This window comes from uncultured Zhongshania sp. (genome assembly GCF_963975605.1).
GTDB classification, from domain to species: domain Bacteria; phylum Pseudomonadota; class Gammaproteobacteria; order Pseudomonadales; family Spongiibacteraceae; genus Spongiibacter; species Spongiibacter aquimaris.
On the sequence record NZ_CAXBHN010000003.1, the window covers coordinates 1 to 211,650 of the forward strand.

At 49.2% G+C, this 211,650-nt stretch carries 202 protein-coding genes, 2 tRNA genes and 2 pseudogenes; 75 read left to right on the top strand and 131 right to left on the bottom strand.

Annotated elements, in window-relative coordinates; all coding sequences use genetic code 11:
- Positions 1 to 1,021 (bottom strand): acetyl-CoA C-acetyltransferase (locus tag AAC007_RS04460; protein ID WP_339674836.1); only part of this gene is annotated, 1,021 nt, incomplete at its 3' end.
- A gap of 192 nt (positions 1,022 to 1,213) precedes the next feature.
- Here AAC007_RS04460 and AAC007_RS04465 point away from each other — a divergent pair.
- A complete protein-coding gene (locus AAC007_RS04465; protein ID WP_339674837.1) occupies positions 1,214 to 2,248 on the top strand; it encodes an AraC family transcriptional regulator in 1,035 nt (344 codons plus the stop codon).
- A 206-nt stretch (positions 2,249 to 2,454) separates the two neighbouring features.
- On the opposite strand, the gene AAC007_RS04470 is transcribed toward AAC007_RS04465, so the two are convergent.
- From AAC007_RS04470 to AAC007_RS04480, 3 genes are read right to left on the bottom strand one after another with little or no spacing between them, the layout of a single operon-like run.
- Positions 2,455 to 2,832: a DUF6285 domain-containing protein gene (locus tag AAC007_RS04470; protein WP_339674839.1), complete on the bottom strand. Its 378-nt coding sequence runs from the start codon at positions 2,830 to 2,832 to the stop codon at positions 2,455 to 2,457.
- 2 nt (positions 2,833 to 2,834) lie between these two features.
- On the bottom strand, positions 2,835 to 3,854 hold the full coding sequence (locus AAC007_RS04475) for a phosphotransferase family protein (protein ID WP_339674841.1): 1,020 nt from the start codon (positions 3,852 to 3,854) through the stop codon (positions 2,835 to 2,837).
- Complete coding sequence (locus AAC007_RS04480) at positions 3,851 to 5,065, bottom strand: acyl-CoA dehydrogenase family protein (RefSeq protein ID WP_295870930.1); 1,215 nt, start codon at positions 5,063 to 5,065, stop codon at positions 3,851 to 3,853. Before AAC007_RS04480 ends, AAC007_RS04475 begins: the two co-directional genes overlap by 4 nt.
- Before the next feature lie 154 nt (positions 5,066 to 5,219).
- Between AAC007_RS04480 and AAC007_RS04485 the strand changes: the two genes are divergently transcribed.
- Entirely contained in the window at positions 5,220 to 5,783 is a 564-nt protein-coding gene (locus tag AAC007_RS04485) for a VOC family protein (protein WP_339674843.1), read from the top strand.
- A gap of 59 nt (positions 5,784 to 5,842) precedes the next feature.
- Here the strand turns inward: AAC007_RS04485 and AAC007_RS04490 are convergent, their stop codons facing one another.
- A complete protein-coding gene (locus tag AAC007_RS04490) occupies positions 5,843 to 6,295 on the bottom strand; it encodes a MarR family transcriptional regulator (protein ID WP_219042052.1) in 453 nt (150 codons plus the stop codon).
- Between the two features lie 223 nt (positions 6,296 to 6,518).
- Here AAC007_RS04490 and AAC007_RS04495 point away from each other — a divergent pair, with 223 nt between their 5' ends.
- Positions 6,519 to 7,688 (top strand): alpha/beta hydrolase, encoded by a 1,170-nt coding sequence (locus tag AAC007_RS04495; RefSeq protein ID WP_339674845.1) that lies wholly within the window; start codon positions 6,519 to 6,521, stop codon positions 7,686 to 7,688.
- 7 nt (positions 7,689 to 7,695) lie between these two features.
- Here AAC007_RS04495 and AAC007_RS04500 read toward each other — a convergent pair whose 3' ends face one another.
- Positions 7,696 to 8,118, bottom strand: coding sequence for a GreA/GreB family elongation factor (locus AAC007_RS04500; RefSeq protein ID WP_339674848.1), 423 nt, complete (start codon positions 8,116 to 8,118; stop codon positions 7,696 to 7,698).
- A gap of 565 nt (positions 8,119 to 8,683) precedes the next feature.
- Here AAC007_RS04500 and AAC007_RS04505 point away from each other — a divergent pair.
- Positions 8,684 to 9,187 carry a DUF2244 domain-containing protein gene (locus tag AAC007_RS04505; RefSeq protein ID WP_339674850.1) on the top strand — a complete coding sequence of 168 codons (504 nt, stop codon included), beginning with the start codon at positions 8,684 to 8,686 and terminating at the stop codon, positions 9,185 to 9,187.
- Here AAC007_RS04505 and AAC007_RS04510 read toward each other — a convergent pair.
- From AAC007_RS04510 to ybaK, 3 genes are read right to left on the bottom strand one after another with little or no spacing between them, the layout of a single operon-like run.
- On the bottom strand, positions 9,170 to 10,006 hold the full coding sequence (locus AAC007_RS04510; protein WP_339674851.1) for a hypothetical protein: 837 nt from the start codon (positions 10,004 to 10,006) through the stop codon (positions 9,170 to 9,172). The two genes, AAC007_RS04505 and AAC007_RS04510, sit on opposite strands and share 18 nt — an antisense overlap.
- A gap of 48 nt (positions 10,007 to 10,054) precedes the next feature.
- Complete coding sequence (locus AAC007_RS04515) at positions 10,055 to 10,780, bottom strand: SIMPL domain-containing protein (RefSeq protein WP_295870915.1); 726 nt, start codon at positions 10,778 to 10,780, stop codon at positions 10,055 to 10,057.
- Between the two features lie 50 nt (positions 10,781 to 10,830).
- A complete protein-coding gene (ybaK, locus tag AAC007_RS04520) occupies positions 10,831 to 11,295 on the bottom strand; it encodes a Cys-tRNA(Pro) deacylase (RefSeq protein WP_295870913.1) in 465 nt (154 codons plus the stop codon).
- A 355-nt stretch (positions 11,296 to 11,650) separates the two neighbouring features.
- Here ybaK and rimO point away from each other — a divergent pair, with 355 nt between their 5' ends.
- On the top strand, positions 11,651 to 12,976 hold the full coding sequence (gene rimO, locus AAC007_RS04525) for a 30S ribosomal protein S12 methylthiotransferase RimO (protein ID WP_339674855.1): 1,326 nt from the start codon (positions 11,651 to 11,653) through the stop codon (positions 12,974 to 12,976).
- Positions 12,976 to 13,695: a 16S rRNA (uracil(1498)-N(3))-methyltransferase gene (locus AAC007_RS04530; protein WP_339674856.1), complete on the top strand. Its 720-nt coding sequence runs from the start codon at positions 12,976 to 12,978 to the stop codon at positions 13,693 to 13,695. The genes rimO and AAC007_RS04530 overlap by 1 nt, the downstream gene beginning before the upstream one ends.
- Before the next feature lie 444 nt (positions 13,696 to 14,139).
- On the opposite strand, the gene AAC007_RS04535 is transcribed toward AAC007_RS04530, so the two are convergent.
- The gene (locus tag AAC007_RS04535) at positions 14,140 to 14,724 is read right to left on the bottom strand and encodes a 2-hydroxychromene-2-carboxylate isomerase (RefSeq protein WP_339674858.1); all 585 of its coding nucleotides are present in this window, start codon (positions 14,722 to 14,724) and stop codon (positions 14,140 to 14,142) included.
- 14 nt (positions 14,725 to 14,738) lie between these two features.
- The gene (locus tag AAC007_RS04540) at positions 14,739 to 15,479 is read right to left on the bottom strand and encodes an SDR family oxidoreductase (protein ID WP_339674859.1); all 741 of its coding nucleotides are present in this window, start codon (positions 15,477 to 15,479) and stop codon (positions 14,739 to 14,741) included.
- A 99-nt stretch (positions 15,480 to 15,578) separates the two neighbouring features.
- On the opposite strand from AAC007_RS04540, the gene AAC007_RS04545 reads away from it, so the two are divergent.
- Positions 15,579 to 16,079 carry a helix-turn-helix domain-containing protein gene (locus AAC007_RS04545; protein WP_339674860.1) on the top strand — a complete coding sequence of 167 codons (501 nt, stop codon included), beginning with the start codon at positions 15,579 to 15,581 and terminating at the stop codon, positions 16,077 to 16,079.
- A gap of 74 nt (positions 16,080 to 16,153) precedes the next feature.
- Here AAC007_RS04545 and AAC007_RS04550 read toward each other — a convergent pair whose 3' ends face one another.
- Entirely contained in the window at positions 16,154 to 16,567 is a 414-nt protein-coding gene (locus tag AAC007_RS04550; protein WP_339674861.1) for a PaaI family thioesterase, read from the bottom strand.
- A 279-nt stretch (positions 16,568 to 16,846) separates the two neighbouring features.
- Here AAC007_RS04550 and AAC007_RS04555 point away from each other — a divergent pair, with 279 nt between their 5' ends.
- Positions 16,847 to 17,722 (top strand): lysophospholipid acyltransferase family protein, encoded by an 876-nt coding sequence (locus tag AAC007_RS04555; RefSeq protein ID WP_339674863.1) that lies wholly within the window; start codon positions 16,847 to 16,849, stop codon positions 17,720 to 17,722.
- Between the two features lie 76 nt (positions 17,723 to 17,798).
- Here the strand turns inward: AAC007_RS04555 and AAC007_RS04560 are convergent, their stop codons facing one another.
- A complete protein-coding gene (locus AAC007_RS04560) occupies positions 17,799 to 18,650 on the bottom strand; it encodes a TonB-dependent receptor (protein ID WP_339674865.1) in 852 nt (283 codons plus the stop codon).
- 125 nt (positions 18,651 to 18,775) lie between these two features.
- Between AAC007_RS04560 and AAC007_RS04565 the strand changes: the two genes are divergently transcribed.
- Positions 18,776 to 20,800 (top strand): hypothetical protein, encoded by a 2,025-nt coding sequence (locus tag AAC007_RS04565; protein WP_339674867.1) that lies wholly within the window; start codon positions 18,776 to 18,778, stop codon positions 20,798 to 20,800.
- Positions 20,801 to 20,936: 136 nt separating this feature from the next.
- Here the strand turns inward: AAC007_RS04565 and AAC007_RS04570 are convergent, their stop codons facing one another.
- Both AAC007_RS04570 and AAC007_RS04575 read right to left on the bottom strand, forming a co-directional pair.
- Complete coding sequence (locus AAC007_RS04570) at positions 20,937 to 21,530, bottom strand: hypothetical protein (RefSeq protein WP_296434489.1); 594 nt, start codon at positions 21,528 to 21,530, stop codon at positions 20,937 to 20,939.
- 401 nt (positions 21,531 to 21,931) lie between these two features.
- A complete protein-coding gene (locus AAC007_RS04575; RefSeq protein ID WP_339674870.1) occupies positions 21,932 to 22,114 on the bottom strand; it encodes a hypothetical protein in 183 nt (60 codons plus the stop codon).
- A 374-nt stretch (positions 22,115 to 22,488) separates the two neighbouring features.
- Here AAC007_RS04575 and AAC007_RS04580 point away from each other — a divergent pair, with 374 nt between their 5' ends.
- The gene (locus tag AAC007_RS04580) at positions 22,489 to 23,232 is read left to right on the top strand and encodes a hypothetical protein (RefSeq protein WP_339674872.1); all 744 of its coding nucleotides are present in this window, start codon (positions 22,489 to 22,491) and stop codon (positions 23,230 to 23,232) included.
- 227 nt (positions 23,233 to 23,459) lie between these two features.
- On the opposite strand, the gene AAC007_RS04585 is transcribed toward AAC007_RS04580, so the two are convergent.
- From AAC007_RS04585 to AAC007_RS04605, 5 genes and pseudogenes are all read right to left on the bottom strand, one after another.
- The gene (locus tag AAC007_RS04585) at positions 23,460 to 24,362 is read right to left on the bottom strand and encodes a nucleotidyl transferase AbiEii/AbiGii toxin family protein (protein ID WP_339674874.1); all 903 of its coding nucleotides are present in this window, start codon (positions 24,360 to 24,362) and stop codon (positions 23,460 to 23,462) included.
- Entirely contained in the window at positions 24,359 to 25,120 is a 762-nt protein-coding gene (locus AAC007_RS04590) for a type IV toxin-antitoxin system AbiEi family antitoxin (RefSeq protein ID WP_339674875.1), read from the bottom strand. Before AAC007_RS04590 ends, AAC007_RS04585 begins: the two co-directional genes overlap by 4 nt.
- Positions 25,121 to 25,491: 371 nt before the next feature.
- Positions 25,492 to 25,599: pseudogene (locus AAC007_RS04595) on the bottom strand (sigma factor-like helix-turn-helix DNA-binding protein); the annotation flags it as partial.
- Between the two features lie 118 nt (positions 25,600 to 25,717).
- Positions 25,718 to 26,014 (bottom strand): annotated as a pseudogene (locus AAC007_RS04600) (Clp protease ClpC); the annotation flags it as partial.
- A gap of 298 nt (positions 26,015 to 26,312) precedes the next feature.
- Complete coding sequence (locus tag AAC007_RS04605; protein WP_007182542.1) at positions 26,313 to 26,615, bottom strand: antibiotic biosynthesis monooxygenase; 303 nt, start codon at positions 26,613 to 26,615, stop codon at positions 26,313 to 26,315.
- Positions 26,616 to 26,678: 63 nt separating this feature from the next.
- Between AAC007_RS04605 and AAC007_RS04610 the strand changes: the two genes are divergently transcribed.
- The gene (locus AAC007_RS04610; RefSeq protein WP_295876899.1) at positions 26,679 to 27,692 is read left to right on the top strand and encodes a helix-turn-helix domain-containing protein; all 1,014 of its coding nucleotides are present in this window, start codon (positions 26,679 to 26,681) and stop codon (positions 27,690 to 27,692) included.
- A gap of 346 nt (positions 27,693 to 28,038) precedes the next feature.
- Here the strand turns inward: AAC007_RS04610 and AAC007_RS04615 are convergent, their stop codons facing one another.
- Entirely contained in the window at positions 28,039 to 28,305 is a 267-nt protein-coding gene (locus tag AAC007_RS04615) for a zinc-binding dehydrogenase (RefSeq protein WP_339675100.1), read from the bottom strand.
- Between the two features lie 425 nt (positions 28,306 to 28,730).
- Complete coding sequence (locus tag AAC007_RS04620) at positions 28,731 to 29,624, bottom strand: LysR substrate-binding domain-containing protein (RefSeq protein WP_339674876.1); 894 nt, start codon at positions 29,622 to 29,624, stop codon at positions 28,731 to 28,733.
- A gap of 129 nt (positions 29,625 to 29,753) precedes the next feature.
- Between AAC007_RS04620 and metE the strand changes: the two genes are divergently transcribed.
- The 4 genes from metE (at position 29,754) to AAC007_RS04640 (ending at position 35,059) form a co-directional block, all read left to right on the top strand.
- Positions 29,754 to 32,093, top strand: coding sequence for a 5-methyltetrahydropteroyltriglutamate--homocysteine S-methyltransferase (gene metE, locus AAC007_RS04625; protein ID WP_339674878.1), 2,340 nt, complete (start codon positions 29,754 to 29,756; stop codon positions 32,091 to 32,093).
- Between the two features lie 622 nt (positions 32,094 to 32,715).
- Entirely contained in the window at positions 32,716 to 33,015 is a 300-nt protein-coding gene (locus tag AAC007_RS04630; protein ID WP_339674880.1) for a PepSY domain-containing protein, read from the top strand.
- A gap of 51 nt (positions 33,016 to 33,066) precedes the next feature.
- Entirely contained in the window at positions 33,067 to 33,744 is a 678-nt protein-coding gene (locus tag AAC007_RS04635; RefSeq protein ID WP_339674882.1) for a response regulator transcription factor, read from the top strand.
- Positions 33,731 to 35,059 carry a HAMP domain-containing sensor histidine kinase gene (locus AAC007_RS04640; protein WP_339674883.1) on the top strand — a complete coding sequence of 443 codons (1,329 nt, stop codon included), beginning with the start codon at positions 33,731 to 33,733 and terminating at the stop codon, positions 35,057 to 35,059. The genes AAC007_RS04635 and AAC007_RS04640 overlap by 14 nt, the downstream gene beginning before the upstream one ends.
- 341 nt (positions 35,060 to 35,400) lie before the next feature.
- Here the strand turns inward: AAC007_RS04640 and AAC007_RS04645 are convergent, their stop codons facing one another.
- From AAC007_RS04645 to AAC007_RS04680, 8 genes are all read right to left on the bottom strand, one after another.
- Positions 35,401 to 35,799 carry a GreA/GreB family elongation factor gene (locus AAC007_RS04645; RefSeq protein WP_339674884.1) on the bottom strand — a complete coding sequence of 133 codons (399 nt, stop codon included), beginning with the start codon at positions 35,797 to 35,799 and terminating at the stop codon, positions 35,401 to 35,403.
- A 602-nt stretch (positions 35,800 to 36,401) separates the two neighbouring features.
- Positions 36,402 to 37,175 carry a ketoacid CoA transferase gene (locus AAC007_RS04650; RefSeq protein ID WP_339674885.1) on the bottom strand — a complete coding sequence of 258 codons (774 nt, stop codon included), beginning with the start codon at positions 37,173 to 37,175 and terminating at the stop codon, positions 36,402 to 36,404.
- Between the two features lie 915 nt (positions 37,176 to 38,090).
- Positions 38,091 to 39,440 (bottom strand): NADP-specific glutamate dehydrogenase, encoded by a 1,350-nt coding sequence (gdhA, locus tag AAC007_RS04655; RefSeq protein WP_339674887.1) that lies wholly within the window; start codon positions 39,438 to 39,440, stop codon positions 38,091 to 38,093.
- A gap of 54 nt (positions 39,441 to 39,494) precedes the next feature.
- Positions 39,495 to 39,617: a hypothetical protein gene (locus AAC007_RS04660; RefSeq protein WP_339674890.1), complete on the bottom strand. Its 123-nt coding sequence runs from the start codon at positions 39,615 to 39,617 to the stop codon at positions 39,495 to 39,497.
- A gap of 821 nt (positions 39,618 to 40,438) precedes the next feature.
- Complete coding sequence (locus tag AAC007_RS04665) at positions 40,439 to 40,831, bottom strand: GreA/GreB family elongation factor (protein ID WP_339674893.1); 393 nt, start codon at positions 40,829 to 40,831, stop codon at positions 40,439 to 40,441.
- A gap of 486 nt (positions 40,832 to 41,317) precedes the next feature.
- Positions 41,318 to 42,226 carry a TraI domain-containing protein gene (locus AAC007_RS04670; protein WP_339674895.1) on the bottom strand — a complete coding sequence of 303 codons (909 nt, stop codon included), beginning with the start codon at positions 42,224 to 42,226 and terminating at the stop codon, positions 41,318 to 41,320.
- Entirely contained in the window at positions 42,223 to 43,455 is a 1,233-nt protein-coding gene (locus AAC007_RS04675; RefSeq protein WP_339674898.1) for a DUF3596 domain-containing protein, read from the bottom strand. The genes AAC007_RS04670 and AAC007_RS04675 overlap by 4 nt, the downstream gene beginning before the upstream one ends.
- A complete protein-coding gene (locus tag AAC007_RS04680; RefSeq protein ID WP_339674899.1) occupies positions 43,448 to 43,681 on the bottom strand; it encodes a hypothetical protein in 234 nt (77 codons plus the stop codon). The genes AAC007_RS04675 and AAC007_RS04680 overlap by 8 nt, the downstream gene beginning before the upstream one ends.
- Positions 43,682 to 43,811: 130 nt before the next feature.
- On the opposite strand from AAC007_RS04680, the gene AAC007_RS04685 reads away from it, so the two are divergent.
- Positions 43,812 to 44,051, top strand: coding sequence for a helix-turn-helix transcriptional regulator (locus AAC007_RS04685; RefSeq protein ID WP_339674900.1), 240 nt, complete (start codon positions 43,812 to 43,814; stop codon positions 44,049 to 44,051).
- 162 nt (positions 44,052 to 44,213) lie between these two features.
- Here AAC007_RS04685 and AAC007_RS04690 read toward each other — a convergent pair.
- From AAC007_RS04690 to AAC007_RS04775, 18 genes are all read right to left on the bottom strand, one after another.
- Positions 44,214 to 44,288, bottom strand: a tRNA-Lys gene (locus AAC007_RS04690).
- A gap of 70 nt (positions 44,289 to 44,358) precedes the next feature.
- Entirely contained in the window at positions 44,359 to 45,042 is a 684-nt protein-coding gene (gene queC, locus AAC007_RS04695) for a 7-cyano-7-deazaguanine synthase QueC (RefSeq protein WP_339674901.1), read from the bottom strand.
- A gap of 39 nt (positions 45,043 to 45,081) precedes the next feature.
- Entirely contained in the window at positions 45,082 to 45,732 is a 651-nt protein-coding gene (queE, locus tag AAC007_RS04700; RefSeq protein ID WP_339674902.1) for a 7-carboxy-7-deazaguanine synthase QueE, read from the bottom strand.
- A gap of 67 nt (positions 45,733 to 45,799) precedes the next feature.
- Positions 45,800 to 46,624, bottom strand: coding sequence for a tol-pal system protein YbgF (gene ybgF / locus AAC007_RS04705; RefSeq protein ID WP_295877361.1), 825 nt, complete (start codon positions 46,622 to 46,624; stop codon positions 45,800 to 45,802).
- 15 nt (positions 46,625 to 46,639) lie between these two features.
- Complete coding sequence (locus AAC007_RS04710) at positions 46,640 to 47,134, bottom strand: OmpA family protein (RefSeq protein ID WP_219044613.1); 495 nt, start codon at positions 47,132 to 47,134, stop codon at positions 46,640 to 46,642.
- A gap of 85 nt (positions 47,135 to 47,219) precedes the next feature.
- Positions 47,220 to 48,512, bottom strand: a complete 1,293-nt coding sequence (gene tolB, locus AAC007_RS04715) for a Tol-Pal system beta propeller repeat protein TolB (protein WP_295877356.1) — start codon at positions 48,510 to 48,512, stop codon at positions 47,220 to 47,222.
- Positions 48,512 to 49,291 (bottom strand): energy transducer TonB, encoded by a 780-nt coding sequence (locus AAC007_RS04720; RefSeq protein WP_296435378.1) that lies wholly within the window; start codon positions 49,289 to 49,291, stop codon positions 48,512 to 48,514. The genes tolB and AAC007_RS04720 overlap by 1 nt, the downstream gene beginning before the upstream one ends.
- Positions 49,292 to 49,296: 5 nt before the next feature.
- Positions 49,297 to 49,740 (bottom strand): protein TolR, encoded by a 444-nt coding sequence (tolR, locus tag AAC007_RS04725; RefSeq protein ID WP_295877351.1) that lies wholly within the window; start codon positions 49,738 to 49,740, stop codon positions 49,297 to 49,299.
- Positions 49,741 to 49,751: 11 nt separating this feature from the next.
- On the bottom strand, positions 49,752 to 50,426 hold the full coding sequence (tolQ, locus tag AAC007_RS04730) for a protein TolQ (RefSeq protein WP_295877349.1): 675 nt from the start codon (positions 50,424 to 50,426) through the stop codon (positions 49,752 to 49,754).
- 34 nt (positions 50,427 to 50,460) lie between these two features.
- Positions 50,461 to 50,853, bottom strand: a complete 393-nt coding sequence (ybgC, locus tag AAC007_RS04735) for a tol-pal system-associated acyl-CoA thioesterase (RefSeq protein ID WP_295877346.1) — start codon at positions 50,851 to 50,853, stop codon at positions 50,461 to 50,463.
- Entirely contained in the window at positions 50,853 to 51,893 is a 1,041-nt protein-coding gene (ruvB, locus tag AAC007_RS04740; protein WP_296435380.1) for a Holliday junction branch migration DNA helicase RuvB, read from the bottom strand. Before ruvB ends, ybgC begins: the two co-directional genes overlap by 1 nt.
- A gap of 15 nt (positions 51,894 to 51,908) precedes the next feature.
- Complete coding sequence (gene ruvA / locus AAC007_RS04745) at positions 51,909 to 52,511, bottom strand: Holliday junction branch migration protein RuvA (protein ID WP_295877340.1); 603 nt, start codon at positions 52,509 to 52,511, stop codon at positions 51,909 to 51,911.
- A gap of 14 nt (positions 52,512 to 52,525) precedes the next feature.
- Complete coding sequence (gene ruvC / locus AAC007_RS04750) at positions 52,526 to 53,050, bottom strand: crossover junction endodeoxyribonuclease RuvC (RefSeq protein WP_219044605.1); 525 nt, start codon at positions 53,048 to 53,050, stop codon at positions 52,526 to 52,528.
- A gap of 230 nt (positions 53,051 to 53,280) precedes the next feature.
- Entirely contained in the window at positions 53,281 to 54,036 is a 756-nt protein-coding gene (locus AAC007_RS04755) for a YebC/PmpR family DNA-binding transcriptional regulator (protein WP_339674905.1), read from the bottom strand.
- A 103-nt stretch (positions 54,037 to 54,139) separates the two neighbouring features.
- Entirely contained in the window at positions 54,140 to 55,912 is a 1,773-nt protein-coding gene (gene aspS, locus AAC007_RS04760) for an aspartate--tRNA ligase (RefSeq protein ID WP_295877328.1), read from the bottom strand.
- A 109-nt stretch (positions 55,913 to 56,021) separates the two neighbouring features.
- Positions 56,022 to 56,270 carry a zinc ribbon domain-containing protein gene (locus AAC007_RS04765; protein ID WP_295877326.1) on the bottom strand — a complete coding sequence of 83 codons (249 nt, stop codon included), beginning with the start codon at positions 56,268 to 56,270 and terminating at the stop codon, positions 56,022 to 56,024.
- A 188-nt stretch (positions 56,271 to 56,458) separates the two neighbouring features.
- The gene (locus AAC007_RS04770; RefSeq protein WP_339674906.1) at positions 56,459 to 56,890 is read right to left on the bottom strand and encodes an HU family DNA-binding protein; all 432 of its coding nucleotides are present in this window, start codon (positions 56,888 to 56,890) and stop codon (positions 56,459 to 56,461) included.
- Positions 56,891 to 57,222: 332 nt separating this feature from the next.
- Entirely contained in the window at positions 57,223 to 57,648 is a 426-nt protein-coding gene (locus AAC007_RS04775; protein WP_339674907.1) for an HIT domain-containing protein, read from the bottom strand.
- An 80-nt stretch (positions 57,649 to 57,728) separates the two neighbouring features.
- On the opposite strand from AAC007_RS04775, the gene AAC007_RS04780 reads away from it, so the two are divergent.
- Both AAC007_RS04780 and AAC007_RS04785 read left to right on the top strand, forming a co-directional pair.
- Entirely contained in the window at positions 57,729 to 59,453 is a 1,725-nt protein-coding gene (locus tag AAC007_RS04780) for a proline--tRNA ligase (RefSeq protein WP_339674908.1), read from the top strand.
- The gene (locus AAC007_RS04785) at positions 59,454 to 60,113 is read left to right on the top strand and encodes a lytic transglycosylase domain-containing protein (protein WP_295877312.1); all 660 of its coding nucleotides are present in this window, start codon (positions 59,454 to 59,456) and stop codon (positions 60,111 to 60,113) included.
- A 6-nt stretch (positions 60,114 to 60,119) separates the two neighbouring features.
- Here AAC007_RS04785 and AAC007_RS04790 read toward each other — a convergent pair whose 3' ends face one another.
- The 6 genes from AAC007_RS04790 to AAC007_RS04815 form a co-directional block, all read right to left on the bottom strand.
- Positions 60,120 to 60,602 carry a periplasmic heavy metal sensor gene (locus AAC007_RS04790; RefSeq protein ID WP_339674909.1) on the bottom strand — a complete coding sequence of 161 codons (483 nt, stop codon included), beginning with the start codon at positions 60,600 to 60,602 and terminating at the stop codon, positions 60,120 to 60,122.
- Positions 60,599 to 61,033, bottom strand: coding sequence for a hypothetical protein (locus AAC007_RS04795; RefSeq protein WP_339674911.1), 435 nt, complete (start codon positions 61,031 to 61,033; stop codon positions 60,599 to 60,601). The genes AAC007_RS04790 and AAC007_RS04795 overlap by 4 nt, the downstream gene beginning before the upstream one ends.
- A complete protein-coding gene (locus AAC007_RS04800; RefSeq protein ID WP_339674914.1) occupies positions 61,030 to 61,566 on the bottom strand; it encodes an RNA polymerase sigma factor in 537 nt (178 codons plus the stop codon). Before AAC007_RS04800 ends, AAC007_RS04795 begins: the two co-directional genes overlap by 4 nt.
- Positions 61,567 to 61,603: 37 nt before the next feature.
- Positions 61,604 to 62,053 carry an EF-hand domain-containing protein gene (locus tag AAC007_RS04805; protein WP_339674916.1) on the bottom strand — a complete coding sequence of 150 codons (450 nt, stop codon included), beginning with the start codon at positions 62,051 to 62,053 and terminating at the stop codon, positions 61,604 to 61,606.
- A 276-nt stretch (positions 62,054 to 62,329) separates the two neighbouring features.
- The gene (locus AAC007_RS04810) at positions 62,330 to 62,998 is read right to left on the bottom strand and encodes an NUDIX hydrolase (RefSeq protein ID WP_339674917.1); all 669 of its coding nucleotides are present in this window, start codon (positions 62,996 to 62,998) and stop codon (positions 62,330 to 62,332) included.
- Positions 62,999 to 63,016: 18 nt separating this feature from the next.
- Entirely contained in the window at positions 63,017 to 63,748 is a 732-nt protein-coding gene (locus AAC007_RS04815) for a redoxin domain-containing protein (RefSeq protein ID WP_339674918.1), read from the bottom strand.
- Positions 63,749 to 64,124: 376 nt separating this feature from the next.
- On the opposite strand from AAC007_RS04815, the gene AAC007_RS04820 reads away from it, so the two are divergent.
- The 4 genes from AAC007_RS04820 to AAC007_RS04835 all read left to right on the top strand — a co-directional run bounded on the left by AAC007_RS04820 (position 64,125) and on the right by AAC007_RS04835 (position 69,053).
- Positions 64,125 to 65,534, top strand: a complete 1,410-nt coding sequence (locus AAC007_RS04820) for a wax ester/triacylglycerol synthase family O-acyltransferase (protein ID WP_339674920.1) — start codon at positions 64,125 to 64,127, stop codon at positions 65,532 to 65,534.
- 35 nt (positions 65,535 to 65,569) lie between these two features.
- Positions 65,570 to 67,558, top strand: a complete 1,989-nt coding sequence (locus AAC007_RS04825; RefSeq protein ID WP_339674921.1) for an SDR family oxidoreductase — start codon at positions 65,570 to 65,572, stop codon at positions 67,556 to 67,558.
- A 193-nt stretch (positions 67,559 to 67,751) separates the two neighbouring features.
- Positions 67,752 to 68,030, top strand: a complete 279-nt coding sequence (locus AAC007_RS04830; protein ID WP_339674924.1) for a hypothetical protein — start codon at positions 67,752 to 67,754, stop codon at positions 68,028 to 68,030.
- Positions 68,031 to 68,048: 18 nt separating this feature from the next.
- On the top strand, positions 68,049 to 69,053 hold the full coding sequence (locus tag AAC007_RS04835; protein ID WP_339674926.1) for a GntP family permease: 1,005 nt from the start codon (positions 68,049 to 68,051) through the stop codon (positions 69,051 to 69,053).
- A gap of 91 nt (positions 69,054 to 69,144) precedes the next feature.
- Here the strand turns inward: AAC007_RS04835 and AAC007_RS04840 are convergent, their stop codons facing one another.
- The 8 genes from AAC007_RS04840 to bioB form a co-directional block, all read right to left on the bottom strand.
- A complete protein-coding gene (locus tag AAC007_RS04840; protein WP_339674928.1) occupies positions 69,145 to 69,336 on the bottom strand; it encodes a DUF3094 family protein in 192 nt (63 codons plus the stop codon).
- Between the two features lie 115 nt (positions 69,337 to 69,451).
- The gene (locus tag AAC007_RS04845) at positions 69,452 to 71,242 is read right to left on the bottom strand and encodes an acyl-CoA dehydrogenase C-terminal domain-containing protein (protein ID WP_339674930.1); all 1,791 of its coding nucleotides are present in this window, start codon (positions 71,240 to 71,242) and stop codon (positions 69,452 to 69,454) included.
- A 63-nt stretch (positions 71,243 to 71,305) separates the two neighbouring features.
- Positions 71,306 to 73,093: an acyl-CoA dehydrogenase C-terminal domain-containing protein gene (locus AAC007_RS04850; RefSeq protein WP_339674931.1), complete on the bottom strand. Its 1,788-nt coding sequence runs from the start codon at positions 73,091 to 73,093 to the stop codon at positions 71,306 to 71,308.
- 433 nt (positions 73,094 to 73,526) lie between these two features.
- Positions 73,527 to 74,216 (bottom strand): dethiobiotin synthase, encoded by a 690-nt coding sequence (gene bioD, locus AAC007_RS04855; protein ID WP_339674934.1) that lies wholly within the window; start codon positions 74,214 to 74,216, stop codon positions 73,527 to 73,529.
- A 38-nt stretch (positions 74,217 to 74,254) separates the two neighbouring features.
- A complete protein-coding gene (locus tag AAC007_RS04860) occupies positions 74,255 to 76,324 on the bottom strand; it encodes a YjbH domain-containing protein (protein ID WP_339674937.1) in 2,070 nt (689 codons plus the stop codon).
- Between the two features lie 198 nt (positions 76,325 to 76,522).
- Entirely contained in the window at positions 76,523 to 78,106 is a 1,584-nt protein-coding gene (bioC, locus tag AAC007_RS04865; RefSeq protein ID WP_339674939.1) for a malonyl-ACP O-methyltransferase BioC, read from the bottom strand.
- Positions 78,097 to 79,284 (bottom strand): 8-amino-7-oxononanoate synthase, encoded by a 1,188-nt coding sequence (gene bioF / locus AAC007_RS04870; RefSeq protein ID WP_339675102.1) that lies wholly within the window; start codon positions 79,282 to 79,284, stop codon positions 78,097 to 78,099. Before bioF ends, bioC begins: the two co-directional genes overlap by 10 nt.
- A gap of 24 nt (positions 79,285 to 79,308) precedes the next feature.
- On the bottom strand, positions 79,309 to 80,367 hold the full coding sequence (bioB, locus tag AAC007_RS04875; RefSeq protein WP_219044586.1) for a biotin synthase BioB: 1,059 nt from the start codon (positions 80,365 to 80,367) through the stop codon (positions 79,309 to 79,311).
- A gap of 84 nt (positions 80,368 to 80,451) precedes the next feature.
- Here bioB and AAC007_RS04880 point away from each other — a divergent pair, with 84 nt between their 5' ends.
- The 7 genes from AAC007_RS04880 to AAC007_RS04910 all read left to right on the top strand — a co-directional run bounded on the left by AAC007_RS04880 (position 80,452) and on the right by AAC007_RS04910 (position 87,542).
- Positions 80,452 to 81,171: a ComF family protein gene (locus tag AAC007_RS04880; protein ID WP_339674940.1), complete on the top strand. Its 720-nt coding sequence runs from the start codon at positions 80,452 to 80,454 to the stop codon at positions 81,169 to 81,171.
- A gap of 64 nt (positions 81,172 to 81,235) precedes the next feature.
- Positions 81,236 to 81,943, top strand: coding sequence for a molybdate ABC transporter permease subunit (gene modB, locus AAC007_RS04885; protein WP_339675105.1), 708 nt, complete (start codon positions 81,236 to 81,238; stop codon positions 81,941 to 81,943).
- On the top strand, positions 81,940 to 83,037 hold the full coding sequence (gene modC, locus AAC007_RS04890; RefSeq protein ID WP_295877251.1) for a molybdenum ABC transporter ATP-binding protein: 1,098 nt from the start codon (positions 81,940 to 81,942) through the stop codon (positions 83,035 to 83,037). Before modB ends, modC begins: the two co-directional genes overlap by 4 nt.
- Positions 83,034 to 84,023 (top strand): serine/threonine protein kinase, encoded by a 990-nt coding sequence (locus AAC007_RS04895; RefSeq protein ID WP_296435402.1) that lies wholly within the window; start codon positions 83,034 to 83,036, stop codon positions 84,021 to 84,023. The genes modC and AAC007_RS04895 overlap by 4 nt, the downstream gene beginning before the upstream one ends.
- Before the next feature lie 260 nt (positions 84,024 to 84,283).
- Positions 84,284 to 84,742, top strand: coding sequence for a (2Fe-2S)-binding protein (locus AAC007_RS04900; RefSeq protein WP_339674944.1), 459 nt, complete (start codon positions 84,284 to 84,286; stop codon positions 84,740 to 84,742).
- Between the two features lie 11 nt (positions 84,743 to 84,753).
- Entirely contained in the window at positions 84,754 to 86,976 is a 2,223-nt protein-coding gene (locus AAC007_RS04905) for a molybdopterin cofactor-binding domain-containing protein (RefSeq protein ID WP_339674946.1), read from the top strand.
- Positions 86,977 to 86,990: 14 nt separating this feature from the next.
- Positions 86,991 to 87,542 (top strand): hypothetical protein, encoded by a 552-nt coding sequence (locus AAC007_RS04910; RefSeq protein ID WP_339674947.1) that lies wholly within the window; start codon positions 86,991 to 86,993, stop codon positions 87,540 to 87,542.
- Between the two features lie 87 nt (positions 87,543 to 87,629).
- Here the strand turns inward: AAC007_RS04910 and AAC007_RS04915 are convergent, their stop codons facing one another.
- Positions 87,630 to 90,020: a DUF1631 domain-containing protein gene (locus tag AAC007_RS04915; RefSeq protein WP_339674949.1), complete on the bottom strand. Its 2,391-nt coding sequence runs from the start codon at positions 90,018 to 90,020 to the stop codon at positions 87,630 to 87,632.
- 240 nt (positions 90,021 to 90,260) lie between these two features.
- Here AAC007_RS04915 and nadC point away from each other — a divergent pair, with 240 nt between their 5' ends.
- Together nadC and AAC007_RS04925 are read left to right on the top strand one after the other, a co-directional pair.
- A complete protein-coding gene (nadC, locus tag AAC007_RS04920; RefSeq protein WP_219044577.1) occupies positions 90,261 to 91,100 on the top strand; it encodes a carboxylating nicotinate-nucleotide diphosphorylase in 840 nt (279 codons plus the stop codon).
- A gap of 73 nt (positions 91,101 to 91,173) precedes the next feature.
- On the top strand, positions 91,174 to 91,986 hold the full coding sequence (locus AAC007_RS04925) for a queuosine precursor transporter (protein WP_339674951.1): 813 nt from the start codon (positions 91,174 to 91,176) through the stop codon (positions 91,984 to 91,986).
- Here AAC007_RS04925 and AAC007_RS04930 read toward each other — a convergent pair.
- From AAC007_RS04930 to mpl, 17 genes are all read right to left on the bottom strand, one after another.
- Entirely contained in the window at positions 91,976 to 92,701 is a 726-nt protein-coding gene (locus tag AAC007_RS04930) for an SDR family oxidoreductase (RefSeq protein WP_339674952.1), read from the bottom strand. The two genes, AAC007_RS04925 and AAC007_RS04930, sit on opposite strands and share 11 nt — an antisense overlap.
- A gap of 123 nt (positions 92,702 to 92,824) precedes the next feature.
- A complete protein-coding gene (gene lipA, locus AAC007_RS04935) occupies positions 92,825 to 93,826 on the bottom strand; it encodes a lipoyl synthase (RefSeq protein WP_295877226.1) in 1,002 nt (333 codons plus the stop codon).
- Positions 93,823 to 94,506 carry a lipoyl(octanoyl) transferase LipB gene (gene lipB / locus AAC007_RS04940; protein ID WP_339674954.1) on the bottom strand — a complete coding sequence of 228 codons (684 nt, stop codon included), beginning with the start codon at positions 94,504 to 94,506 and terminating at the stop codon, positions 93,823 to 93,825. The genes lipA and lipB overlap by 4 nt, the downstream gene beginning before the upstream one ends.
- Positions 94,506 to 94,805 carry a DUF493 domain-containing protein gene (locus AAC007_RS04945; RefSeq protein ID WP_339674955.1) on the bottom strand — a complete coding sequence of 100 codons (300 nt, stop codon included), beginning with the start codon at positions 94,803 to 94,805 and terminating at the stop codon, positions 94,506 to 94,508. The genes lipB and AAC007_RS04945 overlap by 1 nt, the downstream gene beginning before the upstream one ends.
- A gap of 41 nt (positions 94,806 to 94,846) precedes the next feature.
- Positions 94,847 to 96,010 carry a D-alanyl-D-alanine carboxypeptidase family protein gene (locus AAC007_RS04950; RefSeq protein ID WP_295877217.1) on the bottom strand — a complete coding sequence of 388 codons (1,164 nt, stop codon included), beginning with the start codon at positions 96,008 to 96,010 and terminating at the stop codon, positions 94,847 to 94,849.
- A gap of 26 nt (positions 96,011 to 96,036) precedes the next feature.
- Positions 96,037 to 96,903, bottom strand: coding sequence for a septal ring lytic transglycosylase RlpA family protein (locus AAC007_RS04955; protein WP_339674956.1), 867 nt, complete (start codon positions 96,901 to 96,903; stop codon positions 96,037 to 96,039).
- A complete protein-coding gene (gene mltB / locus AAC007_RS04960; RefSeq protein ID WP_339675106.1) occupies positions 96,900 to 97,913 on the bottom strand; it encodes a lytic murein transglycosylase B in 1,014 nt (337 codons plus the stop codon). The genes AAC007_RS04955 and mltB overlap by 4 nt, the downstream gene beginning before the upstream one ends.
- A 20-nt stretch (positions 97,914 to 97,933) precedes the next feature.
- Positions 97,934 to 99,079: a rod shape-determining protein RodA gene (gene rodA, locus AAC007_RS04965; protein ID WP_219044568.1), complete on the bottom strand. Its 1,146-nt coding sequence runs from the start codon at positions 99,077 to 99,079 to the stop codon at positions 97,934 to 97,936.
- Positions 99,072 to 100,979 carry a penicillin-binding protein 2 gene (gene mrdA, locus AAC007_RS04970; RefSeq protein WP_219044567.1) on the bottom strand — a complete coding sequence of 636 codons (1,908 nt, stop codon included), beginning with the start codon at positions 100,977 to 100,979 and terminating at the stop codon, positions 99,072 to 99,074. The genes rodA and mrdA overlap by 8 nt, the downstream gene beginning before the upstream one ends.
- A gap of 12 nt (positions 100,980 to 100,991) precedes the next feature.
- Entirely contained in the window at positions 100,992 to 101,459 is a 468-nt protein-coding gene (gene rlmH, locus AAC007_RS04975; protein WP_219044566.1) for a 23S rRNA (pseudouridine(1915)-N(3))-methyltransferase RlmH, read from the bottom strand.
- Positions 101,449 to 101,793 (bottom strand): ribosome silencing factor, encoded by a 345-nt coding sequence (rsfS, locus tag AAC007_RS04980; protein WP_219044565.1) that lies wholly within the window; start codon positions 101,791 to 101,793, stop codon positions 101,449 to 101,451. The genes rlmH and rsfS overlap by 11 nt, the downstream gene beginning before the upstream one ends.
- Positions 101,793 to 102,494 (bottom strand): nicotinate-nucleotide adenylyltransferase, encoded by a 702-nt coding sequence (gene nadD, locus AAC007_RS04985; RefSeq protein ID WP_339674957.1) that lies wholly within the window; start codon positions 102,492 to 102,494, stop codon positions 101,793 to 101,795. Before nadD ends, rsfS begins: the two co-directional genes overlap by 1 nt.
- Positions 102,495 to 103,751, bottom strand: a complete 1,257-nt coding sequence (locus AAC007_RS04990; protein ID WP_339674958.1) for a glutamate-5-semialdehyde dehydrogenase — start codon at positions 103,749 to 103,751, stop codon at positions 102,495 to 102,497.
- A gap of 184 nt (positions 103,752 to 103,935) precedes the next feature.
- Positions 103,936 to 104,553, bottom strand: a complete 618-nt coding sequence (locus tag AAC007_RS04995) for an LON peptidase substrate-binding domain-containing protein (RefSeq protein ID WP_339674959.1) — start codon at positions 104,551 to 104,553, stop codon at positions 103,936 to 103,938.
- On the bottom strand, positions 104,553 to 107,090 hold the full coding sequence (locus tag AAC007_RS05000; RefSeq protein WP_339674962.1) for an MMPL family transporter: 2,538 nt from the start codon (positions 107,088 to 107,090) through the stop codon (positions 104,553 to 104,555). The genes AAC007_RS04995 and AAC007_RS05000 overlap by 1 nt, the downstream gene beginning before the upstream one ends.
- A gap of 104 nt (positions 107,091 to 107,194) precedes the next feature.
- On the bottom strand, positions 107,195 to 107,794 hold the full coding sequence (locus AAC007_RS05005; RefSeq protein WP_219044560.1) for a flavin prenyltransferase UbiX: 600 nt from the start codon (positions 107,792 to 107,794) through the stop codon (positions 107,195 to 107,197).
- Positions 107,791 to 109,173, bottom strand: a complete 1,383-nt coding sequence (gene mpl / locus AAC007_RS05010; protein WP_339674964.1) for a UDP-N-acetylmuramate:L-alanyl-gamma-D-glutamyl-meso-diaminopimelate ligase — start codon at positions 109,171 to 109,173, stop codon at positions 107,791 to 107,793. Before mpl ends, AAC007_RS05005 begins: the two co-directional genes overlap by 4 nt.
- 403 nt (positions 109,174 to 109,576) lie before the next feature.
- Between mpl and AAC007_RS05015 the strand changes: the two genes are divergently transcribed.
- Positions 109,577 to 109,972, top strand: a complete 396-nt coding sequence (locus AAC007_RS05015) for a hypothetical protein (protein ID WP_339674966.1) — start codon at positions 109,577 to 109,579, stop codon at positions 109,970 to 109,972.
- 158 nt (positions 109,973 to 110,130) lie between these two features.
- Here AAC007_RS05015 and AAC007_RS05020 read toward each other — a convergent pair whose 3' ends face one another.
- The 6 genes from AAC007_RS05020 to AAC007_RS05045 all read right to left on the bottom strand — a co-directional run bounded on the left by AAC007_RS05020 (position 110,131) and on the right by AAC007_RS05045 (position 116,160).
- Positions 110,131 to 111,378, bottom strand: a complete 1,248-nt coding sequence (locus tag AAC007_RS05020; RefSeq protein ID WP_339674967.1) for an alginate export family protein — start codon at positions 111,376 to 111,378, stop codon at positions 110,131 to 110,133.
- A gap of 906 nt (positions 111,379 to 112,284) precedes the next feature.
- Positions 112,285 to 113,028, bottom strand: coding sequence for a cupredoxin domain-containing protein (locus AAC007_RS05025; RefSeq protein WP_339674968.1), 744 nt, complete (start codon positions 113,026 to 113,028; stop codon positions 112,285 to 112,287).
- A gap of 59 nt (positions 113,029 to 113,087) precedes the next feature.
- A complete protein-coding gene (locus tag AAC007_RS05030) occupies positions 113,088 to 113,972 on the bottom strand; it encodes a PepSY domain-containing protein (RefSeq protein WP_339674969.1) in 885 nt (294 codons plus the stop codon).
- A gap of 22 nt (positions 113,973 to 113,994) precedes the next feature.
- Positions 113,995 to 114,588, bottom strand: a complete 594-nt coding sequence (locus tag AAC007_RS05035) for an FMN-binding protein (protein ID WP_219044554.1) — start codon at positions 114,586 to 114,588, stop codon at positions 113,995 to 113,997.
- Between the two features lie 18 nt (positions 114,589 to 114,606).
- Positions 114,607 to 115,071 (bottom strand): group 1 truncated hemoglobin, encoded by a 465-nt coding sequence (locus AAC007_RS05040; RefSeq protein ID WP_219044553.1) that lies wholly within the window; start codon positions 115,069 to 115,071, stop codon positions 114,607 to 114,609.
- A 39-nt stretch (positions 115,072 to 115,110) separates the two neighbouring features.
- Complete coding sequence (locus AAC007_RS05045) at positions 115,111 to 116,160, bottom strand: DUF3034 family protein (RefSeq protein WP_219044552.1); 1,050 nt, start codon at positions 116,158 to 116,160, stop codon at positions 115,111 to 115,113.
- 888 nt (positions 116,161 to 117,048) lie between these two features.
- Here AAC007_RS05045 and AAC007_RS05050 point away from each other — a divergent pair.
- Entirely contained in the window at positions 117,049 to 117,528 is a 480-nt protein-coding gene (locus AAC007_RS05050; RefSeq protein WP_219044551.1) for a hypothetical protein, read from the top strand.
- 257 nt (positions 117,529 to 117,785) lie between these two features.
- On the opposite strand, the gene AAC007_RS05055 is transcribed toward AAC007_RS05050, so the two are convergent.
- The 11 genes from AAC007_RS05055 to AAC007_RS05105 all read right to left on the bottom strand — a co-directional run bounded on the left by AAC007_RS05055 (position 117,786) and on the right by AAC007_RS05105 (position 129,903).
- The gene (locus AAC007_RS05055; RefSeq protein ID WP_339674971.1) at positions 117,786 to 118,772 is read right to left on the bottom strand and encodes a TonB family protein; all 987 of its coding nucleotides are present in this window, start codon (positions 118,770 to 118,772) and stop codon (positions 117,786 to 117,788) included.
- On the bottom strand, positions 118,769 to 119,284 hold the full coding sequence (locus tag AAC007_RS05060; RefSeq protein WP_219044549.1) for a biopolymer transporter ExbD: 516 nt from the start codon (positions 119,282 to 119,284) through the stop codon (positions 118,769 to 118,771). The genes AAC007_RS05055 and AAC007_RS05060 overlap by 4 nt, the downstream gene beginning before the upstream one ends.
- Positions 119,281 to 119,862, bottom strand: a complete 582-nt coding sequence (locus AAC007_RS05065) for a biopolymer transporter ExbD (RefSeq protein WP_339674975.1) — start codon at positions 119,860 to 119,862, stop codon at positions 119,281 to 119,283. The genes AAC007_RS05060 and AAC007_RS05065 overlap by 4 nt, the downstream gene beginning before the upstream one ends.
- Positions 119,863 to 119,905: 43 nt before the next feature.
- Complete coding sequence (locus AAC007_RS05070) at positions 119,906 to 120,553, bottom strand: MotA/TolQ/ExbB proton channel family protein (RefSeq protein ID WP_219044547.1); 648 nt, start codon at positions 120,551 to 120,553, stop codon at positions 119,906 to 119,908.
- A 36-nt stretch (positions 120,554 to 120,589) separates the two neighbouring features.
- Positions 120,590 to 120,895: a hypothetical protein gene (locus AAC007_RS05075; protein ID WP_219044546.1), complete on the bottom strand. Its 306-nt coding sequence runs from the start codon at positions 120,893 to 120,895 to the stop codon at positions 120,590 to 120,592.
- A complete protein-coding gene (locus AAC007_RS05080) occupies positions 120,892 to 121,518 on the bottom strand; it encodes a tetratricopeptide repeat protein (protein WP_339674978.1) in 627 nt (208 codons plus the stop codon). Before AAC007_RS05080 ends, AAC007_RS05075 begins: the two co-directional genes overlap by 4 nt.
- Entirely contained in the window at positions 121,472 to 124,348 is a 2,877-nt protein-coding gene (locus tag AAC007_RS05085) for a tetratricopeptide repeat protein (RefSeq protein WP_339674980.1), read from the bottom strand. The genes AAC007_RS05080 and AAC007_RS05085 overlap by 47 nt, the downstream gene beginning before the upstream one ends.
- 44 nt (positions 124,349 to 124,392) lie before the next feature.
- Positions 124,393 to 125,784, bottom strand: a complete 1,392-nt coding sequence (locus AAC007_RS05090; protein ID WP_339674981.1) for a hypothetical protein — start codon at positions 125,782 to 125,784, stop codon at positions 124,393 to 124,395.
- A complete protein-coding gene (locus AAC007_RS05095; RefSeq protein ID WP_339674983.1) occupies positions 125,781 to 126,317 on the bottom strand; it encodes a hypothetical protein in 537 nt (178 codons plus the stop codon). Before AAC007_RS05095 ends, AAC007_RS05090 begins: the two co-directional genes overlap by 4 nt.
- 358 nt (positions 126,318 to 126,675) lie before the next feature.
- A complete protein-coding gene (locus tag AAC007_RS05100; protein ID WP_339674984.1) occupies positions 126,676 to 128,394 on the bottom strand; it encodes a bifunctional protein-serine/threonine kinase/phosphatase in 1,719 nt (572 codons plus the stop codon).
- A gap of 36 nt (positions 128,395 to 128,430) precedes the next feature.
- On the bottom strand, positions 128,431 to 129,903 hold the full coding sequence (locus tag AAC007_RS05105) for a NarK family nitrate/nitrite MFS transporter (protein WP_339674987.1): 1,473 nt from the start codon (positions 129,901 to 129,903) through the stop codon (positions 128,431 to 128,433).
- A 420-nt stretch (positions 129,904 to 130,323) separates the two neighbouring features.
- Between AAC007_RS05105 and nirB the strand changes: the two genes are divergently transcribed.
- Together nirB and nirD are read left to right on the top strand one after the other, a co-directional pair.
- The gene (gene nirB / locus AAC007_RS05110) at positions 130,324 to 132,870 is read left to right on the top strand and encodes a nitrite reductase large subunit NirB (RefSeq protein WP_339674989.1); all 2,547 of its coding nucleotides are present in this window, start codon (positions 130,324 to 130,326) and stop codon (positions 132,868 to 132,870) included.
- A 69-nt stretch (positions 132,871 to 132,939) separates the two neighbouring features.
- Entirely contained in the window at positions 132,940 to 133,263 is a 324-nt protein-coding gene (nirD, locus tag AAC007_RS05115; protein ID WP_339674991.1) for a nitrite reductase small subunit NirD, read from the top strand.
- 150 nt (positions 133,264 to 133,413) lie between these two features.
- Here nirD and AAC007_RS05120 read toward each other — a convergent pair whose 3' ends face one another.
- Positions 133,414 to 134,001: a TetR/AcrR family transcriptional regulator gene (locus tag AAC007_RS05120; protein WP_339674993.1), complete on the bottom strand. Its 588-nt coding sequence runs from the start codon at positions 133,999 to 134,001 to the stop codon at positions 133,414 to 133,416.
- Between the two features lie 252 nt (positions 134,002 to 134,253).
- On the opposite strand from AAC007_RS05120, the gene AAC007_RS05125 reads away from it, so the two are divergent.
- The 3 genes from AAC007_RS05125 (at position 134,254) to AAC007_RS05135 (ending at position 138,522) form a co-directional block, all read left to right on the top strand.
- Positions 134,254 to 135,051 carry a crotonase/enoyl-CoA hydratase family protein gene (locus AAC007_RS05125; RefSeq protein WP_339674994.1) on the top strand — a complete coding sequence of 266 codons (798 nt, stop codon included), beginning with the start codon at positions 134,254 to 134,256 and terminating at the stop codon, positions 135,049 to 135,051.
- A gap of 175 nt (positions 135,052 to 135,226) precedes the next feature.
- Complete coding sequence (locus tag AAC007_RS05130; RefSeq protein WP_339674995.1) at positions 135,227 to 136,084, top strand: VacJ family lipoprotein; 858 nt, start codon at positions 135,227 to 135,229, stop codon at positions 136,082 to 136,084.
- A 14-nt stretch (positions 136,085 to 136,098) separates the two neighbouring features.
- Entirely contained in the window at positions 136,099 to 138,522 is a 2,424-nt protein-coding gene (locus tag AAC007_RS05135) for an MMPL family transporter (protein WP_339674997.1), read from the top strand.
- Positions 138,523 to 138,801: 279 nt separating this feature from the next.
- Here AAC007_RS05135 and AAC007_RS05140 read toward each other — a convergent pair whose 3' ends face one another.
- Positions 138,802 to 139,041: a hypothetical protein gene (locus AAC007_RS05140; RefSeq protein WP_339674999.1), complete on the bottom strand. Its 240-nt coding sequence runs from the start codon at positions 139,039 to 139,041 to the stop codon at positions 138,802 to 138,804.
- On the bottom strand, positions 139,038 to 141,314 hold the full coding sequence (locus AAC007_RS05145; protein WP_339675000.1) for a molybdopterin-dependent oxidoreductase: 2,277 nt from the start codon (positions 141,312 to 141,314) through the stop codon (positions 139,038 to 139,040). The genes AAC007_RS05140 and AAC007_RS05145 overlap by 4 nt, the downstream gene beginning before the upstream one ends.
- Positions 141,315 to 141,462: 148 nt before the next feature.
- On the opposite strand from AAC007_RS05145, the gene AAC007_RS05150 reads away from it, so the two are divergent.
- Positions 141,463 to 141,948 carry a helix-turn-helix domain-containing protein gene (locus AAC007_RS05150; protein WP_339675001.1) on the top strand — a complete coding sequence of 162 codons (486 nt, stop codon included), beginning with the start codon at positions 141,463 to 141,465 and terminating at the stop codon, positions 141,946 to 141,948.
- Between the two features lie 318 nt (positions 141,949 to 142,266).
- Here the strand turns inward: AAC007_RS05150 and AAC007_RS05155 are convergent, their stop codons facing one another.
- The 4 genes from AAC007_RS05155 to AAC007_RS05170 form a co-directional block, all read right to left on the bottom strand.
- The gene (locus AAC007_RS05155; RefSeq protein WP_339675004.1) at positions 142,267 to 142,554 is read right to left on the bottom strand and encodes a helix-turn-helix domain-containing protein; all 288 of its coding nucleotides are present in this window, start codon (positions 142,552 to 142,554) and stop codon (positions 142,267 to 142,269) included.
- Positions 142,547 to 142,858 carry a type II toxin-antitoxin system RelE/ParE family toxin gene (locus AAC007_RS05160; RefSeq protein WP_301030344.1) on the bottom strand — a complete coding sequence of 104 codons (312 nt, stop codon included), beginning with the start codon at positions 142,856 to 142,858 and terminating at the stop codon, positions 142,547 to 142,549. The genes AAC007_RS05155 and AAC007_RS05160 overlap by 8 nt, the downstream gene beginning before the upstream one ends.
- Before the next feature lie 94 nt (positions 142,859 to 142,952).
- Positions 142,953 to 143,579 (bottom strand): tyrosine-type recombinase/integrase, encoded by a 627-nt coding sequence (locus AAC007_RS05165; protein WP_339675009.1) that lies wholly within the window; start codon positions 143,577 to 143,579, stop codon positions 142,953 to 142,955.
- A gap of 173 nt (positions 143,580 to 143,752) precedes the next feature.
- Entirely contained in the window at positions 143,753 to 146,176 is a 2,424-nt protein-coding gene (locus tag AAC007_RS05170; RefSeq protein ID WP_339675012.1) for an MMPL family transporter, read from the bottom strand.
- Between the two features lie 200 nt (positions 146,177 to 146,376).
- Between AAC007_RS05170 and AAC007_RS05175 the strand changes: the two genes are divergently transcribed.
- From AAC007_RS05175 to AAC007_RS05185, 3 genes are read left to right on the top strand one after another with little or no spacing between them, the layout of a single operon-like run.
- Positions 146,377 to 147,171, top strand: coding sequence for an outer membrane lipoprotein-sorting protein (locus tag AAC007_RS05175; protein WP_339675015.1), 795 nt, complete (start codon positions 146,377 to 146,379; stop codon positions 147,169 to 147,171).
- Positions 147,172 to 147,182: 11 nt separating this feature from the next.
- Positions 147,183 to 148,385, top strand: a complete 1,203-nt coding sequence (locus tag AAC007_RS05180; RefSeq protein ID WP_339675017.1) for a hypothetical protein — start codon at positions 147,183 to 147,185, stop codon at positions 148,383 to 148,385.
- 60 nt (positions 148,386 to 148,445) lie between these two features.
- Positions 148,446 to 149,423: a PHB depolymerase family esterase gene (locus AAC007_RS05185; RefSeq protein WP_339675019.1), complete on the top strand. Its 978-nt coding sequence runs from the start codon at positions 148,446 to 148,448 to the stop codon at positions 149,421 to 149,423.
- An 18-nt stretch (positions 149,424 to 149,441) separates the two neighbouring features.
- On the opposite strand, the gene AAC007_RS05190 is transcribed toward AAC007_RS05185, so the two are convergent.
- The 8 genes from AAC007_RS05190 to AAC007_RS05225 form a co-directional block, all read right to left on the bottom strand.
- The gene (locus tag AAC007_RS05190) at positions 149,442 to 149,972 is read right to left on the bottom strand and encodes an MOSC domain-containing protein (RefSeq protein ID WP_339675020.1); all 531 of its coding nucleotides are present in this window, start codon (positions 149,970 to 149,972) and stop codon (positions 149,442 to 149,444) included.
- Complete coding sequence (locus AAC007_RS05195; RefSeq protein ID WP_339675022.1) at positions 149,969 to 150,649, bottom strand: TIGR04282 family arsenosugar biosynthesis glycosyltransferase; 681 nt, start codon at positions 150,647 to 150,649, stop codon at positions 149,969 to 149,971. The genes AAC007_RS05190 and AAC007_RS05195 overlap by 4 nt, the downstream gene beginning before the upstream one ends.
- Positions 150,642 to 151,346 carry a TIGR04283 family arsenosugar biosynthesis glycosyltransferase gene (locus AAC007_RS05200; RefSeq protein WP_339675024.1) on the bottom strand — a complete coding sequence of 235 codons (705 nt, stop codon included), beginning with the start codon at positions 151,344 to 151,346 and terminating at the stop codon, positions 150,642 to 150,644. Before AAC007_RS05200 ends, AAC007_RS05195 begins: the two co-directional genes overlap by 8 nt.
- A 27-nt stretch (positions 151,347 to 151,373) precedes the next feature.
- Positions 151,374 to 152,228, bottom strand: coding sequence for a DUF547 domain-containing protein (locus AAC007_RS05205; RefSeq protein WP_339675026.1), 855 nt, complete (start codon positions 152,226 to 152,228; stop codon positions 151,374 to 151,376).
- Positions 152,229 to 152,232: 4 nt separating this feature from the next.
- Entirely contained in the window at positions 152,233 to 154,386 is a 2,154-nt protein-coding gene (locus AAC007_RS05210) for an FAD-dependent oxidoreductase (protein WP_339675027.1), read from the bottom strand.
- Positions 154,387 to 154,829: 443 nt separating this feature from the next.
- A complete protein-coding gene (locus AAC007_RS05215; protein WP_295877118.1) occupies positions 154,830 to 155,606 on the bottom strand; it encodes a DUF1223 domain-containing protein in 777 nt (258 codons plus the stop codon).
- 180 nt (positions 155,607 to 155,786) lie between these two features.
- Positions 155,787 to 156,257, bottom strand: a complete 471-nt coding sequence (locus AAC007_RS05220) for a Dps family protein (protein ID WP_219045074.1) — start codon at positions 156,255 to 156,257, stop codon at positions 155,787 to 155,789.
- Positions 156,258 to 156,912: 655 nt separating this feature from the next.
- Complete coding sequence (locus AAC007_RS05225; protein ID WP_295877110.1) at positions 156,913 to 158,211, bottom strand: acetyl-CoA C-acetyltransferase; 1,299 nt, start codon at positions 158,209 to 158,211, stop codon at positions 156,913 to 156,915.
- Between the two features lie 242 nt (positions 158,212 to 158,453).
- Between AAC007_RS05225 and AAC007_RS05230 the strand changes: the two genes are divergently transcribed.
- The gene (locus AAC007_RS05230) at positions 158,454 to 159,836 is read left to right on the top strand and encodes a 3-oxoacyl-ACP reductase (RefSeq protein ID WP_295877107.1); all 1,383 of its coding nucleotides are present in this window, start codon (positions 158,454 to 158,456) and stop codon (positions 159,834 to 159,836) included.
- A gap of 169 nt (positions 159,837 to 160,005) precedes the next feature.
- Entirely contained in the window at positions 160,006 to 160,896 is an 891-nt protein-coding gene (locus AAC007_RS05235) for a DNA ligase (RefSeq protein WP_295877105.1), read from the top strand.
- An 18-nt stretch (positions 160,897 to 160,914) separates the two neighbouring features.
- On the opposite strand, the gene AAC007_RS05240 is transcribed toward AAC007_RS05235, so the two are convergent.
- Positions 160,915 to 161,967, bottom strand: coding sequence for an AraC family transcriptional regulator (locus AAC007_RS05240; protein ID WP_295877103.1), 1,053 nt, complete (start codon positions 161,965 to 161,967; stop codon positions 160,915 to 160,917).
- Positions 161,968 to 162,139: 172 nt separating this feature from the next.
- On the opposite strand from AAC007_RS05240, the gene AAC007_RS05245 reads away from it, so the two are divergent.
- Positions 162,140 to 163,009, top strand: a complete 870-nt coding sequence (locus AAC007_RS05245; protein WP_295877100.1) for a MaoC/PaaZ C-terminal domain-containing protein — start codon at positions 162,140 to 162,142, stop codon at positions 163,007 to 163,009.
- 24 nt (positions 163,010 to 163,033) lie between these two features.
- On the opposite strand, the gene AAC007_RS05250 is transcribed toward AAC007_RS05245, so the two are convergent.
- From AAC007_RS05250 to sthA, 4 genes are all read right to left on the bottom strand, one after another.
- A complete protein-coding gene (locus tag AAC007_RS05250; RefSeq protein ID WP_295877097.1) occupies positions 163,034 to 163,957 on the bottom strand; it encodes an NAD(P)-dependent oxidoreductase in 924 nt (307 codons plus the stop codon).
- Positions 163,958 to 164,083: 126 nt separating this feature from the next.
- Positions 164,084 to 164,860, bottom strand: a complete 777-nt coding sequence (locus AAC007_RS05255) for a DUF3014 domain-containing protein (RefSeq protein WP_295877095.1) — start codon at positions 164,858 to 164,860, stop codon at positions 164,084 to 164,086.
- Positions 164,861 to 165,120: 260 nt separating this feature from the next.
- Positions 165,121 to 165,303 carry a hypothetical protein gene (locus AAC007_RS05260; protein ID WP_295877092.1) on the bottom strand — a complete coding sequence of 61 codons (183 nt, stop codon included), beginning with the start codon at positions 165,301 to 165,303 and terminating at the stop codon, positions 165,121 to 165,123.
- A gap of 209 nt (positions 165,304 to 165,512) precedes the next feature.
- Complete coding sequence (gene sthA / locus AAC007_RS05265) at positions 165,513 to 166,904, bottom strand: Si-specific NAD(P)(+) transhydrogenase (RefSeq protein ID WP_295877089.1); 1,392 nt, start codon at positions 166,902 to 166,904, stop codon at positions 165,513 to 165,515.
- A 169-nt stretch (positions 166,905 to 167,073) separates the two neighbouring features.
- On the opposite strand from sthA, the gene AAC007_RS05270 reads away from it, so the two are divergent.
- The 5 genes from AAC007_RS05270 (at position 167,074) to AAC007_RS05290 (ending at position 171,472) form a co-directional block, all read left to right on the top strand.
- The gene (locus AAC007_RS05270) at positions 167,074 to 167,697 is read left to right on the top strand and encodes a methyltransferase domain-containing protein (protein WP_339675036.1); all 624 of its coding nucleotides are present in this window, start codon (positions 167,074 to 167,076) and stop codon (positions 167,695 to 167,697) included.
- Positions 167,698 to 167,844: 147 nt separating this feature from the next.
- Entirely contained in the window at positions 167,845 to 168,375 is a 531-nt protein-coding gene (locus tag AAC007_RS05275; protein WP_339675037.1) for a phosphatase PAP2 family protein, read from the top strand.
- 123 nt (positions 168,376 to 168,498) lie between these two features.
- On the top strand, positions 168,499 to 169,560 hold the full coding sequence (locus AAC007_RS05280) for an MJ1255/VC2487 family glycosyltransferase (RefSeq protein ID WP_339675039.1): 1,062 nt from the start codon (positions 168,499 to 168,501) through the stop codon (positions 169,558 to 169,560).
- An 8-nt stretch (positions 169,561 to 169,568) separates the two neighbouring features.
- The gene (locus tag AAC007_RS05285) at positions 169,569 to 170,699 is read left to right on the top strand and encodes a DUF2817 domain-containing protein (RefSeq protein ID WP_339675040.1); all 1,131 of its coding nucleotides are present in this window, start codon (positions 169,569 to 169,571) and stop codon (positions 170,697 to 170,699) included.
- Positions 170,696 to 171,472 (top strand): alpha/beta hydrolase, encoded by a 777-nt coding sequence (locus AAC007_RS05290; RefSeq protein ID WP_339675042.1) that lies wholly within the window; start codon positions 170,696 to 170,698, stop codon positions 171,470 to 171,472. Before AAC007_RS05285 ends, AAC007_RS05290 begins: the two co-directional genes overlap by 4 nt.
- Positions 171,473 to 171,553: 81 nt before the next feature.
- Here the strand turns inward: AAC007_RS05290 and AAC007_RS05295 are convergent, their stop codons facing one another.
- The gene (locus AAC007_RS05295; protein ID WP_339675045.1) at positions 171,554 to 173,293 is read right to left on the bottom strand and encodes a lysophospholipid acyltransferase family protein; all 1,740 of its coding nucleotides are present in this window, start codon (positions 173,291 to 173,293) and stop codon (positions 171,554 to 171,556) included.
- Positions 173,294 to 173,311: 18 nt separating this feature from the next.
- Positions 173,312 to 174,136 carry a UDP-2,3-diacylglucosamine diphosphatase gene (locus AAC007_RS05300; RefSeq protein WP_295877070.1) on the bottom strand — a complete coding sequence of 275 codons (825 nt, stop codon included), beginning with the start codon at positions 174,134 to 174,136 and terminating at the stop codon, positions 173,312 to 173,314.
- Positions 174,137 to 174,340: 204 nt separating this feature from the next.
- Between AAC007_RS05300 and AAC007_RS05305 the strand changes: the two genes are divergently transcribed.
- Positions 174,341 to 174,826 (top strand): hypothetical protein, encoded by a 486-nt coding sequence (locus AAC007_RS05305; RefSeq protein ID WP_339675048.1) that lies wholly within the window; start codon positions 174,341 to 174,343, stop codon positions 174,824 to 174,826.
- Between the two features lie 71 nt (positions 174,827 to 174,897).
- On the opposite strand, the gene AAC007_RS05310 is transcribed toward AAC007_RS05305, so the two are convergent.
- The 5 genes from AAC007_RS05310 to AAC007_RS05330 all read right to left on the bottom strand — a co-directional run bounded on the left by AAC007_RS05310 (position 174,898) and on the right by AAC007_RS05330 (position 179,475).
- Positions 174,898 to 176,214 carry a cobyrinate a,c-diamide synthase gene (locus tag AAC007_RS05310; protein WP_339675051.1) on the bottom strand — a complete coding sequence of 439 codons (1,317 nt, stop codon included), beginning with the start codon at positions 176,212 to 176,214 and terminating at the stop codon, positions 174,898 to 174,900.
- Positions 176,215 to 176,281: 67 nt separating this feature from the next.
- Positions 176,282 to 176,977: a phosphoglycolate phosphatase gene (locus AAC007_RS05315; protein ID WP_339675052.1), complete on the bottom strand. Its 696-nt coding sequence runs from the start codon at positions 176,975 to 176,977 to the stop codon at positions 176,282 to 176,284.
- A complete protein-coding gene (gene rpe / locus AAC007_RS05320; protein WP_295877059.1) occupies positions 176,974 to 177,642 on the bottom strand; it encodes a ribulose-phosphate 3-epimerase in 669 nt (222 codons plus the stop codon). The genes AAC007_RS05315 and rpe overlap by 4 nt, the downstream gene beginning before the upstream one ends.
- Positions 177,643 to 177,754: 112 nt before the next feature.
- Positions 177,755 to 178,444: an N-acetylmuramate alpha-1-phosphate uridylyltransferase MurU gene (gene murU / locus AAC007_RS05325; protein WP_339675053.1), complete on the bottom strand. Its 690-nt coding sequence runs from the start codon at positions 178,442 to 178,444 to the stop codon at positions 177,755 to 177,757.
- Positions 178,441 to 179,475 carry a phosphotransferase gene (locus AAC007_RS05330; protein ID WP_296435456.1) on the bottom strand — a complete coding sequence of 345 codons (1,035 nt, stop codon included), beginning with the start codon at positions 179,473 to 179,475 and terminating at the stop codon, positions 178,441 to 178,443. Before AAC007_RS05330 ends, murU begins: the two co-directional genes overlap by 4 nt.
- A 147-nt stretch (positions 179,476 to 179,622) precedes the next feature.
- Between AAC007_RS05330 and AAC007_RS05335 the strand changes: the two genes are divergently transcribed.
- The 7 genes from AAC007_RS05335 (at position 179,623) to AAC007_RS05365 (ending at position 187,613) form a co-directional block, all read left to right on the top strand.
- A complete protein-coding gene (locus tag AAC007_RS05335) occupies positions 179,623 to 182,028 on the top strand; it encodes an LPS-assembly protein LptD (RefSeq protein WP_339675056.1) in 2,406 nt (801 codons plus the stop codon).
- Positions 182,006 to 183,286: a peptidylprolyl isomerase gene (locus tag AAC007_RS05340; protein WP_296435458.1), complete on the top strand. Its 1,281-nt coding sequence runs from the start codon at positions 182,006 to 182,008 to the stop codon at positions 183,284 to 183,286. Before AAC007_RS05335 ends, AAC007_RS05340 begins: the two co-directional genes overlap by 23 nt.
- Positions 183,286 to 184,281, top strand: coding sequence for a 4-hydroxythreonine-4-phosphate dehydrogenase PdxA (gene pdxA, locus AAC007_RS05345; RefSeq protein ID WP_339675058.1), 996 nt, complete (start codon positions 183,286 to 183,288; stop codon positions 184,279 to 184,281). The genes AAC007_RS05340 and pdxA overlap by 1 nt, the downstream gene beginning before the upstream one ends.
- The gene (rsmA, locus tag AAC007_RS05350) at positions 184,281 to 185,078 is read left to right on the top strand and encodes a 16S rRNA (adenine(1518)-N(6)/adenine(1519)-N(6))-dimethyltransferase RsmA (protein WP_295877042.1); all 798 of its coding nucleotides are present in this window, start codon (positions 184,281 to 184,283) and stop codon (positions 185,076 to 185,078) included. The genes pdxA and rsmA overlap by 1 nt, the downstream gene beginning before the upstream one ends.
- A 15-nt stretch (positions 185,079 to 185,093) precedes the next feature.
- Positions 185,094 to 185,471, top strand: coding sequence for a Co2+/Mg2+ efflux protein ApaG (gene apaG / locus AAC007_RS05355; protein ID WP_219045048.1), 378 nt, complete (start codon positions 185,094 to 185,096; stop codon positions 185,469 to 185,471).
- 9 nt (positions 185,472 to 185,480) lie between these two features.
- Positions 185,481 to 186,287, top strand: coding sequence for a symmetrical bis(5'-nucleosyl)-tetraphosphatase (locus AAC007_RS05360; protein ID WP_339675063.1), 807 nt, complete (start codon positions 185,481 to 185,483; stop codon positions 186,285 to 186,287).
- A 240-nt stretch (positions 186,288 to 186,527) separates the two neighbouring features.
- Positions 186,528 to 187,613 carry a multifunctional CCA tRNA nucleotidyl transferase/2'3'-cyclic phosphodiesterase/2'nucleotidase/phosphatase gene (locus AAC007_RS05365; protein ID WP_339675107.1) on the top strand — a complete coding sequence of 362 codons (1,086 nt, stop codon included), beginning with the start codon at positions 186,528 to 186,530 and terminating at the stop codon, positions 187,611 to 187,613.
- Here the strand turns inward: AAC007_RS05365 and folK are convergent.
- Genes folK through tsaD form a run of 3 tightly spaced genes read right to left on the bottom strand, consistent with a single transcriptional unit; the run spans position 187,610 to position 189,530 of the window.
- A complete protein-coding gene (gene folK / locus AAC007_RS05370; RefSeq protein WP_339675065.1) occupies positions 187,610 to 188,119 on the bottom strand; it encodes a 2-amino-4-hydroxy-6-hydroxymethyldihydropteridine diphosphokinase in 510 nt (169 codons plus the stop codon). The two genes, AAC007_RS05365 and folK, sit on opposite strands and share 4 nt — an antisense overlap.
- A gap of 2 nt (positions 188,120 to 188,121) precedes the next feature.
- Positions 188,122 to 188,475 (bottom strand): dihydroneopterin aldolase, encoded by a 354-nt coding sequence (gene folB, locus AAC007_RS05375; RefSeq protein WP_295877028.1) that lies wholly within the window; start codon positions 188,473 to 188,475, stop codon positions 188,122 to 188,124.
- 29 nt (positions 188,476 to 188,504) lie between these two features.
- On the bottom strand, positions 188,505 to 189,530 hold the full coding sequence (gene tsaD / locus AAC007_RS05380) for a tRNA (adenosine(37)-N6)-threonylcarbamoyltransferase complex transferase subunit TsaD (RefSeq protein WP_339675108.1): 1,026 nt from the start codon (positions 189,528 to 189,530) through the stop codon (positions 188,505 to 188,507).
- A 185-nt stretch (positions 189,531 to 189,715) separates the two neighbouring features.
- Here tsaD and rpsU point away from each other — a divergent pair, with 185 nt between their 5' ends.
- The 5 genes from rpsU (at position 189,716) to AAC007_RS05405 (ending at position 194,977) form a co-directional block, all read left to right on the top strand.
- Complete coding sequence (gene rpsU / locus AAC007_RS05385) at positions 189,716 to 189,931, top strand: 30S ribosomal protein S21 (RefSeq protein WP_103682796.1); 216 nt, start codon at positions 189,716 to 189,718, stop codon at positions 189,929 to 189,931.
- Positions 189,932 to 190,011: 80 nt separating this feature from the next.
- Complete coding sequence (locus tag AAC007_RS05390; protein ID WP_295877019.1) at positions 190,012 to 190,464, top strand: GatB/YqeY domain-containing protein; 453 nt, start codon at positions 190,012 to 190,014, stop codon at positions 190,462 to 190,464.
- A gap of 69 nt (positions 190,465 to 190,533) precedes the next feature.
- Positions 190,534 to 192,393, top strand: a complete 1,860-nt coding sequence (dnaG, locus tag AAC007_RS05395; protein WP_339675078.1) for a DNA primase — start codon at positions 190,534 to 190,536, stop codon at positions 192,391 to 192,393.
- 172 nt (positions 192,394 to 192,565) lie between these two features.
- Entirely contained in the window at positions 192,566 to 194,353 is a 1,788-nt protein-coding gene (gene rpoD, locus AAC007_RS05400) for an RNA polymerase sigma factor RpoD (protein ID WP_296435463.1), read from the top strand.
- Positions 194,354 to 194,428: 75 nt separating this feature from the next.
- Positions 194,429 to 194,977: a hypothetical protein gene (locus tag AAC007_RS05405; protein ID WP_296435464.1), complete on the top strand. Its 549-nt coding sequence runs from the start codon at positions 194,429 to 194,431 to the stop codon at positions 194,975 to 194,977.
- A gap of 14 nt (positions 194,978 to 194,991) precedes the next feature.
- Here AAC007_RS05405 and AAC007_RS05410 read toward each other — a convergent pair whose 3' ends face one another.
- Genes AAC007_RS05410 through AAC007_RS05420 form a run of 3 tightly spaced genes read right to left on the bottom strand, consistent with a single transcriptional unit; the run spans position 194,992 to position 199,448 of the window.
- Positions 194,992 to 197,190: an ATP-binding protein gene (locus AAC007_RS05410; RefSeq protein WP_339675082.1), complete on the bottom strand. Its 2,199-nt coding sequence runs from the start codon at positions 197,188 to 197,190 to the stop codon at positions 194,992 to 194,994.
- Positions 197,187 to 197,558, bottom strand: coding sequence for a response regulator (locus AAC007_RS05415; RefSeq protein WP_339675084.1), 372 nt, complete (start codon positions 197,556 to 197,558; stop codon positions 197,187 to 197,189). Before AAC007_RS05415 ends, AAC007_RS05410 begins: the two co-directional genes overlap by 4 nt.
- Before the next feature lie 15 nt (positions 197,559 to 197,573).
- Complete coding sequence (locus AAC007_RS05420; protein ID WP_339675085.1) at positions 197,574 to 199,448, bottom strand: adenylate/guanylate cyclase domain-containing protein; 1,875 nt, start codon at positions 199,446 to 199,448, stop codon at positions 197,574 to 197,576.
- Between the two features lie 157 nt (positions 199,449 to 199,605).
- Here AAC007_RS05420 and AAC007_RS05425 point away from each other — a divergent pair.
- A tRNA-Ile gene (locus AAC007_RS05425) sits at positions 199,606 to 199,682 on the top strand.
- A 485-nt stretch (positions 199,683 to 200,167) separates the two neighbouring features.
- Complete coding sequence (locus AAC007_RS05430; protein ID WP_339675087.1) at positions 200,168 to 200,428, top strand: hypothetical protein; 261 nt, start codon at positions 200,168 to 200,170, stop codon at positions 200,426 to 200,428.
- Between the two features lie 93 nt (positions 200,429 to 200,521).
- On the opposite strand, the gene AAC007_RS05435 is transcribed toward AAC007_RS05430, so the two are convergent.
- Positions 200,522 to 201,850, bottom strand: a complete 1,329-nt coding sequence (locus tag AAC007_RS05435; protein ID WP_339675090.1) for an MFS transporter — start codon at positions 201,848 to 201,850, stop codon at positions 200,522 to 200,524.
- Between the two features lie 147 nt (positions 201,851 to 201,997).
- Between AAC007_RS05435 and cyoA the strand changes: the two genes are divergently transcribed.
- From cyoA to AAC007_RS05485, 10 genes are all read left to right on the top strand, one after another.
- The gene (gene cyoA, locus AAC007_RS05440; protein ID WP_296435470.1) at positions 201,998 to 202,960 is read left to right on the top strand and encodes a ubiquinol oxidase subunit II; all 963 of its coding nucleotides are present in this window, start codon (positions 201,998 to 202,000) and stop codon (positions 202,958 to 202,960) included.
- 78 nt (positions 202,961 to 203,038) lie between these two features.
- Positions 203,039 to 205,045 (top strand): cytochrome o ubiquinol oxidase subunit I, encoded by a 2,007-nt coding sequence (gene cyoB, locus AAC007_RS05445; RefSeq protein WP_296435471.1) that lies wholly within the window; start codon positions 203,039 to 203,041, stop codon positions 205,043 to 205,045.
- Between the two features lies 1 nt (position 205,046).
- Positions 205,047 to 205,673: a cytochrome o ubiquinol oxidase subunit III gene (gene cyoC / locus AAC007_RS05450; RefSeq protein WP_296435473.1), complete on the top strand. Its 627-nt coding sequence runs from the start codon at positions 205,047 to 205,049 to the stop codon at positions 205,671 to 205,673.
- Positions 205,670 to 206,035: a cytochrome o ubiquinol oxidase subunit IV gene (cyoD, locus tag AAC007_RS05455; protein ID WP_296435474.1), complete on the top strand. Its 366-nt coding sequence runs from the start codon at positions 205,670 to 205,672 to the stop codon at positions 206,033 to 206,035. Before cyoC ends, cyoD begins: the two co-directional genes overlap by 4 nt.
- Positions 206,036 to 206,066: 31 nt before the next feature.
- Positions 206,067 to 206,798: an SURF1 family protein gene (locus AAC007_RS05460; protein ID WP_296435476.1), complete on the top strand. Its 732-nt coding sequence runs from the start codon at positions 206,067 to 206,069 to the stop codon at positions 206,796 to 206,798.
- 78 nt (positions 206,799 to 206,876) lie between these two features.
- A complete protein-coding gene (locus AAC007_RS05465) occupies positions 206,877 to 208,181 on the top strand; it encodes an ATP-binding protein (RefSeq protein ID WP_296435477.1) in 1,305 nt (434 codons plus the stop codon).
- A gap of 4 nt (positions 208,182 to 208,185) precedes the next feature.
- The gene (locus AAC007_RS05470) at positions 208,186 to 208,737 is read left to right on the top strand and encodes a response regulator transcription factor (RefSeq protein WP_296435478.1); all 552 of its coding nucleotides are present in this window, start codon (positions 208,186 to 208,188) and stop codon (positions 208,735 to 208,737) included.
- A 182-nt stretch (positions 208,738 to 208,919) separates the two neighbouring features.
- Complete coding sequence (locus AAC007_RS05475; RefSeq protein ID WP_296435480.1) at positions 208,920 to 210,449, top strand: PAS domain-containing sensor histidine kinase; 1,530 nt, start codon at positions 208,920 to 208,922, stop codon at positions 210,447 to 210,449.
- Positions 210,442 to 210,846 (top strand): response regulator, encoded by a 405-nt coding sequence (locus tag AAC007_RS05480; RefSeq protein ID WP_296435481.1) that lies wholly within the window; start codon positions 210,442 to 210,444, stop codon positions 210,844 to 210,846. The genes AAC007_RS05475 and AAC007_RS05480 overlap by 8 nt, the downstream gene beginning before the upstream one ends.
- Positions 210,830 to 211,210 carry an Hpt domain-containing protein gene (locus AAC007_RS05485; protein WP_339675097.1) on the top strand — a complete coding sequence of 127 codons (381 nt, stop codon included), beginning with the start codon at positions 210,830 to 210,832 and terminating at the stop codon, positions 211,208 to 211,210. Before AAC007_RS05480 ends, AAC007_RS05485 begins: the two co-directional genes overlap by 17 nt.
- Positions 211,211 to 211,650 lie beyond the last annotated feature (440 nt).

The following is a 211,650-nucleotide window of genomic DNA, read 5'->3' on the forward strand; positions in this document are numbered from 1 at the left end:
CAGTTTCTTTTTGGAAACGCATCACTACCGATGCAAACGCTTCATTGACTTCGAACAGGTCAATGTCGTCGATAGACATACCGGCTTTTTCCAACACTTTCCAAGTTGCCGGCGCAGGACCAGTCAACATAATGGTCGGCTCGGTACTGGTAACCGCCGTGGCAACAATGCGGCCGCGGGCTTTTAAGCCCAACTCGACGCCAATTTTCTCGCTGCCGATCAGTACCGCTGACGCACCATCTACAATGCCTGAGGAGTTGCCTGGAGTATGGATATGATTGATTTTAACCACCTGCGGATACTTACTAAGCGCGATGTCGTCATAGCCCAGTGAACCGTGGAACTCAAATGATGCCTTTAGCCGCGCCAAGCCCTCTAGGCTGCTGTCGGGCTTTATAAACTCGTCACGCTCAAGAATGGTTACGCCGTTGTCGTCTTTAACCGCCATAACGGATTTATCAAAGTAACCGGCGTCTCTTGCAGCCGCTGCTTTTTGCTGAGAATGAAGTGCAAAGGCATCAACATCTTCACGGCTAAACCCAGCCAAGGTTGCGATCAAGTCGGCGCCCACACCCTGCGGTACGAAGGCGCTATCAAACGCGGTTTGCGGATCTTCGCCCCACGCGCCGCCGTTGCTACCCATAGGCACCCTCGACATACACTCAACACCGCCGGCAACGACAAGATCTTCCCAGCCTGACGCCACTTTCTGCGCAGCAAGGTTGACCGCTTCAAGACCGGAAGCGCAAAAGCGGTCTAACTGAAAACCAGCAACCCGCTCATCCCAACCCGCTTTCAACAAGGCCGTTTTGGCAATACAAGAGCCTTGCTCACCAATGGGAGTAACACACCCCATAATGACGTCATCGACTTTACTGGTATCGAGATTGTGGCGGTCTCGCAAGCCGTTAAGTAAACCGGCAAGTAGGTCAACCGGCTTCACTTCATGTAGCGAACCGTCTTTTTTACCTTTACCGCGAGGTGTACGAACTGCGTCGTAGATGAAAGCTGTATTAGCCATACTTTTTGTCCCTGACTGACATGATTATTACGTGGACAAGAGGTTCGCCCCCTAACCCCTTTTCCGCAATGACCGTCAATGACATACGATAGACATTATGTTACAAGTTAGTACTGAAAACTCTGAAGTGTGCGCCTGCGACTAAAAACTGGTCTGCAGGGAAATAGTCAGGCCAATTTCTCTCGGTATTTTATGGAAAACAGGACCATCTCCATCGCCTTTATCCGCAATATGGTGTCGGGCTGCGGGCTACCAAGGCGCCATTACAATGAGCTCTTGGAGCGTGCAGGGATAGACCCCAAATCGATAAACAGCCCACGCGCCAGGGTCACGCCAACACAGCTCTCCCAGCTAAATAAATGGATCACCGACGCCACCGGTGACGAAGGTATGGGGCATTATCGACAGCCACAAAAGCACGGTACGTTTCACGCATTAGCCTACTATCAACAGAGCGCCAGCGACTTAAAACAAGCTATAGAGCGCAATGTTAGCTTTTACAATTTATTCGATTTCGGCTTTAGCCTGGCGCTGGTCCGCAGCGGCGATTACATGAGTTACCGACTCCAAGCAGACCTAGGGCTGACATTAACTGACTGGGTTTACGAACAGCACCTGATGATAAACCACCGCTTTTTATGCTGGCTAACTGGCAGCACAATCCCCCTTCATCGCGTGAATTTAAATTACCCAGCACCAAGTCACAGCGGCGAATACCACTACCTATTTTTCAGCGATACCCGCTTTGCACAAGACCACAGTGAAATCGTGTTTCACCAGCAATATCTGAGTTTACCCATCATTCGTTCCACCGCGGAGCTAGACGACTACCTCTCTCGGGTACCCAGCGAATTCCTGCACATTCCCAACCAAGGTAGCAGTTACACAGAGAAAATAAGGCGGATCATTCGAAAATCGCTACCGGAAATACCGAGCTACGAGAACATGGCCGAGTCACTTGGACTAACACCGCAAACCTTGCGTCGCCGCCTCCGGCAGGAAGGATGTGATTATAGATTAATCAAAAACGAACTGATCCGGGATACCGCGATTGGCTATTTGTTACACGACAATAGAGAGATTAAAACGATTTCTTATCAACTCGGCTTCTCAGAGCCCAGCGCCTTCATCCGATCATTCAAAAAGTGGACGGGCGTGACGCCGCACCAGTACCGCGACAATCACAGCTTGGGTGCTGATTCACTCGAAAGCGGAGCCAAAGCTTAAATTAGCCGTCGGCCTAAAACCCCGCACATAGGTCTTAACATTGGCTTGTATTTGTCTGCGCCAAAAAACTACAGATTTCCGCGAGATTCCATTTCCACCTGCTGGGCGACTTACTGCTTTTTACGAAAAAATAAGCAAGAAAATCGCCCACAAATCACTCGCCCTTCAGCTATCCGGACTTCACAATAAGGCCCTAAAGCCAGCATTTAGGGGTCAACATGCTTTACATAACTAGCATAGTGCGGATTATCTATCGCCATTTTGGCTAAGGTAATGCGCTCTAAGACTGGAAGTATGTCGTCTTCCCCAGGCCTTATATCAGCACTATTTATAAACTCTACCAGGCGCTGGTTTTGGCTTCTCTCTGAGCCGTCATCACCCAACAAGGTATTGAGTTGGTCACGCTCTAGGCGCTTAAATTCCTCACCCAACTCAGACTCGCGGGCGATGATCCCCAGCACATTGCCCGCAATTTTGAGCTTATATTTAAGCGCACTGTCGCTGACCGCTGGCGCTAACTCAGCTTCTAAAAATGACTGCAAAGCATCGCATAGCTGACTAATATTTGGTTTATTTACTGGCACGTCTACTCCCCCCGCAATAAATCGAGAATATCTAGCTCACACTCGGAAACGCGGCGGCCGATAGCAACTCGCTCCAGTGAACGCTCGCGGCCACTCAAATGCATATCGCATTGATATAGGCAAATCACTCCCCACTTGAGCACACCAAATAGCTCCCAAAATGTCACCACCTTAGGATCAACCTGTCGGCCGCTCGCCTGCGAATAGGCTTGATATAAGCTGTCGCGGTCACCGAAGCCACCGACCGGCTTATCAATTCGCCCAAAGCGCCAGGAATTTACACAGAGCCAGCCCAAGTCTTCCATGGGGTCACCAATATGCGACAGCTCCCAGTCGAGCACGGCGCGAACACCGTCCTCGTCCACTATCAAATTGCCGTTGCGGAAGTCCCCGTGCACCAAGGTTTCCTCGGTACAGAGCGGGATATGTTCGGCGAGCCAGCGAAACGCATATTCAAACACCGGCAGGGATTGCTGATAGCCGTCATAAGCCTGTCGATAAAATGCAATTTGATCTGCCGCCAGAGCCCGATGCAATCCAGTCACCGTCTTTAGCGGCACAGCGTGGATAGCCGCTAAAATGTCGCCACACTGCCCCGCCATTTTTCCTCTAGCCACAGCGTAGCGTGGATCTTTGAGTATTTTCTGCGGCAGGGTTTCACCAGCGATATGACGCATGATAAATCCTTCGCCCAGGCCATCCTCAGTACTTAACTTCAGAACTATCGCCGGTGCTGGCACGCCTGCGGCAACCGCAGCACCAAGAACGTAAGCCTCTTGCGATTTGCTAAGCGCTCCGCCAAATTGGCTGGCATCATTGCCACGGCGCAATATCAAGGCCTGCTCACCCTGCGACGTCATAGCGCTGAATGCCCAGGTCTGGGCAGCCGCGCCGCCCGTCAGACGGCGCAGCCCCGCAATAGTAACGGGCTCAGCAAACTGCCTTGAAAGTGCTTTTTCCAATGGCGCCAGCAAATCCTCCGCTCTCGTTGTTGGCGCCGCCACTGCCGCCGCCTCACTCACAGATCACCCGCCCATTCCGCATCGCGCTCGCCAAAATCCCAGCCCTGACCATTGTCGCGATAGCGCTTTAATACCTGCTTGGCAACCGATTGAATATGCACTTCATCTGGACCGTCATAGATACGTGCCTCGCGGGCGTGGCGATACATTCGACTCAATGGCGTATCGTCGGTAAGGCCCGCCGCGCCATACACTTGAATAGCGCGATCTACCACATTGTGGAGCATGCGTGCACCCACCACTTTGATCGCCCCAATCTCCACCCGCGCAGCGTCGCCGCTGTCTATGCAACGCGCAGCGTGCAGGGTGAGCTGTCGGCAAGCCTGAATCTCGGCGAGACTATCAAATACGTGTTGCTGCATGAGCTGCTTATCTGCGAGGCTAGAACCAAACGCACTGCGGCTATGTAGGCGCTCACACATTAAATCGAAGGCGCGCTGAGCCTGACCCAGCCACCGCATACAATGGAAAATTCGTCCTGGCCCCAAACGTCGCTGCGCGATCACAAAACCCTCGCCGCGACCGCCAAGCAAGTGATGTTCAGGCACCCGGATATCCTTGTATTTCACTTCGAAATGGCCGCTATTTAATCCGAGTAGCGGCGTATCTCTCACAATCTCATAGCCCACCGCGTCGGTGGGAACCAAAATCATGCTGAAAGCTTTGTGGTCAGGCGCCTCAGGCTCCGTGCGACACATAATAGTTGTATAGGCGGCGATATCCGCACCGGTGGTAAACCACTTGTGGCCATTGATACGCCAAACACCATCTTCAAGTACGGCACTGGTCTGTAATTGCGTCGGATCGGAGCTGGCCAGCGCTGGCTCGGTCATGGCAAAACTCGGGCAAATTTCACCGGCAACCAAGGGCCGCAAATACTGCTCCTGCTGCTGTGGCGACGCGTACTGCTTAAGCATCAAAGAGTCTTGTAAGGAATAAGTGCCAAATACGCGCTGGGCGTATTCAGAGCGGCCAATCACTTCATTGATATACACGTAATCGAGAAAGGGCATGCCCTGCCCACCGATTTCCTTAGGGTGCCCCAAGGCCCATAAACCTGCAGCCTTGGCTTCGACCACCAACTCCACAAGCTTGGCCTCAGAGGCCGCCTTATCGGCGCCCTGCAACACGGCTTCAGCAGGATATATACGCTGTTCCAGAAATGCCTTAGCCCGCTGACGAACGTCAAACCACCCGCAAGATTCGCTCACAACACACCCCTATTCTTATGATTATGAATGTCGACAATACAAACAAGACGCCTTTTTATTGTCAAGTAAATTGACTTTATATATGATAACGGCAATATCACTGTGATACACCAACAATAACAACAATAGCCATTACCTGAGTAGCGAGATCAGTATGAACGCATCACTAAAGCCATTACACAATATTCATCACGCCGCCTACCGCTGCCGTGACGCAGAGCAAACTCGCTGGTTTTACGAGGACGTGCTTGGCTTAAAATTAGCTGCTGCCTTTGAGGAAGACATCGACTTTGGTGAAGGACTCGGCCGCAACCGCAATTTTTTGCATATTTTCTTTGAGATGGGCGACGGCAACTACCTCGCGTTTTTTGACGAACCCGGCATTTCTAAAGAAGCCGATTTTGGCCGCAAAGACAGCTTCGACATGCACCTAGCCTTAGAAGCAGAAACAATGGAAGATTTACTGGCCTGGCACAAGCACATCAACGACGCAGGCAAAACCTGCCTCGGCCCCATTGACCACGGCTTTGTGCACTCGGTTTATATGTATGACCCCAACGGTATACAAGTTGAAATTACCTGCCGCGCGACAGACCCGTCACTAATGCAACAGCACACCGACGACGCAAGGAGCTCATTAGCAGCGTGGACCGAAAAAACTCGTCCACTTAAAGAAGAAACCTTTGGTGCAGCTAAAATTGATAAACGCGCCCGCTAACAAAGCGGGCATTAGCAATCACTCCACGGGTACTCCTTCAACATGATATTGAAGGTGTACTAGACCGGCGGCACGACAACGATCGGGCCCCAGCCCTTACTCAGCGCCTGCTTTAATTGTTTTAATTGGGCTTTGCCAATGCGATTACCGAGCTCGTCTTCTATGCCGATAATAGCCTTTTCCGCATCTTGGCGAATTTTATCGGCGGCGCTACTAAACTGAACGATTTTAGCGCGACGATCGGCGGGATCTGGCACCAGCTCCAACAAACCGTCATCCTTCATACCCTGCAGTAATTGATGAATAGCCTGTCGGCTGACACCTAGATTGCGCGCCAGGAACGCGGGGCGATTGATACCCACGGTCACGCTTATCATGATCATTGATTTGGTTCGATTCATTCGCTCCCAGCCCGCCGCTTCTAGGCTGGCCTGCAGACTCTCGTCCATCCAGAACAAGGCGTAAGCCAAGGTGCCAATCAAAAAATCCTGATGCTCTGCTATTTTTTTCATTCAATTATCCAGGCATATACGGTGCTTAAATGCACCGCCACTCGTGACATATAAGCGCAAGGTAAATACATTTACGAGTACGATAAGCATGCCATTGTATGCGGTATCGACCTAGAATAACCAGCATAGCTATCGCTATTTTAGTAAAGATAATTGACATATTATCTAAGAATTGCTCTACTGCCACCCATACTTTTCTTGTGAGCAAGCAGCGAGTATCGTCATGACCAATAAGAAAAAAGCCTACGAGCGCGTACCTTATTTAATTTTCTATCAAGACAAAAGTCCATTTAAAGAGACCTACGGCGGGCCAATGGATTTTGGCGCCTTGAAGTCACATCTGCTGCGTCCGGCAGAACCGAAAACAAACAATGTCATTGTGTTTATGCACCCCGTGGGTGGCGGCGAATATCTACCGATGATTACCGAGCTGGCCAAGGCTGGCTATCCGGTGATTTATTGCCAAAGTCGATATCCCGGCAATGACACCGCGCTGATCATGGAAAAAGTCGTTATTGATCTAGGTAACTGTATTCGTCACGCCAAAGAAACCTTTGGTTTCGATAAAGTGATACTCGCGGGCTGGAGCGGCGGCGGCTCGCTGTCGATGTTCTACCAAAGTCAGGCAGAAAACCCGACCATTACTAAGACACCCGCCGGAGATGCGGTAGACCTCACGATTCAAGGCCTAATTCCCGCTGATGGCATTATGATGCTGGCAGCCCACATCAGCCGCACCCACACATTAACCGAGTGGATGGACGCGTCGATTTTAGATGAACAAGACCCAAATCACCGCGACCCGGAACTGGATATTTACAATCCCGAGAATACCAACCAGCCACCCTATTCTGCAGCGTTTTTGGAGCGTTACCGCGCCGCGCAAATTGCCCGTAACCGCAAAATTACGGCATGGGTTAAAGAGAAATTAGCAAGTCTGAAGGACAGCGGCCGCCCCAATGATGAATTCGCTTTTGTGGTGCATGGCACCATGGCCGATCCTCGCTGGCTAGACCCGACTATTGACGCCAATGACCGCAAGCCGCGCTGGTGTTACTTGGGTGACCCTGAGGTGGTCAATAACGGCCCAGTTGGTCTCGCCCGCTTTTGCACGCTGCGCAGCTGGCTATCGCAGTGGAGTTACGATGATTCCAATGCTGACGGACTGCGCTGCGCCCAGACTATCAGCGTGCCCGCCCTCGTTATTGGCAACAGTGCAGACGACGCCTGCACACCGAGCCACACCACGCGAATCTTTGATGCGATAGCTCACGACAACAAAGAAATGCACGAAATTAAGGGTGCCACCCATTATTACTTCGGACAGGAAGCGCAATTAAAGGAAGCCATTCAACTGTGTGGTGACTGGCTCGCTCGCCAAGATTTATTGTAACTAGCGCTTAGCCAGCGCTTGCACTCTGACGGCGCTCGCTTTTGCAGGCCGGAATATCGATATTCTGCACTGACAAGCGCCGAACCTTGCCATTCAATAGCGGCCACTCAATTTCACTGCCCTTTTGCAACCCCAATAGTGCGCATCCCACTGGCGACAGCACGGAGATTTTTAATGTCGTGACGTTTGCCTGCCAAGGCATCACCAAGGTAACGCTCGTTTTCGATTGCGAATCTAAATCAATAAAGGTGACCAAGGAATTAATACAAACGAAATCGTGTTTGTAATCACCGTCCTCAACAATGTCTGCACGATCTAACTCTGACTGTAAGTCCTGCGCCGCCTCTGATCGATTGCGACGCAGAAATTCGCTTAAAACTTGATAATCAGATTGCTTAACAAAAATAGGGATATGGGTTAAGTCTTGCATCATTTTCTCCATAGCAAAAACCCAGCGAAAATAAAAAAATTCGCTACTAATTAATTACGATTAGCTTGGTGTGTTGCGGGCGACTGAGTAAAACTCAATCGCCTCAGGAGAGGAAGGCGACAAAAATCCCAGCGCAAACTGCACCGAAATTGAAACTTTTAACTACATAAAATAATGCGGTATTCATGGAGCCGAGATTAGCAGCTTTAAAAAACTAAGCAAGCGCTCTGCGCTCAGTTAATAATTATAATTATGTTTAATTTAAATCCAGCGCCTTACACATCAACATAAATTGCAAAACCGATGTCCCCGATGGATATAGGCAGGCCGTGACTGGACTCGCTCACAACCCGTTTAATATGGGCACAAATGGAAGCAGGGACTACAATGCCAAGGAATTGCGGAGTTTAAAGCTAGGCGTTTTTAGCAAAATGCTAAACAACTCGGGCTGTAGGGGACGCGGCGACCCGCAACGCACTGACGATGTAGCAAAAAGTAAAGGCCGAACCAACCTGCAGCAAACGCCGCAACTGCTAGACTCTAATTAAGCAAGAGGCTGAGCATTATGATTGCAATTCAAGACCACGAGGACAGCGCAGAAATCATTCTGCGCCCAAACTGTTCTGCTAGCTGGGATCAAAACCGCCGCATCATATTTGCGGTAATGGCGGTGAACACCCTCTTTAGTACTGGCTTCATTGTCATCGGCGCCTGGCTGGTATTACCCTTTATGGGTTTAGAGCTGCTGATCTTATGGCTGTTACTGAGCCGAACTTTTCGAAATCTGCAAATACAGCAAATTGTCAGTCTTAGCCCACAAACCCTGAGTATTGACATTGGCCATCGGCGCCGCGAACGCAGCTGGCGGTGGCCCAGAAACACCAGTTATATACTCGTTACGGTAAAGCCCCACCCTTGGGACCCCTTACACATCAGCCTAAGCCACTGCGGCGAACAGGTTTCAATTGGTGATTTTTTAAATAAAGACGATAGTCAGCAACTACTTAGCACCCTGCGCCGACATCTGCCAGTTAGGCACTATTGCGAAGACTCAATAATCAACATCTGAAAGTGGCTCAATCGGCGCATTCGCTTCAACCAACAAGGACAGGACGCCAAGCTCTCCGAAGGAGGCGTAGTAACGCCCTGCTTGCAAAGGCAACATCTGTCCCAGCGCACCGGTCAATAGCCATTGATCAGGATAAATAACCCAGCCCTGCGCCACACGGTCGTTAATTAATTCAAGCAACATTGGCCACTGGCCGCCGCCAGCAAGCGAATTACTCTGTGCTGAAAAAACAATTTGATCATTGTGATGCAAGCCCACTGTTATCGCATCAATATCGACACTGCCAATAGCCACCGGCTCGCCAACAACAAAGCTATGCGCCGCCGCATTGGCACGAACAATCTCAAAGACGCTTGGCATACCCACACTTTTAAAGCCTAAGTCAGGTAATTCCGCAGCAGGAGCAACATCGGCCACGAGCTTCTTTAGGCTGGCAACGTCGGCCACCGCATGCTTTATTGGCTGCTTTAAACGAAAAGCCAACTCGACCTCGATCATGCCTCTCTTAAAATTAGTAAGATTTACAGCTTGTGTTGAATCAAGGTTTGCCCCGGGTAGCAAGACGCCCATTATGGCGCGATCGCTGTGAAACTGGTGTTGCGACGCAAGGGAGGTAAGCCCCGCTTTAAAGCCTTCAGGCACACGCCCACCGAGCTTTTTATCAAGACTCAATTTCTGAGACTGATAAGCCCCGCGCCATTGCAATGCTTTTACCGACGCTGAACTCTCCTCGCCGTTACTGTCAGCCCAGCTTATTGTGGCAGCACCGAATAAGCTAAGTGCTAACACCAGTTTTATTACACCTAAAAATTGCTGCATTTCACCAACCGCTAAACCCTGAGTAAATCAGGCAAACCGAATGTTAAATCAGTCTGAAAGATAATATTCCACCGTAGACACAACGCGCACTTTTTTAATGTGCGGATTGTTTTTGTCTCGGTCACTTATTGAAAACTGGCCCTGCGAGGCCCGCTTAATTTTGCCTAATACGCTGTCGGAATCAGCGGCAAATTTCTCTGCAACGGCGCGTGCCTGACGCGTTGCCTCTTCAATCATCGTCGGTTTGACCTGATTGAGTTTGGTAAAAATATACTCGGTTTGGGCCTGATAATTATTGCCGTTAAAGGCGATGCCTTTTTGACCTAGTTCAGACAGCTCGCGACTCACTTCGCGTACTTTTTCGATATTGTCGGTGTATACCGTCACCGTCTGCTCCGAAGTATAACGAAATGGCGAGCCACCGTTATTGCCATATTGCTGTGCAGATTTATCGGTAATCGCTGGCGCCGACACAGATATCTCATCACTGGAAAAACCCTTGTCGCGCAAAAAGGATTTAATGGTCGCGATTCGCTCATCTAACAGGATATAGAGCTTGGGCAGATCGTTGCTGGCTTCGGTAAACTGCAGCGGCCAGATCGCAATATCGGCGGTAAACTCACGCTCAGACAAGCCTTTTACCGTCACACTGCGCTCAAACTGGCGGTATTGCGTCACTGCGGTACCGAGTAGGACACCGAGTACCGCAAGTCCCAAGACCAGCGAAATCCCCAAAATCAGCGCACTGGCCGCTGAACCTTTAGAATTAGTCATTCCAATCCCCCATTCCAATCCGAATATTCGCTTTTGAAAACCAAGCTTTATTAAATGAGCTCGAAAAAAACACCCCGTGTAAGCGCCCGTAAATCCTCGGGAGCCAATTCCAGCTCTAATCCGCGCCGACCAGCGCTAACAAATAGAGTAGCGTACTGCCGCGCTGACTCATCAATCGCGGTCGCCAATAACTTCTTCTGCCCCACCGGACTAACACCACCCAACACATAGCCCGTCGCTCTCTCTACCTCGGCGGGCCCTGCCATTGCGGCCTTCTTGGCACCCAATGCCCTGGCTGCCTGCTTCATATTTAGTTTTGCGGACACGGGCAATATCGCCACGGCAAGATCACCGGTGTTCAACGTGATAACCAAGGTTTTAAATACCCGCTCAGGTGCAATAGCGAGTTTCTCTGCGGCCTCCAAGCCATACGACGTGCTGCTTGGGTCATGCTCATAAGTGTGGACGGTATGGGAAACCTTCTGCTTTTTGAGCAAATTAACTGCTGGTGTCATATCCGCTCCAAACCGCCTCCCTAAGCCTGTAATTGACCGCAAGCCACTAAGCTAGTTCCCAATTAAACGCCAGCCGTCTGAGCAACACGGAGCACTCAGGGCAAATAAGTTAAGATTGAAATCACTATCACCTCACTACCGTCGCTGCAGCTGCCAATAGCACCTGATGTGGACGGCGTTTGGATCGAATTCACAACATTATTCCCTCGCCAACACGCGGCTTAGAACCACTTTCAGCACTATTAACGCTATCGTCGCAGGCAAACACCCCACTTCGTATATGGCTAGCCGAGCGGCCGTGCTAAAATTGCGCGCTTTTCCAAATTCACTAAACGCCGCCAGGTATGAGCACAATATGAGTATGTCAGACGCAAGAAAACGGGTTGGATTCGTAAGTTTGGGTTGCCCGAAAGCCCTGGTCGATTCCGAGCGTATTCTCACCCAATTGCGTATCGACGGCTACGACATTGTGCCAAATTACGATGACGCCGACGTGGTTGTCGTCAATACCTGTGGCTTTATCGATAGCGCGAAGCAAGAATCCTTAGACGCCATCGGCGAAGCCCTAAAAGAAAACGGCAAGGTTATCGTGACCGGCTGCATGGGTGACGATGCCAAAATTCGCGCGGTACACCCCAACGTCCTGGCCGTTAGTGGCCCAGCAGCCTATGAAGAAGTGGTTGGCGCCGTCCACGAATGGGCCCCCGCCAATAAACAGCACGACCCCTTTATCGATTTGGTGCCACCGCAGGGCGTTAAATTAACTCCCCGCCATTACGCCTACTTAAAAATATCCGAAGGCTGCAACCACCGCTGCAGCTTCTGCATTATCCCGTCTATGCGCGGTGATTTAGTGAGTCGCCCCATCGGCAGCGTGCTAGAAGAAGCCAAGCGCTTGGTCAACGCCGGCGTTCGCGAAATTTTGGTGGTGTCACAAGACACCAGCGCCTATGGCCTAGACACCAAATACAAGCTCGACTTTTGGGATGGTCGCCCAATAAAAACCCGCATGCTGGAACTGTGCGAAGCCTTAGGTGAAATGGGTGTTTGGGTGCGTTTGCACTATGTTTACCCCTACCCCCATGTCGACAATGTCATTCCACTGATGGCCGAGGGTAAAATTCTGCCCTATCTCGATATTCCCTTTCAGCACGCCAGCCCCAAAGTGCTAAAAGCCATGAAGCGCCCAGCTCACCAAGAAAAGACCTTGGAGCGCATTAAAAAATGGCGGGGGATTTGCCCAGACTTAGTTATTCGCTCAACGTTTATCGTCGGTTTCCCCGGAGAAACCGAAGAAGACTTCCAAATGCTGCTGGACTGGCTACAGGAAGCCCAACTCGACCGCGTCGGCTGCTTTGAATACTCACCAGTTGAAGGCGCCACCGCCAATGAGCTAGACGAGCAAGTGCCAGAAGACGTGAAGAATGATCGCTGGCAGCGCTTTATGGTGGTCGCCCAGGAAATCTCCGCCAAACGCCTACGCGCCAAAATTGGCACGCAACAGGAAGTTCTTATCGATACCGTCGATGAAGAAGGCGCTATCGGTCGCAGTGTCGCCGACGCACCAGAAATCGACGGCAAAGTGTATTTGGACGGCTTTACCGACGTGAAACCCGGCGACGCTCTGATCGTAAATATCATCGATTCTGACGATTACGATCTGTGGGCTGAACCCGCCTAATGAACCTGCTGCTATTGCGGCCTGAAGACTTAGGCTGTGATCCCACGTCACACAACATCACGCTAACAGACCACCGCGCGGCACATATTCGCAATGTGCTGCGCGCCAAGCTTGGCGACACCCTTAAAGTGGGCATGTTAAATGGCCTCACCGGCAGCGCCAGCATCACTGCAATTAACAATGACAGCGTGAGCGTTGAATTTGAATTGCACAGCCCGCCGCCTGCGAAACTGGCACTGACGTTATTACTTGCCCTGCCCAGACCCAAAATGGCGAGGCGAATTATTCGCTCAGCGACCGAACTCGGCGCATCAGAGATCATTCTGCTCAATAGTTATCGCGTTGATAAAAGCTACTGGCAAAGCCCCCTCGTCAGCGAGGAAACGCTGCACAAGGCCATGCTAGAAGGCCTGGAACAAGCAGGCGATACGGTGTTGCCAACGCTGCGACGAGCTGAGCGCTTTAAACCCTTTGTGGAAGATGAACTGCCCAGCCTGCTAGAAAACAAAATAGGGCTGCTGGCCCACCCCTATTCGGAACAAAGTCCACCTCAAAAAGTGCAGCAAGATTGTGTGTTGGCCATTGGCCCGGAAGGTGGGTTTATCCCCTACGAATGCGAAAAACTGATCGACGCTGGCTTGCAGAGCTTCAGCCTTGGCTCCCGCATTTTAAAAACCGAAACTGCCGTTTCTACCTTGATTGGCCGCTTGTTTTTATAAACGTCGCACTACATAGCTGGTGCAACGCAGCGGAAATCTCGCCCATCTATAGTTAAAAGCGCCTCGTCTCCTTTATTCCAAAAACGGGTATCGGCATTGGCGTAGCGAGCTCCAGACGCGCTCCGCTCCCTTGTTAATACTTCCGCCTCCCCGCTCCTGAATAATTGCAGCCTATCCGGCCCCAGAAATCTGACTTCAAGCGCCCCAAAGTCTTGGCACTTAAATCTTACGGATACACTAGAACCCTGATCCGGTTTTAAACTATTTTCGCTCGCCGCGGAATCATCCGCACTGCAGGCGGCTAGGCTAGCTGCAGACAACAACAAAATTAGATAGCCAAAAACATGTCGCATATCTTGCCTGGTAGCCTGGATAAACTTTGGCGCGGGACGTTGGCATTACTATTTGGAATATCGCAAGCGTCCCGTCAAAATTACGCCTTACTTACTGTAAAGCGCGCTCGACGAAATCCAGGCGATCCTGGCCAAAAAACATGTCGTTGCCAACAAAGAACGTCGGGGCACCAAACACGTGACGCGCTATCGCCTCATTCGTAATCTCTTTTAAGCGCGCTTTCACGGCATCTTGTTCGCACAAAGCGAGAACTTCCGCCGGATCAAAACCGGCTGAACTGAGAACCTCACTCACGCCCTCCGTGGTGGTCATGTTGTTCTCATTTACCCACAGTGCCGTAAAAATGGCAGTTATATAGTCGTGAAACCGCGGTGTGTCTAAAAACGCCACCGCACCGCGCATCAAGGTTAGGGTGTTAACTGGAAAATACGGGTTAAAGCTAAATGGAGTTTCGTAGTGATCTGCCGCGCGCTGTAAATCCATCATCATATAGCGCGCTTTGGTGGGTATCATCGCCGGCGACTGATTGCCAGTCGCTTTAAATACGCCACCTAATAACATCGGCTTAAAAATAATTTCGGCCCCGGTACGCTCTGCCAATGCCGCCAGTTGCGTCCACGCCACATAACTCGCCGGACTACCTACATCAAAAAAGAATTCCACTGTTTTTTTCATGTTATTCAATGCCTTTAAAAAGTTTCTTGCCAGGGACGCAAATCAAATTCATGGGTCCAACAGTCTTTGGGCTGACAATGTATTTGCCAATACTGCTCGGCAATATGGTCGGGATCGAGAATGCCAGCTTGCGCTTTACTAGCGTATTTCTCCGGAAAGTTGTCTTGAATAAAGGCCGTGTCAATCGCGCCGTCGATAATGGAGTGCGCCACATGAATACCCTGGGGACCGAGTTCGCGAGCCATACTTTGCGCCAATGCCCGCAGGGCAAACTTGGCGCTGGCAAAAGCACTAAAACCACTTCCGCCACGCAATGATGCCGTAGCGCCGGTAAAAATAATCGTACCGCTGTTGCGCGGGAGCATCGCTCTAGCCGCCTCTCGACCAGTGAGAAAACCAGCAAACGCCGCCATTTCCCAAACCTTTTGATACACCCTTGCAGTCGTCTCAGTGATCGAAAACATCACATTCGCGCCGATATTGAAAACCACCACGCCCACTGGGCCAATATCCCGTTCAATCGAAGCAAACAGATCGACCATGGCCTCTTCATTTCTAGCGTCACACGCCTGCGTATGCGCCACGCCACCTTCAGCCTCTATTTCCTCACGCAGTGTTTGCATGGAGTCCGCATTGCGACGCGTTGCCACCACACTATATCCCTCGCGAGCAAAGCGACGGGCAATAGCACTACCAGTCGCATCACCGGCACCGATAACCACCGCCACCTGCTTTTCTTGTTTGCTATTGCTCATAAATCACCGTAAGTTCTTTTTTGGAACCAACAAAATATAGGTTCCTTTTTAGAACTTGTCAATTTATTCTAGTGCCTGTGTTCTTTAGGATTCTGTTCTATGCGCTGGGAAGACCTTGATCAGCAACCCTGCTCACTCGCTCGCACCCTCGCGGTGGTCGGCGATCGCTGGACTTTACTCATACTCCGGGACTGTTTTTTGGGGGTAAGACGTTTCGACGCCTTCGAACAGCGCCTTGGCATTACCCGCCACGTGCTCACCGATAGGCTTAAAAAGCTAGTGAGTTACGGCGTGCTCTACAAATCCCCCTACCAAGAGCGGCCCTTACGCGAAGAATACCGGCTCAGCGAAAAAGGACTGGAGCTCCACCCCGTGATACTTGGACTAGTTGGCTGGGGCGATAAACATATGAGCGACGAACGGGGCGCACCCATCATTCATATCCACAAATCCTGCGGGCAGGAAATGCGCGCCACCACACATTGCTCAGGGTGTGGTGAAGCCATTACCGCAAAAGATATAAAAGTTGAGGTCGCAAAGAGCTGGCAGGGTCATTTAGATGATTTCCTGCCCGGTAAAAAGCCGGTAACGACACGATGACTTTCCGCATATCGGCTTTTGTGTTTTTTCGACCCTGACACTCGCTAAGAACGCTATTGCTAGTTAGCCGCTAGTTATTTCGAAATGTGGTAGCAAGCGGTGGTTCGCACAACGATGCGGCCGTCGACCTTCATCACGGCGTGCGAATAAAGTGATCCTTTAGTTTCTCTTACCAGATCTGCCTCAATTTCTATCCACGCGTTGGGGGGCACCGGCGCAATAAAATCAATATCCAAACTCTTGGTGGGAAAATGAACATTATCGCCGCTTATTTGCTCCTCCAATGACATTAGCTGCATGTCGGCAAGATAAGCAAGTACGCCGCCATGACAGGTCCCGGCCATATTAAGATGATGATCCCGAACCCGAAACCCCAGCACTTTCTTCTCACCCACGTACTTTATATAAATATTACCCATATGAGTATCAAAGCCAGGGGCCGAATCAACTAATTCAAAACCTACTGGTGTCGCGTCATTTATGTCCATTTACAAATCCCATCTATTTCAAAGACCACTTGCGCCGATTAATTTACCGTCGACACAATACCTATTTAAGCTCTCTTTTAAAACGACATAATTCCCTTGGGCTAACCGCAATACTGTCAAGACCACCACCTGAATCACAACTCAAATCAAGGCGACGGCTAAAACAGCCCGTCATAAACACCGGAATTCCAATCCTGAATGATATATTTAGCAAATTACTTTTAAACATCCTGCTCTGCTAAGATACGTGGCCGTTCACGCCCCAAGTAGGATCACCACATGGCATTTACCGACAAAAACGCTGAACCCTATAGCGGGCAGGACTTAGTCCGCTATATAGACAAAGTCCTACAAGTAAGGCCGCCCCAGTCTAAGGTGCGAAATTTTAGCTATCAAATCATCAAGCGAATGTTTCAGCCTCAAATCCTTGATATTGAGAACATCCCTGGCAAGCCCTGTCTATTTGTCGCAAATCACGCTATGTACGCCGTCGACGGCCCCATTATTGGCCTGCCAATGCTCGCTGAACATGGCCGCTTTATACGTGCATTGAGCGACAAGTTTTTATGGAACCCCATCAACGAAAATTTATTGCTAAACCAAGGTATTGTAATTGGTCATCCCGAGGTGTGTTCTGCGCTGATGGAAAATGGCAGTGACTTAATTGTATTTCCCGGCGGCGCTCATGAGGCTACTAAGACCGCCGACAAAAAATACCAACTGTTGTGGAAGGAACGCTACGGGTTCATCAAGCTAGCAGCCAAACACGGCTACACCATTGTGCCCACCGCCATTGTTGGGCCAGAAGATTTTTATGACCACCTTATTGAAGGAGAAGATCTTCCTAACACCATAGTCGGTCGCGCTCTCACCAAACTCGGCCTTATCAATGAAAATACCCGCAGTGATTTAATGGGCCCCATTCCCCTAGGACTGTTCCGGACACTGATTCCAAAGCCGCAAAAGTGTTATATCCAATTTGGTGAGCCATTGGACCTTAGTAAATACAAAGGTAAGCGACTTGCTCAAAAAACAATGATCTCTCTTCGCGAAGTGGTCGCGGGGGAAATCACTACAATGATTAAGACACTGCTACAACGTCGAGATAAGGAGAAGCAACACTTTGGGCGTATCCGGCGCTTACTAACGAACTAATTTACAAACACAAAACAAGCTGCCCTAAATGCAAAAAACCTCGGCAAATGCCGAGGTTTTTTTTACAAACAACTTCTTAGAAATTATAACGGAAATTGATACCTAGCTCGCGCTGAGCATTCATACCAATCTGACGATAGCTACTTACCCCAGTTCCACCCTGAGCACCGGTGACCTGGGTCGGATTACCAGGATTACCAAACTGTAGAACCTGATAGTCTGCAGTCGCCGGGCTTGCTTCACGATAGGTTACGCGCTCTGTATCTAGCACATTTTTACCGTAGAACATAACTTCCCACTTGCCGTCGGGATCGCGGATACCTGCGTAGGCATTTACGGTATTGTAGGCATCAACATCATCAATTGGATTACTCGGATCATTCTCTGAGTTTCCATACATTGTCACTAAACCGCGAACATAGGCTTCAAGTCCCACAAAGGGAAAGCTGTATTCAGAACTAAAAGTCGCCGTCCACAATGGTGCATTATTGGAGCGATAATTGACGTTGCAAGCGCCAACAGTATCTCCGCCGGTACCGTTGCGAATATCAGATACCGATGGACTTCCACCTGAATCAGGTTGGCCGTCCGCAGGCAAATAGTCATTGCAAGCTACGGTGCCATTATCTATCTCACCCTTCGAATAGCTAAACAGTGCACCGACGCTTAAATTTTCACTGGCCTGGAATCCAGACTCAACTTCTATCCCATAAACATTGATAGGCACTGCACTAACAAAGTTAAACTGAGCAACCGTGTCAGTGAAGTTAACCCCATCTCGAGTCGAGGTTGAAATATAATTAACGCCATTGCCCGGAGCGCGATACGGGTAGTCTGGCCGTAGTACTCGCGTTTGTTCATGCTGGCGTCCGCTCTCGATCAAGAAAAAATGTAAAACCCGTCGCACTAAAGAAGTACCTGCCGTCAAACTGGGTCGCTCCAGATATTAAGAATCCTCAACAAGCTTTTGAAGTATTCATTGCAAATGCTCGGAGAGCAGAACTCCCTCCAATCTTGGCACAAGTCGAATCTCAAGCACTTGTGGCCAAAGGAATGCCAGTTGAACGCTTGGCGGCCTACCTTGCAGGCGCAGGTGAAAACAAAATAATCGATTTAAATGAAATAGCTCAGCCTCCCCCTGACCGTGAAATAACGAGGAGAACACGTGGGCAAATTTCTTTAAGGGAAGAGACAGGCCTCATCACTCGGCTGGTAGACAATCCTGACGCGGCTGAAATGGGCTTAAAGTTGGCGGGCGCGACTCAACACGAGCGCAGCCAGACGGCCATTAACGAAATGTTGGAACATCGACAGCTTTCCCAAGTTGGCGAACTTCTTGGTTTCTGGGCAATTGAATTGTTAGGGCCGTTTGCCAATCGCGCACGTCACGCCAGACAACCAACGTTGAGCGTAGGAACCGTAAAAGATTATGTCCAGACCGCAAGCAGAGCACTCTCTAGCAGCCTAATTGGCGTCGATCTGTACGATTTTGCTGATGACGAGCTTTTCCAGATTATATATTCCAACCTAAGTACTGAACTCTCTACCAGAGACGATCAAGCCATGAGGCTTACACGCTTATTTAGTGAACTATCACCAACAAAAGGTATACCGGAATTGATATTCCCTACCTCACGTAGTCACGAAGACATTCGCAGAGCGATCGACGCGGATATAATTACAGAGAAGGAAAATACACTGGCAATGGCATGCTTGCATGCATGGCATACATCCCCGCATATCGCCACGCTTATGCAGAAGGCAATAGCAGAAACCAATAATTATCTTTGGCTCGTGTCGAAAACTGGGCTTCGAAGAAGCGAAGCCAACCATCTCTATCTTCAAGACCTAAGCACACATGATAAGCAGGACATACACTACAGGATTCGCCCATCCAACAAATTTACGCTAAAGACAAAGGCAGCTCGCCGAACCGGTGGAATTGACTACAAAAGCGCACCTGACACCCTACGTAATGCTGCAATTGGCGAGGCTAAAGGTCGACTTTTTCCAACAATGTTTGCAGGGGGCCTGCAGTATTCCCCAAATCAAGCCGTCAATATGGCACTAAAATATGCCTCAGGAGACGAAAACTCTCGACAGCATAGATTAAGAAAGCGCGTTGCGGCCGACGAACTATACCAGATCGAGAAAACCGAAAGTGTTGTAGCAAAAATTGTCGCGGTCAATCGAGCTACTACTGCACTAGGACATGCCAATTTTTCTTCAACAGTAAGCCGTTACGCAGGGAATGTTTATGACGTAATTGGGCGTAAATACGGCACTCCATTATTGATGCATGGTACACCTTTTATTGACTTTCTCACCGGTAATAAACTGAGATATATCAAACAGCAAAGCTTCCATGCCCATGACAAAACACCTGCAGGTCTTTCACGGATAGCGATAAAGAAATACATGAAACGTCATGAAAAACTCACCTATGATAAGCCCATCGCCCCATTACCCAACGTTCTATTTACGAATAATGCCTCTCCCAGCGCCATAGCCACCCTCTTACAAAAGATTTTGACTGAACACGATACGAACGCGTTTCGGTGCGGAAGGGTCTCGACTGAAACGGCAATAAAGTTGGTTGAAAAGTTTAGCGAAGCACAAGATGTCTTCGGCATTCAATTGGTTAAACCAGAGCACCTCAATGGTATCCTCGCGGGCCTTGAATATAGCGAGGAAAGTAACACGCCAGCGAGTTCTTCTCGTTCATCTAGAACGAAAAAATCAATTTTCGAACAGTGGATTCACTCATTAGCGGGGCTTGATCCTGATATTTTTATAGAATCTATAACAGGGCTTGATCGCTACTTCATTGGATTAAACCTCGACAGGCGCGCACCAACTTGGCGTTTTGAGCAAGAGACAGGCTTTCTAGACTGTGAGGCACTTTCCACTACCCTTCAGTTACCACTCAGATTCATTAGGCGCCCAGGTAGGCTAGAGTTTGAAATTCAACTGGTAGGTAAGAAGACTCCGCGTTTTAAGAAGCGCACAATTCAAGCGCTCGCAATTTGCGTTTTCACACTTTCTCGTTTCTTCACCATGAACAAAGAATCAACATAAGGCGTACTCTAAATGCTCTAGTGCACTTAGTGACTTTGTTAACATTACCTCCCGTAAATCTGCCACTCGCAGGAGGTAAATTTCACTATAAAAACCTTTTCTTAAAAGGTGTTCAGGAAGGAAAAGCTATTGGCCCTTAAGCTACTGCTGCAACGATATTTTTCAGCTCTCTAGTTGGCTTTGGCCGCTTTTTCACAAGAATATCATCGTTGATTTTCAGAATAACGCCCTTGATCAGATCTGTCGTATTCTCGATATGAGAAATCGCTTTCAAGACATCAAGTTCTTCAAAAACTCTCCGGCCTTTCAAAGAAAGTCGCTTATCTGCTTTACCTTGAGCAAGCTCACTTTGTAAAAGTAAGACTATTTTTTTAGCTGCCTTCTCGTCTGATGCAAGGGCATGAATATAATATTTCATCAAGCTCGGTACAAAATCAGTTGAGCCACCTAACTCATACGTAGCCAGATTCAAAATATCCACTAGATGCGCAGGCAAACGGCTTTCAATTGGCTTGCGTTGCGAATCCAACTGCTTTTTTACTGCGGGTGTAGATTGATGTGGCAACACGCAGACCTGATCACATTTATCGCACACACCCACCAACACGTTCTTTACCACGCCAGAACCGTCGCTAAATGGGACATCCCTCAAATGGAACGTTGCATTTTCAAGCGAATGGCAGTGTTCACAGATTGCTTGTTGCGAATCACCCACTTTGAAAATTCTCATAACGCCACCTCAATGATGCACACTAATAAATACGCTGTTAGGTTCAATGAAATACCACTTGATGTACCAGCTATCGTCACCATGTTTAGTTTTGATGATGTGGACTTCCACCTCGTCAACCACATGGTGAGGACTGGAACTATACTGATTACCGCGAGACCGCCCGATTACGGCGGCGACGTCATCAAGTGACACCTGGCCTGTTGCAAGCAGATTCTTAACATCAATGTCAGCCCGTTCTTGATGAGAAACTGCCCCCTCTTTCAGACAAGTCAGAACTTGTATTTTAGCGGTCTTGAACCCCACACATCCTCCACATTGTACGACAACTATCGTACATGTCAATCAGCGCATTCACGCTATCGAATTCAATCATGAAATTAGTATACAAAATCAACGCGTTAGCCAACCAAAATTATATCCAATACTCGCCAGCATTCCAGCATTCCCAGCGGATACATCTTGGCATAGACCTCCCGCAAGTGCTTGATCGTCACTTTGGTATACACCTTAGTTGTCGATATATTCATATGCCACGGCAGAACCGGCAAAACTCGAATATCAGCGCCGCTCTCATATTTCATGAGCCTTGGTACTGTGTAGGGAAGGAATTGGGCAACCATTTATGGAGGAATGGCTCTGACACTACTGTTAAATTTCGCCAACAGCCCTAGCAAATGAGACCACAATAGTGGGCTTATTCAGAAGCAGCACTATGCAAGTCGAGCACCGCACTATGTAAAGTGCTTAAAATTTTCAATCTATAAGCCAGAGTAGGCATTAGATATATCAACCCACATAGCCAATAAAGATCTTACGCCACGACAGCATTCACAAAATAAATATCGAAAAGCACTGCCATACGCAAAATAAATCTGAATATTGTAATATAAACCTTTATGTCAATCCTTAAAGGCCGAATATTATAGGAGTCCTCCGAAAAATAGAGGGCACCATCATGCAAAGCAAAAAATTCTACAGAGAGTATTTATCTGACATCCGAACGGCAAAACTATGTTTCGCTTCAAAAAATTTTGGCGACATCCTATCACTCAGAAGCGCCATTGAAAAAGCAGGCTACCGAATTCGCGGAGCACGGGAGCTTGACAATGATGAAAACATATTCATCTTACTGGCTAATGATATAGAACAATCGGCACCTTCCAGTGTGATTAATTTGTTTTCCAATACAGATCATTCAATGGAGTCGCTTTTTTGTGACGAACAAAGCTCGATTCGAAAAACGAAATCCGTCGCGAATATTCTAGACTCTAGCGACTTCGCGATTCTCCACAACGGTATAGAACTAAAACTTAGAACCTTAAGCGCCACGATTAAAAGCGGAATCCCTGACAATATAGAAGGAACCGACAAAATCGCTCTTTTTGAAGATCGCGGAGTAACGATTTCTTCTCTAAAATATAGCCAGAAGACTGGAAAGATTTCCGCGTTGATTTTCGCTGAATTTCTTAAAAATTCTAATATCGGAAGACATAATATTAATCTATCAATTGAATGCCGGCATCTTCTCAATATTATTGATCGCGTCGCGTTTGAAGTGGAAATCAGTAGTAAGCAAGATTCAAAGGGGCGACATTACTTTGAAGCGGGTCCATATTTTGTGAGCTTATGTATTATACGAATTTTGGAAGAGATAAAAAATAACGATCTCATCACGAATATGAAAGATGACTTTAAGTGATCCTGTAGATTTTCACCCATATCTCCCCTACAACTGCACGGAAAAGTGACCCACGATTATACCCGTAAGCAATTGAACACCCCGCCTCTTTCGGGCCGTAAAGTGGGCCATATCATCCTGCAAGTTTTTGGCGATAATTGGTTCAAATTCCAGTGCAAATCAACACAGCACTTTAGTTCTGCTAATGTGGCATTACAGCCTGCGTCATTTCTTGCTTATGTCGGTTTTTATTTAGCTCGCAATATACGCTCCAATTGCTGAAACTGATTTGCGTATTTATCGCAGTCACGTTCCTTCAAAGCAGCTAGATTCTGAAGCTTCCAGCGCAAAGCTGGGAAATCACCCCAAGGGTAATCTGACCAATCGGGCTCCAAACGATTAAAAGCCAACAAAAACAATTTTTCATTGGTGGTGAGATCAGCGCGAATAGCACTAATCAGCCTCGTACGAGTTAGCTCAAAATCCTCGTAACTAAAGGGCACCGCACTCATGCCTTCAAACTGATTTTGATATGCCGCACGTTGATCCAATAAGTTAGGGTCAAGCAATTCGTACGTCGGGCGATTGCTAGCCATCAAACTAAACAGGAGCCCCTGGCGAATATCCCGTGTGAGCCCCTCATTATCGAACAATAATTTCACATCAAATAAATCCCTCGGATGCTGACGATCCAGTGCAGCACACAGTTTGCCACCATAAAGCTGTGCAAGCGGGACAATGGGCACCACACAAAACGCATCAAACTCGCCCTGAGCGAAGTCACACAGAGGCCGCAGACTAGATTCGCCCAACAAGCCACGCCCTACGGTGTTCACCTCAATTTTAATCAGGACACCACCGGCATCGAGCTGGAGCTTACAAATATCAGGTTTATGCTCAACTCTTATTGCGCGGCGCAATGCCTCTATCCGCATTTTAATATTCAATAAGGCGTCATTTATGGCCGCCAGCGATTTAGATCTATCTGCAATTTGGATATACGTTAAATCAATGTCCACCGATAACCTTGGCATATCCCGCACAAACAGATTAATCGCCGTTCCGCCATGCATTGCAAAACAGGCTTCTTTTGCCACTTCGGGTAAGACATCGAGCAGAAGCCTGACTTGACGCTTATATATGTCATTCATTCTGCGACCTCTAGCTCTTTCGGTACCGTTATCTGGTATTTCGGCACATAGGTGCCGCCGTTTACGATCGCACGCTTGCCGCTGCCGAGATCAATGCGCTCAATATCCAAATAACTCACCCACTGATGCCCTGCCTTTTCTGCTAAATAGAGAAATAGACGTTTCACTTTGATGGAGGTGCAGGCCTCCAACAACGGCTGAACCGAGGCTGGTCGTAAATTATTCAAGCCGGCCATCAGCTCGTAGACTTCCAATAGTGGTTGAGTTTTTGGGGCCAAGTAAAGGCACTCCATTATTGCCCTGGCAGGACCCGATACTTTGACACTGAAGTTTTTATGGTAGATATCAACCAGCCCCAGTGCCGATGGCAAAAAAGATGTTAGCTGGCTGCTCACATTGACCCCCCAGTCCCTTTTTTTAAACCACAGGGGCGGCTCATCACCTGCAGCCGCAAAGAGCTGTACGGACTTGGTAGCCAGCGAAAGATAGTGCGACTTACCCTGAAGCGCTAAGGCCGTTTTAGCCGCTGGATGTACCGACAAGCCTAACTGGGTTTGAAGCGCGTAAACGCCCCCTAGGTAATCCACCTCGTCGCCGTGGCGTATTATTGCGCCAGTCCCGATAGAATCAAACCATCCACTTTTTTTGTACTGCTTGAGGAGTTCGGGACTGTAGCCCTCCCGTGTCAGCCATGCGACTGCCAGAGCCGTACCTGTAGGTTGACGGCTGAGTAATCGGTTTATTTTAGATTGTTTCATGGTCTTCATAATACCAGAATATGTGAAATTATAAACCATAACAATAGTAATGGTTTATAATTATCACTAACTTGGTATACTTGATACTCAAATAATATAAATTATAAACCTACGATTGGCACTCTAGGTGAAAATGAGAAACTGCTTACCGCAATCTTAATCGACATGATCAACTCTGATTTATACCCTCAGCACTGTGAATTAATTGAGGAAGTGATCGAAAAGTATCGGCGCCAACACCAATTGAACTGATGGCATGCGTAGTTGCGCGGATTCAAATCTGAAGCACATTTTGGACTTCCCCGCGTAATACAGGCAGGGAAGTCCAATACACATATTTACATCAGCTCTTCTTTAAATACTGCAGTGGCCAAATACTTACGAACGGTATTACGAGATAACCCAGTTCGCCGAGCGATCTCTCTGATGGGCATTCCTTCGCGGAAATGCCAGCGTCTAATTACACTTAATAATGCCACGTCTATCACTCCTAAATCCCCCGCAGTCATCCTGCGGGTAAGTGTTACACGTGGGTCAAAATTCGATGCAAATATAGGGGGTTAGTGGGTCAGTTTTAAATGCAAATCAACAGCCCCGCAACACGGCACTCGCAAGGCGCGTCTCGATCAGGGATCGGATCTGGCGACGAAGTTCGCGCGCCCCAAACTCCGGCCGGTAGCCGACATCCGCCAAGTGGTCGATGAGTGAGTTGTCGAACTCCACCGTCAAGCCCTGCCCGTGCGCGATACGCTTCACGCGTTCGAGCTGCAGGCCTACGATGTCACGGATCTGTTTGCGGTCGAGCGCGTGGAACACGATGATCTCATCAATGCGGTTGATGAACTCCGGGCGGAGATAGCGACGAAGCACGTTCAACAGCTCCGACTTCAATTCCGCGTCGTCCTTGCGCTTGTCCTCCTCTCTGGGCTTAGATAGCTAAGAGTACTTAAGGAATGCGCCTTACCGTAATCTCAGGTGAGCTTCGCTTTTACATGTATGCGCGTCTAATATTCTTGGCACCTTGAACTCCGAACAGAAAACAAGGTACCTATTGAGACACCCAACCGGCCAAGAGAATTGTCGTCAACTGGTCATCCTAATTGTCGCCGAACATCCCCCCGGCAATCGAGGGGGGCTGCGTAGGGCCGTGTGGCCCTACGCAGCGTGACCTGATTGAGTCAAGGCCGGGTTGTCATGCAGGCAGTTTGGCTGCAAGCAGTTCGACCTTCTCGATATTGGGCGGAGAACTGAGCAAGGTCGCGGCGTTGGCCATCAAGGCCGCGGCGATCTGGCCGTTCAGATGTGCCTGGCGACCTGCCTCATCGGCAAAGGCATCGAACACACCGAACGTCGAAGGGCCAAACTTCAATGCAAACCAGGCAGTGGTGCCGGATTCGGCGTTGGCGAGCGGCAGTGCGCTGGCCAGGAAGTCGGCAAGCGCAGCCTCCTGGCCGGGTTTGGCTTCGAGGCGAACAAACAGGGCGAGCTTGGTCATATTGTAATCCTTTGGGTAAATGGTTTAGGTGAAAGCACCGACGAGCCTGCAGTCTAAGTCTTCATGACAACCATTTATATAGACAAAAATGACAACTTTGATATCATTATTGCCATGAAACTTCATATCCTTGTTTGTGATGGCGTGTTTGATCTGGGGCTTGCGGCGCTCACTGACACAGTGGGCTTGGCCAATGCGATGTCGAGCTCGCTGCCACAGGCTCCCGCGCACATAGAGCTCACGCTGGTGGGCGTGCGGCGTCGCATCCTAACGGCGCAGGGCTTGACGGTCCCCGTGGTCACTGCGCGTGGTGTGCCGGAACCAGACGTCGTGCTCGTGCCCGCGTTTGGTGACAAGATGCCTGACACGCTCTCGGCTCGGCTCACACGCCCCGACGTGCCCGATGCGGTCGCCGCGCTACAGCTGTGGTCCACCGCTGGCGCGCACCTTGGTGCCGCCTGCTCCGGTAGTTTCTTACTTGCAGAGAGTGGCCTGCTTGATGGGCATCGTGCGACGACGTCATGGTGGCTGGGGCCGATGTTTCGGCAGCGCTATCCGAACGTCACGCTGGACGAGTCACGCATGATCGTGAACTCGACACGCTTCACTACCGCGGGTGCCGCTTTGGCCCACGTTGACTTGGCCTTGCACATCATCCGGGGGCGCAGTCCGGCGCTGGCGGCCCTGGTGGCACGCTATCTGCTGGTCGAGGCACGCAGTTCGCAAGCCGAGTTCGTGATTCACGACCACCTTGCGCATGCCGACCCAATGGTGGAGCGCTTCGAGAGCTGGGCCAGACGTCGGCTCGCGCAGGGGTTCTCGCTGGCGGAGGCGGCCAGCGCCGCGGGCACAAGCGAGCGCACCTTGGCGCGGCGGCTGCAAAGCGTTTTGGGCAAGACACCACTGTCGTATTTCCAGGACCTGCGCGTGGAGCATGCCGTCCATCTCTTGCGCACCGGAAACGCCAGCGTCGACCAGGTCGCCACACAGGTCGGGTATTCGGATGGGGCGACCCTGCGGGCCCTGCTGCGCCGCAAGCTGGGCCGGGGTGTCAGGGAGTTGCGACGCGGCGGATGACCAGAGGCGTTTGGTATATGTACGGCTGGAGACCGCCGCGAAACTGACGCAGGCCAAACGGCGCATTTGGACAAACTGACAAAACTACTGCCCGCCACGGCGCGCAAGCTCCAGTTTGACCCTGGACAAAGTTTTGCTGGCAATGCCGTAGTTGAGCAAATCAATGATTGAGCAACGCTGTGCCCTGACGATGCGGCGGTTCACCGTCCCCGCGCTAGCTGACAGAGCAATTCTGCCGACAGCATGGGGGAGCAGCTACTTTTTCAACAGAGTCGGCCAATAGCGGTCATCAGGGCTGGCTTGAGTCGGGGCCGAAGGATTACGCTCTCAGCCCCATAATTGCTGGTCAGACAGTTACCACGATCTTGCCGATCTGCTGATTGGCTTCAAGGAAACGATGGGCATCCTGGATGTCGCTAAGTGCGAATGTCTTTGCGATGATCGGGCGCAACGCGCCGGACTTCAACCCTTGCAGAATAAAAGCCTTCGCTCTCTCCAGGGCTTCAGGGTCGGCCACAATCTCTGCGTAGAGATAACCCTTCAAAGTCAGGCTTTTGCCCAGCACGGTAAACAGTGGAAATGGTGTCGGTTCAGAGCTGAGTGCGCCGTACACCAGCAAAATTCCGCCCCGCTGTTGAACGAACAGCTTGCGGCAGAACAAGCGTGGTAGCTTAAAAAACTAAGTGTTACCAACCCCCTGATCGGTATTCCGAATCGCAGGCACGCAGATTCCGAACTACGTGACCAAATACAGAATTCACAGGAAACTGGATATCTCATTTCTGTCACGCTGATTGATGTCGATAACTTCAAGTCCATAAACGACACATATTCTCACTCAGCTGGAGACGACGTTTCCACAGCAAGACCAAACCGCAAGCACCCTGAGTTCTCGGCTATTAGCCGGTATTATATTACCCATATTGTTAAAACTGTAGACTCTTCCCGATGATAGTACCGTATAGAGTATGATGCAGGCGCCTACACAATCCCCTACATTAAAACCGAGAATTTTACGGCTATGTTCGCTAATTTTTATTAAAATTCGACAATACTCTTGCCTGCTAATACCATGAAGTACGACAAGTACTCATCTTCGGCTTCTGACTCACGCTGGCCAAGAAAAATCTGTTTTTTAACACCGCTTTCACCCATCTTTATTCCCCGCAAAGGCATTTTCTTAGCGTATTCTGCGACCAGCCAATCGGGTAACGCGGTAAAACCCCGCTCCGCCGCCACCATTTGCAACAAAATATCCGTGGTCTCAATAGTTTTATGCCTACGAGGTGCGCAGCCAGCAGGAAGAAAAAATTGGTTAAAAATATCTAAACGTTCAACTTCTACGGGATAGCTTAATAGCACTTCATCAATAAGCTGTGACGGAGCAAGCCACTCTTGATCGGCCAATAGGTGATTCTCAGGTAATACGATCACCTGCTCGTAGTCAAATACGGGCGTAAATTTTAATCCCGGCTTGTGCAAAGGATCTGGGGTGACCAAGACGTCTATATCGTAGTTAAACAAGGCCGCAATACCGCCAAACTGGAAAGCCTGTTTTACATCTACATCCACATCCGGCCAATCTCGCAAGAAGGGAGCAACGATCTTCAGCAACCATTGGTAACAAGGATGACACTCCATGCCTATACGCAGGGATCCACGTTGCCCTTTTGCTATTTGCGCAATCTGCATTTCGGTATGTTCGATTTGAGGTATTAATCTATTCGCTAGTGCAAGCAACTGCTGACCAGCCTGGCTCAGACGTAAAGTTCTCCCCTCTCTAAGCCAGACTGCCGTACCTAGCTGCACCTCGAGTTTTTTGATGGCATGGCTTAAGGCCGACTGGGTCAGGCACAAACTGTCTGCGGCACCAGTCAGCGTTCCGGTACGATCAACCTCACGAATTATGGCCAGATGGGAACGCTCAATCATGAATAATCCTCATGTATTTATGCAAAAAGACCATTATTATTCATAACAAAGACTCATTACCATGGCCTCGTCAAATATCTTTCTACTCTAGCCGCACCGGTTCGAAGTCTACGTAATTGGAGAAACACGATGGCCATTACCCACAATTTGGGTTTCCCGCGTATTGGCGCCAACCGAGAACTTAAATTTTCGCTTGAAAGTTACTGGAAGGGACAGCAAAGCAGCAAAGACCTGCTCAAGGTTGCAGCCGAACTGCGGCGCGTGCACTGGCAGCAACAACAGAAATTAGATTGGCTGCCGGTAGGTGATTTCTCACTTTACGACCAAGTGCTGGATATGAGCCTTACTCTTGGGAACATTCCCACTCGAGCCGTGCATGACGGCAATGAATTGGAAAGCTATTTTCGCGCTGCCCGAGGACGTTCTACTAGTGACGTAGGTGAACAACACTGTGTACACGCAGCGGAGATGACTAAATGGTTTGATACAAATTACCATTATCTCGTGCCTGAGGTAAGTGCAGACAGCCAATTTACGCTTAACCCCTCTAGTTTACTGACCCAATTAGGTGAGGCCAAGGCGCAGGGTATTAACGCAAAGCCGGTTATTATTGGGCCAATAACCTACCTCTCGCTGTGTAAGCCCAAAGATAATAGCCAAGCACTAACATTATTAGATCGATTGCTACCGGTATATCGAGAACTTCTCACAGCGCTCCAAAGTGTGGGGGTGCAATGGCTACAAATAGATGAACCTCTACTGGTGACCGACCTAGATAAAAACTGGCGAGATGCATTTGAAAAAGCCTATACGTACTTAAATGTCAGCGGGGTTAAAATATTATTAGCGAGCTACTTCGGAACACTAGAGGATAATCTTACCTTGGCAGCAGCTCTGCCAGTAGACGGGCTGCACCTTGATTGCGTTAGCAATAATGCTCAGGGTCGACGCGATGCTCGGACTTTATTAGCAGCATTGCCAAAAGATCGAATTTTGTCCTTAGGGATAATTAATGGTCGAAATATCTGGAAAGCCGATTTAAACGAAACCTTGGATTGGTTGGAACCACTGTCAAAGCAACTCGGCGATCGCCTGTGGCTAGCCCCATCCTGCTCATTACTGCACGTACCTTACTCCCTAAACAGTGAGGAAGAACTTGATGCGGGAGTAAGGTCTTGGCTTGCATTTGCAGATGAAAAACTTGAAGAACTTTATATTGTAGGTCGTGCACTTAACGAAGGACGAAATGCCGTCGCATCAAAATTAACCGACAACGCCCAAGCTCTTAGCAGTCGTCGTCAGTCTGTACGAGTGATCAATCCAGCCGTGCGAAAAAATGTCGCGGCTATTACGACCAGCATGGGCCAGCGTCAAAGCCCTTATTCCCAGCGCGCTGTCATTCAATCCGAAAGGCTCAAACTTCCTCTCTTTCCCACCACCACTATTGGATCCTTTCCGCAAACGGCAGAAATACGCCAGCTTCGCCAGCGTCACAAGCGCGGCGAACTTAGCCTAGAGCAATACCAACAGTATATTAAGGAGGAGATCGCCTTCTGTATCGCCGAACAAGAACAGCTTGGATTAGATGTGCTGGTACATGGCGAGGCCGAACGCAATGACATGGTGGAATATTTTGGCCAGCAGCTGAATGGGTACGCATTCAGCCAATATGGCTGGGTACAATCCTATGGATCCCGTTGTGTAAAGCCACCGATACTTTATGGTGATATCAGTCGCCCGAGTGGCATGACGCTCGAGTGGATTTGCTACGCCCAATCGCTCACTAAAAAACATGTGAAAGGCATGCTTACGGGACCAGTAACTATTCTTAACTGGTCGTTTGTGAGAGACGACCAACCTCGGAAAGACAGCTGCTACCAACTTGCGCTGGCTATTCGAGAAGAAGTGCTAGACCTAGAAGCTGCTGGCGTTAGTATTATTCAAATTGACGAAGCAGCACTCCGTGAAGGCTTGCCCCTACGCCATGGAGAATGGCAGCACTACCTAGGCTGGGCGGTTGAGTCGTTTAGGATTACCGCTAATGGCGTTGCAGACAAGACCCAGATTCATACCCATATGTGCTATTCGGAGTTTAATGACATTATTGAAAGCATCGCCCATATGGATGCCGATGTCATCACCATAGAAACCTCTCGCTCAGACATGGAGCTACTGAATGCCTTCGATCATTTCAACTACCCCAATGATATTGGACCTGGGGTTTACGACATTCACTCACCAAACATTCCGTCAGTGGAGTCAATTGTCGCACTAATGAACAAAGCGGAGAAACAACTCCCTAGCGAAAAATTATGGATAAACCCTGATTGTGGGTTGAAGACACGAAACTGGGAAGAAGTTTTACCAGCACTGAAAAATATGGTGGCAGCGGCAAAACAATTACGGGAACTTAATAATGGCATTTTAGTAGACGAAACGGTATTACTAGGTAAAGTAACAACATCCTAAAAAATACTATGTTTGACAACGGTTCGCGCTCGAATTGGTAAAAACCACAAATGCGCAGATCGTTGCAAAGCCGTATTACTGTGGACAGTTAATAAAAAGCTTCTTCGCCCATAATTATTCTGCCGAATTAGGCAGCCGCTATAAAGCGGTATTTTCTAATTAATATTAACATCTAAAGAAATTACGGATAGCCAATACAATTCAGAATATCGAACAAGTATCTCACTCAGATCTACGTCATCGAGAGATCGAGAGTTATCAGACCTACCGTAGCCATGGAAAACGCATCAACATACAACCTGTAACCGATCACAAATCATCGAGTAATCAACCAGAATAAAAAGCGTAGCGTAAAACTCCATGAACCGCTGTAAAAACTCTACCCTAATAACCGTGACTCACGCGAATTCCCTAGACATGCTAAACCATCACCTACCTTTTCAAATAACTTAGCACTCACACTCGAACATCGAAAAGATAAGCAGTGCTACCCTCTTCAATTCCATGACATTACAAAACAGTATAGTTCTAGCCACCACCACACAAACTTACTTTTGCTATAACTAAGGTCGTCGACAACCGTCGCACAGACAATACGATGACAACTCGCAAGGAGAATATTATGAAAATTCGCAAAAAACACGCTATTGTATCCACTGCTTTTGCTGGACTGCTGTTCAGCGGAATTGCTCTAGCCGACAAAGAGGACATCCATCTTCTTGAGCAAACTAAAATAAGCCTAACAGAAGCCATCGCTATTGCTGAAAACCAGCAGAAAGGGCGAGCTTATGAGGCATCACTAGACGATGACAGCTTCTCACCACGCTATGAGATTAGCGTGATAGCAGCAGACAAAATCTACGAAATTGAGGTAGATGGAGTGTCCGGTGAAGTACTCGGCGTTCGCGAAGATATGGATTGACATCTATATCGGCAAATACGTTCACGTTGAGTAGCTCTTGATGCCAGCCATATGAAATTATTACTAATTGAAGACGACCAGGCGACTGCGGATTTCATCATGCGCGGGCTGAAGGAGCACGGCCATACCACAGACCATGCTAACAATGGCCTGGACGGCCTAGTGCTGGCTCAAAATGAACACTACGACGTGTTCATTCTTGATCGCATGCTGCCAAAACTTGATGGCCTAACGTTACTACGGACCATTAGGGACGCCAGCAATCTTACCCCGGTCTTAATGCTTACTGCGATGGGAAGCATAGAAGACCGGGTTACAGGACTGACAGCAGGCGCCGAAGACTATCTTATAAAACCATTTGCGTTCGCAGAGCTTCACGCGCGTGTTTGTGCACTAGCTAGACGACCGCCTCTCAGCCAAGCTGTCATCAGCCTGAGTATTGCCGACCTTGAAATGGATCTAATCAAACGACGGGTCACACGTGCAAATCAGATTATCGAACTGCAGCCTACCGAATTTAAACTACTCGAATTCTTGCTACGCCACGCCGGTCAGGTCGTCACGCGCACTATGCTGCTCGAAGGCGTCTGGGATTTCCACTTCGACCCGAAAACCAACATGGTGGAAACCCACATCAGTCGCCTTCGCACAAAAGTCGACAAGGATTTTGATTTCCCCCTGATACACACTATCCGCGGCTCAGGTTATAGAATTGATGCGCCTACCTAAATCCTTTGGCTCCGCCACCTTCCGCCTCACTGGCTTATACCTAATCCTGTTCGTGATCTCAGTTTCAGTCTTTGTAGCGCTTCTATTTATTCAGGTACAAAAAGTACTAGAACACGAAGCACGCAGCCAAATCACAATAGAAAACAACCTGCTCTTGTTTGAATACCGTGAAGACGGAATGGACGAGCTGCTGGAAGAGACAGAAGAGAGGATCGAGAAAAGCCGTACTCGCGACCGATTCATCTACATGGTACAAAACCCCTCCGGCCGAGTCATTTTCGACAAAGTCGAGCCAGTAAATGCCCCATACGGCTGGCGCCAAACTAAAGGTGAGCAGCCTACTCTATTTTTTTATACACAATTGGAGAGTGGCTTCATCCTCGGGGTCGGTAAAGACATGGGCGTGCTGGCGACCCTAGAGCGCGCGTTCGAGCAAACTCTATTCTGGTCACTTACCTTAGCGCTTGTACTTGGCACCTCAGGAGGGCTCATTTTAAGCCGACGTACACTTTCGAGACTGGAGTCCATCAATCGCACGGCCAAGGCCATTGGGGCCGGGCAATTGGCCCTAAGAATTCCGTGCCGTAACAACGGTGACGAGCTGGATGCTCATTGCAATACCCTCAATCAAATGTTCGACCGCATAGAACAACTTGTGAATAACGTGCGTCAGGTGTCTACCGGCATCGCCCACGACCTGAGAACTCCCCTCGCGCGCCTCCGGGGTCGCCTGGAAACCCTCCAGAACAGCAGCTTGCCAATACCACCCGAGTCACTCGAGGAAACAATTGGTGAAGTCGATAAAATACTCGAAATTTTTGCTGCGCTCCTGCGTCTTGCAGAGCTGGAGGCAGGTAGCCTTAGATCCGGCTTTTGCCCCGTAAAATTACATGCTTTAATTCGAGATATTACGGAGGCTTATCAACCCATCGCAGAAGATGACGGCAACACGCTAAAACTGGCCACAGTCGATCATGTCACCATTGCTGGCGACGTCAATCTATTACAACAGTTACTCGCCAATCTAATTGAAAATGCCCTTGAGCATGGAGGCAAGCCAAGTGAAGTGACCATCGGACTGCAAAAGTCTGGCAAAAAAATCGTATTAACGGTTGCCGACAGAGGGCCGGGGGTAACTAATGAGGAGCACTCATATATTGTCAAACCATTCCATCGACTTGAAAACAGCAGCGGTACCGGAATGGGATTGGCTATGGTCTCGGCTATCACGCGATTACATGACGGCACTTTGATATTTGTTGACAACGAACCGGGGCTGCGCTGCGAAATCCATTTTCCAGCCACGTCCAGATAATTGAACATAAAGGGCACTCATAGTTTACCTCTTGATTCAACAACGACAATATAGATGCAAAATATTTTTCAGATAAAAATGGGCGCCCTACCAGGCGCCCACCCATTACAACTATAAAAACTTACCTTTACTTTGCTTTTTTTCTTTCTTCTCCCTACGCTTCTCTTTAATAGTTTTTAATGCTACTTTTTTCTCATCCACCTTACCTTTACTCATTTCATCACCTTTAAAATTATTTAGTTAAAAAACAATTCAACGATGCTGCCATTCGTTGCTAACATGGACAATATTACTATGCTAGCAGCAAAAAATTGCCTTCAAAATATGCACCTCCTTTTTAATTATGGATTCTGATCAACGGAAATAATACAAAACATATTTTCAGAATTTCCTAAACATAACTTTATAACTTCTCCTCTATTTCGACCAATCAGTGTCGACCCTAATGGCGACAAAACACTTATTTTCCCTTCAGCAGGATTACTTTCTTTTGGAAGCGAAATAACAATCGAGGCCTCAGTAAAGTCATTCATATTCATCAAGCCAATTTTAGTCCCGACTAACACCGTAGAACTAGAAGCACGATTTACAGGAACATCATATATCCCCTCCAGCTTTTCTAATAAACTAGCAAGTTCTACAGGCCTAATTGTAATAGGACGAAATTCAACCAACTTTGAATAATCGTCTTTCAGCCAAGCAATAAACCGACGAACATCTACAAACAACTCAGTATTCACAAAATTTAACCCACAGAATCTCTACGACTCTAAAATTAAAATGAGCTTATAATATATTTATGAAGGATTTTCCGGATGTAACAGAAAGTTACATCCGGCTAAGCGAGGAAGGTCAGAGGGGGCGTTAATACGCGATTGAAATATATAGTCATTTCTTTAAGTGCTTACGTGAAATATTCAATACATGAGTATAGCCATCTAATTATTTTAAACAAGCCCGTAACCACGAATATTATATTAGCGTACAATGTAATAACGACTTCTATTATGAGCTAGAACCAGCACTTCTCCTAGCGCTATGCTTTATTGATAAGAAACCGACCAACTCATGATTCTATTATCTGCATTATCGCCACATAAAAAATTCATTTATTATTGTGATATAAAAATACAATCCCCACACTAACGCACCCATTTATACACTATCAAAAACAATCGTGCGTTACCGGCAAATAGTATAGCAGCTTCAATAAACACCAAACTTTTCCCTGCCGTGTTGAGATGCTTTTTATATCTAATTCGACAAGAGTAACGAGGACGCCCCTACGAACTTAGGAGAAACGCAAGTCGACAAGGTATCGCCACCACAGGCCTCCTATTTTCTACAATTGGCCATACCGCTGATTAGACGAATCCAGTCTCCTTATAAGCTCCATTTGGCGCTCTAGTGGCGCTGACGTGACTTCTATATCACCGGAAACAGCAAGATCAAAGCTAGTGTTATCCCTAACCTGCTCTAGCGAAACCCCCTCATGCAGGCTACGCACACGTATTGCTTTGTTTTCCCCATCGAAATCCATTACACACAAATCAGTGACTATTTGCCTAAGATCGATATCATCGAAAGTGTAACCTCGCGGTAAGCGCTTAGGGTTATAGCCAATACTGCAGACGTAATCACACTCACCTTCAACAAAAACACGACGATTATGGGACAAAATAAAATAGGTACTAGCATGACAAATTGAATTTCCGGGAAATCCACGAACGCCCAGCATCTGCACATTCGGCTTACTATAATCATCGCCAATCACCGATACGTTCGCCTGTCCAAAACGATCTATCTGGACAGGACTACAGGTAATATGTCTATTCCCGCTCCATACATTGTCAAACACCCGGGACAAACCCATCCAATTTTCATTGGCCTGCTGTTCCGTGTCCCGCGGAGCAACAGGATTCGGATCAGACAACATCCAGCATTGCGAGTCCGTCATCATCATGTCGGGGTTTGAACTTTTCATCGCAAGACTCGCCGCGATCCGAGGTAATAATCCAATAGGAGTAACTAACACCTCGCCATCCATAGAATAGCCAGCGGCATTGGCACAGATCATGGTATCGATAAGTTTTTCTTTCACGTTATGTTCATTCACGACTGCTCACCACTATGTGCTGGCAAAATCCGACCCATCCTTTCGACAAGCTTCGCCAATACGTATTCCTCAAGCTCACCATCTGGATCGAACAAACCACTAAATGTATTTATCATGCCATCAAGGCACGCATTACTCCTGCCAGTATCAATACCGAGCAAGCTATAAATTAACTCAACCGCACTCTCCCAAAATGGGTGAATTATGCATAAAACAACTCGGTCATAGCACGCACCACACCTCCACAACCTAAACGAACTAAGTACAGCGCACCCAATTACATCACCCATACGAGCGCCAAGGTAGCATCATATCGACTAATCTCTACATGCGTTGAAAGACTTTCATAATCTGAATCAAAAATAATTAATTCATTTTTAATAGACATAGTGAACCCGCACCTAGAAAAAGTGATACGCAAAGTAAATCAACCCAAGCAGTCTCGACGCTCGGATCTATTCGTGATTTATGTAGGTTATTTTTGGGCGATTAAGGCTAGATGCGCTTAACCGCCAATAGCGAGGAAGGCGTTAACGGGATAAATTTTCCGTAAACCAAAGGAAAGTTGTAACATAGAATATAATTGTATTTTCATACCTTGAGAATACTATCTCTACAAACTTTCGCAAGTAATATCGAACAACCGACATTACCGATATAAAACGCTTAATAGATCTAAAACCTGACGATTTAGCTGGAAAAGGCCTATGGGAATGTGTCGAATATTACAACAATGTGCGCTACGGCGGAACACCGATGGCGACTTATCTTGATGGTAAAACGATCTGAGCTGAGAAATATTTAGCCCAGATCTAAACTGACAGGCACCGGTAAAAAACGGGTAACTATCAGATCAAGTCTGAGCCATTACACATAATCAGGACGACTATTTAAACTTTATTTGCCACAATACTGCTATATAACCCCCATCGCAGTCATTGCCCTCGCAACACGTATAAATCCTGCGACATTAGCCCCTAACACGTAATTACCTTCCGCCCCAAATTCATCAGCAGTTTCATAACAAGATGTATGAATATCAATCATGATTTCTTGGAGACGCTTCTGAGTATATTCGGACGACCATGAGTCACGACTCGCGTTTTGCTGCATTTCTAAAGCCGACGTTGCAACGCCACCGGCATTGGCAGCCTTACCCGGGCCAAAGCAAATATTTGCATCTTGAAAAATCTGAATCCCTTCCGAGGTTGTTGGCATATTTGCACCCTCAGCTACGGCCAAGCAACCATTCTCAAGCAAAAGCTTAGCATCCCGCCCCGTCAATTCATTCTGAGTTGCACAAGGCAGTGCGACATCGCACGGGATACTCCAAACGGATGAGCCCTCTATATAACGTGCAGATTTTTTAAACTCCGTATAAACACTTATCCTGCGGCGTTCAACTTCTTTTATCTGCTTTAGCAAGGACAAATCTATACCCGAATCATCAACTATAAATCCACCAGAATCCGAGCAGGCTATTACGGTAGCGCCAAGTTCATGGGCCTTTTCTATTGCATAAATAGCAACATTTCCCGAGCCAGAAACGACCACTCTTTTACCTTCCAATGAATTCCCACGAGCTTTCAGCATCTCCTGCGTAAAAATTACCACACCATATCCCGTAGCTTCTTTACGAGCCCTACTCCCGCCCCAGCCCAAGCCTTTTCCGGTAAACACACCCGATTCATACCTATTGGTAATTCGCTTATACTGACCAAATAGGTAGCCGATTTCTCTGCTTCCCACTCCAATATCACCCGCAGGCACATCAGTATATTCACCCAAGTGGCGGTACAGCTCCAGCATCAAACTTTGGCAAAAACTTTCAATTTCACTATCAGACTTGCCTTTAGGATCAAAATCACTACCACCTTTGCCGCCACCGATCGGCAATCCAGTCAATGCATTTTTAAAAATTTGCTCAAACCCTAGAAACTTAATAATCCCCAAATACACAGATGGATGGAATCGCAAACCACCTTTATAAGGCCCCAATGCGCTATTGAACTCGACCCTAAAAGCTCTATTAATGTGTATTTCACCTTTATCGTCTCGCCACGGAACCCGGAAAATTATCTGCCTCTCAGGCTCGCAAATCCTCTGTATTATTTTTTTATCCGCGAACTCAGGATACTTTGCCAGCACCGGGCCTAACGTTTCAAGTACCTCTCTGACCGCTTGATGGAACTCTGCCTCCCCAGGATTACGACTTAATACCTCCTGAAATATAGGCTGCAACTTCTCATCAAATTTAAAACGCATTAATCCACCTTTTTATAAGTATTTCAAACCAACACCGACACCTAACTAAAACTTTTAGGCCATCGACATTCTTAAAACAATTGTCGACGCAAAGAAGCAAATAGTGAAAAATATAATCATCGCCACAACACCCGATAAAATCACTGGACGCGGGTTATCTTCCGCTAAATCCATCATTCTTCTACGCCCTTCTTTATTCTGCAAAGCAAATAACAACGACACTGCCTGACATATAGTTTCTACAAAACCTAAAGACCTTCGGATCTTATGAACACAAAATACATCCATTAAAACATCTTCCCCGCATCAATTTCAGCCCTATCAATTATCGCTATAGGAGACACCATCATCAGCACGCCACCCATCGAAAACGAGTAAAACAATAAGTCAATCCCCCACCCATTCTCCCAGTTTAAAACTACTCTCTAAAGCATATGGATTAATTACCGCGAACGACTTATGCAGACCGTTATTCATCTAGGGCATTCTAAATTCATCCTCGTGATAATGGTGCGTCAGTCATAACACAATGTATCAACAAATTCTGGCGCCCAATTACTCGCGCACCGAAAACCCAGCCCCCCCTTTTATACACACACTGTAATCACATAAACACCACCCGTAATATAGCGATTCGCTAGCTTAGAAATAGGCTCTTTAGCTTTACCGTAATCTCTTACTTCGCTATAGCTCGATTTTTTTATCATAATAAATAAATGCTATAATCTATCTAGCTCCCCATGAAATATGTGACTTTTTTCTAATTATATATTACGTCGATTATCATAGGCGCGAGTTCCTCTTAAAGTATGGAAGGAAAATAAGCACCGATATTATAACCGCGTTCAATGCTATCTCACCAAATTAAGCAAGCCTAGCGCAACGCCTACCACTAGCCACCACCAACTCTCATCACTTAACCCTACCAAAAATATTTCCCAGCAAGGCGTGCCATCAAACCAAGATTATACAGAACCACACAACAACCACTAAAGACCTCAACCATCTTCTGGATGCGTTATGTTAACCACCTTTATCTCAGCAACCCTGGACCCAGGCATTATCCAATTTATCGTTGTATTTTTTCTTAAACCAATTAGCGCAGCGCCTAACGGAGAAAGTACAGATACTTTCATTTCTTTAACATTAGCGTCGTCAGGAAGTACAACCGTAACTCTCCCCTCAGCTTTTGTTGTGACATCCACGAATTCGACAATTGAGCCTAAACAAACAGCATCTTTTGGATACACATCATCGTTATATACGATAGCTCTAGCCATCTCATTTTCCAGACCATCTCGAATATCAAGCGATGAATTCATCATCAATTGAACAATACGCTTATAATCACTCCGTTTAACGACGATATCATCAGTATTATCTACAATCATATTTCACCCGCAGCATGAAAAATCCACGAGCTAGCTCACTCATGGAAAACTGAAAATTAGTTTAGATAAAATTATTAGGCGCTTAAGGCTTAACTTAGCTTAAGCGCCGACGACATGTCGGGCACAGCCGACCACAGACTGGAACGTCTGAAATGGAAGCGTACTTAGGAGGCTGAATCTATTCATATTTCCCCAGTATCTCACTACAAACTTAATTGTCAAGGATATACATCGAGCACTGCCAAAAGTTTATGCAACCAACCCAAGAAGCACACTTCAGTCACAAAAACACTATGGAAAGTGTGTCAAATTTAATCGTTACTGCAGCACGTCAAACTTGATACTGAAATCTGAGCCAGCTCATTATCGAATTTTTACCGGTGCCCAGCAATCAATTATGGAATGCTGAACTACCCCGAGTAATGTAAAAAACTTGCCTAAATCGACTTAACGGCACTATCTTAACTATCACCGTCACCCACCCGTTTAGAAATCAGCACTCTGGCGATCCAGCGAACTAACCAGCTTATAGATCGGGTCGTGCTTCTTTGGATACCAATCACGAGGCTTGAAGAATCCACGAATTAAATTGGCTGCGATTGGGTCTGTCATTTCTAACTTCGTAAGAGGTACTGCCAACATTTCCAGTGCCGCCATTTCATGAGGTTGATGACCGCCCCTATCAGAATGATCTCCCCCAACAAACGTGACGGTTTTACCTATATCATGCAAGATCACCAACACCGTCGCTAGATCATGCTGAAATAGCCGCTCCTGAAACCATGTTCTTTCCTCAAGCTTCAAAAGCATATCTGCAGTGTGATCTAGTAATCCTCCTTGATACGCATGATGGTAGCGCTTACTTGCCGGCACATTGAGGAACCCCAGTGCGTTACTCGCATCCAGAAACACATCTGTCATCAAACGCTGTAATGCGGGACTGGATATACCGAGCCAATGCCGAATGACGGTACGAAGCTGTGGTATAAAGTTTGGCAGTACCCATTCTTTAGGCAACAGGGCCGTTGGTCGTATGCAACTACTGTGAGCTCTACAGATGTCGTCAATACGAATCAAAAATCGATCAGCCATCTCTTGTAGCCCACCGCCAATTAATACGATATCGCCATGATCTACATCACGGTGATGCGCCGCAAACTCATCATGGCGAATGAACGCCGTTGCTGTTCCCGATAAGTTTCCTAGCTCTAGACGCGAGCAAGCTCGACCCGCACGATCAAGTTTGTCGGTGCGGCCTATTACTCTGAATTGAATACGCTCCAACCGTCGTGCTTCTTGTATTAAAAGGCGTATCTCAGCACGAGAGCATTCGCCGGATCCTACCCTGTCGTTATTAGCTAATTGTTGCCCTGTAGTCGTTAGCATTTCATTCATTGCGTCACCCCTCCCATACGCTGCAGTAACAGCCGCTCAAAGGCTGAGCCATCTTGTCGGGTTAGGTTTGGAACGTAGCGTGAGTAGACTTTAAACAGCATCTCCGTACTGGTGTGCCCCATCTGCCTAGCGATCCATTCTGGTGCCTCACCGGAGGCCAGCCATAGTGTCGCTGCCGTGTGACGGGTTTGATAAAAACGGCGGTCTTTCATGCCAAGTAATTTTAGTGTTGGTTTCCAAATCCGCTTGTTAACATTGAGCGGATCAATGGGTGTACCAACGCGAGTACAGAACACGTACTCACTTAGAGTACCCGACGCTTCGTATTGTGCCTTTAACGCCTGATAGACTGGTTCTGACATGTGGACCTCACGCTGAGACCCGTCGTTCTTGGTGTATTCACGACCTAAATGGCTATAGGTTTCTCGTACCAAGATTTCGCGCCGCTCGAAATCGATATAGCGCCACTGAAGACCGTGTACTTCGCCGGTTCGTAATCCTGTAAAAAATCGGACGGTAAAGTACGGTTTATAATCTGGCCGAACATTAGCAATGAATTTCTCAACTTCATCAAACGACAGTGGGTCGATATGCACCTTCTGCGTCTTAAGCCGTTTTACGTTTTGCATAGGATTAGGAAATTCATAACGATCCGCACCCTCCGCAAGAATCGCTCCTAGTATCTGCATAATCTCATTGACGGTTTTTGCAGAAAGCGTTCGCTTCTTCATACTGCCACCGGTTTTAGCGATATCAGCCCGAAACGCTAAACAGTCTGCTTTCAGAATTTGATGCATCTGCTTGTCAGCAAAGCGTGGTAGCAGGTACCCATTAACATGTACCTTTGTGGAGATCATGGTGTTCCTGCGCCACACAGCGTCATTTTCTGTTAACCAAACTTCGGTGAATTCAGAAAATGTTGGCGTAGCACGTTCTATTACCGCTGGTGGCGGTGCGGCTACAGTTATATCGCCGCTAGGTACAACACCAACTGAGGGAGTCGATGGCCGGCTTCCGAACTGGCTTGCCCTGCCGCTACCTGGAAAGAACGTACCGTAATCAAAAGTACCCGCCACGATTTCACGCTCAATACGCTCGAGGACTTTTTCCATTTTACGGCGATTAGCTTTTGTATCTTTGAGGGTGGTTTGTTCACGGCAACGAGCGCCATTAACCCTGAAATCGAAAAACAAACATCCAGTTTCTTCACGAGATCTAATCTTACCCATAGCACTTGCCCCCTGAAGCTAAAGGAATAGCAATGCTATCGTTTTGAGATAATCCCATGTCCCTCTCAATATTCTCCCAAATGTATAGAATTTTCCGCCCACCAAACGGGCGGATGTAGTGTGTGCCCTCAAACAAAACTGAATCCTTCAATACGCTACGAATAGTTGTAGGCTCATAATGAATCCGCTCAGATAGGCCATCAGTAGTAAGGTATGTATAACTCATGTATATTTCCTTCATCGCAAGTCGATTTTTAATGCCTCACGTCGAGTTTTCGCGACGCTTGGTTATTTTATACCACGACAAATATCGACAATCAACAATAAATGTCGATTATAATTGACGGATGTCTATTTTGATTAGGATACGATTAAAAGAAGTGTTAGCCGAAAAGGAGTTTCGCGACGGCCGGGTTATTACTCTAAATGAGGTATCCAAGGCGACCGGCATACACCGAGCAACTCTTTCCAAGATTGCAAATGAAAAAGGATGCAATACCGGAACTGATAATATTGACGCACTGTGTAATTACTTTGAGTGCCGTGTTGAAGACCTGTTAGTACACCTTCCAGAGCCAGTGCCCAAGGTAGACTAACTGGTCATTTCGGCTGATTTTTCACTTATTTTAAATCAGCCTTTGGGCACAAAATGGGCACTATTTGGGCACAGAATGGGCACAAGGTGGTCACAGAGGAAAAGTCCAGACGAAAAAAAAGCGCTGCACATCTGCAACGCTTTGATTTTCTTCGGAATTTGATGGTGGGCCGTGATGGATTCGAACCATCGACCAATTGGTTAAAAGCCAACTGCTCTACCACTGAGCTAACGGCCCCGAAAGAGGCGCTTATAATACGGATTTCCAAATAAAAAACAAGCACCTACGCATAAAAAAAGCAGTTTTATTAGGGCTTGCTATATCGGGTTGGATCGATTACCCCAGCTTGTTCAAACCCGTCACGTCGAAGGTAGCAGCTATCACACCGCCCGCAGGCCTCGCCCTTGTCATTAGCGCTATAGCACGACACGGTTTGCGCATAATCCACCCCTAGGGAAGCGCCCAGCTTTACGATGTCGGCCTTACTGAGCTTCATCAGTGGCGTGTGGATATGCATGCCATGACCATCTACACCGGCCTTGGTGGCGACATTTGCCAAGGTTTCAAAGGCTTCTATAAATGCTGGGCGACAATCGGGGTAGCCTGAATAGTCAACGGCGTTTACTCCGATAAAAATATCATCTGCATTCAGAACTTCTGCCCAACCAAGAGCAATGGATAGGAACACAGTGTTACGTGCAGGGACATAGGTAACCGGAATGCCTATTGCGCCGGCATCTGGCACCGCGATGTTCATATCGGTAAGCGCGGAACCACCAATACTGCTTAAATCGAGATTGATGATTTTAAACTCGGTGGCGCCGCCCGTTTCTGCAACTCGCTTGGCAGCAACCAATTCGGCGCGGTGACGCTGACCGTAATCAAACGCTAGAGCATAGCATTCATAACCCGCCGCCACTGCCTGAGCAAGTACCGTAGCGCTATCTAAGCCACCCGATACAAGAACAACTGCTTTTTTAACCAAAACCATTCCTCTATTGCTATTACTACGTCACTCAAACGCAATAAATTAATGTCCTGCCGCGTCATTCCACAACAATTTATGCAGCTGCATTTGAAAACGCACCGGTAAATTATCTTCGACTATCCAGTCTGCAAGATCAGTGGCGCTTAGTTGACCAAAGCTGGGAGAGAACAGAACTTCGCCAGCCTTATCCGCTAGATTTTGTGAATCTAATTGAAATCTCGCCCAGTCATAATCTTCACGATTACACAGCACAAACTTAATTTGATCGTGACGCCCGATATGCGCAATATTTTCCATAAGATTGCGATGCATCTCGCCCGAGGCAGGTGTTTTCAAATCCATGACTTTCGACACCCGCGAGTCAACGTGCTCGACACTAAGCGCACCGCTGGTTTCGATAGACACCTCATAACCGGCATCGCAGAGCGCAGTAAGCAAGGTATGGCACTCTGGCTGGGCCAAGGGTTCACCTCCCGTCACGCAGACATAGCGAGGCTTGTAAGACGCAACCGTGGCTAGGATATCTTCAATCTGACGGCGTTCGCCGCCGTGGAAGGCATATTCGGTATCGCAATAGACGCAGCGCAGTGGGCAGCCCGTCAGACGAACAAACACCGTAGGCACGCCTAGCGTGCGGGACTCACCTTGCAGTGAGTAAAAGATTTCAGTAATACGTAGCGTGTTCGCGTTCATTAAGACTGGCAGCCGGATTCAGGTTTATTACCGGAGACCAGCCGCGCAAGCTTTACCCCGCGAAAAATCAAAAATTCTTACGGAGAAATTCTCGTGACTTGTTGACGGCTGAGTTACCCGTATTACCGTAGCGGTCAATGACATGGGTTAGCATTTCTTGCGATTTCTGTTTATCACCATTCAGGAAATAAACAGTACCTAGCTTGTACATTGCCGCAGGAACCTTCCCGTGATCTGGGTAATCGGTGAGCAATTGCTGAAATGCTTGTGTTGAAGCCGACAAATTTTGAGGCTTGATGGCAACATATAATTCGCCAAGCCAGTACCAAGCGTTAGGCGTGTAACGGCCAGTGGGATATTTTTCGACATAACTGGTAAATGCAATTATGGCTTCATCGTATGAGGCACTTTTCACCAAATCATACGCTTTTACGTAATCTGAAGACTCATCACCATCAAGAACAACGGAGGAAGGTGAGGTTTCATTAGTTGCACTTGGTGTGCTTGTGCTGCCCGCTAGCACAGCTCCTTCAGCACTAGCCGCAGGGGATGCCTCAGAAGGCGAGCCAACAGCTAAAGAATCTGGCGAATCGGTCATCGCATCAGAAGAACTGCCGCCAGCAGTTAAACGACGATCGATATCGATGTAACGGTCTAAACTTTGCTGTTTAAGCTGGCGTAACTGATGCCCTTGTTCTTCCACCGTCCCTCGCAACGCCATAACTTCTTGGCGAAGCAATTGAAGTTGTTGGTACATCTCCCCTTCCATTCCTCGATTTGATTGTGCATCAGATCGAGCGGAGCCTACATCAACAACTGGGGCTTGCGCCCAGAGCTGTGCCGACAAACACGCTGCCGGCAGCAGCAGAGACAGTGGTTTTAAAAACTGCATCAGTACGCCTTTTTATTACTTCAGTTCTACGCGACGGTTTTGCGAGTAAGTTGATTCAGACTGACCGAATGCAACTGGACGCTCTTCACCGTAGCTTACGGTTTCTATACGGTAGCGTGGAATACCGTTAATTGCCATGTAATCAGCAACAGAAATCGCACGACGCTCGCCCAGGGCGATGTTGTACTCACGGGTGCCGCGCTCATCAGCATGACCTTCCAAACGCACAGGGCCGGTAGTCTTTTTCAGACGAGCAATTTGCGCGTCCAATGCTTGACGTGCTTTCACAGTTAAAGTTGCTTGGTCGAATTCGAAATAGAATACAGTTTCGAGGTTCGCCATATCGTCAGTGTTGTAAGAATCGTTCATTGAATCAGTAGATTCTGTGTACGTGCTTACGCTGTCTGCACCTTCCTGACCGCTACCATCAGTGTCAGTAGAAGCACAACCAGCCAAAAAGGCGCTGAAGAAGGCTACACCCAAAAACATATTTTTTGCTTGGTATTTCATGGCATTTTCCCGTCAAGTTTTGATTACACATTTCCGATCATACAATATCCATTGTCTTCTCGGTATTTCATTCCCGGCTACTACTTCATTGAAGAAAAGGCGACCAAGCCGGTTCGCGCACATCCCCGAATCGCGACGGCAATCTATACCTCACACCGCCGTCTATCGATACTGCCGCCAAGACCCCCTTGCCATCATACTGCGTAGCGTACAATAGCATACTGGCGTTTGGCGCCACACTAGGTGACTCGTCTAAATTAGTCGTAGTGAGAATTTCGACACGGTTACGTTTTAAATCCATGACCGCGATGTGAAAATTACCACTATCTCTGTGTACCATGACTAATCCTAAACCATCTGCCAGTACCCTCGCCCTGGCATTATAGTCACCTTCAAATGTAACTCTTTCTACTGACCCACTGCTGACGTTAACCTTATATATCTGAGGTTTTCCGCCACGATCAGATGTAAACACAATCGACTTTCCGTCCGGCATCCATGCTGGCTCGGTGTCGATAGCAAAGTGGTTAGTTACTCGCTGTAAATCACCACTCGCTAAATCCATTACATAAATGTCGGGGCTGCCGTCCTTTGACAGCACCATCGCCATTTTTGCTCCGTCCGGTGAAAACGCCGGAGCACCATTCAATCCGCGGAACGATGTAAGTTGCGTACGCGCATTAGTCCGCAGATCCTGTATATAAATAGCAGGACGCGTCGACTCAAATGATACGTAGGCAATTTTCTGACCATCGGGCGACCACGTCGGCGCCATAATCGGCTCTCGACTGTCGAATAACACCGATTCATTGGCTCCATCAATATCGCTTTTCAGCAAACGGAAGCGGGTTCGGTTACCCCCTTCGCGAACGGCAGAAACATAAAGCAATTGCGTACGAAAAGCACCACGAATATTTGTGAGTTTTTCATATATTTTGTCGCTGACTGAATGCGCGAGGTAACGAGGCTTATCAATACTTACCGATTCTTTGCCAGTGAGTATTACGCGCTGGGTATTTACGTCTAAAAGCTCATAATTTGCGGTTATCGTTCCGGTCACTTCCTGTGACAGAGTCCCCACGACAACATAGTCAACACCGAGACTTTTCCAGTCACGATAATAAACTTCTGTCGCATTGCGGGGCCGACCCAGCATATCTGAACGACTTAACGGCGCAAACTGACCACTGCGATGCAGATCACTCTCGACAATCGACGCAATATCTTCAGCTACGGTCAGCCCTGACTGCCAACCAAAAGGCACAATGGCAATCGGGACTGGATCATCTTTACCCTTATTAACCTGGATCGTAAGCTCGGCCATAGAGAGACTACTGACCGACAAAAATATTAGTGCTGTAATTATTCGTATCAACATTACCGCCTCAAATCCTGGGGTGAGAAACTAATTGTAAAACGCCTAAAATTCTTCTCGTAGGCGCCCATATCTTCGCGAGCCAACTTAGCCAGCTCTTCAATTTTTCCCAAACGCGTTACCGCTCGAGTAACCGATAAATCGAATGCATGATCACCACTGCCTTTAATAATTTGGTGACCTACAATTTCGCCAGTCGGGGTAGTCATAATCTGGATCGTCGCCTGCATGCCATTGCGAGCCGACAGCGGCCGTGTCCAATTGTTTGAGATCAACGCTGTAATCAAATCCGCATACGTCGAGGCCAGCTCGCCCTCTTCCACCAAGTCATCTTCAGACGCTAACGCATCGGCCAGCTCTTTTTGCTGCTGCTTGCGAATCTCTTCTTCCAGCGCTCGTTGTTTAGCGACTTCCTTCGCCTTTTCCTCAGCCTGCTTCTTGCGAATTTCCTCGGGCGTAGGCCCTTTTGGCACTGGCTTCGGTGCTGGTTTCGGAGCCGGCTTAGGTACTGGCTTTGGCTCAGGCTTAGGGTCAGGCTTCTTAACCGGTTCTGGCTTCGGTGCTGGTTTGACCACGGGTTTTGGCGTTGGTTTCGGCGCAGGCTTTGGCTTAGCGGGACGAGTAACCGGCTTTTCCAATACTAATTTCGCCTGAATTGCCAAGGGCTTGGCTTTCAACTCCATCACTTGACTGTCTTTGGGAATACCAAATAACAGGAATGCGATTGCCACGAAGTGCAAGACCGCCGTTACCGCTGCAGGCACCAACTTAATATCATTCATCGCGCTTACTTCGCTCCACTGCGCGACTGTGGCTCCTCGGTAATTAAACCGATAGAGGTGGCTCCAGCGCCTTGCAAAGCGGCCATCGCGGCGACAACGCTAGCGTAATCCACCGCACCGTCCCCTTTAACCATGACCGGGGTCTTCGGTTTATTGCGCAATATTTTGCCTAATTTATCACCGATTTCAGCGAGCTCTACCGGCTCACCTTGTTTGTCAGGATCACCCAAGGTCACATAATATTTACCGGCTTTATCGACCGAGACAACAATCGGGTCGTCATCTGTCTGCGGAACTGGCTCAGTAGACGCCTGCGGTAAATCTACCTGCACCCCTTGTACCAACAAGGGTGCCGTTACCATGAACACAATCAGCAACACCAACATGACGTCGATATAGGGAACGACATTGATGTCTGATATCGGTTTGCGTTTATTTCGCCGAGACATAGCCAATGCTCCTAATCTCGCGAATGAATCTGGCGATGCAGAATGCTAGAGAATTCCTCTGAAAAGGTGTCGTACTTACCGGCAAGGGAATCCACTTTTGAGGAGAATCGGTTATAGGAAACAACCGCCGGAATCGCCGCTATCAAGCCCATGGCTGTCGCCACCAACGCTTCGGAAATACCAGGGGCAACCGTCGCTAGCGTCGCTTGCTGAACCTGACCTAGGCCATGGAACGAGCCCATGATTCCCCATACCGTTCCCAACAAACCAACGTAAGGACTGGTCGAACCGACCGTCGCCAAAAATGGCAAACCGTGTTCCATTGCCTCTTCTTCACGAGATAGCGCCACGCGCATAGAGCGCTGACAGGCTTCCATCATGGCATCTGAATCCAGCTTCTTTTTAGCAAGGCGGGTAAACTCCTTGAAGCCAGCGCGGAACACGCTCTCCATGCCAATCACACCGCGCTTTTCAGCACCTTCGGTGTATAAGGTATTCAAATCTGTACCAGACCAAAATCGCGACTCAAAACTCGCCATCTCCGCCTGCGCTTGATTGAAGTACATGACCCGCTGGGCAATCTGGTACCAAGATACCACCGAGGCGAGCAGCAAAATCAACATAATAAGTTGAACAAACAAACTGGCTTGGCTAACTAAATGCCAAATGGAAAGCTCTTGTCCCACAGTTAACTCCGTTTTTTTCGTTGTGATAATGTTTTTAAACGTTCAACACTGCTAACAGCGCTTCGGGCATTCGCTTCGGTTTTAAGCTCTCTTTATCTACACAAGCCAGCTTAACCTGCCCTTCGCACAGCACCTCATCGCCACGATATACCACCTGCTCAAAACTTAGCGAGGCTTTTGCCGCCGCTATGACTCTCGCCGTAACAATAAGTTGCTCATCTAGCTTCGCCGGTCGCAAATATTTTGTCGTCAGGCTTGTGACGACAAACATCAATGATTCATCGATGAACGCGGCCTTGTGAAATCCGAGCTCGCGCATATATTCAGTACGCGCACGCTCTAAGAACTTCAAATAGTTAACATAAAAGACGATACCACCCGCATCCGTGTCCTCCATGTAGACCCGTATCGGTATTTTGAATTCCATTAGCTATCGCCACCAATGTCGGTAATATCGCCACTTTTGGGCACATCTAAGCCAAAATGGCGATACGCATGGCTAGTCACAACGCGTCCACGCGGCGTGCGCATGATAAAACCCTGCTGAATAAGATACGGCTCCAGCACGTCCTCAATGGTGCCACGCTCTTCGCTAATCGCCGCCGCCAAGCTGTCTACGCCAACAGGTCCACCGTCAAATCGCTCTATCATCGCCAGCAATAAGCGCCGATCTAAGTGATCAAATCCGCTGCTATCTACATTCAGCATATTTAACGCCTGATCTGCGATGTGTTTGCTGACAATGCCATCAGATTTCACTTCAGCGTAATCCCGCACCCGACGCAAAAGACGATTGGCGATGCGCGGGGTGCCTCTGGATCGCAATGCTATTTCGTGGGCACCGTCGGAATCCAACTGCATACCTAATATTTTGGCTGACCGCGCGACAATAGTCGCTAAGTCATTTACACCATAGAATTCAAGGCGCTGCACAATGCCAAAGCGGTCACGCAGCGGTGAGGTCAGCAAGCCCGCACGAGTCGTCGCACCCACCAAGGTAAAAGGTGGTAAATCTAATTTTATCGACCGCGCCGCTGGCCCTTCACCAATCATAATATCCAGCTGATAGTCTTCCATAGCCGGATATAGTATTTCTTCTATATTGGGACTGAGTCGATGTATCTCATCTATAAAAAGTACGTCGCCGGCGTCCAAATTGGTCATGAGCGCCGCGAGGTCACCCGCTTTTTCCAGCACTGGGCCAGAGGTGGTTTTGAGTGACACCCCCATTTCATTGGCCAAAATATTTGCCAGCGTGGTCTTACCCAAACCCGGAGGACCAAAGATTAAAGTGTGATCTAGCGGTTCATTCCGCATTCGCGCTGCGCTGACGAAAATACTCATCTGTTCGCATACCACCGGCTGGCCAATATAATCAGCGAGGGATTTTGGTCGTATCGCTCGATCAAAACGCTCCTCTTGCGGCTCGCTGGCATCGGGCGCCACAAGGCGGTCAATTTCTATCATGTCAGTTTAGTTTCTTCACTTGATCATGTTTTTTAAAGCAGCGCGAATCAATTCCTCGCTGCTCGCGTCATCCGACTTCAAAGCGCTAATGGCTCTACTCGCCTCTTGGGGCTTATACCCTAAGGCCACCAGGGCGGATTCCGCCTCTGCAACATTTAACTTTGCGCTGGATGCGGGCGACACGACCTTGGCGCCACCTGAACCAGCTACGTCCCAGTCCTTAAGTCGATCACGCATTTCTATAATCAAGCGCTCTGCGGTTTTCTTACCCACCCCCGGCAGTTTAACTAAGGCAGCAGAATTACCTTCTTGCACACAGCGAACAAATTCGTCAGTTTCAACGCCTGACATAATAGTCAGCGCCAACTTTGGACCAACCCCGTTCACCTTAATTAAGTCGCGAAATAAGCGGCGCGACGTCACATCGCTAAATCCAAAAAGCTGCTGAGCATCTTCGCGGACTATAAACTGCGTGTAAAGGGACACCACCTGTCCCAGCGGAGGCAGTCCATAAAACGTGGTCATGGGTAGCAACACCTCGTAACCGACGCCATTCAAATCTAAAACGATTTCCGGTGCTTGTTTTTCTATTAATACACCACGTAATCGACCAATCATTTAGCTTCCCTTATTTATTTAAGGCGTCCACGCCGTAAACGCAGCGCCGGCTCGGCGGCCATACTTTGTAGACCCTGCCGTGCATTGGCATGACAAATTGCCGCCGCTAAGGCGTCCGCGGCATCTTCCTGCGGTGCAGCCGGTAGCTTGAGTAATATTTTAACCATATGCTGAATTTGCGCTTTATCGGCGGCGCCCGTGCCAACAACTGCTTTCTTTATTTGCCTCGCGGTATATTCCGCCACCGGTAAACCATTACTCACACAAGCCACAACCGCCGCGCCGCGAGCCTGCCCTAGCTTAAGCGCGGAGCCGGCGCTTTTCGCCATAAACACTTCTTCTACTACCGCCTCAAGGGGTGAGTATTCAGAAATAATTGTCGTTAAACTTTTAAAAATGATATCAAGACGCGCAGGCAAAGGGCCCTGCGGCAAACGAATAACGCCACTGGTGATGTAGCGATGGTGATTACCCGTCACCTCAATCACACCGAAACCTGTCTTTTGCGATCCGGGGTCAACCCCCAAAATAATGGTCATAGATCCTAGCGCTATCGTTTTTTAATTCTATCAACCGAGGCATCAACCCATTCATTAGTGGCGTGAGCGCACTCATCGCAACAAAAAACCAGCTGCACGTCTATATATTATGAAAATAGGGGCCAGCAAATACGCGCTACTGCGCAGGCCAAACCCGCGGCTATTATGCACAGATTTAAGAGAATAATGACACGCTGCTAATATAAGACCGCAGCGGAGATCGGAGAAATTTAATTGCGGGCAGCCAATTCCGCGTAGACCTCATCCGCAATATCGGCATTGGTGTACACATTTTGAACATCATCCAAATCTTCCAAGGCATCCACCAAGGCAAGCAGCGATTCGGCGCCGTCAATATCTAACGTGACAGTTGTCGCTGGCAGCATTTGCACATCCGCAAACTCATGCTCAAAGCCCGCGGAGGTCATGGCATCTTTTACCGCCATAAAATCGGGAAATTCGGTTTGCACGTCTATTGCGCCATCGTCGTAAACTATGACGTCCGCCGCCCCAGCTTCTGCAGCCGCCTCTAACAGCACCTCTGCATCCAAGCCTGGTGAATAGTGAAGCAGACCAATACGCGAGAACAAATAAGCTACAGATCCATCGGTACCAAGATTGCCGCCGCGCTTACTAAAAGCGTGACGAACATCTGCAACCGTGCGGTTTCGGTTATCTGTCATGCACTCAAGCAAAATAGCGACACCGCCGCTGCCATAGCCTTCGTAGCTTATTTCTTCGTAATTATCGGTATCGGTATTGCCAGCGCCGCGCGCAATGGCCTTGTCGATGGTATCGCGCTTCATGTTTGCCGTCAGCGCTTTATCCATAACGGCGCGCAAACGCGGATTATCTTCAGGGGAAGGGCCACCGGCTCTGGCGGCGACGACAATTTCACGGATAAGCTTGGTAAATATTTTACCGCGTTTGGCATCTTGCCCCGCTTTGCGGTGCTTTATATTGGCCCACTTACTGTGACCCGCCATATCAGCCTCTCTACTACGCTTGCGCCACAATTTTAGGCGTCTAATTATTTAAAACCACCCACCGCTGAAATGCCGGTGGGTGTATACACGACTGCCTGGGCCGCTATTTTTCCTCTAGCTTACGCAAGCGAATGTTTAGCTCTGTAAGCTGCTTAGCCTCCACAAGACCCGGCGCATCTGTCATGACACAGGCGGCACTCTGGGTTTTCGGGAAGGCAATAACATCGCGAATTGACTTGGCGCCAGTCATCAACATGACCAAACGATCAAGACCAAACGCCAAACCACCGTGCGGCGGAGCGCCGTACTTTAACGCATCAAGCAGGAAGCCAAACTTCTCTTCTGCCTCTTCTGGACCAATACCCAGCACTCGGAATACGGCTTGCTGCATATCACCACGGTGTATACGAACAGAACCGCCGCCTAACTCCGTGCCGTTTAAAACCATATCGTAGGCGATAGACAAGGCGTCACCCGGTGCGTTTTCAAGCTCTTCTGGCGTGCAGGAAGGCGCGGTAAACGGGTGGTGCAATGATGTCCAATTACCACTGCCATCTTGTTCAAACATCGGGAAGTCGACAACCCACAGCGGCGCCCACTCACAGGTGTATAGCTTAAGATCTTCGCCCAATTTGCAACGCAGAGCCCCTAAGGCCTCATTGACAACTTTAATCGTGTCGGCGCCGAAGAAAATAAGGTCACCATTTTCAGCCTCAAGACGCGCCAAAATCGCAGCGCGCACTGGCTCAGGCAGGAATTTAACGATGGGAGACTGCAAGCCATTTTCCAGATCAGACTTATCGTTGACCTTGATATAAGCCAAACCTTTCGCGCCGTAGATACCTACAAACTTAGTGTATTCGTCGATCTGCTTGCGGGTCAGCGCCTCGTTACCACCCGGTACTTTTAATGCGGCTACTCGGCCATCGGCGCTATTAGCAGGACCAGAGAACACTTTAAATTCGACTTCCTGCATAAGGTCGCCAACATCAACCATTTCTAGCGGAATGCGCATATCAGGCTTATCGCTACCAAAACGCGACATTGCCTCTGCGTATTTCATGGTTGGGAAGTCGCCAAGGTCGATATTCATAACCTCTTTAAACAGATCGCGAATCATACCTTCTGTCACGGCCATGATCTGTTTGTCGTCCATAAAGGACGTTTCAATATCTATCTGGGTAAATTCTGGCTGACGGTCAGCGCGCAGATCTTCGTCGCGAAAACATTTAGCAATTTGATAGTAGCGATCAAAGCCAGACACCATTAACAGCTGCTTGAACAACTGCGGCGACTGCGGCAAGGCAAAGAATTTACCTGCATGAGTACGGCTGGGCACCAAATAATCGCGCGCACCCTCAGGGGTTGCACGGGTTAAGATTGGGGTTTCAATATCGAGAAAGTTCTGACTGTCTAAATAGCGGCGCAACACCGATGTAATCTTTGCTCGCAAACGCAATTTGTCAGAAATCTGCGGACGACGCAGATCTAAATAGCGATAACGCAGACGGACGTCTTCACCAACATTGGTGTGGTCATCCAACTGAAAGGGCGGGGTTTCTGATTCATTCAGAATTTCTAGCTCTTTCCCCAACACCTCAATGGCACCGGTTTTCATATTGGCATTAACTGTCGCACCAGCGCGCGCGCGAACACGGCCGCGAATACGCAAGACATATTCGCCACGAACGCGGTCAGCAGTGCGAAAATGCTCTTCAGTATCGGGGTCAAAAACAACCTGTACGATGCCCTCACGGTCACGCATATCAAGGAATATAACCCCACCATGATCACGGCGACGGTCAACCCAACCACATAGGGTAACGTCTTGATCTATATGTTCACTGCCCAAGCTGCCGCAATAATGACTGCGCATGTGTTCTGTTCTCACTGTATTAATGTATATCTAGCTTATTCCATTGGCGCCATGTTCTCGGCACCAATCACTCAGTTCGTGCACCCACTAAGGGTATTTACTTCAAAGCCTAGGCATCTGAGGCAGCGGACGAGCCACCACCCGAGCCGTCGCCTGCCAAATTCTTCTTTTTGTCGCCACTTTTAAAATCTGTCTCATACCAGCCGCCGCCTTTCAAACGAAAGCCTGCCGCCGAAATCTTTTTCACCAACGCCGCCGCCCCACACTCCGGGCAATCTGTTAAGGCAGGATCGCTCATTTTCTGAAGAGCCTCATGCGCATGTTGGCAGGCTTGGCACTGGTATTCGTAAATAGGCATTAAAATTCCCCGAACTCATAACACACAACGATGCCATTTAGAGACAAGCGGCATAAAAGGAGCGGGATTATAACGCAAAGCGGGGCCGGCAATAAATGCGGCTGTGAATTTGGGGGGAAATAAACCGATACAACGGGGAAATCAGCCTCGAACACATTAATAAATGCCGAGGCTGACCGTAATCAGACTTAAATTGCGAAGTCTTTAAGCTTTTTCAATGGACGAACCTTAACAGCAACGCTAGCTGGCTTGGCTTTGAACATGGTTTCTTCACCAGTAAATGGGTTAATCCCTTTACGCGCCTTGGTAGCTGGTTTTTTCACTGTGGTGATTTTCATTAGACCTGGAATGGTGAACTCACCCAGAGCACGCTTTTTAACGCTGCGTTCAATCAGTACTTCCAGCTCTTCGAGCACATCACCAACCTGCTTACGGGTCAAATTGGTGTTTTCTGCAATCTCTGTGAGAATTTGAGTTTTGGTCATTTTCTCAGAGATAGCAGTGGTTTTGCGCTTAGGTGCTGCTGCAGCAGTCGCAGCAACTTTTGCTTTGGCTGGTGCTTTCTTAGGAGCAGCTTTTTTTGGGGCAGCTTTTTTGGGAGCAGCTTTTTTTATCGCCATTAGAATATTCCTGTATCACACGTTAAGTTTTATTGGCCTAAATACGGTTATAAGCACCAACCAGCAGGTACCGCATGCTAATCACGAATCTGTGCCTGCGACTATCTATAGTAGATTGTGCAACCCAATACAAGATTAAAGCGCTGTTTTTCGTTCAAAACACTGTAAAAAAGGCATTTTTTGTATGACGAGCACAATAATCGTCTAAAAAGCTGAGCTGTAATATCACTGCAAATGGAAAAACGAAGCTGAGAAGTAGCCACATAAAAATCGCAGCACCCGCTTTTTTGCCGGTCAGGTGCCGCCTTTTATCTGGGAGCAAGAATGGCAAACTAAGCGACTAATTCCATCCCATACGCAGAGTAAGCTGCACGTATTTGCGTTAAGCGAGCAGCCAATGTAGCTGACTCATAGGCTTTAGCAGGGAGAAGCCCCCAAACGGGCTTTGGCCAAGCTGGATCAGCAGCAAATCGCGCAATATGGTGTATATGCAGCTGCGGCACCATGTTACCCAAGGCGGCAACATTTAATTTTTCCGCCGCAAAGGTATTCTGCAATACAGCACAAGTCGCATTTGACTCGGCTAGGTACAGCTGCTGATCCTCTGCGCTTAAATCACACACCTCACGCAAATTCTCCCGGCGCGGCACCAAGATAAGCCAAGGATACTGACTGTCATTCATTAACAGCAGCCGACACAACGGTAAATCGCCCACTACAGCGCAATCTCGCGCTAAAGCATCATGTAATTTGAACATCACTCCCCCTGCGGCCTGTACCGCGCTACCGATCAATCGTAAAATGCGCAAACTCTGATAAACAAGGCCAGAATTACACCATGCGCGCTAGCCAATTCCTAATTGCCACCCAAAAAGAAACCCCAGCCGACGCTGAAGTCATTAGCCATCAACTTATGCTGCGAGCAGGCATGATACGCAAGCTCGCCACCGGTCTCTACACATGGCTGCCGATGGGCCTGCGGGTGCTGCGTAAAGTCGAGAATATCGTTCGCGAAGAAATGGATCGCGGCGGCGCAATGGAGGTAATGATGCCGGTTGTGCAGCCCGCAGAACTCTGGGAGGAGTCTGGTCGCTGGGAGCAATACGGCGCCGAATTGCTGCGTATTGGTGACCGCCACAACCGTTCGTTTTGCCTCGGCCCCACCCACGAAGAGGTCATAACAGATCTAATTCGCAATGAAATAAAGAGCTATAAGCAGCTCCCGGCAAACTTTTATCAGATTCAAACTAAATTTCGTGACGAAATTCGCCCGCGCTTTGGCGTGATGCGTTCACGCGAATTTATAATGAAGGACGCCTATTCCTTCCACAATGACCAGGAATCACTGCAAGCCACTTACGATGTAATGCACGCGACCTACACTCGCATATTTACCCGCCTGGGCTTGGACTTCCGCCCTGTTATCGCCGACACCGGCTCAATCGGCGGCAGTGGCTCACATGAATTTCACGTGTTAGCGTCATCGGGCGAAGACGATATCGCCTTCTCCGACACCTCTGACTACGCCGCCAACGTCGAAATGGCGGAGGCACTCGCCCCCGCTGGAGCGCGCCCTGCACCTAATAGCACGCTAGAGAAAATTGCCACCCCCGGCGCGCACACTATTGATGAAGTCAGCGCCTTGCTGAAGGTGGCTGCAGCACAAATACTTAAAACCTTGATTGTGTACAGCGACGCCGACGAAAACGGCAAGCAGGATTTGATCGCCATAGTCGTGCGCGGCGATCATAATTTGAATGAAATTAAAGCCGAGAAAATAGCCGGCGTGGCATCGCCCCTCACTTTCGCTAGCGAGGAAGATATTCAAGCCAAACTGAATTGCAAACCCGGCTCTATTGGCCCCGCCGGCTTAAGCATCCGTATCATTGCAGATCGCAGCGCTGCCCACAGTGCAGATTTTATTTGCGGCGCCAACGAAGACGGCTTCCACCTCAGTGGCACAAACTGGGATAGAGATGCCAGCTTTACTGAAACAGCCGATCTCCGCGACGTAGTTGAAGGTGACCCTAGCCCGGACGGACAAGGTAGTTTGCTTATTAAGCGCGGTATCGAAGTGGGTCATATCTTCCAATTAGGCACCAAGTATTCAGAGGCGATGAAAGCCACCGTACTCAACGAAAACGGCAAAGAGCAAACTATGATCATGGGTTGCTACGGCATTGGTGTAACCCGTGTGGTGGCATCAGCCATCGAGCAAAATCACGACGAGAAAGGCATTATTTGGCCAGCCAGCATCGCGCCGTTTGAGGTCGCCATCGTGCCATTGAACATTCAAAAATCTGAACGGGTTCGCGAGCACGCGGAACACCTCTACGCCACCTTGCGCGGATTAGGCTACGACGTCTTACTTGATGATCGCAATGAGCGACCAGGGGTGAAGTTTGCCGACATGGAGCTGATGGGTATTCCTCACCGCATCGTGATTGGCGACCGAGGCCTAGACAATGGCATGCTTGAATACAAGAACCGCAGCGCAAGCGACAATGAAGACATTGCGATTGACGATGTTCTCGACTTCATTCAGCAGCAACTGCCACGTTAAATGCCAGACGCCCACACCGTGCAAATTCGTTTCGCAGTGCTAGCTTCGCGGCTGGCATTGCTGCTGATATTGATTAGCTCGCCGCTGAGCATTGCCGGCATCCCAATCGTCACGGATGCTCGCAGCGCAGCACTATCGGCCGAACAGCAGGAACACGAGGAACTACGGGTATTCCTTAAGCAAGCGGTTGCAGATGCCGGCAGCTTTAAGGATCGCTTTGATGCTGAGGTTTGGTTATTTGATATGTCAGGGCGAATGACAAGATATATCAAAGATCCACAAGAGCGGCTCACTTTTTTACGCAGCGTGCACAGAGAGGCGAGCGCGGCAGGACTAAGTCCCGAATTGGTGTTGGCCCTCATTGAAGTAGAGAGTTATTTCGACCGTTTTGCAGTGTCTCGTGTTGGCGCTCAGGGCTTAATGCAGGTGATGCCGTTTTGGAAAAAAGAAATCGGCCGCCCCGACGACAACCTCACCAACGCAGATACCAATCTGCGCTATGGCTGCCAGATTTTGCAGTTTTATTTACAAAAAGAAAAAGGCAATGTTCACCGCGCCCTCGCTCGCTACAATGGCAGCCTCGGCAAAAGCTGGTATCCCGAACGCGTATTCGATCGCTGGCGCAGGCATTGGTATAACGGCGAGTTAAAAATGCACTAGTACCAGCTACTGCGGAGGCCGCTCGCCATTATGTTCCGGCTCGCCAGGTCTTGGCTTTTTATTTTTGATTCGACCTAATTCACGGAGCGCAAACTGCAGTCGCTGCTCGGGCGGCAAAGTTACCAGCACTGTTGCTAACACCTCATGACTCACCCGTTTTAAATTCGTATCAGCGATCCGAATTTCCTTAAACCCCTTGCTGATATCTGCCTCTGTTGCCGTATCTTGTTTTAATATTGCAACCATGTCTCGGCGCGCTGCACGAAGCTTGCGATACGCCTTGACCATATCTTTGCGATGTATTTCAAGTACTTGGCGCATTGGTTCAGCAAGCTCTTGCGGCTCGTCTTTAAGCAGGTGTTTTGCCATACCATGCATAGCGTGGCGCTCTTCACCCATTAGACGGTGCCCCGCGTATAAACCAATCAGAACCCCGTTTAACACCAAGGACACGAACAACACGATAACAATGCCTTTACGTGTACTCATAAGCCTGTACCTGCAATCCAATCACTCACTTCATAACTCGCTGTTGTTTCAAACACATAATCATCAGGATCAGCATAATCCGCAAAGTAGCCACCCGCGCCCAGCACCACGCCCAACAAGGCCGACGCCATTGCCGCGGCAAAACTTAAACGCCACACGGGTATATAAGGTTCACGCGCTGTTTTACTAGGTAGCTGTGCGATGGCCACTAAGCGAGCCCGTAAAGCGGTGCTCGGAGTCAGTTCCGGCAAATCAGTTTTATAGAGCGCACGTATAGCACGCTCCTCTGCTTGGGCTTCGCGCCACTGCGCAGCGCAGGCATCCAACCGCAGAAATAAAGGTAAAAGCACACGGTATAGAAACGGCCAATGATCGGCATTAGCGCCATAGCGGGTCAATAAGGCTGAAAATATTTGTTCTGCCGATGTCATTCTCGACCTCCTAATCGTGTTCTTAGCTGCTGCTTAGCTCGGCTTATGAGCGATTCCACTGCTTTAGCAGATAAGCCCATAATCACGGCAATGTCTTTCACTGAAACATCTTGATAAAACCTGAATGCCATTACCGCACGCTGGTTATCTGGAAGGGCCTTTAGAGCATCATGCACGGCTAAGTTTTCGTTTTCATTTGGCGGCATAACCGACTCAGCATGCTCGACAAGCCATTCAAGCGAACCGTTGTCCAACACATGCCGCTGCTGAACTCGCTGCTTGTAATTGAGTGCCAAGTTATTCGCAACCCGATATAGCCATGTCGTTAATTTGGCATCGTCCCGCCAATCCGGTGCTTGTTTCCACAGGCGTTCAAACACTTCTTGGCATAAATCTTCGGCATCGTCTCGCGACAATACAATGCGGTACACAAGGTTTAATACCATTTTACTGTGGCGGTCCAACAACACTGAAAATGCCTGTTGGTCGCCGCCCGCTATTCGCCGCATCAATTCAATGTCAGATAACTGCACGCTGATACCTATTGAATTGGCGAAGGCGGACGCTCAATTACACACCGCTACCTTGACGGTGCTCGCCGTCGTGACCGTCACCACCGTGATTGCGCATCGCCTTAAACATTTCACGGCGGTCGATATTGCCATCACCATTGCTGTCCATGCGCTTTGTCATTTTATCAGTACTGGCCGCAAACTCTTCCGCAGATACCTGACCATCACCATTAGCGTCTGCTCGGTCAAAGCGATCTTTCTTATTCACTTCGCGCTCAGCCTTTAGCTTGGCCTTGTATTCAGTCACTTCTTCGCGAGTCAAATTACCGTCACTATTTAAATCCATTTTCGCGAACATGGCTTGGCGATGCTGTGCCATTTCCTCTGTACTTACTGTGCCATCACCGTTTAGATCAAATTTTGGATGCTGCTTAGCACCTTCGCCAGCAATTGCCGACATTGCCGCCATAGAAACAATCACACCAAGTATTTTTTGTGCTGTATTCATAATGGATTCTCCCAAGAATCATTGTTAAGAGACCTTTGCGCGATTGTTATTTTGCCCTCTGCCGGCGTCAAAATCGTACTCAATCGGTCATTTATAACTATAAACTCCCTCATTCCGTGCGCTTTTTCCTTGCCAGAGAGCAAAATTCCGGCTCGTGCAAAGGTCTCGTTAAGAATATTACTGCTTTGCTCCGGCCGTTAATGATTAAACACCGCAAGCACAATAATCCTTCGCTCCTGAGCGAAATTATTCCTGGGACGATCTTCAGTCTTATTATTATGTTGTACTGTACTCATAGCGCCATACGCCATTTTCCAAATAACAGCGATTTCGCGGGCCACCGACATTCGGGTCACTATTACTATAGCCAGCGTCGCCACCGTATAGCATGCAGACACAATCGTTGTGCGACGAAATTCTCGGCTCAAAATAGGGAACGTCGCGATCACTGTAAAACCGCTGCGCATCAACTTGGCTAACGCAGGCCGCCAACTCAGTAAGGGTAACCACCGTTGGCGGCATTAGAGCTAGCTCGCCGCAGCGATGCTGCTGTAGGAATTCTTCAGGTGCGCCCCAGCGATAGTCATCCATTTCCTCGCCATCAACAACAATCTCACGGCGATCGCCCTCGGCAAGATAAAACCACGTAGCAAATCGTCGCCCGATCGACGGCGGCGTTGTCCAGTGGGACAAGAACAATAAATTATCAGCAGATAGCGTTAGACCGGCTTCCTCCTGCGTCTCCCTTATAGCGGCAGCTCGCGCCGCCTGTTCGTCAGTTTCCGCACCAATCGCATCTTCAGGATCCACAGTGCCACCTGGGAACACCCAGTGACCACCGCCAACCTTAAGTTGCGTATGTCTGCGTAACAGTAATATTTCTATGCTTTTGTCGCCGTCGCGAACTATCACTACGGTAGCCGCAGCCCTTATATCTGTCGTCATTGATTACAACCCACTACGCTACACCCAAGCTTGATCTAGGCTTGCTATTATTGTTTCTACACTCGGCCGAATACGGAAATTATCCGTTAAATCAACATAGATAATTTTTCCACTTTCATCTGTCACTACTACCGTTGGCAAAACGGTATCTTGTCCATAACCAAGTATACCCAGCGGCACACCGTAGCGGTGAACAATGCCAAGGGTGCGCGCTGCGTTATTGTCTTCATCCATATAGAATGGCATTGAGACGCTAAGTCGCGACTGTTGCTGCGCACTTTTTTCTCTACTTTGCGGGCTGATAAGTGCCAGTTCAATCCCCCGCTCGCGAAGGGTTTCATATTCTTCAGCTAAGTGTGCCAATTGTGACTGGCACATAGGGCACCAATTGCCTCGAAAAAAAACCCACAGTACTTTTTTCCCTAAAAAGCTAGACGTCGAAACCTTCTCCCCTGCTAGCGAGCTCACCGTAAAATCAGCTAAGTACGCACCTTTTTTCAGCAGAACATTGTCGCTTCGATCGAGATAGGTATACCAAAACACATAAACCAATACCCCACCAAGACCAAAAAACAAGGTATAAAATGTAGGTAGAGGTCGCATCTCCACTACCGTTAACAGGGCACCCAGCAAAGCCATTATCACTGGAATTGCGATAAAACGAACCACCCTCGTGTAAGGAAAGGTATATACCAAGCTCATAAAGAGAACTAATGGCCCGACCGCTACCAAAGCGCCTAACCAAGACAAACTAAATCTTGAATCGGTAAATAGCTGGTAAAGGCTTTGAGAAGAAACCGCAATGCATATAAGCAAATAGGGAATTGCGTACCAACGCTTAAGTCGTGATATCAAACCCAAAATCATGAATATCTATCCCTACTGTCCACAAACCCTCTTTGCCATTCACTGTAAAAACGGCTATTTGTGTTCTAGCTTGAAGCTTTACACAATATAAAGACTATTGACCGAAAATTATTGCTATTAAAAAAAACAGCAATAGCCAATAAAAACATTAGGACATAGACTAAAGTTGTATTCAATGACCTAGCTTACGCCTCGGCGTGGCAAAAAACATAACAACGCTAAATATATCAGGTAGTTGTAACTACGAGGTACGGAACGAATGGCAAAACTTTCAGTAATGGATTTAGCTTTTTTTCTAACCGAGACCGACGCGAGCCCCAAACATGTGGGCGGTCTACTTATGTTTCGCAAGCCCGCAAACGCGACCGAAAGTTATGTTGAACAACTGGTTAATGAATACGCAGGCAATATCGACGAGATTCGTGCGCCGTTTAATCAAATTATTCAATTTTCTGCCATTAGCGCCCCTCGTTGGCGATGTGATCTAGATTTCGACATTAACAACCATGTCTTTTATCACCGTATTGAGGGCGAAGATTTTCGTGAAAGCCTTTACGATTTGATCGGAGATTTACACAGCATTCGCATGAATCGCTCACGACCAATGTGGGAGATGCATGTTATTCAAGGCATTGACGACAAACGCTTTGCCATTTATACGAAACTACATCACGCCTACGCCGACGGCGTTACCATGTCGTCATGGCTTGTCAATAGCTTAAGTAAATCTGCCAGAACGAAATCAGTCACACCAATATGGTCGGTATTGCCCCAAAAACGCCTACAAAATACGGCGGACAGCATTTCAATCATGAAAGTATTAAGCCAGCTAGGTGGGCGCTCTGGCGACTATATTAAGGCATTAACCGGACTCACCAAGCTCAGTGCACAGCTCGCTCTAGAAACACTCAACCTAACCAAAAATGCGGTCGCGGTGCCATTTAAGGCGAACAGCTCAACACCGCTAACAGGGCAAGTCAGTGCCGGACGCCAAATAGCCACTGCCGCCGTCGATATGGAGCGCGTGCACCGTCTGCGCAAACTGACTCGCTCCACCCTTAACCATATAGCCCTAACGTGTATCGACGGCGCTCTGCATCGCTACTTGCAGGATTGCGGAACTGATATCAACGAACCGATTACAATTCAGATGCCCGTGAATTTGCGCCAAAGTGGCGATGACAGCTTCGGAAATAAAATCGGCATTGTGCTCGTTGAACTAGCCAGCAAAACCACCGATCCCTACGAAAGACTGAGAGAAATTGGCTTTACCCTACGCAACGTACGATACCAGATCGATGGAGTTCCGCCGGCGTCGGTCATGGCGTATACGGTCCTTCTAGGCGGAGTTTCGCTTATTGGTGAGGCATTGAAGCTCGGCGACGTACTGCCACCACTGGGTAATACCTTAGTTTCCAATGTACCCGGCCCCGCAAAAGCACTGTACTTAAAGGGCGCAAAATTAGAAGAAATGTACCCTATAAGTGCCTTAACGCCGAGCAACCATCTCAATATTACGCTATACAGTTATGATGGCCGCTTGCAGTTTGGCTTGGTTGCAACAACGGCAATGCCGAACCTAGATATTCTCGGTAACTATATACACGATGCATTTGACGACCTTGAAGAGGCCGTCTCTCCATCAGCACTGGCTAAAACCAAAAAATAACAAAGCAACAAAATTCATAACAGTGGAGATACACCATGAGCTATTTTGTCACCGGCGGTACTGGCTTTATAGGCCGTTTTCTCATTGAACGTCTTGCCAAACGCAAAGGTACTATTTATGTATTGGTGCGCAGAGGCTCAAAACAAAAATACAAAGACCTATTAGAAAAAACTGGGCTAAACAGCAACCGCCTGGTAGCAATAAATGGTGATCTATCCAAGCCGCGCTTAGGTATTAGCGCAAAGGATATGGCAACGCTGAAAGGCTCGGTTAAGCACTTTTATCACCTCGCCGCCATTTACGACCTGAAAGCTGACGCCGCCAGCCAAGAAATCGCCAATGTAGACGGCACCAAAAATGCTATCGCTGCCGCTGAAGCAATGAGCGCCAAGTGCTTTCATCTAGCCAGCTCAATTGCAGCGGCAGGTTTATACCGAGGTACTTTTCGAGAGGATATGTTCGAAGAGGCAAAAGGTCTCGAACACGCGTACTTCCGCACCAAGCATGTTTCTGAAGGCCTAGTCCGTAACGAATGTAAAATCCCCTATCGTATCTATCGACCTGCAATGGTTGTCGGTGACTCTAAAACCGGTGAAATTGATAAAATCGACGGTCCTTATTACTTCTTTAAACTTTTGCAAAAGCTCCGCAACCGCATCCCTCAATGGGTACCGCTAATCGGCCTTGAAGGTGGGCAGATGAACATAGTCCCAGTTGACTATGTTGCCGATGCGATGGACTTTTTATCCCATAAGGCTGGGCTCGATGGCCGCTGCTTCCATTTGGTTAATCCTGAATCACAGCAAGTTGGCGAAGTCCTCAATATATTTTCACAAGCCGCCCATGCACCGCGATTTGCACTGCGTATAGATATGCGGATGTTTGCATTTATTCCGGCATCCGTTCTTAATCTTTTAAAAGGTCTGCCGCCGGTTCGCCGCATCATAAATGCGATATTAGCGGACTACCACATTCCACAAGATGCCGTCGGTTTTATGAATATGCCGACTCGATTCGATACGAGGGAAACCCTCAAAGCCTTAAAAGGAAGTGGTATTTCGCCACCGGCCTTAGAAGATTACGCCCACAAAATATGGGACTACTGGGAGCGCAACCTCGACCCCGATCTATTTAAAGACCGCTCATTGCGTGGAAACGTAAAGGATAAGGTAATTGTTATTACCGGCGCTTCTTCGGGGATCGGTAAAGCCGCCGCTATCAAACTTGCCGCTGCCGGTGGCAAGGTCGTTCTCGTGGCGCGCACACTTGAGAAGTTAGAAGAAACGCAAAAAGAAATTGCTGAAAAAGGCGGTACCAGCTACGCCTATAGCTGCGACGTATCAGATTTAGCTTCCTGCGATAAATTAGTCGCGACCTTGTTAGAAAATCATGGCCAAGTGGATGTGCTGGTCAACAATGCAGGGCGCTCAATTCGCCGCTCGCTGGAATTAACGTTTGATCGCTTCCATGACTTTGAACGCACCATGCAGCTAAACTACTTTGGCGCAATCCGCCTAATTATGGGATTGGCACCGTCAATGCTCGAGCGCAAAGCCGGTCACGTCATTAATATTTCATCTATTGCCGTCATCGTCGGAACGTCGCCGCGTTTTTCAGCCTATGCTGCGTCTAAATCTGCACTGGACGCGTTCTCACGCGCGGCTGCAGCGGAATTCTCTGACCGGAATATTGCCTTTACGACTATTAATATGCCACTGGTCAGAACCCCGATGATAGGGCCAACATCAATCTACAACTCCGTGCCCACTTTGTCGCCAGACGAAGCCGCCGATATGATTTGTAATGCCATTATTCGCAGACCTAAACGTATTGCGACCGGCCTTGGTATAACGATGCAAGTACTGAACGCCATTATGCCCAAGGCGGTAGAAATCATCATGAACACGGTTTTCCGCACCTTCCCAGACTCGTCTGCTGCCAAAGGTGACGGCGACGAGAATAAAGCCGAGGTGTCTTCTGAGCAAATGGCACTCGCCGCTGTTCTTAAGGGTATCCACGTCTAACTTCATAGCCCACTATGTAACAAGGGGCCCCAGGCCTCTTGTTACAAGCCCTTCTCTTAGTCACAACTCTCCGCTCACTTTCAGCTAAACAATGATAATCAATTGATTTCTAATGGCCGTAACTTGGCTTAGTCGGTTAGGATTGTCCACTTCACTGAAAATACGACCCGCTAAACGTATTTAGGAGCACTTCATGGTCAGTATGGTCGGATTAGTCGGCGGCCTACTCCTGCTAACGACTCTCGCACTGCGCGGCTGGAATCTGTTTATTGCCGCGCCCATATGCGCACTCATCGTTGGTTTGAGCGGCGGCATTCCGGTATTTCCTGACAACGGGCCAAACGCCTTTGTTACCACATACATGAATGGCTTTGCAGGCTTTGTAAGCGCGTGGTTTTTGATGTTCTTACTTGGCAGCTTGTTCGGCAAATTTATGGAGGACACTGGCACTGCCGACAGCCTCGCGCGCTGAATTATCGGCAAAATAGGAATGAAGCACGCGGTTGCTGCCGTTGTACTCGCCTGCGCGGTATTAACCTACGGTGGCGTAAGCGTTTATGTCGTCGCTTTTTCTGTATACCCGATGGCATTGGGTTTATTTAAAGACGCCAACCTGCCACGACGCTTTATTCCAGGCGCTCTCGCCTTCGGCTCAATCACCTTCACAATGACCACCGCCGGCTCACCCGAAATTCAAAACTGGATTCCCGTTAAATTTTTGCACACTAGCCCTTACGCAGCATGGGAAGTGAGTTTTATTGTCGCGATTTTTATGGCGATCTGCGGTTTTTTCTGGATCAATCGAATGATTCGCAAAGCCGTAGCCAACGGCGAGCACTTCGAGCACCGCGCTAGCGACCCAAATATTCCTGAGCGAGATTATCCTCACCCTATTACAGGCTTACTTCCTTTGCTGGTTGTGCTTAGCGTGTCGTTTTTATTTCACGACTCACTGCAGCAGTACGCGCTAATACTCGCACTACTGGGTGGTTGCATTTGCATCATGCTGATTAATTTTCGGCACTTTCACAATATGAACAAGGCGATAAACGAGTGGACTACCGGCGCACTAATTGCGATCGGCAATACGGCGGCAGTGGTAGGTTTCGGAACGATGGCCAAAGCATCACCCGCCTTTGCGGTAGCAGTTGACGCGATGACGGGCATTCCGGGTAACGAGTTAATTGGTGCCGCCATTGCCGTTACGACTATTGCAGGCCTCACTGGCTCCGCGTCTGGAGGCTTATCAATCGCACTACCCGTACTTGGCCCGCACTACACAGACTTGGGTGTAAACCCAGAACAGTTGCACCGCATTTCGTCCATAGCCTCTGGGGCATTGGATTCCCTGCCACACAATGGCTATATCGTCACTACCGTGAGAGCCATTTGTGGCGAAACTCACAAAAGTGCATATTGGCCAATCGCCGCCCTAACTATTGCTATTCCAACAGCAGGTTTGATTCTGGCCGTGACGCTAATGCAGTTTTTCTAAATTAATAGGCGTACAAGCGCGATACCGCTAGGAGCGGCTTCACACTTTAAAAATTGCGGAATGTAACCATTTTACGAAGGAGGAACAAAAATCAGTGAATACCGCTTATCCATGCCAGCAATAAAGCACCTACCGAGATGGTCGACACCATGATCAACAAAATCCCCAGCAACTTTAGCGGCCGATAAGGTTTACGCTCAACATTGTTATAACCCTGCTTCAAGAAAGCATCTACTTTCGCCTGATCTTCTGGGTACAATTTATTGTGTTCGTTTTCCATCATTCCACCACTAGCGATTAGAAAGCCCGTTGCCCACCTTTATTTAGGCAATAAAAAAGGCGGCACTATTATCTCAAGTTGCCGCCTTATTAACCAGTTTTACCGTGCTTATATCAAATTAAGCGAAAGCTTCCTCGGGAATATCCATTAAGCTGGCACTGCCGTTACGGATTGATTCGCTCAGCCCTTTTGCCTGCGGCAACAGTCTCTGAATAAAGAAACGTGCGGTGTGAAGCTTGGCCTGTCCAAAAGCCTCGCCTTGGTCACTCTCACCGCTCAGCACCGTGCGTGTCATCATCGCCCACATATAAGTATAGAGTGTGAAGCCCATGACATGCAGAAACTCTACCGACGCTGCGCCGATCGCGTTGGCATCGCCCGCCTGCGCCTGCGCCAAAACAAACTCAGACAGCGACTCAAGATTATCAACCGCTTCGTTTAACGGAAGTAAAAACTCATCCATACCGCTCACTGATGCCGCCGACGTCGCAAATTCCCGCATTTCAGCTATCAGGACGTTAAGATTTTGAGCACCGTTTGCTGCAATTTTACGACCCATTAAATCGAGTGCCTGGATGCCGTTGGTGCCTTCGTAAATCTGGCTAATGCGCACGTCACGAACCAACTGCTCCATGCCCCACTCGCGTATATAACCATGGCCGCCAAAAACCTGTTGACCCGCTACGGTGCCTTCAAGGCCTTTATCGGTAAGGAAAGCTTTGGCAATTGGCGTCAATAATTCCACCATACCTTCTGCCTTGGCTTTAACGTCACCGCTACCAAATTTCGACTCATCTAATTGCTTGCCCACATAAACGGCAAATGCACGGCCAGCCTCTACATACGCTTTTTGCGTTAATAGCATGCGACGCACATCGGGGTGCACAATAATCGGATCAGCTGCACCAGCACTATTAACTGGCCCCGACGGAGCACGGCTTTGCAGACGCTCGCGCGCGTATATTGAAGACCACTGATAAGCGGCTTCAGCAGCGCTCAAGCCCTGAATACCCACCGACAGGCGCTCGTAGTTCATCATGGTAAACATACCCTGCAAACCACGGTTTATCTCACCAACAAGGTAACCCTGCGCGCCGTCGAAATTCATTACGCACGTTGCCGACGCATTAATACCCATCTTGTGCTCTATGCTGCCGCAGTGAACACCGTTGTTTTCACCGCTGTTACCGTCATCATCAACTTTCATTTTGGGGACAAGAAATAGGGAAATGCCTTTAGAACCCGCCGGTGCGTCCGGCAACTTAGCCAGCACCAAGTGAATGATATTTTCAGTTAAATCGTGATCGCCGCCAGTAATAAATATTTTGGTACCAGTGATGCTGTAACTGCCATCTGCAAGCGGCTCTGCTTTGGTTCGAATCATCCCAAGATCGGTACCAGCATGGCTTTCCGTTAAGCACATGGCACCAGCCCACTTTCCTGAATACATATTCGGCAAAAACTTTGTTTTCAGCTCGTCAGTTGCATGGCTGGAAATTGCCAGGGCGGCGCCGGATGTGAGGGTTAAATACAAGCCCATCGCGATATTCGAGGAATACAACATTTCTTCAAACAGCAACACCAACATCTTGGGCATTGTTTGCCCGCCGTATTCCGGCGCGCCAGACAAGCCGCCCCAACCGCCTTCAGCCAGCTGTCGAAATGCGCCTGGATACCCCTTTGGTGTAGTCACTACACCGTCAGTCCACTTAACACCTTCTTCGTGCCCCGGCTGACTTAAAGGGGCCACTAAGGACTCATTAATTTTTGCGCCTTCTTCGAGAATTGCATCAGCCAATTCACGATTAACTTCTTCCATCGCGGGCATGGTTTGCCACAAGTTCTCAGCTTTAAAAACTTCGTGCAAAACAAACTGCATATCGCGTAGGGGGGCTTTGTATTCAGGCATAAATGACTCCTTCTAAATAAGCACGACGGCACTGGGCCGTCGCGATTCAATCAAACAAAATTTTTAAAATGCGAAAGCTTCTTCAGGCATCGCCATCACACTATCCGCCCCATTAAGCATGGCAAGTTTGTGTGATTCCGTACGAGGCAATAACCGTTGGTAATAGAATTGCGCTGTTTGAACCTTTGCTTTAAGGAAGGCATCATCAGCGTCGCCATCTAAAGCAACCGAGGCCATACGCGCCCACATATACGCTAACGACACATAGCCAGAATACATTAGGTAGTCCACCGACGCAGCGCCAACTTCATCGGCATTGCTCATGGCTTTCTCACCCAATTTAGCGGTGATGTCTCCCCACTCAGCATTTAACTCAGCCAATTTTTCTACAAATGGCGCCATGCCCGGCTTGTCTTTTTGCTCTTTACAGAACTGATGAATAATCTTAGTAAACACCATCAATTGCTTACCGCCGCTACCCATCACCTTCCGGCCAAGTAGATCTAAAGCCTGGATACCTGTAGTGCCTTCATAGAGCGTAGAAATACGTAAATCGCGGACGATTTGTTCCATTCCCCATTCAGAAATAAAACCGTGACCACCAAACACCTGCATACCGTAATTCGCCGATTCCAAACCCGTTTCAGTAACAAATGCTTTCGCAATTGGGGTCAGCAATTCAGATAGTTCTTCCGCATCGCGACGCGCTTGTTCATCGCCAGAGAAATAGAAGGTATCAACAAGTTGCGCCACCCAGTATATAAACGCACGACTACCTTCAGCGAAGGCCTTTTGCGTTAATAACATACGGCGAACGTCGGCATGAACAATCAAAGGATCGGCAGGACCGTCAGGGTTCTTTGGACCGCTCAGTGAACGCATTTGGAGACGGTCGCGAGCGTATTCTAAAGCGCCTTGAAACGACGCTTCGCCGGCAGACAAACCCTGTAAAGCCGTACCTAGACGAGCCGAGTTCATCATATGGAACATCGCATTCAAGCCGCGATTTTCTTCGCCAACCAAAAACCCTTTAGCGCTGTCAAAGTTCATTACACAGGTCGCAGAGGCCTTTATACCCATTTTGTGCTCAATGCTGCCGCAGTGAACGCCATTGCGCTCGCCAACGTCACCGTTCTCGTCGGGCAGGAATTTAGGAACAACAAATAGGGAAATACCTTTGGTACCTGATGGCGCGCCCTCTACACGAGCCAGCACAAGATGGATAATGTTTTCCATCATGTCGTGCTCGCCACCAGAAATAAATATTTTGGTGCCGGTGACGTTATAACTGCCATCTGCATTCATTTCAGCTTTTGTTCTTAGAAGACCGAGATCTGAACCGCAGTGAGATTCCGTCAAGCACATGGTGCCGCCCCATGTACCGCTGGTCATCTTTTCAAGGTAGGTTTCTTGCAATTCATCGCTGGCATAAACCTCAAGCAAGCGCGCGGCCGACTGTGATAAACCGGTATACATACCCCAAGCCCAACAGGCAGAACTGACCATTTCAGTTACAACCAAGCCCAAGGAATTAGGCAAACCTTGACCACCGAATTGGGGATTAGCGGTCATCGACGGCCAACCGCCTTCGGCATATTGCTGATAGGCCTCTTTAAAACCTTCTGGCGTAGTAACCCCTGACTCAGACCAAGTACAACCCTGTTGGTCACCGACCTGGTTTAAAGGAGAGAGTACATTTTCAGAGAATTTGGCGCCTTCAGAAATAATGGCGTCCATCAAGTCTTCACTAACTTCTTCACGGCTAGCAAGACTGGCAAAGTGTTTGTCGCTGTTAAGTACATCTTTCAGTACAAAATTAATATCGCGAAGTGGAGCTGTATATTGCGGCATGATAATGACCTCATGAACAAAAATCTGGCAGATTGCTACACACCCACCAATGTTGACAGTGACAACTATAGCGATTTTATTACGTCTTGCAAGCTATTTTGGATTCGGATGCGCCTGAGATATTTGGTTCACTTCCGCCAGCGCCGCTATAAAAACATTTAAAATCATAACGTTAGGGATTCAACACAAAAGACCCGAGTGACTGGAGTTACTTAGTCAACAATAGCTTTTTAACAGAGGACATTGCTTCGTATACTGCCATAAAATCTGGAAACAGCGACTCACGCATCCTAAACAAAGCCCTTTTAAAAAGGCCCTTCACCAAGTTATTAATCAATATTTGAAGGTGTTCAGCTGCGCTCGCTCACATCATTGCAGTGACTTCGTCCACCCCACCGCGGTCGGTAATAGCTTTGATCGACTAAGATCAGAGTCACAAAATAGAAACGTCTAAAAACTTGGCGACATTATCGAAACCCCGTTTTTCACCTTTCAAATAGGGCACCACACCAAGGCAGGGTGCGGGAAGCAGGGCTTTTAGCGTTGAGACATTTTCTTCAAAACATGACATATCAGGGTCAATTCGATTTGCCACCCACCCCGCTAAGCGCAAGCCATCCGCCTTTATCGCATCTGCTGTCAGCAGGGCATGACTGATGCAGCCCAATTTCATACCCACCACAAGTACAACCGGAGCTTGCAATTCAACCGCTAAACCAGACAATAACTCGCGACCATTCAATGGCACTCGCCAACCGCCCGCACCCTCAATCAACACAAAATCTGCGCTCTGCATCATCGCACCACGACATAAGCCGGCGAGCTGAGCTACGCTTACCCGCCTCCCAACTTGCTCTGCAGCAATATGTGGCGCTATTGGCGGCTCTAGCAGTACCGGATTAACTTGCTGATAGGACATTTTCTCGGTCATAGCCTCCATTAGCATGACCGCATCTTGGTTTCGCAATCCTTCTGGAGTGCTGTCTGCACCCGCCGCGATCGGTTTAACTGCGAGCGTGCGCAAGCCTTTATTTGCAGCAGCTACAAGCAATCCGCAGCCAATTAAAGTCTTGCCGACGTCAGTGTCAGTACCTGTAATGAAAAAATGACGACTACTCAACATGCTATTTTCCAACCTTGTAAATTTATATCGCTTTAACGTTATTTTGCCCGACCAAATGTTTGCCAAGCTTCACGTAATCTCTCCTGGTTCGCTCGAATATATGCGGGACTCAAACGATCACCGTTAAAATAGCCATTGCGCAGACTGAAGAATTCACTGGGAATAATATTCGGACCAAATACTAAGCGGTTACCCTGCTCACCTAAAATTGTAGTTACATCGTATCGCCAACTAGGCGCCCCCGTCAGCTGAACACCCGCAATCCGCCCAAGATCTTTGCGGGGAGTTAGTGGAATAGTAAAACCAATCCCAGCAAAGGCATTACCCTCTGACTTTTTATATATTAGGTGCAAGCGGGTATCACCTATGTGCTGGGTAAAGTCCACTTTATAACCAGAGTCTTCGTTATAGAACTCCCCAGCGGTAAGATTAATTTCACTATTGGTACGCTGAAAAAAATATCGCCAAGACGCCAAGCGCGCATTCCGCGTGATACTAGGATCGTACTTGTCTTCTAAATCGGAGAGGATCACACGAAAACGATGGCGACCATCACCTGGCTCCCAGCGACTTTCCAGAGTCGCTCCGTCATTAACGGCGAAAAACCGACCATAGGAAATCATAGTGGTAAAGCCGCGCCCCAAACGAAACGTTTGGCTAATCACGCGATCTTTCACACCAGTTGCAACGCGCTGTTCGCGAAAGACACCACCAAAAACGCCATCTTTTGTAAAATCCTGACTCTCTAAAAAAGACCAATCCTTAGTAATATTAAATGCTGCACCCTGCCACAACGGCAGAACTAGGTCCGTCCTCACCGCCAAGGAGTAATCAAACACGCCATACTCTGTTCCCAGAGTGGACGACAGCACCGGCCTTAGCATTACGGTTGGCCGAAACGAGAGATAGTCTTTAACTTCATTCATCGCTGACGCGACAACTCCGCCACCACCACTACGACGACGCAACCTGTTAGTGGGCGCCGCGACCATGATAGATTCCGGAAAACTGCCGCTACCATCCAGAAACTCTCCCCATGCTACTGCTGTTCCACCTAGACCAAATACGGGAATACCGTATTTTTCGAGCTGCAAATAAAACCGATCGCCCGCTGGCAAATTAGTCGCAGCGATACCTATCGCAACCGCCAAGGCATCCATTGCATTATTGTTATAACTCAAGTTTTCAAAGGCGATAATCCATTCTCTGCCATAGCGCTGAATACGCACTTTCTCTAAACTCGCCGCAATAAGATCCCGCTTTAATTGGGCTGCTTTGCCGATCGCTGCGTCTTCTTTTGCGGAACCCACTTGGGATGGGTGAGATTTAGTTTCCAATTTTGGATCAAATCCATATTGCTCTTCACGCACCAATCTCGAAGCCGAAGCAATCTCAGCCCTTGGCTGATCGATCGGCAAGCGACGCTGGTATTTTTGCCCCAAGGGAATTTTTAAATTAACACCGTACCAATCCTGGCGATTGTCGACGCCCTCATTAGCTGAAAGCATCCACAACATCGATGCCTTCCATCCCTGTGGCATTACACCATTCGGCACTGACACACGCACACCACTATTTAGCGAATGACCATCATCCTCAACAATGACACTCAGCCAATCACGCGCAGCATATTCAATGCCGCCAAAAACCCCATCTAGGCGTTGGGTTTTACCTGCGCGACCATCGTATTGCCCATACCCTATAGTCGAACGGAGACTACCGTACTGCCAAGTCGTCACCGCGTACTTAGTATCGAACTCATTGACGGATCCACCAAAGTCTTGCTCGCCAATCGCAAACGAAAATCCATGCAACAGCTCCCAAGGTAACTGCAGTTTAAAATTGAAAGACAAATCAGAGCCGCGAGCCGTCGACCGACCAGCAACATCTCGCCCTACAATTTCAATATGAGGAAAAATTCCGGCAGCGAAATTGAAGTCATTTCCCTGATCATTGAGCTTGCGGTCACGGGAAAAACGCCCGTCAACTTGGTTATCCCATGCCGCAGTGGCGGAACCGTATTCAATCACGGAGGCATCAGGGATATTGAGTAAACCACTCATTCCCTGCATGTTCATATTACCTTGGGCCATCACCGTCATCGGCATAGCGCAGCCTACGAAAAGCGCACGAATATTCCCTTTCAATGAACACCTCAATCTAATTTTTGCAGGCAATCAAATTCCATCAATAGTTTGTATTATAGACGCATAAAAAAGGGCAGCTACTTAGCCACCCTTACAATCTAACAAAGCCCACCAAATTTGCGGATAGCAAACGATCAACGTGAGCAGCGATAGCGACAATTACCCAATTTTTTTACACCGCAAATACCAGACTTGATAAGTTGCTGGCAAATACCCACTTGGCATTCTGAATTTCTCGTAGGCCGAGGTTAATGCCGCAATTCGTCCTCGACTTGTTAAACCGCTTGGTCGTCGACTATTTACATTGTGCGCACCGATATTCTTTAGTTCACGGGTTAACTCAGATAAGCGCTGGTACTCCATTTGCTCACCTACCTCTCGCCACTCCTCCACTTGCAGCCCAGAATATTGAATAGCATCGTCAAGCTCTGATCGCGTCGCGAATTGATTCACGTGGGCATAGGAATCAACCTGACGCCACGACTCGCGCAGCTCGTGCAGTGTTTCTGGCCCCAGCGTGGCAATAACCGCGGTACCTCCGGGCGTTAATACGCGCTCAATCTCGGCGTAAACGGCGGGTAAATTCTCGCACCACTGCAAGGCTAAACTCGAAAAAATTTGCCCTACACTATTATCGGCTAGTGCAAGGTCTTCCGCGTCAGTACACAACCAAGTACTTGCCACTCCACCTGCGTGCTCCTTTGCAAAGGCAAGCATACCTGGCGCAAGATCAGCCGCAATTAACTGTCCCTCGCCCACGTATCGACGTAAGGCGGGCAAGCTGTAGCCAGTTCCACAACCCAAATCAACTAATGAAGCACCCGCCGAGCCGGGCAAGATGGAAAGCAATCTATCGGCAATACGGCGCTGAAGCAGGGCCGCACCATCGTAACTCGAGGCAGCACGACTAAAGGAGCGACCAACGTCGGATTTATCTAATAGGTAAGGCGTGTGCTGATTTAGCAGCCCCTTGTCATTCACAAAATTTAGGAGGATTTCGAGGAACTTCTCTGGCAAAGACAAGAACGGAATATGACCACAACCGCGCATGACCTCACAGTCGTGATTCGGATAGTGCCTCGCAATTAAAGCTGCGCATTCAATCGGCACAATCGCATCATTCGAACCCAGCACATGTAACACCGGAGCTGCCACTGACGTTAAAGCCAAGCGATTATCGATATCACTTAAATACTTAAGCCCCTGCAGTAGGCCGGCTGAATTTTGCTGCGGTGCTAGACGATTCACCACTGCTTGCACTGACTCAGTACGCTTGTCGCCGTGGAGTTGTAGCAAAGCAAAACGCCGAAGGCCCTTTGCCATATTTTTTTCAATAGCCGATTTAAAGTTTAAAAAATCTTCGCGCGGCATCGCCGCCGGCCAGCTGTCATCTGCGACAAATACAGCATTACTTGCCACCGTGATTAACGCACTGACGCGCTCTGGATGGGCCGCAGCGATTGCCGTTGCAAACATACCACCCAGTGACCAACCGCAATAAATAGCCCGCTCAGGAAGCACCGACAGAAGCTGCTCAACAATGGACTTCACGTCGGTATCAACTTGACAGATTTTGCTTCGACCAAAGCCCGGCAAATCAATTAACGTTATATGAAAATGCCGGCGTAAGGCGGGAATGACACTTCGCCAAACGTCCGAGTCGCTAGCCCAGCCATGCAGCAAAACCAGCTCTGCTGCGCCACTGCGGTAGGCCGCAAGATGCTCACGATAAATCACCGGCATAATGTCGCAACACGCAATCCGGCGGGAACCACACGATGTAAAGCCCCAAGCAATACATCAACATCCGCATCCGTGTGCGCCGCAGTAATTGTAATGCGAAGACGAGACTGACCCACCGCCACAGTTGGTGGACGAATGGCGGATACCAAAATACCCTCTGCTTCCAAGTTTGCGCTTATTGCCATGGCGAGGGACTCTTCTCCCACCAACAATGGCTGGATTGCCGTATCCGACGCCATTAAAGGCAGCGCCATTTTTGCGGCGCCACTCTTAAATCGCGTTATCAAGTGCTGTAAATGATCCCGGCGCCAAGATTCGGTTGCCAGCAACTCCAGGCTCGCTACGCTTGCTGCAGCAACCGCCGGCGGCATAGCGGTGGTGTAAATATAGGGGCGGGCAAACTGAATCAAACTTTCAATCAATAACTCGCTACCGGCAATAAAAGCACCATAGCTGCCAATCCCTTTCCCCAAGGTGCCCATCAATATTGGCAACTGCTCTTGATTCAAACCGAATAACTCACTGCTACCAGCGCCTGTCTTACCAAGCACCCCAAAACCGTGGGCGTCATCAGCCATCAAGCATGCATTGTATTTCTGCGCTAACGCGGCTAAGTCAGACAAAGGTGCCATATCGCCATCCATGCTGAACACCGCGTCGACAACTATCAGACGCAGGCCCTCGGCGGGTAGCTTTTGCAGGCGGCGTTCGAGATCTGCTAAATCGTTGTGGCGAAAGCGCTGAAATTTGGCACCACTCAATAACCCAGCATCAAGCAAGGAGGCATGATTTAAACGATCTTCTAAAATATGATCGCCTTTACCTACCAATGCGGTGACGGCACCGAGGTTAGCCATATATCCGGTGGAAAATAACAAAGCGCGATCTCGGCCGGTAATCTCAGCAAGTCGCTCTTCTAGACGATGATGAAGCGCAGAGTGACCGCAGACTAAATGTGATGCGCCACCACCAACACCATACTCACTACTGGCAAGCTGCATTGCCGCGACCAATTGCGAGTGATTCGCTAAACCGAGGTAATCGTTGCTACAGAACAACAGGAAATCGCGGCCATCAACACGCACCCGCGGGCCCTGCGCCGTTTCCAGCACACGGCGTTTTCGATAACGGGATTGTTGGTGGCGCTCTGCAAGCCGACGCTGCAGAGCTTCAGTCATCATGATTGAATCAACCGCCGACGGTTATGCAGTTGCGTCGTAGAAAAAGCGGTCGTTCTGAACCTGCGCTACCGCACCCAGCAATGCCTCACTTTGTGCGTCGTCGTCACGTTCAACATGGCGCTCTTCGGGCTTTATACCTAAACGACCAAACAGCTCCATGTCTTTATTGGCTTTGGGATTCGGTGTGGTCAATAATTTTTCACCGTAGAAAATGGAGTTGGCACCGGCAAAATACGCCAGGGCATGCATTTCCTCGTTCATTGATTCACGACCCGCAGACAGACGCACATGAGATTGCGGCATCATGATCCGCGCCACCGCGATCGTGCGGATAAAATCGAAGGGGTCTAAATCGGCAACATCCGCCATCGGCGTGCCTTCGACCTTCACCAGCATATTGATCGGTACGCTTTCGGGCTGCACTGGCAAGTTCGCTAGCTGCAATAACAACCCGGCGCGATCTTTGATCGACTCACCCATACCGACAATCCCGCCGCTACAAACCTTAATACCGGCGTCCCGCACATTTGCCAAGGTTCCCAAGCGATCTTGATAGGTTCGGGTGGTAATAATGTCACCGTAAAACTCTGGTGAGGTATCGAGGTTATGGTTGTAATAATCCAAGCCGGCATCGGCAAGCTCCGCCGCCTGATCACCGGTCAACATACCCAGCGTCATACAGGTTTCCAAGCCCATCTCTTTCACACCCTTAACCATCGCGGTTACGTAGGGCATATCTTTCTTCTTCGGCGAACGCCACGCAGCGCCCATACAGAAACGAGTGGTACCAGAGGCTTTAGCTGCACGAGCCTCAGCCAGCACTTTTTCAACTTCCATGAGCTTTTCTTTCTCAAGCCCCGTGTCATAGCGGTTACTTTGCGGGCAGTACTTGCAGTCTTCTGGGCAGGCGCCCGTCTTAATAGAAAGTAGTGTGCTCACTTGCACGGTATTAGGATCAAAATTGGCGCGGTGCACCGACTGCGCCTGAAACAACAAATCGTTAAATGGCTGTGCAAATAAAGCTTGAACCTCTTCACTGGTCCAGTCCGTGCGAATTGTCGTTAATGCGGCGGTAGTCATGTTAAAGTCCAGCAAGAAGGTGATGTCATTTTAATTGCCTAATGATAAAGGCTTACAGCAAGCTGTCAACCAGCAGGGATGCTTATGGTTAACAGATTTTTAAGTATCAATTTAAACAAACTGAGCTACCGGGTGGTTTCTGGCCGCTGCATTTTATGCCAAAGCCACAGCCTGCGCGGCCTAGACCTCTGCCAGCACTGCGAAAACGACCTGCCTTGGCTAGCGACTTATTGTGCGCGCTGCGCCCTGCCACTGCCTGAAAATTATCGCGATACACAGTGTGGGCGCTGTTTACGGAAACCGCCGGTGTTCACACACTGCTACTGTGCACTGTCATACGGATTCCCCGTTGATCGCCTAATCGCCGGCTTTAAGCATCAAAATCAACTCCACTATGGCGCGATATTAAGTGCACTGTGGCTAAAGCATTGCCAAGACCAACTAGATGCCGTGCCCGATGCTTTAGTTCCGGTGCCAATGCACTGGCGGCGAAGAATATCACGGGGGTTCAATCAATCTTTACTCATCGCAAAAGACCTGGGTAGCGCACTTAACATCCCTGTCTATCACGCTGTTAGCCACCCCCGTGCCAACCATTCACAGCAGGGCTTAAGCGCTGCAGCGCGCCGTAAAAATCTACGCCAAGCCTTCTCCTTCAACAGCGCCTACGACATTAAAGGCAAACACCTCGCCGTGATTGACGATGTCGTTACAACAACCGCGACAGCCAATACCATGGCCGCTATACTGGCGCGCAACGGCGCTAAGCAAGTCGACATTTGGTGTTTAGCACGCACGCCGTAACACCATACATCGCCGACGGAGGACACAATATGTTTCGCCCACTACTCCGACGCACTGTGCGAGCATCAACGTGAGCCACAATGATTGGCTAGCGGTCGCCCTCACCCTTAAGCTGGCTGGCGTTACCACTCTAATTTTACTCGTCGTAAGCACACCACTGGCGTGGTGGCTTGCCCACACCCGCATTAGAATTAAGCCGGTACTAGAGGCCATCATTGCCCTACCTTTAGTGCTACCACCGACGGTTCTGGGCTTTTATTTACTAATCGCCTTTGCTCCAGACTCCGCCGTAGGCCAGCTATGGCAACTACTCAGCGGCAACACCCTCGCGTTTAGTTTTAGCGCCTTGGTAATTGCTTCTGTCATTTACTCACTGCCTTTTGTCGTGCAGCCACTACAAAGCGGTTTTCAACAACTCCCCAAACCTTTAATTGAAACCGCAGCTAGTCTAGGCGCTGGGCCAATCGATCGCTTCGTTAGCGTTATTTTGCCCCTCTGCCGCAGTAATTTTTTAGTGGCCAGTACCTTAGGGTTTGCTCACACGGTTGGCGAGTTTGGTGTGGTACTCATGATCGGCGGCAATATACCGGGCCAGACCCAAGTCCTATCTATTGCCCTGTACGAACGTGTCGAGTCGCTGCAATACCAAACCGCGCACTGGCTGGCCGGCGGACTTATCGCCTTTTCAGTCATCACCCTGAGTATCGTCTACTTAGCTAACAGCTATCGTGGGCTCACTCCGCTGGCGAAATCTGACGGCGGCACACAATGAGCCTCCTATTATCCCTGCACATGGAACGCGGTGAGTTTTCTCTCAACATAGATACCGCCCTGCCCACCAGCGGTATTACCGCCATTTGCGGTCCAAGTGGCAGCGGTAAAACCACCTTGCTGCGCTGTATTGCTGGGCTAGATATCGCGCCGAATGGCATGGTGCAATTTGCCGGTGACGACTGGCAAACCGAAATGACTATTCTCAAACCCGAGCAGCGCGGCATTGGTATCGTCTTTCAAGACGCGCAGTTGTTTCCACATCTTAAGGTACGCGGAAATTTAGAGTATGCCTTCAAGCGGCGATTCAGTGAGGCGGGACCGTCAATCGAGGAGCTGTGCGACTGGCTAGAAATCACGCAATTACTAGATCGCGCCATTGACAATCTTTCTGGCGGCGAACGCAAACGTGTTGCTATCGCGCGCGCACTGCTGCGCCACCCCCAGCTTCTACTGATGGATGAACCCCTCACCGGTCTACATGATAGTGCACGGGAACAAATGGTCGTCATCCTGCAGCGGCTAGCCAGACATCTCGCCATCCCCATTTTGTATGTGAGCCACAGCTTTCATGAGATTAGCCGACTCGCTGATCACGTTCTACTGATGGAGTCTGGGCAACTCATCGCCGAGGGCGATCTGATCACCCTGAGCACCCGACTCGACCTACCTCTCAGCAAGCAGCAGGGCGCTGGCGCCGTAATCAACGCACAATTGCATGGGCACGATCCGGAATACCAACTCAGCACGCTCACCATTGATACTCAACACCAACTTACTATCAAACAAGTGAGCGCGGAAAGCGGCCAGCAACTGCGCCTATTCGTCGCGGCGAGGGACGTCAGCATTGCGCTAGAGGCCCCTCAGCAAAGCAGTATTATGAATATTCTACCCTGCAAAATTGACACGATTGAACAAGCAACATCACCGCCTTCGAGTGCGCAAGTCACCATTCGCCTACAACTAAACGAGCAATATTTATTAGCCCACATTACCCGTAAATCCTGTGATCGCCTGCAACTACAGCAAGGTCAGCACGTCTTTGCGCAGATAAAAACTGTCGCCTTAATTAATGAATACGGGACTGCAACATGAGCACACTCGAACAAATCGACTTCACCAATCTGAATCCTGATCGAGTCATTGACGCAGTGGAAAGCCTTGGCTATGTCAGCGATCTACGTGTTTTTGCACTCAATAGTTATGAGAATCGCGTCTATCAATTTGGCCTAGACGATCAAGAACCAATCGTCATTAAGTTCTACCGTCCAGAACGCTGGAGTGACGAGCAGATTTTAGAAGAGCACCAATTTACACAGCAGTTAGCAGATACCGACATCCCGGTTATACCACCTTGGCAAAACGCCGCCGGCGACAGTTTATTTCGCTTTGAAGGCTACCGATTCGCCATTTATCCTCGCCGCGGTGGACACGCGCCAGCACTCGACGATATGGACAACCTTTTTCAATTAGGGCGCCTTTTCGGGCGCTTACATCTGGTAGGTGCCAGCACACCATATCAATATCGGCCCAAACTGGATGTGGTCAGTTTTGGCGACGACAGTCGTCGCGATATTTTGACAGATGTAATTCCCGACAGCCTGCGGGAATCTTATGCAACGATTAGCGAAGACCTGCTCCGCCATGTTCGCCAACGGGTCGCTGAAATTAATCCCAGCTATATCCGCACCCACGGCGATGGTCACGTCGGCAATATATTATCGCGCGGCGACGAAACATGGCTGGTGGATTTTGACGACAGTCGCATGGCGCCGGCTATTCAAGATTTATGGATGTTTCTTTCTGGCGAACAAGATAGTCAACAACGCGCCATTATGGAATTGGTGGAAGGCTATCAAGAATTCTATGACTTTAACCCCCGTGAACTAGGGCTCATCGAAGCACTGCGCAGTTTAAGAATCATGCATCATGCAGCGTGGCTAGCACGTCGCTGGCAAGACCCAGCCTTTCCCAAGGCTTTCCCGTGGTTCAATACGGAACGTTACTGGGGCGAACATATCCTGCAATTACGTGAGCAGCTTTCCTTGATGCAAGAACCACCATTACGCCTGCCGTATTAGTCGAGTGGCGCACACCGTCGAGACTTGATCCAGCCCCAGTGTTTACACGTACAACATCAACTGTTACTTTGCCATAACACAAATAACACGATGCGTTAGAGCGTTAATTTTAGCGTCAATACATAAGTAACACCGCCCTGCAGAATCAGGAGCTATAGCAAATCAGGATTCAGTCAAAGCAACAACCGACTGACACAGAGCTATGTGCTGGGCTCAACACACAATAAAAATTCACCCCTTCTTCAGGGGCGGGAGCCAACATGTTTACCATCCGTGTAAACGGTGTAGAACACACCGTCGATGCCAGCGAAGACAAGCCCTTACTCTGGGTGCTCAGAGAAAACCTAAAGCTCACGGGAACGAAATACGGCTGCGGCCAAGCCCTCTGTGGTTCATGTACAGTACACGTCGACGGTCAGCCAACCCGCTCCTGTGTTATGCCCATTAGCGCCGTTGGCAACAAGCAGATTAGGACCATTGAAGATATCAACAATGAGCACATCGGCAGTCTCGTTCAACAAACTTGGCAAACATTAAACGTTCCCCAGTGCGGCTATTGTCAGTCTGGGCAAATTATGGCCGCCACTGCCCTTTTAAAAAATAACGTATCCCCCAGCGATCAAGACATAGATAAAGCGATGTCAGGCAATATTTGTCGATGCGGCACCTACCCCCGCATACGCAAGGCCATTCATAAAATTGCCGCTGAACAATTATAGGGGTTGCTAGAATGACAGAATTAGACAAGATATCGCGCAGAGATTTCATTCGCGTTAGCGTCCTCGCCGGCGGTGGATTACTCGTTGCCTGCGGCGGCGGTGGTTCAAGCTCTCGCAGCAATGACCCCAGTGGCCCGGGCGATAATGGCGGCGGCACACCAGTAACACCTGCCGACGCGTTTCAAGTCGGCGAATTTATGCGAATTAGCACCGACAATAAAATTACCGTATTGGTCGGCGCGAGTGAAATCGGTCAAGGCGCCCTCACCTCCATACCGATGATTGTCGCGGAAGAACTTGACGCCGACTGGAGTCAGGTGACCGCAGAAATGTCGCCGGTCGCCGCTAACTTCAACAATCCTTACTTTCAAAATCTTTTGCAATTCACCGTCGCCAGCTCTGCGATTCGCGGCTATTTTCAAGGTCAGCGCAGCGTCGGCGCAGCGGTGCGCCAAATGTTAATCAATGCCGCGGCGAAACGCTGGGGGGTAGAGGCCGACACCCTGCGTACCGAGGCAAGCTTCGTTATTGACGATATTGGTGGCCGCCGCGCGAGCTATGGTGAACTGTCGAGCGCCGCAGCAGAAGAGCCCATCCCCAACAATCCACCCCTAAAAGACCCCGCTGCCTATCGCATTATCGGTAGCTCACCGCAGCGCCTGGACGCAGCCGACAAAACCAATGGCAGCTTTCGCTACGGTATGGATGTTGATATTCCCAATATGCTCACCGCCGTTATAGCAAGGCCACCACGCTTCAATGGCCAAGCCTTAAATGTCGATGACAACGCTGCACTTGCCGTACCCGGCGTCCGCAGTGTTCACACCATTCTTGGCGGGGTTGCGGTTGTCGCCGACGATTTTTGGTCCGCCGACAAGGGGCGCAAGGCACTTACCGTGCAATGGAACGAGCTACTTGCTGGTCGCACCGACTCAGACACACAGCGCAATGCTTACAATCTCCGCTTAAATCTTCCCGGCCTGCCAATTCGAACCGATGGCCTCGTATTACTTGCACAAACTTTAGCCAGCGAAACACTCAGCGCCGACTATTATTTCCCTTTCATGGCCCACGCGGCGATGGAACCCTTAAATGTGGTGGTCGACTACGACGGCAGCAGCGCTGAAATTTGGACCGGCACTCAATCTGCCACCTTAGACAAAATATTTGCGGGTCTAATACTCGGCTTGCTGCCAGATCAAATTACCTTTCACATGATGCCCTCGGGCGGCGGCTTCGGTCGCAGAGGCAACCCTCTTGCCGATTTCGTTCGCGACGCCTGCGCGGTCGCCAAGGAAGTGCGCCAACCGGTGAAAGTGATATGGACCAGAGAGGACGACATGAAAGGTGGCTTCTATCGCCCCGCGGCTGCGGTCAGAGTCTCCGCCTCCATAGACAGTGCGAATAATATCAGCGCGTGGACGCATCGCTCGGTGACCCAAGACGTTACCGCCTTACTGTATGCTGAAAACCTCCTCGACAGTTTGGCGGATTTCACACTACCACCGCTAAAAGAACTCACCGATTTTGAAACGGGTATGCCCTATAAGATCGACAATGTACTGATGGACGCCCACCTCACCGTCAACCTCTCCATGCCCGCACTGTGGATGCGCTCGGTCAATAAGTTTTCAGACGTGTTTGCGCAGGAAACCTTTATAGACGAGCTCGCTATGAAGGTGGGCAAAAACCCCTATAACTTCCGCCGCGATTTGCTCTCAGAAAAACCTCGCCATCGCGCGGTGCTAGACGCTGTTGCAGACGCCGCCGGCTGGGGATTTAACAATGCCGGTATTAGTCAGGGCATTGCCGTGATGGGACACTGGAATAGCTTTGTAGCGCAGGTAGTCGAGGTTTCTGTATCTGCCAACCGCGAGCTCACCGTTCATCGTGTCGTGAGTGCCGTCGACTGCGGCACCGCTGTAAATCCAGACTTAGTCATTGCGCAGGTTGAGTCCGCCGTTATTTTTGCACTTTCAAGTATTTTATTCGGCGAAATATTACTTGAGGACGGCGTCGTCCAGCAAAGTAATTTTGACGACTACCCCGTATTGCGTATGTATCAAACGCCAGTTATTGAAACCGTTATCGTCAACAGCGGCAATCCAGTAGGTGGAGTTGGTGAACTGGGTGTGCCCTGCGTTGGGCCCGCACTCGCCAATGCCATTTTCGAGGCGACGAATGAACGTATTCGTGAACTGCCACTCACCCGTAGCAATTTTAAAATCGCATAAGCTGGGAGCTGACTATGCCGCCGAATTTTGCCAATACCATCCGCCGGATTGTAAGTTGCTCCCTACTTATCGCCGCAGGCCTCATCAGTAGCCAAGTGGTCGCACAATCACCACTATTTCAGCCACTTTTTGAGGTACTAACCCACCCTAGGTGCCTGAATTGTCATACCAAAACCGACTTTCCTCGCCAGGGAGACGAGCGTCGTCGTCACGCGCAACTAGTGGTCCGCGGCGAAGATAATCACGGTGCGCCAACACTGCAATGCAGCGCCTGTCACCAAGATGAAAATGTCGCCGATGGCGCCGTGCCAGGCGCGCCGCACTGGGCGCTTGCGCCACTAAGTATGGCTTGGGAAGAACTCTCCCCCAGCGAACTTTGCGCAGTATTAAAAGACACTAGCAAAAATGGCAACCGCAACTTAGAGGCCTTATTCAAACACATGAGCGAAGATGAGTTGGTGTTGTGGGGCTGGACACCCGGCGGCGACCGCACCACGCCACCGCTAAGCCAGCCGGCGTTTGTGGAAGCATTAAGGGTGTGGGTTGACGCTGGCGGACCTTGTTAGCAAGGCGCAAATACGCAGCTAAAAAATGGCAAACAGTGCTTTTAAATTCCGCTCGAAGGTTTTTTTCACGGCTTGGTGATGAATTAACTACTTGAGCGGTTTGTCTTTCATATCTCGCAAATTACTGATCACCGACTCTAATGCGCGATCAAACAGGTGATCATCTTCAATAAGCGCAACGGTGTCGTCGAGTAAAGCTGCTTGAAGTTCCTCGCGATTAAGTTCAGCAACCTTAATACCCGAGCGGTTGACAAAAATATACTTGCCGATCCCGTTGATAACCGCAGCTAGTCGACAGCGTAGCATTCGTCCATCATCTTGACGAAAATCAACCCAATTGCCGACTCTCAAGGTTTGAATACGGCTATTAAGGGCGTCCTTATCAGGAGCGCTGCTGTCATAATCTTGAGTATGTGTTGTATTGGAATTCAAAGGAACGGAATAAGCCTTTGGCTCCGGCCAGGAAGAGTCATCACCAAGGCTTTCAGCTAAGGAGGCGTCTAGATCCGCTAAATTTACTTCCTCAGTACTCTCAGCGTTTTCTGTATGGGCAGTATTTGATTCAGCATCGCCAAGATTCTGATGTAAATCAGCCGACGTATTTACCGGCACTGCAGGAGTCTCAACCGCCTGTGGCAGTCGACGAACAACTGCTGCTTTGCGACTAAGCTTAGCAAGATGCAGCCGCTCTAATTGCTCAAACCAACGATCTGTCTCAAATGAATTTAATGACACTCGGGTAAAACCCAAACGTAAGGTTTCCACTAAAACTGGCAGCGCGGCAATCAGCTCGTTGCGGTGACCTTCCTCTTCAGAGGGCAGAACACTCCACAGCAAGCGATCAATCAGTCCAGCGTCTTCACTAAAACGCTCACTATCTTTGCCATGCTGGATATAACTTAGGAACAGCACTTTGCTCCACCCAAGTTGCAGAATCTTGGTAACCACCGGTGGGCAATCAACACCACCCAGCTTGTGCTCCAAAATAGCGGCAATGTACATACGTGCATTTTCGGCAGCTGCTTTGCCGTCTTCCGCATCAACAGTTCTGCGAGCAACCAACTCCGCACGACGCTTTGCCTTTTCATTAAACGCAGAGAAATCTTGATACGCATCGACAAAGACCTGAGTATCTACGCCAAAATCGCGCAAAACGCGCATGACCACTTCTTCGGTTTTTTTGTACAGAGGGTCTCGGTCTACTCCCGCCACTGGCGACCAGCCAATACCGGCACTAACTAAAGCACTTAATAATTTACGCGCAGGATGTTCATCGTGGCTAAAAAAGCCCTTATCTAACATGGCCATTTTCAGCACGGGGATCTGCAGGCGCGCAATCAGTCCTTTTAAAGACTCTGCCAAGCCATCCCCGTCAAGAATAAACTGGAACAAGGCACCGACGAAATTGATTGTATCTTGGTCGCGCTGATAAGACAGTGCCGACACGTCGGTATGGGCAACCCAATTAACCTGTTGCAAGCGGGCGATTAATTTCTGCGCCATCAAGTGGAAATCAGCTTGTCCATCACTACCAGCTGGGGATGCTACATTGAGCTGAGTAAACTGCTCATGCTGCATTTCTTGCAATGCCACCATAAACGAGGGCTTTGACAGCGCGGTTTTAGCTCCAGAGGCATTATATTCTACCTTGCCAATCAAACTATCTAAGGCATCAAATAAGCGCGTCACCATCTCTGTGGATTGCGAGTTATGTTGCGATGCGTTTTGCTCGCTGCCAGCTGGTAGCTCGCTTGTTTCTTTTACCGTCTTAGTCGACGGGTTTGCGGATTTTTTCTCAAGCTGCTCTAGCGGCAAACCCTTCGCATCAAGAATCGGCACGAGCAACTGATAGAGCTCACCATAAGCGGCGACTACATGGGTATCAAACAGCTTAAAGAGAAGTAATTTGGCCTTAATATCGATTTCTAGTGATTTACAGGCAATACCAAACGCCGCTGCGATTTTCGCCGGCCCCATGGGTAACTCTTTGGCCGCCACCACCGGACCGCTTACTACTTGCTGCCAAGCAGTACATAAAATCCACACTTCATGAAGAAAGCGGCGTTCAGCCTTATTTGCCATGCCCTCAAGCGCAACCAGCTCTTCAAGTGCCTCTGACTCCAACAGCTTTAACTTTGCCTGCCCTAGCTCCAGTGATGAGGCAATATGCTCATTCGACACCCTGGCTGCAAACGCATTGATGAACGCTTCCGAAAAACGCTTTTCAATACCCTCGCGATTAACTCTAATTTCTCGCATAGCATCAAAGTACAAATGCTGCTCGCGGGCATTGCTCGCCTCGTCAGCAAGCTCAAATAAGCTATCGTCGACCTCATCTAGAAATACTTCCATCCGCCCTTTTAAGAAGCCACTCGCCTTATCGCGGATAGCCACTAGGGCATCGGGCAATGGCGCTGCCGATACAAGCGGCTCGCGCCGTGTATTCAGATCCACTACTTTGAAGGAAGAATCAGTCATAATTTCCTGTTGTTCTTGTATTGCTTGTTATGGGAAACCGATTGGATAGTAGCATAAGTTATCGTAACTTTTGCTCAACGCCAAGCATCCTATAGTTATACTTTAAAAAGTCTTCACACAACCATTGCTAGAACTACTTACGACGACTGAGAAACCGTCGCTTAAAGGCGCACAATTCGGCCCGTGCTGATAGAATACTCCCCAGCCATCTTTATTCACTAACCCGCTTGGAAATCCACCATGCAATTCTCAGATGCATTGCAGCGCGACATCACGGAAACCGTGCGTTTCGCGCTCGCCGAAGACATTGGTAGCGGCGATATTACCGCCCAGTTAATACCCGCTGATCACAGTGCTAGTGCCCGCATAATCACCCGTGAATCGGCGGTCATTTGCGGGGTAAACTGGGTGAACGAAGTTTTTCAGCAAATTGATAACTCCGTCACAATTACGTGGCATATCGCCGACGGCGACTACGTCGCCGCCGATAGCGTTTTGTTTGAGTTAACTGGGCCAGCCCGCTCGCTACTCACCGGCGAGCGCACCGCGCTCAACTTTTTACAACTGCTCTCCGGCACAGCGACAGTTTGCAAACACTACGCCGATTTAGTCGCCCACACCAATGTTCGCCTGCTAGATACTCGCAAAACCATACCAGGCTTGCGTACGGCGCAAAAATACGCCGTGACCTGTGGCGGCTGCCACAATCATCGAATCGGCCTCTACGACGCCTTTCTGATCAAAGAGAACCACATTGCCGCCTGCGGCGGCATCGCAGCCGCAATCAACGCTGCTCACGATATCGCACCACTAAAACCCGTGGAAGTTGAAGTAGAAAACCTAAGTGAACTCAATACAGCGCTTGAGGCAAACGCTGATATTATCATGCTCGATAATTTTAGCCTCGAGGACATGCGCGAGGGTGTCGCTATCACCGCAGGGCGAGCTAAGCTCGAGGCCTCTGGCAACGTCAGCACCCAAACATTGGCTGCAATTGCAGAGACCGGCGTAGACTTTATTTCAATTGGGGCTTTGACCAAACACGCACAGGCCATCGACTTATCGATGCGCTTTATTTAGCGCTTTAGCACTAACACATCACGCACTAAAGCTGATTTACAGGCGCGCCGTTACTTAAATTCAGGAGATAGGCTTGCTGAAAAATATACTTACGGATAAGGCGAGCAAACTGTTCATTGTGCTTGGCGGCTTTTTTGTCGCCAACGCTATTTTGGCGGAATTGATCGGTGTAAAGATATTCTCTTTAGAGAACAGCCTAGGCATTGCGCCACTGGACCTCAATATTTTGGGCATTGACGGGCTCTCCTTTAACTTAACCACTGGCGTATTACTCTGGCCATTTGTTTTCGTATTAACAGACTTAATTAACGAGTACTACGGTAAGCGAGGGGTTCAGTTACTCTCCTACTTAACCGTCGGACTTATTGTGTACGCCTTTGCCATGGTCTTTGTCGGCATACATCTCACCCCGGCAGATTTTTGGCCGCAGTCGCATATCAACCCCGCACTACCAATGGACGAGCAAGAGATGCTCCGCAGCCAAGTTGGCAATTACGACGCCGCCTTTCGGCTAGTTTTTGGGCAGGGGCTTTGGATTATCATCGGCTCACTCCTTGCATTTTTAGTGGGACAGATTATCGATATAACAGTCTTCCAAAAAGTAAAACAACTCACCGGCGAGAGCATGATATGGCTCCGTGCAACGGGTTCAACCTTGGTCAGTCAACTCATCGATAGTTTTATCGTGTTATTCATCGCCTTTTACATTGGTGCAGACTGGAGCTTGCAATTGGTTTTAGCGATCGGTGTTGTAAATTATATCTACAAGTTTTCGATGGCAATTTTGATGACGCCGCTACTCTATGCAGTGCATTACCTCATCGAGCGCTATTTAGGCGAAGAGCGAGCAGCGACGATGAAACAGGACGCCTTGGTTAACTACTAATATGTCCCGCTTGTGGCCGCAAAACGATATCTTCAACAACAACATTGCGGTCTAAGCGGTAAATATCTAAAAAAGCGCGAGCGACATCTTCCGCGGGCATTAAGCGGTCTTGACCAACACCCGACCCATGCCACGATGGCGAATAAGTTGGGCCAGGGGAAATACAAGAGACCCGAATACCTTCGCCACGCACCTCTTCACGCAGTGCTTTACTAAACCCACTCACCGCGTGTTTAGCCGCGCAATAGGCGGAAACATTGGCGTAGCCCTCAAGCCCAGCAGTCGATGACATATTAAATATATCGCCCTTCTTGTTTTCCAACATACTAGGCAACACCATGCGACTCATAAGAAATGTGCTACGCAAATTCACCGCTATCACGCGGTCGAAATCTACCACCGTCATATCCTGCACAGCTGCGCAATGCCAAGATCCTGCGTTATTAATTAAGACGCTAACATCGCCCATATCCCGCGCTAGCGCCGTGAACAATTCCTCTACTTGCTGCTCATCGCTAACATCAACGGAATAACTGCGAACCTCGACAGCGGCATGACATTCGGCGGCAACCTTATCCAAGGTATCTTTATTTCGCGCAACCAAGGCCAAACGAACAGAAAAGTCTGCGTTTGCAAAACACCGGGCAATAGCGGCACCTATGCCTTGAGACGCACCGCTAATTAAGACTAAAGGGGCTTTTTTCACTTCAGGCATGCTACCTCACACTGGGATAGGCTGTAGGCCTAAAACTGGAGACTTACTCAATAAAGGTTTACAGGGCTGCGCTCAAGTAGTTAAGCAGAACAACCCTCATAATCAAGTAATGAAAGTGATAACTTACATAGATTTGAGCAAGCTTAAATCCACTTGCTTGTCGGCGTGATAGGATGAGCGAACCAGAGGGCCGCTGGCAACGCTTTTAAACCCAAGCTCCTTGGCAATACGACCAAATTCATCGAACTCTTCTGGTGTCACAAATCTCTCCACCGCCAAATGGTCGCGACTGGGCTGTAAATATTGCCCCATCGTTATCATATCAATATCATGCGCGCGCATGTCTTTCATGACTTGAATAAGCTCCTCAGCGGTCTCTCCCAAGCCCAACATCAAGCCTGATTTGGTCAGTACATCGGGGCGACGCTCTTTGTATTTTTTGAGCAGATCCAAAGACCATTGGTAATCCGAACCTGGGCGAATTTTTTTATACAAACTCGGCACCGACTCAAGATTATGGTTAAACACATCTGGCGCTTCTTTTTCTAAAATATCGAGCGCGACGTCCATTCTGCCGCGAAAATCTGGCACTAGAACCTCAATTCGAATCTCCGGGCTACGCGCTCGAGTCTCGCGAATACAGTCGGCAAAATGCTGGGCGCCGCCATCGCGTAAATCATCGCGATCAACAGAGGTTACCACCACGTACTTCAACTTCATTTCGGCAATGGCTTCTGCCAGCTCGCGCGGCTCATTTTCATCTAGGGCATTGGGACGGCCGTGGGCGACATCACAAAATGGGCAGCGACGAGTACAGATTTCACCCATGATCATGAATGTTGCTGTGCCACCACTGAAACACTCACCCAAATTAGGGCAGGCCGCTTCTTCACAAACCGACGCGAGCTTGTGTTTACGAAGTATACTTTTAATACGAGTAACTTCAGGTCCCGTCGACATCTTGACCCGAATCCACGACGGCTTTGCTGGCAACTCAACAGTCGGTATGACTTTAATTGGGATACGCGCTACTTTTTCGGCACCACGTAACTTCTCGCCTTGCACTACTTTTTTAGCTGCGGCTTTAGACACGATGCCAACGGCACCGTCACTTTCAGATTTCATGAAACCCCCAAAGTGTCGGGCAAGCAGTGCTCACTCACTTCCCGACAATGTAAATAGCCCAGTACGCTCGCCAATTCCGCGCTCAGCATACCGGTAAGTTCGTCCTGCGAAGGTAACTCAACATCACTTTGATGGCGAATATCAGTCACCTCCATACCCTGATGACCGCAGGGATTTATACGCTGGAAAACGCTTAGATCCATATCAATATTCAAGCTCAACCCGTGAAACGTACTGCCACGCCTCACCCTTAGGCCCAATTGCGCTATTTTAGCACCATTTTCAACATACACCCCAGGGGCGTCGGGACGAGGATGAGCTGGAATACCCAATTGCGCCAAAACGGCGACAATACTATTTTCTATCGCCGTCACAAGCTCGCGAATTCCCATACCCAATCGACGCAAATCCACCAAAACATAGCCTACTAATTGCCCAGGGCCGTGATAGGTAACCTGCCCGCCTCGGTCTACTTGAACAACAGGAATATCGCCAGGCATCAGGATATGCTCGGCTTTTCCCGCCTGACCTTGGGTAAACACCGGATCATGCTCTACAAACCACAATTCATCAGGACTTTGTGCGTCGCGAACATCGGTGTAGTGCTGCATTGCACGCCATACCGGCTGATAAGATTGGCGACCCAATTTGCGCAGCCATAGCGTATCTGGTCTGCTCATTAGAGAACCATTTTAACCAAACCAGTCGCTTTTAATTCAGCGAATATGGTATCGAGCTGGGGCTTGCCCGTCGCGGTAATGACAACGGTGACCGACAAGAATCGACCTTCACTACTTTCACGCTCGCTAATCTGTGACTCATCGATATCGCCAGCGTTAGCACGCATTATTTCAATCACGCGCTGTCGCAAATTTTGGCCAGCAACGCCAATGACTTTTATGGGGTATTCGCAGGGAAACTCCAATATCGGCTTGCCAGTTTCGGCTTCGCTAGACTCGGTGACCGTAAATTTATTCATAACACAACTCGCGCGGGCTAACCCCGCGCACTATTAACTAATCAGGAAATCAGGTTCACAAAAAACAAAACGATGCTGTCCCAAAGGCGCTTCAAAATACCGCCCTCTTCAACCGCTTGAAGTGCCACAAGTGGAACCCGCAATTTTTCTTCGCCAGCCAAACTAACCACTAATTCGCCGTGTTCTTGGTCAGCAGTAATCGGGGCAATTAGCACTTCATCTACATTTAACTGAGCATCGAGCGCGTCGCTTCTGCCACGAGGGATAGTGATAAATACATCTTGTTGTACACCCAAACCCACTTCTTCACTGTCACCTTTCCAGACTTTTGAACGAGTCAACTCGGTCCCACCAGCATAAAGCTGATGAGTTTCGAAATAACGGAAGCCATAAGATAACAATTTCTGCGTTTCGCGCTCACGGGCTGGGGTACTGCTCGTTCCCATCACCACAGAAATCAGGCGCATGCCCTCGCGCTTTGCAGACGTCACCAAGCAGTACCCTGCCGTTGTGGTGTGGCCGGTTTTTAGACCATCAACAGTGGGATCACTCCACAGCAGACCATTGCGATTACTCTGGCGAATATTGTTAAAAACAAAGTCGGGCTCGCTATAAAGCGCGTATTCATTTTTGTAGGCAATGATTGCCTTGGATAAAATCGCCAAATCGCGAGCTGACATATAGTGCTCTGGATCTGGTAATCCATGTGAATTAACGAAATGACTATTCGTCATTCCCAGTCTCGCCGCGTGCTGGTTCATCATGCTGGCAAACGCATCTTCACTTCCGGCAATATGTTCTGCTACCGCAACGCTGGCGTCATTACCTGAGGAAATGACCACACCTTTGTGCAATTCACCGAGCGGCACTTGTTTACCGACTTCAATCCACATTAAGGATGAGCCATTAAAAATGGGGTTTTGCGCCCATGCATTTTTACTGATGGTCACCATGTCGTCATTGCTGACTTGACCGCGCTCTAACTCGTATGACAAAACATAGCTCGTCATTAACTTAGTCAAACTCGCAGGAGGTATACGCTCATCAGCGTTATGCTCAATTAACACCTCGCCGCTGTTGGCATCCATCAGAAAATAAGCCGATGCGGCCACACTGGGAGGGGCAGGAACCAAATCCGGCTGAGCCAAGGCATTTGTAGACATAACCACTGCCGCCGCTAAGGCCGCAAACACTTGCTTAAACATAAGACCCTTTTTTGTTCTCGTTAACTTTAGGAGTCACCGGCTTCGACCACTAAATGGGAGTCACCGGCCCATTGTTGCTGTAATACTTTTTTTGCCGCCTGCGCAGATGAATAATCTACAAACGGGCCCACTCTGACACGATGCATTGCTGAGCCGCTAATACCACTAGTGGCAATCACGACCGGAAACGTCAAACCAGCGCTTAATTGCTTTTGTAAGGCATTGGCCGAGTCCAATTGAGAAAAGGCGGCCACCTGCAAATAATAACGCGCCGCCTCTCCACTAGCGACCGCATAGCTATTATCCGTATCAATGACCTCAATTTCCACCCGCGCAGTTCCACGCTCCGCATAACCCAGCTTTACTGCTGCGGCATAGGACAAATCAATGATGCGATCTGAGTGAAAGGGTCCGCGGTCATTCACGCGCACAACCGCCGTTTTACCATTGTCTAAATTCGTCACTTTGACATAAACCGGAATAGGCAGTGTGCGATGGGCCGCACTCATTTCGTAGAGGCTGTATGTCTCGCCGTTAGACGTGGCATGACCGTGAAATTTAGTGCCATACCAAGACGCAATACCGCGCTGTTTAAATCCGCGGTATTGTTCAATCAACTGATACTCTTTGCCGTTCACAATATAGGGGCTAATATTCCCGGCGACTCGCAATACTTCATGACGAGGCTGTGCGTCTACAATCGTATTGGGATCCAATTTTTGAAGCGGTGCGCCATCCCTCTCAAACTGGTAGCGGGACTTACCGCTGCCACTGGGCGGCACTTTATTACCGCCAGTTACAACCGGATTTTTCTCGCCTTGCTCAACAGGAGCCAACGGCGCGCACGCCGTCAGTAGCAGTAACGCCGCCACCGCTAAAACACGAAGCGTCAAGGTGTCGTCACCTTTTGCATGTCAGCAGCAATTAGCTCACTTAGCTGGTACGCCGCCATGGCATACATTGCACTGTGATTGTAGCGAGTGATCACATAAAAATTCTGCAAGCCAAGCCAATACTCGTCGCCCTTCTCGCCCTCTAGTTTCATGGCCGTTGCCTTCTGACTAGGCTCGAGCACACGATCACTGCCGATACCGGCCTTATCCAGTTGAGCAAGTGTTTTCTCAGGCTTAAGTCCTGCGTTAAACAAACTTTGATCAACGTCGCCTTTTAACACCGCACTACTCACCACTGGCTGCCCATAACGCCAGCCGTGACGCTTGAAGTAATTTGCGACGCTACCGATGGCATCTACTTTGTTATTTACAATATCAACCTGGCCATCACCGTCGAAATCAACGGCATAAGCGCGGTAGCTACTGGGAATAAACTGGCCGAAGCCCATGGCACCGGCATAGGAGCCCTTCAGGCTAAATGGCTCAAAACCCTGTTCGCGAACCATTAACATGTATTCTTCTAACTGACCGAGAAAGAATGTAGCCCGGCGTGGAAAATCAAAGCCCAAGGTTGCCAATGCATCCACTACGCGGTAGCTACCGGTATTTCGGCCATAGCGGGTTTCAACACCGATAATGCCGACAATCATTGAGGCGGGAACGCCAAATTCCTTTTCAGCGCGAGCCAGTGCCTCGCGATGCTCCGTCCAGAATTCAACCCCCTGAGTGACGCGAGAGTCTTGTATGAAAATATTCCGGTAGCGACCCCAAGTCATAACCGACTCTGCCGGCCGAGACATGGCATCTAATATCGACTGTTTAGGCTCTGCCTGCTTCAAAATGGCCAGCACCCAGTCACGGTCAAAATTATGTTTTTCAACCATGGTTTTAACAAATGCCGCCGCCCCAGGATGACTGCTATAGTCAGCGTGCGCTGCAGTGGAAATTAGAAGCGCAGCAGCCGCGCCACAAAACAACTTTTTAAGGGCGTTTCTTTGCTTATTTTGTATTTTCACGTCATGTCCTATCATTATTGATGCACCAAACGATCATCAGCGCAAATACCCATCAAAATTCCAAACCCCACTAATAATGTTACTAGCGAAGTACCACCTTGGCTAACCAATGGCAGGGGGACACCCACCACAGGGAGTAAACCTGACACCATGCCCATATTTACGAATACATAGACAAAGAAAGTAAGAATAATACTCCCGCCTAATAGACGACCGAAACAATGTTTTGCCTGCGACGCGATCCAAAGTCCTCGACTGATGATCAAGCCATAGAGCAACAATAACAACAATACCCCCCGCAAACCGAATTCTTCAGCTAAAACAGCGATAATGAAATCGGTATGACTTTCCGGCAAAAAATCCAAATGTGACTGGGTTCCTAACATCCAGCCTTTACCGTCAAAACCGCCGGAGCCAATGGCTGTTTTAGACTGAATAATATTCCAACCGGCACCCAATTTATCTAGCTCAGGATTAAGTAGCGTCAAAATTCGTTGGCGCTGGTAATCATGGAGTACGAACTCCCACATCGGATACGCGGCCATGGCAAGCAAGCCCAAACACGACGCAATAAACGTCCAACTGATACCCGCCAAAAACAACACGAAAATACCTGAGGTCGCGATTAGTATTGAGGTGCCCAAATCCGGCTGCATAACAATTAACACCGTGGGCAACAATATCAACAGCAAACTCACCAATGTGTGGCGAATACCTGGCGGCAGGGGATGGATAGACAAATACCATGCAACCGCCATAGGCAAAACTAATTTTGTAATTTCCGATGGCTGAAAGCGAAAGCCGCCCACACCCAGCCAGCGTTGAGCACCTTTAGCACCTACCCCAACAAAGTCCACCGCCAGCAGTAGAATCAAGACCCCGATATAGGCGAAGGGCGCCCAACGCTGCAGTTGATCTGGATGTACCTGTGCAACCAGAATCATGAACACAAAGGCTACCGACAAAAAACGCCCCTGGCGCAACACTGTCGCCATGCTGCCGTCACTCGCACTGTAGAGCACCGTCAAGCCAACGCCACTTAAAATAAGTAATAAAATGAGCAGAGGAATATCAATACGCAAGCGCTGGCTAATACTACGATGGCTAGCCATGCTGCGGCTGTCACCGGGCATTTGCCGCAAAAAATCAGAATTATTCATTTACTTCTGCCCCCGCGACACTATCCAAAACCAGAGCACTACCCTCCGCGCCTGGTACGACGGCCGGCGACGGTCGACCCAATAAATACGCATCTATAACCTTGCGCGCGGCCGGCCCAGCCACGCTGCCGCCATGCTCACCGTTTTCAATAACTACTGCCACCGAAATTTTTGGATCGTCAGCCGGTGCAAAGGCAATAAATAAGGCATGATCACGGTTGCGGGCGTTGATTGCATTTGAATCATATTTTTCGCCCGCGGCGATCCCCACAACTTGAGCTGTTCCACTTTTTGCCGCCATGCGGTAAGTCAATCCCGCCTTTAAACCGCGACCGGTTCCCTGTGAACTATTCACCACCTGCTCCATAGAGCGAGTAATGGCATCCCAGTGCGCACTTGAGACATCTTCAATTTTACCCAAAAGAGGTGCAGCAACAGGCGCATCGCCGACCGACGACAACAGACGGGGTACACGCAACTCCCCTTTCGACGCAAGAACCGACGTCGCAACCGCTAACTGCAGAGGCGTAGTGAGCATAAATCCCTGTCCGATACCGACGTTAACCGTTTCACCAGGATACCAATGCCCACCCCGGCTCGTCTCTTTCCATTGCCGCGAAGGCATCAAACCTGCGCGCTCATTGGTGTTATCGATACCAGTGACATCACCCAGTCCAAAACGAGTGCCAAAGCTGTGCAGGCGATCAATACCCAATTTATAGGCCAGGTCGTAAAAGTACACGTCACATGACTGCACCACAGCTTGTTCTAAATTGACTGAGGCGCCATGCCCCCCGCGTTTCCAGTCGCGATAACGACGGCTGTCGTCGGGCAAGCTAAACCAACCCGGATCGGCAACACGAGTCGCTGGCGTCACAGTCCCGTAATATAAGCCCGCCAAGCCCCATATTGGCTTTATGGTCGACGCAGGAGGATATTGGCCCTGTAAAGCGCGGTTGTAGAGTGGTAAATCAGGATCATTCTGCAATCTATTATAATCTGTCGAACTAATCCCATTCACAAATAGATTGGTATCGTATCCCGGCGCACTTACCATCGCGATGATACCGCCAGTATTAGGCTCCATCGCAACAATCGCGCCGCGCTGCCCCTTTAATGCCTCGTAAGCAACTTCTTGCACATAAGCGTCGACATTTAAGGTGATGTCACCACCCGGCTGCGGGTCATGCCGCTCCAATACCCGGAGAATACGACCATGGGCATTACTTTCCACGTTTTGATAGCCAACGGTGCCGTGCAGCAGTTCTTCATAGTATTTTTCTAGACCGATTTTACCGATGTGGTGAGTACCACTGTAATTTACCGGATCTATAACATCTAATTCACGCTCGCTAATGCGACCAACATAACCCAGCACATGAGCAAACAGCTCCCCCTGCGGATAGTGACGCACCAATTGCGCATCAATCTCCACCCCCGGCACGCGGTGGCGGTTTACTGCGAGCTTGGCGATATCCTCATCACTGACTCGAAATTTCAGAGGCACAGCCTCATAGGGTCGACGGCGACTCAAGCGCTTGCGAAATTGCTCAATATCATCTTCGCTGAGGGGAATAATTTCATTAATAATCGCCAAGGTTTCATCCAGTGACTCCAGACGCTCTTTAACAACCGTCAGGGTATAACTTGGAATATTCTCGGCTAGCAACAAGCCATTGCGATCAAAGATGAGTCCGCGTTTTGGTGCTATGGGTAATAGTTGAATGCGATTGCGATCAGACTGGGTTTTGTAAATAGCGTAGTCTGCAATTTGTAATTGCGAGTAGCGCCAAACCAATACCATCGTCATCGTCATCAAAATTAAAATTGATAAGGTAACCCGGTGACGATAAACGCGACGTTCGTAAAAGGTATTTTTAAGCTGCTGGCGTCGGGGCATATTACTCAGCCATTAGCGATGGTAGGGATGATTATTAAGGATGGTCCACGCCCGATACAATTGCTCGGCAAAAATCACTCGGACCAAGGGGTGCGGCAAGGTCATTGCCGACAGGGACCACTTCTGTCTCGCCAAGCTCAAACAGGTATCACTTAAGCCATCGGGGCCGCCGACTAAAATGCTGACGTTGTCGCCGTCCATTTGCCAATTTCGTAACGCCTCCGACAAACTTTCCGTGCTGACTGGTTTCCCCAGTACATCAAGGGCGATAACACGATCACCGACGGGAATGGCAGCAACCATGGCCTCACCCTCTTGGGCAATTGCACGGCGAATATCGGTGTTTTTGCCCCGTTTAGGCAGAGGCAATTCCTTAACCTCAAAATTAATTTCCGCCGGAAGGCGCTTGCGATACTCAGCGATCCCCTCTTCAACCCAGGCCGGCATTTTAGTGCCGATACAGATCAGACTAACTCTCATCAGTGCCCAGCACAGGTACTTGCCATAAACGCTCAAGGTCATAGAACAAGCGCGCTTCGGGCAGCATTACATGGACAACCACATCACCAAAATCCACCAGCACCCAATCACCGGTATTTTCACCCTCAATACCCAGCGGCACGATCCCGCGCTTCTTTACTTCAACCCAGACATTATTTGCCAGTGACTTTACGTGGCGGTTAGACGTGCCACTGCACACCACCATAAAGTCGGTAACGCCGCTCATCTCACGCACGTCTAAGGTCACAATATCGCGACCTTTTATTTCTTCAAGCGAGTCAATAACCAGCTTCTTTAGTTGTTCAGCATCCATCAAGCAGGAATTCCTATGTCTTTCACTGTGTATAAACCGTGTTCAGCGATATAGTCCGCGACAATGTCGGGAACAAGGTAACGAATCGACCTGCCGGAGGCCAGCCGCTGCCTAATATCTGTTGCCGAAATCGGCAATTGAATTAGACCTAACTCATAAAAACCACCGGCGGTCTTCGCCGTTAAACCACTGGCCTCGACAACCCGTCGCGCCTCAACAAACTCAGTCACTTCTACATTGGCAGCCAAGGGATGCTCTGCGCGGTGCAATAACAATACATTCGCCAAACTGAACAGGGACTGCCAATCCTGCCAGCGGTGCAACTGGTTAAAAGCATCACTGCCCATCACCACGGTTAATGACACCAGGGAACCTAATTCAAGGCGCAAATCACGCAAGGTATCCACGGTGTAAGATGGCCCATCGCGCAATAATTCTCGGCCGTCTGTTTTCAAGCCAGAAACACCGTCTATCGCCGCATCAACCATCGCCAAGCGCTGACGACTTTCTGCGCCGGGCTCACCGCGCAACGGGGGACGATGGCTCGGCAGTAAACGCAATTCGTCGACGCCAAGCGCCTCTTTAATTTCAATCGCCGATCGCAGATGACCATTGTGAATCGGGTCAAACGTGCCGCCAAAAATAGCGACAGAACGCTCTGAGTCAGTGACTTCTATTACTGGCGTCGACATCTCAATCATTTAGACACGTATATGTCCATCGCCCAACACTATATATTTCTGCGAAGTTAGCCCCTCTAAGCCCACTGGCCCACGAGCGTGAATTTTGTCGGTCGAAATTCCAATTTCAGCGCCCAGCCCATACTCAAAACCATCGGCAAAGCGGGTTGAGGCATTGATCATCACCGAGCTGGAATCCACCTCTCTAAGAAAGCGACGACCGCTAGTGTAATTCTCAGTGACGATGGACTCAGTGTGCCCAGAACTAAATTGGGCAATATGGTCCATAGCCTGCTCTAAGCCAGACACCACCCGAATCGATAAAATCGGTGCGAGGTATTCTGTTGCCCAATCCTCATCCGTCGCCTCTGCGGCACCCATTAAAATCTGCCGCGTGCGACGACAGCCGCGCAACTCAACGCCCTTTTCAATCATGGCGTCTGCAATTCTAGGTAATAACTCCTCGGCGCGACTCTCAGCCACCAGCAGTGTTTCCATGGTATTGCAGGTGCCGTAGCGATGGGTTTTCGCGTTCAAGGCAATCGCAAATGCCTTTTCAGCGTCAGCGGCGTCGTCGATATACACATGACATATGCCGTCGAGATGTTTAATCACGGTGACGGTAGCATCGCGGGCAATCCGTTCGATAAGCCCTTTACCGCCTCGTGGCACCACCACATCGACATATTCTGGCATGGTAATTAACTCACCCACCGCAGCGCGGTCGGTTGTCTCTAATACCTGAACCGCCGTCTCTGGCAGACCCGCCGCAGCCAAACCTTCGCGAATGCACGCCGCTAGAGCCTGATTAGAATGAATTGCCTCGGAGCCACCGCGCAAAATTGCCGCATTGCCAGACTTCAAACACAGGCTCGCCGCCTCCAAAGTCACATTGGGGCGCGACTCATAAATAATACCGACAACACCGAGTGGCACCCGCATTTTGCCGACTTGGATTCCGCTGGGCCGATAATTCATATCGCTAATGGCGCCAACGGGATCCGCCAACGCGGCCACCTGGGTCAAGCCTTCAATAATGCCATCGATGCCTTTGTCATTTAACGCCAGCCTATCCATCAGCGCAGGCTCCAAACCATTGGCTTCGCCTGCGGCGAGGTCTTTGGCATTAGCGGCTAGAATCGCTTCGCGATGCGCGTCCACCGCAGTTGCCATAGCCAGGAGGGCGCGATTTTTAACTCCGCTATCCGCTGCCGCAACTGCTCGCGATGCCTGTCGAGCTTGACGCCCCAACTGGCTCATATACTGTTTAATGTCCATCGACTCGGTCTTCTCCACACCTTACGTCACTTAACGCAGGAAATTATTCGCCACTGCCGCCTCGGCATGGTGCCAACAAAAACGACAAGCCCAGCACCGTGATGTCACTGAGGATAAAAAGACGGCTAGTATAACGGATTGGAAATGGTCTCACTATCGACAATATGCCCTGCTTGGCTTAAGGCTAACTGGCCAAGCCGTCGAGAACATCGTGAAGTGCGTCTAAACGCAGCAATGGCTCATCGATACTCAACAATTGATAAGACTGTTCTTCTGGCAGCGGCAGCAATTGGGCGAGGCGATTAGCTAGGGCGCCGGCCTCATCGACGTCGATCTCCATACCCAAACGCTGAACATGGGGGTGTTCGCCCAATTGTTTAAGCAGGTCGTGAAGCTCTTCGCTGCGCGGCGGCAATTGCCTATCTTCCAGCTCCGGCAACCATTCGACATCCCCTATATATAAACCGCTAGGAGCTTGCTTCGCATCGCTGATCCGAAACCGGCGGCCGCCCTCAACGACTACGCCCAGCAAGCCATCGGGGAGTTGATCCCAGTCGGCTATCCTTGCCTCAGTGCCAATCAGCGCCAAACTGGCCGGCTTCTCTCCAGGTGACATTACCTCTTTGCCACCTTCTGGCATCCATACGATGCCGAAACTTCCCTGGGCGCGAAGGGTATCGCGCACCAAATCTAAGTAGCGGCGCTCAAAAATTCGCAGCCCCATCCGACCACCGGGAAAGAGCACGGTACGCAACGGGAATAGCGGCAATTCAGTGCCCTTGAGCGCAGCGGCATTCGCCATTAAGCCTTCGCTCCCGCCTCTGGTCCCAGTGGTTTAAGCAGCAAAATGAGTTTTGGCAACAACAACATCGCTCCCAATAATGCTGCAACCATCGCAAGGCCCGTCAGCAATCCAAAATAAATGCTGGGTGTAAAGTTAGACAGAGCCAAGATTGAAAAACCAAACACAATGATAATCGAGGTGTAATACATCGCCTTACCAATACTGGCGTGACTGCGATACATAGCCGCGAGATAATTTTGATCCTGAGCAAACTCTGCCTTAAAACGGTGAACATAGTGAATGGTGTCATCCACACCAATCCCCACCGTAATAGCCGCAATCGTGATCGTCATCATATCCAGCGGAATACCCGCCAAACCCATACCACCCAAAACCGCGCCCGCTGCCAATAAATTGGGCGTCAAGGCAATAAACGCCATACTTAGGGAACGGAATAACACAACGAACATCGCCAGAATGGCAACAAACACCGCACTCAGGGTCATGATCTGTGAGGTAAACAAGCTTTGCAGCATATTGTTATACAGCACCAACATACCGGTGAGGTGAACCTGCTCAGGCTCAAAACCAAGCTCATCAATTAAGTGCGCGCGAACGTCAGTGAGTAGCTGTTGGCGATGCAAGGTGCGACTGGTTTCTTTCACCCGCACACTAATACGAACCTGATCGACATCAGCGGATAAATACGGATCAACCAATATCGAGGTAATCGACTCGGGGAGCGAGCGCGCTGCCAAGGCCAATTGCAAATCATCAACATTGCCCATCACAATCTGCATAACCTCGTAAAAGGTAGCTAAGGATAAGACCTTACCGGTCTCAGGCAGACTATCTACATAGTCATGGACGGACTGAATTCGCTGCAAGCCAGCAACCGTAAACCATTCGCTTTGCGGTGCGCCACCGCCACCACCAAAGTCGTCGCCACCGAAATCATCGTCAAAGTCGTCGCTAAAGTCATCGGCAAAATCATTACTGAAATCGTCTTCTGCAGCAGGCTTGACCGCCACTGGCTTCGCTTTGGGTAGATCTAAAATAATATCCAGCGGGATGGTGCCACCCAGCTCTGCATCAATCGTCTCCATACCCTGATAAATTTCAGTGGTGTCATGAAAATAGTCAATAAAACGGTTCTCAACTTTTAGCTGCGTAATGCCCCATACACTAAGTAACAGCAAGCCCGCTGACACGACCAAAATCGTCTTACCGAAGTGCTCAGTCGCGGCGGCAAAATAGCGGGTAAAGGTTGCTGAATCGTCTTTACTGCCTTGCTCTGCGCGGGGCTTTAACAACATCAATACGCAGGGCAATACAATAAATGTCATTGCTAACGCAGCAAGTACACCGATCGTCATCATCCAGCCAAAATCAATAACGGGGCGAATGCCGCTAACTACCAGGGACGCAAACGCCACCAAGGTCGTCAACGAGGTATAGATACATGGGCGCAACATCACCCCCACTGTTTCCGACACCAAAGTGAAGCGGTCTGCGTCAGGCTGGGCTATGGCGTACTCGCGGAATCGAACCACTAAGTGAATGGTTATGGACAGGGTGAGGATTAACAACAAGGCGACAAAATTGGCGGAGATTACCGTCAGGCGCCAATCTAAAAAGCTTAGCAACCCCAACATAAACACCACAGTTAAAACGCAGGTCGACAGCGGCAGTAACACCCAGCGCCAGCTGCGGAAAATGGCGACCAGCAGCACAACAATAAACAACAGAATGCCGGCGCCAAACACCCGCAAATCGCTTTTAACAAAGTCGATCATATCGACTGCAATCATGGGTACGCCGCCAAGGAAAACCGTCGCATCGCCGCGATAGTCCTTCACGATATCGCGCGCTTGAGCGACTAGTTCCGCCTGCTGCTCATGCACTTGCGCGGTGTAATCTGCGAAGGTTTCCTCAAGCGTTGCAAGCTCGGCGCGCTCGGCCTCACTTAAGGAGTCGTTTGCCTCTTTCTCCCGCAGCGAATCGCGCTCATTAAGCAGTGCAAAATAACGCTCATCCCGCTCTAAGTTAACCTGTATTGCCGTGGTACTGCCATCGGTACTGGTTAACAGTGACTTGTATATTGGGCTGTTTGCCAACTCCTGCTTTACCAGCTCGATGTCGATATCCGGCGAGCGCAATGTGGGAATCTCACCTGCGGTAACTTGGTTTATCGACACGCGCGGGCTTTGTAAGAGGGGAACATCTAAAATCGAATTCACCGAGGACACATTCGGCAACAGGGCCAAGCGCCCACGCAACTCATCAAGGGTTTTTAACTGCGCTGGCGCAAAGAGATCGCCGTTAGGCTGATAGGTAACAAGTAAAAAATCTTCTGAGCCGTAGCGTTTACTAATCACACGATAGTATTCAAGTGAGGTATCACCCTCTAATACCAAAGCATCCGCCGAGGCGTCCAATTTCATAGATGGAATATATGTCGCCAGCCAAGCAACGCACGCCAGCAACAGCACCATCACCCAGAAAGCATTTTTTAAAACAATGCGTTGATACAATGAAAACAGCACCGCGCCCATGCCAAGCCCTCGATAAACTATATATATTGCCGGATTGGAACTATCCGATTCTTGTGTTAATTAAGTCCGCCACCCTAGCGACGGATAAAACTTGATACTCGATATTATTCACCCCAGCGCGGCACCAACCTTTGCGCCACACCGAGATGATCGAGAATACGTGCCACTACAAAATCTACTAAGTCAGCCACACTTTGCGGCTGCCGATAAAACCCAGGTGACGCCGGCATAATGGTCGCGCCCATCTGGGTAAGACTCAACATGTGCTGCAAATGAATTGCCGACAGCGGCATTTCCCGTGGCACCAGAATGAGCTGGCGACGCTCTTTGAGCGCAACATCCGCCGCGCGTTCAATTAAATTATTGCTTGCACCGCAAGCAATCGCAGACAGTGTACCTGTGCTCGCGGGGCACACCACCATCGACGACGGCGCACCACTGCCAGACGCCACTGGCGCCATCCAATCTTCTGGGCCGTGCACTTTTAGCTGTTCAGGTGTGCAAGAAAAACGTTCGCACAAGTAGCGCTGTAACAGACTGGGACGCGCTGGCAGCGCTTCGTCGGTCTCGGTAGCCACAACCAGTAAGGCGGCTTTCGAGATCATAAAGTGCACTTCGCAGCCAGCAGCAAGTAGACACTCTAGCAAGCGCAAACCATATTGCGCGCCCGACGCACCGGTCATCGCCAGTGTTACGGCCCTCATTCGCCCTGCCCCCAGCGTTGGCGCAAGGCCTTCAAAATCCGCTGGTGTACACCGGAAAACCCACCATTACTCATAATCACCAAATGATCACCATCCTTTAATGACGCGACCAACTCACTCACAGTGCGATCAAGATCCGTGCTTAAACGTGCCGGTGTCGCACTACCTGCTATTACCGAATCTAAGGACCAATCCAAGCCAGGGGGCTGATACCAGATCACCTCGTCGGCACAGCTTGTGGCCGGCGCCAAACGATCTTTATACACTCCCATACGCATAGTATTGGATCGCGGTTCTATCAACGCGACAATCCGCCCCTTAGTCACTCGGCCGCGCAAGCCCTCAAGGGTTGTGGCAATGGCCGTTGGGTGGTGGGCAAAATCATCGTAAACCGCAATGCCGGCGACCGTATCTAACAGCTCCATGCGACGTTTTACCCCGCGAAACTGGCAAAGCGCAGCTATACCGTCTTTTGGCTGAACACCGATATGATGCGCGGCAGCGAGTGCAGCAAGGGCGTTGTTTACATTGTGCTCGCCGGTATGGGACCAGCTAACACGTCCCTGCAAAATCCCGCGATAGAGCACATCGAAACTTGAAAAATCATCGCTAAGTACGTCGGCCTGCCACTCCGCAAGCTGCCCCACATGGCTACTCACGCGTTCAACTTCGCTCCAACAGCCCATCTTTAATACGGCTTCCAGGGCCGGCTCAGCGGCTGGTACAACAATGCGACCAATGGCCGGCACGGTTCTCACTAAGTGATGAAATTGCCGCTGAATCGCCGCCAAATCGTCAAAGATATCAGCGTGATCAAACTCAAGATTATTGAGAATAGCGGTATAAGGACGGTAGTGAACAAACTTTGAACGCTTATCAAAAAAGGCACTGTCGTATTCATCAGCTTCAATGACGAAGAAATCTGAGCCACCCAGGCGGGCAGACAAACCAAAGTCTCCCGGAACGCCACCGATCAAGAAACCCGGCTGAAAACCGCAGTCTTCCAGCACCCACGCCAGCATGCTGCTGGTAGTTGTTTTGCCATGAGTACCCGCGCAAGCCAAGACCCAGCGGCTTTGCAAAATATGATCGCTCAACCATTGCGGGCCAGAGGTATAAGGAATCCCGCGGTTGAGCACGTGCTCTACTGCCGGATTGCCCCGCGACATGGCATTGCCAATAATAACTAAATCGGGCTCGGGAGACAGGTGCGCTGGATCATAGCCTTCCATCAGGGTGATTCCCTGAGACTCCAGCTGTGTACTCATTGGCGGATAAACATTGGCATCCGAGCCGGTAACGGTGTGACCCAATTCTCGGGCGAGGATCGCCAAGCCGCCCATAAACGTACCGCAAATACCCAAAATATGTAGGTGCATAGAATAAAAACGCCACACAGAAAATTCTGTGTGGCATGGTATCACCGCTATCGCGCCAGCTCTACGCTAACGCAATACGAGCTGCGGGCAATTGCAATTAAGCCATGGTGGCCGCGAGCCGATATAAAATGCACTTCCAATAGCTACCTCACATGCAAAACCGGACGATGTAATGATTACAGCGATACCGGGCTTCACTGCACTATCGAGCCAAAGCCAGTTAAACCAAGTATCTACACGACCTTGCAGCAAATGAGGGCCACATCCCAAAACGCACCGACCGCAATTGCTCTACAACACCCATCCAGATACCATTTAGTGCACAAAAGCCTTAATAGATAACACTGCGTAGTTATTTACGACACAAATAATAACTAGACCTTTATTTACACTTGGAGCGGCCATGAAACCTTTAAATATAATTCTAATTAGCACAATGCTGTCTATCGCAAGCAATGCGCACTCCCAAGCTGGATCAACAGGATTAGTAGGAAGCCTGCTGCCCTCAGTAACCGGTCTTGCTAGTCAATCGCTACTCCCCGCAATTAGCTCTCTTTCGGCTGACAATGAACTTATCGGCAGCGTCACCGCAATGGCAAGTGATGTGCTCAACACCACACTCAATACGGCACTCCCATTCCCTGTACAAGGTTTAGACGTGATAATTACAACATTTGACGGATTAACAGGTGATGGACAAGCTCTACAACTCGGCGGCCTGACACCAGTGATTCTTAATCTTGCAGAAACGGCATCCATACCCCTCCTGGGTGGCGCTGTTGAAGGCGGGATTTTTTAACGCTAACAATTACATTGCTGAGTTGGCTTATTGCTCGAACTAGTAATGGAGCAGTAAGCCAACTCTATTGAACAAAACCAAATCAATTCAATTGCACGCGTCAGCGCTTCCCAACCCTGCAGGAACGATTAACCCTAGCAGCACATTTCCGCATGTGTTTAGAAGTTAAGGTTAAAAGTCAGCCACAGCTTTTGAGTATCTACCAGCGTTAAACCACCACCATTAAATGGCGTTGAATCACCGGCACTGTAGTTCGCGTAACGCAGCTCTGCAGAATATGGCCCCCAGCTTTTCGCAATAAAACCACCAAACTCCGAACCCAGGTCGCTATCACCAGATGCATTATCCTGATCAGAACTAAAGTCGTGATAGGCAAGCTGCCAACTCACACCGTAGGCCATTCCTGACACGGTTAAATACGTATCATTGACCCCTTCACTGATATTACCCAAACCTTTGTTTAAGAAATTGTCAGTCCAACCCTGAAATTTAAACAGCGTTGCCAATGGCGTGATAAAAAATCCCTCGTCATCTGCACTCAGGGTCTCGTAACCCACGCCGATCACAAGCGGCGCAACGCTAATATTGGCCTCAGCTAACATATAGTCGGCAGAGTAGTCCGCGGGATTATCACCGGCACTATCTTGGCTGGCGTATTCAAGGTTATAAGCGACCATGCCGGTCTTGCCCTGCCAACGCACGCCATAGGTATCGGTATCCATTCGTTTAAAACCGGCAAAGTTATCGTCAGTTTCAAGCAAGTAGGCATAGCCCGTTAAATTACCCGCCGCAAAGCTGTAGTTAGCATTGAACAAATGCGTGTCCATTTCGGTATCACCCACCGGGCTACTTTCACCAAAAATACGATTCACATTCGAAATATGCGCGTAGTTAAGTTTAAGTTTATCGACGCTGCTATTGGCAAGGGTAAAACCATCATAAGTCTGTTCATTCTGACGCCACGCAACATGACCGACGAAACGATGGTTGTCTAAGGTCAAACGCTGACGACCATATTTAAATTCTGTATCCCAATTTTTATATCCCAAAAACACCTGGTTAACTTCGGTGCCAACTGGATCAGCTATCAAAGGCTCAGCTGTTTTGCCATTGACGCTGTCATTAGCACTACCCGCAAAATTACTCACGTCATCCATTTCAACGAAGCCATAAAAACCTTGATAGTCATCTGTCTTAAAATTTAAGCGTGATCTAATCGTTACTGCACTACCGGTATTATCACCAGCGCTTGTATCTTCTGTGACCGACTCATAACGCATACGCAAATTCAAATGCGCCTCGCCCTTAGTAAATGCTTCGCTAATTGATTCCGCCGCAAACGAAGTTTGTGCGACACATGCCACACAAGAAGCCAATACAGCTGTTGATAAACTATTGTTTTTCAATATACACCTCTTAATAAGTCGCGCTTTTGCGCCATAACGCTGCATGAATCTGCCGATATCGCCAGAAACCACTTAACAGCATCACCGAATTAGCAAAGAGGAGACCAAGATACAAAATCAAGCCAATTAATATTTATATTCTTAAAAATCAACATCTTACATTAAACAAAAAACCATAAAAACAGGATAAAATTCAATAACGAACCAAAATAGAACATACAAGGAAACACGTAAGATCTAAAATAGAGCAAAAATGCACCACTAAACTACATAAATCATTTTCTCAAAGTTACATGTATTTATATTTGCGCACTGCGCGAGAGCAGCCACCAAGCATGTAAAAACCAAGGCACCGACCACCAATACGGTCGCCACAAGATTCTATACAGTGGACGAGAATGTGCTTAGAACACTACGGAGTTAAATTAAAGTAGGCGAAATTTGATTTCCGACGCGAAACGCGACGACAACTGGGGCGTGATATCACATCTAGGGCACCCCTGATTAATTCGGTGATATCTCAAGCTTAGCCACGAGGGGCGGGCCTCTGGCGCACACTGGACTGTGTTGCCATGCCGAAACGTCGGACCGCCGAGTGTCGGACCACATCAAGGACAACCAGCCTTAATCCCGGCAACTGCTCCTGCGTTGCGCTACCTCCTGCATCCATGCAGTCGTTCGCATCGCGCCGGAGTGCCGCACCACTTCCCAGTGCGCGCCAGAGACTCCGTTGAAACATTACCGAATTAATCAGAGGTGCCCTAGAAAGAGGCTAAGGCGAAACGGTCGCAGGATTGGGGTAAAGCAAAAACTAACTATAAAGTTATTATTATAATAAGCGTAATACAAAAATGCTCAGATAGAGGCCATCTACCTGAGCACATAAAACATTCAAACGGCAATCAATTACATCACAATAATCTTTCCCGACATTTTCTCGCCGTGGATTCCGCATATATAAGAATACTCACCCGGCTTATCAAACTCATAGGAAAAGCTTGAGTCGTGCTTAAGCCGCGGGCTACGAACATTTCCAAAGACAATAATATGATTCGAGCCATCGTAATTATTCCATGTCACCGTCGTGCCCGCCTTAACAGTGAGCACCGCTGGCGAAAACCGCATAAAATCGACTATGGAAACCACATTTGGCGCCTGCGTAGCGGAATCAGCGTGTGGCACCGGCGTAGGGCCAGGGCCAGCCACCTTTTTAATACCGCTAGATGCCGAACTAGCGATAACCGTTGGGGCAGCAGGCATCGCTTTTGGACTTGACGGTGCAGGTACTATCAAGCCAGCTGATTTAACAGCCGCAGCATCACTCACATTAACCACACCCTTCATAGATGAATGCAGGCCGCACTGATAAGCATATCTCCCCGGTTTCGAAAATACCTGGCGATAATCATCACCCTTTTTAATACGCGGACTCTCTTTCCCATCAATCAATACTGTATGCGTGGAACCGTCGAGATTTTTCCACACAACATCTTGACCAACACCAACAGTTTTCTCACCAGGGTTAAACTTAAAATTTGCTATTTCAATCCCGGCGGTACGTTCACCTGCCAGTACATCAGAGGAAATTGCCGCCCCCAAAATCATCGTTATCGCAGCTAGCAAGGTACACATACAGTAATATATCTTCATATACACCTCTTAAATCTAGCTCCCCCACGTAACCGGGGAGCAACACGAAAATCAAGAAATTACTTCTTCGACCTAGCACTACGCATACGGCCAGTTCGCCACGTCATCCAAATTCCCGTTATGGAGAGAAACACAGCCGCAATTCCTACAATATTAATGACCGTAGACCCAATCGATCCAAATAATCGGCCGCTGTGCAAATCGATCAGCACCTGCTCAAGCGCTACCGTGGGATGAGCAAAAGGCTCAACATCTGAGATTGCCTCATCCGTTAAATCAACCAAGCGAGACCAAGACACATCATCAGAATTATTAAGCTCATTCCATGTGAGCCCATCTTCTGTGATATAGGTATTTTCACCCTGCAAAGCTAAATACGACGAACCACCTCGTTCTATTAAACCTAGATTACGAATGTGGCCTACGGGCAGCATAAAACCACTTTGCTCCTCAATCACGACGCCCTCTGGCGACAGCAGAGTTAACTTGTCACTTGTTGCAACATACAAGGTTTCGCCAAATGCATTTTTAATATCAACAAAGCCCAACGGCGACGGAATATGCTGGGCTAGCGCAATATCATCCAACACCGTATTCTCGGTAGTTGTGACCAACCAGTGACTGCCAGAGCGGTATCCATTTTCGGGAACTTGGGTATGAAGACCATAGAGCGACATCAATGCCGTGGAATCGACTCGAATAGCATCAAAGCCAAGACTAACGCTCTGATTTAAGAGAACACCACTAAACCCTAGCCAGCCCATAAAAACAAAAGCGAATAAACCAACTCGCTGATGCCACTTACGCAGCAACATTGACACATTCAACTTGGGCTTAGCCACCGATGACCTCACCGAATTCACAACTGACTTCCGCTTCACTGATGTATCGACAAAGGTGGGCGATTCTTGCGCATCAACTCGCACCGCATTCTGATCACGCATAACAACTCCTTACAAGGTTTTTTCATTTACTGCGCAATGAATCCAAAGTAATCGCGGTGCGGGCCATACGCTTCATCATTTCTACCGACAATGTCGCCCCTGTAATATTGTCCACCGGTTTATCTAAGCCCTTTCCCGCAGCCTTCGAGCCATTTATTTGATTGAGGAATGATGGCTCCGCCACTTGCTCACCGCGAGACTCGCGATAAATTAAGACCTTGGCGGAATCGACAACGCCATTATTGATAACAAAGCCACTGGTGGTCGGCACATAACCCTCTTTACCAATATCATCAAAGATCCAAACGGTTCTATCGCCATCTTCCCAATAGCGAACTCGCTGCTGCGGGAATGAGCGATTAAATACTGATGCGATCTCCCTCTGTGAAGCGCTATTGAGTACCAGCAACTTCGGTGAAGGCACATCATTTTTAAAAACATCAGCCAAAAATACTTCAGGGGTTTGAAATGTTTTGTAAAGCTCAAAGGCCACAACTGTCATAGAGCACATTAAGACAAACGCAAAGAGAGCGATAACAGCAAGGTGTCGATAAGGGGCAAAATCAGCGGCATCAATCGATGCCGCCTCGCCCGCTCTTTCAGATTGATTAAGCATGCGATCTCCAATCATAAATTAACGCGTTACAATGGCGTGCTTGTACGGAGCCAAGCCGGCAATCATTAAATTGCATGCTTCATAGGTCAGCTGAATTCGCTCGCAAGCATTGTACGCCGCTTCCACAACCGCATTGAATTGCGTTAGCGTAATACCCAAGTCCGCGTGCGCTGCAGCCATACTCGCGCCCTGGTACTCAACCTCATTACCGCCTAGAACCAATTGCAGTAATTGCGTATTTAAGTAGATTTGCCTCTCAATATTGCCGAACTCGCGAAACACGTGATTGATTCTGTTATCCAGCATAATGTAGTAAAAGAGACTTTCTACCCAGTTGCGCACTCCCTCTGGACCACCAAACTGCTCAAGCGCATCACTGTCTATAGGCGGGTAGGTTTCGGTTTTACCGGTTTGCGAAAAACTAGGACTCGCGGCTAAACAAAGCACAAAGATCATCGCTATAGTACGAAATATCTGTTTCATAATTCACTCCAGAAATTTAAAAAGTATTATCAATTGAACCTAGAAACTAGCTTGCAGTGACATGTAAAAACCATGCTGATCAGGAGTAATAGTGATGTTACCTAACATCGCATATGCCATGGTGATAGATAGGTTTTTGTTTGGGAAAAACGCAACAAAAACATCATACCAATCACTTTCGTGCTGAGTTAATGTTCCTGACACGTTGCCAAGCCCCAATGCTTCTAAGGTAGGCTGTAAACCAGTTAGATCTAAGCCAGCAATTTCAACACTCTCCCCTTCAAGATTGTCCCCATGCTGAGCCCACTCAATACCAATTACAGTATCCTTGCGAAGTAGATAGGCCAACGATATTTCCGGACGAATCTCTTTATCACTGCCATCTGGCCCACCAAAACCCACCAAGCCGGTTTGGTTAGCGGCGGTGTATCGCGCCGTAATATTGATAAGGGTATTAATTGGGAAAAATATCTTCGTAGCAGATATATAGGCTTCCCAGTCTTTGGCTTTATCAGCTTTCAGTGTTTTTAAGAGATCTTCATTCTTATTATTTTTATAAAATCCACCAATCGCAATCTGCGGAATTAGATTATCGGAATCGTAAATTGCTTCGCCAAAGACACGAACCTTAGCGCCGATGGATTCCATCTCAATCGTTGTATTAAAAGGTTCAATACCGGTATTAATCGGCGTACCCGCGAGCGACCCCGTCACACCACCCAAAGTGTCTGCGACTAGCCCGACGGTGTCAAAGGTCGAACCGGTAGTAAGGGCACTAGACGTGTACGACAACTCAAATCTGTCCCAAAAGCCAACCGCAGCTCCTAACGAGTGTAGTGTGTAGTTAGCTAATGGGGCGTAAGTATAATGAAGATCGCCATTGATCCCCTCTTTTGTACCGTAACCGGTTATCGTTGCCCACGGCGTTATACCCCCGCCACCGGCACCGTCAATCATACTGACGCCCCCGGTTGCCAGCACTTTACCGCTGTCATACCAGCCCGCTTGTGATAACCCACTAGCAAGCATTGCTACGACCAGCGCCGCACCTTTACTTACGGGAAATTTAGCTCTTTTTGCTTCTTCCATTTTGATGCTCCTAATCAATAGACAAACCACAATGCATAAATAAATGCCCCGCGTTCTCGCGGAAATTCTCTGTAATGAAAAATCATTATTTGGAAATAATTGGTGATTCCCAGGAATCAAATCCAAGAACTTTAACAACAATTCAGTACATGAAATCCGTCTTTTTAAGGGTGCATGACACAACTAGCAACAGCTGTGCCATAAACAAAACAAGGGAAAACTACAAGAAATAACAAAGAATGGGTGTATCAAAAAAGAGCATTCATCAAGCAACTAATTCATATTAATGCATCATTATAGAACCATATTTTAGCCATATTATAGACATGGCAATATTATGGACATATAACATATAGATCATGTAAAAATTTAGTGCGACTATTTTTATTTAATAATCAAGTAGAATATTCATTATTAAAGCATCTGCACACTTATGCAGCCGAAATGCCACACCCAAGCAAAGCCAATTTTGCACCATCAGCGCGCATATAGGCCAGGTCACACACCATAACAACAACACAAACAAAACTATTTTCTGCGATAATCACCTCGACTAAGTAAAAGGCTTAGTAATTTAATGTATTACCCATCTTTTAAATTATAAAACCATGGGAAACACAAATTTATGGCCGCATATGTAACATTTTTAAAATTACGCACCAACATCTTCCGCTCGAAAACGCACATCTTTACCACACTTGCACAAATCAGATGCATTCATTACTCGGCAACTTTTGTTTTTTCTAAAAATATTCTTCATTTAGTCAAATAAAGACTAAATATGGATACAAAAATAACAAAATTAGACACTCCTAATATGGCACCGTAATTGCTTTTAATTATGAACAAAATACTGTGCATACCAAGAAACGACAAATAGGAGCTGTAATGAAACCACTAAAAGTAATACTACTTGGTGCCGCGATTTCGTTCGCAAGCCAAGCTCATTCTCAAGCAGAACTAACAGGCTTACTTGCTACTGTCCCACTGGGAAGCCTATCATTATCACCGACCGGCGGGGCTGGCTTAACAGCACTACCATCTGGATTGCTGGGGGGCATTGTTCCTAGCATCCTTGATCTCACCAACCAGGCATTGCCCTTAGTAAGTGGCCTATTAAGTAACGACCTAGTTGGCGGTTTAACACCGCTTACCAGCGACTTACTTGGATCATTACTAAGCGGTGGCTTACCACTCACCTTGCAAACCGTTGATGTTGTTCTTCCATTAGTAGATGGACTAACTGCTTCTGGTATTCCGCTACCAACAGCAAGTTTGCTTGGCGGTCTCACGCCCGTCGTTTTAGATCTCACCAACACGGCGGTAATTCCACTACTTGGTGGCGTAGTTGCAGGAGGGATTATTTAACTACCCATGATTTGCGCATTGCGGGGTTAGCTATCAACAGTTGTTTTATCCCCTGAAGCAGCTAGCTAACTTCGCCTTTTTTACCCAATAATATTTTTTCTATTTTCTCGGTACAAAATGCGCCGCTCTGAAGCAAATCTAGACATACCTGGAATACAATTTTGCATTTCAAAGACACACTATGAAGGGAAATATAGCTTCATTTTTAAGAAAACGAACTTGATATTTTTATTCTCTTGAATCTACACGCCAACAATCTATCTAGGTACGTAGCTAATTGGATAACTATCGTAAGAAAATACAGGAACCCCCTTGCTTTCAAATTTTATCTGCTTGACTCGCTGTATGAGTTTTTCTTTTAACTCAGGATTGAAAAAACTCGATGACACAACAGAGCACTCGCTCACAGTTCCATCAGGCTGAATGGTCAAGGATACTACAACCGTACCGGCGCCAATGGTGGAGTCTGAGCGCGCAGCGCGATTGAATATCGCATAAAATGCACTTTTACTACGATCGAAAGCCAATTGTATCTCTTCTAAACTTCGCGTCTTAGGGCCACCTCCACTTCCTGAGACACCAGCGGCAGCGACCCCACTTTGCGACCCTGCAATCAAAACCGCTATTTTTTGCGTATTATGCGCAGCAAGCTCCACTTTTTTGCCTTTATCGCTTACATCTTCGCCGCTAGTAATCGCGCCACCTGATCCATGGGTAGTGACACTAAGTAAATTGGACGTCGATGATTCTGTTCTACTTACAACACTACCCCTATCTCTCAGTACTTGCGGAGACACCAAAGTTATAGCGTTTGTTTCACGCAAGGTCGCGAGCTGTTCGCTGAATGCCATCACGCCACTGGCGGATGCCGCCTTTTTTGCCGCTGCGATATTTCGCTGCGCCGCCTTTTTCTCTGCCGCTGTATCTTCGGCTTTTGCAAGTGTCGACGCCTTTTCTTTAGCTTTGCTTACCGGTTTGTTATCTACCTTTTTGACTTCAACTTTTGGCGGTGCAGGCTTAGGCTTTTCTATCGCAGCCGGAGGTAGGATTTCAAGGTAGAACTCCTGGGGATTTTGCTTTGCAATTTCACTTAATGGATCTACTTTCCAGAATGGCAAACCAATAAGGACCAAGCCGGTAACAAGCAGAACATTCCGCAAAATCTTGCGAAACCGCCGGTCTGCGTCTTCGTGTATTCCCCAGCAGTCGAAACCCAACACTGAATTGCTCGGAACTGAAGTCATTTAGTACTACCTCGCTCTAGCTCCCTTACCGCTAGCGACACCTTACCGAATTGTGCCCCTACACACGTCGCCAGTACTTTCTTAAGAAGAAGATATGGCGTTTTGTGATCGGCGACGATATTTACATCAAGTATCGATGGCTGACCTTGTGGGTCTAGCGCATTGTCCTCAGAATCTTGTGCCCGAGTGCCTAGCATTTCGGCAAGTAAATCCAGGGTTCCAGCATTCTCTGCTAATGCGGCTTCAATACTCATAACGACATCATTATCCACGAGTATGTCTTTATCACTAATAGCAACTGCCACTGTTCGCTTAGCCTGATCCTTTGAGAGCGAGTCGGGCAATTTTAAATTTTGATATTCAGGGATCACCTCAACAACGAGAGCGTTTACAAGAAGATAGAATACAAGAATCGCAAATATATCGATGAGCGAGACAACATTTATCGAGACCTGACGCTTCGTTTGCTTAAGCTTACGAATAACTCGCCGGTCGCTCGCGGTGTAATTCATTTCCCACCTATCTCGCTATCACTAAGACTCACAGCCGCAATATCGCCCATCGATATGGCCGGAAACAATGGCACGCCCGTCGATCCTTCTGCCGCTGACGGGTACATGCGAATACTGTCCATAACTCGTATAATTTGCTCGTATGCAACGGCGTCATCCACCAATAGACTTACCCTCTCCTCAGCGGGGTAATCTGCCTTAATAGTTCTCAGCAATTCCGCCAAAGATGCCGAGTCAACCGTGCCATTTATATGAGCAAAACTTGTTTCGTTTCCAGTTTGCGATATCACAACTTTGTCTTTATGCAATGCTACGGTTAAGTAAAAGTCCTTCTTAGTCTCGAGTGAGCTATTACTCGCAAGTGGAATTGTCAAATTTAAGGTATGTAATTTACTCGCTGAAATTGAAGAGCCCACCAATAGAAAAAACACCAGCACCGCAAACACATCAATCATGGAGACGATATTAAGCTCGCCATCAGCGCGTCCTTTAAGTTTGCGTTGCAAACGTCGTGAGCGGCGCGAACGCCGACATTCACTGTCGTCGAAATCTGGTTCCGCTTGAAATAGTGATGTCATTACCAACTCCTTACTATTACTGGCAAACTAAAGCCAGCCCCACTTACTTAAGATGTACCGCTCCACCGCTACTAAGCACCGACACAAAACGGACACAGGCAGACTCCAGAGTGTTAACTAGTTCTTCGGCCTGGCTTTGCAAATAGGCATGCGCAAATAAACTGGGAATAGCCACCATTAAACCAAAAGCTGTACAACTCATTGCCTCGGAGATACCTGCTGATAATAGATTCGCCTTTTCAACTGGATCGGCGTTGCCGAGCGCACCGAAGGCGCCAATTAAGCCCAATACCGTACCTAGCAAACCAAGCAAGGTTGCGGCATTTGAAAAAGTGGCTAGATAATGGGTTCTGCGCTCAATAGCTGGCAAAATGGAAACCAAGCTATCTTCCGTCGCCATTTCCAACTCACTACGCCGTCTTGCCGTACCAGCCTGCGCCAAACCTTCACTTAAAATGCGGGCAACTGCGACTTTCGAACCATTGACCATCGCCTGCGCCTCTCCCAAATCGTCGCTTCCCAGCAAGGGAGACACCCGCGCCCACAAGCGTCGATTTTCCCGCAGTGACCTGCCAAGAAAAACAAACCGCTCAATGCTAATAGCCACGGACAGCGCCAAAACCAACGCAATAGGGTACATAAAATGTCCGCCATCATTAAAGAACTCCACAAACTTCGTTATGGCTTCCATATACTGCCCTCACCTAAAATTAAAAAATTAAGATAACTACCAATTATTTCTCTGCAATCGCCAAATTTGGTAGTCACGCCGCGCCTGATCCCACTCCGCCATTTTCCGGAATTCACCGACATCGATCTGTTCAATATTTTCGCTCAGCAAGCGGGGTGGTCGATCGATATCGCTTACTTGCTCGTTACTCCACGGCATCAGATAAAGGCCAACCGCAGCGGCTGCATCGCCGTGAACAGTCATTCCCATGCTGACATTGTTCACTTCTCGGTCGGCGTCACCCGCGGCCAACCCTGAAGTGCATAGCAGCATTAAGCCTGTCAAAGAGATTTTGGCTGTCATTTACTTAACTCGGCATTTGATGCTACATAATTTGAGCTTTCTTCAAGATTACGTATCCACGCGGCAACAAGGGTACTCTCCCCATTGGTGTGCGATTGATATATTCGGTAGTGTTCAAGGGCATCCTTAGGACGCCGCATATTCGCTTCGTAAAGCATTGCAATATTTAGGTGCGCTTCCGCATAACGAGGATCAATTGCAATTGCACGCAAATACCATTTTTCCGCCGACGAATAGTCCTTTCTGACTGCACGCAAATATCCCAGCCAATTCATTGCGATGGTATTATTAGATTGACACCGCAAGGCCTCATTAAAGTATGCTTCGGCCTTTACATAATCCCGCTGCTCCGCGGAGATGATGCCTAAATTTGTCCATGGGCCACTGTAATTTGGCACCTTTTCAGTGAGCGCCTCAAAGGCTGCCTTTGCAGACACCACATCGCCTGACTGCATTGTCGCGACGGCCTTTTTAAATTCGGTGGAATATCTTGAGCTCGGCCTATCACTGCGCACCACTGAATTTGAGTTTGCGCACGCGAGTAACAAAGTAGTTAGGTACACGATACAAATGCACTTAGTATAAGGAATCATAGACCTTCTCAAGTTTTGGCTGCTTACCATATTTCGCCGGTGCCAACTCAGCCAAAGCGATCACGCTTTTTCTAACACCAGGCGTCCACACCCCCTCATCTATCAAATCCATATTGGACTTATATTCAGCTATGGCCTTTTCTTCAAAGGGGTAGGCCTGTTCTTCCAGTAAAATCAGGTACTGCTCACGGACGTCGTCGTCCATTTTCTTGGGTATCTCAGATTCAAGTAGGGCCATCGCAAACTTTCTGTACAATTCACCCAATTCATAGTTCGCCAAGGTCGTGATATCAGAAAATCCAAATGACGACGACTTCACAAGTGACCCAATGGCTTTTTCCATTGCGGCCTGTCTCCGCGGCAGACTTTTCTCAATGGGTAGCGATAAGGAAATTGAATTTGCTAAATCGACATCGGCCATCGCCAGCTTATAACTTGCATCAGCAGCCATTAATTGGGATTTTGAATTTTTCTCTCGGGATGCCGCATCTGCAGCGACAATATCTCGCAACCACTTTGTTTGCGACGTGGAATTAATCGCGTACAACTCTGAAAGGGCAAAGCGTGCACTCTGTGCATCTTCTAAAGGGAGTGGATAGCTGCGCAAGTAGGCGCTCAATACTCTCGCGCCATCATCTCGTTGGCCAGCCGATATATAAAGATTGCCGGCGCTTAACTGCGCCGTGCGCCGCAGATCTGCAGAGGCAATTGTAATCCTGGATATTCGCTCATAAGTTCGAGCGGCCCTTATGGGATCTGCTGCCTTTTGATAGGCGGCCGCCAACATTTTCTCTGCATCAACCAACATATTGTGGCCGCTAAACTCTTTAGAGAAGCGCTCTAGCAACGACGCACTTTGCAACCAGTCCTTGGCTTCAAATAGCTGTCCGGCGGCATTAAACGTGGCTTCCGCTGCCAGCCCTTTATCCACGGACAAATGTGCCGAGCGTTGGAACAATTCAGCGGCCAAGCGAGGCTGTCCATTTTGTTTAGCAAGCTCGGCCTGGCGGAAAACAGATATAGTCAGCCTACTCTTAGCAGTACGCTTTAGCTCATTATCCCCGCCATCCATCAGTGGCAGCAAAGCCGTATAGTAATTCTCAGACTGCGTATAATCTTTAAGTGCGAAATATGAATCCGCAAGCAGACCTAAGGCCTTGCTGTGCAATTTTTCATCAGACCAATTGTTTGCACTGATGAGCGGCAAACAAATCTCAACCACTTCGCTAAAGGCCGCCAACTGATAATGGTCTTCCGCCGCCGCGAGCAACACCGACGACCGCTGCTTGTGATCCGGGAAGCGATTGGCAAACTCTGCGATAGCATTAAACACCTTAATTCGGGTATCGCCGAGATCCGACTCACTGGCCTGATTCTCTTGTAAACTGCGATACCACTGCCGATAAGATTTGACTTGGGCCAATGCAGAATCCCCCGCCCGCTCGGGGTTAGCGTATTCATAGGCTAATTTTCCGTACTGAAGCGCCGCTTCGTCGAAACGTTCGGATTCATAAAGGGCATCGGCATAATGCCCGACCACGTCTTCGAGGTTTTCGTCCTCCGGAAATGACGTAATAATCGCGAGGTAGCGTTCAGCGACGTCAGAAAAATGCTGCTTGAATGGTTCATCATTTGTCTTAGCAAGCTGCTGTGCCTGTGCATGCCTATACGTGACCACATCTTGCATATATCGACGAATTAATCGGCGGTGATCACCGGACACGCCCTCCGCCTGCCATAGGGCGCTGCCAGGCCCATATGTACCGATATATTGCTCCTGCGCCGTCACCGCAAGTTCATTAAACCCACCGCCCCGATATGAGGCTATACCTCGTTCGCTAAACTGCTGCGCCAAAATATGACGAGGATTCAATCTAGCAAATGACTCATACACGCTAGCTGCGTCTGTATAGCGCTTTTCGCGCGAATATATCTCAGCAAGCTCTCGATAAATGACGGGGGAATAGAATTGATTCGGCTTAGCTGCGAAATAGTCATTAATTCCATCGGCCCTAGCTAACTTTGAAAATGCTGTACTCATTCCACGAACAGCGTCTCTAACTAACTCCGCCTTGTCGTTTGGCGCAAAAGCCAGTAGGCCGGCTAAATCTCTAATCTCGGACTGAATCTTTAGGGCGTCTAGTATCTTGGCGAAGGCAGACACAGAGGCGCTGTAATCGTCCAACTGGTAGTAAGTCCACGCTTGCTTATATTGCGCCAGCCACCAATATTGCGCGCTTGAATCCTTCGCGGTGATACGCTGATATTCAACAATCGCTTCTGAATAGCGTTTATATAAGTAGAGCATTTCTGCCGCCCTAAAAGACGATTCATAAACGCGCTTCGACTCTGGGAATTCACGGCTTAAACGCCTGAGCGTATCTATAGAACTATCTTGCAGTTCACTTAAATCATAGGCCCTCGCCATTTGATAAAGCACATAATCTGCCGCACTATAATTTGGATATTCACTTAGCAGTTGTGAATACAACGTGATCGCAGTCTTTAGCTCCTGATTTTTGCTGGCATCTCCATTAATCGACGCCCCAGAGTGACTCAACTCGCCGTCGATAAACTCAACTCTTAAATCCGCGGCGCGACGCATCGCCTCAGCGCGGATAGCCGGCGCGGCACTAGCGCCAATAACCCGCTCGTAATGCTCTATCGCGGCTAGCCGTGCTCGCTCTCTAGCTTTCGCCGCATTTGAAATTTGCTGCTTTGGCGTTGTCGTTAAAATGAGACGGTCTGGATTCTGTGCATTCCTGTCGAGAAGCTCGCCGATCGTCTGCTTGTCACCTTCTATCGCCCAGCAAAGCTGCCACGCACCGCACAAAGCAAATAGCAGCAGCGGCATTTTCACCCTGCGTCGCCCTAGCCTGCGTGCACTTACCTCAGTGTTAAATATCATGATTCGTTTTCACTCCACATGACACTCGACAAGCTTTGACGCAGGCGCTCATAGTTACGCGCCAAGGCAAATTCCGCTTCCGCAGAATAAGCTTCCGTGCGATTACGATGCTCCATCACCCGCTTAAGCGCTAACTGCTCAATGACAGATGACCAATGCGCGCGGTGCTGTTCTATTTTGGCTAATAAAGCCCTAGCAGCGGCTTGCTCCTCGCGAAGCGCACTAGCCGCTTCGGCGCCGCCGGCTAACACACTCTCTAAGCGCATATGAATACGATCTAACTGACGAAATTCGTCAAGGGCCTCTCTAAATCCGGGGGTATCTAACAAGATACTTATGTATCCCCCAAGTCTGCTGGCAGTTAAATCACTCAGCCAGATTTCCCAGCCATTATCCTGATTGGCGTCGGCCGCCTGAATACTTTTGATCAAGCCGCCGCTGCGTATATCTTTTTCGATAGTGACTAGATCGGAAGTGGCGCGCTTTAAACGCCCAACTGCGGAAATGTAATACTGCTCTGATCTAGCTTGCTGACCGTCCCAATGAAGCATTAAATAGGGAATAATGAGAATGACCTCTTGCACCGCAGGATCCAAGGGATCGCGACTAATCAACTCCATCCAGGGCACCATTGCGGCCCGCAGATCTTTCTCCTTTTCACCTTTCGCTACGGCCCAGGCACGACGAAACGGCGCGTCTCGACGAGACCATGCTAGCTCGTCATCCGAACCCGACCACAGATAATAATCTGCAGCGGTATCAGAAGAGTTACGCAGTGAATTTTCATTTTTTTCCAACCCTGCATTTGGGCTCAACAAGGCCCAACCCAAACCAACCAATGCCCTATTAGCGTAGATACTCAAGCGTCTTACTTGGCGAAAATAATTGATAGCGCCGCGCTGATCACCCGTCTCTAATAAATAATATCCCAGCGTTAAATTAGTTCTGTCTTTTAATAATTTCTCATCATTCTCTAGATATTCCCCAGTAGAAATCTCACTAAGTAATTTCACCCCATCTAATGGAGTGCTGGATTGAAGCAAACTCAGTCCATGATTGTATTTCGTATAAATTGGCGATTCTTCACGGTGACCATTTCCAGTCACACGATAGGTAAAGCTGCCCGCCTCCAGCATTTTTGCATCAAGACCTAGCTCAATCACCGCAGTATCAATTGCGGCATTTAAATCCGCTGAGTCGGATAAGCCCGCACCCTGCATTTGCGCGACCGACAGTCCCGCCAACGCCTCAAACGGCCGATGTGTATGCGCATAAAAATAGGATGCTCGCAATCTGGGATCTTGAGAAATTGCCGGCGAATCGTCATCGGCATAAATCGATGGACTAGCGAAAGCAATGGCAAGTGCGATGAAAATAGCTATTTTCATAAGCTAAGCCGCCAATCTCGAACTACAATATCGGCATTGCCCAGCATTTTCTTCATACCTTCGCTGACCAGCTCAAACTCAATATGGGTTTCGTCTTCGACATTTACCTGCTGTTCTATACTAGGGAAAATTCGATCTACATTTGGACCGGCACCACGCGCTAGCGCGACAATTTCTGCTCTAATACGATGGCTGCCAGAAGCTAAATTCGCAGTGGTAATTTCGTGCGCGCCGCCCTCCAACAAAACACTGGATTCTATTTCGCTATAGACGTAGCGAATCGGCGCGTTTTCGTCGATTTGAATTTTAGCCGCTTGAATAATAAAATCGTCGGCGCGATTGCCGACATAAATATGAACACGGTGATGATCTGAAAATGACGCGTCCTCAGACATCTTAAGCGTCGTATAAATATTTAAAGCTTGCGCCTTTATCTTTGGCAACTCGGTGTCGTCAGCATGCAAATATACTGACTTTAAAATCAATACAAGCAAAACTGAAGTTAGTATTTTTTTTAATGAAAAATACGCCATGACTTCGCCACCAGATAATCAAAATATCCATTTTCTATCAAATAAATTCGAAGTAAAAACCAACTGCAAATTAATCATTGCAAGAGGCGCGCCAAAGACTTTGCTTTCCGCCTATTTATCGGCTGAGCAAATATTCCGGCATTTTCATAAAGAAAAAGTGTGAGCTAAACCACAAAATCTGCGTACTGACTAGCACCAGGGAAGGAATAGAATTACAAAATTTGCCCAAATAGCTGGCAAACGCACCACGCTAGGACACATCTTTTTATTAGACGGAATTAGCTACGCACCACAAATACACATAATTAGCATACTGTCACACGCTCATTTGCGCTCGACAAACTAGTATTAACACCACTCAGCGCAGCAAACTCCACAACAGGCACAAAAACAAAAACAGCGATATGCCCTGCCAGGTCCGCAGGGGATTGCGGGTGAGCAAGGGCTTAAATTCATCTTTCATGAACTCGGTGTTTGGGTGTTCTAAATCGTAAACAAACTCAGAGACGTCGCTGTAACGCAGCTCAGGGCTAATACTCAGCGCACGACTCAATGCTGCATCCAGCCAGATCGGAACATGCGGATTGTATCGACACGCCGATACATACTCTACTCGCGAAAATGCCACGGTGGTCGTGCAATGCTGTAAACGACCCTGATACGGCTGTTGCCCCGTTAGCATTTCAAAAACAATGACCGCCAGCGAAAATTGATCGGCCCTGCCGCTCGGCCGCCGGCCCAGGACGTGCTCTGGCGCAGAGTATTGGGCGGTACCCAGAACGATATCGCGCTCGATGGGAACGGCGATTTCTGCCAAACCCGCGACATAACAGGAGCCAAAATCGATGATTTTGATTTTTCCGTCTTCGCCCACCAGAATATTGTCCGGCTTTATATCCTGATGAAACGTTTCTCGACGATGCATAGCCTGCAAACCTTTTGCCACCGGCACAATGATATCCAGCATGTTTTGCGTTGCCGGCTTAGGATTTTTTAGCATCCACTGACCCAGGGTTAATCCCGGTGAATAGTCAGACAAATAATATAGATAGCTAGGTGTTTTTGGCGGCTCAATAACATCGATAACATATTCGCTTTGTATTCGCCGCCCTATCCAGCTCTCCAATATGAAGCGCTCAATATAAGCAGGATCGTCATTAAAGTTTGCAGATGGCGTTTTCATCACGTAGTGACGATTTGCGATTCCATCAAATACTTTATAAAGCTGACTGCGAGGGCTGGCATGGATCTCCTCTTCGATAACCAATCCATCGACTACCATTCCCGCACTTAGTGGCGGCGGAAATGGTAGCGCCGTTAACTTACGGTATACGTCGCCAGCATCCTCTAAGGGCAGAGCATCTACCTTGAGCAGCTGACAACTTAAATTGTCGTCGCTGCCTGCGGCCAAGGCCTCATCTATTAAAAGCTGGCTAGCCGTCTGAAGATCCCCAGCACATTCGCTAATTAGCGCCTGCATTCGCGAACCGCTAAGAACGTCGTGAACACCATCTGTCGTCAACAAGAAAATATCGTTCACAGCGACGTCAGCAGCGCGATAATCTACGTCTAAATTAATATCTAAGCCCATTGCGCGGGTTAGGTAAGAACGCCCACGACCGACGGGCATAGCGTGATCCCGAGTAAGCTGTTCTAGAAAGCCATCCCTCAAACGATAAATTCGGCTATCGCCAACATGAAACAAATGTGCCGTTTGGGATTTAAAGATTGCGATACTTAACGTGGACACATAACCTTTTTCAGCCTGTAAATAATGCTGGCCCTGCCCATACAACCAACGATTTAACGCATTTAGTATTTGCTGCGCAGACCGCTTAACAGACCACGAATCAGGAGTAGAATAATAGTCGCTTAAAAAGCTTGTCACACAGGTTTCCGCGGCCTCTTTACCGGCCTCCGCCGCAGACACACCGTCGGCAATAACTGCGACGGCGCCCTTGGTCGTAAGCTGATCATCAACCGGCATACGAATGCCAAGGCTATCTTCATTCACAGCTTTTTGCCCAGCACTGCTGTGCTGGGCAATGGACAATTTTAAACCGCCATCGAAATGCATCGGAGGGATTCCAGAAACTAAAGCCTAGATCGCACTTTAGCTTACTTCGATCAGCGCAACACTACCGTCTTCATGTAACTCTGCAGTATGCCCCTGGGGCTCCTCGAGAAATTGCACCGCCACAAACACCACCGCCGCGCAGGCTGCGATAACCATAAAGAAGTTGGCATTACTCACAAACGACAACACCGTTAAGAAGATAACCGCGCCGACATTACCATAAGCACCTGTCATGCCTGCAATTTGACCGGTCATGCTGCGCTTGACTAACGGTACTATCGCAAACACCGCCCCCTCACCCGCCTGAACAAAGAAAGAACAGCACATGGTTGCGACCACGGCCAACCAAACAGACCAAGCCGACTCAATCTGACTCAACACCATATAGCCCACAGCCAAGCCAGCAACCAAAATAGACAATGATTTACGGCGTCCAAATTTATCAGACAAATAACCACCGCCGGGACGAGCCGCCAAATTCATAAAGGCAAAGCCAGACGCCAGCAAACCGGCCTCAACCGCGCTCAAGGTAAAGGTGTCCATAAAGAACAGCGGCAACATGGAGACAACCGCCAGCTCAGACCCAAAGGTCACAAAATACGCAACATTTAGAATGGCGACCTGCTTGAACTTGTACTGCTGCATAGGAGGGATTGCAACATTGTTTAAAACGTCGCTATTCACCCGCAGAATTTGGCTCACCTGAACGACAAACAATACTACCAACACAATATACAAAGCGATTGAGGCGAATTCGCTAAGCAACCCCAAATTAACCGGCGACAACTTCCAAGTCAGCACCGCCAAAGCCAAATACATTGGCACGCACATCGCGATATAAAATACTAAATCGCGTTTGCTACTCACCACCAAACCGCCAGATTTTTTGGGCTTAAAGTAAGTTGATCCCTTCGGGGTATTCCGGGCGCGCCAGTAGAAAAAGAAGCCATATAGAAACGCCAACACACCGGTCGTTGCTATCGCGTAACGCCAGCCATCATCTCCACCATAATATAGTGCGAGTGTTGGCAAACTCATTGCCGCTGCAGCAGAACCAAAGTTGCCCCAGCCGCCGTACACGCCTTCAGCCAAACCAACCTGACGGGCTGGGAACCACTCCCCCACCAAGCGGATCCCGATCACAAAACCAGCGCCGATAAAGCCCATCAGGAATCGCAGCATCGCGATCATTTCGTAGCTATTTGCCATTGCAAAAGCTACACAGACCACGCCGCCAGAAATAAGTAGGGCACTGAAAACAACACGGGGACCGAAGCGGTCCACCAACATGCCGACTATCACCCGCGCCGGTATTGTTAAAGCCACGTTCAAAATCATGAGTGCTTTAACCTGCTGAGTACTCAGATCAAAAGCTTCTTTAATAGCCGACAGCATCGGCGCAAAGTTAAACCACACAACAAAAGTCAGAAAGAACGCAAACCAACTTAGGTGCAGCAAGCGAATTTTATCTTGCTTGAGATCAAGCACATTTAAGGTTGAAGAAGACATCAACAGCTCCAGATAGGTCACAAAGGTATCTGCAGAGCCAACAGCAAGCCCTATGCCAAGCTATCTCAGGAAGCCGCCAAGCCAATCATAAGATATTGTTTTATATAACTTTATTTTTGTATTTAGAACAACGAACATTAAAAACGCACCAAAATAGACCCGAAATAAGGCTGTTCCGCCCCATCTTTTGCGCACCATTTAAACGCACAATGCCCCACCACGCCCCGATCATACAACCATCGGTCTAGAAAAACCGCCCCAACAAAGTGCAAAAATAAAATTAAATACTTATTAATCAATAGCTTAAATAACAACAAATACCGTGGCATATCTTTTGCTAACAACTCTACAGATTGTATAAACACCTAACACAGCGAAGGCTAAAGGCCGAAGCAAGCGCAAGTATTAAAGGAAGTAAAGATGACTGACAAACAACGTCTGCTTATTGTGGGTAACGGCCCTGTTGGGCACCAATTTATCGAATCCATTGTTGAGAGCGGTCAGTCCGATCAATTCGACATTACTGTCATCGGCGAAGAACCTCGCCCGGCATACGACCGAGTTCACCTAACAGCCTGGTTCGAAACCCGCGAAGCTGCCTCACTCAATATGGTGAAAGACGGGTTTTACGGCGACAACAACATCACCGCATTAAGCAATGAAAAAGTCACCGAGATTGATCGCGCTAATAAAATTGCCACCACCGACAAAGGCGAAAAATATGCCTACGACAAACTCATTTTATCCACCGGCTCCTTCCCCTTCGTACCGCCGGTACCGGGCCACGATCGTAAGAACTGCTTTGTATACCGCACCATCGAAGATTTAGAAGCGATTACTGCAGCGGCAAAAAATGCCAAGGTCGGCGCAGTAGTCGGCGGCGGCCTCTTGGGACTAGAAGCCGCTAAGGCCATAAAAGATCTAGGCCTTAAAACCCACGTTATAGAATTTGCACCGCGCTTGATGGCCGTACAGGTCGATGAAGGCGGCGGCGCTCTGCTGCGCAGAAAAATTGAAGACTTGGGTGTATCGGTTCACACCCAGAAAAACACCCAGCAAATTATTGATGGCGACGACTGCATCCATAAACTGCAATTTGCCGATGGCGCAGAGCTGGAAACCGATATCCTGGTTTTCTCAGCCGGTATTCGCCCACAAGATGCACTCGCCCGCCAAAGCGAACTCGACGTCGGCGAGCGCGGCGGCATCGTGATAAACGACAACTGCCAGACGTCTGATCCGGCAATCTATGCTATTGGCGAATGTGCTTTGTGGGGCGGTCGTATTTACGGCCTTATCGCGCCAGGTTGGGATATGGCACGGGCGGCCGCTGATCACGTCTTAGGCGGCAGCGAAAAAACCTTCACCGGCGCCGATATGAGCACCAAGCTCAAGTTAATGGGGGTCGATGTCGCCTCGATTGGCGATGCGCATGCCAGCACGCCCGGCGCCAAGTGCTATACCTTTATCGATGAAAAAGCCGAAGTGTATAAAAAGATTGTTGTCACCGCAGACGGCCAGCATCTCTTGGGTGCGGTATTGATCGGCGAGGCAAACGACTACGGCACATTGCTGCAATTTGCTCTGAATAAAATTGAGCTACCCGAACATCCAGAAAGCATGATTTTACCTGCGCTAGACGGCAGCGCAGGAGCTGGCCTTGGCGTAGACGCACTACCCGATGTCGCTCAAATTTGTTCTTGCAACAACGTCAGTAAAGGTGATCTTTGTGCCGCGGTGCAAGGCGGCGCAATGACCGTGGGCGACTTAAAAGTCTGCACAAAAGCAGCGACCACCTGCGGCGGCTGTACCGCGCTGGTCGGCCAAGTTCTCAACGCGGAACTCACCAAAATGGGCGTCGAGGTTAACACCGACCTCTGCGAACACTTTCCCTACACCCGCCAGGAAATTTACCATCTGGTCCGTGTTGGCAACATCAAATCCTTCGCCGAACTACTGGAAAAGTACGGCAGCGGCCACGGTTGCGAAATCTGTAAACCAACGGCGGGGTCGATCCTCGCTTCGTGCTGGAATGATTATATTCTGGAGCCGCAACACGCGAGCTTACAAGATACCAATGACCGCTATTTAGCCAATATGCAAAAGAATGGCACCTACTCGGTGGTGCCGCGCATGGCGGGTGGCGAAGTCACCCCCGACGGCTTAATTGCGGTTGGCCAGGTTGCTAAAAAATATAATCTTTACACCAAAATCACTGGTGGTCAGCGGGTCGATTTATTTGGCGCCACCCTCGACCAACTGCCCCGCATTTGGGAAGAATTAATCGGTGCCGGTTTTGAATCGGGCCACGCCTACGGTAAGTCTTTGCGCACCGTTAAGTCCTGCGTCGGATCTACCTGGTGTCGCTACGGTGTGCAAGACAGCGTTGGCCAAGCCATCGATTTAGAAAATCGCTACAAAGGGTTGCGCTCACCCCACAAACTAAAAATGGCGGTGTCTGGCTGTACCCGCGAATGCGCAGAGGCACAGAGTAAAGATGTTGGTGTTATCGCCACAGAAAAAGGCTGGAACCTCTATCTCTGCGGGAACGGCGGTATGAAGCCACGCCACGCTGACCTGTTTGCATCCAATATCGACACCGACACCATGGTGAAATATATCGACCGATTCCTCATGTTTTATGTCCGCACCGCCGACCGCCTGCAACGCACATCAGTGTGGATGGAAAACTTAGAGGGCGGCTTGGACTATCTGCGTAAAGTCATCATTGATGACTCGCTTGGCATTTGCGCAGACCTGGAAACGGAAATGCAGCACGTGGTTAACACCTATCAGTGTGAATGGAAAACCACCGTTGAAAACCCAGAGAAAGTGAAGCAATTCCGCAGTTTTGTAAATGCGGATAAAAGCGACAAAGAAATCGTATTTATTCAGGAGCGCGGCCAAATTCGCCCCGCCACCGACGCTGAGAAAATGACGGGCGACGATTTAATCGCGGTAGCCTAAAAGCAATGCATCAAGGCCAGAAGGTCTCCAAAGACCACTGGTCAGCAAAATTTATATGAGGATTACATAATGTCGTGGACAACCGTTTGCAGTCTCGATGACATCATACCGAACACCGGCGTTGCCGCTTTGATTGATGAAACCCAGGTCGCCATATTCCGTGTAAATGACAGCGTTTACGCGCTAGCCAACAAAGACCCGTTCAGCAATGCCAACGTACTGTCTAGAGGCATTGTGTGCAGCGTACAAGGTACCCTCGCGGTGGCGTCACCCATTTACAAACAACACTTTAGTCTTGCGGCCGGAAAATGCCTGGAAGATGACGACGTATCTATCGCGTGCTACGAAGCCCGCACCGAAGGTGATTCGGTTCAGATACGCATTACCCAATAAACCCAATACACAAGCTCGACTCTTGTCAGGGTTAACCGTAGTCTCCCCCTCGTCCGGCCACCACTTTTCGTGGTGCCGGCTTTTTTCCGATTTAGACAAGCACACTGGCTAGCACGCCACCGAAAAATAAAGACGATTCCTAATACTCGATTAAGTTGCCACAGCGCCAAACAAAGGCAGCAAACTTGTCACCAAACGACCGGGCTGTCCGCTCCGATTCTCTGCCAACGCAACATGACCGTGCGCCACCAGATTAAAGCCATTGTGCAACGCCGCCCCCAACACAATAGTCGCCAGGGCGCAGGCATCGCTACCCGCGCCTAACACGCCTTCCCGCTGAAACTGCAGAAAACGCGCCACCACCAAGCCATGTAGCGGATGCCGATCGCCAAGTAATTGACCGTCACCCAATCCTTCCCGCCCCCAAAGCGGCGAGGTCAAAGGAATAATGGCAATATAAAATAATTCGGCTGCTTGGTAGACATTTTCTAACCAAGCCGCCACATCATCTTGCAGGTCTGCATCTATTGCAGATTTAACGGCCTGCACTTCGGGCAGGCGCTCACCGATCAAGGCATATAGCAAACCGGCCTTGTCGCCAAAATTATTAAACACACTGGCTTCTGTGGTTCCCGCACAGCTGGCGATATGACGGGTTGTTAGTGCAGCAATACCCTCCCTTTGCAGCAAGTCATACGCCGCGTCTAGTAATTGCTCCCTAACCCTTGGTCGTGCCATCCATTTTTCCTCTGTCTCACCGCGAAGTGCAAGGCTTACCGCACTCGGTGAGAAATTCCATTTACATAAGTTAGTTTATAAACACGACAGATACTAAATCTGCCAACTTCAATTTTGAGACCTATTAAAACTATATTAGTGCAATGCTCGAGGTCGAGCATAAAATAACACGATAAGACGCAGGGACTAAGAAAATGCCACAATGATAAAAACGTGGTGCCACTCTTACTTAAATTAACACGGTCGACGACAATGTCAGATACACACACAATCAGCATCGTACGACAGCCACCTCTGGTCTGGATCACGATCGAGCGCCCCAGTGCGCGCAATGCGGTCGACGGCGACACCGCCAGATCACTGGCCAAAGCGTTTATAGATTTTGATGCCGACCCCGAGCTGTCAGTCGCTATTTTAAGTGGCGCAGAGCACAATTTTTGCGCCGGTGCCGACTTAAAAGCCGTGGCCAGCGAAGACCCAGGGCGCCGCAATCCACTCAACACCGACGGTATCGGGCCAATGGGGCCTAGCCGCCTGGCATTACGTAAACCGGTAATTGCCGCTATTGACGGCTACTGTGTTGCCGGCGGCCTAGAGCTCGCCCTCTGGTGCGATATGCGCATCGCCACCGAGCGCGCTGTATTCGGCGTATTCTGTCGTCGTTTTGGGGTTCCGCTTATAGACGGTGGGACGGTACGACTACCCCGTCTAATTGGCATGAGCCGCGCGATGGATATGATTCTCACTGGCCGTGCAGTTAAAGCCGAAGAAGCGCTCAGCATTGGCCTAGCCAACCGCGTTGTGCCGCCAGCGGCGCTTCGCAGCAGCGCCGAAGAACTCGCGCTACAAATTGCTGCATTCCCTCAAGAATGCCTGCGCAATGACCGCCGCAGCGCCTACGATCAGTGGGGAATGGACGAGGCAGCGGCAATTAGCAATGAGTTCAAATGGGGTATGCAAACCCTAAACAGCGGCGAAACGGTCTCTGGCGCCAAGCGTTTTGAGCAAGGAATCGGTCGTCATGGGGCTACAGAAAATCCTAGTGACTAAGACGCGGCCCAGAATAGGCTAGCGACTGATAACGCCGCTAGACGGAAAATGACCTCCAGCAGTGGTGGTGCTGAAACGGCAACAGACCCTAGGGAACGATTGCGCACTATACCCTTCTAAATGCTGGCGCCGGTATAAAGAATGTGCCGGTACAATAACATAGCAAGGTGAATGGATGCCGTCTAAACACACGTACCATCAACACTCGCCCCACCGCAAAAGCGCAACATCCGTATTCGAAGCACTATTGCTAAGTCTATTGCTGTTAACCACTAGCCTGCCCTTCAGCAGCGCGCTAGCAGCCGAGGGCAGCGGCGAAGCCGCGCAACAGACCAGCGCAACAGCAGTCGACTTGAGCGACGACGAAATCACTGTCGTTAGCTATGAAGAAAGTGACTACAACGATCCCTTAATGGCCTTTAATAGGGCGATGTTTGCCTTCAATGACGTTAGCTATCGCTATGTGCTTATTCCCGTTGCGAAGGGCTACAACTACGTCACGCCTACCGTCGTCAGAACCGGAATTGGCAATGTGTTCGACAATATCAAAGCGCCCATTCACATCATTAACCATCTATTGCAATGGGAACCAGCCAAAGCCGGCGCCACCACCGCCCGCTTTTTACTTAACACCACCATTGGTATCGCGGGCATATTTGACCCCGCAAAAGCATGGTTTGATTTACCCAAACAAGAAACCGGCTTCGCTGACACCTTGGCAGAATATGGCAGCAGCTATGGCACCTATATTGTTTTACCCTTTATTGGGCCGTCAGACTTACGCGGCGGCACCGGTGTGGTAGCTGACTATTTTTTAAATCCCATTCCCTACATTACCGAACAACCAGATACGACTTACATCATGGCTACCGATGCCACCCAAGACTTTGCAGGCCAAGCTGAAAGCTATGAAACATTGCGCGCTAAAAGTGATGACCCCTATATATTCTTTCGCAATATGCACATACAGGGCTTACTGAGAGACCAGCAATTCAAGTCTGACGAATCGCAGAACGCAAGCACACAAAAATAATCAGGACTCCACGCATGCTGGAAGCACTATTTTCACGACACAAAATAATACTTTTCGTCTTCGTCATTCTGGTCGGCTTCTTCGCATGGCACAGCAAAGACTTTGAAATTAATGCCTCTGCCGACACTTTAATTTCTGAAGACAATGAAGAGTTCATAAAGAGCCAAAAAATAAACCAACAGTTCTCACCCGAAGAGTTCCTTATCATTGCCTACCGCCCAAAAAGCGGCGACATCTTCTCTGAAACCAGCCTGAAAAACATAGCGGCCATCAGCGGCAAAATAGAACAACTTCCCCGGGTAAAAGCCGTGCGCTCGGTCATGACCGTGCCGCTACTATCGAAGGCTGGCAAAGAACTTAGCGCCGACATGAAGCCAAACGATTTCACCCAGCAAAAATTACAACTGCCGGCCTCCGAACTTCGCAGTCTCTTTAAAGACCATCCCATTTATGACGGTTTGCTAATAAACCACGAACAAACCGCTAGCGGCATCCAAGTTCTATTTAAGCCCGACATCATTCTACAAAATATAAATGCCGACATTCTGGCCATTCAATCCAAACGCTTAGATGGTGCACTAAGCAAAGACGACAAGACCGAGCTAGCGCACCTAAAGGCCAAAGCCGCACCGCAGGAGAAGGCACTTAGAGAAACCCGCAACAAAGAAATTGAAATTCTTCGCGGCATTATTAAAGACTATAGCGCAGACGCCGACCTCTACCTCGGTGGGGTTCACGTCCTAGGCTACCAACTCATTAACATTATTCAAAATGACCTGAAGGTGTTCGGCAGCGCCATAGCCCTTCTTATATGCCTACTGGTACTTCTAGCATTTCGGCGCTTTAGCTGGGTTATCATCACCGTTGCCTGCTGCGCCAGTAACCTACTCATTACCGTGGGCGCCTTTGGCTTGCTCAATTTAAAAGCCACAGTTATCTCCTCTAACTTTATTTCTCTGCAGCTTATTCTAAGCCTCGCGATTGTAATCCACTTAATTGTCCAGTACCGCGAAGACGCTGAATCACATCCGGACATCAGCCAAAAGGATCTAGTGGTACTGGCACTGAAGAATAAAATCGCGCCGTGTTTTTTCGCAGGCTTTACCACATCGCTGGGATTTGCCTCTCTACTCCTAAGTGAAATCCAACCCGTTATCGCATTTGGATGGATGATGATTGTCGCTATGGCAGTCACTATTCTCTGCACACTACTGCTGTTTCCCGCCCTACTGCTGCTTTTTCCTCGCGAAAAGCCCAGTTCGAACAGCACCTTCCTGGCTAGGCCAGTTAACGCACTCCACCACATGTGTATAAAAAGCGGCGGCGCAATAATACTAGCCAGCATTATCTTTTTCGGCGCCAGCGTGTTTGGCGCGCTACAGTTAAATGTAGAAAATAGTTTTATTAATTATTTTAGCGACAAAACTGAAGTCCATAAGGAGCTTAGTTTTATCGACAAAGAGTTTGGCGGATCCACCCCGCTGGACATTATTTACACACCGCCAGAAGAGCCGCGACCTGACAAAAACCTGGTATTACGCGCCAAAGATATTCAAAACGTACAACGAATACAGAAAGCGCTTGGCGAATTTGAGGCCATGGGCACCCGCCTGTCAGTATTAAACTTTACCCAACTAGCCAAGCAAATTAATAATGGCAGACCACTTACTGAATACGAATTAACCGCTATTTATTGGACTTTAGACAAAGGTATTCGCGAAGACCTGCTGGGCAGCTTCTTCCTAGAACCGCCAGCACAACTGCGAATTAGCGCGCGAATAAAAGACAGCACCGAAGGCCTGGACCGTGGCGCCATGCTGGCTGAGATTCACGAGAAAATTCAGGCATTGGGAATATCAAAAGACGACTATCAACTCAGCAGTTTATTTGTGCTGTATCAGGCTATGTTAGAGCAGTTATTCACCTCGCAGATACTCACACTGGGCGCGGTGTTTATCGCCTTGGGCATCGCCTTTTGCCTCATATTTCGCTCGGTTAAAATTGCGTCCATCGCCATCATCCCCAATATTATCTCGGCCTTCGCAATACTTGGGATTATGGGCTGGTTGAGAATCCCACTGGACTTTATGACCATGACCATAGCCGCTATCGCCATGGGCATCGCCGTGGATGACACCATCCACTACACCCACCGCTACTTACAAGAACTCAATAACACCAGCGCAGAAAAAGCCATCGAACGCAGCCACCACAGCGTTGGCTACGCGCTAATCTACACCTCGCTCATTATCGCTATTGGCTTTGCCTTGCTTGGCTTCTCAGATTTTGTACCAGGTGTGCTATTTGGTCTGCTAACGGGACTGGCAATTATTATTGCGCTAATCGCCGACCTTACTCTACTGCCTGTGCTGCTACATAACTTTGTGCGCGGCGACATTCACAACAATGCAGTCACTTCAGGTGAAATGGCCAAATAGTTTACCCACGCCCCAGGTGGAACGGAGGACTCCTGTTGGTAAAATGTGGAAGATCAAGAAATCGCATTAAATGTATTAGTTCCGACTTAGTCTGACACTTCGTTTTGAAAGGAAGAGATCTTGGCCTCTACGTGAAAGACTTAAAAACGCCCATTATATATTTTAACCAAATCGCCCATCTGGGCAGTTTTTACGATGGAGCGATACAGCAACTAGATTCAATCACATTAATTCATAACACCTGAATCAACTTCGTTACTTTTCCGCTGCGCTCCAAACCTAATGACCACTCTCACCCCGCTGGTAGCGATCAAGCTCGTCTGGATCAAAGCCCTCATTGCCGTCGACAATTGGGTCACGCATAAAGTCTTCGTGGGGTGCACGCCGAGACACGCGGTCTACGATCAAACGGCAGAGACGATCCAGCAATGATCGATTACGGGAGGCGCGGTCTGCCAGCCAGATAAGGAGCTTAGCTGCACGCTCCCGCTTTCTCTCAGCTCTACTGAGCTTGCTCATAATGTGGCCTCTGTGGGAGCTGGGTTGGCGGCGCCCCCAGTAGGGTCTTTAACAATACGGCAGGGCACGCCTTTTAGGTGGGGTATGCCCTGCTCACGGTCTAGATAATCTTCGTCGTCGCGACACAGTTGCGCGTCGCTGTATTGCAGCGCACCCGACAGATGACCGGCGCCCTTCTGCATTTCTGGCTTCCACCAGCCGTGGGGTACACGCACTAGGCCGTTGGGCATGGCTTCTTTAATGGCGACTTGCGCTGAAATTTTTCCTGTTTGGTTTTCAATAATGACCCACTCGTTTTCTTGAAGCTGATAGTCCTTTGCGGTATCTGGGCTCACAAAGATCATCGGCTCGGGAGCGCGCTGGCGCATTTCTGGCACCTGCCGTTGGGCAGTTTGAAAATAGCCGTCTTCACGTACACCGGTAAACATTTGCAGGGGGTAATTTGGGTCGACTGGTGGATCTTCACGAAAGTAAGGCAGCGGATCAAAGCCAAGGTCTTCGAGAATAGAGGACTTTAATTCCACCTTGCCGCTCGGCGTGGCAAAGCCGGTTTTTAAGTACTTGCGAAACTCCGGCATATCGAAATAAATTTCGGTGGTTTCCGACAACTCTTTAAAGCTCATACCGGTTGCCTGCAAGCGGTCATCATAGAAATCGGTCAGCGACGCCCACGGCACCAACTCCGGTCTACCCAAGGCATTGGCGATGCGTTTCCAGAACTCCCAGGTACTCAGCGCCTCGCCGGGAGGCTCCATCGACTGTTCTGAAGGACGGTAAGCCGACATCCAGCCAAAGGCATCGGTTAACCAAGGTCGTTCCAGCCAACTGTCGCCAGGCAATACATAATCGGCTAGCTGCGCGGTTGGGGTCATATGGTGCTCGTGGGCAACGATGAGATCCTGATTCATCATGGCTTTAATAATGAGCGGCATATTGGCGTAGCTCATTACGGTGTTATTCCCCAGCGCAAAAAATGCCTTAACCGGATAACTGCCCTCACCGGCCATGGCCCGGAAGGTAGCCGACGGATTGGCCATATAACACCCGGTTACCTGATTAGCATACTCATGGCCCCACACCCGCTTAAGTGGCTCGCGCAATGCCGCCTGCCCACGGTAAGTAAATGCGGGGTGAGTATCAGCGCCGAGCTGTTTGGCCTTTTGTGCTTCAGACAAAACTTCGTGCATTTCAATGGTCGATTCCGGCACCACGTCGGGATGAAAACCCTGCAGGGTTTCACCACCGGCAACATCGATGTAGCCGCACACGGCGCGCAAAATACCTTGCAGACGAATCGCCGAGGTACTATTGCGCTGCATGTCGGTGATTGGCGTCCAGGGAATAATCGACGGGCCGGCGTTCGCATACATGCGCGCCGCCTTAGCGATCATCTCTGGCTCACAACCCGTAAGCTTGGCGACGCGATCTAAGGGAAACTCATCTACACGCTTACGCAATTCTTCAAAGCCCACCGTCCAGTTGGCCACAAAATCTTTGTCATACAGACCTTCATCAAAAATAACTTTTAACCAGCCAAACATCATGGCGGCGTCGCTGCCCGCTTTTAAGGGCAACCAAATATCGGCGCGCTCTGCGCTCGAGCTCTTGCGTGGATCACACACAATTAGCTTGGCGCCGCGCTGCTGCGCCGAGCGAATATAGTTATACAGCGGTGTCCAGCTGTGGCGCCGGGGATTGTGCCCCATGAGTACGATGCAATTGGTGTTATTAAAATCACCCATCGGGAACCAGCCATAGGTTAGCCTGTTAATGGCTGCAGTATTACCTGCACACAGGGCAACACCACTGATCCAGTTTGGCGAGCCAATATGGTTCATGATTCGACGGCCAAGACCGTGATCTGTGGCGGTATTCCACTGACTGGTCGATACCGCCCACGCCTCGGGGCCGTGTTCATCAATTACTTTTTTCAGCCGCTGGCCAATATCGCTCATGGCCTCGTCCCAGCTGACCCGCTCCCACTTGCCGGAACCGCGTTCACCGACCCGTTTCATGGGGTGCAAAATACGGTCTGGGTGGGCAAAGGCTTTGGGCGCAATAATGCCTTTCATGCAAATATTGTCGCGAAAGATGGGGTTATCTGAAGAGCGCACTTTAACGACTCTGCCCTGCTTACTTTCTGTCACCACGCTACAGGCGATGTCGCAGGTCGCGCAGATAGTGCGCTTAACGGTGACACCGTCCTTAGCGGGACGCAGCTTATGCTTGGCATTGGCTATCGCACTTGGGTCAAAGGGGACGGGGGCAGGCATGGCACTCTCCAAAAGCAAATATTCTTGTGACTTTATTAGTCAGTCCAAAAACTGGACTTATTGATTAAAGTTAGTACAAAAAATGGACTTTGTATATACTTTGTGGCGAACAACCCAGAAATATGCGCGATTATTAGAGGCAAATTAAATGCAATGGGAAGAGCTCGGCGCACAGCAATGTTCAGTTGCACGCAGCTCGGTCGTTCTAGGCGATCGCTGGACGCTTGTGATTCTTAGTGACTGCTTTCTGGGGGTACGGCGCTTTGAGGATCTGCAGACACGTCTACAGGTGTCACGCACAACATTGACCCAGCGCTTGAAAAAACTGGAGGCGCACAGTGTATTGGAGCGCCGCGCTTACCAAAGCAATCCAGCGCGTTATGAATACCGCCTAACTGAAAAGGGTCGCGACCTGTACCCGGTAATTTCGACCCTGCTTAACTGGGGCGACAAATACTATTCCGATGCCGCTGGGCCACCGATTCTGCGCCAGCATCAATCTTGTGGTCACGACATTCAGCCGATTCTTTGCTGCCCAGACTGCGGTGAGCCAATTGATCCCCGCCAAGTCAGTGCTCGCAAACGTCCAGACGCACCCGGTTTTGCCGAGGTCACCCGCGGCCCCGCCCGCTAATCTTAGCCCCACTCCCGCAGCAGCGACTTAGCACGATGCGTAACTATTTTACGGGGGTAACGTGTCGATTCACCCATAAAATGACCGTTTTGGCCAAATTATGGTTAAAACATTCTACCGTTAAACATTAATTACCAGTATTTAGCCGGCTCAATGATCGCGGGCCCACTCGGCTCTTGAAAGCATAGGGCTGCCTGCGATCTGGACCGCTTGGTCTACTTATGGCGAAATCTACGGCTGACCACTTTTGAATAGCAGTGTTTGGAGCGCTTAACCCCAGACCGGTATTGTGACAGCCCAGCCTTTACCTAAAGGGAATTAATGCAATTGGGTAAAGATATCTGGGTGTTGCTCTGCAATACGTAGTAAAGCCACCGCAGGGCCTTGAGGCACGCGGCGACCTTGCTCCCAATCCTGCAAAGTACGCATGCTAACTCCAAGCATCCCAGCAAAAGTCGATTGCGACATTCTTAGCTGGGAGCGTATCACTTGCGGCGGTGATGGCTCGGACAACTCGGTAACTTTTAACCGGCCGTCACCCCTTTTATGTGCACGGATTTCGCGAATACCGTCCAATATTTCTAGGCCAATATCTCGTTTAGTCATGATCGATCGCCTCCGCGATTTGTTTTAACACATGGCTCGGAATCGTGGCTCGCTCCGATTTACTATAAATCGTAAGCATCCATATTTCATGATCCTGTGTCTTCCAGTAATAGATAACTCGAACACCGCCACTTTTACCCCCGCCGTCCAGGGCCCAACGTACCTTTCTGACACCACCGGAGCCTCTAACAAGATCGCCAGCATCTGGCTTTTGCATAAGATAAGTCTGCAATGCCTGATACTCCTCATCACTGAGGTATTTCGGCAGTAGCTTGGTAAAAGTGCTGGCTTCTATAAAAATCATATGTCGCTCATTATACGGCCCTGCCGTATAATATCAAGCGTCGCTGACCCGCATGGACTAGGAACACTCTGCCGCACCTAAATGCCCGGCAAGTTTACACCTCTGTTTGCTCCGCTATTTCCAATGCGTCGTCGAGCTCTATACCTAAATACCGCACTGTACTATCCAGCTTAGAATGACCAAGTAGTAACTGAACTGCACGAAGATTGCGTGTACGCCTGTATATTCGGGTAGCCTTAGTACGCCTAATCGAATGAGTCCCGTATGCCGTGCTATCAAGTCCGATCATCGAAACCCACCGATGTACTATTCTAGAATACTGGCGAGTAGATAAGTGTTCTGAAGAAGAAATTCGCCCTTTAAACAGGTAATCGCTTTGATCAAGCTGTTTATCACTAATCAAGACAGATAACGCTTTCCGAGTTTTTTCAGTTATCTCAAATCGCACCGGCTGCCCAGTTTTACGCTGTATTACCTGACTTCTGGTTAAAATCATCGACCCTTGTTTTACATCACTTACTCGCAAGCGCACGACGTCACAGCTTCTCAATTTACTATCAATGGCAAGATTGAACATTGCGAGTTGAGCTAACTTATGCTTTTGTTCGAGATGGTACCTAATCGCCCATACCTCTTGCAGTTTAAGGGGCGGTTTCTGTCCGATTAAGCAGCCTTTATTCCAGGGGATATGAGTTGTACTTAATGCTTGGGAATACGGCATGACTACGCCCTCACTCGTATTGGTGGGCTTTTAATTATGGCACCAAATACAGACATCGCCATTTTCACTAACCGTCCGCTATTGTGACAACTGCGCCAATTATAAGACGAATCAAAATACGCCCAAGTCGTATTACGCTAGCAATCCACCTCAGCGCTTTTTTTGATTCAAGCCTACGAGCCAGTATTGCTCGCAGGAGTAAACTCAGGACCAAATGGCTTGGTGATCATCAACAGGGCAGGCATAAACAACATGTCTGCCAGCAGTGCGACACTAATAGCAACGCTCAGCAATATGCCGAAGCTTGAAATAATCGCGAGCTGTGAAAGCAAATAGCACGAGAAGGCTCCTAGCAGAATGATAGTTGTAATCACAAGCGCTGGGCCTACGTCTCGCATAGAGTCCGCTAAGGCGACACGGTAATTACCGCAGCTCATAAAGCAGCGCCGGAATCGAATAACAAGGTGCAAGGTGTCATCCACCGCGATACCTATCGCGATGGTAGCTAAGAGCAACTTCATATAGTCGAGGTGAATACCCAACCACCCCATTAACCCCAGCACCACAACCACCGGAGCTAAATTTGGAATCATGGACAGCAGCCCAACCTTTATTGAGCCAAACGCCAAGCACAAAAAGCCAGCCACCATGACAAATATTAGGCTGTAGCCAATCAACTGGGTATCGGCAATATACTCCCCCATTTTTACCCACATTAAGCCAATACCGGTTTTGCGGACCGTGGCGTTAGGGATTGGATTTTCAGCAATATAGTCGTCTATTGTCGCCAGCAATTCCGTAATGGCAGCGGAGCCGCTCATTTCAACGCGCATTTCCAGCACGGTGCGACTGTAATTTTGTCCCACAAACTCCTGTAGCTCTTCACCACCGGAAATTTCGTAAACCAGGAAATATTGCGCCGCGAGATTTCGATCTTCGGGTAGACGATACCAGGCTGGATCATCGCCGTGAAAACTGCGATTAAGATCTTTTTGAATATCGACCACAGAGTATGTCTTTCTGACGAGGGGCTGCGCCTCGGCAAATTGTTGAATACGATCAATCGCGCGCAATATCTCTGGGTCTTTAACCCCTTCCGCCTCTTCTGTGTCGATAATATAAGTCACGTTTAATATGCCGCCCATCACACTCTCTGCTAGTTCGGTGTGCTGGCGCCATTCAACGCTAGGCTTAAAATCTTCAAGGAAGTTAAAATCGACTTTTACTTGGCTCAAGCCCGCCAGAAAAAAAACAAGCACGACAGTGCCGGCAGATAGCAGCGCCTTGGGATGATTCAAATTAAGTGATATGCAGCGTTCAACAAGCCAAAGTATCGGTGGCTGCACTACAGGCCGCGTTTTTTTATCTGCTTTTACCGGCGTCGACTTACCCGATGCCAGGGCGACCACCAACAAGGTCATCGACAATATAAAGGTAAACATCACCCCCGAGGCTGCATACAGCGCCATTTCGCTGAGGACTTTTAACTGCGAAACGGTCATTACCAGAAAGCCAACCGCGGTGGTGACCGACGCCAGTAAACAGGCGCCACCCACTTTAGATATCGCCGCTTTTACCGAAAGTTTGCGGTCACCGGTTTGTGCATAGGCGCGCTGAAACTCTAATAAAATATGGACAGATTGCGCCACGCCCACCGCACACAGCAAGGTAGGCACAATGCCAAAAAACAGCCCCAACACCCAACCAAAGGCGCCCATCATACCCAGTACCATCACAATGCTAAGTAGCACCACCGCTAGCGGCCCAAACAGGCCGAGCAAACTCACTCGAAAAAGTATAAAGGACAACACCGCCAAAACGACTAAGGTGACGACAGTGCCAATCGCAGAATCTTCCATGAACACGTGATTGTAGGCCGAGTTCATCGGCACATCGCCGGTAATAAAGAAATCAATACCGGCGTACTCTGGGCGCGCCATAATCTCGCGCAGCTTATTATCACTGACCTGAGGATAGAGGTTTTCTAACTGATTACCCTTGGCCTCGTCGTAAATAATTTCTTCCAGCGGGTCGACGCTGCTGCGCTCCATTTCTAAAATAATGGCTGCGTAATCTGCTTTCTCGTTAATAAGATAGTCGACATAAAGGGGACGACTTAGCACTTCATCCCGCAGTTTTAACAAGGCGTCTTGGTCTGCCGGGAAATCCAGCATCAATTCATCAACGTTGATTGAATCACCATCGGCGCGAATAAATTCCACCGTGGGCAAGCTAATCACGTCGCGCACATAGGGCACTTCATCCTCAAAGGCCTGTGCTAACTGGGCGATCTGGCCCATGGCCTCGTAATTAAAAGGCCCGTGCGGACGGCCTGGCACACGGTAAATGATGTAAGTCACTTCATCTGATAAAAACTCATCTAAGTATTCGGTGTAAGACAGATACACCGGATCGCTTTTGTCAAAGTAGGCGTCTAGGCTATTATCGCTCTGTACTTTGCCAGCAAAATAGATACCTCCACCCAGCATCAGCAGAGACAACAGCAAGACGATGACGCGATGATTAACCGCCCAACTGGCAACACCACCAAACACGGCGTCTACGCGATCTACAAATTTATTCTCTGTTGCCGCCATTGGTGCTCGCGCTCCCTATTATGATTATTGTTGATGATGTAAATCAGTGTTCAGTGACAAACCACAAAGCGCCACGCCCTTCCCTCGAACACAGGGCTGGCCGCCAAGAATATTTGATTTATCAGGTAATTATGCTTTAACTTGGTGCGCATAAACAATAAACATTAGATTTAACCTTAAGCCCCCCTGGAGCCCCGAGCGTGATAATAAAAAGGTTAACCGCGAGCATTCTATTCTCGCTGAGCTTGATAATTTCGCCCTTGCTCATCGCCGATGACGCGCAAGACAAAGGCTTAGCGATAGCCAAAGAAATGAAAAGCCGAGATCGCGGCTGGGTAGACAGCAGCGCGGAAATGGAAATGGTGCTGCACAGTCGCGGCGGGCGGGAAACCCGTCGGGAAATGCGCATTTTATCCCTAGAAGTACAAGATGACGGCGACAAGTCGATGACCATCTTTGACAGCCCCAACGACGTCAAAGGCACCGCTTTTCTGAGCTTTACTCATAACAATGCCGACGACGACCAATGGCTGTATTTGCCCGCATTAAAGCGCGTTAAACGTATCGCTTCTAAGAACAAATCTGGGCCGTTTATGGGCAGCGAGTTTTCCTACGAAGACCTTAGCTCCTTTGAAGTGGAGGAATACGACTACCGCTGGCTACGTGACGAAGAGGTAAACGGAGAGCTGTGTTATGTAGTCGAAATCATTCCCCGCGACAAATACTCAGGCTACAGCCGCGAGATAGTGTGGATAGATCAAACCCACTATCGCGCTCTAAAAATTGAATTCTATGATCGCAAAGAGAGCGTGTTAAAGACTTTAACTCTGAGCGACTACCAACTGCACCTAGACAAATTCTGGCGACCAGCAAAGCAGACCATGGTGAATGAGCGCAACGGCAAAAGCACCGAGGTATTCTTGCGCAACTATCAATTCCGCAGCGGCTTAGACGAGCAAGACTTCACTGAAAATAGCCTCAAACGCGCGCGGTAAGACAGACCTCAATGAATAATGTAAATCTATATGCGGGCGCCATGTTGGCGAGTCTCATCGCGTCGCTAAGCCACGCGGAATTTCTTGGTTATGTCGGCGTGCAGGCGCGCGCCTTTCCAAGCACCGCCGTTGACCCTGCGCAGGGTTCCGAAACCCTGTCTGGCGTTCTCGCCCCCGAGTGGTACCAGCAATGGAATGACGGTGACGACAGCTTTAATATCAAGGCCTTCTACCGCTACGACAGCCAAGACGACGAGCGCAGTCACGCCGACCTCCGCGAATTTTATTGGCAGCACGTCGGCAACAGCTGGGAGCTAACTGTCGGCGTGAATACTATTTTCTGGGGTGTAACGGAATCTCAACACCTGGTCGACATCATTAATCAAACGGATTTTATTGAAGCACCGGACGGCGAAGATAAATTAGGCCAGCCCATGATTCACTACGCCAGCATCCAAGACTGGGGAGTGGTGGATGTTTTTGTCTTACCGACATTCCGCGAGCGCGAGTTTGCGGGTAAGGAAGGCCGGCTGCGCTCGATACCCATTACGCTAAACGATGCCGAGCAATATCAGTCTGACAAAAAAGAGGAGCACATCGACTACGCCTTGCGCTGGAGTCACTATCTTGGCGACTGGAATGTTGGCCTGTCATGGTTTAATGGCACATCCCGTGAGCCACTTTACCTGCCGCGAGCCACAGCTGCGGGCACTGCTCTCATTCCCTACTATGCGCTTATTGAGCAAAGTGGTATTGATGCTCAATATGTTAGCGGTGACTGGCTATGGAAATTAGAAGCCATTTATCGGCGCAGTATTGGACATTCCTTGGCCGACAATTACGCTGCCAGTACCGCTGGATTTGAATATACCTTAACGGGTATCAATAGCTTGTTTTGGGATTTAGGATTGTTATTAGAATATTCCTATGATTCCAGGCCACGCCTGAACGCCAGCCCCTTTCAAAACGATATCTTTGTTGGCGGCAGGCTCAGTTTAAATGACATCGCCTCAAGTGAAATTTTGTTTGGCTACAGCCAAGATGTTGACGATCAAGACAGTCGATCCGCGTTTATGGAAGCCAGTACCCGAATTGGCGATAGCACTAGAGTTACCGCAGAGTTATATCACTTTCACAGCGATGACAGCCTAGACCCGATCTACTCCTTGCGAAGAGATAGCTATGTCGAGATAGGTTTGGAGTATTACTATTAAGAGGCCTTCACACGATTTTATTTTTTCCTCTGACTGCGTTCAATAATAAAGAAACCTATCATGCGTAAACGCTCTGGCATTATAAGCATTCCTCTTAGCATCATAGCCAGCATTGCTTTGCTGCTAGCTTATTATGGATACAGTCCCGCTGTATCTCGCCCCGCTCTTAATGGCGAATTCCGCAGTGACACAATAGAGATCGACGACATCCAGCGCAGCTATTCATTTTATCTACCAAATAATTTACCGGATCAACCTGCCCTCGTCTTCATGCTACACGGGTCATTACAAAGCATTGACGACATCAGCGGATATACCGCATACCAATTCGAACAACTTGCCGATCAACACAAGTTTATATTGGTATACCCCGCAGGATATAAAAATAATTGGAATGATTGCCGCAAGACGGCCAACTATCCCGCGCGGACAGAAAACATAGACGATATTAAATTTATCAAAACGCTTATGAGCCATTTTGAACATCGCTTTGGCAGCAATTCTACCAAGTCCTTTATGGCGGGATTCTCAAACGGCGGGCATTTGGGCTTTCGATTTGCATTAGAGAACCCAAACGACATTGGCGGCATAGCGGCAATCAGCGCCAATTTACCCAGCGCAAGCAATCTGGACTGCTTCGACAAGGGCGTAGCCGTTCCGGTGTTAGTAATGAATGGCACCGACGATCCGATAAACCCCTATCATGGCGGCCGAGTAACGCTATTCGGCTTCGGTGACCGTGGCGATGTATTGTCGTCCATCGCCAGCGCTGAACATTTCGCCCGCACTGCGGGGTATCACGGAGCGCCGAGCGAAACCAAATATTTTTTGAATAGCCAACACAACGACCCCACTGCAACAAAATACATTGCATGGCGAGACAATCAACACGCAGAAATTATGCTGTATACGGTGACCGGCGGTGGACACACTATTCCGCAACCCTACTTTAGATTTCCACGCATCCTTGGCGCAACTAGCAAGGAGATCAATGGCCCCGCCGAAATATGGGCCTTCTTCCATCGACAAATGAACTAGCGCCGCAGCGGTCAAACACTAATACAAGCTGAGCTGCCGCTCTTGATATTGATCTGGTGGCATATACACTAACTCATCGCCGCATTTAATCTCACCAGACTCTAAAATTTTAGCGCACAAACCACCGTAGCCCAACATCGCTACCAAGCCCCCCTTACCTAAGCACGCTTCCATTCGGGAACAGGGGTGACATTGCGCTGTTGCCTGAAATACTGCATCGCCTATCTTAAAATACTGATGCCGCAGAGCGTTTAGGTTAATACCCGACACCAGCAAATTTCTTCTTAAAATATCGACTGGAATATGTTCACGCCCCAAGTTGTCGGCAATAGCGCGAATAAACTCGACGCTGATTATACTCACTTGCCGAGCCGACCCTTTGCTGCCATCTAGCCGGCGGTCACCCTGCAAACCCCAGTCAGCAATCGCAATCGTTTTCGCCAGCGAGACCATCGGCACTTTGCGCTCGGGACGCACTCCAATCCACTCAAGCTTCCCCGCCGGCAGCTCATCTAAAAAACGGGAGATTAAGCGACCCTGTGCATTCATTTTTCCGTCCTAATAGGCATTGCAAGTCTAGACTCTGGCCAAGCTGAAGGTAGATAAGCAAGATCAGCCGCGACATCTATATCGCGAACCAGCGCCGCTTCGACATAGCTCATACCACACTCAATCAAACGTCGCCGAGTTAAATCCGCAACGTGTTCGCTACTCCATGGAATATCAACGAACAGTCGTGGCTCATAGTTACGCAATCCAAGTAAGGCATAGCCGCCATCCGCGCAGGGGACCATGCAAGCGTCGTGATCTCGCAAGACGGTCGCCGCCCAGATCAAGACCGATGGATTTATTTCGGGGCAGTCACTGCCAATAATAATCACTGCACAGGAATCGGCAGTAAGCCCTTGCTCCACCGCATGTGCCATCCGCTCACCGAGATCATCGCCATACTGTGAAGACTGCTGAATGCCATTTGGAATTTTTATACTCTGCCAACTGGGTGATTCCGGCGCAGGCGTCATCCACAGCGTACATTCAAAATACCACTCACGGTTTTCTATCAGACTTGAACAATCGCTCAAAATTTTATCAAGCATTTTTTTGGCCAAAGCCGCGGCACCAACTTCGCCCAAGACGGGAATTAAACGTGTTTTCGCCAAACCCGCTACCGGCGCCTTAGCCATAAGCTGAACACAGATCTTCTTACTTGGCAGTGTATTATTCATAGCGTTTCGCCAGTTTTTGAGGCGACGCGCCCAGCCAATATGTAAACCGCAAACGCCACATTAAAAAGATTGTTCGCCATATTCCTCGCTGCTGCCAGCGACGACCAGAGGTGCATACTTTTAATTTCAAACACGCTGGAGATGATAGTTTCCGAAGCCTCACCGACAAGGCGATATCTTCCATCAACGCCTGATTCGGAAAGCCGCCAGCCTTTTCAAAACTAGCCCGCCGAACAAATATCCCCTGATCACCGGTTGCAATACCACTAAGTCGAGAGCGCCAGTTCATGCAAAAGGCAATCACGAAAAACATCATTGCGTCGCCGGAAATACGAACATCAAAGCGTCCCCAATGTTTAGTATCCAGCGCGGCAACTACCGCATTTAAACCGCCATCGGCAAGGTCACTGTCAGCGTGCAAAAATATGATTTTTCCTGCTGAAGCCTGAGCTGCACCGGCATTCATTTGCTGCGCCCGCCCGCGCTCACTATGCACGCAGGAATACCCCTGCGCTCTAATTAGTTCTGCGGAGTTATCAACACTAGCACCATCGACAAATATCACCTCAACAACAAAATTGACGCAAGCAAGTTGCCGTTTCAGTGTCGCCAATAAGCTTGGCAACACTGCGGCCTCATTTAGCACTGGAATGACCACGGACAATACAGGAAGTGAATTTTCAGGCGGTATACTCATTTACTTATACGACCACAGGAAAAAATCTCACTGACGAACGTCATTTAAATCCCAATCGTAATCGGTGTAGCTAATACCTAAGCTGCCTTCCCGTAAATGTTGAGATGCTGGTTTACCATTAACAATCACGACAACACCAGTCTCGCCCAAACCTAAAGCATCAGTATAGAGCCCTAAAAATTCCGACACCGAATTCGCGCCACCCCAGCCCTTTTCAAAGTCTGCTTTATACCAATTAAAAATGGGTGATACATGCAGCTCCGCGTTAAGGAAATAATTTCGAGTGCGATCACTTAAGAATTTACGAGTAACGTATTCTAATTGCCTGTTTAGTTGCGCCGCAGTATACGCGCGGTTCAATAACGCGGGGCAGCCAATACTCGCGCAATTCACAGCAAAATGAATGCGCGGCTCATTGTATAGGCCCGAACCGCGAATAAGTGTGTGTTCAATATTGTCGAGACTGCGGGTCTCGCCCAATAGATTTATAAACTCTTTTTTCCAGGGCGACCCAAAAAAAGATCCGAGATCCTTGATGGATTCAATATCGGGGTAACTGGTTAGCACGAATTCAACCGTCCAAGCATTATAGGCATTAATTAAAAACGCTAACTGCTGGTCCTTTGGCCAACCGTCGAATGCAGGCTGGGTAACTGCCGACAAACTCGCCAAATACGCTTGCAGCGTTTTGCGGTCATTCATCATTGCGGCGTAATCTACTTGTGAAGCCTGACCGTCGTTTATCACACGGACATGCCGTTGCAGTAAGTCATCCCAAGCTCGATGAGAAAAATCCGCCGCAAATGACGGCATTGCCAGAGACAATAGAAATACGCCAACCAAAAAACCTTGTAATATTTTTATTGTTTTATGAAAAACCATCTTACTAACCTCTTCGCCATGCATGAAACCTAACTAAGTAGCGCAAAGCCCACTGCGGGGTATGCGCTTTTTGCCACTCACCAGCTACATACTTATTTGCTTCCGACATACTCGGATAGCTGTGAATTGTGCCCAGAATTTTCTTCAGGCCGATACCATTCTTCATCGCCAGAACATACTCGGCCAATAATTCTCCTGCCTGCGCGCCTACAATGGTAACACCCAGAATCCGGTCGCTTTTTGGTGCCGTGAGGACCTTGATAAAGCCTTCAGCTTGGCTGTCACAGATTGCCCGATCAAGATCATCAATACCATATCGTGTTACTTCGTAACTAATCCCCCGCTCATTAGCCTCCAATTCATTGAGGCCTACGCTGGCCACTTCGGGGTCAACATACGTGACACGGGGAACGAGGGAATAGTCGACTTTAAATTTCTTAAAGCTGCCAAACAAGGCATTCACCGCTGCATACCACGCTTGGTGCGCGGCCATATGTGTAAATTGATAGGGCCCGACAACATCGCCAGCTAATAAAATATGGGGGTAGCTGGTTTCTAAATACTCATTACCTTTTAAGCTTTCAATGTCGCAGCCTATATCCGCTAAGCCATAACCTTTGGTTCGCGGCTTGCGGCCTACCGCACACAACAGGACATCAAACTCGATCGCCCGCTCGCTCCCCGCCTCGTCGCACACAATGATACGTTTTTGCTCGCCATCCCGCTCACAGCGAATCGCCTTAGTGCTAGTGAGAATTTTTACGCCGTCGTCCTTCAGTGACTGCGCTGCCGCCGCCGATACATCTTCATCATCACGCATCATAATGCGGGGAAGCATTTCAAGTTGGGTAACCTCAGAACCCAGCCTTGCAAAGCTCTGTGATAACTCACAACCAATTGGCCCACCCCCCAACACCAGCAAGCGAGCAGGTGGTTTTTCACTCTCCGCCAGCGACTCCCACAATGTGTCGCTCGTTACGTATCCCACCGCGTCGAGCCCAGGCAATGGCGGCACCACCGGTTCAGCACCCGCGGCTATAACTATAGCCCGTGATGTTAAGCGCTGCACACCTCCGTCATTCAAGGCTATTTCCACAGTCCAAGGGTCAATTAGTCGCGCATAACCTTGCAACACCTCAACACCAAGTTCGGTATAGCGCGCTACGCTATCATGAGGCTCAATTTTTGCGATTATGTCATTTACCCGCGCCATAATGCGTCGAAAGTCGATGTGAGGCTGAGTCGCCCCAAGACCATAGCGCTCACCATGTCGCTGCTGCGCAGCAAGTTTGGCGGTTTTAATCAAGGCTTTACTCGGCACACAACCATAGTTCAAACAATCGCCACCCATCTTGTGGGCTTCGACCAAGGTCACTTTCGCCTTTACTGCCGCCGCGATATAGGCGCTAACCAATCCTGCGGCTCCGCCACCAATAACAATTAAGTTACGGTCAAATTTTTGAGGACGCGACCACTGGCTATTTTTCTTTCTCGCAGCAAGCCAGCCCAAACTCTTTTTCGCAAGCAAAGGGAACACGCCAAGGAGTACAAAGGAGAACAATAATGAGGGCGACAATATTCCCGATAAACTCGATAACTCACTAAGCTGACTGCCCGCATTCACATAAACCAAGGTCCCCGGCAACATACCAAGCTGACTAACCCAGTAAAATTGCCTCAGTTTGATAGACGTTAAGGCCATCAACATATTAATTAGGAAAAAGGGGAATACCGGCACCAGACGAAGACTAAAAAGATAGAAACTACCGTCGCGGGCGACCCCGTCGTTAATAGCCTTTAGTCGACTGGAAAAGCGGCGTTGCACTGAATCTCGCAACACGTAGCGAGTCATAATAAAGGCGAGCGTAGCACCGATACTCGATGCGAACGAGGCAATCAAAACGCCCCACGCTAGACCGAAGATACCACCCACCAGCAATGTCATCACAGCGGCCCCAGGTAGGGACAATGCGGTTATCACGATATAGGAGAAAAACAATATTACCGCCAAAATCACAGGCCGCTCAGCACGCCATGTCGCGAGGTCGATTTGTAGTTGTTTGACCCCGTCTAAACTGAGGTAATGATCGAAACCGAAGCCAAAAAATGCGACTACAAGGAGCGCAATCAAGCTTAAAAACACGACTTTCTTTAGCATTACCACCTCTTAATAGGCCTACTTATTTGCAAGGATAAGATCTTAGACCTTTAGTCTTTGGACGCCATTTTAAGGCCATACCCTCTTTACTAAAGCGCATATGTCTTTAAGACTACTAGCCATAAAATCGATGCTCTCGCACTCCATTTGATACAGAGAGTGACGCCAAATGGATCACAATGACGAGTAAACAGATTTTACACAAGACCGATGAACCATTGCGCCTCGCGCTACCGTGGTTAACAAGCTAGCAGAAACATGATGAATGCGCCCATACACACTAAAATGAGTATTGGTGACATTGTCGCTTCGATATGGGCTCCTTAGCCAACGCTATACTGCCATTTAGAGAGTCATTTAAGCCGATGTTGTTGAGAGTATGGCGAGACACTGGCAATGAAATAGTGTTCCTTACTAATGCCAGATTAATTTTTAAGTAGGCCCTACAAATATCCTGCTACCGCTTGCACTATTGCAGGTGAATCACCTTCTGAAACCCAAACCACTAAAACAGATCTTTTCTGTCCCTCATCGGGGATATCTGGAGCCGCCAGGTTTTTAGTTAAATGCTTGCCATGAGAAGCGGCGCCAAAAGGATATTCAGCGTGGGACAGCACAACAAAGTCATGTTTCAGCAGCCGGCCGCGGTTTTCACCCCGACGAACTTGAGTCTCTAAACCCATGCCGATAATAGCGACGTGCAACTGGAAACTGGAAGCATCCTCTTTGATAGGCGCAAAGCTGAGCGAAAGAGGCTTGGTATACTCGGGCCAGCGCACCGCCAACACGCCCACCTCATTATTGGAGCTTGGTAATTGATCGGCGGTAACAAGGCGGCCTCGACTAAACCACGCCCGCCACTCTCGATTATTAACAACAAAGCCCGGCGTATACACCTGTGACACGATATTAGCGCGGCTCAAAGCCCGTTGACGCGAGGAAAACGCTGCCTCTGAAAAGCGATCTCGCCAGCCAAGCTGGTTCCAATAGTCGACATGAAATGCGAGAGGTATAACTCGCGAAAAAATAGCTGAATCCTTGCTAAGTGACGACAACCAAGCATCTGCACGTGGGCAGCTACTGCAACCTTCGGAGGTGTACAGCTCAATTGTCGTTACCGCTTCGCGCTGGCTTTGCAACTCTAAGGCCTGCAGCGGGAAAGCGACAATCAAAGCACTTATCAACAGTCCGAACGCAGTAAAATTTAGCGCCTTGTTCATAATCTGATCCCGCGTGTTAATTTGCCGTTATCGAATATGTATAAGCCAATGTTAAAAACGGCTAAAAAGTAGACGCAGGGATTATCGCGATGTTACACGGGGCACTTTATTGATAGGAGGTTTGCTAGAAAGAAGAATGCGGCAACTAAGTAGCCGCCGCATTCCAGAACGATGGTACAACTATTTATTAATCGCGCGCAGCATCCACGCAGTCTTCTCATGAATTCGCATACGGTCGGACACTAGCGAAGCGGTAGATTCGTCGTCAGCCTCTTGCGCCACCTTCAATACGGTACGGCAACTCTTCACTACTTGCTCATGACCTTTGGTGAGGATGTCCACCATCGCATCGGCATCTGGCACGCCGTCAAATTCTTCAATCGAACTGAGGCGAGCAAATTCTTTATAGGTTCCAGGCGCCGCGACGTCCAGGGTACGGATACGCTCAGCAATATCATCTACCGCGAGCGCTAACTCGGTGTAATGCTCTTCAAACATCAGGTGGAGATCGCGAAAACGCGGGCCGGTCACATTCCAGTGGAAATTATGAGTTTGCAGATAGAGCGTATAGGAATCTGCAAGTAATACCTTTAACCCGCCGGCAATCTGTTCACGATTCGCTTCGTTAATACCAATATCGATAGCTTTCATACACATTCTCCCTTTGGTGGTTTGATAGCTTAATGTTTGTAACTAAACCTTGTTGACCAGCTTAACAAAGGCACATCCATATCTAAAATATTAATTTAGAATGCCACTGATAGTGTAAGGCTATGACAGTTATTCTACAGAGGAGTTCATTGAAGAGCTGCGTAGCAAAACATCTATCTTGAGCAAGCGCGCGCAGACCGTTAAGCTGAGGCTCCTATTACTCATGCAAAGCAATTAACTGGGGTGACAGATGGTTTTATTGAAGGGACGCAATAATCTAAACAAGCAATTGTCTCGTTTTAGCGTCTTCTTATTAGCTTTATTCGCGCTCAGCGCATGCACTAGCACGCCTAAAGAAGCCCCTACGTCCACAATGCAAGGTGGTTTCACCCAATGTGAATCACCAAGGCCAGAAATGTGTACGCGGGAATACCGTCCCGTGTGTGGTCATGTAGATACAGGTATCCGCTGCGTAACCACTCCTTGCCCGTCTGAACGACATAATACTTTTGGAAACGCCTGCAGCGCCTGTGCTGACGAGACGGTCATTGGCTATGAGCTTGGCGACTGTGCCAGCTACGGCAAATAAGGACAAACTACAGAAAAAAAAGGCCCTCAGCGCAAGCTGAGGGCCTTTTTAATCACACTTAGAAAATTAACGTTCAATGATGGCGGTAACGCCCTGCCCACCTGCGGCACAAATTGAAATCAAACCACGGCCACTGCCCTTTTCTTCCAGCATTTTGGCCAAGGTCGCCACAATACGGCCACCCGTGGCTGCAAAAGGGTGGCCCGCTGCCAAGGAACTACCGTTAACATTTAACTTGCTACGATCAATACTGCCCAGCGCACGATCAAGGCCCAATTTGTCTTTACAGAAAGTTTCGTCCTCCCATGCCTTCAGGGTCGCTAACACCTGCGCAGCAAATGCCTCGTGAATCTCGTAGTAATCAAAATCCTGCAAAGTTAGCCCCGCTTTCGCCAACATACGCGGTACCGCATAAGCTGGAGCCAGTAATAATCCTTCTTTTTCTGTGGCACCGTCTTTCCCAAAGAAGTCCACCGCAGCTGTTTCAATAATAGTGAGGTAAGCTCGCACCGGTAAACCGCGCTCTTTTGCCCACTCTTCACTTGCCAGCAATACCACTGAAGCACCGTCGGTCAACGTTGATGAATTACCTGCCGTCAACGTGCCTTGGCCACTTTCCTTGTCAAAAGCAGGCTTTAATGAAGACAGCTTTTCAATAGTCGTGTCGGCGCGCAAAATATTGTCTTTATTTACGCCATTAAAGGGCGTAATCAGGTCATCAAAAAATCCACGCTCATACGCGGCCGCTAAATTTTTATGACTGGTGCAGGCCAGCTCATCTTGCTGGTCACGGGGAATCTGCCAGGCTTTTGCGGTCACTTCTGTGTGCTCGCCCATAGACATACGCGTGCGCGGCTCAGCATTGGCAGGAATCAAGACACCGACATCTTTCGGACGCAACTGCAAAAAGGGTTTTACACGTTCGCCAAAACTACGAGCTTTATTCACTTGCAACAAAATCTTACGTAAGCCCTCACTTACACCAATAGGTGCATCAGAGGTGGTGTCTACGCCACCGGCAATACCCGCTTCAATTTGACCGAGCGCTATTTGGTTGGCAACGACATTGATCGCTTGCAAACCGGTACCGCAGGCTTGTTGAATATCGAAGCAGGGCGTATCTGAGTTAAGAGACGTGCCTAATACGGACTCGCGGGTCAGGTTAAAATCGCGGCTGTGCTTCATCACGGCACCGGCAACTACATCGCCGAGCAACACACCTTGCAGATTATAACGCTGCACCAAGCCCTCTATTGCTGCAGTTAGCATAGACTGGTTGCTCACGCCGAAATAGGCTGTGTTAGAGCGAGTAAACGGAATACGGTTACCGCCAATGATCGCTACGCGCTTAATTGCCTGTGACATAATCTGACCTCAAAAAATCATATAAGAGTAAAGTGGCCGCAGTTTAGCAAGCTTCTCTATAGCCACATTGGCTGAATCGACCGTTCTATAGGTCGGCACTGTCAATCATCTTATAGAATAGTGCGGCTACAATGCAGCCATTAAAGAACTGTGCTAGGTATTTGACAGAGCCGTGTTCGACAAAGCTGCTATGTAATGTAGACCGAATTACCGTATTTAACACCCCCGATGGAGATCTGAGTATGAGCGATAGAATCGAAAAGCTGATTAATTCTGCAGCAGGTAAAAAACTGCTTGGCGCCATGGGTGTAACCGTACCAACTGAGTTACTCCGCTATGACACCACACAGCACAGCTATTTCTCGGGTGCCGTTTTAGTCGGCGCAGGTGACAACGCACAGTTACTCAGCCGAGTGCAAAGCAATTTCGCTGAGAGTGATGCCCAGGTGTTTTACAGCCCAGAGGCCGCCACTCAACTGGGTGGTGATACAGATAGCAATACTGCAGAGCGCTATCAGGCACTCGTATTTGATGGCAGCGGTTTGCTTGACGCTACCGAGCTAGTATCAGCCTACCGTTTTTTTAATGCCAACATCCGCAAACTTAAAAGTAGCGGTAGAATTGTGATTCTGGGACGCCCGCACTTGTTGTGCGCTACCCCCGAAGCCGCTGCTACCCAACGCGCACTTGAAGGTTTGAGCCGCTCTTTGGCCAAAGAAGTGGGCGGCAAGGGCGCGACAGCGCAATTAATTACCGTCGCCGACGGCGCCGACGCTAACCTAGATAGCAGTCTACGTTTTATCTTGTCTCCTAAGTCAGCGTATATCAGCGGCCAAGTAATAAAAGTGCGGGCGGCAAGCACAAACACGATATCTGACTGGCATAAGCCGTTGGCCGGCAAAATTGCCTTGGTGACTGGCGCCTCACGGGGTATTGGCGAAGCCATCGCTGACACTCTGGCCCGCGATGGCGCGACCGTTGTCGGTGTCGATGTTGCGCCTATGGAGACTGACTTGAACAAGGTTATGACGCGCCTAAACGGAAAAGCGGTTATTGCCGACATCACTAGTGCTGACGCTCCCGCCATTATCGCTAAAGCACTAAGCGAACTCGGCGGCGCCGATATTATTGTTCACAACGCTGGCGTAACCCGCGATAAAACCATTGCCAATATGAGCGAGCCACATTGGCAGATGACACTAGATATCAACTTAGCGGCAGCTCAACGCATCACGGCTGAGTTACTCAAAACCAACACCATCAACGACGGCGGCAGCATTATCGGCGTTTCATCTATGAACGGTATCGGTGGTCAACGCGGACAAACCAATTATGCCGCATCAAAAGCCGGTGTTATTGGCTATGTTGATTTCATGGCCCAGTCAAAAGAGCTAGCCGATAAAAACATCACCGTGAACGCCGTGGCGCCCGGCTTTATAGAAACCGCCATGACCGCAGCAATTCCATTGTTTACCCGCATGTTTGGCCGCCGCCTTAACTCACTATCGCAGGGTGGTTTGCCTGTGGATGTGGCCGAAACGATTTCATTCTTCGGCAATCCGGCGTCGCGCGGTGTAAGTGGTAATACCGTGAGAGTATGCGGTCAATCATGGTTTGGCGCTTAACACACGCCAACATTTTCAAAGTAATACACTGCCCTGCCGATTTAGGCGGGGCCTTTGCGATAATAATACAGACTTAGATTTATCGATCGCGAATGCCGGCGATCTTTTATGTTTTCTCCCAGCAACGGTATGATGGTCAGAGCACAGTTTGAATCATGGAGGATTCACAATGACCGCTCAGCGTTTTTCATACAAGTATCGCAAACTAGTGTCATTACTAATCAATACACTGATTGCCACGCTAGTATTAACCCCACATACATTACTTTATGCCGCCGAAGCCCTTTCCAAACCCGCGTTAATGCTCGCCAATGTCTATCGCAGTGACATTGACCTTGAGAAATACTGGGTAAGTGAAAAGTACGACGGGGTGCGCGCATTTTGGAACGGGCACCAGCTCGTTTCTCGACAGGGCAATATATACCGGGCTCCAAACTGGTTTACAGCAGACTTCCCCAACACTGCCATCGACGGCGAGCTGTGGATGGGGCGGGGAAAGTTTGACGCCCTATCTGGCGCGGTACGCAAACAGAGTCCCGTTGAATCTGAATGGAAGACGATTCGTTTCATGGCATTTGACCTTCCCGAGACAGAAGGCAATTTTGATTATCGTTTAGGGCTGCTGAAACAGATCATCAGCAACACTTCCTCGCCCTACCTACACTTAGTCGTACAGCGAAAATTCAGCGATGAACTCACCTTGATGAACTACCTTGACGAGGTTATTGAGGCGGGTGGTGAAGGCCTGATGTTGCATTTAGCTAGCGCAACATACCATTCCAATCGCAGTGATGACCTACTCAAACTAAAGCGCCACCAAGATGCCGAGGCAACTGTGATAGAGCACCTCCCAGGCAAAGGGAAATACACAGGGATGCTAGGTGCCATTTTAGTGGAAACCAATGAAGGGCTGAGATTCAAAATTGGCAGCGGATTTTCAGATGCCGAGCGCGAAACTCCACCGCCTATTGGCTCAGTGATTACTTACAAATACTACGGAGTTAGCAGCAATGGCACGCCGCGATTTGCGAGCTTTTTGCGTCTGAGAAACGAAATCTAAACCCGCTGAAGAGTATGCTCACTCACTTTCTAAAGCCTGCACCGCTTTTTTCTGCTGACGATATTCAATGGGCGTCAACTCAGTCCAGCGTTTGAAGGCCCGATAGAACGTGCTGGGCTCCGAAAAACCGGTCAAATACACGACATCGGCAATACTCTCATCGGTGCGAGCCAATAAGCGCTTAGCTAATACGCAGCGGTAATCCGCCAATACCTGATTAAAGCTCGTACCGGCCTCAGTGAGGCGGGCGCGCAAAACACGCTCATTCATATTTAAACGAGCGGCAATGTTTTCTAGGCTTGGCTGACCAAGCTCAAGCATTTCAGCAATTATTTGCCGCACATCGCCAACCACATCCTGACGCGACAATCGCTCCAATTGCTTGCTAGCCAATTTCTCGTGCAATTTGAGTAAGTCGGGCTCGGCATGAGTAGAGGGTGTCGCCAAAATTGAAGTGGCAAACACCAAGGAGGATTCACTTTGTTCAAAATGTACGGGGCAACCAAACACCCTTTCGTATTCCGCCACATCGCCAACCGCAGCATGGGTCAAATTGACCGCATCAATTACAAAAGCGCCATCGGTGACCGCCTGAAAATAACGGATTAAAAATCGCGCAAAACATTCATTGCGGTGACGGAAACTAGGGTCATCATCTCCTGCAAACTCAAGCACCATTCGCGATTGCGGTTCGCCAATTTGCAGTTCAAACTGCATGGCATCGGTCACCAAGCGCTGATAGTTCTGCGAACGCTTTAAACCTTCGCCAAAATTTGGGCTGCTCAGAAACAAGTATTCCAATACTTGACCGCGATATACTTGAACGGCATCGGCCAAGTGCAGACCAATATTTTGATCTCCGCTCACTTCTTCCAATACTCGCCAAAACTGTAATTGGGCTGTGTGTGGGAAGCGAGCACTACGATCTTGCAACAGGGTTGGCGAAATTCTGCACTCGCTGACGATACGCTCAACATCCAGCCCCATACTCTGCATAGCCGGATATACCAGCTGAATCAGGAAACTGGAGTCGCTGAGATCGGAAAAATTTTTAGCGTTTGATGCTGTCATTCAAGCGGGTATCTTTTGTACAAAATATCAACACTGGCGAGCATTGACCGAACTGCCGTAAACGACACTGAGGCTGGGCAAATTCTTGATGCCGCATTTTTCTTTATACTTTAGGGTATGTATGCAATTGTTACAAACCAGTGTGCCACGCTCAGTATGGAGATAGAGTCGAATGACCGCAAGCAATGAGTTCAGGCTCAAGTCACTACCCAGCACACCGCCAATGCTGCTAAAGGCGGCGATTACCCGAAAAAAGCCCAGTAGTACGCCGATCTTTCCTAAGCAAATATTGGTAGTGGGCAATATCAAAAGCAATATTAAACAGCTGCGTCGCTACAACGAGGCCTGTGGCTTTACTGAAAGTAGTCTCTTTCTGTCGCCCAGCTTTCTCCACGTGCAAGTCTTTCGTTTGCATATGAAATTAATGCTCAATAAAGACTTCCCAGTCTCACCTATGGGCTGCTTACATTTAAGTAATACTATTGTTCAGCACCGGCAAATCAGCAGCGAGGAAGAAGTCCAGCTCCGCTGCCAAGTAGCCGAACACCATGTCACTGACAAGGGCTATGAATTCACATTCCACTGTGACGCATTCTGCGGTGACGAACTGGTGTGGGAAGATACTAGCCGTTATTTATCCCGTGCTAGAACCAATATCGCCAGCGCTCCCAAGGCGGCCCGCGCCGAGCCACGCAACTACCTGAACTCCCGCACTATCGAGATCAAGCGCAGCGACGCCCGACAATACGCCCGCGCCTCTGGCGACTTTAATCCCATTCATCTCCACGACCTCAGCGCCAAGGTACTGGGCTTTAAGCGTATGGTCATCCACGGCATGTGGAGCAAAGCTGCTTGCTTAGCGGCATTAAGTGATGACGTTAAGAGCAACGCTTTTCGCTGCCATGTCGACTTCAAAACGCCCATATTTTTACCGGCTAGCGTGCGGCTAGATTATGAGCAAGGCGAGTCGAGCTTGGATTTTGAATTGCGGGATAAAACCGGTGTAAAACCGCATCTAATAGGCTTTATCCAGCCACTATAAGATAGCGGCTGGCTCACTATCACTTTATTTAAGTGCCTGTGGCGCTAGATTTTCAAGCATGGCGCGAATACCATCGCGCCAATCTACTCGGGTCTCACCGATAAGTTCATGCATGAGAGTGGTATCTATAGACAGACTACCGAATGCCGAGGCTTTCTCGTTAAACTTTGGTGCAAACCCAGTCAGCTCGGTTATATACCCGCACCACTCCTCAATACTTACCGCCTGAGAACCACCAAAGTTGGTCGTGGTGACATCAGTACTCGCGGCAGCCAATAAATACGGGATCTTTTCAATGTAATCTTCGGCATGCAACAGATTGTAGGTATTTGGTCCTTCGGGATGAATATCAATAGGGATATTCTCCTTCATCATCAGCATGTGAAAATAGGGCCATCCGCCATTATTACCGTAAGGCACACTGAGACGGGCAATCGTGGTGGGGATAGAAAATTGCTTCGCGGCGAAACGGCACACCGTTTCTGCCGCAATTTTAGCAATACTGTACGTGGGGAACATGGCGCGATGATTATCACCTAATGGATCTGATTCTTTGCGCGGAGAGTGACCCGCGTATTCATATACCGCGGTGGACGAGAAGTGCAAAAAAGCCTTAGCACTTTTGCAGCGAGCCATTAGATACCCCACTCCTTCGCCATTTGCGGCGAGATCGTAGGCAAAGTTACCCGATTTGACCACAGCCAAATTCAATACATAGTCAAACTCATCAGGGCAGGCTTGTAAGCTGCTCTTATCAGCCAGATCGGCGCGAATAACCTTGATACCACGCGACTCTAGCGCCGCTTTATCGCTATCTTTACTAAAACGCGCCAGCGCCGTGACATTGGCAATCTTACTAAGCGCATCCACGATCGGTGCGGCGACTTGCCCTGTTGGGCCAGTAATTAGGATATTGGTATTATTTAAATCAACGGGGCTTACCGGCATATTTATTCACCTGCTGCATAGAATTATTATAAGAGTGGTTTCAGGAGCAGAAGTGTAACCAAGTGTAAAACGATTTTCGCCATCCAAACGGATGGCGAAAAAGAGAAAGGATTTAGCTCGAAAATACTAAAGAAAACTTTCTAACTCTCGCAGCCAATCCTGCAGTTTCTTCATGTTTTCCGGCCCGAGGCGCCACATCCATTTACTTAGCGGATCCGCATTCTCTAAAACTGGATCAACGTATTCATACAGCACCTTGGGTTGCTTCAGGGCGGCATCTTCGGGAATAGGCTCTACCATCAGCAAATGTTCAATCATCGTGCGCAACTGGTTGTCAAAAGATTGGGGGTTACCCAATTCATTGTAGCTGCCCTCTAAAAATGGCGACCATTTTTTATAGTAAATCGCCAAGTTTTTCGGCTCCACCGCCGTTACCGTATTGACTAGGCCATCCCAACGCTTGAAGTTTCCTGGGTCGTTCTGGAAGCCTTTTTCTGTCTTAACTGCCAAGAAAGGCTCTTTGTTATACACCAGCGGCAGATGCTTGGTCGGGAATCGGTAAGTAGCAAGTTGATCGACCACAGAAACCCATTTCCGAACTTGCTCATCAGGCTGCATCCATTCGGCCAACGGTGCCGACAAAGTCGCTGCCGCAGAGCGCAGTTGCTCATCGCTGCCATCGATAGCCACAGGTGGCTCAGGCGCCGAAGCCGCCTTTTCTTTGTAATCAGACTCCGACTCTACCGCCAGTGTCTCCTTCACCTTCTTTTTGGCGGCTGCGTCATCGACCGTCTCAACTACCGGCTCGTTATACTCACTATTCACCGAACGATCTAAGACGTACCAGACAAACCCGGCGACGGCGACGATCACCACTACTGCAGATAAGGCTTTCCAATTCATTACTCATTCCTGTTTTATTTATCACGCAAGGGGATTTTCCTGCTGCCATCACTGGGGCCAGAAGACCAGTCTCAGCAATGACTTAACCCTAACGCCGGTAGCTATTACATGCAAATTATCTCTGCATGTTATAACCGCGACTCAAAATCAGCAATATAGACTGCCATACCGAGTCGATAACTCAAGAAATTAGCAAGGAAAACGCCACAGAACGTGGCGTACAAACAGAGATTTCACTATCTAGCAGTGAAAGAAAGGCTTTAAAGGTCGAAATCGTCCAATAGATCCAATTCATCCATCAGGCGTTTGCGCTCTAAACGCTCTTCAATTTTGCGACGAATACTGCTATCGCCTCCACCCATAAGTCGCCGCTCCTCAAAATCAGGGGCTGAATCGTCTTCAAGGACATCGTCAATATCATCATCGGCTAGGTCATTTGCCATTACTTGCCCACTCCAGTACATCGTAGATACAGAATGAACCCCTCGGCTAACCGTGGTTGTTCAGGGCACTATTTATGACGAACTCGAATTTCTGTCAATAAAAATTTATACCTATAGCGTAAATATTTTCTTAACAGCGACCTTACCAAACCACTAGCAAAACACGTTACTGGCGCAAAGATGGCCGAAGGCTTAGCAAATCCGGCGCACTACAAGCGATTTAGGCCGTTCAGCGCCGCCGTTCGGTAGGCTTCAGCCATGGTTGGGTAATTAAACGTAGTGGTCACAAAATAGCGCAGGGTATTGCCGCCGTTCTGCTGTTTCATTATTGCCTGACCGATATGGATAATTTCCGCCGCTTCGGCACCAAAGCAATGAATACCGAGAATTTCCAAGGTCTCGGGGTGAAAGAGCAGTTTAAGCATTCCAACCGTCTCACCACTTATCTGGCCGCGGGCGGTATCTTTAAAAAATGCGCGACCCACCTCGTAAGGAATTTTCGCTTCGGTCAGCTCGCGTTCAGTCTGCCCCACCGAGCTAATTTCAGGCAGTGTGTAAATGCCTGTTGGCACGTCATCCACAAAACGACACTGCTCTTTGCCGCGGGCTGATGCCGCCGCTGAACGCCCTTGGTCGTAAGCGGCACTCGCCAAGCTCGGCCAGCCGATGACGTCTCCAGCAGCGAAAATGCCCGGCACAGTGGTTTGGTAATGCTCGTCCACAATTAACTGACCGCGATGATCTGTTTCCAGACCAATCTGATCCAAACCTAATTGATTGGTATTACCGCTTCGACCATTACACCAAAGGAGCGCATCGGCGTGGATACGCTTACCAGACTCCAGCAATACTTCGACGCCCTTGTCGCTAGCCACAACCGATTTATACACTTCGCGGTGGCGGATCATCACCCCCATATTCCGAAGTTGATAACTCAAGGCATCGGAAATTTCGTCGTCTAAAAACTCCAATAGACGATCCCGACCATTGATTAACTCGATTTTGATGCCAATACCGGAAAAAATTGACGCGTATTCGCAGCCGATAACACCCGCTCCATAAACAATGATTTTATTCGGGGTGTTGGTCATTTTCAGAATGGTATCGCTGTCATAGATCCGAGGGTGAGAAAAGTCGATATTTGCCGGGCGGTAGGGCCGCGAGCCAGTGGCTATTACCACACTACTCGCGGTAAAGGATTCCACCTGTCCCTCATCCGTCACCACTTCAACAGTATTCTTATCAACAAAGTGGCCGCGGCCAAAAATAAGACGAATCTGATTGCGGTAGTAGAAGCGACTGCGCATATCCACCTGCCGCGAAATGACTTCATTGGCATGACTAAGTAGACGGGGATAACTTAATGTTCGCGCGTCACCAATATCGCGAAACGCTGGCGTGGTATTGTATCTAATAGCCTGCCGCACCATATGCCGTAAGGCCTTTGATGGAATAGTACCTTGATGGGTACAAGCACCACCGACGGCGTCTTGCGCCTCCACCACCGCCACCCGATGCCCGTGCTTCATGGCATTCAGAGCAGCGCTTTCTCCGGCGGGGCCACTACCCAATACTAAAACGTCGTAATCAAATTTCGTCACAGAACCCGTCCGTTAAATCCGTAAACATAGCTACTCAGCATGAGTGAGCTAAGGAATATCTTGATGGTGATCATGGTAATACATTCTTTTCACAATTAAGATCGCGGCTCTGTATATCGTCACCGACGCTATACAACATAAGCAAGCCAGACTTTAGTAGGACACACCCATGCCCAATACGTCACCAATCCAGACCCGAGACTATTTTGGAGTGCGAACTCTACTCGCCTCACACCCCGATATGCGCCGCCTAAAGCGGGCCACGCACGCGACCCAGCTGCACGGCAATAAACTGTGGGGCAGTGCCTATCTGCTTATCGACTATTTACAAAAAAAACCACTACCTGCTGCAAGTAAAGTGCTCGACCTGGGCTGCGGATGGGGGCTAGCAAGCATATATTGCGCCAAGCATCTTCAAGCCACGGTAACTGCCGTCGATGCCGATCCCGCTGTCTTTCCCTACTTATCGCTGCTAGCGCAGCACAATGCGGTAAACATAAACACTCAATGTGCCCGCTTCGAAGCCCTAGATGCAGACACTTTAGCTCAGTACGACGTTATCATTGCCAGCGACATTTGCTTTTGGGATGAGATGAGTGAAGAAGTCTTCGATTTAATTCACCGCGCCGTTGATGCCGGTGTTGAAAAAATCATTATTGCAGACCCTCACCGGCCACCTTTCTTAGCGGTAGCCGAAGCGTGCATCGACGACTTTTTTGCCGAACTAATCCCCTGCGAAGTACTTACTAGCCGCCATCATCGGGGTAGCATTTTGTTAATTGAAAATGCCTAGGATACATCTGCCTCATTTGTCAGCTCTGGAAGTGTTTAGACACTAATACAAGCCCAAAGCTCATTCAACACTGTCTTAAAACTGCAATACATTTGTCACAATATTGAAAACACATCAGCGTATGGTTTCAGATGTGAGGATAAAACTATGCGCTTAATACAGTCGATAAATCAGTTCGATGTGCGAATGTTTCTGGCTTGCGTAAATACCCGCCACCAGCAACAGTTGTCTCGTGTAGCCCGAAGTGTATCAAAAACCGGCGACGGCTACGCCCAACTTGGCCTTCCCCTTTGTCTTTACGTGATGGGGGCGAGCCAAGGTCTAAGCTATTTTAGTGCGGTTATGATCAGTTTTGCCGCATGGCTGCCCATTTACTGGGTGCTAAAAAACACCTGCCGCAGAAAGCGACCGCCCGCCGCCATTCCGGCTTTTAGTGCCGCCATTATTGCCTCAGACGAATTCAGCTTTCCCTCTGGCCACACCGCAGCCGCCTTTTTACTAGCGACCATGACCGTGTTATTTTTCGGGGTTATCGGTACTCCACTTTTCTTGTGGGCAGTTGCCGTGGGCGCCTCGCGGGTAATCCTCGGCGTGCATTTCCCCACCGACACCCTCGCCGGCGCAAGCTTAGGTATTGGCATCGCGCATCTGGGACATTCGATTGTCACAGCGGTCTAACACCAATTTTCATATCATGCGCGCGGCCATCATACCGTCGCAAAACGACATCTATCACTCTCCACCTTCACTTCCCTCGCGCAGTGAGCCCAGTGGTAGCAAGCCCATCATGGGAGATCCATTATGAAACTCCTGTACGGAGTGCAGGGAACCGGCAATGGCCATATTTCCCGCGCCCGCATGTTGGCCAAACACTTTTCCGAAAAAAATATAGACGTTGAATATCTATTCTCTGGCCGTGCTGCCGATCAGTATTTCGATATGGAGATTTTCGGCGACTACCAACTCCGAGATGGTCTCAGTTTCGCGACAAACAAAGGTAGCATTAGCGCAATACAAACCCTACTCCAAACCAAACCGCTGACGTTTATTGGGGATGTTCGCAAACTCGATATCAGCTCTTACGATGCAATCATTACCGATTTTGAACCCGTCACCGCCTGGGCCGGCCGTCTAAAGAAAAAGCCTGTCATCGGAATTGGCCACCAGTACGCATTTGGCTACCCGGATGTACCTCAAAGCGGTGTCGACCTTCGCAACCGCCTTATTATGAAATTCTTTGCACCGACTCAATACCGCTTGGGATTACACTGGGATGCGTTTAACGCCAATATCGCGCCGCCGATAATCAATCCCGCCGAAATTCGCCAGCCTTGTGGCTCACCGGCACACATCGTCGTGTACCTGCCCTTTGAAGACCAGCAACTAGTCAGTGCAGCACTCGCGACATTTCCCAGTCAAAAATTTATTCAATTCGCGCCTCAATTACAGCGTGAGGAGCGCGCAAATATAAGCCTTAGACCAACTAGCCTACACGATTTCAAACATAATCTATGCCAAGCCAAAGGCGTAATCTGCAATGCTGGATTTGAATTAATTAGTGAATGCCTGCATATGGGAATTCCGGCCCTCGCAAAACCCGTAGCGGGACAGTCAGAACAATTAGGTAACGCCGCCGCCCTGCAACAACTCGGCGTGGCAACCGTTATGTATGACTTCTCAGCACAGCATATTGAAAACTGGCTCGCTAATATCCCCGCGCAAACCGCCGCGCACTATCCCGATGTCGCCGCGGCGATTTGCGACTGGCTATTGAGCGGCGAGTGGCATGACAGCTCAAGACTGGTGTCAGAGCTTTGGGAACAAACTGGTCGGCCCGCCGACAAGATTGCCGCGACAGGCTGATACCGACCATGAGATATAAAGAACAAGCCCGTATAGAGGACATAGCAAATCATACGGACGCCGCCTCGTACGGGCCGGATTTCCCAGATTTCACCAGCGTTATGGACGACTGCCGTGGCCGTCTTCGCCACCGGCTTTCTGAGCTGCTTTCCACCGAACAGCTTTGCCGACAAGCTGGCGATTTAATTACCACCCGCACCGAAGCTCTCGTTGACGTCGATGAATTTACCTTACCCGTGGTATCGCTCACCATTGGCAACCCAAACATTGCAAAGCACTGCCTGCTGCTCACCGCCGGCATCCACGGCGTAGAGCGCATAGGCACTCAAGTTCTGTTAGCGTGGCTAGAAACAGTAATAGAACGGTGCCGCTGGGATAGCCATTGGCGATCGCAATTTGAAAGCGAGATCGCCATAGTCGCAGTGCCAATAGTTAATCCCGGCGGCATGTTGCAAGACTCCCGCTGCAACCCAAACGGCATCGACTTAAATCGCCACGCTCCTATTGACGCAGAGGACAAGGTTCCCTTTTTAGTCGGCGGTCAGCGCATATCAAAAGCTATTCCCTGGTACAGAGGAAAACGCGGAGCCGATTTCGAAAGCGAATTTGTTGCCCTGCAAAATATTATTAAACGCTATTGCCAGGTAGATCGTCCCAGTATTGTCGTCGACTTTCATTCCGGATTTGGCTTTCAAGATCATCTGTGGATTCCCTATGCCTATCGCCGTCAACCCATCGACGACATCGGCAGCTATGTCGCGCTGAAATTACTGTGGGAGCGCAACTTCCCCCATCACAATTATGTGTTTGGTCCGCAAGCCATGCACTACCTTAGTCACGGTGATATTTGGGATTACTTTCATCGACAATGTCGCGCCGACGGAATTACCTTACTGCCACTCACCCTCGAAATGGGATCGTGGTTGTGGGTTAAAAAACATCCCCAACAACTGTTTAGTTTTGCCGGATTATTCAACCCCACCGTTCCTCACCGCCACGCTAGAGTTCTGCGCGGTCATCTGCTATTAATTGACTTTCTACTGGCTGCGGCAAGAAACATCGAGCACTGGCAACCCAAAGGCGAACAGGAGCGGGAGATGCAGCAAATGGCACAAAGCCTCTGGTATCGCCAACTATGAACGCCAACGCCGACATTAAGCACTGGCTATTTCTTCGCGGTCTGAGCCGGGAGCAAGCTCATTGGGGTGAGTTTATAAAACGCTGTGAAAGGGAACTCGGCTGGTATTGTCACGCTGTTGATCTACCCGGATTCGGTAGCGAGCACCTGCGCAAGTCGCCCCTCACCATGTCGGAAATACGCCGCGACATTCAGCAGCGACTTCCCTCAGAGCTCGCCAATAACAATTCAACATTCGGCATTGTTGCACTGTCACTAGGTGGCATGGTGGCGCTAGATTGGCTGGCGACGTCGCCGAATAATATCGCCAAGGTTATATTCATTAGCACTAGCAGCGCAGACTGTGGCCTCTTTAAACGCTTAAAACCCAGCGCGCTGCCTGCAACACTTTACGCGCTATTTGCTTTGTCACCGCGCAAGCAAGAGCGCGCAATACTCAATATGGTGAGCAATAATAAATCCAGCCATGCGGCACTGCTCGAACAGTGGTGCCAAATACGCGCCCGCCACCCGGCAAGTAAACGCAATGTGATACGCCAGCTTATTGCGGCATCACGCTTTTACTCACCGTCAAAGGAACGCCTCGCACATTCCTGCGGTCACTTCATTAGCAGTCGCGCGGATAGAATGGTGTCGTATCAATGTAGTGAGCATCTGGCAGAGAAATATCACTGGCCGCTAAGACTGCATGACACGGCTGGGCATGACCTACCGATTGATGACGCTGACTACTTGCTCGCCAGCTTCAAGCAGATCGCTTGCTGCGCTGAATAAATCGCAAGCAATATTTGAAGACCTGGAGGACTTTTAAAAGCTAGCGAAGGAAAAGCCTTAGCTAGCTTAGCGCTTGATGTTTCACGCCACTTTATCCGCGCGTGCCTCCGCAAAGTCTTCACCCAGATAGCGCTTGCGACGCGCTGGTTTCATTTTTTGCAGGTCTACCAAGACCAGGCCGTCAATGCAGTCTGCGAAGTCAGGGTCAACATTAAACGCGGTAAAACTCACGCCATCTTCGTCACACAGTTCCGTATATTGCTTGTACAAGGTAGGTACAGCGCAGCCCATTGCCGCCAACTGATCTTTTAACTGTGCAAACTCGGTGCGGTAGTCGTCGCCGCTAAATACGGTCTCCGTTAACTCACTTTTATAGGGACTATTGGCATTCGCCCAAGGCTGAGTTGCGGGGAAGTGGCGCTGATAAAACTGAATCAATAAATCTTTGGCGCCGCGGGGTAAACTATCACTCAAGCTAACAGGGCCAAACAAATAGCGCACTTCAGGGTAGCGGCGAAGATAGGTACCCAAACCCTGCCACAAGTAATCCAGACCGTTTCGCCCCCAGTAGCGCGGCTGAACAAAGCTGCGCCCTAACTCTGCTCCGCACTCGAAATACTCTTCAGCATAAGGTATCTGATATTCGAAAAGCGATTCGCTGTACAGGGTTTGGCCGTCAGCTAAATCCGTCACGCGCTTTAAGCGATAAGCGCCGACCAATTCGAGTTGATTCTCGTCCCAAAGCACGATGTGATCATAGTAGGCATCAAATGCATCTACGTCGCGACGGCGGCCGGTACCTTCACCCACCGCCCGAAAACTCACTTCACGAAGACGGCCAATTTCACGCATCACCGTGCAGTCACCACTGTACTGATAGCAATAAATTTCCATGCCGTCACGGGTGCTGCCTAAATGATCACACTTGCGAATAGCGCGCCGCAACTCCTGACGATCCTCTGGGTGAGCTACTGCCTGCGCAACCGGCATAAAACAGGGTTCACCACCGCGTTTTCTTCGACCGAGTTTATAGATATGTTTTTTAAACAAACGTACTTTAGCTGGTGCGGTCAATGGTAACTTTTCGTATACATCCGCCTCTATCGCAGGCCCAATAGTCACCCGTACGGTGCGATTATTCTGTTTGAACATCTCCCTAATAAGCCACAGGGTCGACAGCGGTTTCGCAAGCAATGACAGGGCATAGAAGAATACCGAATTTCGCGCATTGATATGCACAGGCAAAATAGGCGCCTTAGCTTTACTCGCAAATTTAATAAATCCATTGCGCCAACGACCATCGCGAATACCCGCCGGACTAAAACGAGAAACCTCGCCAGCGGGAAAAATAATAACCGCACCTTCGCCGCTCAGATGACTGTGAATTGCCTGCAAATTTTCTTTGCGATTGCGCTTACCGCTCATATTGTCGACGGGAAGCAGCAATGACCGCAGCGGCTTGATGGCATATAGCAACTCGTTCGCAATGACTTTAACGTCGCCGCGTACTTCCGACACCAACTTGAGCAAAGCGAGACCATCGAGACTGCCAATGGGATGGTTCGAAATGATGACAACTCTGCCGCTAACGGGAATACGCTCTTTATCTAACGCGCTTACTGCGTAGCCAAAATCAAAATAATCCAGTCCTTTTTCAATAAAGTCCAAGCCCTGAACATAGGGGAAATCTTTTTCAAACTGCTTAAATTCCGCCTCGTGAAAAAGATATTTTAATAGGGCTGACAGCGTTCGCCTTATACGCGGATTGCCCTTGGAAATTTTAGGGAATTGCTCATCAATCACAGCATCAACGGAAATCATGATATTTACTCCTGATTATTACCCAGCACGCCGCAGCGGGAGAATTTCCGCTTTCACCGGGCCGCCATTGCCTGTCATGCTTTGCAATAAGGTTTGATGTTCCGTCCACTGCACCAATTCTAAATTTCCTTCGTGGGTTTCACCCAACAAGGTACAGTTTTCAATCCAATCACCGTCGTTGCAGTACAACAGACCTTTTATTTTCTTTAAGGCGGGCTGATGTATATGCCCGCATATAACACCATCGAGACCTCGTCGCGCGGCCTCTTTAACTGCCGCATCTTCAAACACGGTAATGACCTGCCGAGCGTTGGGAATACGTTGTTTTATGTACGTAGCCAGCGACCAGTAATTGCGCCCAAAACGGCGACGGAAAAAATTAGCCCAGCGATTTAAAAACAACAGAAAATCATAGGCAGCGTCACCAATAAGATTCTCCCATTTGCTTAGTAAGATATGCTCGTCTAGACAGTCGCCATGGAACATCAATAAGCGTTTACCGCTTACCGTGGTATGGATTGCCTCGCGCTTGATTTCAATAGGACCGAGGATGTGGCCAACATAATCGCGCATCGGCTCGTCGTGGTTACCGGGAATATAGACAACCCGCGTGCCCTCACTGGCTTTGGCAAACAAAGCTCTAACCACATCATAGTGGCTTGCTGGCCAGTGAAAGGTGCGCTTGAGCGCCCATAGATCTACAACATCACCAACAAGATAAAGCGTCTCGCATTCAACACTGTTGAGAAAATTGAGAAGGTAGTCAGCTCGACAATCTTTAAAGCCGAGATGAATATCGGATAGCCAAATCGTTTTGTATCTATTCCTTGTTTCCACGCTCATGCATCCTCTTTATGCATTTGTGGCAAGATTAGGACTTAAAAGTGACAAACAGAGGGCTTTTTGAAGACAGATTTATGACAATTTTATCTGGGACGCTACCAAACCGTCGCCGTTCATCTATGATTCAGACAGCAAGTCTAGAATCATCCACTGGCAAATATATGAAGCCCATCAACAGATACCACACACAGCGAGAAGAAAATAATGACTACCGTTAAAGGATTAATACTCGTCATAGGCTTTGGCTTGAGCGTAACAATGGCAAGTGCTGCCGTAGCAGCTGATACTTCCAGCAGCGCAAGAGACGATGATCTCCAAAAGCAAATTATCCAGCTTCGCAAGGAACTCGATGCACTTAAAAGTATTATACAAAGGGAAGCCGATGGCACACTTCGGGTGGTTTCAGATATGCAGGTTGAGCGCGGTGTCGCAAGCCCGAGCCTGCAAGACAATGGCGGCAGTTTAAGCATCAATTCTCGGCGCGATTTAACGATGGCAACGGCTAAAAAGCTGGTCATAAATTCAGGCGATGAACTTACCCTGCAAAGTGGACAATCTTCGATCACTATGAAGAAGAATGGCAACATCATCATCTCAGGTACTGTATTAGACATACGGGGCTCTTCAGATATTATTGTTAAGAGCCCGACAAATACCTCGCTAAAGGGTAGCAAAATAAATCAAAACTAAACCGAATACAGGCTGGTGCGATGAGATGCTCAACAAACCAGCCTGACCCTATATTTGCGCAGCCAGAGAAATCACGCGGATTCAGGTTTACGCTTTGAATTAAATAAGGTGGCTATCGCGGTGGGATTAGACGGAAAAAATAAATGTAAGTACGACGCGGTCAAACCACGGCTGCGGTAAATTTCTTCGCCCGGCGCTGGATGGCGCTGTCGGCGACCACAGCCAATCGGATCCGGCGTATTATTAGATGCGGAACGATGATGGGCGTGGGCGCGAATATCTCCCTCGGGCAACACCGCGGTTTGCATTCCTTGACAACCACCGCGATCTCGCATCGCCGCTTGACCGCTCAACAGCCCGAGCATCTCAAAGCTATTTCCACTCAGATCACGCAGGCTTTCTAGGCAATACATAAAACCACCGCACTCCGCCAAAATAACCTTATCCGCCAAATAAAAATCGCGGATTTGCGATCGCATCGCACCGTTCTCAGCCAGGGCGCTGGCGTGTAATTCGGGGTAGCCACCTGGCAACCACAACACATCTGCGTCTGGTAATTGCTGATCCTGCAAAGGGGAAAAATACATCAACTCCGCACCCATATCTTTCAGCATTTGCAGATTGGCGGCGTAAATAAAACTAAAGGCATCGTCACGCGCAATGGCAATGCGCTGCCCCAAAAGTAGCGGTGCAACAACTGGCAGTTCACGAGAGCTGAACTCCACCGGCGCGGGCAATGTGGCAAGCGCACCCTGAGCAATCATTGCCGCTGCTTTATTAAAACATTCCTCTAGTTCGTCGCGCACTTCACTCGCTTGCACCAAACCTAAATGACGCTCCGGCAAACTAATTTCAGGGTCACGACTCATTGTTGCCAATAAAGGTAAATGTGCGGGCAAAGCATCTGCTATCAGTTGACGGTGCCGATCAGAAGCGCAGTTATTTGCGATCAAGCCAAGCACACGGACATCATAGCGATAATTCGCCAATCCTGTTGCAAGGGCGGCGGCGGTCTGCGCCATGCCCTTAACATCCATCAGCAATGCCACTGGAATATTAAACGTCGCGGCTAAATCCGCACTAGACGGCTCGCCGTCAAACATCCCCATCGCGCCTTCGACTAAAATTAAATCAGCAGTTTCAGCTGCCTGATAAAACTGATCGCGACAGTAGTCCTCCCCCGCCATCCACAAGTCTAATTGCACGACGGGGTGGCCAGAGGCTTGCTCTAGAATTTGCGGGTCAAGATAATCCGGCCCCATTTTGAAAATGCGAACCTGACGCCCCTGCTGACTATGATAACGAGCAATCGCCGCCGTGATAGTGGTTTTACCCTGCCCCGACGACGGTGCGGCAATAAACAGGGCGGGGCAAAAAACACTACTCATATTGGAGTATCGCTAATGTAGTTGAATTGACGGCAAACTTTCTCATTAGTGAAAATTAATAAGGCAGTTAAGAGCGAACTAAATCGAAGAAGTTATCAACTAACAAATCAGGGTTTGCATCGGCAACGGGGGCGCCATGGTTATAACCATAGCTCACGCAAGCAACTGGCATACCTGCCGCCCGAGCAGCCCTTACGTCGTTGACTGAGTCACCCACCATTACCGTGTTCGCCACATCAACGCCAAGCTGCTCACACGCCAACAATAGTGGGGCAGGATCAGGCTTGCGCACCGCCAAGGTGTCACCGCCAACCAGCACGGGCATAAACTGTTGCAGATCAAAATGAGTCAGAATAGGGTCGCTAAAACGAGCAGGCTTATTGGTCACACAGGCCATCCGCACGCCCTGCTGATGCCAGTTTGATAAGGCGTTATACACACCATCATACAACACCGTTTGCTCACAACTATGCTCACCGTAATGGTCAAAAAACACCGCGAGCAATTGATCAATTAAAGATGGGCTTACCGAATTTTCTGGAATTTCTAAGGCGTTGGCCAAAGCGCGCTGCACTAATTTAAGCGCGCCATTGCCAACCCACGACCGCGTGCGCGCAAGACCTGCGGGAGTGTAATAAAGCTGTTCTAAACTTGCATCTAGTGCGGCCGCCAAATCCGGCACGCTATCTATGAGTGTGCCGTCTAAATCAAATAAAATTGCTTTTAATTCGCGACCTTCGAGCAGGCCCTGCAGTGTCTTCATACGCTAGCGAGTTCACTTCTCATTTTTTCAATGACGTCGGCATAAGCGCCACCATTAAAAATAGCAGAACCCGCTACAAAAGTGTCTGCCCCTGCCGCGGCAATTTCTGCGATATTTTTAGCTGAAATTCCGCCGTCGACCTCTAAGCGGATATCGCGACCCGAGGCGTCGATAAGTGCCCGCACTTCCTTTATCTTATCTATCGTTGACGGGATAAAACTTTGCCCACCAAATCCCGGATTAACCGACATCAGTAAAATCATGTCGAGTTTATCCATGACATATTTCAAAACCTCAGGGCCGACCGCAGGATTTAAAACCAAACCGGCTTTGCAACCCGCATCGCGAATCATCTGCAGTGAACGGTCAACGTGGGTTGAAGCATCTGGGTGAAAGGTAATTATGCTAGCCCCTGCTTCGGCGAAATCAGCAATCATACGATCAACTGGCGACACCATTAAATGCACATCGATTGGTGCTTTTACACCGTGTTTACGCAGTGCTTTGCATACCATTGGCCCGATGGTTAAATTAGGCACATAGTGATTATCCATCACGTCGAAATGGACGATGTCCGCACCCGCTTCCAGCACCGCGTCAACCTCCGCGCCCAGACACGCAAAGTTTGCCGACAATATAGAAGGTGCTATCCAATAATCTGTCATATTCATTTCCGCTTGTTTGACTATGTAAATATTATCCGCGCCGTTAAGCACAAATACGTGAATTCAATGCCTAGCATTTTACGACCATTTGCCCACAGAATCAGCCACCACTCTAAGCACTTAAAAACGCATCCAGCGCCGCCAGACGATCAGGGGTACCAATATCCCACCAGTGGCCCTCATACAGTTGCCCACTCAGGGCCTGCCTTAATATCGCCGCCACCATCACGGGCTTCAATGCACGCCGGCCAAGACTAAACTCACTAAACACTGAAGGTCGCCACACACTGATGCCCGAAAAAGTGGTCGTATTATTGGCCACCGCACTGTCCGGCTTTTCTGTAAGTAGGCCATTCCTACTGAGGACAAAGTCGCCCTGCGGATTATGTGATGGATTTTTTATCATCACCAAGTGTCCCGCTTCCGGCTTACAGCTCATTAATGTCGCGAAATCAAAATCCGTCCAAATATCGCCGTTCACTAGTAAAAAGGGGGCATCATTATTGTCGCCGCTCAGCAGCGGCAAAGCCTGCACAATGCCACCGCCGGTTTCCAGAGGCTCTTCTTCGCGGGAGACAAAAATACGAACACCATAACGACTGCCATCACCCAAGTAGGTTTCCAGCTGGTCTGCCAGCCACGAGCAGTTGACCACTATATCAGTGATGCCCGCTGCGGCTAATTTCTCAATATGGTAGTCAATTAAGGCTTTACCGCCCGCGCGCAACAAGGGCTTTGGCGTATGGTCCGTCAACGGGCGCATCCGTGTGCCCAAGCCTGCAGCGAGTATCATCGCTTTCACAACTCAAGCTCCTTAAACCAAGCTTGATTGACGATAAGGGGAATTAACTTGTCTTCAAACCAGGCACAAAACGGCTCGAACTCAGGATATTGACTCGCCACGCTCAAGGTGTAAGTGATAACCAGGGGCAAATCGTCCAGATACGCCGATTTACCATCGCGCAGATGCAAACGGGCAAAAATACCCAGCACCTTGATATGGCGCTGCAAGCCCATCCAGTCAACGTCCTGTAAAAAATCGGACTCGCTAATATTGCCCAGCAACCCTGATCGCATAGCCATTTGCCGATACACCGCTATCCAATCGTCGACTTGTTCCGGCGACCAACTGATATAGCAGTCGCGCACCAAAGACACTAAGTCGTATGTAATTGGCCCTTGCACCGCGTCCTGAAAATCGATCATGCCGAGGCTTTCATCCGGCAAGACCATGAGATTGCGACTATGAAAGTCGCGGTGCACCACCACCTGCGCCTGCTGTAGGGCACGCAGGCTCAATTTTTCAAACACATTATTCAATAGCGCCCGCTCATCGGCGTTTAAGCGGTATTGCAAAAGGCCCTCCACAAACCATTCAGGGAAGAGACCCATTTCGGTATGTAGCCGCGCGCTGTCGTAAAGCGGCAATTTGTGAGCATTGCTAGGAATAGCCTGCATTGCCAATAACACGCGGAAGGCGCGACGATAATAATGATCCGCCGCCGCACTGTTCACCAGCAACGGGCACAGTAACTGATCACCAAAATCTTCCTGCAGCAAAAAGCCCCGTGCTTCGTCCCAAGCCAGTAGTTTAGGTACGCGCGCACCGTGCTCACTCAATAAGGCCTGCACTGTTGCAAAGGATAAATTGTCTTCTTTATCTGGCGGTGCATGAACAGCGATGACAGTGCCACCAGCCTTCAACGACAGTCGATAATAACGGCGAAAACTCGCGTCACCGGACACGACATCCAGCTCATTGGCTGCATCGCCGGCAGACAAGTCCAGCTGCTGAAGGCACCAAGCATGCAGCTCGCTTAAAATTTGATCCATATATTATTCCGTCAATGAGCCTGTTGAGCGATATTTGAGGAGCGTTTTTTCGCCTTTTATGCACTCAGGCGGGCATCCTAGCAGAGAATGCTTTATTATCCACCTTCGCCAATCCGGGCTCCATCGCCAGAATAAAATCACTAACCGATGCCAGTGTTTCGTCTACTCCTAATCTCCCTTCTCACCACCCTATCCGGGGCGGCGATAGCACAGGTTAATACCAGCGCAGATTGTGGCAGTACTGACGCCTCAGCACTTAATACCGACACGTCTGAATTACCACTGTATTACCAGCACTGGCACTGGGTACCTAACTCCCACCTTAGCGACGCCTCTAAATGTGGACTAAGCCCGGGCTGCCAAGGTAGATTCATAGAGCCAACACGAAACTGGCAGGGCTCAGACCAATCACCGCTAAAAGCGCCTCTAAACGTGTCTGCCGACACCATAGAGTCAGTCGGCACTAAAGCGACTATGACCGGCGACGTGCAACTGCGTAAAGGCGACCTAAGCCTAGATGCCGGCTACGCACAATATAATCGCAGCAATAATACGGTGCTGCTGCGTGACAATGTGGTATTGCGCCAACCCGGTATTATGTTGCGCGGTGAGTTCGCCCAAATTGACACAAACAAAGGCCTAGGCTCGCTGGAACAAGCAGAGATTCTAAGTTTTGACACCGGCGCCCGCGGCACAGCAGGCCGAATTGCGCGGCCAGATTACTCCCGCTTTGAACTAGAACAAGCAAGTTACACGCAGTGCACCCCCGACAATGAAACATGGTCCCTGCACGCCGACAGTATTGATTTAGATTACGACAGTGGTCGAGGAGTTGCCCGCGGCACCAGTATCCGAGTCTATGACATTCCAGTATTTTACAGTCCGTATCTGAACTTCCCCGTTGACGAGCGCCGCGCTACTGGCTTTTTATTCCCGTCAATTGGCTTTGCCGACAGCAGCCTAGACATCTCAACTCCTTACTATCTAAACCTTGCACCGAACTATGACGCGATTATCACCCCGCGGTTTATTGAGCAGCGCGGTGAAGCGCTTGAAACCGAATTACGCTACTTAAACAAATACAGTGAGTGGGCTGTCAACACCAGCTACCTGCCCAATGACAAGCGAGATGAGATCGACCGCTGGTTGCTGGGTATTAGTGAAAACGGCTATATGAATGAGCGCTGGGGCACCGAGATAGACTTCACCAAAGTCAGCGATGACGAGTATTTCCGCGACCTCGGACTGGCCAATTTAGCCGTCAAACGCAGCAGCCACCTCAATCAGCAAGCCGCAGTAAACTATAATTCAGACGACTGGAGCGGCCGTATAGAAGTTCAACGCTACCAGACTATTGCGGCGGTGGAAGACCCCTATCAAAAATTGCCACAGCTGCGCCTAAACTACCAATCGCCAGCCAAAAACTTCCAGCTAGAACCCAGCATGGAGTTTGAATACACCCAGTTCGATCACCGCGACAAGCTTAGCGAAGGCGGCAACAAAATAACCGGACAGCGCCTGTTTGGCACTGCCGGTGCCAGCCTGCCCATGCGTTGGCGCTGGGGCTTTGTTGAACCCGCCTTCAAAAGCCGCCATGTGGCCTATGAGCTCGAGGACGCCGACTTAGTTGGCATCGACAACCAGCTTAGCGCCAATAGTAGTCAATTTACCTTAGACAGCGGCTTGTACTTTGAACGAGATCTCAGCATCACCGATCAAGACTGGACTCAAACCCTTGAGCCACGACTGTTTTATCGCTACTCAGAGTACGTTGACCAAAGCGATCAGCCCGACTTTGACAGCTCAGCCCTGACTTTTACTTATCAGCAGCTATTTCGCGACACGCGCTTCACTGGTCACGACCGCTTGGATGACGCCAACCAGGTCGCCGTTGGTGTCAGTAGCCGTTTTATCAATAACGAAGCTGGCCGCGAAGTACTTACCGCTAGCCTTGGCCAGCTACACTATTTTGACGACGGGCGAGTGCAGCTACCCGGCGACAATGTGCGGAAAAGCAATAATTCAGATTTAGCCGGCCAAATTCGCATTCTGCCCGACGACTATCGCTGGCTGAGCGTCGATGTTTTGTATGATGCTCGCCAAGGGGTGCTCAATCAGACCAATCTAAGCTACCATCAGCGCAGCGATAGCGGCGCCTTATTTAATGCCGGTTATACATTCCGCCGCGAGGGGAATACCCTTGGCGGTTTAGAGAACGATGTTAAGCAAGGCGATGTCTCAATAAGCTTGCCGCTAAACGACCAGTGGAAGCTGTACGCCAAAACCCAGTACGATTTTGAAGACAATAGACCTGTCGAGAATCTGATTGGTGCGGAATACCAAAATTGCTGCTGGCTGACCCGTATTGTTTATCAGCGGGCCTTGGAACCCGACAACGACATCGGGTCTAACCTAAGTAGCACAGGCAATACCGGGACTCAAAACAACTCGGCCGTGTTGATCGAATTTCAGTTAAAAGGACTCGGGGGCCTAGGCACCGCAGTCACCAGTGTTTTAAAGGACAGTATTTTTGGCTACTTATCTGATGAATAATATGCGCTTACTAAAAGCTTTCACCGCCGTGCTACTAATAGCACTTGCACCACTCACCCAGGCCGAAACCAAATGGCTAGATAAAGTGGTGGCCATCGTCGATGACGACATCATTCTCGCCAGCGAACTCGATGAACGCCTAGATAGTATCAAGGCCAATATTGCGCGGACGGGCAAACAAGCACCGCCAGAAGACGAGCTCCGTAAAGAAATTCTCGACTTACTGGTGCTCGAAAATATTCAGATGCAAATGGCAAACCGCTACGGCTTGCGAATTGAAGACGAAGAGCTCAACGCAGCGGTTGCACGCATTGCCGCTAACAACAATATGACCCTGTCGCAATTCCAACAGGCGTTGACGTCGAGCGGTGCATCCTATCTCGCGGTTCGCGAACAAATTGGCCGTGAAATGATTCTCCAGCGCGTGCAAATGGGCAATGTGAACCAACGCATTCAAGTAACGGAGCAGGAAATTCAAAACTACCTGCAATCCTCAGAAGGCAAAGAGGTCACGTCGCCAGAATTCCATTTCTCTCATATTCTTATTCCGGTTAGCTCAGAAGCTACCGACGCCGAGCGCAAAGCGGCTGAAAACAGGGCCAAAGCCCTAAGCGCAAAACTGCGCTCCGGTAAAGATGTCGACAACGCGAACACCGACATCAGCATCAGCGATCTTGGCTGGCGCAAAGGCACTGAGCTTCCCGCCTTGTTTAAAGGTGTAGCGTCAAAAATGACCGATGGCGATGTATCAGAGCCACTGCAAAGCGCCAGCGGTTTCCATATCATCAAACTCTTGGAAAGCCGCGGCGTAAAACAACTGGTTAAACAGACTCGTGCCAGCCATATTCTGCTCAAACCCTCTGCGATTCGCGATGAAGCACAAACTATTGCTCTCGCTAAACAATTGCGTCAGCGCGCTTTAAATGGCGAAGACTTCCGCGAGTTAGCTAAAGAATATTCCGAAGATATCGGCTCTGCCCAAGAAGGCGGCGACCTCGGCTGGACCACCCCCGGGCAACTCGTCCCTGAGTTCCAAAAGGCAATGGACGAAACCAGCCCCGGCGAAATTCATGTACCGGTAGCGAGCCAATTCGGCTGGCATGTTATCAAAGTGATTGAGCGCCGCACCAAGGACGTGACCAATGATATGCGCAAGCAAATCGCTCGCAATGCATTGCACGAGCGCAAATACGCCGATGAGCTTGATATATGGCTTCGTAAAATCCGCAGCGAAGCCTTTGTCGACATCAAAATTTAATGCCATTACGTATTGCCATTACCCCCGGCGAACCTGCCGGGGTCGGACCTGAGCTTTTAGTTAAGCTCGCCCAACAAGATTGTAACGCCGAACTAATTGCCTTTGCCGACCCCGCTTTGTTAATTCAGCGTGCCGCTGATATCGGCCTGCCCTTACAAATAAGCGAAGCCGACTTTAGCGCAGCGCCGCAAGCCCATCGCAGCGGCCATTTGCGCGTGGTGAGTATTCCCTGCCACAGCCCCGCTGAAGCCGGTATTCTCAATGTCGACAATGCTCATTACGTAGTGGAAACGCTGCGCCGCGCAACCGACGCATGTAAGAACGGCGACTGCCAAGCACTGGTCACTGGGCCTGTGCAAAAATCGATTATTAACGACGCCGGCATTCCCTTTAGCGGTCATACCGAGTTTTTGGCTAAGCGCTGCCATGTCGATAAAGTGGTCATGATGCTCGCCACCGAGCAACTGCGCGTCGCGCTAGTCACCACGCATTTGCCGCTGAGCGCCGTTCCCGCCGCTATCACCAGCGACAACCTGCAACGCGTCACCGAAATTTTACACGGTGCACTACTGCAGCAGTTTGGCTGCCAGCAGCCGCGCATTTTGGTACTAGGACTAAACCCCCACGCCGGCGAAGGTGGCCATATGGGCAGAGAAGAAATCGATACGATTATTCCCTGCCTGGAGCAACTGCGAACACGCGGCTGGCACTTAAGCGGCCCCTTACCCGCAGACACCGCATTTACGCCACATCATCTTGAGCACTGCGACGCGGTGCTGGCGATGTACCACGACCAGGGCCTGCCGGTACTTAAGTATCAAGGATTTGGCCGAGCCGTAAATATCACTCTTGGCCTGCCGATTGTTCGCACTTCAGTCGACCACGGCACCGCACTGGATTTAGCCGGTAGCGGCCGCGCCGACGGCGGCAGTTTCTATGCCGCGCTCACCACCGCCATCTCAATGGCGGAGCACAGCAGCAGGAATAGTCTTTAATGCAATCACCTCCACAGCACCAAGCGCGCAAACGCTTTGGTCAGAATTTTCTCAATGATCAAGGCATTATTCGCCGCATCGTGCGCGCCGTTAGTCCACTAGAACATCAGCGTGTACTAGAAATCGGTCCCGGCCAAGGCGCGATCACCGAGTCAATTCTTGCCTCCGGCTGCCAACTTGACGTGATTGAGTTAGACCGCGACCTTATTCCGATTCTTGAGGGAAAATTCGGCGGCGAAACTAATTTCCGAATTCATCAGGGTGACGCGCTCAAATTCGACTTTACCGCCTTAGCTGCGGGCGACAAGCTGCGCGTGGTCGGCAATCTGCCCTACAACATCTCTACGCCGCTCATTTTCCACCTACTTACCGCCCATAACTGCATTGCTGACATGCATTTTATGCTGCAAAAAGAAGTGGTAGATCGGCTCGCCGCTCAGCCCGGCAGCAAGACCTACGGGCGACTCGGTATCATGGCCCAATATTTTTGTGAAGTAGAATCGCTATTTGATGTGCCACCGGAAGCTTTTACCCCCCGTCCCAAGGTACAATCCGCCATCGTTAGACTAACGCCCTACGAAACACCACCGTGCCCAGCGAACAATGTCGACACCCTGCAAACGGTCTTGCGCAGCGCTTTCAACCAGCGCCGAAAAACCTTGCGCAATACCTTAAAAGGGGTTATCGATAGCGAGGCGATAGAAAGCTTGGGTATCGACTCCGGCCTTCGTCCTGAACAACTGGGCTTAGCGGACTATGTTGCCATCGCCAATGCGGTGGACAGCAACAGCGAGTAATTTGCGGAGCACATCATGACCGAATCAGAACCAGTAGAAATCCAGGTAGAGAGTCAATTTCTACCCGACCAATCAGAGCCCGCACAGCAACGCTTTGCCTTTGCCTACACCATTACAATTCGCAATACCGGCGAAGAGGCTGTTCGCCTATTAAATCGGCACTGGATTATTACTGACGGCGACAATCAGGTTCAGGAAGTACAAGGCGAAGGGGTCATTGGCAAACAACCCTTGATTGGCCCTGGCGAATCCTTTAGCTACACATCGGGAGCGGTCATCGACACCGCCGTTGGCACCATGGAAGGCAGCTACGAAATGATTAGTGCTTCTGGTCGTCCATTTATCGCGCCTATTGGCATTTTCTCACTCGCACGCCCATCGGCATTACACTAAGGCGCTCGCGTGGGCCGATACGCGGTAGGTGACTTGCAGGGCTGCCTAGCGCCCCTGCAATGCCTGTTAGATCAAGTTAGCTTTAATCCTCAGCGCGACCAGCTCTGGCTGGTTGGCGACCTCATTAATCGCGGCCCGGACTCCCTCGATACGCTGCGCTATCTTTATAACATCAAAGAATCACTGCACATTACCCTTGGCAATCACGACCTCCACTGCATTGCCTTAGCCCGCGGCACCACCGAGCGCGGACGCCACCCCACCCTCCAAGCGCTGCTAAACGCCCCAGACTGTGACGAGCTCATGCACTGGCTACTGCAGCAGGCCTTGGTGCGTAAATCAGACGATGGCCGCTACCTAATGAGCCACGCCGGCATTCCCAGCGCGTGGACTAGCGAACAAGCGCTCGCGCTTAGCCGCGAAGTCGAAACGGTATTACAAAGCCCCCATGTAGACGACTTCTTTCGCAATATGTACGGCGATGAGCCACTAACTTGGGACGACAGCCTTACCGGCTACGATCGCCTGCGCGCCATCACCAATCATTTAACCCGCATGCGTATTTGCGATGCCACGGGCAAACTGGAACTCAGTTTCAAAGGCATAGCCGCCGACATTCCAGCACCCTACCGGCCATGGTTTGAATGGCAAGCCGAAGGCAGCCGCAGCGAAACACTCATCTTCGGCCACTGGGCAGCACTGGAGTGCGAAACCAATCGCAGCGATATCATTGCGCTAGACAGCGGCTGCGTTTGGGGCCGCCACATGACGATGCTGGATATGGACAGCGGGGAGCTTCATCGGTGTTCTTGCTAAATGCTGGAAGCTTGAGGGGATACGGGAGATGCTTGCTTGAGCATGTCGGACATTGGGGGCCTGAAGTCGGACGCTAAGGGCATTCGCTTTGCTCATTCAGAAACTCGCTGTGACTGCTTTTGATTTTTCGTCAGACACCAGACTTCCGACGCCCGACTTTCGCATCCAGTATCCAGCGCCCCCATGCAACTCGCCCTTTTGCTATACTCCCTGCAAATACCCAACACCGAACTCTGCACCATGAAAACCTACCTCGTCGGCGGCGCCGTGCGCGACAAATTATTAGACTACCCCTTTCACGAACGGGATTGGGTGGTAGTGGGTGCACGCCCAGAAGATTTGCTCGACCAGGGCTTTCAACAAGTTGGCAAAGACTTTCCGGTTTTTTTGCACCCCAAGTCCAAGGAAGAATATGCCCTAGCTCGCACGGAGAGAAAATCTGGCGTCGGTTATCACGGCTTCACCTGCGATTTCAGCCCTGACATCACCCTTGAAGAGGATCTCAGTCGCCGCGACCTAACCATTAATGCGATAGCTGAAGATGACAGCGGCGAGATCATTGACCCCTACGGCGGCATGCAAGATCTACATAATCGCCTGCTTCGTCATGTATCGCCGGCTTTTAGTGAAGACCCACTGCGTATTTTACGGGTTGCACGCTTCGCCGCACGCTACGCTCACCTCGGCTTTACAGTCGCAGACGAAACCCAAGTCTTAATGCGAGAAATGAGCGATAACGGCGAGCTTGCGACCATCGCCGCCGAGCGTATTTGGGTAGAGTTATACAAGGCACTAAACGAGAAATCACCCGAGGTATTTTTTAAGGTTTTACTCACGTGCCGCGCCCTACATGCGCTATTTCCGATGTGGCCTCCGGCGTTAAGCACGGCAACATTAAACAGTTTGGCAAAAGCCGCTGAAGCAGGTGCCGATGCGGATACTCGCTTCGCTATAAGCTGTAGCGACTTAGATGCAGAGCAATGTCGAACCCTATGTCGCGAATTGCGCGCTAGTAATAGTGCCGCGTGGCTGGCCGAACGCTGCGCCGCCAATATCCCACTGCCAAAACTGAATACGGCTGAAGATTGGCTAGCATTGCTGGAAAATTTTGATTACACGCGACGCCCGCAGCTATTAGATTCATTTGTCGCCGCAGCAACATTGCGTTTGCCTGACGAACAGCGCCTAAGACCATTGCTAGACGCCGCTAGCGCATTGCGGGAAATTCAAGCAGCGGACTTAATCGCCAAGGGCTTTACAGGCCCCGCATTAGGGCAGGAACTGCGAGCAGCGCGCCTAAAGCGTCTGACAGAACTGAATGCCTAGTCCGCAGAAATATTGCGACCCCGCCACTGAAATGGTACTGCCCACAATTTTTGATCGGAGGAATAAGCAGCCCATAAATCACGGTAGCTGCGCCCATCAATAGGATGGCAATGATCTGGCGCTATCTCGGTGAGCGGCAATAGTACAAAGGCATTGTAGAGAACCTCATCGCGGGGCAGCTCGATGCCGCTGTGACAGCCAGTGAGCTCACCATAACTTAAAATATCAATATCTAAGGTGCGCGGACTAAACTTAGGCGCGTTCGGCAAGCGGCCATTGCTTAACTCAATGTCGCGCAGCTGCGCAGCCAAGTCAGCCAAGGGTATGTCAGTAGAAAACCCCACCGCCATATTTAAAAAAAGCGTGCCTTGAAAACCCACCGACTCGCTTTCATAAACACGGGACAACATCAATGGGCCGAAATGCTGACTGAGGGTATCGAGCGCAATGGTCATATGCCGGTAACGGCTGGTATTACTACCCAAGCTTAAAAAAACCTCGGACATAATTAGCGCTGACCACGCTCAATAATAATCCCAACATCCTGCGCTTGGCGCATCGCACCGGGCTTACTCAAGCTCAGGCGCAACCAGGGCACCTTGAATTCATTCATAATCATTTCTGCACAGCGCTGAGCCAAGGTCTCGACTAAGGCAAAATCGCTCTCTTTTACAAAACGCTCAACGGTTTCAGTGACGGCTTTATAATTTAAGGTGAGACTAATATCGTCGCCCGCCGCTGCGGGACGAATGTCGGTGCCCAGCTCAAGATCCAACACCAAGCTCTGGCGGTGGGCGCGCTCAAAATCGTAAATACCGATAACCGCATCGGCTTGCAAACCACGTATATACACAATATCCATAAACTGCCCTTTGCCCGACACGGAATAAATCAGACTGGAGTTAATTCGGTCATCGGCCAGCGGGGCCGTATTGAAACGCCTAAATCTTCGTGTTGGCCGGCCCGCAATCGACAATGCCCCGCATACGCGATCATCGCACCGTTATCGGTACAAAATTCTGGGCGTGGATAAAATACACGGCCACCTGATTTAGCCAACTTCTGCGCCAAACGTTCACGCAGCACTTTATTGGCACTCACACCACCGGCCATCACTAAGGTGCTTAAATTCTCTTGAACCAGTGCTCGGGTGCATTTAATCACCAAGGTATCGACTACCGCCTCTTGAAACGCGACTGCGATGTCTGCCTGATCCTGCTCATTATACGTCCCTGCCTCTTTGCTGGCAGCGACGGTATTTAAGGTAAATGTTTTCAAACCGCTAAAACTAAAATCTAAGCCCGGGCGATTTACCATTGGCCGCGGAAATGTGTAGCGGCCGACGATTCCGCGCTCTGCCGCCTTCGCTACCTGCGGCCCGCCGGGATACCCCAAACCGAGCATTTTTGCGGCCTTGTCAAAAGCCTCGCCCGCGGCGTCATCGAGTGATTCACCCAGAATACGGTATCGACCTATGCCGTCAACGCGCACCAGCTGGGTATGGCCACCGGAAACAAGTAATGCAATAAATGGAAAGCTCGGCGCATTCTCCTCAAGCATCGGAGCCAATAAATGCCCTTCCATATGATGCACCGCAACAGCGGGAATCCCCCAGCCGTATGCCATAGCGCGACCGGCACAAGCCCCCACCATTAACGCTCCCGCTAACCCTGGGCCATTGGTAAATGCGACGCCATCTAAATCGCTGCCACGCATACCGGCCTTTTCCAAGACCTCACGCACCAGCGGCAGCAGTTTGCGCACGTGATCGCGCGATGCTAGTTCCGGCACCACACCGCCAAATTCAGCGTGCAGCGCTATCTGGCTATAAAGAGCCTCAGCAAGCAAACCCCGCTCAGAATCGTATATCGCCACACCTGTTTCATCACAGGAGGTTTCCAGTCCCAAAACACGCACTTTCAGACATCCCACACTAATTGAGGGCGCATGATACTGGCTCAGTTGGATTCGCACCAGTAATCGCCTTAATGGCTTTGCTTTTTGCCACAACAGAGTATAGAATTCAGCGCCCTTGGAGTGCCGCTTTCAATTTAGCGGTGCAAACAGCAAATTTTGCACATTGATTAGGACAGGTTTAACGAATGCCTTCAGTCAAACTCAAAGAAAACGAACCATTTGATATCGCCCTACGCCGTTTTAAGCGTTCTTGCGAGAAAGCAGGCGTATTAGCAGAAGTTCGTCGTCGTGAATTCTACGAGAAGCCAACTTCTGTTCGTAAGCGCCAAGCAGCAGCCGCTGTTAAGCGTCACGCTAAAAAAGTATCACGCGACAACAAAAAGCAACAACGCCTCTACTAAGACACTCCTTTAAAGAGTCTTAGTAGCGCCTTTGCGCTTTAGCTACACCCCTCCTTCTATAAAGGAAACTCTGCGAGCCCATGGCAGATCAAACGCTTAAACAAACACTCACAGACGCGATGAAAACCGCGATGCGAGCCAAAGACAAAGCGACATTGAATGCCGTGCGACTCATACTCGCAGAAATAAAACGCATTGAAGTCGACGAGCGCATTGATATTGATGATGCGCGCGTTCTGGCTGTGCTCGACAAAATGTGTAAGCAACGCCGTGACTCGATCAGCCAGTATGAAAATGCTGGCCGTGAAGACCTAGCAGAGCAAGAACGCTTTGAAATGGGCGTCATCCAATCTTATATGCCCACCCCCTTGAGCGACGAAGAGCTAGAAGGCCTCATTAAAGAAGCCATCATCAGCAGCGGCGCCGAAGCGGTTAAAGACATGGGCAAGGTTGTTGCTGTACTCAAACCCCAGGTTCAGGGCCGCGCCGACATGGGTGCCGTTAGCCAGAAGATTAAAGCGCTACTGGCCTAAGCTCCAGGCAATTGCCAACACCAACACCGACTGATACGCTCACTCAACTTCTGCTCCGGAAACACTAACGTGGCCGCAAAAGGACGTATCCCCCAATATTTTATCGACGATCTGCTCTCCCGAGTCGATATCGTTGACGTCATAAATCGCCGCGTATCGCTCAAGAAAACCGGCAAGAATTACAGTGCCCGCTGCCCTTTCCACGAAGAAAAAACGCCCTCATTTAGCGTTAATCCAGACAAACAATTTTACTACTGCTTTGGCTGTGGCGCGGGCGGCAATGCCGTCGGCTTTATTATGGATTACGAGCGCCAGGATTTTCCCAGCGCCGTCGACAATCTCGCCCACATTGCCGGACTGGAGGTTCCCCGCGAGGAACTCAGTCCGCAGCAACAGGTAAAACAAGAACGCCGCAAAACCATTTACGATCTGATGGAGCAGGTGTCGGCTTATTATCAAAAGCAGCTTCGCTCAGACCCGCAATCACAGCGCGCGATTGACTACCTAAAGCGTCGCGGCCTAAGCGGCCGCATCGCCCGCGACTTCAATATTGGCTTTGCCCCGCCAGGCTGGGACAACTTACTAAAAACCTTTGGCGACACCGAGGAGCACAAACAGCAGCTGATCGATGCCGGCATGCTAATTGAAAAAGAAGACGGCAAACTCTATGACCGGTTCCGCGACCGCATCATGTTCCCCATCAGCGACAATCGCGGCCGCGTCATCGCCTTCGGCGGCCGGGTATTAGGTGACGACAAACCCAAGTACCTGAACTCCCCTGAAACCGACATTTTCCATAAAGGCAAAGAACTTTACGGCCTGTATCAGGCGCGCCAAAATAATCGCCACCTCGAACAACTGCTGGTGGTAGAGGGTTATATGGATGTGGTCGCACTTGCCCAGCACGGCATCATGACCGGCATCGCCACCCTTGGCACAGCTAGCAACACCGAGCACCTACGCACAGCGTTCCGCTACGCGAGCGAACTCATATTCTGTTTTGACGGTGACGCCGCTGGACGCAAGGCCGCAGAGCGAGCACTTGAAAACGCACTTCCCGTCATGGAAGACGGCCGCCGGATTCGATTTTTATTTTTACCGGAGGGCGACGATCCAGACAGCGTCGTAAACCGAGATGGCGCCGCCGGATTTCAAAAACTGCTCGCCAATGCCGCGCCACTGGAACGCTATTTTTTTGAATCACTCCATGAACAAACCGACCCAGATACACTGGAAGGCAAAGCGCGCCTAAGCAAATTAGCGCTACCGGGGCTGCAGCTCTTACCAGACGGCGTATTCCGCCAGCTCATGCTTGACTCACTGGCAAATCGCACCGGCCTTAGCCGTCAGTCAATAGACCAACTACTCGACGATGTGCCGGCGCCGACTCCGCCTGAAGTCACCACACCTGCCGCACCCGAACAACGTCGCAGTACACAAAAGCTCACAGCCAAACTACCAGGCTCACATCGCGATCCGCTGCTGTTCGCACTGGCTATGCTGCTGTTCAACCCCCGCGGCGCAGCAACGGGGCCAGCAAACATAAATAACAGTGAAGATTCCGCTGCGGCAACGCTACTCAATAACACAATTGCACTGCTGCGCAAGCGGCCAGACTCCAGCACAGCAATGCTGTTAGGTCACTGGTATGGCCAACCCGAATACGAGGTTATGACCGAGGCACTCAAAACAATTGAGCTACTCGGCACAGAATTAAACGACGAAAAGGCCGAAGCTGCATTTTTCGACACTTTGGCACACCTCGAAACTCAAAAATCGACTCAAGTACTGCGCAACCATGTCGATAAATTACGTAGCGGTAATGAAGTCGACAAACCAGCTAGCCCGAACTACCCTGAACTTAGCGAAACAGATAAACAGCAGTTGCTTGCGATTCAACAGCTTTTAAAGCAAAAGCACCGTTTATAGAACCGCAATCTGACAGTGCCCACACACTAGTAACTGATTTTTACAGCGCCAAACAACAGCGACGAAACGTCATTTACCAGAACAAGTCCGGAATTTACTGGTCGTACCAAGGGTAAATAGAGTATAATTCGCGGCTATTTTTTAACCTGCACCTAACGAGTAATTTGAAAGAATGAGTGACTCAAAGCATCAATCGCGCCTCAAACAACTCATTGCCAAAGGCAAGGAGCAGGGTTATCTAACGTACTCTGAGGTTAACGACCACTTACCGGAAGACATCTCTGATCCGGATCAGGTCGAAGAAATCATCCAAATGATCAACGACATGGGTATTCAGGTGTTTGAACACGCGCCTGATGAAGACACCCTGATCATGGCCGGTAGTGACTCGCCAGATGATATCGCCGCCGCAGAGGCCGCCGCAGCCCTGGCCGCCGTTGAGACCGAAACCGGCCGCACCACTGACCCAGTGCGCATGTATATGCGTGAAATGGGTACGGTTGAACTTCTAACCCGCGAAGGCGAGATCGTCATCGCAAAACGGATCGAAGAAGGCATCCGTGAAGTCATGGCCGCACTTGCATTCTACCCAGGCGTTGTCACAGGCGTATTGGGCGAATACAACAAGGTTGTTGCTGAAGAGCGCCGCCTAGGCGACATTATGAGCGGCTATTTAGACCCCGCAGACAATGTGCCCTCGCCACAGGCTCAAGCTGCTGCCGCGGCAGAAGCCAGCGATGATGACGAAGACGCCGTCTCTGGCCCAGATCCAGAAGAAGCAAAAATCCGCTTTGCCGCCCTGCAGAAACAATCCGACAAAGTCGAAAAATCGATTGCCGAGCACGGTCGTTACAGCAAGCAAACTGCCAAAGAATTAAACGCCCTAGGCGAGCTATTTAAGTTCTTCAAGCTCACACCTAGCATGTTCGATCCTTTGATTGAAGAAGTTCGCACCACATTGAGCTCTATTCGCTCAATGGAACGCGAGATCATGACCATTTGCGTAAAAAACGTCGGCATTGATCGCAAAGAGTTTATTCGCAGCTTCCAAGGCAATGAAGCCAATCTAAAGTGGGCTGACGAGCTTCTGAAGAAGCACGCTAAGCTCGCCGACTACAGCGACGTTATCCGCCGCATTCAAAACAAAATAGCCTACATTGAAGAGCGCCAGGACCTGACGATTTCTGATATTAAAGAAATCAACCGTCGCGTATCTATCGGTGAAGCGCGCGCCCGTCGCGCCAAGAAAGAAATGGTTGAGGCCAACCTGCGTTTGGTTATCTCAATCGCGAAAAAATACACCAACCGCGGCTTGCAGTTCCTCGACTTAATTCAGGAAGGCAATATTGGCCTGATGAAAGCGGTAGATAAATTTGAATACCGTCGCGGCTACAAATTCTCTACCTATGCAACGTGGTGGATACGTCAGGCCATTACTCGCTCTATAGCGGATCAGGCGCGCACTATCCGTATCCCAGTGCATATGATTGAAACGATCAACAAGCTGAATCGCATCTCGCGCCAAATGCTTCAGGAAATGGGTCGCGAACCCACACCAGAAGAACTTGGCGAGCGCATGGAAATGCCGGAAGACAAAGTACGTAAAGTACTTAAAATCGCCAAAGAACCTATCTCAATGGAAACCCCCATCGGTGACGATGAAGATTCACATCTGGGCGATTTCATCGAAGACAGCACCATCTCTTCACCCATTGAATCTGCCACTGGCGAAGGTTTGCGTGAAGCGACTAAAGATGTCTTATCGGGACTTACCGCCCGCGAAGCAAAAGTCTTGCGCATGCGTTTTGGTATCGATATGAACACCGACCATACCCTAGAAGAGGTGGGCAAGCAGTTCGACGTAACGCGCGAGCGTATTCGTCAGATCGAAGCGAAGGCCTTACGTAAATTGCGTCACCCAACTCGCTCAGATCACCTGCGCAGCTTCCTAGACGAATAAGTCCGGTGATAAGAGCCGAGCTTGCCAAGCACCAAAGGCAAACTCGGCTCTCAACATTTAAATGGAAACCCTACGATGCTAGCTAACGCAACTCGCCTGCTAAGCACCGCAAGCTTTTATCTTGTTTTTGTCAGCCTAATCACTGGCTGCCAAACAGCCCCGCCTCAGAATGACTCATTTCAATTTACACCACCCGCTATAGACACCAGCCGGCAAACGAGCAGTGTTGCACAGGCACTGCAGCAGCTTAATTTGCAGCAATTTGCGGCGGCGGAAACTGATTTTCAAGCGCTGCTCAAAGAAAGCACTGACCAAAATACTATCCAAGAGTCACTCGCCGGCCTAACACTGGTTTATTTACACCCAAACAGCCCGATGTTTAATTTGGCCTTAGCGACCGCAACTATGGATCGCTTATACCAACAAATGATGCGCTGGCCACAAAACAAGCCGAGCTTAGATATGTTTCTTCTCAGCGCTAAGCTTTGTCTAGAACAGAGATTAGATTTAAATCGAGAAATAGCCCTGCGCGAAAAGGCAGAGGCCAAGCAACAACAGTTGCTGAACGAGACATTTAACCTGCAGCGCGCTATCGAAAAATTGCGCCAGCTTACCCTGCAATAAAGTCGAAGAGGTCTTTACTCGTCGCGATCCAAGTACGCGCCTAATTGACCACGTAAACTAAGCATTTCCGCCTCGGTTTGTGCCATCAACATCGGTACAGTGCGCCAATGCTCAGTGCGCAGATGCGCGACCAATCGAGTGACTTGACCGCTATCGCTATGCGGGCCCATCACAATCAACTGCCACGGCAACTCGGTTAGCAATTCAGCCACCCGCGTTAAATCACCACTGTGATAAATTTTCCAATGCTCGGCCCCGGGAAGCTGTTCAATGACCTGAGCCAGCGTATCGCCCTCCTCTATAAGCAGCATATTGCCCACCGCCGTTGCCGGTAGCAGGTCGCGCACCACCGCCGCTAGCTCAGCACTTTCTACTGGTTTCACCAAATAACCACTGGCACCAAGCAGTAAACCGAGATCATGCTCATTCAACATCGACAACATTAATACCGGCACGCTACCAAGCACCGCATCGCCACGTATGCTGTGCAGCACTTGCCAGCCGTCCAAGCCCGGCATCATTACATCGAGTACAATCAAATCTGGTCGGTGTTGCCTCGCCATTTCCAGCCCCTCAGCACCAGACGAGGCGGTCCGCACGTGATACCCCTCTCGACTCAGTGCCCTGTGACTTAAATCCAAAGCCGCAAAGTCGTCATCTATAACTAAGATATCGCCGCTGGCATTTTTCTCTAAAGCTACCTTAGCCCCATCGCCATCACCCACAGGTAGTTTTAGTTTGAAGGTAGAACCCTTCCCCAGCTCACTGCTTGCCGTGATAGTGCCACCTAGCAGCTCGGCGAATTTACGCGAAATTGTTAGACCTAAACCCGAGCCGCCATATTGTTTTGTGGTGGACAAATCGGCCTGCACAAACGCATCAAAAACTCGGCCCAACTGCTCTTCACTCATACCAATGCCGGTATCTCTAACCTCTGCCATTAAATAATCTTGGCCATCTTCCCTCTGCTCAGCCACGCTAAGATACACATCGCCGGCGCGGGTAAACTTTGCCGCGTTACTCAGCAAATTCAATAGTATTTGTCGCAGGCGCGTCACGTCGGTGCGAATCCGTTCATCGTGCAAATCGAAATCACAATGTAGGGTATTGCCATTCTTCTCCATCAATGGCGCAACCGTGATTTCAACATCACGCAATACAGCATCTAAAGCGACATCTTCCCAGAAGACCGCCATCCGACCAGATTCAATTTTAGAAATATCTAACACATCATTAATCAGAGTCAGCAGGTGCTTACCCGCTAATTGAATTTTCTCCAGATCAGGCTGTAAATCATTTACTGAAAGCTGCTCTTCTTCTGCAATTTCCTCTAAGAGCATTTCAGAATAGCCAATAATGGCATTCATCGGCGTACGCAGCTCATGGCTCATATTGGCCAGAAACCCACTCTTTGCTTGGTTGGCCGCATCCGCGCGCCGGCTCGCCTCTCGCACTCGCCCCATCGCTTGCCGAAGACTTGAGGCCATATCATTAAATGAATTTGCCAGCTGACCAAATTCGTCATGCCCCATATCAGCGATGCTGTAATCAAAATTACCCTGCCCCCACTCGGACGTGCCCTTTTGCAGCTGCCGAATCGCGCGCCGGGTATAGCGCGTCATGTAATAGCCGAGAACAAATGTGGTAATTAGCGCCAGTAAAAACACCGCCAAGGCCACCTTATTGGTCATACTAACGACTTCACGCAAGCCCGCATTGATTTCATCGGAACGTGTTAAGAGATACCATTCATTCGCGCTGATACGTGAACTTAACGCCTCGTATTCTCGCTGCAAGTCTTCGCCATGCGGCCCAGCATTCGCCTGTAGAAACTCCCGCCAATGTTCAAGCAATTCAGCGGCACCTAAAGGCTCGTAACGCCCCGCTTCCAAGTATTCTTGTAAATCCCTGTTTAACTCCTTCTCAAGGGCGGCCAGTACATCAATACCAGCAAGCAACTCGCCGCGCTCCACCTCAGTCACCGCATTTTGGGCACCGGATTCTGCTAAGGCATCGACCACCAAAATTTTGCGATGGGCGCTATACATGCGCTGACTAAAGTCGTTTAGCTCCGACTGGGTACGAATCACGTGTTGCAACAACCACACATTCCTGCGCCGCGTATCGTTACCCCATACTTGAATTAATACACTGCCAAGCGACAGCACCAAAATAGCGACAAAAGAAAATGTTAAACGGCGGGTAAAACTCATTCGCTAACACCGAGTAGATGCTCAATCTTGCCAAGCAATCGAGGCAGGTCAACCGGCTTGGTATCATAATCATCGCAGCCCGCCAACAAGGCACGCTGACGATCATCGGCCATCGCATGTGCGGTTAGTGCGATGATAGGAATCGTTTGCAGCGACTCACTTGCCTTCATTTCTCGCGCGACTTGCCAGCCATCTTTTACCGGTAAACTCATGTCTAAAAGCATTAAATCTGGTCTGACCGAAAGGCACATATCAATCCCTTGTTGGCCATCAATCGCCAACAGCACCTCGTAGCCTTTGCGTTTTAAACGACGACTCAACATATCGCGGTTCATTTCATTATCTTCGACAAGTAATATCGTCGGCATTACAGCACCCATACCTTATTCATCAAATGCGCCTTTTAGCGCGCTTTGTAAATCTGAACTTGTCGACGTCAGTGTTAAAACATATTCAAATTCGGAGTCTGCACTCTGGGCCGTTACCTTTGCGTAACACGCAACGTCAAAGTCGTCGATACTCACATCGACCAACATCGGTAAAGGCTCGGTACTGGTAACCCGCAATCGGTCACCCGAGCGCGCATCAACATGAACTACATATTGCTTCGACGCAGTTTGTTTACCCGCCATCAAGGTGAGCTGCAGCTGAATTTGATTCTTTGATACCTGCCACTTATCCACTGGCTGCGGCAGTACTAAATCATAGGGCATTCCAACGCCCAAAATTTCCGTCAATGCAACCGCGTCACCCATACCCTTGAGCGATACGGTTACCTTATCGCCGGACAATACCTGAGTCGAGGCGGCAGCTATCGTCGCCGGCGAGGCCAATATTTGCCCACCCACCGTGCATGATTCAATACGCCCAGTCAGATTAACGTTATGACCCACCACCCCGTATTTAGATCGGATTTCAGAACCGACATTTCCCGCCACCACATCGCCGGTATTCAAACCAATCCCCATGGTGATTTCAGGCAAATTGTCAGCGCGATTGCGCGTATTCACGTCTTTAATCGCAAGCTGCATCGCCACCGCACACGCTATCGCTCGATCACAATCATCTTTATCGCTGAGCGGTGCGCCAAAAATCACCAAGATGCCATCACCCACAAACTCGTCGACTGTACCTCTGAAACGCTGAACTACTTCAGTCATCGCAGCAAAGTAGTTATTCAGCAATTTTACGCACTGCTCAGGCCCGAGCTGTTGGCTCAAAGCAGAGAAACCGCGAATATCTGCCATTAAAATCGTCACTTGGCGCAGCTCGCCACCTAATTGCAAACCATCATTGTCATCAAGCAAACGTTGAACAATTTCGTCAGAGAGGTATCGACCAAATATCTTGCGAATAAATCGCTGACTTTTTTCAAGCTCAGCAAGGTATTCCCGTTCGCGGTCCCGCCAGCCCTTGGCCTCTAGCAATGCTCGAATTCTCGCCTTTAATAAGGTCGCGTTCACCGGCTTGAGGAGATAATCGCTAGCACCCGCGTCAATACAGCGCACCGCCCCCTCTTCATCTTGCATGCCGCTTACCACAACGACCGGTATTCGACGCAGGGCCTCATCATTGCGAATGACCTGAAGCACCTCATAGCCGTTCATGTCCGGCATCACTAGGTCGAGCAACACCAAATCTGGTTGGGCGCTGCGCATAATCTCCAAGCAACGCTCACCGCTGGCGGCCTCTATCACCATGTAATTTTGACGCTGTAATTGGTGGGCAAGTAGATCGCGACTACTGTCGTTGTCATCCACCACCAAAATACTGGCGGCCATATGCTCTTGATCATCACGGATAATGCCGCGCTTAAAACTTTTAAAAATAGCCGCTATCGGGTCTGAAGCCGCCTTGTCGTCATCACCCAACTTAAACTGCTCTAAACGCCCCTGAAACAGGCGGGACTGGTGACGAATTTGGCGAATATACTCTGCAGCCTCCTCATCTTCACAATCTTCGAGCAACATATCGCCATAGCCATCGACAAGGCCAATCGCATTGCGTAAATCGTGCCGCAGACGGGAAAGCTCGGTTTGGGAATCTGCTGAAAAAGCGGAAATCGACTCCAGCATTTTGATCATGGTCACCGCGGCCTTAGCAATCTTCTTCACATCAGCTTTCATCTCAGAAGAAGCCGAAATAACGGGCAACTCCAACAGTGACTCAGTGAATGCCTGCACGGACGCCAAGGGCGCTTGTAACGACTGGCGCTGGTCGTCCAAATACGCTTTAAAAATACGATCGCGATTACTCAAGTATCGCCTCCCTAAAATCTGTACGAGATTATCGAATTTAATCCCAAAAAAACCATAAACCCTAGTCATTTCTATTCAGTGAATATCGTCAAACACTGGCCAACCTAGCCACCGCGCTCTATAATGCGCGCACGTTTTTTGACGACACTAGAAATTAGGGCCCATAGCTCAGTTGGTTAGAGCATCCGACTCATAATCGGCAGGTCCCAGGTTCAAGTCCTGGTGGGCCCACCATTTCTAGCTACAACTCTAGCTACAACGGACACTCGTCCTTATCTGCGCTTAGTCTAGCTGATTTAAACAAATTATAGTAAACGCGCTTCGCGGGCCTTGCCCTAGGCGACAATAAATAGACTCCCGAATAACCCATTTCAACTCCTTACGTCTGGCTAGTAACTACCCTCATTGACCACGCTCTAGAACCCTGCCCCCTTAAATTACCTTCGTCGATTCCGCAAGAAATCACACTACCGCCGCATTTATTTATCTTTAACCTAATTTACTAGTACACAAGGACAATTTTGTCTTGAACCAATATTCATTAAAAATTAACACGTTGACGGTAGCATCCCTTTTTGAAGTAGTTTTAATTGCAGAGTTCGCAATCAAGAAGCCATTGATGACAAGAAGATCACACACAACGAGGACAACAGCTAGATAAGCGCCGCACTCTATTGAGAGAGCGAAAGATAGAAATACTGATTAGGGAGAGTTAAGCAATGCGTAATGAAAAAGACAGCTTTGTCGGCAACTTTAACCCGCCAATGTCACTGATTGCGAAGAGTGACTGCGGCGCCCCTGCAAGGTTTGGGCGTGTTAGTAGCAATTGCCCGGAGCCGGCGCTAAGCGCTCAGGACTTTCTAAATCTGAAACACCAATCCGCTCTCGAACCGGCCCGCAAGCCCAGCATTGACGAAAAAATTGAATACCTGAAGAAAGAGTTAGACTTTCTGAGAAGAAGCTCGCGAAAAATATCGTAGACCGACGTTTAATAGCCACTCACGCCAAGATTTTGCTGGCTTTTACGTGGCTATCTCATAGATATCGCGGCTTTTCCAACTAGCTATGTATGACTAATCAGTGGCTTCCAAGTGCTTATTGATACGCAGAGCCAATAGCGTACAAAGGGCACCGGAGATCAAATATAGGCTTACCGCCATAAGACCGAAATGCACCGACAATCCAAGTGCAATCAATGGTGCAAAAGCGGCGCCAAACAACCATGCTAAATCTGAAGTTAATGCAGCACCTGCATAGCGGAAACGGCGTTCAAAATTCGCGGTTACCGTGCCAGACGCCTGTCCATAAGAAATACCCAGCAGTGCAAAGCCAATTAATATAAAGGCATCTTGCATGACCGGCGTACCACCCATCAGCATCGGTGCAAACAGTGCAAAAATCCCAATCAAGACGGCCATTAAGGACACGGTTGTCCGTTTACCAATACGGTCAGCAATCACGCCAGAAAGAATAGTGGCGACAATACCAATGCAGGCGCCAAACACCTGAACAACAAGAACCTTGCCAATTAGCTGAGACTCACCGAGTAAAATCCACGATAAGGGGAATATGGTTACGATATGAAAAAGTGCATAACTTGCCAGCGCGGCAAAGGCCCCCAGAAAAATATTTGGCCCTTGCTTATCTAGCATTTCACGGGTGCTAATTGGCTCTAGCTCGCTCTCCTCTAGTGCCTGCGTATACTCTTCGGTTAGCACTAAGCGCAAACGAGCAAACAGCGCGACGACATTTATTGCGAACGCCACAAAGAAAGGATAACGCCAAGCCCAGGCTTGAAAGTCTTCGCTGCTGACGCTGTTAATTAAGTATAAGAATAATAAATTAGCGATTAAAAAACCGATTGGCGCACCGAGCTGGCCAATCATGGCATACCAGCTGCGCTTAGCTTTTGGGGCATTTAAAACCAGTAGCGATGGCAAACCATCCCACGACCCGCCCAAAGCAAAGCCCTGCAAGATCCGAAACATAGCAAGTAAGAATATCGACGCGCCGCCCAAGGTATTGTAGCCAGGCAAAAAGGCGATACCTGCAGTAGCCGTGCCTAATAGAAATAGTGATGTTGTGAGTTTTACACTGCGGCCCCAGCGACGCTGGATATTCATAAACAGGGCAGTGCCAAATGGCCTAGCCACAAACGCCATGGAGAAGATAGCGAAACCGTAAAGCATGCCCTCTAAGCTACTTACAAAGGGGAAAAACACGCCGGGAAATACCAGCACGCAGGCGATACCGAACACAAAAAAGTCGAAATGCTCTGATGCGCGGCCTATGACCACACCGATGGCAATTTCACCGGGAGCAACGGAAGAATGCCTCTCGGGGTTTTGCATTTCGGCGGTGCTAGCGTTGTTATTCGTCATGGGTTTAGCGGTACTGGACATGGCGCAAATTTCATCCAAATTTAGTAATGGCGGAAAGCCTACTCTTATTGCGACGAGCCAGCCATAGGACAAATTGTCCAATTCTATCGCCCACGCAATTAGCTTAGAGTTCGCAACCTCACCTAATCTCTGGACTTGCGAGTGGCGATGTCGATTCACAGAACTCTGCGCAATATTTTTTTCACAGCCATTATTGTGTTGCTATCAGGCTGCGATACGGTAGTGATGTCGCCCTCTGGCGATATCGCCGCTCAACAGGCAAACCTGATTGTATGGGCAACTATACTCATGCTAATTGTGGTCGTGCCCGTCATCGCACTCACGCTGATATTCGCTTGGCGCTATCGTTCAAGTAATAAAGACGCCACCTACTCCCCAGACTGGGATCACTCCACCAGTCTGGAGTTAGTTATTTGGGCGGCACCGCTGGCCATCATTATCGCCTTGGGCGCACTCACATGGGTGAGCACTCACCAACTTGACCCCTATCGCCCACTGGATCGCATAAGCGAGGGCAAGCCCGTTCCTGAAGGTGTTGAACCCTTGATCGTAGAGGTAGTGGCCATGGACTGGAAATGGCTTTTCTTCTACCCGGAACAAGGTATCGCTGTCGTCAATCAGCTGGCGGCACCGGTTGACCGCCCGATCAAGTTTAAAATCACATCGACCACCATGATGAACTCGTTTTACATTCCCGCTCTGGCAGGACAAATCTATGCTATGGGCGGCATGGAAACCCAACTACACGCGGTAATCAATGAAGTCGGCAGTTATGACGGCTTCTCTGCCAATTACTCAGGCGAAGGCTTTAGCCATATGCGTTTTAAGTTTCTTGGCATGAGCGAAGAAAACTTTGATGAATGGGTTACCAAGGTTAAAACCGAAGGCAATGAACTTAGCCGCCCTGTTTACAAGGTGCTTGAAAAACCTAGCGAAAAGAATCCTGTTCACTATTACAGAAGCGTTGCGCCCGAGCTGTACGACGCCATTCTCAACCGCTGTGTAGATGCCGGCTCCGCTTGTATGAAGGATTGGATGTCACCTCATCACAAAGACCACGATTCTTCGGCTAGCTCTAAGGCGCAGCACGAGGGTCATCATGCTCAATAGATTATTTGCCACAACCAATTTAATCGCCACGCGTTTGTTCCATTCACTGACAATGCCCCGTGGGCATCGGTAATTTTCATGTCTGAACAGTTCGAACTAAGCAAGCTGATATTCGGTCGACTCAGCTGGGAGTCAATCCCTCTTCATGACCCCATTCTATTGGCGACGTTTATCGTTGTCGCGATAGGCGGCGGCGCGCTTGTCGGCGCACTCACTTATTACAAAGTATGGGGCTATTTGTGGCGCGAATGGATCACAAGCATCGATCACAAACGCATCGGCGTGATGTATATGATTTTAGGTATCGTGATGTTGCTGCGCGGCTTTGCCGACGCCATCATGATGCGTATCCATCAAGCTATGGCATTTGGCGACGCGACTGGCTATTTACCGCCCCACCACTACGATCAAATCTTTACCGCCCACGGCGTGATCATGATCTTCTTCGTGGCCATGCCCTTCGTTGTTGGCCTAATGAACTATATTGTGCCGCTGCAGATTGGCGCGCGGGATGTTGCGTTTCCCTTCTTGAACAATTTAAGTTTTTGGATGACGGCAGCGGGCGCTGGCTTAGTAATGGTATCGCTATTTATCGGCGAATTCGCCAAATCCGGGTGGCTCGCTTATCCCCCCTTAACCGGCATATTGCAAAGCCCCGGCGTGGGGGTCGACTATTATATTTGGTCCTTGCAGATAGCCGGGGTCGGCACGCTGTTGTCTGGCATCAACTTTGTAGTAACCATTGTGAAAATGCGCGCACCCGGCATGAATATGATGAAAATGCCGGTGTTCGTGTGGACGGCCCTGTGTACTAACATTTTAATTGTGGCGGCCTTCCCGGTACTTACCGCGGTCATGACCTTGCTGTCACTAGATCGCTACTTGGGCATGAACTTCTTCACCAACGATCTTGGCGGCAACGCCATGATGTACGTGAATCTAATTTGGATTTGGGGTCACCCAGAAGTTTACATTCTAATTTTGCCAATCTTTGGTGTGTTCTCAGAAATCGTTTCGACCTACAGCGGTAAACGTCTGTTCGGATACTCGTCGATGGTTTACGCCACGCTCGTCATCACTATTCTGTCGTATCTAGTCTGGCTACATCACTTCTTTACGATGGGCTCTGGGGCGACGGTGAATAGCTTCTTCGGCATCACCACGATGATTATCTCAATACCCACCGGTGCCAAGATATTTAACTGGTTATTCACTATGTACCGTGGCCGCATCGTATTTGATGTACCCATGTTGTGGACCGTCGGCTTTATGGTGACCTTTGTTGTCGGCGGCATGACTGGGGTGTTATTAGCCGTTCCACCGGCGGACTTTGTCCTGCACAACAGCCTGTTTCTGATTGCGCATTTCCACAATGTCATCATCGGTGGCGTCGTGTTCGGCACCTTTGCTGCAATCACTTACTGGTATCCCAAAGTAACGGGCTACAAACTAGATCCGTTCTGGGGCAAGGCGTCCTTCTGGTGCTGGTTCATCGGCTTCTACCTCGCTTTTATGCCGCTGTATCTGCTGGGCTTCATGGGCGTAACACGACGCATGAGCCACTTCGACGATCCGTCAATACAAATCTGGTTCCAAATAGCCCTGGGTGGCGCAGTATTAATTGGTATCGGTATCGCCTGCTTCTTGATCCAGCTCTACGTCAGCTACAAAAAGCGTGATTCACTGCGCGACGAAAGTGGTGACCCTTGGAATGGCCGTACCTTAGAGTGGTCAACTTCGTCACCGCCACCTCAGTACAACTTTGCATTTACTCCACGAGTATATGACAACGACGCATGGTGGCAGATGAAAGCGAACGGTTTTGTACGACCCAACACCGGCTTTATGCCTATCCACATGCCCAAAAATACCGCAGCCGGTATAGTTATCGCCGGCATCAGTGCGGTGTTTGGTTTTGCGATGATCTGGCATATGTGGCTACTTGGCGGACTGTCATTTGCCGCTCTGATAATTACAATTATTGTTCATACCTTCAATTACAAGCGTGACTACTACATCCCGGTTGAGGAAGTAGAAAAAATTGAGGCTGAATTTGAAGCAAAACGAAGCGAGGTGCTTGCCTAAGATGTCTCATTCAAGCGCAGTACCGGCGGCGCCGGACCATTTTGATTTTCTAGTGCGCGACGAGCATCACGTTGCCAACGGCACTTTATTGGGATTTTGGCTGTACTTAATGAGCGATTGCCTGATCTTCGCAGCGCTCTTTGCAACATATAGCGTACTTAGCCAAAGTTACGCTGGTGGTCCGACTGGCGCTGAGCTGTTTGACCTGCCACTCGTTGCGCTGAATACCAGCTTCCTACTGTTTTCCTCGATCACCTATGGTTTCGCCATGTTGCAAATGCAGCAGGGAAAACTAAAAGGGACGATGATTTGGTTAGCGACTACTGGGGTATTCGGTGCCGCGTTTCTGGGATTAGAACTCTTTGAGTTTTATCATTTAATTCATGAAGGGGCCACGCCACAGCGCAGCGCATATTGGTCAGCTTTTTTTACATTGGTCGGCACCCACGGCCTACATGTGACCTTCGGCATTATTTGGTTAATTACTCTGCTGCTTCAACTTCGTAAACACGGACTTACTGTACCGAACCGCCGCCGCCTATTTTGCCTATCCATGTTTTGGCATTTCCTCGACGTCGTCTGGATTGGCGTATTTACCATTGTCTATTTAATCGGGTCAATGTCATGAGCGAACACAATCAACACAGCCTAGACCACCATGACGAAGAAGGGCCGCACAGCACGTTCAGCGGCTATATGATCGGCTTTATCGCCTCGGTCATTCTCACCGCAATTCCCTTCTGGCTAGTCATGGCGGATGTACTCAGCTCTCGCAATGCAACCGTCGTGGTTATATTGGGATTTGCCTTAGTGCAAATTCTTGTGCACATGATTTACTTTCTGCACATGAATTTTCACTCAGAAGGCGGTTGGAATATGCTCTCGCTGATTTTCACCATCGTCTTACTGTTTATCACGCTCGCAGGTTCCCTGTGGGTGATGTACCACATGAACGCGAACATGATGCCGGGCATGATGGGCAGCACATAGTTCACGCGACACAGCTGCGAGTAAATCAACCATGGCGATGCCCTCATTGCTTAAAAAAGTGACTACTATCGCCATAGGGCTCCTGATCTTCGCTGGCTTTATTTTTCTCGGCAATTGGCAGCTGGAGCGGAGAGCGTGGAAGTTAGATCTTATTCAAAGGGTTGATGCACGAGCTCACGCATCGCCAGAATCCGCACCCACGGCGGAATACTGGCAAGACATTAGTAGCGAATCAGACGAGTATCGCCGCGTATCGGTGACAGGCAATTTTATCAGTGATAAAGACACCCTTGTTGTCGCCGCAACAGAGCTGGGCAGTGGCTACTGGGTGATCACGCCTTTTCGGCGAAGCGATGGCAGTATCGTATTAATAAATCGCGGATTCATCAATCAAGGGGTTCAAGCCAAACCGCCACCGACTGAACAGCAAGATCTCATCGGCCTTTTACGAATAAGCGAACCCAAGGGCAGCGCCCTACGAGATAACGATTCAAACGCTAATCGCTGGTACTCACGTGACGTGGCAGCGATTGCAAACATGCAAAACTTGTACGCGGCCCCGTACTTTATTGATGCCGAAAAAAGCCATGAGACCAGCCAAGCACATCAACAAGGCAGCCAACATCCCGTTGGCGGACTCACTGTTATTAGCTTTCACAACAGCCACCTGGTGTACGCCATAACCTGGTTTAGCCTAGCACTTCTGATCATTGTCGCCGCCATAATTGTTGTACGGGAAGAACGCAAAGCACCTTCACGTTGATGCATACTGCGACTTATACGCAGGCAACGTTATACTGTGTAATCACCCAAATTTACCTATCAAAATGCGTGTACAGCTATGAGCGACGAAACCCTTTTAAGCAGCTATTCGCCGAGCACAGATACTGACACCCTCGGTAAGCATATGCGCCAGCTAGTGCAGCTTAGATGGCTGGCAGTACTGGGGCAATTGCTCACCATTCTCGTTACCCACTATGGCTTTGGCGTAGAACTGCCAATACAAATCATGCTTGGAGTGCTAGCTGGGCTCGTCCTGTTTAACGCTCTGAATGAGGTAGCACTTCGGTTTAGACACCGCGTCAAAACCGCGGAGTTATTCATCGGCCTTTTGGTAGACATGGGCACACTGACGGTCCAGCTTTATCTTAGCGGCGGCGCAACCAACCCGTTCGTCTTTCTCTATCTCTTGCAGGTTGGTTTAGCCGCCGTGCTATTAGCCCCCTCTTACGCATGGGCACTGCTGGGCATATCCACGCTGTGCTTCCTGTGGCTCGCTGAAGCGGGTCGGCCACTTGATTTGCCCCAAGATTACCACCTAGGGATACACAGCTATTACGTTGAAGGGATGTTAATTTGCCTCGTTTTAAACGCTGCGCTTTTAGTGGTGTTTATTAATCGCATCAACCGCACTCACCGCGAACACGACGCACGTCTTGCCGAGCTGCGCCAGCGCGCCGCAGAGGAAGAACATATCTTACGCATGGGTTTACTCGCCTCCGGCGCCGCCCACGAGCTGGGTACGCCGCTGGCCACCATAGCGGTTATTCTTGGCGATTGGCGTCATATGCCAGCGCTACAAGCCGACAAAGGTCTCGAAGAAGAAATTACCGAAATGCAAACCCAAGTGCAGCGTTGCAAAACCATTGTCAGCGGTATACTAATGTCCGCGGGCGAAACCCGCGGCGAATCCTCGGGCGAAACCAGCGTCTGGGAATTTTTTGACGATTTAAGCAGCGAATGGGCGTCGACTCGAAAAATCGGTGAATTTAGCTTTGGGAACCATTTTGGAGAGGATGTCGACATCGCTTCCGATACGGTATTAAAACAAACCATTTACAACCTCCTCGACAACGCCTTAGAAGCATCCCCAGACTGGGTCGGACTGGAGGTGTATCGTGAAGACAACATGCTTCTTATTCGTGTTATAGATCGTGGCCCCGGTTTTGCCAAGGACATTTTCAACCGCCTAGGCCAGCCGTATCAATCGACAAAAGGCAGACCAGGAAGTGGTCTGGGCTTATTCCTGGTCTTTAATGTGGCGCGCATATTAGGTGGCCAAGTTAAGGCTCGAAACAGAAGTGAAGGTGGCGCAGAAATAAACCTTCGTCTACCAATAGAAGCACTCCATTTAAAGGAGGCCTAACAATATGACTGATGAGATAAAAAACCCCAGCAAAAAACTACTACTTATTGAAGATGATGAAGCCTTCGCACGTACACTTGGACGCTCATTCGAGCGACGTGGCTATACGGTAATCAGTACTAATAGCCTAGAGGGTGCTCAGACGCTTTTAGAAAAATATTCACCTCGCTACGCCGTTGTTGATCTTAAACTAGATGGCGAGGCATCTGGACTAGCCTGCGTACAGGCATTGCATAAACACGACGTAGACATGCTCATTGTCGTACTCACTGGCTACGCCAGTATTGCAACTGCAGTAGAAGCCGTAAAACTCGGTGCCTGTCACTATCTCGCCAAACCCTCAAACACCGACGACATTGAGGCCGCTTTTAACAGCGCAGAAGGTAACGTGGAAGTCGAAATTCGTGGCCGGGCGACCTCCATTAAAACCCTCGAATGGGAGCGGATACACGAGACCTTAGCGGAAACTGGGTTCAATATTTCCGAGACTGCTAGACGATTAGGTATGCACCGACGGACACTTGCACGTAAGCTCGCAAAACAGCAGGTAAAATGATTAAGGCTTCAAAACAACCTAAACGCGCCTCTAAATATCTCTTTTATCCCTATCTATCAAATAGTTAAGGCGAATCTAAGTATATTTCCCAGTTCCTCAGTACTCGCTAAAAATCTAGACTCAAGAGTCCGTTACTTTAACGCTTATATAATTACGAAAAGCTCACACGGCAGTGACCTAACATGAACGATAAAGATGCAGTTAATGATCTCCTAGCTCGTACGAAAGCGATCGTAGACACGATCGTCGACGGTGTCATCACGATCAGTGATCGAGGCTTAATCGAAACAGTTAACCCTGCGGCAGAAAATATATTCGGCTACAATAAAGCACAGCTTATCGGGAAGAATGTGTCTATGCTCATGCCCTCCAACTATAGTCAAGGGCATGATGGCTACCTTCAAAACTATCTCAGCACCGGCGATAAAAAAATAATCGGCATTGGCCGAGAAGTCACCGGAATGCGACTCGATGGAACAACCTTCCCACTAGAACTCGCAATAAGCGAAATGGAAGTAAATGGCCAGCGCATGTTCACCGGGATCGTCCGAGACATTTCTGAACGTAAGAATACCGAGGAAAAACTAAGAGAACTATTAGCTCGCACCAAAGCCATTCTCGATACCATCGTAGACGGTGTGATTACAATTAGTGATCGGGGCCTGATTGAAACCGTTAACCCTGCGGCAGAAAAAATATTCGGTTACAAATTACAAGAATTAGCGGGTAAAAATGTCTCCATGCTAATGCCCAACCCCTATCGCGCTGAGCACGATCAATATTTAGATAATTATTTAAGTACCGGTGAGAAAAAGATAATCGGCATCGGCAGGGAAGTTACTGGGTTGCGGAAGAATGGCAGCACCTTCCCCTTGGAACTTGCAATAAGTGAAATGGAAGTGAGTGGTCAGCGCATGTTCACCGGGATTGTCCGCGACATCTCCGAACGCAAAGAAACCGAAGAAAAACTGCGCAGCGCAATGCATCGCGTACACGAACAGCAAATTAAAGACGAATTTATCGCAACCGTGAGCCATGAACTTCGCACCCCACTCACATCAATTAAAGCATCACTGGATTTAATTATAGGCGGGGCAATCGAAGCTAATTCAGACCAAGCAGATACGCTAATTCAGATTGCACAGAAAAACAGTGACCGATTACTACTACTCATCAATGACATTTTAGATATATCAAAAATTGAATCAGAAAAAATGCAGTTTAATCGTATAAAACTACGAGTTAAGCCGTTTTTAGATACCGCAATATTTGACAATCAAGCCTACGCAAAAAAACATCATGTTAAATTTATACTAACTGAGTGCCCAGATCCGATCTACATCGATGCAGACCCCGATCGCATGATGCAGGTAATGAGCAACTTAATGTCTAATGCTGCAAAATTTTCTAATGAAAATTCCGTAGTTGAAATTAGCGCTACCGTCATCAAAGACAAAATTCGTATTGCGGTAACTGATAAGGGCCTCGGCATCCCATTGGAATTTAAAAGCCGCGTATTTGAAAAATTTACTCAAGCCGACACGTCGGACAAACGCGCCATCAGTGGCACCGGCCTCGGCTTACACATTTCAAAAGCTATTGTAGAACAGCACCAAGGTGAGCTGTCCTTCATTTCTGAACTTGATGAAGGAAGTACCTTTTATATTGATCTACAGAAAGCCAATCCAGAAACGGAGAAGCCCAGTGAGTAATCCACCAGAACTTTCTCGTCTAATGTATGTTGAGGACGAACCGGATATACGTGTAGTTGCTAATATTGCTCTAACGCAAGTCGCGGGCTTCTCGGTGGAAATTTCCCCAAATGGAACTGAAGCCTTAAAAGTAATCACTAGCTTTATGCCACAACTGATTTTGTTGGATGTGATGATGCCAGGAATGGACGGCCCCCAACTGCTAAAGAAAGTGCGCGAACTCCCAGAATTCATTGAAACCCCGATTGTATTTATAACAGCGAAAGCGCAAATTGAAGAAATTCAAAAGTTAAAATCTATGGGAGCCGCAGCCGTAATCACTAAACCATTTAACCCTATGACACTGGGCGAAGAAATAAGAACTATATGGCGGAATTATTATGAGTCAAAACGATAGTAGCAATTCGGGCTCTGTAGATGCGCAGTTAGCAGAACTACAACGTAATTATATTCTCAAACTTGACCAAAAAATCAAGGATATACTTGGCGTCTGGCAAACACTTCAAAACAGCCCCCAGCCCACAGATGATATCTACAATCTGCACCGGACAGTTCACTCAGTAGCTGGCACATCAGCTATTCTAAATTTCATGGAAGTCAGTCGTATTTGCTCAAGCATCGAGTTACTTTTATTACCGATACTGAAAGCTACGACGTATGAAGAAAGCACCCTCTCTCAAATTGACACTCACATGAAAGACTTGAACACCCTGCGCCAAAACCAAGACTATAGCGCTAAGCCTATTAATTTAGAGGGTTGAGGAGCGCTGTAGCGCAGCGTAAGCGGGACAACGCCCCGCGAGCCAAAGCTGGCCCCGCGAGCATAGCGAGTGCTGTGGGTCTTGCCATAGGGCATCGCCTAGTGGATTCCACGTCCAGCAACCCATAAAAAAACCCGAGACTCTAATGAATCTCGGGTCAGTGTGGCCCGCGAGTAAAGCGAGTGTTTTGGCCATTTAAATTACAATAAAAAGCCCCAACAGCGTTAGCTATTGGGGCTAGTATTTAAAGCCTGGCGATGACTTACGCAGCGAGTTCTGTGGGGCTGACCTACATTTGATCAGAAGCGATGCTTCTGTCCCTTCGGGCTTCGTCGCTACCGCTCCTCGTCCAAACCTCGTTCTTTCAGAACAGAGGTTTGTCGCATGTGTAGTGGCTTAATGAATCCGGACACCCAATAAGGCGTTAGAATAGCGCCAGC

Coding starts and splice junctions, on each gene's coding strand:
- AAC007_RS04465 (WP_339674837.1), top strand. CDS start 1,214: ATGGAAAACAGGACCATCTCCATCGCCTTTATCCGCAATATGGTGTCG.
- AAC007_RS04485 (WP_339674843.1), top strand. CDS start 5,220: ATGAACGCATCACTAAAGCCATTACACAATATTCATCACGCCGCCTAC.
- AAC007_RS04490 (WP_219042052.1), bottom strand. CDS start 6,295: ATGAAAAAAATAGCAGAGCATCAGGATTTTTTGATTGGCACCTTGGCT.
- AAC007_RS04495 (WP_339674845.1), top strand. CDS start 6,519: ATGACCAATAAGAAAAAAGCCTACGAGCGCGTACCTTATTTAATTTTC.
- AAC007_RS04500 (WP_339674848.1), bottom strand. CDS start 8,118: ATGCAAGACTTAACCCATATCCCTATTTTTGTTAAGCAATCTGATTAT.
- AAC007_RS04505 (WP_339674850.1), top strand. CDS start 8,684: ATGATTGCAATTCAAGACCACGAGGACAGCGCAGAAATCATTCTGCGC.
- AAC007_RS04510 (WP_339674851.1), bottom strand. CDS start 10,006: ATGCAGCAATTTTTAGGTGTAATAAAACTGGTGTTAGCACTTAGCTTA.
- AAC007_RS04515 (WP_295870915.1), bottom strand. CDS start 10,780: ATGACTAATTCTAAAGGTTCAGCGGCCAGTGCGCTGATTTTGGGGATT.
- ybaK (WP_295870913.1), bottom strand. CDS start 11,295: ATGACACCAGCAGTTAATTTGCTCAAAAAGCAGAAGGTTTCCCATACC.
- rimO (WP_339674855.1), top strand. CDS start 11,651: ATGAGTATGTCAGACGCAAGAAAACGGGTTGGATTCGTAAGTTTGGGT.
- AAC007_RS04530 (WP_339674856.1), top strand. CDS start 12,976: ATGAACCTGCTGCTATTGCGGCCTGAAGACTTAGGCTGTGATCCCACG.
- AAC007_RS04535 (WP_339674858.1), bottom strand. CDS start 14,724: ATGAAAAAAACAGTGGAATTCTTTTTTGATGTAGGTAGTCCGGCGAGT.
- AAC007_RS04540 (WP_339674859.1), bottom strand. CDS start 15,479: ATGAGCAATAGCAAACAAGAAAAGCAGGTGGCGGTGGTTATCGGTGCC.
- AAC007_RS04545 (WP_339674860.1), top strand. CDS start 15,579: ATGCGCTGGGAAGACCTTGATCAGCAACCCTGCTCACTCGCTCGCACC.
- AAC007_RS04550 (WP_339674861.1), bottom strand. CDS start 16,567: ATGGACATAAATGACGCGACACCAGTAGGTTTTGAATTAGTTGATTCG.
- AAC007_RS04555 (WP_339674863.1), top strand. CDS start 16,847: ATGGCATTTACCGACAAAAACGCTGAACCCTATAGCGGGCAGGACTTA.
- AAC007_RS04565 (WP_339674867.1), top strand. CDS start 18,776: ATGCCAGTTGAACGCTTGGCGGCCTACCTTGCAGGCGCAGGTGAAAAC.
- AAC007_RS04570 (WP_296434489.1), bottom strand. CDS start 21,530: ATGAGAATTTTCAAAGTGGGTGATTCGCAACAAGCAATCTGTGAACAC.
- AAC007_RS04575 (WP_339674870.1), bottom strand. CDS start 22,114: ATGAAATATGAGAGCGGCGCTGATATTCGAGTTTTGCCGGTTCTGCCG.
- AAC007_RS04580 (WP_339674872.1), top strand. CDS start 22,489: ATGCAAAGCAAAAAATTCTACAGAGAGTATTTATCTGACATCCGAACG.
- AAC007_RS04585 (WP_339674874.1), bottom strand. CDS start 24,362: ATGAATGACATATATAAGCGTCAAGTCAGGCTTCTGCTCGATGTCTTA.
- AAC007_RS04590 (WP_339674875.1), bottom strand. CDS start 25,120: ATGAAACAATCTAAAATAAACCGATTACTCAGCCGTCAACCTACAGGT.
- AAC007_RS04605 (WP_007182542.1), bottom strand. CDS start 26,615: ATGACCAAGCTCGCCCTGTTTGTTCGCCTCGAAGCCAAACCCGGCCAG.
- AAC007_RS04610 (WP_295876899.1), top strand. CDS start 26,679: ATGACAACCATTTATATAGACAAAAATGACAACTTTGATATCATTATT.
- AAC007_RS04620 (WP_339674876.1), bottom strand. CDS start 29,624: ATGATTGAGCGTTCCCATCTGGCCATAATTCGTGAGGTTGATCGTACC.
- metE (WP_339674878.1), top strand. CDS start 29,754: ATGGCCATTACCCACAATTTGGGTTTCCCGCGTATTGGCGCCAACCGA.
- AAC007_RS04630 (WP_339674880.1), top strand. CDS start 32,716: ATGAAAATTCGCAAAAAACACGCTATTGTATCCACTGCTTTTGCTGGA.
- AAC007_RS04635 (WP_339674882.1), top strand. CDS start 33,067: ATGAAATTATTACTAATTGAAGACGACCAGGCGACTGCGGATTTCATC.
- AAC007_RS04640 (WP_339674883.1), top strand. CDS start 33,731: ATGCGCCTACCTAAATCCTTTGGCTCCGCCACCTTCCGCCTCACTGGC.
- gdhA (WP_339674887.1), bottom strand. CDS start 39,440: ATGCGTTTTAAATTTGATGAGAAGTTGCAGCCTATATTTCAGGAGGTA.
- AAC007_RS04660 (WP_339674890.1), bottom strand. CDS start 39,617: ATGATGGATTTAGCGGAAGATAACCCGCGTCCAGTGATTTTATCGGGT.
- AAC007_RS04665 (WP_339674893.1), bottom strand. CDS start 40,831: ATGATTGTAGATAATACTGATGATATCGTCGTTAAACGGAGTGATTAT.
- AAC007_RS04670 (WP_339674895.1), bottom strand. CDS start 42,226: ATGAATGAAATGCTAACGACTACAGGGCAACAATTAGCTAATAACGAC.
- AAC007_RS04675 (WP_339674898.1), bottom strand. CDS start 43,455: ATGGGTAAGATTAGATCTCGTGAAGAAACTGGATGTTTGTTTTTCGAT.
- AAC007_RS04680 (WP_339674899.1), bottom strand. CDS start 43,681: ATGAGTTATACATACCTTACTACTGATGGCCTATCTGAGCGGATTCAT.
- queC (WP_339674901.1), bottom strand. CDS start 45,042: ATGGTTTTGGTTAAAAAAGCAGTTGTTCTTGTATCGGGTGGCTTAGAT.
- queE (WP_339674902.1), bottom strand. CDS start 45,732: ATGAACGCGAACACGCTACGTATTACTGAAATCTTTTACTCACTGCAA.
- ybgF (WP_295877361.1), bottom strand. CDS start 46,624: ATGCAGTTTTTAAAACCACTGTCTCTGCTGCTGCCGGCAGCGTGTTTG.
- AAC007_RS04710 (WP_219044613.1), bottom strand. CDS start 47,134: ATGAAATACCAAGCAAAAAATATGTTTTTGGGTGTAGCCTTCTTCAGC.
- tolB (WP_295877356.1), bottom strand. CDS start 48,512: ATGTTGATACGAATAATTACAGCACTAATATTTTTGTCGGTCAGTAGT.
- AAC007_RS04720 (WP_296435378.1), bottom strand. CDS start 49,291: ATGAATGATATTAAGTTGGTGCCTGCAGCGGTAACGGCGGTCTTGCAC.
- tolR (WP_295877351.1), bottom strand. CDS start 49,740: ATGTCTCGGCGAAATAAACGCAAACCGATATCAGACATCAATGTCGTT.
- ybgC (WP_295877346.1), bottom strand. CDS start 50,853: ATGGAATTCAAAATACCGATACGGGTCTACATGGAGGACACGGATGCG.
- ruvB (WP_296435380.1), bottom strand. CDS start 51,893: ATGATAGAAATTGACCGCCTTGTGGCGCCCGATGCCAGCGAGCCGCAA.
- ruvA (WP_295877340.1), bottom strand. CDS start 52,511: ATGATTGGTCGATTACGTGGTGTATTAATAGAAAAACAAGCACCGGAA.
- ruvC (WP_219044605.1), bottom strand. CDS start 53,050: ATGACCATTATTTTGGGGGTTGACCCCGGATCGCAAAAGACAGGTTTC.
- AAC007_RS04755 (WP_339674905.1), bottom strand. CDS start 54,036: ATGGCGGGTCACAGTAAGTGGGCCAATATAAAGCACCGCAAAGCGGGG.
- aspS (WP_295877328.1), bottom strand. CDS start 55,912: ATGCGCAGTCATTATTGCGGCAGCTTGGGCAGTGAACATATAGATCAA.
- AAC007_RS04765 (WP_295877326.1), bottom strand. CDS start 56,270: ATGCCTATTTACGAATACCAGTGCCAAGCCTGCCAACATGCGCATGAG.
- AAC007_RS04770 (WP_339674906.1), bottom strand. CDS start 56,890: ATGGCGATAAAAAAAGCTGCTCCCAAAAAAGCTGCCCCAAAAAAAGCT.
- AAC007_RS04775 (WP_339674907.1), bottom strand. CDS start 57,648: ATGTTCAAATTACATGATGCTTTAGCGCGAGATTGCGCTGTAGTGGGC.
- AAC007_RS04780 (WP_339674908.1), top strand. CDS start 57,729: ATGCGCGCTAGCCAATTCCTAATTGCCACCCAAAAAGAAACCCCAGCC.
- AAC007_RS04785 (WP_295877312.1), top strand. CDS start 59,454: ATGCCAGACGCCCACACCGTGCAAATTCGTTTCGCAGTGCTAGCTTCG.
- AAC007_RS04790 (WP_339674909.1), bottom strand. CDS start 60,602: ATGAGTACACGTAAAGGCATTGTTATCGTGTTGTTCGTGTCCTTGGTG.
- AAC007_RS04795 (WP_339674911.1), bottom strand. CDS start 61,033: ATGACATCGGCAGAACAAATATTTTCAGCCTTATTGACCCGCTATGGC.
- AAC007_RS04805 (WP_339674916.1), bottom strand. CDS start 62,053: ATGAATACAGCACAAAAAATACTTGGTGTGATTGTTTCTATGGCGGCA.
- AAC007_RS04810 (WP_339674917.1), bottom strand. CDS start 62,998: ATGACGACAGATATAAGGGCTGCGGCTACCGTAGTGATAGTTCGCGAC.
- AAC007_RS04820 (WP_339674920.1), top strand. CDS start 64,125: ATGGCAAAACTTTCAGTAATGGATTTAGCTTTTTTTCTAACCGAGACC.
- AAC007_RS04825 (WP_339674921.1), top strand. CDS start 65,570: ATGAGCTATTTTGTCACCGGCGGTACTGGCTTTATAGGCCGTTTTCTC.
- AAC007_RS04830 (WP_339674924.1), top strand. CDS start 67,752: ATGGTCAGTATGGTCGGATTAGTCGGCGGCCTACTCCTGCTAACGACT.
- AAC007_RS04835 (WP_339674926.1), top strand. CDS start 68,049: ATGAAGCACGCGGTTGCTGCCGTTGTACTCGCCTGCGCGGTATTAACC.
- AAC007_RS04840 (WP_339674928.1), bottom strand. CDS start 69,336: ATGATGGAAAACGAACACAATAAATTGTACCCAGAAGATCAGGCGAAA.
- AAC007_RS04845 (WP_339674930.1), bottom strand. CDS start 71,242: ATGCCTGAATACAAAGCCCCCCTACGCGATATGCAGTTTGTTTTGCAC.
- AAC007_RS04850 (WP_339674931.1), bottom strand. CDS start 73,093: ATGCCGCAATATACAGCTCCACTTCGCGATATTAATTTTGTACTGAAA.
- bioD (WP_339674934.1), bottom strand. CDS start 74,216: ATGTTGAGTAGTCGTCATTTTTTCATTACAGGTACTGACACTGACGTC.
- AAC007_RS04860 (WP_339674937.1), bottom strand. CDS start 76,324: ATGCCGATGACGGTGATGGCCCAAGGTAATATGAACATGCAGGGAATG.
- bioC (WP_339674939.1), bottom strand. CDS start 78,106: ATGCCGGTGATTTATCGTGAGCATCTTGCGGCCTACCGCAGTGGCGCA.
- bioF (WP_339675102.1), bottom strand. CDS start 79,284: ATGACTGAAGCTCTGCAGCGTCGGCTTGCAGAGCGCCACCAACAATCC.
- bioB (WP_219044586.1), bottom strand. CDS start 80,367: ATGACTACCGCCGCATTAACGACAATTCGCACGGACTGGACCAGTGAA.
- AAC007_RS04880 (WP_339674940.1), top strand. CDS start 80,452: ATGGTTAACAGATTTTTAAGTATCAATTTAAACAAACTGAGCTACCGG.
- modC (WP_295877251.1), top strand. CDS start 81,940: ATGAGCCTCCTATTATCCCTGCACATGGAACGCGGTGAGTTTTCTCTC.
- AAC007_RS04895 (WP_296435402.1), top strand. CDS start 83,034: ATGAGCACACTCGAACAAATCGACTTCACCAATCTGAATCCTGATCGA.
- AAC007_RS04900 (WP_339674944.1), top strand. CDS start 84,284: ATGTTTACCATCCGTGTAAACGGTGTAGAACACACCGTCGATGCCAGC.
- AAC007_RS04905 (WP_339674946.1), top strand. CDS start 84,754: ATGACAGAATTAGACAAGATATCGCGCAGAGATTTCATTCGCGTTAGC.
- AAC007_RS04910 (WP_339674947.1), top strand. CDS start 86,991: ATGCCGCCGAATTTTGCCAATACCATCCGCCGGATTGTAAGTTGCTCC.
- AAC007_RS04915 (WP_339674949.1), bottom strand. CDS start 90,020: ATGACTGATTCTTCCTTCAAAGTAGTGGATCTGAATACACGGCGCGAG.
- nadC (WP_219044577.1), top strand. CDS start 90,261: ATGCAATTCTCAGATGCATTGCAGCGCGACATCACGGAAACCGTGCGT.
- AAC007_RS04930 (WP_339674952.1), bottom strand. CDS start 92,701: ATGCCTGAAGTGAAAAAAGCCCCTTTAGTCTTAATTAGCGGTGCGTCT.
- lipA (WP_295877226.1), bottom strand. CDS start 93,826: ATGAAATCTGAAAGTGACGGTGCCGTTGGCATCGTGTCTAAAGCCGCA.
- lipB (WP_339674954.1), bottom strand. CDS start 94,506: ATGAGCAGACCAGATACGCTATGGCTGCGCAAATTGGGTCGCCAATCT.
- AAC007_RS04945 (WP_339674955.1), bottom strand. CDS start 94,805: ATGAATAAATTTACGGTCACCGAGTCTAGCGAAGCCGAAACTGGCAAG.
- AAC007_RS04950 (WP_295877217.1), bottom strand. CDS start 96,010: ATGTTTAAGCAAGTGTTTGCGGCCTTAGCGGCGGCAGTGGTTATGTCT.
- rodA (WP_219044568.1), bottom strand. CDS start 99,079: ATGAATAATTCTGATTTTTTGCGGCAAATGCCCGGTGACAGCCGCAGC.
- mrdA (WP_219044567.1), bottom strand. CDS start 100,979: ATGCCCCGACGCCAGCAGCTTAAAAATACCTTTTACGAACGTCGCGTT.
- rlmH (WP_219044566.1), bottom strand. CDS start 101,459: ATGAGAGTTAGTCTGATCTGTATCGGCACTAAAATGCCGGCCTGGGTT.
- rsfS (WP_219044565.1), bottom strand. CDS start 101,793: ATGGATGCTGAACAACTAAAGAAGCTGGTTATTGACTCGCTTGAAGAA.
- nadD (WP_339674957.1), bottom strand. CDS start 102,494: ATGATTGAGATGTCGACGCCAGTAATAGAAGTCACTGACTCAGAGCGT.
- AAC007_RS04990 (WP_339674958.1), bottom strand. CDS start 103,751: ATGGACATTAAACAGTATATGAGCCAGTTGGGGCGTCAAGCTCGACAG.
- AAC007_RS04995 (WP_339674959.1), bottom strand. CDS start 104,553: ATGGCGAATGCCGCTGCGCTCAAGGGCACTGAATTGCCGCTATTCCCG.
- AAC007_RS05000 (WP_339674962.1), bottom strand. CDS start 107,090: ATGGGCGCGGTGCTGTTTTCATTGTATCAACGCATTGTTTTAAAAAAT.
- AAC007_RS05005 (WP_219044560.1), bottom strand. CDS start 107,794: ATGAGGGCCGTAACACTGGCGATGACCGGTGCGTCGGGCGCGCAATAT.
- mpl (WP_339674964.1), bottom strand. CDS start 109,173: ATGCACCTACATATTTTGGGTATTTGCGGTACGTTTATGGGCGGCTTG.
- AAC007_RS05015 (WP_339674966.1), top strand. CDS start 109,577: ATGAAACCTTTAAATATAATTCTAATTAGCACAATGCTGTCTATCGCA.
- AAC007_RS05025 (WP_339674968.1), bottom strand. CDS start 113,028: ATGAAGATATATTACTGTATGTGTACCTTGCTAGCTGCGATAACGATG.
- AAC007_RS05030 (WP_339674969.1), bottom strand. CDS start 113,972: ATGCGTGATCAGAATGCGGTGCGAGTTGATGCGCAAGAATCGCCCACC.
- AAC007_RS05035 (WP_219044554.1), bottom strand. CDS start 114,588: ATGCTTAATCAATCTGAAAGAGCGGGCGAGGCGGCATCGATTGATGCC.
- AAC007_RS05040 (WP_219044553.1), bottom strand. CDS start 115,071: ATGAAACAGATATTTCGTACTATAGCGATGATCTTTGTGCTTTGTTTA.
- AAC007_RS05045 (WP_219044552.1), bottom strand. CDS start 116,160: ATGGAAGAAGCAAAAAGAGCTAAATTTCCCGTAAGTAAAGGTGCGGCG.
- AAC007_RS05050 (WP_219044551.1), top strand. CDS start 117,049: ATGAAACCACTAAAAGTAATACTACTTGGTGCCGCGATTTCGTTCGCA.
- AAC007_RS05055 (WP_339674971.1), bottom strand. CDS start 118,772: ATGACTTCAGTTCCGAGCAATTCAGTGTTGGGTTTCGACTGCTGGGGA.
- AAC007_RS05060 (WP_219044549.1), bottom strand. CDS start 119,284: ATGAATTACACCGCGAGCGACCGGCGAGTTATTCGTAAGCTTAAGCAA.
- AAC007_RS05065 (WP_339674975.1), bottom strand. CDS start 119,862: ATGACATCACTATTTCAAGCGGAACCAGATTTCGACGACAGTGAATGT.
- AAC007_RS05070 (WP_219044547.1), bottom strand. CDS start 120,553: ATGGAAGCCATAACGAAGTTTGTGGAGTTCTTTAATGATGGCGGACAT.
- AAC007_RS05075 (WP_219044546.1), bottom strand. CDS start 120,895: ATGACAGCCAAAATCTCTTTGACAGGCTTAATGCTGCTATGCACTTCA.
- AAC007_RS05080 (WP_339674978.1), bottom strand. CDS start 121,518: ATGGTAAGCAGCCAAAACTTGAGAAGGTCTATGATTCCTTATACTAAG.
- AAC007_RS05090 (WP_339674981.1), bottom strand. CDS start 125,784: ATGAAAATAGCTATTTTCATCGCACTTGCCATTGCTTTCGCTAGTCCA.
- AAC007_RS05095 (WP_339674983.1), bottom strand. CDS start 126,317: ATGGCGTATTTTTCATTAAAAAAAATACTAACTTCAGTTTTGCTTGTA.
- AAC007_RS05100 (WP_339674984.1), bottom strand. CDS start 128,394: ATGCATTTCGATGGCGGTTTAAAATTGTCCATTGCCCAGCACAGCAGT.
- AAC007_RS05105 (WP_339674987.1), bottom strand. CDS start 129,903: ATGTCTTCTTCAACCTTAAATGTGCTTGATCTCAAGCAAGATAAAATT.
- nirB (WP_339674989.1), top strand. CDS start 130,324: ATGACTGACAAACAACGTCTGCTTATTGTGGGTAACGGCCCTGTTGGG.
- nirD (WP_339674991.1), top strand. CDS start 132,940: ATGTCGTGGACAACCGTTTGCAGTCTCGATGACATCATACCGAACACC.
- AAC007_RS05120 (WP_339674993.1), bottom strand. CDS start 134,001: ATGGCACGACCAAGGGTTAGGGAGCAATTACTAGACGCGGCGTATGAC.
- AAC007_RS05125 (WP_339674994.1), top strand. CDS start 134,254: ATGTCAGATACACACACAATCAGCATCGTACGACAGCCACCTCTGGTC.
- AAC007_RS05130 (WP_339674995.1), top strand. CDS start 135,227: ATGCCGTCTAAACACACGTACCATCAACACTCGCCCCACCGCAAAAGC.
- AAC007_RS05135 (WP_339674997.1), top strand. CDS start 136,099: ATGCTGGAAGCACTATTTTCACGACACAAAATAATACTTTTCGTCTTC.
- AAC007_RS05140 (WP_339674999.1), bottom strand. CDS start 139,041: ATGAGCAAGCTCAGTAGAGCTGAGAGAAAGCGGGAGCGTGCAGCTAAG.
- AAC007_RS05145 (WP_339675000.1), bottom strand. CDS start 141,314: ATGCCTGCCCCCGTCCCCTTTGACCCAAGTGCGATAGCCAATGCCAAG.
- AAC007_RS05150 (WP_339675001.1), top strand. CDS start 141,463: ATGCAATGGGAAGAGCTCGGCGCACAGCAATGTTCAGTTGCACGCAGC.
- AAC007_RS05155 (WP_339675004.1), bottom strand. CDS start 142,554: ATGACTAAACGAGATATTGGCCTAGAAATATTGGACGGTATTCGCGAA.
- AAC007_RS05160 (WP_301030344.1), bottom strand. CDS start 142,858: ATGATTTTTATAGAAGCCAGCACTTTTACCAAGCTACTGCCGAAATAC.
- AAC007_RS05165 (WP_339675009.1), bottom strand. CDS start 143,579: ATGCCGTATTCCCAAGCATTAAGTACAACTCATATCCCCTGGAATAAA.
- AAC007_RS05170 (WP_339675012.1), bottom strand. CDS start 146,176: ATGGCGGCAACAGAGAATAAATTTGTAGATCGCGTAGACGCCGTGTTT.
- AAC007_RS05180 (WP_339675017.1), top strand. CDS start 147,183: ATGAATAATGTAAATCTATATGCGGGCGCCATGTTGGCGAGTCTCATC.
- AAC007_RS05185 (WP_339675019.1), top strand. CDS start 148,446: ATGCGTAAACGCTCTGGCATTATAAGCATTCCTCTTAGCATCATAGCC.
- AAC007_RS05190 (WP_339675020.1), bottom strand. CDS start 149,972: ATGAATGCACAGGGTCGCTTAATCTCCCGTTTTTTAGATGAGCTGCCG.
- AAC007_RS05195 (WP_339675022.1), bottom strand. CDS start 150,649: ATGAATAATACACTGCCAAGTAAGAAGATCTGTGTTCAGCTTATGGCT.
- AAC007_RS05200 (WP_339675024.1), bottom strand. CDS start 151,346: ATGAGTATACCGCCTGAAAATTCACTTCCTGTATTGTCCGTGGTCATT.
- AAC007_RS05205 (WP_339675026.1), bottom strand. CDS start 152,228: ATGGTTTTTCATAAAACAATAAAAATATTACAAGGTTTTTTGGTTGGC.
- AAC007_RS05210 (WP_339675027.1), bottom strand. CDS start 154,386: ATGCTAAAGAAAGTCGTGTTTTTAAGCTTGATTGCGCTCCTTGTAGTC.
- AAC007_RS05215 (WP_295877118.1), bottom strand. CDS start 155,606: ATGAACAAGGCGCTAAATTTTACTGCGTTCGGACTGTTGATAAGTGCT.
- AAC007_RS05220 (WP_219045074.1), bottom strand. CDS start 156,257: ATGAAAGCTATCGATATTGGTATTAACGAAGCGAATCGTGAACAGATT.
- AAC007_RS05225 (WP_295877110.1), bottom strand. CDS start 158,211: ATGTCACAGGCAATTAAGCGCGTAGCGATCATTGGCGGTAACCGTATT.
- AAC007_RS05230 (WP_295877107.1), top strand. CDS start 158,454: ATGAGCGATAGAATCGAAAAGCTGATTAATTCTGCAGCAGGTAAAAAA.
- AAC007_RS05235 (WP_295877105.1), top strand. CDS start 160,006: ATGACCGCTCAGCGTTTTTCATACAAGTATCGCAAACTAGTGTCATTA.
- AAC007_RS05240 (WP_295877103.1), bottom strand. CDS start 161,967: ATGACAGCATCAAACGCTAAAAATTTTTCCGATCTCAGCGACTCCAGT.
- AAC007_RS05245 (WP_295877100.1), top strand. CDS start 162,140: ATGACCGCAAGCAATGAGTTCAGGCTCAAGTCACTACCCAGCACACCG.
- AAC007_RS05250 (WP_295877097.1), bottom strand. CDS start 163,957: ATGCCGGTAAGCCCCGTTGATTTAAATAATACCAATATCCTAATTACT.
- AAC007_RS05255 (WP_295877095.1), bottom strand. CDS start 164,860: ATGAATTGGAAAGCCTTATCTGCAGTAGTGGTGATCGTCGCCGTCGCC.
- AAC007_RS05260 (WP_295877092.1), bottom strand. CDS start 165,303: ATGGCAAATGACCTAGCCGATGATGATATTGACGATGTCCTTGAAGAC.
- AAC007_RS05270 (WP_339675036.1), top strand. CDS start 167,074: ATGCCCAATACGTCACCAATCCAGACCCGAGACTATTTTGGAGTGCGA.
- AAC007_RS05275 (WP_339675037.1), top strand. CDS start 167,845: ATGCGCTTAATACAGTCGATAAATCAGTTCGATGTGCGAATGTTTCTG.
- AAC007_RS05280 (WP_339675039.1), top strand. CDS start 168,499: ATGAAACTCCTGTACGGAGTGCAGGGAACCGGCAATGGCCATATTTCC.
- AAC007_RS05285 (WP_339675040.1), top strand. CDS start 169,569: ATGAGATATAAAGAACAAGCCCGTATAGAGGACATAGCAAATCATACG.
- AAC007_RS05290 (WP_339675042.1), top strand. CDS start 170,696: ATGAACGCCAACGCCGACATTAAGCACTGGCTATTTCTTCGCGGTCTG.
- AAC007_RS05295 (WP_339675045.1), bottom strand. CDS start 173,293: ATGATTTCCGTTGATGCTGTGATTGATGAGCAATTCCCTAAAATTTCC.
- AAC007_RS05300 (WP_295877070.1), bottom strand. CDS start 174,136: ATGAGCGTGGAAACAAGGAATAGATACAAAACGATTTGGCTATCCGAT.
- AAC007_RS05305 (WP_339675048.1), top strand. CDS start 174,341: ATGACTACCGTTAAAGGATTAATACTCGTCATAGGCTTTGGCTTGAGC.
- AAC007_RS05310 (WP_339675051.1), bottom strand. CDS start 176,214: ATGAGTAGTGTTTTTTGCCCCGCCCTGTTTATTGCCGCACCGTCGTCG.
- AAC007_RS05315 (WP_339675052.1), bottom strand. CDS start 176,977: ATGAAGACACTGCAGGGCCTGCTCGAAGGTCGCGAATTAAAAGCAATT.
- rpe (WP_295877059.1), bottom strand. CDS start 177,642: ATGACAGATTATTGGATAGCACCTTCTATATTGTCGGCAAACTTTGCG.
- AAC007_RS05330 (WP_296435456.1), bottom strand. CDS start 179,475: ATGGATCAAATTTTAAGCGAGCTGCATGCTTGGTGCCTTCAGCAGCTG.
- AAC007_RS05335 (WP_339675056.1), top strand. CDS start 179,623: ATGCCAGTGTTTCGTCTACTCCTAATCTCCCTTCTCACCACCCTATCC.
- pdxA (WP_339675058.1), top strand. CDS start 183,286: ATGCCATTACGTATTGCCATTACCCCCGGCGAACCTGCCGGGGTCGGA.
- rsmA (WP_295877042.1), top strand. CDS start 184,281: ATGCAATCACCTCCACAGCACCAAGCGCGCAAACGCTTTGGTCAGAAT.
- apaG (WP_219045048.1), top strand. CDS start 185,094: ATGACCGAATCAGAACCAGTAGAAATCCAGGTAGAGAGTCAATTTCTA.
- AAC007_RS05365 (WP_339675107.1), top strand. CDS start 186,528: ATGAAAACCTACCTCGTCGGCGGCGCCGTGCGCGACAAATTATTAGAC.
- folK (WP_339675065.1), bottom strand. CDS start 188,119: ATGTCCGAGGTTTTTTTAAGCTTGGGTAGTAATACCAGCCGTTACCGG.
- folB (WP_295877028.1), bottom strand. CDS start 188,475: ATGGATATTGTGTATATACGTGGTTTGCAAGCCGATGCGGTTATCGGT.
- rpsU (WP_103682796.1), top strand. CDS start 189,716: ATGCCTTCAGTCAAACTCAAAGAAAACGAACCATTTGATATCGCCCTA.
- AAC007_RS05390 (WP_295877019.1), top strand. CDS start 190,012: ATGGCAGATCAAACGCTTAAACAAACACTCACAGACGCGATGAAAACC.
- rpoD (WP_296435463.1), top strand. CDS start 192,566: ATGAGTGACTCAAAGCATCAATCGCGCCTCAAACAACTCATTGCCAAA.
- AAC007_RS05405 (WP_296435464.1), top strand. CDS start 194,429: ATGCTAGCTAACGCAACTCGCCTGCTAAGCACCGCAAGCTTTTATCTT.
- AAC007_RS05410 (WP_339675082.1), bottom strand. CDS start 197,190: ATGAGTTTTACCCGCCGTTTAACATTTTCTTTTGTCGCTATTTTGGTG.
- AAC007_RS05415 (WP_339675084.1), bottom strand. CDS start 197,558: ATGCCGACGATATTACTTGTCGAAGATAATGAAATGAACCGCGATATG.
- AAC007_RS05430 (WP_339675087.1), top strand. CDS start 200,168: ATGCGTAATGAAAAAGACAGCTTTGTCGGCAACTTTAACCCGCCAATG.
- AAC007_RS05435 (WP_339675090.1), bottom strand. CDS start 201,850: ATGTCCAGTACCGCTAAACCCATGACGAATAACAACGCTAGCACCGCC.
- cyoA (WP_296435470.1), top strand. CDS start 201,998: ATGTCGATTCACAGAACTCTGCGCAATATTTTTTTCACAGCCATTATT.
- cyoB (WP_296435471.1), top strand. CDS start 203,039: ATGTCTGAACAGTTCGAACTAAGCAAGCTGATATTCGGTCGACTCAGC.
- cyoC (WP_296435473.1), top strand. CDS start 205,047: ATGTCTCATTCAAGCGCAGTACCGGCGGCGCCGGACCATTTTGATTTT.
- cyoD (WP_296435474.1), top strand. CDS start 205,670: ATGAGCGAACACAATCAACACAGCCTAGACCACCATGACGAAGAAGGG.
- AAC007_RS05460 (WP_296435476.1), top strand. CDS start 206,067: ATGGCGATGCCCTCATTGCTTAAAAAAGTGACTACTATCGCCATAGGG.
- AAC007_RS05465 (WP_296435477.1), top strand. CDS start 206,877: ATGAGCGACGAAACCCTTTTAAGCAGCTATTCGCCGAGCACAGATACT.
- AAC007_RS05470 (WP_296435478.1), top strand. CDS start 208,186: ATGACTGATGAGATAAAAAACCCCAGCAAAAAACTACTACTTATTGAA.
- AAC007_RS05475 (WP_296435480.1), top strand. CDS start 208,920: ATGAACGATAAAGATGCAGTTAATGATCTCCTAGCTCGTACGAAAGCG.
- AAC007_RS05485 (WP_339675097.1), top strand. CDS start 210,830: ATGAGTCAAAACGATAGTAGCAATTCGGGCTCTGTAGATGCGCAGTTA.